Source organism: Delftia sp. K82 (assembly GCF_002193035.1).
GTDB lineage: Bacteria > Pseudomonadota > Gammaproteobacteria > Burkholderiales > Burkholderiaceae_C > Comamonas > Comamonas acidovorans.
Genome location: NZ_MYFL01000001.1, coordinates 444,620 through 670,382, shown reverse-complemented (window position 1 = coordinate 670,382; position 225,763 = coordinate 444,620). Strand labels below are relative to the sequence as shown.

204 protein-coding genes and 3 tRNA genes (1 of these 207 only partly in view) are annotated in these 225,763 nt (G+C 66.4%); 81 read left to right on the top strand and 126 right to left on the bottom strand.

Going from position 1 to position 225,763, the window contains the following annotated elements; translation table 11 throughout:
• Window positions 1-1,358: the 3' portion of a phospholipase D family protein gene (locus KDK82_RS02970; protein WP_088163983.1), read on the top strand. 457 nt of this gene lie to the left of the window's left edge; only the last 1,358 of its 1,815 coding nucleotides appear in the window; its start codon lies off the left edge, out of view; its stop codon occupies window positions 1,356-1,358.
• A 13-nt stretch (window positions 1,359-1,371) separates the two neighbouring features.
• Here KDK82_RS02970 and KDK82_RS02965 read toward each other — a convergent pair whose 3' ends face one another.
• Complete coding sequence (locus tag KDK82_RS02965; RefSeq protein WP_088163982.1) at window positions 1,372-2,361, bottom strand: tRNA-dihydrouridine synthase; 990 nt, start codon at window positions 2,359-2,361, stop codon at window positions 1,372-1,374.
• Window positions 2,362-2,586: 225 nt separating this feature from the next.
• Here KDK82_RS02965 and KDK82_RS02960 point away from each other — a divergent pair, with 225 nt between their 5' ends.
• Window positions 2,587-3,129 carry a hypothetical protein gene (locus KDK82_RS02960; RefSeq protein WP_088163981.1) on the top strand — a complete coding sequence of 181 codons (543 nt, stop codon included), beginning with the start codon at window positions 2,587-2,589 and terminating at the stop codon, window positions 3,127-3,129.
• A 28-nt stretch (window positions 3,130-3,157) separates the two neighbouring features.
• On the opposite strand, the gene KDK82_RS02955 is transcribed toward KDK82_RS02960, so the two are convergent.
• From KDK82_RS02955 to KDK82_RS02930, 6 genes are all read right to left on the bottom strand, one after another.
• The gene (locus KDK82_RS02955; protein ID WP_088163980.1) at window positions 3,158-4,369 is read right to left on the bottom strand and encodes a class I SAM-dependent methyltransferase; all 1,212 of its coding nucleotides are present in this window, start codon (window positions 4,367-4,369) and stop codon (window positions 3,158-3,160) included.
• Window positions 4,370-4,414: 45 nt separating this feature from the next.
• Window positions 4,415-4,936 (bottom strand): GNAT family N-acetyltransferase, encoded by a 522-nt coding sequence (locus KDK82_RS02950; protein WP_012207003.1) that lies wholly within the window; start codon window positions 4,934-4,936, stop codon window positions 4,415-4,417.
• Window positions 4,937-5,193: 257 nt separating this feature from the next.
• Entirely contained in the window at window positions 5,194-6,690 is a 1,497-nt protein-coding gene (locus tag KDK82_RS02945; protein ID WP_080736955.1) for a coniferyl aldehyde dehydrogenase, read from the bottom strand.
• Between the two features lie 130 nt (window positions 6,691-6,820).
• The gene (locus tag KDK82_RS02940) at window positions 6,821-7,174 is read right to left on the bottom strand and encodes a hypothetical protein (RefSeq protein WP_012207005.1); all 354 of its coding nucleotides are present in this window, start codon (window positions 7,172-7,174) and stop codon (window positions 6,821-6,823) included.
• Window positions 7,175-7,204: 30 nt separating this feature from the next.
• Window positions 7,205-9,817: an ATP-dependent chaperone ClpB gene (clpB, locus tag KDK82_RS02935; protein WP_034396613.1), complete on the bottom strand. Its 2,613-nt coding sequence runs from the start codon at window positions 9,815-9,817 to the stop codon at window positions 7,205-7,207.
• A 133-nt stretch (window positions 9,818-9,950) separates the two neighbouring features.
• Window positions 9,951-10,859, bottom strand: a complete 909-nt coding sequence (locus KDK82_RS02930; protein WP_034396615.1) for an AraC family transcriptional regulator — start codon at window positions 10,857-10,859, stop codon at window positions 9,951-9,953.
• A 104-nt stretch (window positions 10,860-10,963) separates the two neighbouring features.
• Between KDK82_RS02930 and KDK82_RS02925 the strand changes: the two genes are divergently transcribed.
• On the top strand, window positions 10,964-11,854 hold the full coding sequence (locus KDK82_RS02925) for a DMT family transporter (protein WP_230590929.1): 891 nt from the start codon (window positions 10,964-10,966) through the stop codon (window positions 11,852-11,854).
• Between the two features lie 12 nt (window positions 11,855-11,866).
• Here KDK82_RS02925 and KDK82_RS02920 read toward each other — a convergent pair whose 3' ends face one another.
• Window positions 11,867-12,328, bottom strand: a complete 462-nt coding sequence (locus tag KDK82_RS02920; protein ID WP_034396618.1) for a molybdenum cofactor biosynthesis protein MoaE — start codon at window positions 12,326-12,328, stop codon at window positions 11,867-11,869.
• 96 nt (window positions 12,329-12,424) lie between these two features.
• Here KDK82_RS02920 and KDK82_RS02915 point away from each other — a divergent pair, with 96 nt between their 5' ends.
• The 3 genes from KDK82_RS02915 to dapA all read left to right on the top strand — a co-directional run bounded on the left by KDK82_RS02915 (window position 12,425) and on the right by dapA (window position 14,270).
• Window positions 12,425-12,679, top strand: coding sequence for a hypothetical protein (locus KDK82_RS02915; RefSeq protein WP_012207010.1), 255 nt, complete (start codon window positions 12,425-12,427; stop codon window positions 12,677-12,679).
• A gap of 7 nt (window positions 12,680-12,686) precedes the next feature.
• Entirely contained in the window at window positions 12,687-13,031 is a 345-nt protein-coding gene (locus KDK82_RS02910; protein ID WP_013801035.1) for a hypothetical protein, read from the top strand.
• Window positions 13,032-13,334: 303 nt separating this feature from the next.
• Entirely contained in the window at window positions 13,335-14,270 is a 936-nt protein-coding gene (gene dapA, locus KDK82_RS02905) for a 4-hydroxy-tetrahydrodipicolinate synthase (protein ID WP_088163979.1), read from the top strand.
• Here the strand turns inward: dapA and KDK82_RS02900 are convergent.
• The 7 genes from KDK82_RS02900 to KDK82_RS02870 all read right to left on the bottom strand — a co-directional run bounded on the left by KDK82_RS02900 (window position 14,216) and on the right by KDK82_RS02870 (window position 20,948).
• Entirely contained in the window at window positions 14,216-14,569 is a 354-nt protein-coding gene (locus tag KDK82_RS02900; protein WP_088163978.1) for a recombinase family protein, read from the bottom strand. The genes dapA and KDK82_RS02900 overlap by 55 nt on opposite strands.
• Before the next feature lie 5 nt (window positions 14,570-14,574).
• Entirely contained in the window at window positions 14,575-14,838 is a 264-nt protein-coding gene (gene moaD / locus KDK82_RS02895) for a molybdopterin converting factor subunit 1 (protein ID WP_034396626.1), read from the bottom strand.
• The gene (glp, locus tag KDK82_RS02890) at window positions 14,835-16,070 is read right to left on the bottom strand and encodes a gephyrin-like molybdotransferase Glp (RefSeq protein WP_088163977.1); all 1,236 of its coding nucleotides are present in this window, start codon (window positions 16,068-16,070) and stop codon (window positions 14,835-14,837) included. Before glp ends, moaD begins: the two co-directional genes overlap by 4 nt.
• 9 nt (window positions 16,071-16,079) lie before the next feature.
• Complete coding sequence (gene mobB, locus KDK82_RS02885; RefSeq protein ID WP_034396637.1) at window positions 16,080-16,640, bottom strand: molybdopterin-guanine dinucleotide biosynthesis protein B; 561 nt, start codon at window positions 16,638-16,640, stop codon at window positions 16,080-16,082.
• A gap of 46 nt (window positions 16,641-16,686) precedes the next feature.
• The gene (thrC, locus tag KDK82_RS02880) at window positions 16,687-18,114 is read right to left on the bottom strand and encodes a threonine synthase (protein ID WP_088163976.1); all 1,428 of its coding nucleotides are present in this window, start codon (window positions 18,112-18,114) and stop codon (window positions 16,687-16,689) included.
• 140 nt (window positions 18,115-18,254) lie between these two features.
• On the bottom strand, window positions 18,255-19,604 hold the full coding sequence (locus tag KDK82_RS02875; protein WP_088163975.1) for a homoserine dehydrogenase: 1,350 nt from the start codon (window positions 19,602-19,604) through the stop codon (window positions 18,255-18,257).
• A 108-nt stretch (window positions 19,605-19,712) separates the two neighbouring features.
• Window positions 19,713-20,948, bottom strand: a complete 1,236-nt coding sequence (locus KDK82_RS02870; protein WP_012207019.1) for a pyridoxal phosphate-dependent aminotransferase — start codon at window positions 20,946-20,948, stop codon at window positions 19,713-19,715.
• Window positions 20,949-21,118: 170 nt separating this feature from the next.
• On the opposite strand from KDK82_RS02870, the gene KDK82_RS02865 reads away from it, so the two are divergent.
• The 4 genes from KDK82_RS02865 to KDK82_RS02850 all read left to right on the top strand — a co-directional run bounded on the left by KDK82_RS02865 (window position 21,119) and on the right by KDK82_RS02850 (window position 24,489).
• Window positions 21,119-21,487: an Mth938-like domain-containing protein gene (locus tag KDK82_RS02865; protein ID WP_012207020.1), complete on the top strand. Its 369-nt coding sequence runs from the start codon at window positions 21,119-21,121 to the stop codon at window positions 21,485-21,487.
• 138 nt (window positions 21,488-21,625) lie between these two features.
• Entirely contained in the window at window positions 21,626-22,111 is a 486-nt protein-coding gene (locus KDK82_RS02860; RefSeq protein WP_013801026.1) for a peroxiredoxin, read from the top strand.
• Window positions 22,112-22,287: 176 nt separating this feature from the next.
• Window positions 22,288-24,087: a PhoH family protein gene (locus KDK82_RS02855; RefSeq protein WP_088163974.1), complete on the top strand. Its 1,800-nt coding sequence runs from the start codon at window positions 22,288-22,290 to the stop codon at window positions 24,085-24,087.
• 3 nt (window positions 24,088-24,090) lie between these two features.
• Window positions 24,091-24,489 (top strand): hypothetical protein, encoded by a 399-nt coding sequence (locus tag KDK82_RS02850; protein WP_088163973.1) that lies wholly within the window; start codon window positions 24,091-24,093, stop codon window positions 24,487-24,489.
• Window positions 24,490-24,562: 73 nt separating this feature from the next.
• On the opposite strand, the gene dnaB is transcribed toward KDK82_RS02850, so the two are convergent.
• From dnaB to rpsF, 5 genes are all read right to left on the bottom strand, one after another.
• Window positions 24,563-25,996 (bottom strand): replicative DNA helicase, encoded by a 1,434-nt coding sequence (gene dnaB / locus KDK82_RS02845; protein WP_012207024.1) that lies wholly within the window; start codon window positions 25,994-25,996, stop codon window positions 24,563-24,565.
• 132 nt (window positions 25,997-26,128) lie between these two features.
• Window positions 26,129-26,581, bottom strand: a complete 453-nt coding sequence (rplI, locus tag KDK82_RS02840) for a 50S ribosomal protein L9 (protein ID WP_013801023.1) — start codon at window positions 26,579-26,581, stop codon at window positions 26,129-26,131.
• Window positions 26,582-26,592: 11 nt separating this feature from the next.
• Window positions 26,593-26,874, bottom strand: coding sequence for a 30S ribosomal protein S18 (gene rpsR / locus KDK82_RS02835; RefSeq protein WP_012207026.1), 282 nt, complete (start codon window positions 26,872-26,874; stop codon window positions 26,593-26,595).
• Window positions 26,875-26,892: 18 nt separating this feature from the next.
• A complete protein-coding gene (priB, locus tag KDK82_RS02830; RefSeq protein WP_012207027.1) occupies window positions 26,893-27,183 on the bottom strand; it encodes a primosomal replication protein N in 291 nt (96 codons plus the stop codon).
• A 26-nt stretch (window positions 27,184-27,209) separates the two neighbouring features.
• A complete protein-coding gene (rpsF, locus tag KDK82_RS02825) occupies window positions 27,210-27,572 on the bottom strand; it encodes a 30S ribosomal protein S6 (protein WP_012207028.1) in 363 nt (120 codons plus the stop codon).
• Between the two features lie 307 nt (window positions 27,573-27,879).
• Between rpsF and grpE the strand changes: the two genes are divergently transcribed.
• The 3 genes from grpE to dnaJ all read left to right on the top strand — a co-directional run bounded on the left by grpE (window position 27,880) and on the right by dnaJ (window position 31,732).
• On the top strand, window positions 27,880-28,425 hold the full coding sequence (gene grpE / locus KDK82_RS02820) for a nucleotide exchange factor GrpE (RefSeq protein WP_013801022.1): 546 nt from the start codon (window positions 27,880-27,882) through the stop codon (window positions 28,423-28,425).
• 78 nt (window positions 28,426-28,503) lie between these two features.
• Entirely contained in the window at window positions 28,504-30,489 is a 1,986-nt protein-coding gene (gene dnaK, locus KDK82_RS02815) for a molecular chaperone DnaK (RefSeq protein ID WP_256974490.1), read from the top strand.
• 100 nt (window positions 30,490-30,589) lie between these two features.
• Complete coding sequence (dnaJ, locus tag KDK82_RS02810) at window positions 30,590-31,732, top strand: molecular chaperone DnaJ (protein WP_013801020.1); 1,143 nt, start codon at window positions 30,590-30,592, stop codon at window positions 31,730-31,732.
• A 69-nt stretch (window positions 31,733-31,801) separates the two neighbouring features.
• On the opposite strand, the gene KDK82_RS02805 is transcribed toward dnaJ, so the two are convergent.
• Window positions 31,802-33,070 carry an SEL1-like repeat protein gene (locus tag KDK82_RS02805; protein WP_179217840.1) on the bottom strand — a complete coding sequence of 423 codons (1,269 nt, stop codon included), beginning with the start codon at window positions 33,068-33,070 and terminating at the stop codon, window positions 31,802-31,804.
• 241 nt (window positions 33,071-33,311) lie between these two features.
• Between KDK82_RS02805 and KDK82_RS02800 the strand changes: the two genes are divergently transcribed.
• The 13 genes from KDK82_RS02800 to accD all read left to right on the top strand — a co-directional run bounded on the left by KDK82_RS02800 (window position 33,312) and on the right by accD (window position 47,211).
• A complete protein-coding gene (locus KDK82_RS02800) occupies window positions 33,312-34,256 on the top strand; it encodes a LysR substrate-binding domain-containing protein (protein ID WP_012207033.1) in 945 nt (314 codons plus the stop codon).
• A gap of 62 nt (window positions 34,257-34,318) precedes the next feature.
• Entirely contained in the window at window positions 34,319-35,740 is a 1,422-nt protein-coding gene (gene leuC / locus KDK82_RS02795; protein ID WP_034396655.1) for a 3-isopropylmalate dehydratase large subunit, read from the top strand.
• A gap of 31 nt (window positions 35,741-35,771) precedes the next feature.
• Window positions 35,772-35,897, top strand: a complete 126-nt coding sequence (locus KDK82_RS02790; RefSeq protein WP_012207035.1) for an entericidin A/B family lipoprotein — start codon at window positions 35,772-35,774, stop codon at window positions 35,895-35,897.
• A gap of 20 nt (window positions 35,898-35,917) precedes the next feature.
• Window positions 35,918-36,571, top strand: a complete 654-nt coding sequence (leuD, locus tag KDK82_RS02785; protein ID WP_012207036.1) for a 3-isopropylmalate dehydratase small subunit — start codon at window positions 35,918-35,920, stop codon at window positions 36,569-36,571.
• Between the two features lie 96 nt (window positions 36,572-36,667).
• Window positions 36,668-37,738 carry a 3-isopropylmalate dehydrogenase gene (gene leuB / locus KDK82_RS02780; RefSeq protein ID WP_034396659.1) on the top strand — a complete coding sequence of 357 codons (1,071 nt, stop codon included), beginning with the start codon at window positions 36,668-36,670 and terminating at the stop codon, window positions 37,736-37,738.
• 28 nt (window positions 37,739-37,766) lie between these two features.
• Complete coding sequence (locus tag KDK82_RS31700; RefSeq protein ID WP_179217824.1) at window positions 37,767-38,027, top strand: hypothetical protein; 261 nt, start codon at window positions 37,767-37,769, stop codon at window positions 38,025-38,027.
• Window positions 38,028-38,126: 99 nt separating this feature from the next.
• The gene (gene asd, locus KDK82_RS02775) at window positions 38,127-39,239 is read left to right on the top strand and encodes an aspartate-semialdehyde dehydrogenase (RefSeq protein ID WP_013801017.1); all 1,113 of its coding nucleotides are present in this window, start codon (window positions 38,127-38,129) and stop codon (window positions 39,237-39,239) included.
• A gap of 367 nt (window positions 39,240-39,606) precedes the next feature.
• Window positions 39,607-42,513, top strand: a complete 2,907-nt coding sequence (locus KDK82_RS02770) for a FimV/HubP family polar landmark protein (RefSeq protein ID WP_179217839.1) — start codon at window positions 39,607-39,609, stop codon at window positions 42,511-42,513.
• A 113-nt stretch (window positions 42,514-42,626) separates the two neighbouring features.
• Window positions 42,627-43,475 carry a tRNA pseudouridine(38-40) synthase TruA gene (gene truA / locus KDK82_RS02765; RefSeq protein WP_034396664.1) on the top strand — a complete coding sequence of 283 codons (849 nt, stop codon included), beginning with the start codon at window positions 42,627-42,629 and terminating at the stop codon, window positions 43,473-43,475.
• A gap of 32 nt (window positions 43,476-43,507) precedes the next feature.
• Window positions 43,508-44,230 (top strand): phosphoribosylanthranilate isomerase, encoded by a 723-nt coding sequence (locus KDK82_RS02760; RefSeq protein ID WP_013801014.1) that lies wholly within the window; start codon window positions 43,508-43,510, stop codon window positions 44,228-44,230.
• On the top strand, window positions 44,208-45,464 hold the full coding sequence (trpB, locus tag KDK82_RS02755; protein ID WP_034396669.1) for a tryptophan synthase subunit beta: 1,257 nt from the start codon (window positions 44,208-44,210) through the stop codon (window positions 45,462-45,464). Before KDK82_RS02760 ends, trpB begins: the two co-directional genes overlap by 23 nt.
• Window positions 45,461-46,270 carry a tryptophan synthase subunit alpha gene (gene trpA, locus KDK82_RS02750; RefSeq protein ID WP_013801013.1) on the top strand — a complete coding sequence of 270 codons (810 nt, stop codon included), beginning with the start codon at window positions 45,461-45,463 and terminating at the stop codon, window positions 46,268-46,270. The genes trpB and trpA overlap by 4 nt, the downstream gene beginning before the upstream one ends.
• A gap of 65 nt (window positions 46,271-46,335) precedes the next feature.
• The gene (accD, locus tag KDK82_RS02745; RefSeq protein ID WP_013801012.1) at window positions 46,336-47,211 is read left to right on the top strand and encodes an acetyl-CoA carboxylase, carboxyltransferase subunit beta; all 876 of its coding nucleotides are present in this window, start codon (window positions 46,336-46,338) and stop codon (window positions 47,209-47,211) included.
• Between the two features lie 95 nt (window positions 47,212-47,306).
• On the opposite strand, the gene KDK82_RS02740 is transcribed toward accD, so the two are convergent.
• Window positions 47,307-47,864: a YggT family protein gene (locus tag KDK82_RS02740; RefSeq protein WP_013801011.1), complete on the bottom strand. Its 558-nt coding sequence runs from the start codon at window positions 47,862-47,864 to the stop codon at window positions 47,307-47,309.
• Between the two features lie 90 nt (window positions 47,865-47,954).
• Here KDK82_RS02740 and KDK82_RS02735 point away from each other — a divergent pair, with 90 nt between their 5' ends.
• The 5 genes from KDK82_RS02735 (at window position 47,955) to KDK82_RS02715 (ending at window position 53,514) form a co-directional block, all read left to right on the top strand.
• Window positions 47,955-48,629, top strand: coding sequence for an LON peptidase substrate-binding domain-containing protein (locus tag KDK82_RS02735; RefSeq protein WP_088163970.1), 675 nt, complete (start codon window positions 47,955-47,957; stop codon window positions 48,627-48,629).
• 246 nt (window positions 48,630-48,875) lie between these two features.
• The gene (gene lysS, locus KDK82_RS02730) at window positions 48,876-50,435 is read left to right on the top strand and encodes a lysine--tRNA ligase (protein WP_088165420.1); all 1,560 of its coding nucleotides are present in this window, start codon (window positions 48,876-48,878) and stop codon (window positions 50,433-50,435) included.
• A 92-nt stretch (window positions 50,436-50,527) separates the two neighbouring features.
• On the top strand, window positions 50,528-51,544 hold the full coding sequence (locus tag KDK82_RS02725; protein ID WP_088163969.1) for a hypothetical protein: 1,017 nt from the start codon (window positions 50,528-50,530) through the stop codon (window positions 51,542-51,544).
• A gap of 110 nt (window positions 51,545-51,654) precedes the next feature.
• Window positions 51,655-52,737, top strand: a complete 1,083-nt coding sequence (locus tag KDK82_RS02720) for a diguanylate cyclase (protein WP_012207049.1) — start codon at window positions 51,655-51,657, stop codon at window positions 52,735-52,737.
• Between the two features lie 108 nt (window positions 52,738-52,845).
• A complete protein-coding gene (locus KDK82_RS02715) occupies window positions 52,846-53,514 on the top strand; it encodes a mechanosensitive ion channel family protein (protein ID WP_179217838.1) in 669 nt (222 codons plus the stop codon).
• A gap of 67 nt (window positions 53,515-53,581) precedes the next feature.
• Here the strand turns inward: KDK82_RS02715 and purT are convergent, their stop codons facing one another.
• The 25 genes from purT to KDK82_RS02595 all read right to left on the bottom strand — a co-directional run bounded on the left by purT (window position 53,582) and on the right by KDK82_RS02595 (window position 76,251).
• Entirely contained in the window at window positions 53,582-54,799 is a 1,218-nt protein-coding gene (gene purT / locus KDK82_RS02710) for a formate-dependent phosphoribosylglycinamide formyltransferase (RefSeq protein WP_013801005.1), read from the bottom strand.
• Window positions 54,800-54,909: 110 nt separating this feature from the next.
• The gene (locus KDK82_RS02705; protein WP_088163968.1) at window positions 54,910-55,572 is read right to left on the bottom strand and encodes an N-methyl-D-aspartate receptor NMDAR2C subunit; all 663 of its coding nucleotides are present in this window, start codon (window positions 55,570-55,572) and stop codon (window positions 54,910-54,912) included.
• Window positions 55,573-55,590: 18 nt separating this feature from the next.
• A complete protein-coding gene (locus tag KDK82_RS02700) occupies window positions 55,591-56,250 on the bottom strand; it encodes a cold shock and DUF1294 domain-containing protein (protein WP_088165419.1) in 660 nt (219 codons plus the stop codon).
• A 7-nt stretch (window positions 56,251-56,257) separates the two neighbouring features.
• A complete protein-coding gene (locus KDK82_RS02695) occupies window positions 56,258-57,355 on the bottom strand; it encodes a 6-phosphofructokinase (protein ID WP_088163967.1) in 1,098 nt (365 codons plus the stop codon).
• A 111-nt stretch (window positions 57,356-57,466) separates the two neighbouring features.
• Window positions 57,467-58,558 (bottom strand): beta-N-acetylhexosaminidase, encoded by a 1,092-nt coding sequence (gene nagZ / locus KDK82_RS02690; protein WP_034396680.1) that lies wholly within the window; start codon window positions 58,556-58,558, stop codon window positions 57,467-57,469.
• A 59-nt stretch (window positions 58,559-58,617) separates the two neighbouring features.
• Window positions 58,618-59,013, bottom strand: coding sequence for a holo-ACP synthase (gene acpS / locus KDK82_RS02685; protein WP_012207056.1), 396 nt, complete (start codon window positions 59,011-59,013; stop codon window positions 58,618-58,620).
• A 20-nt stretch (window positions 59,014-59,033) separates the two neighbouring features.
• Window positions 59,034-59,807, bottom strand: coding sequence for a pyridoxine 5'-phosphate synthase (locus KDK82_RS02680; RefSeq protein ID WP_088163966.1), 774 nt, complete (start codon window positions 59,805-59,807; stop codon window positions 59,034-59,036).
• On the bottom strand, window positions 59,804-60,574 hold the full coding sequence (gene recO, locus KDK82_RS02675) for a DNA repair protein RecO (protein ID WP_012207058.1): 771 nt from the start codon (window positions 60,572-60,574) through the stop codon (window positions 59,804-59,806). Before recO ends, KDK82_RS02680 begins: the two co-directional genes overlap by 4 nt.
• A 27-nt stretch (window positions 60,575-60,601) precedes the next feature.
• Window positions 60,602-61,636, bottom strand: a complete 1,035-nt coding sequence (era, locus tag KDK82_RS02670) for a GTPase Era (RefSeq protein WP_012207059.1) — start codon at window positions 61,634-61,636, stop codon at window positions 60,602-60,604.
• Window positions 61,633-62,316 carry a ribonuclease III gene (rnc, locus tag KDK82_RS02665; RefSeq protein ID WP_012207060.1) on the bottom strand — a complete coding sequence of 228 codons (684 nt, stop codon included), beginning with the start codon at window positions 62,314-62,316 and terminating at the stop codon, window positions 61,633-61,635. The genes era and rnc overlap by 4 nt, the downstream gene beginning before the upstream one ends.
• A complete protein-coding gene (locus KDK82_RS02660; protein WP_012207061.1) occupies window positions 62,317-62,679 on the bottom strand; it encodes a DUF4845 domain-containing protein in 363 nt (120 codons plus the stop codon).
• Between the two features lie 80 nt (window positions 62,680-62,759).
• Window positions 62,760-63,737, bottom strand: a complete 978-nt coding sequence (gene lepB / locus KDK82_RS02655; RefSeq protein WP_012207062.1) for a signal peptidase I — start codon at window positions 63,735-63,737, stop codon at window positions 62,760-62,762.
• The gene (gene lepA / locus KDK82_RS02650) at window positions 63,737-65,545 is read right to left on the bottom strand and encodes a translation elongation factor 4 (protein ID WP_012207063.1); all 1,809 of its coding nucleotides are present in this window, start codon (window positions 65,543-65,545) and stop codon (window positions 63,737-63,739) included. Before lepA ends, lepB begins: the two co-directional genes overlap by 1 nt.
• A 428-nt stretch (window positions 65,546-65,973) precedes the next feature.
• Window positions 65,974-67,446 carry a DegQ family serine endoprotease gene (locus KDK82_RS02645; protein ID WP_088165418.1) on the bottom strand — a complete coding sequence of 491 codons (1,473 nt, stop codon included), beginning with the start codon at window positions 67,444-67,446 and terminating at the stop codon, window positions 65,974-65,976.
• A 304-nt stretch (window positions 67,447-67,750) separates the two neighbouring features.
• Window positions 67,751-68,467: a sigma-E factor negative regulatory protein gene (locus KDK82_RS02640; RefSeq protein WP_013800997.1), complete on the bottom strand. Its 717-nt coding sequence runs from the start codon at window positions 68,465-68,467 to the stop codon at window positions 67,751-67,753.
• Window positions 68,468-68,544: 77 nt separating this feature from the next.
• Window positions 68,545-69,174 (bottom strand): RNA polymerase sigma factor RpoE, encoded by a 630-nt coding sequence (gene rpoE / locus KDK82_RS02635; RefSeq protein WP_043783676.1) that lies wholly within the window; start codon window positions 69,172-69,174, stop codon window positions 68,545-68,547.
• 38 nt (window positions 69,175-69,212) lie between these two features.
• Window positions 69,213-69,734 carry a hypothetical protein gene (locus KDK82_RS31695; RefSeq protein WP_143343381.1) on the bottom strand — a complete coding sequence of 174 codons (522 nt, stop codon included), beginning with the start codon at window positions 69,732-69,734 and terminating at the stop codon, window positions 69,213-69,215.
• An 85-nt stretch (window positions 69,735-69,819) separates the two neighbouring features.
• Window positions 69,820-71,064, bottom strand: a complete 1,245-nt coding sequence (gene fabF, locus KDK82_RS02630; protein WP_013800994.1) for a beta-ketoacyl-ACP synthase II — start codon at window positions 71,062-71,064, stop codon at window positions 69,820-69,822.
• A 39-nt stretch (window positions 71,065-71,103) separates the two neighbouring features.
• On the bottom strand, window positions 71,104-71,343 hold the full coding sequence (gene acpP / locus KDK82_RS02625; protein WP_003058049.1) for an acyl carrier protein: 240 nt from the start codon (window positions 71,341-71,343) through the stop codon (window positions 71,104-71,106).
• 149 nt (window positions 71,344-71,492) lie between these two features.
• Window positions 71,493-72,239 carry a 3-oxoacyl-ACP reductase FabG gene (fabG, locus tag KDK82_RS02620; protein WP_013800993.1) on the bottom strand — a complete coding sequence of 249 codons (747 nt, stop codon included), beginning with the start codon at window positions 72,237-72,239 and terminating at the stop codon, window positions 71,493-71,495.
• Window positions 72,236-73,180, bottom strand: coding sequence for an ACP S-malonyltransferase (fabD, locus tag KDK82_RS02615; RefSeq protein WP_034398898.1), 945 nt, complete (start codon window positions 73,178-73,180; stop codon window positions 72,236-72,238). Before fabD ends, fabG begins: the two co-directional genes overlap by 4 nt.
• Before the next feature lie 56 nt (window positions 73,181-73,236).
• Complete coding sequence (locus tag KDK82_RS02610) at window positions 73,237-74,214, bottom strand: beta-ketoacyl-ACP synthase III (RefSeq protein WP_088163965.1); 978 nt, start codon at window positions 74,212-74,214, stop codon at window positions 73,237-73,239.
• Between the two features lie 5 nt (window positions 74,215-74,219).
• Window positions 74,220-75,260, bottom strand: coding sequence for a phosphate acyltransferase PlsX (plsX, locus tag KDK82_RS02605; RefSeq protein WP_013800990.1), 1,041 nt, complete (start codon window positions 75,258-75,260; stop codon window positions 74,220-74,222).
• A gap of 113 nt (window positions 75,261-75,373) precedes the next feature.
• Window positions 75,374-75,556, bottom strand: a complete 183-nt coding sequence (gene rpmF / locus KDK82_RS02600) for a 50S ribosomal protein L32 (protein WP_012207072.1) — start codon at window positions 75,554-75,556, stop codon at window positions 75,374-75,376.
• A 137-nt stretch (window positions 75,557-75,693) separates the two neighbouring features.
• Window positions 75,694-76,251: a DUF177 domain-containing protein gene (locus KDK82_RS02595; protein WP_034396686.1), complete on the bottom strand. Its 558-nt coding sequence runs from the start codon at window positions 76,249-76,251 to the stop codon at window positions 75,694-75,696.
• Between the two features lie 25 nt (window positions 76,252-76,276).
• Between KDK82_RS02595 and KDK82_RS02590 the strand changes: the two genes are divergently transcribed.
• Window positions 76,277-76,897 (top strand): Maf family nucleotide pyrophosphatase, encoded by a 621-nt coding sequence (locus KDK82_RS02590; RefSeq protein ID WP_063328139.1) that lies wholly within the window; start codon window positions 76,277-76,279, stop codon window positions 76,895-76,897.
• Entirely contained in the window at window positions 76,894-77,685 is a 792-nt protein-coding gene (locus KDK82_RS02585) for an SAM-dependent methyltransferase (RefSeq protein ID WP_013800987.1), read from the top strand. Before KDK82_RS02590 ends, KDK82_RS02585 begins: the two co-directional genes overlap by 4 nt.
• Before the next feature lie 85 nt (window positions 77,686-77,770).
• Here the strand turns inward: KDK82_RS02585 and KDK82_RS02580 are convergent, their stop codons facing one another.
• Genes KDK82_RS02580 through KDK82_RS02565 form a run of 4 tightly spaced genes read right to left on the bottom strand, consistent with a single transcriptional unit; the run spans window position 77,771 to window position 81,009 of the window.
• On the bottom strand, window positions 77,771-78,817 hold the full coding sequence (locus tag KDK82_RS02580; protein ID WP_012207076.1) for a S49 family peptidase: 1,047 nt from the start codon (window positions 78,815-78,817) through the stop codon (window positions 77,771-77,773).
• A 1-nt stretch (window position 78,818) separates the two neighbouring features.
• Entirely contained in the window at window positions 78,819-79,187 is a 369-nt protein-coding gene (locus tag KDK82_RS02575) for a Rieske 2Fe-2S domain-containing protein (protein ID WP_013800985.1), read from the bottom strand.
• Between the two features lie 49 nt (window positions 79,188-79,236).
• Window positions 79,237-79,923, bottom strand: a complete 687-nt coding sequence (locus KDK82_RS02570) for an HAD family hydrolase (protein WP_012207078.1) — start codon at window positions 79,921-79,923, stop codon at window positions 79,237-79,239.
• Between the two features lie 24 nt (window positions 79,924-79,947).
• Window positions 79,948-81,009 carry an RluA family pseudouridine synthase gene (locus tag KDK82_RS02565; protein WP_034396692.1) on the bottom strand — a complete coding sequence of 354 codons (1,062 nt, stop codon included), beginning with the start codon at window positions 81,007-81,009 and terminating at the stop codon, window positions 79,948-79,950.
• A 535-nt stretch (window positions 81,010-81,544) separates the two neighbouring features.
• Here KDK82_RS02565 and KDK82_RS02555 point away from each other — a divergent pair.
• The 4 genes from KDK82_RS02555 (at window position 81,545) to queF (ending at window position 87,540) form a co-directional block, all read left to right on the top strand.
• A complete protein-coding gene (locus tag KDK82_RS02555; RefSeq protein WP_088163964.1) occupies window positions 81,545-84,667 on the top strand; it encodes an Rne/Rng family ribonuclease in 3,123 nt (1,040 codons plus the stop codon).
• Window positions 84,668-84,785: 118 nt separating this feature from the next.
• The gene (gene yaaA, locus KDK82_RS02550; protein ID WP_012207081.1) at window positions 84,786-85,571 is read left to right on the top strand and encodes a peroxide stress protein YaaA; all 786 of its coding nucleotides are present in this window, start codon (window positions 84,786-84,788) and stop codon (window positions 85,569-85,571) included.
• Between the two features lie 80 nt (window positions 85,572-85,651).
• Window positions 85,652-86,536 (top strand): 2OG-Fe(II) oxygenase, encoded by an 885-nt coding sequence (locus tag KDK82_RS02545; protein WP_012207082.1) that lies wholly within the window; start codon window positions 85,652-85,654, stop codon window positions 86,534-86,536.
• Window positions 86,537-86,691: 155 nt separating this feature from the next.
• Complete coding sequence (gene queF, locus KDK82_RS02540; RefSeq protein ID WP_088163963.1) at window positions 86,692-87,540, top strand: NADPH-dependent 7-cyano-7-deazaguanine reductase QueF; 849 nt, start codon at window positions 86,692-86,694, stop codon at window positions 87,538-87,540.
• Between the two features lie 22 nt (window positions 87,541-87,562).
• Here the strand turns inward: queF and KDK82_RS02535 are convergent, their stop codons facing one another.
• The 5 genes from KDK82_RS02535 to KDK82_RS02515 all read right to left on the bottom strand — a co-directional run bounded on the left by KDK82_RS02535 (window position 87,563) and on the right by KDK82_RS02515 (window position 93,299).
• Window positions 87,563-89,122, bottom strand: coding sequence for a PAS domain-containing methyl-accepting chemotaxis protein (locus tag KDK82_RS02535; protein WP_088163962.1), 1,560 nt, complete (start codon window positions 89,120-89,122; stop codon window positions 87,563-87,565).
• 191 nt (window positions 89,123-89,313) lie between these two features.
• Window positions 89,314-90,636: a DNA polymerase IV gene (locus KDK82_RS02530; protein ID WP_088163961.1), complete on the bottom strand. Its 1,323-nt coding sequence runs from the start codon at window positions 90,634-90,636 to the stop codon at window positions 89,314-89,316.
• Window positions 90,637-90,678: 42 nt separating this feature from the next.
• Window positions 90,679-91,617 carry a DMT family transporter gene (locus KDK82_RS02525; protein ID WP_088163960.1) on the bottom strand — a complete coding sequence of 313 codons (939 nt, stop codon included), beginning with the start codon at window positions 91,615-91,617 and terminating at the stop codon, window positions 90,679-90,681.
• A 232-nt stretch (window positions 91,618-91,849) separates the two neighbouring features.
• On the bottom strand, window positions 91,850-92,677 hold the full coding sequence (locus tag KDK82_RS02520; RefSeq protein ID WP_043821459.1) for an anti-sigma factor: 828 nt from the start codon (window positions 92,675-92,677) through the stop codon (window positions 91,850-91,852).
• A 37-nt stretch (window positions 92,678-92,714) separates the two neighbouring features.
• Entirely contained in the window at window positions 92,715-93,299 is a 585-nt protein-coding gene (locus KDK82_RS02515) for an RNA polymerase sigma factor (RefSeq protein WP_012207088.1), read from the bottom strand.
• Window positions 93,300-93,612: 313 nt separating this feature from the next.
• Here KDK82_RS02515 and KDK82_RS02510 point away from each other — a divergent pair, with 313 nt between their 5' ends.
• Window positions 93,613-94,161 carry a DUF3455 domain-containing protein gene (locus tag KDK82_RS02510; RefSeq protein ID WP_088163959.1) on the top strand — a complete coding sequence of 183 codons (549 nt, stop codon included), beginning with the start codon at window positions 93,613-93,615 and terminating at the stop codon, window positions 94,159-94,161.
• Between the two features lie 15 nt (window positions 94,162-94,176).
• Here the strand turns inward: KDK82_RS02510 and KDK82_RS02505 are convergent, their stop codons facing one another.
• A complete protein-coding gene (locus KDK82_RS02505; RefSeq protein ID WP_088165417.1) occupies window positions 94,177-95,019 on the bottom strand; it encodes a helix-turn-helix transcriptional regulator in 843 nt (280 codons plus the stop codon).
• Between the two features lie 296 nt (window positions 95,020-95,315).
• On the opposite strand from KDK82_RS02505, the gene KDK82_RS02500 reads away from it, so the two are divergent.
• Window positions 95,316-97,016 (top strand): 2-isopropylmalate synthase, encoded by a 1,701-nt coding sequence (locus tag KDK82_RS02500; RefSeq protein ID WP_088163958.1) that lies wholly within the window; start codon window positions 95,316-95,318, stop codon window positions 97,014-97,016.
• A gap of 63 nt (window positions 97,017-97,079) precedes the next feature.
• Here KDK82_RS02500 and KDK82_RS02495 read toward each other — a convergent pair whose 3' ends face one another.
• Window positions 97,080-98,255, bottom strand: a complete 1,176-nt coding sequence (locus KDK82_RS02495; RefSeq protein ID WP_034396710.1) for an alpha-hydroxy acid oxidase — start codon at window positions 98,253-98,255, stop codon at window positions 97,080-97,082.
• Window positions 98,256-98,474: 219 nt separating this feature from the next.
• Here KDK82_RS02495 and KDK82_RS02490 point away from each other — a divergent pair, with 219 nt between their 5' ends.
• Entirely contained in the window at window positions 98,475-100,133 is a 1,659-nt protein-coding gene (locus tag KDK82_RS02490; protein WP_013800968.1) for an L-lactate permease, read from the top strand.
• A gap of 155 nt (window positions 100,134-100,288) precedes the next feature.
• Window positions 100,289-101,290, top strand: coding sequence for a helix-turn-helix domain-containing GNAT family N-acetyltransferase (locus KDK82_RS02485; RefSeq protein WP_034396713.1), 1,002 nt, complete (start codon window positions 100,289-100,291; stop codon window positions 101,288-101,290).
• A 1-nt stretch (window position 101,291) separates the two neighbouring features.
• Here KDK82_RS02485 and KDK82_RS02480 read toward each other — a convergent pair whose 3' ends face one another.
• Together KDK82_RS02480 and KDK82_RS02475 are read right to left on the bottom strand one after the other, a co-directional pair.
• Window positions 101,292-101,843 carry a cupin domain-containing protein gene (locus tag KDK82_RS02480; RefSeq protein WP_088163957.1) on the bottom strand — a complete coding sequence of 184 codons (552 nt, stop codon included), beginning with the start codon at window positions 101,841-101,843 and terminating at the stop codon, window positions 101,292-101,294.
• A 25-nt stretch (window positions 101,844-101,868) separates the two neighbouring features.
• On the bottom strand, window positions 101,869-102,813 hold the full coding sequence (locus KDK82_RS02475; protein WP_012207096.1) for a tripartite tricarboxylate transporter substrate binding protein: 945 nt from the start codon (window positions 102,811-102,813) through the stop codon (window positions 101,869-101,871).
• Window positions 102,814-102,941: 128 nt separating this feature from the next.
• On the opposite strand from KDK82_RS02475, the gene KDK82_RS02470 reads away from it, so the two are divergent.
• The gene (locus KDK82_RS02470; protein ID WP_071956657.1) at window positions 102,942-103,625 is read left to right on the top strand and encodes a TetR/AcrR family transcriptional regulator; all 684 of its coding nucleotides are present in this window, start codon (window positions 102,942-102,944) and stop codon (window positions 103,623-103,625) included.
• 17 nt (window positions 103,626-103,642) lie between these two features.
• On the opposite strand, the gene pbpC is transcribed toward KDK82_RS02470, so the two are convergent.
• The 14 genes from pbpC to KDK82_RS02400 form a co-directional block, all read right to left on the bottom strand.
• A complete protein-coding gene (gene pbpC / locus KDK82_RS02465; protein ID WP_256974386.1) occupies window positions 103,643-105,937 on the bottom strand; it encodes a penicillin-binding protein 1C in 2,295 nt (764 codons plus the stop codon).
• 63 nt (window positions 105,938-106,000) lie between these two features.
• A complete protein-coding gene (locus KDK82_RS02460; protein WP_012207099.1) occupies window positions 106,001-106,561 on the bottom strand; it encodes an HdeD family acid-resistance protein in 561 nt (186 codons plus the stop codon).
• A gap of 94 nt (window positions 106,562-106,655) precedes the next feature.
• Window positions 106,656-107,525 (bottom strand): endonuclease/exonuclease/phosphatase family protein, encoded by an 870-nt coding sequence (locus KDK82_RS02455; protein ID WP_088163955.1) that lies wholly within the window; start codon window positions 107,523-107,525, stop codon window positions 106,656-106,658.
• Window positions 107,522-107,911, bottom strand: coding sequence for a glyoxalase/bleomycin resistance/dioxygenase family protein (locus tag KDK82_RS02450; protein WP_065345631.1), 390 nt, complete (start codon window positions 107,909-107,911; stop codon window positions 107,522-107,524). Before KDK82_RS02450 ends, KDK82_RS02455 begins: the two co-directional genes overlap by 4 nt.
• A 48-nt stretch (window positions 107,912-107,959) precedes the next feature.
• Window positions 107,960-108,808, bottom strand: a complete 849-nt coding sequence (locus KDK82_RS02445; protein ID WP_088163954.1) for a carbohydrate ABC transporter permease — start codon at window positions 108,806-108,808, stop codon at window positions 107,960-107,962.
• The gene (locus KDK82_RS02440) at window positions 108,805-109,701 is read right to left on the bottom strand and encodes a carbohydrate ABC transporter permease (RefSeq protein WP_034396720.1); all 897 of its coding nucleotides are present in this window, start codon (window positions 109,699-109,701) and stop codon (window positions 108,805-108,807) included. The genes KDK82_RS02445 and KDK82_RS02440 overlap by 4 nt, the downstream gene beginning before the upstream one ends.
• Before the next feature lie 21 nt (window positions 109,702-109,722).
• Window positions 109,723-111,018 carry an ABC transporter substrate-binding protein gene (locus KDK82_RS02435; protein ID WP_088163953.1) on the bottom strand — a complete coding sequence of 432 codons (1,296 nt, stop codon included), beginning with the start codon at window positions 111,016-111,018 and terminating at the stop codon, window positions 109,723-109,725.
• A 91-nt stretch (window positions 111,019-111,109) separates the two neighbouring features.
• Window positions 111,110-112,177, bottom strand: a complete 1,068-nt coding sequence (locus KDK82_RS02430; protein WP_088163952.1) for an ABC transporter ATP-binding protein — start codon at window positions 112,175-112,177, stop codon at window positions 111,110-111,112.
• A gap of 66 nt (window positions 112,178-112,243) precedes the next feature.
• Window positions 112,244-113,644 carry an amidase gene (locus tag KDK82_RS02425; protein WP_088163951.1) on the bottom strand — a complete coding sequence of 467 codons (1,401 nt, stop codon included), beginning with the start codon at window positions 113,642-113,644 and terminating at the stop codon, window positions 112,244-112,246.
• Window positions 113,645-113,775: 131 nt separating this feature from the next.
• Window positions 113,776-114,720, bottom strand: coding sequence for a helix-turn-helix domain-containing protein (locus tag KDK82_RS02420; RefSeq protein ID WP_088165416.1), 945 nt, complete (start codon window positions 114,718-114,720; stop codon window positions 113,776-113,778).
• Window positions 114,721-114,815: 95 nt separating this feature from the next.
• Window positions 114,816-116,912, bottom strand: coding sequence for a BCCT family transporter (locus KDK82_RS02415; protein ID WP_088163950.1), 2,097 nt, complete (start codon window positions 116,910-116,912; stop codon window positions 114,816-114,818).
• Window positions 116,913-117,098: 186 nt separating this feature from the next.
• A complete protein-coding gene (locus KDK82_RS02410) occupies window positions 117,099-117,395 on the bottom strand; it encodes a hypothetical protein (protein ID WP_088165415.1) in 297 nt (98 codons plus the stop codon).
• 39 nt (window positions 117,396-117,434) lie between these two features.
• Window positions 117,435-117,962 carry a DUF2867 domain-containing protein gene (locus KDK82_RS02405; protein ID WP_088163949.1) on the bottom strand — a complete coding sequence of 176 codons (528 nt, stop codon included), beginning with the start codon at window positions 117,960-117,962 and terminating at the stop codon, window positions 117,435-117,437.
• 89 nt (window positions 117,963-118,051) lie between these two features.
• Complete coding sequence (locus KDK82_RS02400; protein ID WP_088163948.1) at window positions 118,052-124,114, bottom strand: alpha-2-macroglobulin; 6,063 nt, start codon at window positions 124,112-124,114, stop codon at window positions 118,052-118,054.
• 420 nt (window positions 124,115-124,534) lie between these two features.
• Here KDK82_RS02400 and KDK82_RS02395 point away from each other — a divergent pair, with 420 nt between their 5' ends.
• The gene (locus KDK82_RS02395; RefSeq protein ID WP_088163947.1) at window positions 124,535-125,860 is read left to right on the top strand and encodes a tol-pal system YbgF family protein; all 1,326 of its coding nucleotides are present in this window, start codon (window positions 124,535-124,537) and stop codon (window positions 125,858-125,860) included.
• Here KDK82_RS02395 and KDK82_RS02390 read toward each other — a convergent pair whose 3' ends face one another.
• Genes KDK82_RS02390 through argH form a run of 3 tightly spaced genes read right to left on the bottom strand, consistent with a single transcriptional unit; the run spans window position 125,861 to window position 129,878 of the window.
• Window positions 125,861-127,351, bottom strand: a complete 1,491-nt coding sequence (locus tag KDK82_RS02390) for a rhomboid family intramembrane serine protease (RefSeq protein ID WP_088163946.1) — start codon at window positions 127,349-127,351, stop codon at window positions 125,861-125,863.
• A 21-nt stretch (window positions 127,352-127,372) separates the two neighbouring features.
• The gene (locus tag KDK82_RS02385) at window positions 127,373-128,371 is read right to left on the bottom strand and encodes a Bug family tripartite tricarboxylate transporter substrate binding protein (RefSeq protein WP_088163945.1); all 999 of its coding nucleotides are present in this window, start codon (window positions 128,369-128,371) and stop codon (window positions 127,373-127,375) included.
• 25 nt (window positions 128,372-128,396) lie between these two features.
• Window positions 128,397-129,878: an argininosuccinate lyase gene (gene argH, locus KDK82_RS02380; RefSeq protein ID WP_012207114.1), complete on the bottom strand. Its 1,482-nt coding sequence runs from the start codon at window positions 129,876-129,878 to the stop codon at window positions 128,397-128,399.
• A 149-nt stretch (window positions 129,879-130,027) separates the two neighbouring features.
• On the opposite strand from argH, the gene KDK82_RS02375 reads away from it, so the two are divergent.
• Together KDK82_RS02375 and KDK82_RS02370 are read left to right on the top strand one after the other, a co-directional pair.
• Window positions 130,028-131,182 (top strand): sensor histidine kinase, encoded by a 1,155-nt coding sequence (locus KDK82_RS02375; RefSeq protein ID WP_088163944.1) that lies wholly within the window; start codon window positions 130,028-130,030, stop codon window positions 131,180-131,182.
• On the top strand, window positions 131,163-131,924 hold the full coding sequence (locus KDK82_RS02370) for a LytTR family DNA-binding domain-containing protein (RefSeq protein ID WP_012207116.1): 762 nt from the start codon (window positions 131,163-131,165) through the stop codon (window positions 131,922-131,924). The genes KDK82_RS02375 and KDK82_RS02370 overlap by 20 nt, the downstream gene beginning before the upstream one ends.
• Before the next feature lie 173 nt (window positions 131,925-132,097).
• On the opposite strand, the gene KDK82_RS02365 is transcribed toward KDK82_RS02370, so the two are convergent.
• Both KDK82_RS02365 and KDK82_RS02360 read right to left on the bottom strand, forming a co-directional pair.
• Window positions 132,098-133,582, bottom strand: a complete 1,485-nt coding sequence (locus tag KDK82_RS02365; RefSeq protein ID WP_088163943.1) for an aminotransferase class V-fold PLP-dependent enzyme — start codon at window positions 133,580-133,582, stop codon at window positions 132,098-132,100.
• Between the two features lie 27 nt (window positions 133,583-133,609).
• Window positions 133,610-134,080, bottom strand: coding sequence for a Rid family detoxifying hydrolase (locus tag KDK82_RS02360; protein WP_012207118.1), 471 nt, complete (start codon window positions 134,078-134,080; stop codon window positions 133,610-133,612).
• Window positions 134,081-134,727: 647 nt separating this feature from the next.
• Here KDK82_RS02360 and KDK82_RS02355 point away from each other — a divergent pair.
• Together KDK82_RS02355 and KDK82_RS02350 are read left to right on the top strand one after the other, a co-directional pair.
• Window positions 134,728-136,140, top strand: a complete 1,413-nt coding sequence (locus tag KDK82_RS02355; RefSeq protein WP_088163942.1) for a cache domain-containing protein — start codon at window positions 134,728-134,730, stop codon at window positions 136,138-136,140.
• Window positions 136,137-136,814, top strand: coding sequence for a response regulator transcription factor (locus KDK82_RS02350; protein ID WP_088163941.1), 678 nt, complete (start codon window positions 136,137-136,139; stop codon window positions 136,812-136,814). The genes KDK82_RS02355 and KDK82_RS02350 overlap by 4 nt, the downstream gene beginning before the upstream one ends.
• A 12-nt stretch (window positions 136,815-136,826) precedes the next feature.
• On the opposite strand, the gene KDK82_RS02345 is transcribed toward KDK82_RS02350, so the two are convergent.
• The 3 genes from KDK82_RS02345 to polA form a co-directional block, all read right to left on the bottom strand.
• Complete coding sequence (locus tag KDK82_RS02345) at window positions 136,827-137,660, bottom strand: ZIP family metal transporter (RefSeq protein ID WP_034396735.1); 834 nt, start codon at window positions 137,658-137,660, stop codon at window positions 136,827-136,829.
• A gap of 172 nt (window positions 137,661-137,832) precedes the next feature.
• Window positions 137,833-138,729, bottom strand: coding sequence for a dienelactone hydrolase family protein (locus tag KDK82_RS02340; RefSeq protein WP_088163940.1), 897 nt, complete (start codon window positions 138,727-138,729; stop codon window positions 137,833-137,835).
• Between the two features lie 57 nt (window positions 138,730-138,786).
• Entirely contained in the window at window positions 138,787-141,630 is a 2,844-nt protein-coding gene (gene polA, locus KDK82_RS02335) for a DNA polymerase I (protein WP_034396737.1), read from the bottom strand.
• A gap of 72 nt (window positions 141,631-141,702) precedes the next feature.
• Between polA and KDK82_RS02330 the strand changes: the two genes are divergently transcribed.
• From KDK82_RS02330 to KDK82_RS02310, 5 genes are all read left to right on the top strand, one after another.
• On the top strand, window positions 141,703-142,074 hold the full coding sequence (locus tag KDK82_RS02330) for a hypothetical protein (RefSeq protein WP_043825094.1): 372 nt from the start codon (window positions 141,703-141,705) through the stop codon (window positions 142,072-142,074).
• A 126-nt stretch (window positions 142,075-142,200) separates the two neighbouring features.
• Window positions 142,201-143,157 (top strand): homoserine kinase, encoded by a 957-nt coding sequence (locus KDK82_RS02325; protein ID WP_088165414.1) that lies wholly within the window; start codon window positions 142,201-142,203, stop codon window positions 143,155-143,157.
• Window positions 143,158-143,303: 146 nt separating this feature from the next.
• Window positions 143,304-144,137: a BPSS1780 family membrane protein gene (locus KDK82_RS02320; protein ID WP_012207126.1), complete on the top strand. Its 834-nt coding sequence runs from the start codon at window positions 143,304-143,306 to the stop codon at window positions 144,135-144,137.
• 306 nt (window positions 144,138-144,443) lie between these two features.
• Window positions 144,444-146,396, top strand: a complete 1,953-nt coding sequence (locus KDK82_RS02315; RefSeq protein WP_088163939.1) for a PhoX family phosphatase — start codon at window positions 144,444-144,446, stop codon at window positions 146,394-146,396.
• A gap of 291 nt (window positions 146,397-146,687) precedes the next feature.
• Window positions 146,688-147,320, top strand: coding sequence for a hypothetical protein (locus KDK82_RS02310; RefSeq protein WP_013800941.1), 633 nt, complete (start codon window positions 146,688-146,690; stop codon window positions 147,318-147,320).
• Between the two features lie 24 nt (window positions 147,321-147,344).
• On the opposite strand, the gene KDK82_RS02305 is transcribed toward KDK82_RS02310, so the two are convergent.
• Entirely contained in the window at window positions 147,345-149,813 is a 2,469-nt protein-coding gene (locus KDK82_RS02305) for a UvrD-helicase domain-containing protein (RefSeq protein ID WP_088163938.1), read from the bottom strand.
• Window positions 149,814-150,143: 330 nt separating this feature from the next.
• Between KDK82_RS02305 and KDK82_RS02300 the strand changes: the two genes are divergently transcribed.
• The 4 genes from KDK82_RS02300 to KDK82_RS02285 all read left to right on the top strand — a co-directional run bounded on the left by KDK82_RS02300 (window position 150,144) and on the right by KDK82_RS02285 (window position 151,633).
• The gene (locus tag KDK82_RS02300) at window positions 150,144-151,121 is read left to right on the top strand and encodes a GMP reductase (RefSeq protein ID WP_013800939.1); all 978 of its coding nucleotides are present in this window, start codon (window positions 150,144-150,146) and stop codon (window positions 151,119-151,121) included.
• 184 nt (window positions 151,122-151,305) lie between these two features.
• A tRNA-Lys gene (locus KDK82_RS02295) sits at window positions 151,306-151,381 on the top strand.
• 55 nt (window positions 151,382-151,436) lie between these two features.
• Window positions 151,437-151,512, top strand: a tRNA-Lys gene (locus tag KDK82_RS02290).
• A 45-nt stretch (window positions 151,513-151,557) separates the two neighbouring features.
• Window positions 151,558-151,633, top strand: a tRNA-Lys gene (locus KDK82_RS02285).
• A 36-nt stretch (window positions 151,634-151,669) separates the two neighbouring features.
• On the opposite strand, the gene KDK82_RS02280 is transcribed toward KDK82_RS02285, so the two are convergent.
• Window positions 151,670-152,668: a TRAP transporter substrate-binding protein gene (locus KDK82_RS02280; RefSeq protein WP_088163937.1), complete on the bottom strand. Its 999-nt coding sequence runs from the start codon at window positions 152,666-152,668 to the stop codon at window positions 151,670-151,672.
• Window positions 152,665-152,913, bottom strand: a complete 249-nt coding sequence (locus tag KDK82_RS31690) for a hypothetical protein (RefSeq protein ID WP_143343380.1) — start codon at window positions 152,911-152,913, stop codon at window positions 152,665-152,667. The genes KDK82_RS02280 and KDK82_RS31690 overlap by 4 nt, the downstream gene beginning before the upstream one ends.
• 20 nt (window positions 152,914-152,933) lie before the next feature.
• Here KDK82_RS31690 and KDK82_RS02275 point away from each other — a divergent pair, with 20 nt between their 5' ends.
• Window positions 152,934-154,166, top strand: a complete 1,233-nt coding sequence (locus KDK82_RS02275) for a multidrug effflux MFS transporter (RefSeq protein ID WP_012207132.1) — start codon at window positions 152,934-152,936, stop codon at window positions 154,164-154,166.
• A gap of 22 nt (window positions 154,167-154,188) precedes the next feature.
• Here the strand turns inward: KDK82_RS02275 and KDK82_RS02270 are convergent, their stop codons facing one another.
• From KDK82_RS02270 to orn, 3 genes are all read right to left on the bottom strand, one after another.
• Window positions 154,189-155,658 carry a sensor domain-containing diguanylate cyclase gene (locus KDK82_RS02270; RefSeq protein WP_330873353.1) on the bottom strand — a complete coding sequence of 490 codons (1,470 nt, stop codon included), beginning with the start codon at window positions 155,656-155,658 and terminating at the stop codon, window positions 154,189-154,191.
• A 151-nt stretch (window positions 155,659-155,809) separates the two neighbouring features.
• A complete protein-coding gene (locus KDK82_RS02265) occupies window positions 155,810-157,864 on the bottom strand; it encodes a DEAD/DEAH box helicase (protein ID WP_065345610.1) in 2,055 nt (684 codons plus the stop codon).
• Window positions 157,865-158,188: 324 nt separating this feature from the next.
• Window positions 158,189-158,803, bottom strand: a complete 615-nt coding sequence (gene orn, locus KDK82_RS02260; RefSeq protein ID WP_013800934.1) for an oligoribonuclease — start codon at window positions 158,801-158,803, stop codon at window positions 158,189-158,191.
• 30 nt (window positions 158,804-158,833) lie between these two features.
• On the opposite strand from orn, the gene KDK82_RS02255 reads away from it, so the two are divergent.
• Genes KDK82_RS02255 through rsgA form a run of 3 tightly spaced genes read left to right on the top strand, consistent with a single transcriptional unit; the run spans window position 158,834 to window position 161,471 of the window.
• A complete protein-coding gene (locus tag KDK82_RS02255; protein ID WP_043782752.1) occupies window positions 158,834-160,135 on the top strand; it encodes a M48 family metallopeptidase in 1,302 nt (433 codons plus the stop codon).
• A gap of 16 nt (window positions 160,136-160,151) precedes the next feature.
• Window positions 160,152-160,484, top strand: a complete 333-nt coding sequence (locus tag KDK82_RS02250) for a 4a-hydroxytetrahydrobiopterin dehydratase (protein WP_034396758.1) — start codon at window positions 160,152-160,154, stop codon at window positions 160,482-160,484.
• An 18-nt stretch (window positions 160,485-160,502) separates the two neighbouring features.
• Complete coding sequence (gene rsgA / locus KDK82_RS02245) at window positions 160,503-161,471, top strand: ribosome small subunit-dependent GTPase A (RefSeq protein ID WP_013800931.1); 969 nt, start codon at window positions 160,503-160,505, stop codon at window positions 161,469-161,471.
• 88 nt (window positions 161,472-161,559) lie between these two features.
• Here rsgA and KDK82_RS02240 read toward each other — a convergent pair whose 3' ends face one another.
• The 6 genes from KDK82_RS02240 to rpsP all read right to left on the bottom strand — a co-directional run bounded on the left by KDK82_RS02240 (window position 161,560) and on the right by rpsP (window position 165,664).
• Window positions 161,560-162,549, bottom strand: coding sequence for a CobD/CbiB family protein (locus KDK82_RS02240; protein ID WP_179217836.1), 990 nt, complete (start codon window positions 162,547-162,549; stop codon window positions 161,560-161,562).
• Between the two features lie 68 nt (window positions 162,550-162,617).
• Window positions 162,618-163,346 carry a CoA pyrophosphatase gene (locus KDK82_RS02235; protein WP_088163935.1) on the bottom strand — a complete coding sequence of 243 codons (729 nt, stop codon included), beginning with the start codon at window positions 163,344-163,346 and terminating at the stop codon, window positions 162,618-162,620.
• A gap of 87 nt (window positions 163,347-163,433) precedes the next feature.
• Complete coding sequence (gene rplS, locus KDK82_RS02230) at window positions 163,434-163,814, bottom strand: 50S ribosomal protein L19 (RefSeq protein ID WP_013800930.1); 381 nt, start codon at window positions 163,812-163,814, stop codon at window positions 163,434-163,436.
• Window positions 163,815-163,924: 110 nt separating this feature from the next.
• Entirely contained in the window at window positions 163,925-164,695 is a 771-nt protein-coding gene (gene trmD, locus KDK82_RS02225) for a tRNA (guanosine(37)-N1)-methyltransferase TrmD (protein ID WP_088163934.1), read from the bottom strand.
• A gap of 12 nt (window positions 164,696-164,707) precedes the next feature.
• Window positions 164,708-165,277, bottom strand: coding sequence for a ribosome maturation factor RimM (gene rimM / locus KDK82_RS02220; RefSeq protein WP_088163933.1), 570 nt, complete (start codon window positions 165,275-165,277; stop codon window positions 164,708-164,710).
• A gap of 132 nt (window positions 165,278-165,409) precedes the next feature.
• Window positions 165,410-165,664, bottom strand: coding sequence for a 30S ribosomal protein S16 (rpsP, locus tag KDK82_RS02215; protein WP_012207143.1), 255 nt, complete (start codon window positions 165,662-165,664; stop codon window positions 165,410-165,412).
• Between the two features lie 146 nt (window positions 165,665-165,810).
• On the opposite strand from rpsP, the gene KDK82_RS02210 reads away from it, so the two are divergent.
• Both KDK82_RS02210 and KDK82_RS02205 read left to right on the top strand, forming a co-directional pair.
• The gene (locus KDK82_RS02210; protein ID WP_013800927.1) at window positions 165,811-166,335 is read left to right on the top strand and encodes a GNAT family N-acetyltransferase; all 525 of its coding nucleotides are present in this window, start codon (window positions 165,811-165,813) and stop codon (window positions 166,333-166,335) included.
• 7 nt (window positions 166,336-166,342) lie between these two features.
• Window positions 166,343-166,849: an NINE protein gene (locus tag KDK82_RS02205; protein ID WP_088163932.1), complete on the top strand. Its 507-nt coding sequence runs from the start codon at window positions 166,343-166,345 to the stop codon at window positions 166,847-166,849.
• Window positions 166,850-166,916: 67 nt separating this feature from the next.
• Here KDK82_RS02205 and KDK82_RS02200 read toward each other — a convergent pair whose 3' ends face one another.
• From KDK82_RS02200 to KDK82_RS02170, 7 genes are all read right to left on the bottom strand, one after another.
• The gene (locus tag KDK82_RS02200) at window positions 166,917-167,927 is read right to left on the bottom strand and encodes an inorganic phosphate transporter (protein ID WP_012207146.1); all 1,011 of its coding nucleotides are present in this window, start codon (window positions 167,925-167,927) and stop codon (window positions 166,917-166,919) included.
• Between the two features lie 22 nt (window positions 167,928-167,949).
• On the bottom strand, window positions 167,950-168,597 hold the full coding sequence (locus tag KDK82_RS02195) for a DUF47 domain-containing protein (RefSeq protein ID WP_012207147.1): 648 nt from the start codon (window positions 168,595-168,597) through the stop codon (window positions 167,950-167,952).
• Between the two features lie 142 nt (window positions 168,598-168,739).
• Entirely contained in the window at window positions 168,740-169,102 is a 363-nt protein-coding gene (locus KDK82_RS02190; RefSeq protein WP_012207148.1) for a DMT family protein, read from the bottom strand.
• Between the two features lie 252 nt (window positions 169,103-169,354).
• Window positions 169,355-170,101 (bottom strand): ABC transporter ATP-binding protein, encoded by a 747-nt coding sequence (locus KDK82_RS02185; protein ID WP_088163931.1) that lies wholly within the window; start codon window positions 170,099-170,101, stop codon window positions 169,355-169,357.
• A gap of 3 nt (window positions 170,102-170,104) precedes the next feature.
• Window positions 170,105-170,899, bottom strand: a complete 795-nt coding sequence (locus KDK82_RS02180; protein ID WP_012207150.1) for an ABC transporter ATP-binding protein — start codon at window positions 170,897-170,899, stop codon at window positions 170,105-170,107.
• Window positions 170,900-170,916: 17 nt separating this feature from the next.
• A complete protein-coding gene (locus KDK82_RS02175; protein WP_013800924.1) occupies window positions 170,917-171,996 on the bottom strand; it encodes an ABC transporter ATP-binding protein in 1,080 nt (359 codons plus the stop codon).
• A gap of 10 nt (window positions 171,997-172,006) precedes the next feature.
• Complete coding sequence (locus tag KDK82_RS02170; protein ID WP_012207152.1) at window positions 172,007-172,936, bottom strand: branched-chain amino acid ABC transporter permease; 930 nt, start codon at window positions 172,934-172,936, stop codon at window positions 172,007-172,009.
• Between the two features lie 305 nt (window positions 172,937-173,241).
• Here KDK82_RS02170 and KDK82_RS02165 point away from each other — a divergent pair, with 305 nt between their 5' ends.
• The gene (locus tag KDK82_RS02165) at window positions 173,242-173,589 is read left to right on the top strand and encodes a GFA family protein (protein ID WP_013800923.1); all 348 of its coding nucleotides are present in this window, start codon (window positions 173,242-173,244) and stop codon (window positions 173,587-173,589) included.
• Here KDK82_RS02165 and KDK82_RS02160 read toward each other — a convergent pair.
• Window positions 173,568-174,203: a 2-hydroxychromene-2-carboxylate isomerase gene (locus KDK82_RS02160; RefSeq protein WP_065345604.1), complete on the bottom strand. Its 636-nt coding sequence runs from the start codon at window positions 174,201-174,203 to the stop codon at window positions 173,568-173,570. The two genes, KDK82_RS02165 and KDK82_RS02160, sit on opposite strands and share 22 nt — an antisense overlap.
• An 80-nt stretch (window positions 174,204-174,283) precedes the next feature.
• Window positions 174,284-175,012 (bottom strand): SDR family oxidoreductase, encoded by a 729-nt coding sequence (locus KDK82_RS02155; protein WP_088163930.1) that lies wholly within the window; start codon window positions 175,010-175,012, stop codon window positions 174,284-174,286.
• A 91-nt stretch (window positions 175,013-175,103) separates the two neighbouring features.
• On the opposite strand from KDK82_RS02155, the gene KDK82_RS02150 reads away from it, so the two are divergent.
• Window positions 175,104-175,553, top strand: a complete 450-nt coding sequence (locus KDK82_RS02150) for a helix-turn-helix domain-containing protein (RefSeq protein ID WP_043825062.1) — start codon at window positions 175,104-175,106, stop codon at window positions 175,551-175,553.
• A gap of 32 nt (window positions 175,554-175,585) precedes the next feature.
• Here the strand turns inward: KDK82_RS02150 and KDK82_RS02145 are convergent, their stop codons facing one another.
• A complete protein-coding gene (locus KDK82_RS02145; protein ID WP_012207157.1) occupies window positions 175,586-176,890 on the bottom strand; it encodes a replication-associated recombination protein A in 1,305 nt (434 codons plus the stop codon).
• Between the two features lie 443 nt (window positions 176,891-177,333).
• Here KDK82_RS02145 and brnQ point away from each other — a divergent pair, with 443 nt between their 5' ends.
• Window positions 177,334-178,647: a branched-chain amino acid transport system II carrier protein gene (gene brnQ / locus KDK82_RS02140; RefSeq protein WP_013800919.1), complete on the top strand. Its 1,314-nt coding sequence runs from the start codon at window positions 177,334-177,336 to the stop codon at window positions 178,645-178,647.
• On the opposite strand, the gene KDK82_RS02135 is transcribed toward brnQ, so the two are convergent.
• The 3 genes from KDK82_RS02135 to KDK82_RS02125 form a co-directional block, all read right to left on the bottom strand.
• A complete protein-coding gene (locus KDK82_RS02135; RefSeq protein WP_088163929.1) occupies window positions 178,634-180,160 on the bottom strand; it encodes a methyl-accepting chemotaxis protein in 1,527 nt (508 codons plus the stop codon). The genes brnQ and KDK82_RS02135 overlap by 14 nt on opposite strands.
• A gap of 169 nt (window positions 180,161-180,329) precedes the next feature.
• On the bottom strand, window positions 180,330-180,965 hold the full coding sequence (gene lolA / locus KDK82_RS02130) for an outer membrane lipoprotein chaperone LolA (protein ID WP_043825056.1): 636 nt from the start codon (window positions 180,963-180,965) through the stop codon (window positions 180,330-180,332).
• Between the two features lie 29 nt (window positions 180,966-180,994).
• A complete protein-coding gene (locus KDK82_RS02125; protein ID WP_088163928.1) occupies window positions 180,995-183,358 on the bottom strand; it encodes a DNA translocase FtsK in 2,364 nt (787 codons plus the stop codon).
• A 261-nt stretch (window positions 183,359-183,619) separates the two neighbouring features.
• Here KDK82_RS02125 and trxB point away from each other — a divergent pair, with 261 nt between their 5' ends.
• The 3 genes from trxB (at window position 183,620) to rpmG (ending at window position 185,265) form a co-directional block, all read left to right on the top strand.
• Entirely contained in the window at window positions 183,620-184,573 is a 954-nt protein-coding gene (gene trxB, locus KDK82_RS02120) for a thioredoxin-disulfide reductase (RefSeq protein ID WP_034396780.1), read from the top strand.
• Between the two features lie 267 nt (window positions 184,574-184,840).
• Window positions 184,841-185,074, top strand: coding sequence for a 50S ribosomal protein L28 (gene rpmB / locus KDK82_RS02115; RefSeq protein ID WP_012207163.1), 234 nt, complete (start codon window positions 184,841-184,843; stop codon window positions 185,072-185,074).
• A 20-nt stretch (window positions 185,075-185,094) separates the two neighbouring features.
• A complete protein-coding gene (gene rpmG, locus KDK82_RS02110) occupies window positions 185,095-185,265 on the top strand; it encodes a 50S ribosomal protein L33 (RefSeq protein WP_012207164.1) in 171 nt (56 codons plus the stop codon).
• A gap of 120 nt (window positions 185,266-185,385) precedes the next feature.
• Here rpmG and KDK82_RS02105 read toward each other — a convergent pair whose 3' ends face one another.
• The gene (locus KDK82_RS02105) at window positions 185,386-186,870 is read right to left on the bottom strand and encodes a PLP-dependent aminotransferase family protein (protein ID WP_088163927.1); all 1,485 of its coding nucleotides are present in this window, start codon (window positions 186,868-186,870) and stop codon (window positions 185,386-185,388) included.
• A gap of 212 nt (window positions 186,871-187,082) precedes the next feature.
• On the opposite strand from KDK82_RS02105, the gene KDK82_RS02100 reads away from it, so the two are divergent.
• Window positions 187,083-187,451 (top strand): hypothetical protein, encoded by a 369-nt coding sequence (locus tag KDK82_RS02100; protein ID WP_088163926.1) that lies wholly within the window; start codon window positions 187,083-187,085, stop codon window positions 187,449-187,451.
• On the opposite strand, the gene KDK82_RS02095 is transcribed toward KDK82_RS02100, so the two are convergent.
• Together KDK82_RS02095 and KDK82_RS02090 are read right to left on the bottom strand one after the other, a co-directional pair.
• Complete coding sequence (locus KDK82_RS02095; protein WP_088163925.1) at window positions 187,426-188,649, bottom strand: fatty acid desaturase; 1,224 nt, start codon at window positions 188,647-188,649, stop codon at window positions 187,426-187,428. The genes KDK82_RS02100 and KDK82_RS02095 overlap by 26 nt on opposite strands.
• 115 nt (window positions 188,650-188,764) lie before the next feature.
• Window positions 188,765-190,093 (bottom strand): RsmB/NOP family class I SAM-dependent RNA methyltransferase, encoded by a 1,329-nt coding sequence (locus tag KDK82_RS02090; protein ID WP_088163924.1) that lies wholly within the window; start codon window positions 190,091-190,093, stop codon window positions 188,765-188,767.
• 92 nt (window positions 190,094-190,185) lie between these two features.
• Between KDK82_RS02090 and KDK82_RS02085 the strand changes: the two genes are divergently transcribed.
• A complete protein-coding gene (locus tag KDK82_RS02085) occupies window positions 190,186-190,458 on the top strand; it encodes a DUF1653 domain-containing protein (protein ID WP_088163923.1) in 273 nt (90 codons plus the stop codon).
• A gap of 30 nt (window positions 190,459-190,488) precedes the next feature.
• Here the strand turns inward: KDK82_RS02085 and purN are convergent, their stop codons facing one another.
• On the bottom strand, window positions 190,489-191,067 hold the full coding sequence (gene purN / locus KDK82_RS02080; RefSeq protein WP_012207170.1) for a phosphoribosylglycinamide formyltransferase: 579 nt from the start codon (window positions 191,065-191,067) through the stop codon (window positions 190,489-190,491).
• A 98-nt stretch (window positions 191,068-191,165) separates the two neighbouring features.
• On the opposite strand from purN, the gene KDK82_RS02075 reads away from it, so the two are divergent.
• From KDK82_RS02075 to KDK82_RS02065, 3 genes are all read left to right on the top strand, one after another.
• Complete coding sequence (locus KDK82_RS02075; protein WP_043796599.1) at window positions 191,166-191,846, top strand: YceH family protein; 681 nt, start codon at window positions 191,166-191,168, stop codon at window positions 191,844-191,846.
• A 152-nt stretch (window positions 191,847-191,998) separates the two neighbouring features.
• Complete coding sequence (locus tag KDK82_RS02070) at window positions 191,999-193,180, top strand: acyl-CoA dehydrogenase family protein (RefSeq protein WP_088163922.1); 1,182 nt, start codon at window positions 191,999-192,001, stop codon at window positions 193,178-193,180.
• Between the two features lie 69 nt (window positions 193,181-193,249).
• Window positions 193,250-194,365, top strand: coding sequence for an acyl-CoA dehydrogenase family protein (locus tag KDK82_RS02065; RefSeq protein ID WP_088163921.1), 1,116 nt, complete (start codon window positions 193,250-193,252; stop codon window positions 194,363-194,365).
• A gap of 89 nt (window positions 194,366-194,454) precedes the next feature.
• On the opposite strand, the gene KDK82_RS02060 is transcribed toward KDK82_RS02065, so the two are convergent.
• From KDK82_RS02060 to KDK82_RS02050, 3 genes are all read right to left on the bottom strand, one after another.
• The gene (locus KDK82_RS02060; protein WP_088163920.1) at window positions 194,455-195,402 is read right to left on the bottom strand and encodes a bestrophin family protein; all 948 of its coding nucleotides are present in this window, start codon (window positions 195,400-195,402) and stop codon (window positions 194,455-194,457) included.
• 123 nt (window positions 195,403-195,525) lie between these two features.
• On the bottom strand, window positions 195,526-197,268 hold the full coding sequence (locus KDK82_RS02055; protein WP_088163919.1) for an IPTL-CTERM sorting domain-containing protein: 1,743 nt from the start codon (window positions 197,266-197,268) through the stop codon (window positions 195,526-195,528).
• 171 nt (window positions 197,269-197,439) lie between these two features.
• Complete coding sequence (locus KDK82_RS02050; protein ID WP_013800907.1) at window positions 197,440-198,141, bottom strand: response regulator transcription factor; 702 nt, start codon at window positions 198,139-198,141, stop codon at window positions 197,440-197,442.
• Window positions 198,142-198,309: 168 nt separating this feature from the next.
• Between KDK82_RS02050 and KDK82_RS02045 the strand changes: the two genes are divergently transcribed.
• From KDK82_RS02045 to KDK82_RS02035, 3 genes are all read left to right on the top strand, one after another.
• Complete coding sequence (locus KDK82_RS02045; protein WP_088163918.1) at window positions 198,310-200,289, top strand: ATP-binding protein; 1,980 nt, start codon at window positions 198,310-198,312, stop codon at window positions 200,287-200,289.
• On the top strand, window positions 200,277-202,346 hold the full coding sequence (locus KDK82_RS02040; RefSeq protein WP_088163917.1) for an ATP-binding protein: 2,070 nt from the start codon (window positions 200,277-200,279) through the stop codon (window positions 202,344-202,346). Before KDK82_RS02045 ends, KDK82_RS02040 begins: the two co-directional genes overlap by 13 nt.
• Window positions 202,347-202,459: 113 nt before the next feature.
• On the top strand, window positions 202,460-203,779 hold the full coding sequence (locus KDK82_RS02035) for a tetratricopeptide repeat protein (protein ID WP_088163916.1): 1,320 nt from the start codon (window positions 202,460-202,462) through the stop codon (window positions 203,777-203,779).
• A 7-nt stretch (window positions 203,780-203,786) separates the two neighbouring features.
• Here KDK82_RS02035 and KDK82_RS02030 read toward each other — a convergent pair whose 3' ends face one another.
• A complete protein-coding gene (locus tag KDK82_RS02030; protein ID WP_012207180.1) occupies window positions 203,787-204,395 on the bottom strand; it encodes an HNH endonuclease in 609 nt (202 codons plus the stop codon).
• A 157-nt stretch (window positions 204,396-204,552) separates the two neighbouring features.
• Here KDK82_RS02030 and KDK82_RS02025 point away from each other — a divergent pair, with 157 nt between their 5' ends.
• From KDK82_RS02025 to KDK82_RS02010, 4 genes are all read left to right on the top strand, one after another.
• A complete protein-coding gene (locus KDK82_RS02025) occupies window positions 204,553-205,602 on the top strand; it encodes a bifunctional riboflavin kinase/FAD synthetase (RefSeq protein WP_034396801.1) in 1,050 nt (349 codons plus the stop codon).
• A gap of 105 nt (window positions 205,603-205,707) precedes the next feature.
• Window positions 205,708-208,563 carry an isoleucine--tRNA ligase gene (gene ileS / locus KDK82_RS02020; protein WP_088163915.1) on the top strand — a complete coding sequence of 952 codons (2,856 nt, stop codon included), beginning with the start codon at window positions 205,708-205,710 and terminating at the stop codon, window positions 208,561-208,563.
• A 20-nt stretch (window positions 208,564-208,583) separates the two neighbouring features.
• Window positions 208,584-209,099: a signal peptidase II gene (gene lspA / locus KDK82_RS02015; RefSeq protein WP_013800899.1), complete on the top strand. Its 516-nt coding sequence runs from the start codon at window positions 208,584-208,586 to the stop codon at window positions 209,097-209,099.
• Window positions 209,100-209,362: 263 nt separating this feature from the next.
• Complete coding sequence (locus tag KDK82_RS02010; RefSeq protein WP_013800898.1) at window positions 209,363-211,027, top strand: Na/Pi cotransporter family protein; 1,665 nt, start codon at window positions 209,363-209,365, stop codon at window positions 211,025-211,027.
• 6 nt (window positions 211,028-211,033) lie between these two features.
• Here the strand turns inward: KDK82_RS02010 and KDK82_RS02005 are convergent, their stop codons facing one another.
• The gene (locus KDK82_RS02005; RefSeq protein WP_088163914.1) at window positions 211,034-211,867 is read right to left on the bottom strand and encodes an NUDIX domain-containing protein; all 834 of its coding nucleotides are present in this window, start codon (window positions 211,865-211,867) and stop codon (window positions 211,034-211,036) included.
• Window positions 211,864-212,844 (bottom strand): quinone oxidoreductase, encoded by a 981-nt coding sequence (locus KDK82_RS02000; RefSeq protein WP_088163913.1) that lies wholly within the window; start codon window positions 212,842-212,844, stop codon window positions 211,864-211,866. Before KDK82_RS02000 ends, KDK82_RS02005 begins: the two co-directional genes overlap by 4 nt.
• A 136-nt stretch (window positions 212,845-212,980) precedes the next feature.
• Here KDK82_RS02000 and KDK82_RS01995 point away from each other — a divergent pair, with 136 nt between their 5' ends.
• Window positions 212,981-213,883 carry a DMT family transporter gene (locus KDK82_RS01995; protein WP_012207187.1) on the top strand — a complete coding sequence of 301 codons (903 nt, stop codon included), beginning with the start codon at window positions 212,981-212,983 and terminating at the stop codon, window positions 213,881-213,883.
• Here KDK82_RS01995 and KDK82_RS01990 read toward each other — a convergent pair.
• The 9 genes from KDK82_RS01990 to KDK82_RS01950 all read right to left on the bottom strand — a co-directional run bounded on the left by KDK82_RS01990 (window position 213,858) and on the right by KDK82_RS01950 (window position 225,588).
• Window positions 213,858-216,608, bottom strand: a complete 2,751-nt coding sequence (locus KDK82_RS01990) for an EAL domain-containing protein (protein WP_088163912.1) — start codon at window positions 216,606-216,608, stop codon at window positions 213,858-213,860. The genes KDK82_RS01995 and KDK82_RS01990 overlap by 26 nt on opposite strands.
• 186 nt (window positions 216,609-216,794) lie before the next feature.
• Window positions 216,795-217,592 carry an SDR family oxidoreductase gene (locus KDK82_RS01985; protein WP_013800893.1) on the bottom strand — a complete coding sequence of 266 codons (798 nt, stop codon included), beginning with the start codon at window positions 217,590-217,592 and terminating at the stop codon, window positions 216,795-216,797.
• Between the two features lie 140 nt (window positions 217,593-217,732).
• Entirely contained in the window at window positions 217,733-219,049 is a 1,317-nt protein-coding gene (locus tag KDK82_RS01980; protein ID WP_034396814.1) for a DUF3422 family protein, read from the bottom strand.
• Window positions 219,050-219,205: 156 nt separating this feature from the next.
• The gene (locus tag KDK82_RS01975; protein WP_034396815.1) at window positions 219,206-220,717 is read right to left on the bottom strand and encodes a tripartite tricarboxylate transporter permease; all 1,512 of its coding nucleotides are present in this window, start codon (window positions 220,715-220,717) and stop codon (window positions 219,206-219,208) included.
• 15 nt (window positions 220,718-220,732) lie between these two features.
• Window positions 220,733-221,221 (bottom strand): tripartite tricarboxylate transporter TctB family protein, encoded by a 489-nt coding sequence (locus KDK82_RS01970; RefSeq protein WP_013800891.1) that lies wholly within the window; start codon window positions 221,219-221,221, stop codon window positions 220,733-220,735.
• A gap of 207 nt (window positions 221,222-221,428) precedes the next feature.
• Window positions 221,429-223,231, bottom strand: coding sequence for a GspE/PulE family protein (locus KDK82_RS01965; protein WP_088163911.1), 1,803 nt, complete (start codon window positions 223,229-223,231; stop codon window positions 221,429-221,431).
• A gap of 84 nt (window positions 223,232-223,315) precedes the next feature.
• On the bottom strand, window positions 223,316-224,125 hold the full coding sequence (locus KDK82_RS01960) for a spermidine synthase (RefSeq protein WP_034396819.1): 810 nt from the start codon (window positions 224,123-224,125) through the stop codon (window positions 223,316-223,318).
• A 20-nt stretch (window positions 224,126-224,145) separates the two neighbouring features.
• Window positions 224,146-224,691, bottom strand: coding sequence for a DNA-deoxyinosine glycosylase (locus KDK82_RS01955; RefSeq protein ID WP_088163910.1), 546 nt, complete (start codon window positions 224,689-224,691; stop codon window positions 224,146-224,148).
• A 75-nt stretch (window positions 224,692-224,766) separates the two neighbouring features.
• Window positions 224,767-225,588, bottom strand: coding sequence for a TatD family hydrolase (locus tag KDK82_RS01950; RefSeq protein ID WP_088163909.1), 822 nt, complete (start codon window positions 225,586-225,588; stop codon window positions 224,767-224,769).
• Between the last annotated feature and the right edge of the window lie 175 nt (window positions 225,589-225,763).

The following is a 225,763-nucleotide window of genomic DNA, read 5'->3' as shown; positions in this document are numbered from 1 at the left end:
TGCCGGGTATCGAGATGCGCATGTTCAATCCCCTGGCGGGCGCGCGCAGCTCGGCGCTGGGCCGGGCCTATACGCTGCTGACGGATTTCCAGCGAGCCCAGCAGCGCATGCACAACAAGCTGTTCATCGCCGACAACGCCATGGGCGTGATCGGGGGGCGCAATCTGGGCGATGCGTATTTCGATGCGGACAGCGCCAGCAATTTCGTGGACCTCGACGTGCTGGCGGCGGGGCCGGTGGTCGGCGACCTGTCACGCAGCTTCGACAGCTACTGGAACAACCAGCGCGCCTATCCCGTCCAGTCGCTGATCAGCCTCAAGGAACTCAAGCAGTTGCGCGAGCGCTTTGCGGGCGATGATGACCAGGCGCAGGAGGACGACCCCACACCTGCCGTTCCCGCAAAGGAGACAAAGGCAGATGACCAGACGGCTGAACAGCGCCGGATCATCTGGGACCAGCAGCCCATGGATTTGCGAAAGGCTCGCTGGACCTGGGCATCGGCCGCCGTGCTGGTGGATGAACCCGCCAAAATTCCGCTGGACAGGGATGACGGCCCAGGCCCCATCACAAGCGCTGGCACGGATGCGTCTGCACAGGCCAGCCCCGCGTCGAACAGCCCGCAGGCCAGGCCTGCCGGCACGCTGCCCATGGGCCAGCCGGCTGGCGCCCTGCGCCAGGCGGCGCGTCCGGTGCTGGAGGCCGATTCGGTGGTCGATGGCCTGCTGGCCCTGGTGCGCAAGACCCGGCGCGATCTGCTGGTGGTCTCGCCCTATTTCGTGCCGGGCCCGGACATGATGGAGGCGTTTCGTGGCGCACGGCAACGCGGAGTGCGCGTGCGCATCCTGACCAATTCGCTGGCCTCCAACGATGCACCTTTGGCCCATGCCGGCTATGCGCGCCACCGCAAGGCGCTGCTGGAGATGGGCGTTGAACTCTACGAAATGCGCAGCACGGCGGCCAGCGTCCGCTCTGCATTCGGCTCGGGCAGCACGGGTGGCGGCGGTCCTTCGGGTTCCACAGGCGCATCGCGTGCAATGCTGCACTCCAAGCTGCTGGTGGTGGACGGGCATCTGGTGGCAGTCGGCTCGATGAACCTGGATCTGCGCTCCCAGTTGCAGAACACCGAGATTGCCCTGCTCATCGCCAGCCGCGAGTTCGGCCGCCTGGCTACGCAAAGCATTGACGAGGGCCTGCAAGATGGCAGCTGGCGCGTCGAGCTCGACAAGGATGGCGAGCTGGTGTGGCGGGCCTCGGAAGACAGTGAGCGCGGTGACGAGCACAGCGAGCCCGATGCCAGCTGGGGCCTGCGCCTGATGCTCAAGCTCATTGGCCCGCTGGCGCCCGACCATCTGCTGTGACCGGCTGATCGCGCTAGAGCCCGGCCCACTCCTGGCGCCGCGCCAGCGCTTGCACCCACAACGTGATATCGCGCTGGTCAGTCTGCGTGCGCACTTCCTGATAAGCCTGCTCGGCTTCGGGAAAGCGGCGGCGCAGCAGGTTCAGCCATTGCTTGAGACGGCCTGCGCGCTGGCGCGGCTCCAGATCCTCGCAGACCATGTCCCAGAAACGCTGGACCTGCGGCACCAGATCGCTCCAGAACACCTGTGCTGCAACATGTTCTGCTGGCATCTGCCCACCTTCCACGGCAGCGCGAATGGCCAGCGCCAGGCCTGGGTCGGCAACGATCCCCCGGCCCAGCATCAGATCGCCGCAGCCCGATTGCTCGCGGCAGCGCAGCGCATCCTCCACCGTCCAGATCTCGCCATTGGCCACCACGGGCACGGTCACGGACTCGCGGATGCGCGGGATCATGTCCCAGTAGGCAGGCGGACGGTAGCCGTCGAGCTTGGTGCGGGCGTGGACGACGATTTCGCAGGCGCCACCGGCCTGCATGGCCTGGGCGCATTCGGTCATCAGTGTCGTGTCGTTGAAACCCAGGCGCATCTTGGCCGACACAGGCATGGCCGCCGGCACGGCAGCACGCACGGCACCCACCACGCGCGCGATCTGCTCCGGGTCCTGCAGCAGCGCAGCACCGCCGCCATGGCGGTTGACCACTTTGGCGGGGCAGCCGAAGTTCAGATCGATGCCTTCCGGACCCAGGCGCGCCAGATTGGCCGCATTGGCCGCCATGCTGTCCGGGTCCGAGCCCAGCAGCTGCGCACGCACAGGGACACCTGCCAGCGTCCGGCTGCCGTTGTTGAGCTCCGGCATGGTGCGCAGGAACACCTTGTCGGGCAGCACGGTCCCCGTGACGCGGATGAACTCCGAGACACAGCGGTCTGCGCCACCCACGCGCGTGAGCACATCGCGCAGCACGAAATCAAGCAAGCCCTCCATGGGCGCCAGCAACAGTCTCATCACCTATGTCGCGAGGCCTGCGCCCCGTCTTCCTGTTACAGATCAAACAATATTTCTGCGACCGGCATCGGCCGCCAGCCCCTGGAAATCAGCGCCCGCCCATGCGATGGCAGGCGATTGTGCGCTTGCCGCAGAACACCGGTCGGACCAGTTGTCATGGCTTCTTCACGCCACGGTCATTCATGTAACGTGCAATCGGGGCTTGTCGGACTCCCTGCCCCCACCATGCTGCTGCAAAGAACCGCCAAGGCCCTTGAAGAGCTGCAGCCCGGCCGCCGCAGCCTGCCGCTGCGCGAGCGCTCGGTGCTGCTGATGGCCGATGGCCGCACCGAGGAGCAGTTGCAGCAGGTCCTGGGTGCACAGGCCGGTGAACTGATCGAGCAACTGATCGCCAGCGGCCACCTGCAGCGCCTGGCTGGCCAAGCCGCCGAATCATCACCCCCGGCTCATGCTCAGGCCCCCTCCATGGCACCGGCCGCTGCGAAGGAATCCAGCCCGCCCGGCACCGCTGCCACGCTGAATCTTGCCGGCACACGCATGTACCTGTTCGATATGTGCGAGCGCATGTTCGCCAACCGCCATGAGGACAAGGCCCAGGTGCTGCGCCATCTGCTGCGCGAGGCGCGAGATCTTGAGGCACTGCAGGCCGCCGCCCTGCAGTTGCTGCAGACCGTGCAGGAACATGCGGGCGACGAGCGCGCCGATGCCCTGCGCGAGCGCCTGCGGCATCTGCTGCCCCAGGAGGCAGCGACGGCACAGGGCGCCTAGACGAAACGAAGGGTGGACGCGCGCGCGATCAGCGCGGCGCCAGCCGCCACAGCGAGGTGAGCTCGGCGGCGCGTGCCGCGTGCAGCGGATCGGTGGAGTCCGCAGCCTTTCCATGGCGCGGGCGGATGTCCTCGCGGCCCAGGACCTGCAGGCCTGCGGCATCGATCCAGCCCAGCAGTTCCTCGCGCGATCGCAACTGCAGGTGCTCGGCCAGATCCGACAGAATCAGCCAGCCTTCGCCGCCCGGCAGCAGATGTGCAGCAAGGCCCTCGACAAAACCGCGCAGCATGCGGCTGCCTTCGTCATAGACGGCCTGCTCCAGCAAGGAGCTGGCCTTGCCCGGCAGCCACGGTGGATTGCAGACCACCAAGGCGGCCCGGCCTTCAGGGAACAGGTCGGCCTTGCGCAGGCTCACGCGCTGCGCCAGACCCAGCCGCTGCAGGTTGTCCTGCGCGCAGGCCAGTGCCCGGTCGCTCAGGTCGGTGGCCACCACCTGTCGCACGCCACGGTGCAGCAAGAGAGCGGAAAGCACACCCGTACCCGTGCCGATATCCCAGACGGCGGCATCGGCCTGCTGGGCCACGGCGGGCAGGGGCGCCTGCGCCACCAGATCCAGGTACTCGCCGCGCACCGGGGAGAACACGCCGTAGTGAGGATGAATGCTGAACTCCGGCATGCCCGGCACGGCCAGGGCCACGCCCTTCTTGCGCCACTCATGTGCGCCCAGGGCACCCAGCAGTTCACGCAGGGGAACGATCACGCTGTGCGCACCCTGGTCGGCGGGAATCTCGCCCCAGGCTTCGCGACAGGCTTCGCTCCAGTCCGGTGCGCGGCGCAGGGCACAGTGCCAGCGGGTATCGAGCTCGATCATCACGCTGGACAGGATGCGCGCACGCTGCGCCAGTGCCTGGCGGTGCAGGTGGAAGGCGTGGGGAAAGACCGGCTTGGCGTCTTCCTTGCCGGCGCGGCGATGGCGCGCCTTGGCGGAAGTCTCACGTGCGGGCTTGTCGAGGCGGCGGCCCAGGGCCGACAGCAACTGCCGGGCATTCTGGAAATCGCCGCGCCACAGCATGGCCTGGCCTTCGCAGGCCAGGCGGTAGGCGCTGTCGGCGGCCAGGCTGTCGTCAGCGATGACGATGCGGCGCGGTGCGGTCATGGTGCTGTCCGCGCGCCACAGGGCAACCTGTGTGGCCTCGTGCTCCTGCCACTGCAGCAGGGACCAGTTCTGGGAAGAGGACAAGGCCTGCTGCTCCGTGAGTGATGGGTGGATGGTTTGGCGAATCGATCAGTTCAGTGCGCGCTTGAGCCGCACTTCCTCGATCTTGAGAGCGCCGACCTGGGCCGTCTTGGCGGTGGACATTTCGCGCTTGAAGCCGGCGAGCTCATGGAAGCGCAGCGCGCGTTCATTGCGCAGCGGCACCCACGAGGTGACATTGGTGCAGCCTTCTTCGAGCAGGCCGTCGCGTGCGGCGTCCCACAGGGCCACGCCCACACCCTGATTCCAGTGCGTGGGAGCGGCATAGATGGCCCAAATTTCACCGGTGGTCTGGCGCGACTTTTCATCGCGCGAGCGGTCGAAACCGACGAAGCCGACGATCTTGTCGCCGTCGATGGCAACCTGAACCTGGGGTTCGCAAAATTCGATGGCTTCGCGCCAATAGGCCTGGCGTTTTTCTACCGACGACATGCTCTTGAGCTGGTCATCGGGAACCAGACCGCGATAAGCCTCCATGGCGGAAGCAGTATGGATCTGGGCAATCGCTTTTGCATCGCGGAGAGTGGCTGGACGAACCTGGATACTAGACATGGAAAAACCGAAACGAAAACAGGTGAAAATAGAAGGGCGTGATTTTCACAGGAATCGCGCTTTTTGCGTGCGTTGCGGCTCTTAGCCATGCACGCAAGTACGGCTGTGCTCGTTTTCTTGCCCTCGGCATTGGGATGTGCTATGTGCTCTCCAAAAAAGAGCAGCTGGCGCACGCGACACAAGGCTTGGCAAGGAATCAGTTGACAATTTCTCACGATGCAGGCAAGCCCGGCAACGGCGAGAAATCACCCCCTCGCTCACAGCCAGCGGCGCATCAACTCCATGATGCGGTCGAACCTTGCGCCATAGGGCGGATACAGCATCGAAGCCCCCGACCAGCGCGACTGCACGAACACCGCCTTCTGATGGCTCAGCCGTGCAAAGCCCTGCTCCGAATGGTAGGCACCCCAGCCGCTGTCGCCCACGCCGCCGAAGGGCAGGTTCTCATGGGCGAAGTGCAGCAGGGTGTCGTTGACCGTCACCCCGCCGCTGATGGTGCGTGACAGCACGGCATCACGCACTTTCTCATCGCGGCCGAACCAGTACAGCGCCAGCGGCCTGGGCCCCGCATTGATGGCCGAGACCACGTCATCCAGCCTGTCGTAGCTGATCACGGGCAGGATGGGGCCGAAGATCTCCTCCTGCATGAGCTGCATCTGGCTGGTGGCATTGAAGACCAGGGCCGGCGCCATCTGGCGCTCCACGGCATCGCCCCAGGCCATGTCGGCGCTCTCCTGGCCGGCTCCGCCATCCTCCATCCACTCGACATGCGCCCCCATGCCCTGGGCCTGGCGCAGCATCTGCCGCAGGCGCGCCAGGTGGCGCTTGGTGAGGATGGCCGCATAGTCCGGATTGCCGGCAAAGCGCGGGAACAGCCGCCGCGCCGCGGTGCGAAAGGCCTCGGCAAACTCCGCCTCCTGCCCGCGCGGCAGCAGCACGTAGTCGGGGGCGATGCAGGTCTGGCCCGCATTGACGAGCTTGCCATGCGCGATCTTGAGCGCGGCCTCCTTCAGGTCGCAGTCGGTGGAGATGATGCAGGGCGACTTGCCACCGAGCTCCAGCGTCGTCGGCGTCAGGTGCGCCGCCGCCGCCTGCGCCACGCGACGGCCCACGGCAGTCGAGCCGGTGAACAGCAGATGGTCGAAGTGCAGGCCCGAGAATTGCGTGGCAATGCTCACATCGCCTTCGATGACGGCGAATTCCTCGGGCGCGAAAAACTGCCCCACCAGCGCTGCCAGCTGGGCCGAGGTGTGCGGCGTGAGTTCGCTGGGCTTGAGCATGACGCGGTTGCCCGCCGCCAGGGCCGTGATGGCCGGCCCCAGCGCCAGCTGCACCGGATAGTTCCACGGGGAAATCACCCCCACCACGCCCAGCGGCTGGCGCTCTATCCATCCCCGGCCGGGCATGAGCATCAGCGGCGTTCGCACCCGCTGGCGCCCCGACCAGCGCGCCAGATGGCGCAGCGTGTGCTTGAGCAGGTTGCGCAGCACGAACAGCTCCACCATCTCGGTCAGCCGCGGCGAGCGCATGCCGAAGTCGGCCTGCACGGCGGCGGCCAGCACGGGGCCGTGCTCGTCCAGCAGCTTTTGCATGCGCAGCAGGCGTTCGCGGCGTACCAGCAGGGGCACGTCCACCTGCGCCCGGCTGGCCTGGTACTGAAGGTCGAAGACGCGGTGGAGATCCAGCTGGGTCATAGGCTCAATGGTAAGAAGACACTTGCATGCGCCGCATTCCAAGGATGCGTCGCGGCACATGTTGGCATGCAGCGGCAGGAAAAAAAAGGGAGCCTTGCACGGGCTCCCGAGGGTTTCAGACTATACGGGCCGCCACGCGCGGCCTGGGCACGAAGATGCGCAGGCCGCGTAAAGGCTGCAGCAAGACGCTTCAGGGCTCGCGCACTTCACGGGGCTGAACGTCGGTCACCTCGCCCGCACCCGGCAGTACGCCGGCACCGGCGCGGCGGCCACCGCCCTCGGCAGCGCCATAGGCGCGCTGCGGACGCTGTGCCATCCACTCGGAGCCGGAGCGGTACACGGTCTGCCATCCCGCCCGCGGGCTCATGCGCATGGCCCAGGGCATCACCGGCTGGCCGGTGAGCCTGGCCCACAGCGCTCTCACGGCCCAGACCAGGGCCAGCAGCGCCGCGGCGGTCAGCAGGCTGACAAAGAAGACCAGGCCCACAAGCATCAGCAGGATGCGAACGGCCCAGCGGGTCAGGGTGGCGACAAAATCGTTCAAAGCAAAGCCTTTCTTGGCTGGCCCGGTGCGTCAGGCGGGGTCTGCCGCATCGAACCGGAATACGCCCGGCTCCTGTACCGGGTCCACATGTACCGCAATCGTGCTCTTGGGCGGGAAGCGCCCTTCGAGCAGCAGTTTCGACAGCGGATTCTCGATCCGCTGCTGTATCGCGCGCTTGAGCGGCCGGGCCCCGAAAACGGGATCGAAGCCCACCTTGGCCAGTTCGGCCAGTGCCTGGTCGGACACCTGCAGCGCAAGGTCCATTTTCTCCAAACGTCGCTCCAGCAGCTTGAGCTGAATCCTTGCGATCGACTCGATATTCTTCGCGTCGAGCGCGTGGAAGACCACGGTTTCGTCGATGCGGTTGAGGAATTCGGGTCGGAAATGGTTCTTGAGTTCCCCCCAGACCGCATCTTTCACATCATCGTAATCCTCGCCGACCATGGCCTGGATCAGCAAAGAGCCTATGTTGCTCGTCATCACGATGACCGTGTTCTTGAAGTCCACGGTGCGGCCCTGGCCATCGGTCAGGCGGCCATCGTCCAGCACCTGCAGCAGCACGTTGAACACGTCGGGATGGGCCTTTTCCACCTCATCGAGCAGCAGCACGCTGTAGGGCTTGCGGCGCACGGCCTCGGTCAGGTAACCGCCTTCCTCGTAGCCCACGTAGCCCGGCGGCGCACCAATCAGGCGGGCCACGGAATGCTTTTCCATGAACTCGCTCATGTCGATGCGCACCAGATGGTCCTCGCTGTCGAACAGGAAGCCGGCCAGCGCCTTGCACAGCTCGGTCTTGCCCACGCCCGTGGGGCCCAGGAACAGGAAGGAACCGGTAGGCCGGTTGGGATCGGACAGGCCCGAGCGCGAGCGGCGAATGGCATTGGCCACGGCCGAGATGGCCTCGTCCTGGCCGACGACGCGGTCATGCAGACGGTCTTCCATGCGCAGCAGCTTGTCCTTCTCGCCCTGCATCATCTTGGCCACGGGAATGCCCGTGGCACGGCTGACCACTTCGGCAATTTCCTCGGCGCCCACATGGGTGCGAAGCAGCCTGTGGGCGGGCGCGCCGCCCTGCCCCTGCTCGTTGGCCTGGGCTTCGTTGAGCTGCTTTTCCAGCGAGGGCAGCTTGCCGTACTGCAGCTCGGCCACCTTGTTGAAGTCGCCCTTGCGCTTGAGCTCCTCGATCTGGATGCGGATCTGGTCGATCTCCTTGCGGATCTGCTCGGAGCCCTGGGCGCTGGCCTTCTCGCTCTTCCAGACCTCTTCCAGGTCGGCGTACTCGCGCTCCAGGCTGCCGAGCTCCTCCTCGATCAGTTGCAGGCGCTTTTGCGAGGCCTCGTCCTTTTCCTTCTTCATGGCCTCGCGCTCGATCTTGAGCTGGATCATGCGGCGCTCGAGCTTGTCCATGACCTCGGGCTTGGAGTCGATCTCGATCTTGATCTTGGCCGCGGCCTCGTCGATCAGGTCGATGGCCTTGTCGGGCAGGAAGCGGTCGGTGATGTAGCGGTGGCTCAGCTCGGCCGCAGCCACGATGGCCGGGTCGGTGATGTCCACGCCATGGTGGGCCTCGTAGCGCACCTGCAGTCCGCGCAGGATGGCGATGGTGTCCTCCACGGAAGGCTCTTCGACCAGCACCTTCTGGAAGCGCCGCTCCAGCGCCGCATCCTTTTCGATGTACTTGCGGTATTCATCGAGCGTGGTCGCGCCGATGCAGTGCAGCTCGCCGCGCGCCAGGGCCGGCTTGAGCATGTTGCCCGCGTCCATGGCGCCGTCGGCCTTGCCGGCGCCGACCATGGTGTGGATCTCGTCGATGAACAGGATGATGCGGCCCTCTTCCTGGGCCACTTCCTTGAGCACGGACTTCAGGCGTTCCTCGAAGTCGCCACGGTATTTGGCGCCGGCCAGCAGGCCCGCCATGTCCAGCGACAGCACGCGCTTGTTCTTGAGGCTTTCGGGCACCTCGCCGGCCACGATGCGCTGGGCCAGGCCCTCGACGATGGCGGTCTTGCCCACGCCGGGCTCGCCGATCAGCACGGGGTTGTTCTTGCTGCGGCGCTGCAGCACCTGGATGGAGCGGCGGATTTCGTCGTCACGCCCGATCACCGGATCGAGCTTGCCGATGCGCGCGCGCTCGGTCAGGTCCATGGTGTATTTCTTGAGGGCCTCGCGCTGGCCTTCACCTTCGGCGCTGTCCATGGTCTGGCCGCCGCGCACGGCGTTGATGGCCGACTCCAGGCTGGAGCGCGTCACGCCGCTTTCCTTGAGCAGTTGGCCTGCGCGCGTGGAAGAGCCGCTGCTGTCGGTCAGCGCCAGCAGGAACAGCTCGCTGGCAATGAACTGGTCGCCGCGCTTGAGGGCTTCCTTCTCGGTCGCCTGCAGCAGCCGGCCCAGCTCGGAGCCGACCTGCACCTGGTCCTGGTGCTGCACGCGCGGCAGATCAGCCAGGGCCTTCTCGGCCGCGGCCTGCAGCTGGCCCACGTTGGCGCCGGCGCGCTGCAAGAGCGAGCGCGGACCATCGTCCTGGCGCAGCAGCGCCACGAGCAGGTGCAGGGGTTCGATATTGGATTGGTCACCGCCCAGGGCCAGCGTTTGCGCGTCGGCCAGGGCTTCCTGGAACTTGGTTGTCAGTTTGTCGATTCGCATGGTGTTTCTTTTCGCTCCTGAAACAGGGTCATTGCGATTTATCTGATACCGGCAGGGCAAATTTCAAGCCATGCCCGGCCTGCAAGGACAGACGCTTGCGCCAGATCAAGGCCGGCGAGGCCGGCCATCCTTCTCAAGCATTGCGCTGAAAGATCGAGAACTGCGTAGGCGTAACGCCCAAATGCGCCCGGAAGCTGCGCACCAGGTGGCTGGCGCCGGAAAAGCCGCAATCCAGTGCCAGCTCGGCCAGCGGCGGCACGTTGCGCGCAGACAGGGCGCGCCGTGCCCGGGCCAGGCGCTGCTGCAGCACCCATTCGTGCACCGTGCAGCCCATGCTCTGGCGGAACATGCGTGCGAAATGGAATTCGGAGAGGCAGGCCTGTCTCGCCAGTGCCGGCAGCGACACGGCCTTGGAGTCATGCAGATGCGCCTCGACATGGGCCAGCACCCTGCGCCGCATGGCCGCAGAAAGCCCACCCAGCGGCCGCTGCAGCGCCTGCAGCTGGCGCGGCGTGGCGGACTGCAGCACCAGCCGGTCCACCAGCTGCTGGCCAATGGCATCGGCCGCCAGTTGCTGCTGGGGGTCCTGCCAGTCCAGCTGCATCAGCGCACGGGCACCGGCGTGGAAGGCCTGATCATCCCCGTAGATCTGCGCACGCAAGGTGCGCGAGCGGGGCTCGGCATCCAGCATGCGGACCACGCGCCCGGCCCAGGCCAGGTCGGACACATACAGGTGCAGGAACTGCACGGGCGAGCGCACCAGCCAGTGCGATTCGTCCTCTGGCGTGAAGATGCAGATGCGCCCCGGCGCCCCCATGGCCTCGGGCCGCGCCTTGAGCTGCGAGCCCTCGCCCCCGGCCAGGTAGACCGACAGCGTGTGGTGACCGGGCTGGCAGTAGCACACCTCGTCGTCCACATTGGCCCAGACGGCCAGCTCCACCCCCTCGCTCAGGCGCACGCGCCGCTGCAGCCGGGCCTTGGAGCGTGACAGCACCTGGCACAGGTGGCTGGAGGGCAGCTCGGGCAGCGGCGTGGGCGTCATGGCAGCGATTGTGGTCCCGCAGCCATACCGACGCATGGCGCCAGGCCATCAAACCGCAGGAATCTGCCATGCCCGCCCAGCCTGCGGCGCCATCATCACCGGCCATGACTGCCACCCTCTATGCCCTGGTCGTGCTGATCTGGGGTTCGACCTGGATCGCCCTGAAGCTGCAGCTGGGCGCCGTCCCCGTGGAGCTGTCCATTGCCTACCGCTTTGCGCTGGCCGCCGTGCTGATGTTCGCCTGGCTGGCCTGGTCGCGGCAGCTGCGCGTGCCCCGCGGCCCGGCGCTGCCGCGCGTGCTGGGGCAAGGTCTGTGCCTGTTCAGCTTCAACTTCGTGTGCTTCATGCATGCCAGCGAAACGCTGGCCAGCGGCCTGGCCGCCGTGGTGTTCTCCAGCGCCAATCTCTGGAACGCGCTGCTGGCGCGCATCATCCACGGCCGCAGGCTGGCTCCCCATGTGCTGGCCGGCAGCCTCTTCGGCCTTGCAGGCCTGGTGGCGCTGTTCTGGCCCGAGCTGCGCGCAGGCCGGCATGCCAGCCTGCCTGGTCTGGCCTGGGCGGTGCTGGGCACGCTGTGCTTTTCCTGCGGGAACATGCTGTCGGCTTCGCTGCAGTCCATGGGCTGGCGGCCGGCCCAGACCAATGCCTGGGGCATGCTGGCCGGCACGCTACTGCTGACCGGCTATGCGCTGGTGGCGGGCCTGCCCTGGCGCTTCGATGCCAGCTGGACCTATGTGGGCTCCTGGCTGTACCTGGCCATTCCAGGCTCGGTGATTGCGTTCACGGCCTACCTGACCTTGGTGGGCCGGCTGGGCCCGGAGAAGGCGGCCTATGCGACGGTGCTGTTCCCCATTGTTGCGCTCAGCATCTCGGCGCTTTTCGAGGGCTATGTCTGGACGCCGCTGGCCGTGGGCGGGCTGCTGCTGGTGATGTTCGGAAACCTGCTGGTGTTCCGCCCGCCGCAATGGTTGCGGGGCGCTGCGCTCAAGGCCTGAAGGCGCGCCGCCTCACTGGCGCCAGCGCGCCAGCGCCTCTTCGTCGCTGACGCGCGCATCCACCCAGCGCGCGCCCTCGGGCGTCTGTTCCTTCTTCCAGAAAGGCGCCAGCGACTTGAGGTAGTCCATGATGTATTCGCAGGCCTGAAAAGCCATGCCCCGGTGCGATGCGGTGACGGCCACGAGCACGATCTGGTCCAGGGGCTGCAGCGGACCGATGCGGTGGATGACGCGCGCGCCATGGATGCCAAAGCGCTGGACCGCCTCGTCGATGATGGCCTCGATGGATTTCTCGGTCATGCCCGGGTAGTGCTCCAGCTCCATGCTGGCCACGGCGGCGCCTTCATTGCGGTCACGCACCGTGCCTATGAAGCTGCAGACCGCGCCCACGCGCGCATCGCCGCCGCGCAGGGCGGCGAGTTCGGCCGATACGTCGAAATCCTCGGTCTGGATGGATACACGGGCTGCTTGCATGCCCGCATTGTCGCAGGGCGGCGGCGCGCCAGGGTGTGATGAACGCGGTAGCATTGCCCTCCCCCGCCGCCGGCCTTTTGCTGCAGCGGGCCATGCATGGCCACACTCACGATCACCACCCCCGAATACACGCTCTACCCGTCGCCGCGCAACGAGCAGCGCGTGGTCTACGAGCATCAGCTGTTCGTGTCCCATCCCTACACCATCATCCATCTGCCCGACTACAACTTTCGCGGCAAGGCCACGCTGTTCGCAGCCCACCGCCTGGCCGACGGCAAGATGGGCCAGCTCGTGAGCTGCGAGCTGGCCGAGGACCTTGCTCGCTTCGAACGCCTGTTCGAACCCGATTGAGGCGCGCATGGACGAGACCAGCCAGATACAGCCACCGCCGAGCTTTGCCGCCCTGTATGCCGACCGGCACGGCCGGCTCAAGGCATCGATTGCAGACGTGGTCGGGCGCTATGAACTGTGCGAGGACCTGGCCAGCCACCTGGTCGAGCAAGCGCAGACGCTCTATCACTCCGGCAATTCCTCGGAGCAAGGCGTGCTGCTGGGCATGCACGCGGGCCTGGCGGCCGAGGGCTCCATCGTCAGCCCTGGCGAGGCGCGCTGGATCGTGCAGCGCCTGGCCGAGCTGCTGGAGTGGCAGGCACCGCTGCTGCCCGATGCATCACCCCCTCCCGGCGCCGAAGGCGCAGCCTGAAGGCCACCCACCACCCCTCACCCAGGCGCTCAGGCGCTCAGGCGCGCTACACTGCGCGCCATGCCTGCAATCTTTGCCTTCCCCACATGCCACGGTGATGCCGTGCGCCTGTGCCTGGGCAAAGCCTGCAAACCCCAGCTCGTCTGACCGGAGCTGAGGTTCCGTCCAGATGAGCGACGGAACCGGCCCGGCAGCCTCCATCTTCCCTTCCCGCATCCCTTCAGGCGCCTGCCTTTCCGCCCTCGGTCTGGCCGGTGGCTGCGTCCGGTCGTTCATTGTTTGAATCAACCGAAGGGATCTTCCATGTCTTTGCCTTCCACCACCTCGCCGCAAGCCCGATTCCAGGGGCTGTGGCTTCCGCTGGTCACGCCCTTTCTTCCTGGAGATGAGGCGGCGGTGGACCACGGGGCTCTGCGCGCCCTGGTGCAGCACTACAACGCCACCGGCATCGCCGGCTACGTGGCCTGCGGCTCGACCGCCGAGGCCGCCGCGCTGAGCGAAGCGGAGCACGATGCCGCCCTGTCCACCATCCTCTCAGCGGCCCAGGGCATGCCCGTGGTCATGGGTGTTTCCGACTGCCACCTGGGGCATGCGCTGGCCCGTGTCCAGGCACTGAACGCCCTGCCGCTGGCCGGCATTCTGGTGCCCGCGCCGCATTACATACGCCCGTCGCAGGCAGGCCTGCTGCAGTGGTTCACGGCGATTGCCGAGCGCAGCGCCCATCCGGTCATCGTCTACGACATTCCCTACCGCACCGGCGTGGTGCTGGAGCTGGCCACGCTGCGTGCGCTGGCCGCACATGAGCGCATCGTGGCCATCAAGGATTGCGGGGGCGATGCCGCCAAGACCCAGGCGCTGATCGCCGATGGGCAGCTGCAGGTGCTGGCCGGCGAAGACGCGCAGATCTTTTCCACGCTGGCCCTGGGCGGTGCGGGAGCGATTGCTGCCAGCGCGCACGCGCATACACGGCACTTCGTTGAGTTGATGCAATGCCTGGAGCGTGGCGACCTGCCCGCTGCCCGTGCGCTGTGGCAGCCGCTGCAGCCGCACATCGCCGCCTGCTTTGCCGAGCCCAATCCCGCACCCATCAAGGCCTTGCTGGCGCAGCAGGGCCGAATGCCGGCAACGCTGCGTGCGCCCATGCAGCCTGCATCGGCCGCGCTGGCGCAGCGGCTGGCCGGGATTCAGCTGCCGCTGCTGCCGTCTGCAGACGGTGTTGCAGAGCGCAGGTCGGCATAGCGGTTCAGGATGCGTTGCACCTGACCGTGCGTCCACTCGCCGCCCCGGGCCGCGGCAATGCCGCGGGCATTGAGTTCGGCGGCCATGGCACGGTGCGTCAGGCCGCGCGCCTGCAGTTCGGTGAACAGCGCCTCATGCTGCTGGGCGAAGGCATCGGCCGTGGTTTTGCGCTTTTCCACGGTGGCGCGCAGGTTGTCTGCGCCTGCGCGGCCCAGTTGCACGCCGCGCGCCTTGGCTTCGGACAGGGCCTTGCGCGTGCGTGCGCTGATGGCCTGGTCCACGGGCTTGTCGGTGGTCATTTGGGTCAACCTCCGGTCACGGGAGGGAAGAAAGCCACCTCATCCCCCTGGCGAATGGCGGCACCGGCATCGCACAGGACCTGGTTCAGCGCCATGCGCACGGCCTTGCCAGGGGCCAGCGCTTCGGCGGCTGCACCGCCACGCGCAATCAGTTCCTCACGCAGCGCGCCCACGGTGGCGGCCTCGGTGGACAGGGTTTCGCTGCCCGTGCCCAGGGCTTCGCGGATGGAGGCGAAATAGCGCACGGTGATGGTGATGGCCTGGCTCATGACAGCAGCTCCGAAAAGGCGATGAAGCGCACCCGGTCGCCCGGCGCAATGGCCTGGCCCGGCGGGTTGTCCACCACGCCGTCGCCCCAGGCCGCCGAGGTCAGCACGCCCGAACTCTGGTTGCGGAACAGCTCCAGCCCGCCGCTGTCGTTGTAGCGCACGCGCAGGAATTCGCGGCGCTTGTCCCCGCGCGGCCAATGGAAGTCGGCGCGCACCTCGACCGAGCGCGGCAGCGCCTGCTGCACGCCCTGCAGGCGCAGCACGAAGGGGCGTACCAGCAAAAGGAAGGTGACGAAGCTGGAGACCGGGTTGCCGGGCAGGCCGATGAAGTGGGCAAAGCCTTCGCCCTCGCGGTTCACACGGCCATAGGCAAAGGGCTTGCCGGGCTTGACGGCGATCTGCCAGAGGTCGAGCTGGCCCAGCGCCTGCACGGCGGGCTTGACATGGTCTTCTTCGCCGACAGACACCCCGCCGCTGGTCAGGATCAGGTCATGCGCGCGGGCCGCTTCGCGCAGGGCCTGCACGGTGGCCTCGCGCCGGTCGGGGACGATGCCAAAGTCGGTGACCTCGCAGCCCATGCGCTGCAGCAGGGCGCGAAGGAAGAATCGGTTGCTGTTGTAGATGCTCCCGGGCGGCATCTGTTCGGGCGCCACGGTGCCCGGCATGACCAGCTCGTCGCCTGTGGAGAACAGGGCCACGCGCGGCTTGCGTGCCACGCGCAAAGAGGCCAGGCCGATGCTGGCGGCCAGGCCCAGCTCGGCCGGCGACAGGCGCGTGCCGGCCGCGATGACGGTGGCGCCGCGCCGGATGTCTTCGCCAGAGCGGCGTATCCATTGCCCGGCCTCGGGCCGCGCCTTGATGCGCACGCGGCCGTCTTCCAGGACTTCGCAGTCTTCCTGCATGACGATGGCATCGGCACCTTCGGGCACCGGAGCGCCCGTGAAGATGCGCGCCACCGTGCCCACGGCCAGCGGCTGGCCCATGGCGCCTGCGGGGATGCGCTGCGAGACGGGCAGCTCGGCATTGCCCTGGGTGCATTCGGCGCTGCGCACGGCGTAGCCGTCCATGGCACTGTTGTCCTGGGGCGGCACTTGCAGCGGAGAGACGGCATCGGCCAGCAGCACACGGCCATCGGCATCGAAGCTGTCCACGGTGTCATCGCCGGCCAGCGGCAGTGCCTGGGCCAGCAATTCGGCCAGCGCTTCGTCAAGGGGCTTGAGCGGGGCTCGCATGGTGTTTTCCTAATTTCGAGGGAGGCCTGGGGCACGGTAGCGCAGTTGCTGCGCATGCTCCAGCAGCCATTGCAGTATCTGCCCTGGCGCATTGAGATCGAGCACGGGCTGGCGCGGCGGCTCTGGCAGGCGCTGCGGTGCGTCGGTGGCAATGGCCAGCACATGGGGGTCGTGCGGATACAGGGGCGCCTGGGTCTTGCCGGCGCTGGCGCGCTCGGGCTGATCGCGCCAGATCTCTATCTTGGGCAGGTCGGCGTGCTTGAAGCCTTCGACCAGCACCCAATCCACGCGCGGATCGAGTTCGGCCAGCATGTCGTGCACCGACAGCTCCGTGGGACGGGGGAATTCGCGCATCAGCGCCAGACGGCGATCCGAGGCCAGCACCACTTCATAGGCGCCCGCCTTGCGGTGGCGCCAGCTGTCCTTGCCCTCGTGATCGACATCGAAATGGTGGTGGGCATGCTTGACCACCGAAACGCTGAGCCCCTGCGCACGCATCAGCGTGATCAGGGGCTCCACCAGGCTGGTCTTGCCCGAGCCCGAGTAGCCGGCGAAGCCTATGACCTTCATCGCCATGCACTCCTGCTGCGGACCTTTGGGCAGCCCGGCTGCGGCATCAGTCGCAATGCCGGGCGATATAGGCCTTGACCTGCTCGGCATCGGCCGGCAAGTCGGTCACGCGCTTGGGCAGGTCCTCGATGCCTTCGAACTTGGCCGGGCGATCGGGCAGGCGGCCCAGCGCCTCCTCGATGGTGGCGGCGAACTTAATGGGCAGTGCCGTCTCCAGCACGATCATGGGCACGCCGGCCTGCAGCTGCTCGCGCGCCACCTTGACGCCGTCGGCCGTGTGCGTGTCGATCATGGTGCCGAAGCGCTCGAAGGTATCGCGGATGGTGGCCAGGCGGTCGGCATGCGTGCTCTTGCCGCTGACGAAGCCGTAGCGGGCAGCAGCTTCCTGGAACAGCGGATTGCCGCCCAGGTCGAAGCGGCCCTGGCGTGCCACGCCCTCGGCGAACAATTCGCGCGTGGCCTGGCCATCGCGGCCCAGCAGGTCGAACACGAAGCGCTCGAAGTTGCTGGCCTTGGAGATGTCCATCGAGGGGCTCGATGTCTCGTAGGTGTGCTCGCTGCCGCGCACCACGTAGGCGCCCGTGCGGAAGAACTCGTCGAGCACATCGTTCTCGTTGGTCGCCACCACCAGGCGTGCGATCGGCAGGCGCATCTGGCGCGCCACGTGGCCGGCGCAGATGTTGCCGAAGTTGCCGCTGGGCACCGTGAAGCTGACCTTCTGGTCATTGCTCTGCGTGGCCTGCAGGTAACCGGCGAAGTAGTAGACGACCTGGGCCAGCAGGCGGGCCCAGTTGATCGAGTTGACCGTGCCGATCTTGTACTTCGCCTTAAAGGCGTGGTCGTTGGAGACGGCCTTGACGATGTCCTGGCAGTCGTCGAACACGCCCTCGATGGCGATGTTGTGGATGTTGGCGTCCTGCAGGCTGAACATCTGGGCCTGCTGGAAGGGGCTCATGCGGCCGCGCGGGCTGGTCATGAACACGCGCACGCCCTTTTTGCCGCGCATGGCGTACTCGGCCGCGCTGCCGGTGTCACCGCTGGTAGCGCCCAGGATGTTGAGTTCCTCGCCACGGCGGCCCAGTTCGTACTCGAACAGGTTGCCCAGCAGCTGCATGGCCATGTCCTTGAAGGCCAGCGTGGGGCCGTTGGACAGGGCTTCGAGCCACAGGCCGTCTTCCAGCTGGCGCAGCGGCGTGATCTTGGCCGTGCCGAACACCTGCTGCGTATAGGTCTTGGCGCACAGGGCGCGCAGATCCTCGGCCGGGATGTCGTCGATGTACAGGCTCAGGATCTCGAAGGCCAGGGCAGCGTAGCCCTGCTCCTTGTAGATGCTGCGCAGCTCGCCCAAGCGGGCGGCATCGATCTGCGGATAGTGCTCGGGCAGGTACAGCCCCCCATCGGGCGCCAGGCCCTCGAGCAGGATGTCGCAAAAGCGCTTGCGGTCCGCGTGGCCGCGCGTGGAAAGATAAAGCATGTCGCTTCCTCGTCAGTATTCTGTGAGACGGGGCGCGGCCGATGCCAGGGATGCCGAGCAAGGGCCGCCCCGCAGCGAGGGCGTCGTCCCCCTCCCGCGTGCGAGAGAGGGGGAAGCGGCGCAGCCGCTCAGGGGGTGTCTTAGTTCAACTCTTCCTTGCGGATGCGGTTGATAGGGGCCAGCACCGTGGGCAGTTGCTGGATCTGGGCCAGGGCCGTGTCCATATCGCCTTCGCGCGTGGCATGGGTCAGGATGATCAGGTCGGTCTGCGGCACGCCCTGGCTGCCTTCGCTGTCGCCGCTCACTTCGCCGGCCTCTCGCTGCAGCAGGGCGTCGATGCTGATGCCCATGCCCGCGAGGATGCTGGTGATCTTGGCCAGCACACCGGCTTCGTCGGCCACGCGGATGCGCAGGTAGTAGCTGGTGACCACCTCGCTCATGGGCAGCACGGGCAGCTCGCCACCTGCGGCGACCAGCGTGTTCGACTGGAAGGCCAGCGGGGGCACGCGGTGCTCGGGATCGGCCGTGTGCAGGCGGGCGATGTCCACCAGATCGGCGATCACGGCGCTGGCCGTGGGCTCGGAGCCCGCGCCCTTGCCGTAGTACAGCGTGGTGCCCACGGCGTCGCCATGCACGACGACGGCGTTCATCGCGCCTTCCACGTTCGCGATCAGGCGCTTGGTCGGCACCAGGCTGGGGTGCACGCGCAGCTCGATGCCCTTGTCCGTGCGCTTGGTGATGCCCAGCAGCTTGATGCGGTAGCCCAGTTGCTCGGCGTACTTGATGTCGGCCGCAGACAGCTTGGTGATGCCTTCCACATACGCCTTGTCGAACTGCACGGGAATGCCGAAGGCGATGGCGCTCATCAGCGTGACCTTGTGGGCGGCGTCCACGCCTTCGATGTCGAAGGTCGGGTCGGCTTCGGCGTAGCCCAGGCGCTGGGCTTCCTTGAGCACCACGTCGAAGTCCAGGCCCTTGTCGCGCATTTCGGACAGGATGAAGTTGGTCGTGCCGTTGATGATGCCGGCCACCCACTGGATCTGGTTGGCCGTCAGGCCTTCGCGCAGCGCCTTGATGATGGGGATGCCACCGGCCACGGCCGCTTCGTAGGCCACCATCACGCCCTTCTCGGCGGCGGCCTTGAAGATTTCGCTGCCATGCACGGCCAGCAGGGCCTTGTTGGCCGTGACCACATGCTTGCCGGCGGCAATGGCTTCCAGCACCAGGGCCTTGGCAATGCCGTAGCCGCCGATCAGCTCGATCACCACGTCGATCTCGGGGTTGGCAATGATCTCGCGCGCATCGCCGACCACCTTGGCCGTGTCGCCCACGACGGAGCGGGCGCGTTCCGTATCCAGGTCGGCCACCATGGCAATCTCAATACCGCGGCCCGCACGGCGGCGGATCTCTTCCTGATTGCGCTGCAGCACGTTGAAGGTGCCGCTGCCCACGGTGCCAATGCCCAGAAGGCCTACTTGGATCGGTTTCATAAACTACTTGCCAGTCAAAAAACGCTGCGGCGCCCAGAGGGTGCGCGCCGGCAGCCGGTAAAAAGCAATGGCCGGCGGAAGGCCCTCTCCTCCACCGGCCCGCACAGCTCAGCCGCGGTCCGTGCCGTGGCGCTTGCGGTATTTCTCGAGGAACACTGCGAGACGGCGGATGGCCTCGCGCAGGTCGGTGTCGTGCGGCAGGAAGACGATGCGGAAATGGTCGGGGTGCGGCCAGTTGAAGCCTGTTCCCTGCACCAGCATGACCTTGGTCTCTTGCAGCACTTCCAGGAAGAACGCCTGGTCATCCTTGATCGGGTAGATCTCGGGGTCCAGGCGCGGGAACATGTACAGCGCGGCTTGCGGCTTGACGCAGCTCACGCCAGGGATTTCGGTGATCAGCTTGTGGGCCAGATCGCGCTGCACGCGCAGCCGGCCGCCCTCCTGCACCAGCTCGTCGATGCTCTGGTGGCCGCCCAGCGCCGTCTGCACGGCCCATTGGCCGGGCACATTGGCGCACAGGCGCATGTTGGAGAGCATGTTCAGGCCCTCGATATAGTCCCGGGCCGCCTTCTTGTCGCCCGAGACCACCATCCAGCCGGCGCGGTAGCCGCAGCTGCGGTAGGCCTTGGACAGCGAGTTGAAGGTCAGCGTCAGCACATCGGTGGACAGGCTGGCGAGCGGCGTGTGCACGACATCGTCGTACAGCACCTTGTCATAGACCTCGTCGGCAAAGATCACCAGCCCATGCTCGCGGGCCAGCGCCACGATGCTTTGCAGCAGCTGCTTGCTGTACAGGGCGCCCGTCGGGTTGTTGGGATTGATGACGACGATGCCCTTGGTGCGCGGCGTGATCTTGGCGCGGATATCTTCCAGGTCGGGCATCCAGCCGTTGGACTCGTCGCACATATAGTGCACGGGCGTGCCGCCCGACAGGCTGGTGACGGCGGTCCACAGCGGATAGTCGGGCGCCGGCAGCAGCATCTCGTCGCCGTCGTCCAGCAGCGCGTTCGTGGCCAGGCTGATCAGCTCGGATGCGCCATTGCCCAGGTAGATATCGTCCAGCGTCACGCCCAGGATGCCCTGGCGCTGGGTCTCGTGCATCACGGCCTTGCGCGCCGCGAAGATGCCCTTGCTGTCCGAGTAGCCTGCCGAATTGGGCAGGTTGCGGATCATGTCCTGCTGCACTTCCTCGGGGGCATCGAAGCCGAACACGGCCAGGTTGCCGATATTGAGCTTGATGATCTTCTGCCCGTCCTCTTCCATCTTCTTCGCCGCGTCCATGATGGGCCCGCGGATGTCATAACAGACGTTGGCTAGTTTTGCGGATTTGAGAACGGTTTTCATGCTGAGAATATGAAAGTGGCCGGCGCGGGCTTGCGGCCTTCATGCACGCCAAAGTGCCCCATGCACCCTGGTGAAACCTATAATTTGACCACAGTTCCGCAATGCAGCATCGCCCTGGCCCCGGCCATGTGGCGGCCACCCCCATCGCGCAGACCGCGCCACCCTCATCCATGAAATTCCACGCCGACAAATCCGAAGCACAGAGCATCACGGGCTATGGCCCCGGCTGGGTCGCCGTGGACAGGGAAAAATTCGAGCACAGCCTGCTGGTAGGCGCCAAGGGCCTGCGCCAGGCCTGGGACTGCGTCCGCTTCGAGGACCTGACGCCCGAGCATTTCGAGGCGCTGTCCCAACTGGATGCCGAGGTCATCATCCTGGGCAGCGGCCAGCGCAACCGCTTCCCGCCGGCAGCCTGGCTGCGCCCCCTCATGGCCCGGCGCATAGGTCTGGAAAGCATGGACACGCAGGCCGCGTGTCGCACCTACAACATCCTTGCCAGCGAAGGCCGTAACGTCGTCGCGGCCCTACTCTTGGAGTAGACTCCTGCCCCCCTGATTGGGTGAAATCCCGTTTTCAGGGTAAAATTGCAGGTTGCGGTTGGGGGCATTTCCGATAAAAGCAAAAACACAAACACGGCCCTCGGCATTTCAACGACTACACCCGAGAGATATAAGCGCATGGCGATCGTTGTCAACAAACCCCTTCCCGAATTTGAAGCCAACGCTACCGGCGGGATCAAGGTGACCAACACCTCCCACACGGGCCAGATTCTGATCCTGTATTTCTACCCAAAGGACAATACGCCTGGCTGCACCACTGAAGCCATGCAGTTCCGCGACAAGTACAAGGACTTCGTGAAAGCTGGTGCCACCGTGTTTGGCGTCTCGCGCGACAACATGAAGTCGCACGACGATTTCAAGGAAAAGCTGGAACTGCCGTTCGAGCTCATCGCCGATACGGAAGAGAAGATGTGCCACATGTTCGGCGTGGTCAAGAACAAGATCATGTACGGCAAGAAGGTGAAGGGCATCGAGCGCTCCACCTTCCTGGTGGGCACCGATGGCCTGCTGGTGCAGGAATGGCGCGGCCTGAAGGTCCCCGGCCACGTTGACGAGGTGCTCAAGGCTGTCAAGACCCTGAAGGCACTGAAGCAGGCCGCCTGATAGCGACAATCTGACAGGCGACAAAGCGTCGGCCGACATATTCAGGCCATCAGCCTATGCATAATGGGACGATGCCTCTTAGCAAAGACGCTTTTCCCTGTCACCCCACCAAAGCCGCCTCGGTTTCCAGGCGGCTTTGTGCTTTTTGATCCCTGTTGAGGAACGGTTCGTCCACTATGCCCCTGCCCCCCGCACCCGGCCGCCGTGCCGCCAAGCTCTCCCCCGAAGCCTTTCTTCCCGTGCGCGGTGCCCAGCACGCAGACCCCCTGCCCGCTGACGATCTTCCCGATGCAGCCGAGGCCGTAGCTGCCGCCGCGACGCGCAAGCGCAAGCCGGCCCCCGCCTCCAACAACACCGCCACAGCCTCAAAGCCCGCACCGGCGCGCGGCCGCAGCACCAAGCCCGCATCACCGGCACCGGCGCCCGCGACTGCAGCACCTGCCAACCGGCAGCGCCGCGCAACCGACAATTCCAACGCAACGGCAGCGCCGTCCAGCGCCCGCTCGGCCAACAGATCCTCCACAGAAGCCAAGCCGGCAGCACTGCTGGCAGCGCCGGTTCGCCCGCGCCGCACGCGCACAGGACCGAAGACGCTGTTCGTGCTCGACACCAACGTGCTGCTGCACGACCCGACCAGCCTGTTCCGCTTCGAGGAACACGACATCTTCCTGCCCATGGTGGTGCTGGAAGAACTCGACGGCCACAAGAAGGGCATGACCGAAGTGGCGCGCAACGGCCGCCAGGTCAGCCGCACGCTGGATTCGCTGGTCGCCTCCCAGCCCTCCGAAACGCTGGACAAGGGCCTACCGCTGAATGCCACGGGCCAGCGCAGCGCCACGGGAATGCTGTATTTCCAGACGGAACCGCTGGAAACCTCGCTGCCCGACAGCCTGCCCCAGGGCAAGGCGGACAACCAGATCCTGGGCGTGGTCGCCGCGCTGCGCAAGAAGTTCAGCGAGCGCGAAGTCGTGCTGGTGTCCAAGGACATCAACATGCGCGTCAAGGCACGCGCGCTGGGCCTGGCGGCCGAGGACTACCAGAACGACAAGGTTCTGGACGACGGCGATCTGCTGTATGCAGGCGCCCTGGCCCTGCCCCAGGACTTCTGGGCCAAGGCGGGCAAGAACGTCGAGAGCTGGCAGGAAGGCGCCATCACCTACTACCGCATCAGCGGCGCCATCGTCGACCAGCTGATGATCAACCAGTTCGTCTACCACGAGGCACCGGGCGAGCCCAGCCTGTTCATGCGCGTGACCGAGATCCGCGACAAGACGGCCGTGCTCAAGACGCTCAAGGACTTCGGCAATCCCAAGTACGCCGTCTGGGGCGTCACGGCACGCAACCGCGAACAGAACTTCGCGATGAACCTGCTGATGAACCCGGACATCGACCTGGTCACGCTGACCGGCACGGCCGGCACCGGCAAGACCCTGCTGGCCCTGGCCGCCGGCCTGTCCCAGGTGCTGGACGATCGCCGCTACACCGAGATCATCATGACGCGCGCCACGGTGAGCGTGGGTGAGGACATCGGCTTCCTGCCCGGCACCGAGGAAGAGAAGATGGGCCCCTGGATGGGCGCCCTCGACGACAACCTCGAATTCCTGGCCAAGGGCGATGGCGGCAATGCCGGCGAATGGGGCCGCGCGGCCACCAATGAGCTGATCCGCAGCCGCATCAAGATCAAGAGCATGAACTTCATGCGCGGCCGCACCTTCCTGAACAAGTACGTCATCATCGACGAGGCCCAGAACCTGACGCCCAAGCAGATGAAGACCCTGATCACGCGCGCCGGCCCCGGCACCAAGATCATCTGCATGGGCAATCTGGCGCAGATCGATACGCCCTACCTGACCGAAGGCTCCTCGGGCCTGACCTACGCCGTGGACCGCTTCAAGGGCTGGCCGCACAGCGGCCACATCACGCTGGCGCGTGGCGAGCGTTCGCGCCTGGCAGACTTCGCCAGCGAGGTGCTCTAAGCCATGGCGATCAGCTGGATCACCGCGTTGAAGCTGGTGCCCTGGGGCGATGTCATCGAGGCCACGCCCCAGGTCGTCAAGGCCGCCAAGAACCTGCTGCGCAAGAAAGACGCTGCGCAGGAGCTCGATGCACAGCAGCCTGCGGCCGTCGAGCCGCTGGCACCGCCGCGCTCGGCTGGCGAACAGGCGCTGCAGCTGATCCAGGCCCAGGACGCACGCATCGTGCAACTGGAACAATCCCAGCGCCAGTCGCTGGAATTGATCGAAAAGCTGGCAGAGCAGAACGCCCAGATCGTGGCCACCGTGGGCGCGCTGCGCACGGGCGCCCAGCGGCTGGCCTGGGCATGCGCCATCCTTGGCATCTGCGTGGCGGGCCTGCTGATCCAGGTCTGGCGCATGTAGATCGCCAACCACCCAAAGCAAACGGCCCCTCGGGGCCGTTTTTCATTGCAGGCACAAAGCCCGGGTATCCCGATCAGTACTCGTCGCCGCCACCGTAGCCCACAGCCAGGTTCTCGAAGCGCGTCTGGTTCTTCTGGAAGAACACCTTCACCGTTCCCGTGGGACCGTTACGTTGCTTGCCGATGATGACTTCGGCAATGTTCGGCTCCTTGCTGTCCTTGTTGTAGTAGTCATCACGGTAGATGAACATGATGATGTCGGCATCCTGCTCGATGGCACCCGATTCGCGCAGGTCGGACATCATGGGACGCTTGTCGGTGCGCTGCTCCACCGAGCGGTTGAGCTGTGACAGGGCAATCACCGGGCACTGCAGTTCCTTGGCCAGCATTTTCAAGCCCCGCGAAATCTCGCCCAGCTCGGTCGCACGGTTGTCGGAACTGGCAGCCGAGCCCGAGCCGCTCATCAGCTGCAAATAGTCCACCACGATCAGGCCCAGCTTGCCGCAGGTGCGCGCCAAGCGCCGCGCATTGGCGCGCAGTTCCGTGGGGGACAGGCCCGGAGTCTCGTCGATGTGCAGGGACACCGTGCGCAGCCGCTCGATGGCTTCCGTCAGGCGCGGCCACTCGTCGTCGTTGAGCTTGCCCGTGCGCAGATTGCCCTGGTTGACGCGGCCGATGGAGCCGACGATACGAACCGCCAGCTGGGCCGCGCCCATTTCCATGGAGAAAATGGCGACCGGCAGGCCCTCGTTGAGCGCCACATGCTCGGCGATATTCACCGCAAACGAGGTCTTGCCCATCGAGGGACGGGCAGCCAGCACCACCAGGTCGCCAGCCTGCAGGCCGCTGGTCATGCGGTCCAGATCGACGAAACCCGTGGGCACGCCGGTCACGTCCATGGGGTTGTCGGCCATCTCCTGGACACGGTCCAGCAAGTCCACCACCAGCGTGTCGAGCGACTGAAAGCCCTGCTTGTTGCGTGCACCCTCTTCGCCGATGGCCAGGATCTTCTGCTCGGCCTCGTCCAGAATGCGATCGACCGTCTTGCCCTGCGGATTGAAGGCATTGGTGGCGATGTCGTCGCTGGCGGTCACCAGTTTGCGCAGGATGGAGCGCTCCCGCACGATCTCCGCATAGCGCCGGATGTTGGTGGCGCTGGGCACGTACTGCGCCAGCTGGTTCAGGTACAGCAGGCCGCCGATTTCCTCGGCCTTGCCCATGCTCTGCAAATGCTCGTAGACCGTGATCACATCGGCCGGCTTGCTGCCGTTGATCAGCTTGCCGATGGCCTCGTAGATTAGCTTGTGCTCATGGCGGTAGAAATCACCATCCACCAGCAGATCACCAACACGCTCCCAGGCGTTGTTGTCCAGCAGCAGCCCCCCTAGCACGCTGGACTCGGACTCCATCGAATGCGGCGGCACGCGCAACTGGGCCACCTGCTGGTCGCCAGCAGGCAGCGGTGCGAACGCATCATCGAGATCGAGCGGGGGCATTACGGACGACATGGAATTCCTGGAGATGAGCCCGCCATCGTAGCGGCTGGCAAAAGGCCGCGCCACCCGGCGTCATCACCCTGGCACGGCAAAGCAAAAAGCCGCCCTAAGGCGGCTTTTTGGTGATACGGGACAAGCCCCGGATCAGGAGTGGTCGCCGTAGACCGACACCGTCACTTCGACGCTGACGTCGGTGTGCAGTGCCACGACCACGGTGGCGTCGCCCACGGTCTTGATGGGACCGTTGACCAGGCGAACTTGCGACTTGGCGACGGCAAAGCCGGCCTTGGTCAGCTCTTCGGCGATGTCGGCGTTGGTCACCGAGCCGAACAGGCGGCCGTCAACGCCAGCCTTCTGGGTCAGCTTGACGTTTGCGCCGTTGAGCTTTTCGCCCAGTTGCTGAGCAGCAGCCAGCTTTTCAGCCGCTTGCTTTTCCAGTTCGACGCGCTTGGCTTCGAACTCGGCCTTGGCGGAAGCCGTGGCACGACGGGCAGCGCCCGTGGGGATCAGGAAGTTGCGGGCGTAGCCGTCTTTGACCTTGACGATGTCGCCGAGGCCACCGAGGTTCACAACCTTGTCGAGCAGAATGACTTGCATGGTTGTATTCCTTAGATCTTGTGCTGGTCAGAGTAAGGAACCAGAGCCAGGAAGCGGGCGCGCTTGATGGCCGTGTTCAGCTGACGCTGGTAGATGGCGCGCGTGCCGGTCAGGCGAGCGGGCACGATCTTGCCGTTTTCACCGATGAAGTCACGCAGGGTGTCCACATCCTTGTAGTCGATTTCTTCGACGCCGGCGACGGTGAAGCGGCAGAAGCGCTTGCGCTTGAACAGCAGCGACTGCGTGTTGCGCTTGGGGCGCTTGTCCTTGTTGAATTTCTTGAACGTGGCCATTTCTGGACCTCTTGAAAATTAGTTTTGTTGAATGTCCTGGATGTGGAAAACCAGCAATTTGCCGTTGCGGGGCGTTGCCAGGAAGCCTTGGAACTTCCACTGGCTGCCGAGCGCCTGGCGGGCCAGCTTTTCAGCCAGCGCGCCAAAGGCCACCGCCTTGACAGATGCCGTCACGCTGCGTTCGCTTCCTGCTTCCTTTTGCCGCGACGCGTGTTCGAGTCGCAGTTCAAGGGCGGGCAGCCCTGCCGGCGTGTAGCGCAGTGCTTGAAGCTCTGCGATGGCGGCCGTCAGTGCAACGTGGTTCTCCACTCCTTCAGGTTCTGAAAGGGCTGGGCTCAGGCCTGTTCGGTCTGGCTGGCCTTGCGGGCTTCTTCACGCTCGACGGTCTTCATCATCGAGGAAGGCGCAGTGTCGGCCTTCTTCTTCTGAACCGTCAGGTGACGCAGCACGGCATCGTTGAACTTGAAGGCATGCTCCAGCTCAGCCATCACAGCCTGGTCGGCTTCGATGTTCAGGCACAGGTAGTGGGCCTTGGCGAGCTTGTTGATCATGTAAGCCAGTTGGCGACGGCCCCAGTCTTCTTCGCGATGGACCTTGCCACCGCCAGCGGTGATCATGCCCTTGTAGCGTTCCAGCATGGCGGGAACCTGCTCGCTCTGATCCGGGTGGATCAACAAAACGATTTCGTAATGACGCATATCGACTCCTTTTGGGAAAACGCCGCCCACTGCGTCTTGTAGCGGTGCGGCAAGGCAAAGCATTGGATTCTAGCGCAGCCCTCTTCCATCTGTACACTCCGCACTGCCCGAGACCCCGGATTCGTGTGGGGCTTTTGCTCCTTCGCCCGGCTTTTGCCCCCACCGTGTGCACCTGCAGTGCGCATGCACAGGCACAAAGCCCTTGAAAATACACCGATCCGCTCGCATCTCGATTCAAGATCGTGCAATCGCCAAGCCTGGCCTCCAGCGCGGCGATCTTTTTGTTTTGTAGCTGAAGTCTCCATCCATGTCCGAACAAAACTCCAACCCCTTTCAAGACGCAGCCCCGGAAGAAATCGAAGCCGCCATGGCGGCCAACGCCGCCGACGAGCTGCAGCGCCTGCAGGCCGAGCTGGCCGAACTCAAGGCCAAGAGCGCCGAGCTGGCCGACCAGTTCCTGCGCGCCAAGGCCGAGGCAGAGAATGTGCGCCGACGCGCGGAAGACGAAGTCTCCAAGGCCCGCAAGTTCAGCATCGAGAGCTTTGCCGAAAGCCTGCTGCCCGTCTGCGACAGCCTGGATGCCGCACTGGCCATCCAGCAGGCCACGCCAGAGCAGCTGCGCGAAGGCGCCGACGCCACGCTGCGCCAGCTGACCTCGGCCCTGGAGCGCAACAAGGTCGTGACCATCAACCCGGCAGCCGGCGAGAAATTCGACCCCAACCTGCACCAGGCCATCAGCATGGTGCCTGCCCAGCAGGAAGCCAACACCGTGGTGTCGGTGCTGCAAAAGGGCTACCTGATTGCCGACCGTATCCTGCGCCCGGCCCTCGTGACCGTGGCCCAGCCCCAGTAAGCGTGCGCTCACGGCATCGCTGACAAAAAAGAGGCAAAGCCCCTTGAAGCAGCGCCTGCCGGCCACAAGTTAGCAGTCATTCAAACATTTCACAGAACGCGGAGAAAACTCAAAATGGGAAAAATCATCGGTATTGACCTGGGCACCACCAACAGCTGCGTGGCCATCATGGACGGCAACACCACGCGCGTGATCGAGAACAGCGAAGGTGCACGCACCACGCCTTCGATCATTGCCTACCAGGAAGACGGCGAGATCCTCGTCGGCGCCTCGGCCAAGCGCCAGGCTGTCACCAACCCCCGCAACACCATCTACGCCGCCAAGCGCCTGATCGGCCGCAAGTTCGACGAGAAGGAAGTGCAAAAGGACATCGACCTGATGCCCTACACCATCTCGCGTGCCGACAACGGCGACGCCTGGGTGGAAGTGCGCGGCCAGAAGCTGGCCCCGCCGCAGATTTCCGCCGAAGTGCTGCGCAAGATGAAGAAGACCGCCGAGGACTACCTGGGCGAGCCCGTGACCGAGGCCGTGATCACCGTGCCCGCGTACTTCAACGACGCCCAGCGCCAGGCCACCAAGGACGCCGGCCGCATCGCCGGCCTGGAAGTCAAGCGCATCATCAACGAGCCCACGGCAGCTGCGCTGGCCTTCGGCCTGGACAAGATCGACAAGGGCGACCGCAAGATCGCGGTGTATGACCTGGGTGGCGGCACGTTTGACGTGTCCATCATCGAAATCGCCGATGTGGACGGCGAAAAGCAGTTCGAAGTGCTGTCCACCAACGGCGACACGTTCCTGGGCGGCGAAGACTTCGACCAGCGCATCATCGACTACATCATCACCGAGTTCAAGAAGGACCAGGGCGTTGATCTGGCCAAGGACGTGCTGGCCCTGCAGCGCCTGAAGGAAGCTGCCGAGAAGGCCAAGATCGAGCTGTCGAATTCGGCCCAGACCGACATCAACCTGCCCTACATCACGGCCGATGCCTCGGGTCCTAAGCACCTGAACATCAAGCTGACCCGCTCCAAGCTGGAAAGCCTGGTCGAAGACCTGATCGAGCGCACCATTGCGCCCTGCCGCACGGCCATCAAGGACGCAGGCGTTTCCGTGTCCGACATCGATGACGTGATCCTGGTCGGCGGCATGTCCCGCATGCCCAAGGTGCAGGAGAAGGTCAAGGAATTCTTCGGCAAGGAACCCCGCAAGGACGTGAACCCCGACGAAGCCGTGGCCGTGGGCGCCGCCGTGCAGGGCCAGGTTCTGTCGGGCGACCGCAAGGACGTGCTGCTGCTGGACGTGACGCCGCTGTCGCTGGGCATCGAGACGCTGGGTGGCGTGATGACCAAGATGATCACCAAGAACACCACCATCCCGACGAAGTTCGCACAGACCTTCTCGACGGCCGACGACAACCAGCCGGCCGTGACCATCAAGGTGTTCCAGGGCGAGCGCGAGATGGCTTCGGGCAACAAGATGCTGGGCGAGTTCAACCTCGAAGGCATTCCGCCCGCAGCGCGTGGCGTGCCCCAGATCGAAGTGGCCTTTGACATCGACGCCAACGGCATCCTGAACGTGTCCGCCAAGGACAAGGCATCGGGCAAGGAAAACAAGATCACCATCAAGGCGAACTCGGGACTGTCCGAGGACGAGATCCAGAAGATGGTGAAGGACGCCGAGCTGAACGCAGCCGACGACAAGAAGAAGCTGGAACTGGTCCAGGCCCGCAACCAGGGCGAAGCTGCCGTGCACAGCGTCAAGAAGAGCCTGGGCGAGCATGGCGACAAGCTCGACGCTGGCGAGAAGACCGCCATCGAGAGCGCCGTCAAGGACCTGGAAGAGGCCCTCAAGGGCGAGGACAAGGACGCCATCGACGCCAAGACCACGGCGCTGATGACGGCCAGCCAGAAGCTCGGCGAGAAGATGTACGCCGATGCGCAGGCAGCCGGCGGCCCCGAGGCAGCAGCAGCCGCCGCAGCGGCAGGTGCAGCAGGCGCCTCGGCCGGTGCAGCAGCCGCTGACGACAACGTCGTTGACGCCGAAGTCAAGGAAGTCAAGAAGGACTGAACCCAGCGCGTGGTCCCTTGACGACCGCTTGCCGCCGCGCTCGGCCCTGCCAAGGGGCTGACGCGGCGTTCCTGTTCTCACTGACTGGCTAGCAAACACCATGTCCAAACGCGATTTTTACGAGGTCCTCGGCGTTGCCAAGAACGCCTCGGACGACGACATCAAGAAGGCTTATCGCAAGCTGGCGATGAAGTACCACCCTGACCGCAACCAGGGGGATGCTGCAAGCGGGGCGGAAGAGAAATTCAAGGAGGCCAAGGAGGCCTACGAGATGCTCTCCGACAGCAACAAGCGCGCGGCCTACGACCAGTACGGCCATGCAGGCGTGGACCCCAACCGCGGCATGGGCGGCGGCGCTGAAGGCTTTGGTGGCTTTGCCGAAGCCTTTGGCGACATCTTTGGCGACATGTTCAACCAGGGTGGCGGCAGACGCGGCGGCGCCGGTGGCGGCCGCCAGGTCTACCGCGGCAACGATCTCAGCTACGCCATGGAGATCACGCTGGAGGAAGCCGCCCACGGCAAGGATGCGCAGATCCGCATCCCCAGCTGGGATGGCTGCGACACCTGCCACGGCAGCGGCGCCAAGCCCGGCACCAGTGCCAAGACCTGCACCACCTGCAACGGCATGGGCAGCGTGCAGATGCGCCAGGGCTTCTTCAGCGTGCAGCAGACCTGCCCGCACTGCCGGGGCACGGGCAAGATCATTCCCGAACCCTGCACCAGCTGCGGTGGCCAGGGCAAGGTCAAGCGCCAGAAGACACTGGAAGTGAAGATTCCAGCCGGCATCGACGACGGCATGCGCATCCGCTCCTCCGGCAATGGCGAACCCGGCACGAATGGCGGGCCTGCGGGCGATCTCTACATCGAGATCCGCATCAAGGACCACGACATCTTCGAGCGCGACGGCGACGACCTGCACTGCAACGTGCCCGTGAGCTTCATCACGGCAGCGCTCGGCGGCGAGATCGAGGTGCCCACCCTGTCGGGCAAGGCGGCCATCGACATCCCCGAAGGCACCCAGGCCGGCAAGCAGTTCCGCCTGCGCGGCAAGGGCATCAAGGGCGTGCGCTCCAGCTATCCCGGCGACCTTTACTGCCACATCGTGGTCGAGACGCCCGTCAAGCTGACCGAGTACCAGCGCAAGCTGCTGCGCGAGCTGGAGGAATCGCTCAAGAAGGGCGGCGCCAAGCATTCGCCCAGCGGCGAGAGCTGGACCGACAGGCTCAAGAGCTTCTTCAGCTGATGCAGCACTGAGCCCCCAACAAAAACGCCTCTTCCGAGGCGTTTTTCATTGGTGCATGCTCAACAGGGCTCAGGGAGCGGGTTTGGCCTTCCAGGCCGCCGCCTGGCGCTCGGTGCGTGCACGCTCGGCCGCGCTCAGCGGCTGGGCCATGCTGTCACGCTTGGCGGCCAGCGAGGTGTCCCTGCCCGCCGCCAGCAGCATCCAGAAATAGGCCTGGGACGGGCTGCGCTCCACGCCCTTGCCCGACGCATAAAGACTGGCGAGATTGGACTGCGCCAGCGCATCGCCCTGCTGGGCGGCACGCTCCAGCCATCGGGCGGCCTTCTCGTCGCTGGCGGGCACGCCCTGGCCATTGGCATACAGCACGCCCAGGTTGGACTGGGCTGCGGCATTGCCCTGCTCGGCCGCCTTCTCCAGCCAGTGGGCGGCCTGCGCCATGTCGCGATCGACCACGCCACCCTCGACATAGAGCATGCCGGCATTGAATTGCGCATCGACATGACCCTGGCCTGCCGCCGCCACAAACCAGCGCAGCGCCTGCGCCACGTCCTCGGCCACGCCCCTGCCAGTGGCATACATCACGCCCAGGCTGTACTGACCGGCCGCTTCGCCTTGCTCGGCCGAGCGCTGGAACCACTGCACGGCCTGCGCGGGGTCCTTGGCGGCTCCGCGCCCCTCGGCCAGCATCAGGCCCAGGTTGTTCTGGGCCACGGCATCGCCCTGCTCGGCAGCCTTGCGATACCACTGCACGGCCTGGGCATCGTCACGCGCCACGCCACGGCCATTCGCATACATCAACCCCAGGTCGGACTGGGCTGGCGCATAGCCCTGCTGCGCAGACTTCTCATACCACTGGGCCGCCGTCTCGGCACTCAGGGCAACGCCCTGGCCGCGCTTGTACAGCGAACCCAGCGCGTACTGGGCGCTGGCCTCGCCCTGCTCGGCATGCTGGTGCAGCGCTGCAACCTCGGCCGCACTCAGACCGGGCTCGCCCTTGGGGGTATGGCCCACTGCGGCTGCGGCAGCTCCGGCCGCAACGGCCCCTGCCGCCACGCCAGCGGCAGCGGCAGCGGCCTTGGCCGGCGCATTGCGGGTTGGAGAGGGCGCCGACTTGCCCCCGGTCTTGACGGCGGCCTTGCCCGCCGGCTTGGCTGCCGCTTTGGCTGCAGGTCTGGCTGCAGGTTTGGCCGGTGCCTTCGCACCGCTCTTGGCCGTGTTCTTCGCTGGTGGCTGCGGCTTGGCAGACGCCGGGACGGCCATGCAGGACAGGGCTGCGGCCAGCAGCAATGACAGGCCTGCAGGCAGGGCTCGCAGGCCCGTCGGGTATCGATCGTTCATATGCTCTTATTTTTGCAGCAATCCATGCAGGCGACTGGCGCAAAGATTGACAAATTCTTTCAGTATGCAACCGGCGTTCCGACAGGAAAGGCCGACCGCAGCCATCGCCAGGGAGCATGACCCCCATCTCCATGAAATCGCACGACATCACCAAAGACATCGCGCTTGAAGATGACAGATCGATGACTTGTGCGAGAAAATCCATCCAACTTCTCCTAACGAGAAGCCTGAACCCCACCACATGAAGAATTCAGAGCGCAGTTTTGCACGGCGCATAGACCTTACCTCCCTGCAGCTGTTCGTGGCTGTCTGCGAACTTGGCAGCATCGGCCGCGCGGCCGAGCGTGAGTTCATTGCAGCCTCGGCGGTGAGCAAGCGCCTGTCCGATCTCGAAGCCACGGTGGACACAGCCCTGCTGTACCGACACAGCCGTGGCGTGACCTTGACGCCGGCCGGCGAAAGCCTGCTGCACCATGCCCGCAACGTGCTGTACGGCCTGGAGCGCATGCAGGGCGAGCTGTCCGAGTACGCCGATGGCGTGCGCGGCCATGTGCGCATCCACGCCAACATGTCTGCCATCGTGCAGTTCCTGCCGGAAGACCTGGGCGTGTTCGCGCGCAAGCACGGCCAGGTCAAGATCGACCTGCAGGAGCAGCTCAGCCCCGCCGTACTGGCTGCCGTACAGGAAGGCACGGCCGACATCGGCATCTGCTCCATGGCGTACATGCCGCTGGGCAATGGCCAGGCCACTCCCGTACTGCAGCACCGCCCCTACCGCGAGGATCGCCTGGTCGTCGTGGTGCCCGAGCAGCACGCGCTGGCGCACAGCGACAGCGTGGCCTTTGCCGATGTGCTCGAATGGGACATCGTCAGCCTGCAGGCCGGCTCCTCCATCAGCCTGGCCATGCGTGCGGCCGCCGCACAGGCGGGGCATGCGCTGCACCAGCGCATCCAGGTCACCAGCCTGGATGCCATGTGCCGCATGATCGACAACGGCCTGGGCGTGGGACTGATCCCCGACCGCGCCTTCGAGCTCATGCACGGCGTGGGCCATCTGCGCGCACTGGAGCTCAGCGACGACTGGGCTCGGCGCGAGCTGAGCATCGTGGCGCGTGACTTCGACGCGCTACCCGTCACGGCCCGCCTGCTGGTCGAGCACCTGAGCCCGCCGGCCAGCGCATCCTGAAGCCACTTGGCCGCTGGATGCCCCCAAAAATTTCCCCACGACACCAACCATTCGAGAACGCCATGGGACGCACCCTCTACGACAAGATCTTCGACGAGCACGTCATCCACACCGAGGATGACGGCACCGCCGTCCTCTACATCGACCGCCACCTGGTGCACGAAGTCACCAGCCCTCAGGCCTTCGAAGGACTGCGCATGGCCGGCCGCAAGCTGTGGCGCATCAGCTCCGTGGTCGCCACGGCCGACCACAACACCCCCACCGACGGCTGGGAGCGCGGCTATGACGGCATTGCCGACCCCATCAGCAAGGAACAGATCACCACGCTGAACACCAACATCGGCGAGTTCGGCTCTGCGGCCTTCTTCCCCTTCATGGACAAGGGTCAGGGCATCGTCCACGTCATGGGCCCCGAGCAGGGCGCCACCCTGCCCGGCATGACCGTGGTCTGCGGCGACAGCCACACGTCCACGCATGGCGCCTTCGGCGCACTGGCCCACGGTATCGGCACGTCCGAGGTCGAGCACGTGATGGCCACCCAGACCCTGCTGGCCAAGAAGGCCAAGAACATGCTGATCAACGTCAGCGGCAAGGCGGCCCCCGGCATCACGGCCAAGGACATCGTGCTGGCCATCATCGGCAAGATCGGCACGGCCGGCGGCACGGGCTACACCATCGAGTTCGCGGGCGAAGCCATCCGTGACCTGAGCATGGAAGGCCGCATGACGGTCTGCAACATGGCCATCGAAGGCGGCGCGCGCGCAGGTCTGGTGGCCGTGGACGACAAGACCATCCAGTACGTCAAGGGCCGCCCGCTGGCCCCCACCGGCGCCGAATGGGATGCCGCCGTCTCCTACTGGAAGACGCTGCACTCCGATGCCGATGCGAAGTTCGACCGCGTGGTCGAGCTGCAGGCCAGCGAGATCGTGCCGCAGGTCACCTGGGGTACCTCGCCCGAGATGGTGCTGGGCGTGGATGCCCGCGTGCCGGACCCCGACAAGGAAAAGGATGCCAGCAAGCGCGGCGCCATCGAACGCGCGCTGACCTACATGGCGCTGGAGCCCGGCAAGGCGATCGACGACATCTTCGTGGACAAGGTCTTCATCGGCTCGTGCACCAACAGCCGCATCGAAGACATGCGCGAGGCCGCCGCCGTGGTCAAGAAGCTGGGCCAGAAGGTGGCGCGCAACATCAAGCTGGCCATGGTCGTGCCCGGCTCCGGACTGGTCAAGGAACAGGCCGAGCGCGAAGGCCTGGACCAGATCTTCAAGGCGGCAGGCTTTGAATGGCGCGAGCCCGGCTGCTCCATGTGCCTGGCCATGAATGCCGACCGCCTGGAGCCCGGCGAGCGCTGCGCCTCCACCAGCAACCGCAACTTCGAAGGCCGCCAGGGCGCGGGCGGACGCACCCACCTGGTGAGCCCCGCCATGGCTGCAGCCGCCGCCATCCACGGCCACTTCGTGGACATCCGCAGGTTCTCCTGATCCGATCCCGCAACTGCCCCGCCTGCACACCATGAAGCCCTCCTTCTCGATCCTACTGATCGGCCTGGCCTTCACCCTGGCCGCCTGCAATACCGTCAAGGGCATTGGCCAGGACGTGCAAAGCGCGGGCAGCGCCATCGAACGCGCCGCCCGCTGAACCCTGAATCCGATACAGCCATGCAACAATTCACCGTGCACAAGGGCCTTGTCGCCCCCATGGACCGCGAAAACGTCGATACCGACGCCATCATTCCCAAGCAGTTCCTCAAGTCGATCAAGAAAACCGGCTTCGGCGTGAACCTGTTCGACGAATGGCGCTACCTGGACCATGGCGAGCCCGGCCAGGACCCGGCCTCGCGCAAGCCCAACCCCGACTTCGTGCTCAATCAGCCGCGCTATGCGGGCGCCTCCATCCTGGTCGCACGCAAGAACTTCGGTTGCGGCTCCAGCCGCGAGCACGCGCCCTGGGCCCTGGACCAGTACGGCTTTCGCGCCATCCTGGCGCCCAGCTTTGCCGACATCTTCTTCAACAACTGCTTCAAGAACGGCCTGCTGCCCATCGTGCTGCCCGAGGCCACGATCGACATGCTGTTCAACGAGATCGCGGCCTTCCCCGGCTACGAGCTGACCATTGATCTGGATCGCCAGGTGATCGTGCGCCCGCAGGGCGAGGAGATCCCTTTCGATGTCATCGCCTTTCGCAAGTTCTGCCTGCTCAACGGCTTTGACGATATCGGCCTGACGCTGCGCCACGCCGACAAGATCCGCGCCTACGAGGCCGAGCGCCTGGCCACCAAGCCCTGGCTGGCACACACGCTGGTGCAGCGCTGATCGATCTCCACTTGCGCGCATCAATGGGCCGCAGGCGTTGCTGAACCAGCCGCCGGCGGCCTTCCACCATCCGAACAGTCTCTCAAAAGGAACACCATGAAAATCGCAGTCTTGCCCGGTGATGGCATCGGCCCCGAAATCGTTGCGGAAGCCGTGAAGGTGCTGGGCGCCCTGGGCCTGGACTTCGACATGCAGACGGCCCCCGTGGGCGGCGCTGCCTACGAAGCTGCCGGCCACCCGTTGCCCGAATCCACGCTGAAGCTGGCCATGGAGGCCGACGCCGTGCTGTTCGGCGCCGTGGGCGACTGGAAGTACGACACGCTGGACCGCCCGCTGCGCCCCGAGCAGGCCATCCTGGGCCTGCGCAAGCACATGGGCCTGTTCGCCAACTTCCGCCCGGCCATCTGCTATGCGGAACTGACCCACGCCTCCAGCCTCAAGCCCGAGCTGGTCGCGGGCCTGGACATCCTCATCATCCGCGAGCTGACCGGCGACATCTACTTCGGCCAGCCGCGCGGCCGCCGCGTGGCCACCGACGGCCACTTCCCCGGTGCCGAGGAAGCCTTCGACACCATGCGCTACTCCAAGCCCGAGATCGAGCGCATCGCCCATGTCGCCTTCCAGGCCGCGCAAAAGCGCAGCAAGCGCGTGACCAGCGTGGACAAGGCCAACGTGCTGGAAACCTTCCAGTTCTGGAAGGACGTGGTCACCGAAGTGGGCCAGCAGTACCCCGATGTGCAACTGGACCACATGTACGTGGACAACGCCGCCATGCAGCTGGTCAAGGAACCCAAGCGCTTTGACGTGGTGGTCACGGGCAACATGTTCGGCGACATCCTGTCCGACGAAGCCTCCATGCTGACCGGCTCCATCGGCATGCTGCCCTCGGCATCGCTCAACTCCAGGGGCCAGGGCCTGTACGAGCCCAGCCACGGCTCGGCCCCCGACATCGCCGGCAAGGGCATTGCCAATCCGCTGGCCACCATCCTGTCGGCCGCGATGATGCTGCGCTTCTCGCTGAACCAGGAAGCCGCCGCACAGCGCATCGAAGCCGCCGTGCAAAAGGTGCTGGCCCAGGGCCTGCGCACGGCCGACATCTACAGCGAAGGCACCACCAAGGTCTCCACCCGCGAGATGGGCGATGCCGTGGTGGCCGCACTGGCCTGAAGTCCATGACGGCCGCCAGCCTCCAGGCTTGCGGCTGTCCCTGTGGCGGGCAGGTGCTGCCCTGCTCCGCCACAACATGGCAAAACGTCAAAATAGACGTCCAGTTTTCGCCGATTCGACGAAGATATTCATCAAAATAGACATTCTCTTTCCTGGCGTATTCGATAGAATGACGTCTCTTATGTTTGCCGACCGCCCGTTCCTCCTGCTGAACATTGCACCCGCCGCCCTGGCTGGTGTGGCTGCGCGCGCAATCACCTCCACAACCATTACGACAATCAAAGGCTGACCCAGCCCGGTTCGTCGTGCGCCCTCACCTGGCCTAGACGAGCCGGGCGACAACAGTCTTGATCAAGCACTGTTTTCACACTGAAAGGGCGTTTCAAAAATGAGCAAGCAATTGGTAGGCCTCGTCGGCTGGCGCGGCATGGTCGGCTCCGTGCTGATGGACCGCATGCAGGCAGAGGGCGACTTCGACCTGATCGAGCCCGTGTTCTTCTCCACCTCCAACGCCGGCGGCAAGGCCCCGGCCATGGCGAAGACCCACACCGAGCTGCGCAATGCCAACGACATTGCCGAGCTGTCCAAGTGCGACATCATCATCACCTGCCAGGGCGGCGACTACACCAAGGAAGTCTTCCCCCAGCTGCGCGCCTCGGGCTGGAACGGCCACTGGATCGATGCCGCGTCGTCGCTGCGCATGGAAGGCGATGCCGTTATCGTGCTCGACCCCGTCAATGAAGGCCTGATCCAGTCCAAGCTCGCCGCGGGCGGCAAGAACTGGATTGGCGGCAACTGCACCAACTCCATCTTGCTGATGGGCCTGGGCGGCCTGTTCAAGGCCGGTCTCGTGGAATGGGTCAGCTCCATGACCTACCAGGCAGCCTCCGGTGGCGGCGCCAACCACATGCGCGAACTGCTCAAGGGCATGGGCGTGGTGCACGCTGCCGTGGCCGACGAACTGGCCACGCCCGCATCCGCCATCCTGGACATCGACCGCAAGGTGGCCCAGACCATCCGCACCGACGTGCCCACCGAATTCTTCGGCGCGCCGCTGGCCGGTGGCCTGATCCCCTGGATCGATGCGCAGCTGGACAACGGCCAGTCCAAGGAAGAGTGGAAGGGCCAGGCCGAGGTCAACAAGATCCTGGGCACCGAGCAGACCATCCCTGTCGATGGCCTGTGTGTGCGCATCGGCGCCATGCGCTGCCACAGCCTGGCGCTGACCCTCAAGCTCAAGAAGGACCTGCCCCTGGAAGAGCTGGAAGCCATCATCAAGTCCGGCAATCCCTGGGTGAAGTGGGTTCCCAACGACCGCGCCATCACCGTCAAGGAACTGACCCCTGCCGCCATCACCGGTGGCCTGGAAGTCGGCGTGGGCCGCGTGCGCAAGCTGAACATGGGCCCCGAGTACCTGTCGGCCTTCGTGATCGGTGACCAACTGCTGTGGGGCGCCGCCGAGCCGCTGCGCCGCATGCTGCGCATCCTGCTCGCCGCCTGAGCATCGCCGGCTTGAGCCAACACAAAAAGCGCCATGTCCCGGGCCGGGACATGGCGCTTTTTTCGGCTTTAAGCCCTGGGCAATTGGGCACAATGCCCAGGTCTCTTGTCCATTGGCTGTAGGTGGTTGCCTACAATCACCAAAGATACATTGTGTTTCTTCTCGTTGCCGTTCGACAACAACTATTGGCGTTCGCCGGCAACCAGACGCTTGCGATCCTATAGCGTGGCCGACAATGCGACCCAAGCACCTTGGTAGATGGCGTGCCATCTATCCCCGGGTAAATTTCAATTACATGTGCAAGCGCGGGCATTCCCACAATAACAATAGTGCCTGCCCAATTGCATCCACACAGGTTTGACGCTTTATGCATCGTTGGAAACTCTCTGTGCTGGCCACTGCGGCCGTCGTCTCGGTCGCACTGCCCGCCTCCGAGGCCTGGGCACTGGCTCTGGGCCGGGTGAACGTGCAATCGGCCCTGGGCGAGCCCCTGCGTGCCGAAGTCGAAATCCCCCAGATCACCGCCGCTGAAGCCGAAGGCCTGCGCGTGGGCGTGGCCTCTCCCGGCGTCTTCCGCACCCAGGGCATGGAGTACAACGCCACCGCCAGCCAGGTGCGCGTCAGCGTGCAGCGCCGCGCGGATGGCTCGGCCGTGCTGCGCCTCACAAGCACACAGCCCGTCAACGAACCCTTTGTCGATCTGGTGATCGACGCCAGCTGGGCCTCGGGCAACCTGCAGCGCAACTACACCCTGCTGCTGGACCCGCCCACCCTGCAAAAGCTCCCGCCTGCCGTGACGGCTGCAGCCCAGGCCTCGGCACCCGAGCCCGCCGCAGCGCCGCGCCGCGCAGCCCCCACCCCATCGCAAGCTGCATCGCAAGCCGCTGCAGGCAACACCGAGGAAAGCCGCCCCGCGCCAGCAGCCGCGCGCCGTGCCGCCCCGGCAGCCCGCGAGCGCGCCGCAGCGGCTCCCGCGTCGTCCGAGGCCTCCGAAGTCCGCATCAAGGCTGGGGACACGGCAGGCCGCATCGCCGCCGCCCACCTGCCAGCCGGCGTTTCGTTGGACCAGATGCTGGTGGCCATGCTGCGCACCAATCCCAAGGTCTTCATCAACGGCAATGTGAACCGCATGCGCTCCGGCGCCGTGCTCACCGTGCCGGACGAAGCCACGGCCCAGGCCACCTCGCCGCGCGAAGCGCGCCAGATCGTTGCCGCCCAGTCCCGCGATTTCAACCAGTTCCGCCGCCAATTGGCCAGCGCCGCGCCGGCCGCGCCCGTGGCCTCCGCCAACCGCGAAGCATCGGGCAGCGTCCAGGCCCAGGTCGAAGACCGCAAGCCGTCCACCGCAGCACCCGACAAGCTCACCCTGTCCAAGGGCGCCGTCAAGGGCGTGGAGGCCGACGAGCGCCTGGCCAAGCAAAAACAGTCGGACGACCAGGCATCGCGCACGGCCGAGTTGCAGCGCAACATGTCCGAGCTGAGCCAAATCGCCGCCGCCACCAAGCCGGCCGAAGGTGCTGCTGCAGCACCTGCCTCGGCAGCCAGCGGCACGGCAAACGGCGTGGCTGTGCCGGGCGCGCCGAACGTGCCTGCAGCGCCTGAAGCTGCAGCACCCCAGACAACTCCCGCGGCCCCGGCGGCGCCCGCCGATGCAGCTGCTGCGGCCTCTGCGCCCACCGCTGCTCCAGACGCCGCAGCCAATGCAGCCGGCTCGGCAGCGCCCGCAGCAGAAGCCGTGCCCGCCACGCCCGCTCCGGCCGAGCCGCCGAAGCCCAAGCCGGCACCCGCTCCCGCAGCACCGATCGCCGAGCCCAGCTTCATCGATACGCTGCTGGAAGATCCCACCATCCCGCTGGCCGGTGCTGCCCTGCTGGCCCTGCTGCTGGGCTATGGCGGCTACCGCGTCATGCAGCGCCGCCGCGCCGCTGCCGCCTCCAGCGAAAGCGCCTTTGGCGACAGCCAGCTTGCAGCCGACTCCTTCTTTGGCGCCAGCGGCGGCCAACGCGTGGACACCGGCACATCGAGCCAGCTGTCCGGCACCTCCATGCATTACTCGCCCAGCCAGCTTGATGCGGGCGATGTGGACCCCGTGGCCGAGGCCGACGTCTACCTGGCCTATGGCCGCGACCTGCAGGCAGAGGAAATCCTCAAGGAAGCGCTGCGCACCGACCCCAACCGCACCGCTCTGCACCAGAAGCTGGCCGACATCTACGCCAAGCGCCATGACCGCAAGGCCTTCGAGGCCGTCGCGCAGACCCTGCATGGCCTGACCCAGGGCAAGGGCGTGGACTGGCAGCGCCTGGCCGACCAGGGCCGCATCCTGGACCCAGAAAACGCTCTCTACCAGCCTGCAGGCGCCGCGCCCCTGTCTGGTGCCGCCGTTGCCGGTGGCGCCGCAGTGGCTGCTGCCGGACTGGCTGCCGCCTCGCTGGCCAGCCGCCCCCTGGACATGGATGCGCACCGCGAAGGCCCTGCCACCCTGCCCATGGACCTGGACATGGACCTCAACATGGACCTGCCCGGCGGCCTGGCCGATGCCAGCCTGCCCGCGCAGCACGCCAGCCCCCTGCCCGCACCGGCCCCCATGCCCAGCGAACAGGACTTCGCAGCGCTGGAGCCCACGCTGCGCGCGCCGCTGGAAGCCACGCCCTCCGCAAAGGACGACACACCTCGCATCGAGCCCCACGTCGAGCCTCCTGTTGCATCGCTGGACATGCCCGGCTTCCAGCCCACGGCCCACGCCTCGCTGACGGACGCCCTGAACCACAGCAACGCCATGGACGGCATGCAGCCGACCGAGATGCTGTCGCTGGACATGCCCGGCACGCAGGCGTCCGACAGCTTCCCGGCCACCGAGCCCTCGCCCCTGACCAGCTCCACCACGGACGACAGCCATGCCAAGACCGAGCTGCTGTCGCTGGACGCCATGGAGTTCAACCTGGAAGGCCTGAGCACGGAGGCACCCGCCCCAACGCCGGCAACGCCCCAGGCAGGCGGCGTGCTGGAGACGGCGGCCAAGGCCAAGCCCGAACCGGCCGAGTCGCTGGAATTCGACCTGGGCAGCCTGTCCCTGGACCTGGGCAACGACGCCCCTGCCGTCGCAACCCCGCCCTCGGCTCCTGAAGACCCGCTGGCCACCAAGCTCGCGCTGGCCCAGGAGTTCAACGCCATCGGCGACAGTGACGGAGCCCGTACACTGATCGAGGAAGTGATCGCCGAGGCCCACGGCGATCTCAAGGCCAAGGCCCAGCGCCTGCTGGCCGAGATAGATTGAAGCCCGGCGGCGCCTGCCCAGGCGCCGCACCGGTTTCGCGTGACAGGGCGGCGCAAGCCGCCATGGAAAACTGACAACTTGATGCACACCCAACCCATGCCGGAGGCCTCGCAATGCGCGTAGCCCTCGGCGTCGCCTACAACGGCCAGCGCTACAGCGGCTGGCAAAGCCAGCTGTCTGGCAACACCATTCAAGACCATCTCGAAGCGGCCCTGGGCCGCTTTGCCGCTCAGGAGGTGCACACCCTCTGCGCGGGCCGCACCGATGCCGGCGTGCACGGCCTCATGCAGGTCGTCCACTTCGACACCCCGCTGGACAGGGCCCCGTTCTCCTGGGTCCGTGGCACCAACACCTTCCTGCCGCCGGACATTGCCGTGCAATGGGCCCAGCCCGTGCCCGATGCCTTCCATTCGCGCGCCTGTGCCACGGCAAGGCGCTATGCCTATGTGCTGCTGCAATCGCCCGTGCGCCCCAGCGTGGAGGCCGGGCGCGTGGGCTGGGTGTTCCATGCGCTCGATGGTGATGCCATGCAGGCCGCCGCCCGGCACCTGCTGGGCGAGCACGACTTCAGCTCGTTCCGCGCATCGGGCTGCCAGGCCAAGTCCCCCGTCAAGACGCTGCACCGCCTGTCCATCACCCGCCGCATGGCAGGCGATGGCGCCCAGATGGCCGCAGCCAGCTCCATGCGGCCCGGCGACGCGGCCATGGAATGCTGCTACTGGCGCTTCGAGTTCGAAGGCAGCGCCTTCCTCCACCACATGGTGCGCAACATCATGGGCTGCCTGATCGCCATCGGCCAGGGCGCGTATGCGCCGCAGTGGATGCAGCAGGTACTGGACGCCCGTTCCCGCGATGCCGCCGCGCCCACCTTCTCGCCCGACGGCCTGTACTTTCTGGGCCCCGTATACGATCCTTCATGGGGCCTTCCTTCGCGCAGCCCGGCCTATGATTGGCTCCCGTGAACGGACAAGCCCTTCCCCATTCTTCAGCCCCCATGCAGCGCACTCGAATCAAGATCTGCGGCCTCACCCGCGAACAGGACGTGGACGCCGCCGTGGCTGCGGGCACCGATGCCGTGGGTTTTGTGCTCTACGCCCCCAGTCCGCGCGCCGTGACGGTGCAGCGCGCTGCAGAACTGGCGCGGCGCCTGCCGCCCTTCGTGACCCCGGTGCTGCTGTTCGTCAATGAAAGCGCCGCCAACGTAATGGCTGCCTGCGCCGCCATCCCGGGCGCCTGCGTGCAGTTCCACGGCGATGAGTCCCCCGAGGACTGCCTTGCCGCCACATCGGGCGGCACCCGCGCCTTCCTGCGCGCCGCACGCATTCCCCTTGGTCCCGACGCCGCGCGCTTCGACCTCGTAGAATATGCCCAGCGTTACTCGAAAGCCCAGGCCATACTGCTCGACGCCCATGTCGACGGCTATGGTGGTGGCGGAAAAGCATTCAATTGGTCACTCCTTCCACCAAACGTCGCCTCTCACCTCGTTTTGTCTGGTGGACTCACGCCTGCAAACGTGACCGATGGCATCTTGCAAGTGCGCCCGCGAGGACTCTCGCTGGCCGTTGATGTCAGTTCCGGCGTCGAGGCCGATGGTCCCGACGGCAAGCCCCTCAGGGGCATCAAGGACGCCGGCAAGATACACCGATTCATCGCCGCCGTGCGCGCGGCCGATGACCAACTTTTGCAGACAAGCCATGTTCGAATACCAGTACCCTGACGCATCCGGCCACTTCGGCCGCTTCGGCGGCAGCTTTGCCAGCGAAACCCTGACACACGCTCTGACCGAGCTGCGCGACGCCTACGCCAAGTACCAGAACGACCCGGAATTCGTTGCCGAATTCCAGTCCGAGCTGGCCCACTTCGTCGGCCGTCCCTCGCCCGTCTACCACGCGGCACGCATGTCGCGCGAGATGGGGGGCGCGCAGATCTACCTCAAGCGCGAAGACCTCAACCACACGGGCGCGCACAAGATCAACAACGTGATCGGCCAGGCCATGCTCGCCCGGCGCATGGGCAAGCCCCGCATCATTGCCGAGACCGGCGCGGGCCAGCACGGCGTGGCCACGGCCACCATCTGCGCGCGCTACGGCCTCGAATGCATCGTCTACATGGGTGCCGAGGACGTGAAGCGCCAAAGCCCCAACGTCTACCGCATGCGCCTGCTGGGCGCCACCGTGGTGCCGGTGGAGTCGGGCAGCCGCACGCTCAAGGACGCGCTCAACGAAGCCATGCGCGACTGGGTGGCCAACGTGGACAACACCTTCTACATCATCGGCACCGTGGCCGGCCCCCATCCCTACCCGGCGATGGTGCGCGACTTCCAGAAGGTCATCGGCGAAGAGTGCCTGACGCAAATGCCCGAATTCCTGGGCGCCGACCGCCAGCCTGATGCCGTGGTCGCCTGCGTGGGCGGCGGCAGCAATGCCATGGGCATCTTCCACCCCTACATCCCGTTCGAGAACACGCGTCTGATCGGCGTGGAGGCGGCCGGCGAAGGCCTGGACAGCGGCAAGCACTCGGCCTCGCTGCAGCGCGGCAGCAGCGGCGTGCTGCACGGCAACCGCACCTTCATCCTGCAGAACGAGAACGGCCAGATCACCGAGACGCACAGCATCAGCGCCGGCCTCGACTATCCCGGCGTCGGCCCCGAGCACGCCTGGCTGCAGGAACTGGGCCGGGCCCAGTACGTGGGCATCACCGACCAGGAGGCACTGGACGCCTTCCACTACCTGTGCCGCACCGAAGGCATCATTCCCGCCCTGGAGTCCAGCCATGCCGTGGCCTATGCCATGCAACTGGCCAAGACCATGCGCGCCGACCAGTCCATCCTCGTGAACCTGTCCGGTCGCGGCGACAAGGACATCGGTACCGTGGCCGACCTCTCGGGCGCCGATTACTACGACCGTCCCTCCATGCGCGGGCTCACGGTCAAGGGAGGAGCAGCTCAATGAGCCGCATCACCACGACTTTCGCCAAACTCCAGGAAGAAGGCCGCAAGGCCCTGATCCCGTACATCACCGCAGGCTTCCCGTTCGCGGCCATCACGCCGTCGCTGATGCACGGCATGGTGGAGGCCGGCGCCGACGTGATCGAGCTGGGCGTGCCCTTCTCGGACCCCATGGCCGACGGCCCCACCATCCAGAAGGCAGGCGACCGCGCCATCGCCAATGGCGTGGGCCTGGTGCAGGTGCTGGCCTATGTGCGCGAGTTCCGCCAGAAGAACCAGACCACGCCCGTGGTGCTGATGGGCTACGCCAACCCGGTGGAGCGCTACGACCAGATCCACGGCAATGACCGCTTCGTGGACGATGCGGCCGAGGCCGGCGTCGATGGCCTGCTCATCGTGGACTACCCGCCCGAGGAGTGCGAGGCGTTCGCCGCGCAACTGCGTGCGCGCGACATGGACCTCATCTTCCTGCTGGCGCCCACCTCCACCACCGAGCGCATGCAGCAGGTGGCACGCGTGGCCAGCGGCTATGTCTACTACGTCTCGCTCAAGGGCGTGACAGGAGCAGGCACGCTCGACACGGCGGCCGTGGAAGCCATGCTGCCGCGCATCCGCGAGCATGTGAGCATTCCCGTGGGCGTGGGCTTCGGTATCCGCGACGCGGCCACGGCCCAGGCCATTGGCCGGGTGGCCGATGCCGTGGTCATCGGCAGCCGCATCATCGAGATGCTGGACGGCCAGCCCCACGAAAAGATCGTCCCCCTGACCATCGACTTCCTGCGCGGCGTGCGCAAGGCACTCGACGCGTAGGTCGCATAATGCAGCCCTTGCATGCGGCCCGGTGCCGCATGCCCTGCGCCTGAAAAGGAAACACCATGTCCTGGCTTGAAAAACTCCTGCCTGCCAAAATCCAGCAAACCAACCCCACGGATCGCCACCAGCAGATCCCCGAGGGTCTGTGGATCAAGTGCCCGAGCTGCGAGACCGTGCTCTACAAGGCCGATCTGGAGAAAAACCAGAACGTCTGCCCCAGCTGCAGCCACCATCACCGCATCGGCGCCCGCGCCCGCCTGAACCATTTCCTGGACGCCGAAGGCCGCTATGAAATCGGCCAGGAAGTCATTCCCGTCGACGCCCTGAAGTTCAAGGACAGCCGCAAGTACCCCGAGCGACTCAAGGAAGCGCTGGAGAACACCGGCGAGACCGATGCCCTGGTCGTCATGGGCGGCGCCATCAAGAGCGTCAACGTGGTCGCAGCCTGCTTCGAGTTCGAATTCATGGGCGGCTCCATGGGCTCCGTGGTCGGCGAGCGCTTCGTGCGTGGCGTCGAGACCGCCATTGAGCAGAAGGTCCCCTTCATCTGCTTCACCGCCACGGGCGGTGCGCGCATGCAGGAAGGCCTGTTGAGCCTGATGCAGATGGCCAAGGCCAATGCAGCGCTCACGCGCCTGGCCAAGAAGGGCCTGCCCTACATCTCGGTGCTGACCGATCCCACCTTCGGTGGCGTCTCCGCCAGCTTTGCCTTCGTCGGCGATATCGTCATTGCCGAGCCCAAGACCCTGGTCGGCTTCGCCGGCCCGCGCGTGATCGAGACCACCGTGCGCGTGAAGCTGCCCGAAGGCTTCCAGCGCGCCGAGTTCCTGCAGGACAAGGGCGCCGTGGACATGATCGTGGACCGCCGCGAGCTGCGCGACCGCATTGCCGCATCGCTTGCCATGCTGCAGCGCCTGCCGGCCGACGCGGTCCAGTAAAGCCTCGCGCAGACACAAAAAAGCCGCCGCAGGTTGATGCCTGCGGCGGCTTTTTCACGTCCAGGAAACCAGGGAAACCAGGGAAATCAGGGAAATCAGGCCAGCAGCATCAGGCCCGATCCCTGGATATACCCCAGCACCATCAGCGCGATCTGCAGCAGCACCAGAGCCACCAGTGCCGACAGATCGATACCGCCGATCAGCGGAACAACACGGCGGATGGGCCGCAGCATGGGCTCGGACAGGCGCTGCAGCACGCCATACATCGGCGACTGCGGCTGCACCCACGACAAGATGGCATAGATCAGCAGCACGCCCACCATGCCCGACAGCGCCACGCGCGCCAGGCCGCACAGCGCCAGCCAGGGCAGGGCAACCACGGTGGACTGCCCACCCATCAACAGCCACAGCAGCACGAACTGCAGCATCTGCAGCAGGAAGGCGGCGATCAGGCTGGACATATCCCAGCGCCCGGCCGGCTTGATGATGCGGCGCAGCGGCATCACGATCCAGTCGGACAGCGCAAACACCAGCTGCCCCACGGGGTTGCCGAAGGGCACGCGCTGGGCCTGCATGTACATGCGCAGCAGGCAGACGCCGGTCAACAGGCCAACGACCACGTCGAGCAAAAAGGAAACGATCTGAAAAAGCATGGCGTTGTAGGACTGCGGGAGGAAGATCGGACCACGGCCATCCGGCCTTGGCACAGCATGGGATGATAGCTGCCGCATCCCGCCCATCACATGACCGCCCCTACCGCACTGCACTCCCTGCCGCTGTTCCCCCTGGGCAGCGTCCTCTTTCCCCAAGGCCTGCTTAGCCTTCGCGTCTTTGAAGTCCGCTACCTGGACATGATCCGCAAGTGCGAGCGCACGGGCGCTCCCTTCGGCGTGGTGGCGCTGCAGGCCGGCAGCGAAGTGCGCAAGGCTGGCGCTGCCGCCGAGCAATTACACGCCGTGGGCACGCTGGCCCGCATCGTCCAGTTGCAGCAGCCCCAGCCCGGCCTGCTGCACCTGCAGTGCGAAGGCACGCAGCGCTTTCGCATGCAGGAGCACCGCCAGCTGCCCCACGGCCTGTGGGTGGCCGATGTGCAGATGCTGCCTGCCGATGCCGCCGTGCCCATCCCCAGCCACCTGCTCGCCACCGCCCAGGCCCTGGCCCAGGTGCTGATGCAGCTGCACGCGCGCTCCACAGACGCCGACCATGCCCGACTGCCCAGCGCCGAACAGATGGGCGACTGCGGCTGGGTGGCCAACCGCTGGACCGAGCTGCTGCCCATGCCGATCTCCATCAAACAGCAACTGATGGCGCTGGACAGCCCGCTGGTGCGGCTGGAGCTCGTGGCCGATGTGCTGGAGCGCAGCGGCATAGGCCATGCCCAGGGCCCGGCACCCGGCTCCTCGTCCGCCGGGCACTGACGAATTGGCAGGACAGCGGCGTCATACCGCAGCGGCGTCCGGCACATTGGCAGCACCGCGCACCGAAAGCGCGCCAAAAAACTTAAAATCGCGGATTCAGCCCGCCAGCTGCGGGGCTTGCCGGTGGCATTTGCTGCCGCCGCGGCACCCTCCAGCCCTTTGCGCCTGGCTTTTTTCGGCTTTTCCCGCTTTTTTTCCTCCGGCTTTTTTCCGGCCCCTCGGCGTTTTGCGCTGGCGCTCATTGTCATGACCGAACACAACACCCCATCCGCAGCGGACCAGACCGCTCCCCAGGACGAAAACCAACTCATCGCCGAGCGCCGCGAAAAACTCAAGGCCCTGCGCGAACAGGTCCGTGAACAGGGCGGCGTGGCCTTCCCCAACGACTTCAAGCCCGCCGACCGCGCCGAGGCGCTGCAGCAGGCCCATGCCGACAAGAGCGCCGAGCAGTTGGACGCCGAAGCCGTGCAGGTCAGCCTGGGCGGCCGCATGATGCTCAAGCGCGTCATGGGCAAGGCCAGCTTTGCCACCATCCAGGACGGATCGCTGGGCCCCACGCACGGCCGCATCCAGCTGTACATCACACGCGACACCGTGGGCGAGGAGGTCTATGCGGCCTTCAAGCGCTGGGACCTGGGCGACATCCTGGGCGCAGAGGGCACGCTGATGAAGACCAAGACCGGCGAGCTGTCGGTCAAGGTGCAGACGCTGCGCCTGCTCACCAAGAGCCTGCGCCCCATGCCCGACAAGTTCCACGGCATGGCCGACCTGGAGCAGAAGGTGCGCCAGCGCTATGTGGACCTGATGATGGACGAGCAGGCCCGCCGCCGCTTCATCGCACGCAGCAAGGCCGTCTCGGGCATCCGCGAATTCATGGTGGAGCACGGCTTCCTGGAAGTGGAAACGCCCATGCTGCACCCCATTCCCGGCGGCGCCAACGCCAAGCCCTTCGTCACCCACCACAACGCGCTGGACCAGGAGATGTACCTGCGCATCGCGCCCGAGCTGTACCTCAAGCGCCTGATGGTCGGCGGCTTCGAGCGCGTGTTCGAGATCAACCGCAATTTCCGCAACGAAGGCATCTCGGTTCGCCACAACCCCGAGTTCACCATGATGGAGTTCTACGCGGCCTACTGGAACTACCGCGACCTGATGGACTACACCGAGGCCCTGGTCCGCGACGCCGCGCAAAAGGCCGTGGGCACGCTGCAGCTGACCTACGGTGGCAAGCCCGTGGACCTGTCCCAGCCCTTCCAGCGCCTGACCATTCCCGAGGCCATCGTCAAGTTCACCGAGGCGGGCGACAAGGTGGCCGACCGCGATTGGCTGACCAATGCCCTGCGCAAGCTGGGCATGACGGAAGAAAAGGACCGCCTGTCCGCCCGCACCCTGGCCAGCCTGCAGGTGCTGTACTTCGAGGAAGTGGTGGAAGAAAAGCTCTGGCAGCCCACCTTCATCATGGAGCACCCCACCGAGATCTCGCCGCTGGCGCGCGCCAATGACGAGCGCCCCGAGGTCACCGAGCGCTTCGAGCTGTACATCACGGGCCGCGAATTCGGCAACGGTTTCTCCGAACTCAACGACGCCGAGGACCAGGCCGCGCGCTTCAATGCCCAGGTCCAGGCCAAGGACGGTGGCGATGACGAAGCCATGTACTTCGACCACGACTTCGTGCGTGCCCTCGAGTACGGCATGCCCCCCACAGGCGGCTGCGGCATCGGCATCGACCGCCTGATGATGCTGCTGACCGACAGCGCCAGCATCCGCGACGTGATCCTGTTCCCTGCCCTGCGCCGCGAACAGTAAAAACCACGGCATCCAGCGCCTGCGCGCGTTGCCGACTGAAGCCGCCTGCGTTCCCTTGGGAGCCAGGCGGCTTTTCCCTATACTGGCTCGCCATGCACATCCCCACCTACTGGGCGCAGGCGCGCCTGCGGCATGAAAGCCGCCCCACCCACGGCATCACCGTCCAGCGCTGGGGATGGTCCGACACCAGCCAGGAAGCCGCCCAGGCCCACGCACAGGAGCGTGCTGGCAAGGCCCTGGAAGCCGCCCGCAATGCGGCGCTTCCAAAGGGCGAGCCCCGCATGGAATGGAAGAACGAGTACGCGCTCGACGGCTTCACCACCCCCATCCGCGAAGAAGTCCTGCAGCGCCGCGACGGCACGGTGATGACGCGCAACAGCTACGGCGCCAACTGCCTGAACACCGAGCGCGTGGCCATCGCCGATATCGACCTGCCCGAGCCGCCGAGCGCCGTGCGCTTTCCCGTCGTGACCCTGCTGTTGTTGGCTTCGGTCGCCATCTGGCTGGCCCGGCTGGCACCGCACAAGAACAATTCGCGGATGGTGGCCACGGCACTGGTCGTGCTGCTGCTGTTCCTTGCCATGCGGCGCGTGCAGCGCTGGTGGGAAGCACGCCAGGCGCGCCAGCGTGCGGCCACGGACTCGCCGGCCACGCGCGCCATGGAGCGCGTGCAGACCTTCCACCAAAGCCACCCCGACTGGGGACTGCGCGTCTACGAAACACCCAAGGGCCTGCGCGTCATCGTCACGCATGCCGATTTCGCATCGGACGATCCGGCCGTCGGGCGGCTGTTCGACGCCCTGCAGGTGGACCCGCTCTATGCCCTGCTGTGCGAGCGCCAGCAATGCTTTCGCGCACGTGTCTCCGGCAAGCCCTGGCGCATGGGCCTGACCGGCCTATCCACCTCGCTGCGCAGCTGGCCCGTTCCCGAAGACCGGCAGGAGGAGCGCCGCCAGTGGGCACTTGCCTATGACAGCAAGGCCCAGGGCTTTGCGGCCTGCAGGCTGCTGCAGCAACTGGGTAACCCGCGCATCTGCCCGGCTGCCGACGCCTTTGTGCAGTGGCATGACGAGGCCAGCCGCGCCCGCACGGATCTGCCGCTGGCCTAGCAAAAGCCCCGTGCACACAATCGCACACGGACGCGACACCCGACTTACACTGGCGCCATCCCCACGCCGCGCACTGCGCGGCCCCTTGATCCATTCCTGGTTTCGCAACCATGAAGGCCATGCCCCCCGCTCCACCTCCCCTGCCCACCGACAGCGCCGACTCCCCCGCCATCGAGCCCAGCGGAGCACGCTTCGCCAAGCCGACGGACGAGTCCGCGCCCTTTTGCGTGCTGGTCGTGGAAGACCAGGCCTCGGTGCGCACCAGCCTGGTCAGCGAGCTGCTGCACGCGGGCGTGACCCGCGTGCTGGAGGCCGCCGATGGCCCCAGCGCCCTGGTCCTGTTCCGTGAGCAGCGCCCCGACCTGGTGCTGCTGGACATCCGCCTGCCCGGCGAGGATGGCTACTGGGTCGCCCGCCAGCTGCGCGAGGCCGAGCCCGGCGAGTGGACGCCCGTCATCTTCCTGTCCGGCCTGGACAATGACCTGGATGTGTGGCGCGGCATCGAGGCTGGAGGCGACGACTACCTGGTCAAGCCCGTCAAGCCCATCGTGCTCGTGGCCAAGCTGCGCGCCATGCGCCGCCTGCTGGACATGCGCCGGCGCCTGGTATCGCTGTCGGCCGAGCTGCACGAGGCCAACCAGAAGCTCAATGAAATGGTCGAGCTCGACCAGCTCACGGGCCTGGTCAACCGCCGAGGCTTCGACCGCATCCTGCATGCCGAGATCGCCTCGGCCCGGCGCGAAGGCCAGCCACTGACGCTGATGCTCTGCGACCTGGACCATTTCAAGCGCTACAACGACACCTATGGCCACGTGCATGGCGATGAATGCCTGAAACAGATAGGCCGCCTGCTGCGCGAGGTCTGCGTGCGCCCCCGTGACGTGGCCGCGCGCTATGGCGGCGAGGAATTCGCGCTCATCCTGCCGCGCACACCACGCTCGGGCGCCATGACGTTCGCGCGTGCCGTGGGCCAGATGCTGCGCGTGCTGCGCATACGCCACCCCGATTCGCCCCATGAATCGGGTCTCACGCTGTCGGGCGGCATCACCACCTGCATTCCCGACGAATACACCAGCGCCGAAGCCATGCTCATGCGCGCCGACCAGGCACTGTACGCGGCCAAGGCGCAGGGGCGCGACCGCTTCTTCAGCTTCGAGATGCAGATGGACACGGTGGAGCAGCGCCGCACCTGACTGCCGGGCCTTGCGCCTGCGCTTACGATCGCAGCTCAATGCCGGACGCGCGCGAGCTGCGCATCCGGGTCCCGAAAGCGGATTCCTGTTTCCTGAATGTTTGAAGTTATGCGTCGTTTTCAAGCGCACCTGCCCACCTGGATGCAGGATTGGCTGGAGTTCATCATCCCCGGTGCCCAGATCCTGCTGATCATCGGTGCGGCCTGGCTGCTCAATCGCCTGGTTCGCCGGCTGATCGCACGCGCAGGCCGGCACTACGGCCTGCCGCCGGAGCTGCTGGTGCCGCTGCGCGGCGTGTTCCGCTGGATTCTGATTGCCGCCACCGTACCGCTGGTACTGGAGCGCCTGGGCGTCTCGGCCACCGTGCTGTGGACGGCATTCACCGGCTTTGCCACCGTGGGCGCCGTGGCCTTCTTCGCGGCCTGGAGCGTGCTGTCCAACCTGTTCTGCGCACTGCTCATCGTCATCGTCGGGCCCTTTCGCCTGGGTGACTACATCGAGGTGCTGGACACGGCCGAAAAGCCCGGTGCCAAGGGCCGCGTGATCGACATCAACATGCTCTACACCACCTTGCAGGACGCCCATGCGCCCGATGGCTCACCCAACCTGCTGCAGATCCCCAACTCGCTGATCTTCCAGCGCGTGGTCCGGCGCTGGAAGGGGGGCCTGGGCGCGGATGGCGAGCATGCCACCCATGGCGAGGAGGAGCGCGCCATCCGGCTGACCACGCCGCATGATGCCCAGCCCTCGCAGCCTCCCATGCACACGACCAACTAAGCTCACCTTCCCACGAAAAAAGCCGCCGCCCGGTGCAGGGACGGCGGCTTTGTCGTTCAGCAGCGCTTCAGGGCTTGCGCGGCCGGACCTTGCCGGCAGCCAGCTTGGCGTTGGTGCGCGCCTGCTCCACATCCTGGGCACGTGCCAGGGCCACGCCCATGCGGCGCTTGACGAAGCTCTCTGGCTTGCCGAACAGGCGCAGGTCCGTGCCTGGCACGGCCAGGGCCTCGTCCACACCGTCGAACACCAGGCCTTCGGCATCCTGCCCGCCATAGATCACGGCGCTGGCTCCGGGGTTGCGCAGCGAGGCATCCACGGGCAGGCCCAGAATGGCGCGCGCATGCAGCTCGAACTCGCTTTGCCACTGCGTGGCCAGCGTGACCAGCCCCGTGTCGTGCGGGCGTGGCGAGACTTCGCTGAACCAGACCTGCTCGCCCTTGACGAACAGCTCCACGCCAAACAGGCCCAGGCCGCCCAGGTCATCGGTCACCGCCTTGGCGATGTCGCGCGACTTCTGCAACGCCGCCGGGTGCATGGGATGGGGTTGCCAGCTTTCCACATAGTCACCGGACTGCTGGATGTGGCCGATCGGATCGCAGAAATGGGTCTGCACCTGGCCGTCCGCACCCTTGGCGCGCACCGTGAGCTGGGTGATCTCGTAGTCGAAGTCGATGAAGCCCTCAACGATCACGCGGCCATGGCTCACGCGCCCGCCGGCCATGGCGTAGTCCCAGGCCTTGGCCACGTCGTCCGGGCCGTCCAGCTTGCTCTGGCCCTTGCCCGAGCTGCTCATCACGGGCTTGACCACGCAAGGGAAGCCGATGGCGGGCTGGCCATCGGTGCCGTCGATGGCGGCCTGCAGCTCCTGCTGCGAATCACAGAAGCGATAAGGGCTGGTGGCCAGGCCCAGCGTCTCGGCGGCCAGGCGGCGGATGCCTTCGCGGTCCATGGTCAGGCGCGCGGCGCGGGCCGTGGGGATCACGGTGACCACACCGGCTGCTTCCAGCTCTTCCAACATCGGCGTGGCAATGGCCTCGATCTCGGGCACGACCAGGTCGGGCTTCTCGGCCTCGATCAAGGCCTTGAGCTGGGCCGGATCGCTCATGGTGATGGTGCGCGCGTGGTGGGCCACCTGCTGGCCGGGCGCGTTCTCGTAGCGGTCCACAGCGATCGTCTCCACGCCCAGGCGCTGCAGCGCGATCAGCACTTCCTTGCCGAGTTCGCCGCTGCCCAGCAGCATGACTTTGGTGGCATGGGGGGAGTAAGGGGTTCCAAGGGTGGTCATCTGCGCGTCCGGTGAGCCAGGCAGAGCCTGGGCAAGATAAGAAAGAGAGGGAGGCAGGCCTGCACGGCCCGCAGCAGCCCCCGATCATAGGATGCCGACACAGGCGCCGCCTACAAACCCAGCGCCTGCGCGAGGTTGCGCCGCGCCCGCGCCTCCAGCCGTTGCCGGAACCAGTCGGTGCAGTAGATGGCCTCGCGCTGCATGAAGCCCAGCAGCACCTCGCGGCGCTTGGCGCGATACAGCGGCAAGGGCACCCATTCGTACTCGGCCCGCACCTGTAGCTCGTATTCGGCAAACCGCAGGGGGTCGGCCGCGAGAATGCCCAGGTCGGCATCCACCAGCAGTTGGCCGTCGATTCCGGACGGCTGTGCAGCGTGGCAGGTCGCCATGATCAGACCGTGCACGCGCCCGGCCACATCGGCAGGCAGACCCTGCCCGCGCAGCACGGCGGCGGCCCAGTCGGCGCTGCGCGCCTCGTTGTCCTTGGCTTGCGTTTGGTAGACAGCGTCATGGAACCACAGCGCCAGTGCCACCTCGCCGGGGTGCTCGGCCAGGCCCAGCGCCGGCTGCAGCAGGCCCATGGCCTCGCCCAGATGCTGCAGCGTGTGGTAGTGGCGCTGGGGCTCGCTGTAGCTTTGCAGCAGCTGGGCCAGCACAGGCGGCGGAGCGCTGGCACCCAGTGCGGACCAGGCGCTCTCCCAAGACTCCTGCCAGGTCTGCAGCGATGCATCGTTTGCGGAGGGCATTTGGGCCCGAGGTCCAGCATGGGTCATCGCCAGTTCCTTCAATTTTCAGAAGATGCCGGGCGCCTGCGCCCGCAGCGGCGCACCTGCCGATGACAGCAGCCATGCCAGCAGGCCGCAGTTGAGCACCACGGTGATCCAGAACACCAGTTGGAATGAAGCCTTGCTGGACTTGTGCCGCAGCAGCCCTTGCGCGAGCAGCGCGCCGGGCCAGCCGCACAGCAGTGCCAGCAGGTGCAGACGGCTTTCGCTGATGCGCCAGCGGTCGTGCCTGGCGGCGGACTTGTCGAATCCATAGACCATGAAGGTCACAAAGCTTGCCACTGCATACAGGCCGACCAGTGTCCAGGGCATGCGGCCGCTCCAGGCAACAGCCAGCAGCACGCAGAAGAAGGCAGCGGCCAGGCCCACCGCCACCGGGCCTCGCACAGGTGACTGAGGCCGCGAAGGCATGCCGGCACGGCTTCGCCGCGCAGGCTGCGGGCGGCCGGTCCTTGGTTCATCAATGAAGGCCACATCCTGCGCGCGCCATTTTCCCTGGGCGTTGCGGCTGGGCACGTAGCTGACGCGCTCTCCGCCCTCGGGCCTGCGGCGGCGATCGGTGAAGGACTTGATATGGACAAAGACCTGCGCGCCGCCTCCATCGGGTTCGATGAAGCCAAAGCCCTGCTCGTCCTTCCAGCCGGTGAGACGTCCCTGCTGCCGCATGGCGGGCTCAGTGGCTGCCGGCTGCGGCCGGCCGCGCATCCTGCTTGCCTGGCTCGCCCAGGCAAATGCCTATGTCGCGCGCCATGGTGAGCAGGCCGTGGTCCAGGGGCACGGTGCGCTGGGTGTTGGCCACGCGGGAGATTTCCACGCTGCCGATCTCGCCACCCTGCAGCGTGACCATGCGGCCGAAGCGCCCTGACAGCACCAGTTGCGCCGCATGGTGGCCGTACTGCGTGGCCAGCACGCGGTCAAAGGGCGTGGGGTCGCCGCCGCGCTGTACATGGCCGAGGACCGTGGTGCGCACCTCGCTCCTGAGGTGGGGCTGCAGGCGCTCGCGCAGCACATGGCCGACGCCACCCAGGCGGACCGGGTCGGGGCTTTGCTCGATGCGCTCGCGCACCGTGAGGCTGGCGCCGCTTTCCTTGGCGCCCTCGCCGATGCAGATGATGGTATAGCGCTGACGCTGCTCGCGGCCCCGGCAGAAATCGACGATGCCCTGCAGGTCGTAATCGATCTCGGGCAGCAGGATGACGTCGGCCGCGCCGGCAATGCCGGCCTCCAGCGCCAGCCATCCGGCATGGCGCCCCATGGTCTCGACGATCATCACGCGGTGGTGGCTGTTGGCCGTGCTCTCGATGCGGCGCAGCGCCTCGGTGGCCGTGGCCACGGCGGTGTCGAAGCCAAAGCTGCGCTCGCAATTGGCAATGTCGTTGTCGATGGTCTTGGGCACGCCCACGCAGGTCAGTCCCACCTGTTCGGCCAGGCCATGCGCCAGGCTCATGGTGCCGTCGCCGCCGATGGCCACCACCACGTCCAGGCCCAGCGCCCGGACATTGCGGCCCACGTGCTCCAGCGTGGCCGCATCGCGCAGGGGGTTGGCACTGTTGCTGGTGCCCAGGATGGTGCCGCCCACATGCAGGATGCCCGAGACCTCGTCCCAGCCCAGCGGCTTGACGCCGGGCGGGTCGAGCATCAGGCCCTCGAAGCCATCGGCAATGCCCAGCACCTCGCACTGGCCGTGGTTGATCAGGGACTTGGTGACCGCACGGATCACCGCATTCAGGCCGGGGCAGTCGCCACCTCCGGTCAGCACGCCAACGCGCATGGGAAAACTCTCCTGTGAAACACCGGCCGACGCGCCCTTTACGACACGCACATGCCTTTGCAAAGCCCGCCTTGGCCCTCGGAGCGGCCAGCGGCGGCGTCCTTCAATCCATCAAGGCAGCAGGTCCAGCGCCTGCAGATAGGCCGGCTGGCGCATGAGGTCGTCCCAGGGCTGGGGCACGGTCTCCGGCAGCAGGGCCACGCGGCGCGATTCGCTGTCGGCATCGGGCTGCCAGCGGCCGCTGCGCTGCGCGGCCTCCATGCCGGCCAGCAGCTCGTCCACATGCTCGCCCAGGCCCAGGCTCTGGTTGCACAGCAGCACCATGTCGCAGCCCGCCTCCAGCGCGGCCAGGGCCGCGTCGGTATAGCCGATGAGCTGGCCGTCGATGCGGCGCGCGCCCTCCATGCTCAGGTCGTCGCTGAAAATGGCGCCGTCGTAGCGCAGGCGGCTGCGCAGGATGTCCTTGAGCCACTTGGCAGAAAAACCGGCCGGGCGCTTGTCGACCTTGGGGTAGATCACATGGGCCGGCATCACGGCCGTGAGCACGCTGGACAACCAGGGATAGGGCGCGGCGTCCTCGCCCAGGATGGCGGTGAGGCTGCGGCCATCGACCGGAATGTCCACATGCGAATCGGCCTTGACGAAGCCGTGGCCGGGAAAGTGCTTGCCGCAGTTGCCCATGCCGGCCTGCAGCAGGCCGTGCATGAGGCTGCGGGCCAGCGCGGCCACCACGCGCGGGTCGCGGTGGAAGCTGCGGTCGCCGATGACGCTGCTGGCACCGTAGTCAAGGTCCAGCACCGGGGTGAAGCTGAAATCCACGCCGCAGGCACGCAGCTCGGTGCCCAGCACGTAGCCGGCCGCCGTGGCGGCATTCATGGCGGCCAGGGCGCCGCTGCCTTCCCGGTGCTTGCTGCCCTTGCCGTCGTCCATCCACATCTGGCCGAAGGCGCGCATGGGCGGCAGGTGCGTGAAGCCGTCAGCGCGAAAACGCTGCACGCGCCCGCCCTCATGGTCCACGCAGATCAGCAAATCGGGCTTGACCGCCTTGATATCGGCGCACAGCTGCACCAGCTGATCGCGGCTTTCCCAGTTGCGGGCAAAGAGGATGATGCCGCCGACCAGCGGATGCGCCAGGCGCTGGCGGTCCACATCGGTGAGTGCCTTGCCGGCGATGTCGATGATGAGGGGTGCGTGCTCGGTCATGCCGGGAGTTCCTATGAATCCTGTGGAGTCAAAAAAGCCAGCGTCACGCTGGCCGGGTATCAGGCGCGGCGCTCGACCACGCAGAAGCTGGCCGCGTAGTCGCTCTCGTCGGTCACGGACAGGTGCACCTGCAGGTTGCGCGCCTCGAACCATTCCTTGAGCGCGCCGTGCAGCACGATGGCAGGCTGGCCACTGGGCAGTTTGATGACCTCGCAGCTGCGCCAGGTCATGGGCATGACCATGCCCATGCCTATGGCCTTGGAAAAGGCCTCCTTGGCGGAAAAGCGCGTGGCCACGAAGCGGATGCCGCGCTCAGGCCAGCGCGCGCGGCGGGCACGCCAGGTGGCCAGCTCGCCCTCGGCCAGCACCTTCTCGGCGAAACGGTCGCCATGGCGCTCCAGGCTGGCGCGGATGCGGCGCACGTCGCAGATGTCGGTACCGATGCCGTAGATCATGGATTCGCTCCGCGAAAGCTTCAGGCGCGCGCCGCCATGCCCTGGTCTATGCACTGCTGGTAGGCGCGCACGGTTTCGGCGTAGCCCAGCTCCAGCGCGTCGGCGATCAGCGCATGGCCGATGGAGACTTCGAGCAGGCCCGGCACGCGCGCCACGAAGGCGGCCAGGTTGTCACGGCTGAGGTCATGGCCGGCATTGATGCCCAGCCCGGCATCCAAAGCCGCCTGGGCCGCCGCCGCATAGGCCTGCAGTTGCGCTTCCTGGTCTGCCGTACCCCAGGCAGCTGCGTAGGGTTCGGTATACAGCTCGACCCGGTCGGCACCCACGGCGCGCGCAGCGGCCATCTGGGCGGGCACGGGGTCCATGAACAGGCTGACGCGCACGCCGAGCTGGCGGCATTCGGCAATCAGCGGCTTCAGGCGCTCGGCGTCCTGCGGGAAGTTCCAGCCATGGTCGCTGGTGAACTGATCCTCGCTGTCGGGCACGAAGGTGGCCTGGTGCGGGCGCGTGTCGCGGATGAAGTCCATGAGGTTCTGCGTCGGGTTGCCCTCGATGTTGAACTCCGCCTGCGGCCACTGTTTCATCAGCGCCTGCAGTTCATAGACATCCTCGCTGCGGATATGGCGCTGGTCGGGACGCGGATGGATGGTGATGCCCTGGGCACCGGCCTCCAGGCAGATGCGCGCGGCGCGCGTCACGCTGGGAATGCCCAGGTGGCGCGTGTTGCGCAGCAGCGCAACCTTGTTGACATTGACCGACAGCGCCGTGCGCTGCGAAGCGTGGGGAAGATTCATAGCGATTGCAGATCCATCATCAGCTGGCGGGTGCGCAGCATGGGACTGCCGCAATGGTATTGCAGCAGGGCCCTCAGTTGGGGCTTGAGGGCCAGCGCCTGCTCGGGTTGGGCCACCACATGCAGCGTGGCGTTGAAGGCCTGCCGGGCCTGCAGCGCGCTTTCAATGGCCTGCCATTGCGCAGCGCCCAGCACGGCGCGCTCGCCCTGCAGCGCCGGGCGCAGGCCGCCTTCGGCCACCAGCGCATAGCGGCGGCCTTCGGCCAGCGGCGCCAGCGTGGCGCTTTCCTCATTCAAGGCGGGCAGATGACCCAGTTCGCGCAGCAGCAGCAGCTCGAAGGTGCGCAGCACGGGCTCGATGGCATCGCCATGCTGGCCCGCCAGCACGCGCACCACGCCGGCATAGATGTCGAACAGCGCCGCATAGGGATCGTCTCGCGCCAGCAGGCGCATCAGCAGCTCGTTGAGGTACAGGCCCGACATCAGGGCGTCGCCCTGGGGCATGACATGCCCGCCCACCCACTCGGCACCCTTGAGGGTGTGGATCTCGGCATTGCCCTCGCCGCCCAGGCTGTAGCTCAGGCTCAGCGGCTGCAGCGGCAGCAGCACGGGGCGAAAGTTCGAGGTCGGGCGCTTGACGCCCTTGGCCGCCAGCGCCACGCGGCCCCGGTGCCGCGTGAAGACCTCGAGGATCAGGCTGGACTCGCTCCAGTCGTAGCTGTGCAGTACATAGGCCGGCTCATCCGAGACACGCTTGGCGCTAGCCATGGACAGAGGGCCTTGCGGGGAGGTTTCTCACTCGTAGCCGAAGGAGCGCACGCGGGCCTCGTCGTCGGCCCAGCCCGAGCGCACCTTGACCCAGACTTCGAGGAAGACCTTGGCATCCATGAGCTTTTCCAGCTCCTGGCGGGCCTCGGTGCTGATGCGCTTGAGGCGCTCGCCCTTCTCTCCGATGATCATGGCCTTGTGTCCGTCGCGCTCGACCACGATGGTGGCCGCCACGCGGATGAAGCGCTTGTGCTGCTTGCTGGCCTCTTCCTCGAACTTGTCGATGACCACCGTGGAGGTGTAGGGCAGCTCGTCGCCCGTGAAGCGGAACAGCTTCTCACGCACGGTTTCCGAGGCGAGGAACTTCTCGCTGCGGTCGGTCAGCTCGTCGGGCGCATACATCCAGTCCTGCTCGGGCAGGTACTTCTCGCAGATGCCGAACAGGCGCTCGATGTCGCCCTTGCTCTTGGCCGACATGGGCACGAACTCGGCAAACGGATGGCGCTCCTGCATGCTCTTGAGCCAGGGTGCGATCTCGGCACGGCGGCCCACGGTATCGAGCTTGTTGGCGATCAGCAGCGTGGGAATGCCGGGCTTGAACAGCGACAGCACCTTGGCATCGGCCAGCGTGAACTGGCCGGCTTCCACGACGAACAGGATCAGGTCCACGTCGCCGATGGCGCCCATCACGGTCTTGTTGAGCGACTTGTTCAGCGCCGTGCTGTGCTTGGTCTGGAAACCCGGTGTATCGACGAAGATGAACTGCGTCGCGGCGCGCGAGCGAATGCCCGTGATGCGGTGGCGCGTGGTCTGCGCCTTGCGCGAGGTGATGCTGATCTTCTGGCCCACCAGCGCATTCATCAGCGTGGACTTGCCCACATTGGGCTTGCCGACGATGGCGATCAGGCCGCAGCGCTGCGGGCCTGTCGGCACCTCGGGCGCCTGGGCTTCATCAGGGGCGGATGCCGTGCGTGCTGCGCCGGCGCCGGGCTTGGCCGCAGCCAGCAAGGCATCGAGTTCTGCGGCGGTCTGTGCCGGCGCCGGAGGTTTGTCTTGGTTCATGCGTGTCTTGCTTTCAATAGTTCCAGCATGGCTGTGGCAGCCGTCTGCTCTGCGGCTCTGCGCGAGGCACCCGTTCCCCGGGCCTGCAATTGCAGCTCGGCAATCGCGCAGGCCACTTCAAAGGTCTGGCGATGGGCGGCTCCCGTGGTGGCGACCACCTCGTACTGCGGCAGCTTCATGCGCCGTCCCTGCAGCCATTCCTGCAGGGCCGTCTTCGCATCCTTTTCGGCTGCGCGCATGTGGGGGTTGATGTCCACGCCCTCGAAAAGATGGTGTACCACCTTCTCACCCGCCGCGTAGCCGGCATCCAGATAGACCGCGCCGATCAGGGCCTCGACCGCATCGGCCAGGATGGAGGGGCGTTGCTTGCCGCCCGACTTGGATTCACCCTCGCCCAGGCGCAGCAGATCGGGCAACTGCAGCCTCAGCGCGATCTGGTGCAGCGTGCCTTCCTTGACCAGGTTGGCGCGCACGCGGGACAGATCGCCCTCGGGCATGGAACTGAGCCGCTGGTAGAGCAGGCTGGAAATGGCAAGGTTCAGCACCGAGTCACCGAGGAATTCCAGGCGCTCGTTGTTGTCTGCCGAGAAGCTGCGGTGCGTGACGGCACGCTGCAGCAATGCAGGCTCGGCAAATTGATGCTGCAGCCTCAGCTGCAGCGCATTCAGTAAGGGAGGCACCTATTGGGTCTGCTTCTTAAAACGGTAAGTCAGGTACGCGGGGCCCACGAGATGGATCTCGCGCGAATATTCGAACCCCACCACCACACGGTCATTGATCTTGGTCACTTCGAGATCGCCACCCTTGACGGACGTGAAGTCATCGATGGCGGCGGAACGCTCGAAGCTGGCTTTCACCTCGGCCACGGAATTGCCCTCGCGGGCCGCCTTGTTGGCGGCCTTGACGATGGCCTGGTACTCCAGGAAGACAGGCACGGATTGTGCGCCCACGGCCACCACGCCCACGCCCAGGGCAATCACAAACACCAGTCCCAGAAAGGACAGGCCGCGCTGGCGCGAACGCCGGTTGTTCGATGTCAACATGCTTTTTCCTCCTCCGATGTGAATCCCTCGCGCATGCCCGGGCCACTGCGGTCCTCAGGCATGCATGTGATGTGATGTGATCAATGGAAGCTGCCGATGCGCTTGAAATCCCCGAAGTTCATCCAGACAAAGAAAGCCCGGCCCACGATGTTCTTGTCGGGCACAAAGCCCCAGTAGCGGGAATCCAGCGAGTTGTCGCGGTTGTCGCCCATCATGAAGTACTGGCCTTCCGGCACCTTGCAAGTGATGCCTTCGACGCTGTAGCGGCAGTTCTCGCGGAACTCGAAGCCGCTGGCGCCCTGGATGAAGGCGGGCACGTCCTGGTTCACGATCATGCGGTGTGGCTTGTCGCCCAGCGACTCCTCGTACTGCTTGAAGTAGCGCATCGCATCCTTGTCGAAGAAGTCGGGCAGTGCATTGACCGGGACTTCCTTGCCATTGATCGTCAGTCGCTTGTTCAGATAGGCGATCTCGTCGCCCGGCAGGCCCACCACCCGCTTGATGTAGTCCAGGCTGGGCTGGGGCGGGTAGCGGAACACCACCACATCGCCACGCTGCAGCGGCGTTCCCTGCGTGATCTTGGTATTGATCACCGGCAGGCGCACGCCATAGGTGAACTTGTTCACCAGGATCAGGTCGCCCACGAGCAGCGTGGGGATCATGGAGCCAGATGGGATCTTGAACGGCTCGAACAGGAACGAGCGCAGCACGAAGACGATCGCGATCACCGGGAACAGGCCTGCCGTCCAGTCCAGCCACCAGGGCTGCATGAGGATGCGGCCCTTGGCCTCTTCCGACACCTCGATGTCGGTCTTGGCGATGCCCATGCGGTCGAGCTCTGCGCGGCGTGCCACGGCAGCCTCCTCGATGGCCACGGCAGCGCGGCGGCGGCGCGGCAGGAAGTACAGCCGCTCCGCCACCCAGTACAGGCCCGTGACCACGGTGGCCAGGAACAGCAGCAGCGCGAAGTTGCCCTCGATGAAGCCTGTGTACCAGGCGCCGATATAGCCCACGAAGGCCGCGAGTACGACGGCCGTAATCCATTGCATGGCTTGCATCAATCCTCCACTTGCAGGATGGCCAGGAAGGCCTCCTGGGGCACTTCCACCGATCCGATCTGCTTCATGCGCTTCTTGCCGGCCTTTTGCTTTTCCAGCAGCTTGCGCTTGCGGGTGATGTCGCCGCCGTAGCACTTGGCCAGCACGTTCTTGCGCATGGCCTTGACGGTTTCCCGCGCAATGATGTTGGCGCCGATGGCGGCCTGGATGGCCACATCGAACATCTGGCGGCTGATGATCTCGCGCATCTTGGCCACCACGGCCCGGCCGCGGTACGTGGCCTGGGAGCGGTGCACGATGATGGACAGCGCATCGACCTTCTCGCCGTTGAGCAGGATGTCCACCTTCACCACGTCGGAGGCGCGGTACTCCTTGAACTCATAGTCCATGGAGGCGTAGCCGCGCGAGACCGACTTGAGCTTGTCGAAGAAGTCCAGCACGATTTCGCCCAGCGGCATCTCATAGGTGAGCATCACCTGGCGGCCGTGGTACTGCATGTTGATCTGCACGCCGCGCTTCTGGTTGGCCAGCGTCATCACCGGCCCCACATAGTCCTGGGGCATGTACAGGTGGACGGTGACGATGGGCTCGCGCACCTCCTCGATCCGGCCGGCATCGGGCATCTTGGACGGGTTCTCGACCTGGATGACCTCGCCATCGCCCTTGACCACTTCGTAGACCACGCTGGGCGCGGTGGTGATCAGGTCCTGGTCGAATTCGCGCTCCAGGCGCTCCTGCACGATTTCCATGTGCAGCAGGCCCAGGAAGCCGCAGCGAAAGCCGAAGCCCAGCGCCTGCGAGACTTCAGGCTCGAACTGCAGGGACGAATCGTTGAGCTGCAGCTTTTCCAGCGCATCGCGCAGCTGGTCGTACTCGCTGGCTTCGGTGGGATACAGGCCAGCGAACACCTGGGGCTTGATTTCCTTGAAGCCAGGCAGGGCCTCGGTGGCAGGACCCAGATTGTTGGGAAGCTTCTTTTCCAGCGTGATGGTATCGCCCACCTTGGCTGCCTTGAGCTCCTTGATACCGGCAATGATGTAGCCCACCTCGCCGGCGCGCAGCACGTCGCGGGGCACGTCGGCCGGAGTGAACACGCCCAGGTTGTTGGCTTCATAGGCAGCGCCCGAGGCCATCATCTTGAAGCGCTCGCCACGCTTGAGTTCACCATCGACCACGCGCACCAGCATCACGACGCCGACATAGGTGTCGAACCAGCTGTCGATGATCATGGCGCGCAGCTGGCCATTGGGATCGCCCTTTGGCGGCGGCACCTTGGCGACCACCGCTTCCAGGATCTCTTCGATGCCCATGCCGGTCTTGGCCGAGCAGGGAATGGCGTCGCTGGCATCGATGCCGATGACATCCTCGATCTCGGCCCTGGCATTTTCGGGATCGGCCTGGGGCAGATCCATCTTGTTGAGAACAGCCGTCACTTCCACGCCGAGTTCCAGCGCGGTGTAGCAGTTGGCCACGGTCTGCGCCTCGACGCCCTGCGAGGCATCCACCACCAGCAGCGCTCCCTCGCAGGCTGACAGCGAACGCGAGACTTCATACGAGAAGTCCACGTGGCCGGGCGTGTCGATGAGGTTGAGGTTGTAGACCTGGCCATCCTTGGCCTTGTACTGCAGGGCTGCGGTCTGCGCCTTGATGGTGATGCCGCGCTCTTTCTCGATATCCATCGAGTCCAGCACCTGGGCTTCCATGTCACGGTCAGCCAAGCCTCCGCAACGCTGGATGAGGCGGTCAGCCAGCGTCGACTTGCCATGGTCGATGTGCGCAATGATGGAAAAATTTCTGATGTGGTTCATCAACGGGAAGGACTGCTAGTGAAAGTGGAAAACGACAGGGCCGGCGCGCAAGAAAAAAGGGCGCGTCCATGAACGACGCGCCCCGAACCAACAATCTCTGGCAACTGCGATAGTTGGGACTTTATTGTAGGCAAAACGGGCTGAAAACCAAGCCCTGACAAGGCCTGCAAAGGTCCGAGCTTGATCTGTCACAATTATTTATCAACAGTTTATCAACAGAATCGCCGAGCCATTTCTCGCCCGTCGATCACCGGATAGTGCGGTGCTTTTGCACCGCAACAATCCCCTTTGAAAACAGGTTTCTGACGCCTTGAGCCGTCACGCTTTGGTGGGGCATTTTACCCAATGCCCCAAGGGGCATGGGCGGCTCCGGGTCAGGATTCCGAGGGTATTCCCCAGGATCCGGAAAACCGCCCTCCCCTGCGGCCTCAGCGCGTCGGACGGATCAGCACGTACTGTGCCCATTCCCCACGGCGCACCAGCAGGTTCACCGGCTTGCTCTTGTCCACCTTGGCCAGCGTGGCCTCGAAGCTCTTGAGCCCCGTGATCTCGACATTGGCCAGCTGCAGGATCACGTCGCCTTCGCGCAGGCCCGCACGTGCCGCAGCCTCGACGGCCGCCGTCACACGCACGCCGCCCTTGATGCCCAGCTCCTTCTTCTGGGCATCCGTGAGCTCGGCCAGCGTCAGGCCCAGCGGCTGGGAAACCAGGGTGCTGCCCTTGCCGGTGGCCTTGGCCTGCGGAGCAGCGCCGTCGGGCTCGACCTCGGCGATCACCATGGTCAGATCCTTGGCTGCGCCGCGACGGAAGACGGTGATGGTGCTGCGTGTGCCGGGCTTGGTATTGCCCACCAGGCGCGGCAGGTCGGCCACTTTGTCGATGGCCTTGCCGTCGAACTTGATGATCACGTCACCAGCCTCGACACCCGCCTTGGCAGCAGGCGAATCCGGCTCGACGGCCGAGACCAGTGCGCCCTGCGCCTTGCCCAGGCCAATGGATTCGGCAATGTCCTTGGTGACCGGACCGATCTGCACGCCAATGCGGCCCCGCGTGACCTTGCCGGTGGCGCGCAACTGGTCGCTGACACGCACGGCCTCATCGATCGGAATCGCGAAGCTGATACCCATGAAGCCGCCGGAACGCGAATAGATCTGGCTGTTGATGCCCACGACCTCGCCGCGCATATTCAGCAACGGGCCGCCCGAGTTGCCGGGGTTGATGGCCACATCGGTCTGGATGAACGGCAGATAGTCGCCCGTGTCGCGCTGCTTGGCACTGACAATGCCCGCCGTGACGGAGTTGTCGAGGCCGAAGGGCGAGCCGATGGCCATCACCCACTCGCCGACCTTGAGGCGGTTCACATCGCCGATCTTCACGGCCGGCAGCCCTGTGGCGTCGATCTTGACCACGGCCACGTCGGTGCGCTTGTCGCTGCCCACGATCTTGGCCTTGAACTCGCGCTTGTCGGTCAGCGTGACGATCACCTCGTCAGCGCCTTCAACCACGTGGGCATTGGTCATCACAAAGCCATCGGCCGTCAGGATGAAGCCGGAACCCACGCCGCGCGGCTGCTCCTCGTCAGGCTGCGAACGCGGCTGTGGGCGCTGGCGCGGCACATTGGGCACGGGCAGGCCGAAGCGGCGGAAGAATTCGAGCATGTCCTCGTCCATGCCCAGCGCCTCGGCAGAGTTGGCGGACACCTTCTCCAGCGTGCGAATGTTGACCACGGACGGGCCGACCTGCTCGACCAGATCGGTGAAGTCCGGCAGCCCCCGCACCACGGCGCCACTTTGCGCATGGGCGGCACCCACCGGCACCAGCATTCCTGCGCTGCCTGCAGCAAGCGCCAGAACGCCGGCCAGTGTGCAGGACTGCAGCGTCTTCCATCGAACAGTGGTCATGGTCATCCTTTCCATCTCAATCATTACGTTGCCCCGACGCCATCGCGCCCGGGCGGTTTGTTCGGACACATGGCAGCCGACTTGCTTTCGGACGAACGTCACATTCTGGCGCAGTCCTGGCGAGCATCGGCCAGACGATGGCTCAGAAGCCTGAAAGACGCGGTTAGTTCCCAAATCGGCAGCATGCATGGGGCGCGGGCCGCCGTGCATGGAGCACAAATGACTGCACCCGCGTCCATTTCAATGCCGAAAGGCTGGAGGCGGGTGCAAAAGAAGGCAGGAGAGTAATGCTCTCCTGTGAGATTCAGCGCTGGTTGGCGCGCGGTGCCGAGGCGAAGTTGGCGTTGCGCAGGAAGCTGGCAGGCATCTGCAACGTGGCCGGCCCACTGTATTGCGGATGGGAGGCCAGCAGCGCATCCAGGCGCGGATCACGCAGCATCACGCTCTGCCCGTAGGGTCCGGCCACCGCCACGACCGAGGAAGACTGGGCCGTATCGCCAAGCGGGAAGTCCTGGGCATTGCCAGCCACCGCAACCGGCGCCGACGGAGCACCCGTCTCAAGAGCCGCCAGGGCCCGGCCCGGCGCCGCACCGGGACCGGCAGGCGCGCCCAGCATCACGCTCCAGCCAATGGCAGCCACGGCCGCCACGGAGGCAAAGCCCGCCGCCATCTTCCAGCGGAATACCGAGGCATTGGCCGCATCGCGCAGCGGCGCGCCATTGATCACGGCCCGGTCCTGCGCCGGATGCGCAATTTGCGCCAGCTCTTCAGTGGCCACGGAAACCAGCGGACGGCGAGGCTCATTGGCCAGTTGGGCGCGGATTCCTGAGAGCACATCGTGCCGGCTGTGATGCGCCAATTCCGGGGACCGCAGCACATCGCCCACGAGGTGGTACATGCGCCACTCCTGCTGGCCTGCATCGCTTTCCGCATAGGCCAGCACGGCCTGCAACTCTGCGGCAGAGAGTTCGCCATCAGCCAATGCCGACAATTGTTCGCGCTTCGTCAGATCGTCATTCATGATCAATCACCTGCTTGTCTGCTTTGAGACCCTGTACCCAAAAATGCACCACCCGGCGGCCACAACCCCCGTCACGCCTACCAACGCTTGCCCGACTGGCGCTCCAGCAAAGGCTTGACCCTGGCTGAAATCGCTTCCCGTGCGCGAAAAATCCGTGAGCGCACGGTGCCGATGGGACAACCCATGGCGTTCGAGATTTCCTCGTAGCTCAGGCCTTCGATTTCCCGCAACGTGACAGCCTGTCGGAGATCCTCGGGCAAAGCCTCCATGGCGGCGTTGACTGCCTGGGCAATTTCCTGGGCTGCCAAGATCGTTTCGGGCGTTTCTTCGGTGGTTAGTTCCTGGCTGACCCGGGAAGTTTCATCATCGTCATCCCCGTTGTGTAACGCGCTTTCGGTGATCAGCGGCGAGCGCTTCATGTCCAGCAGCGCCTTCTTGGCAGTATTCACGGCAATGCGGTACAGCCAGGTATAGAACTGGGCATCACCCCTAAACTGGTGCAGGGCCCGATAGGCGCGAATGAAGGTTTCCTGCGCAATGTCCGGCACCAGGTCCACGTCGCGCACCATGCGGCCGATGAGGCGCTCGATGCGGCGCTGGTACTTGATAACCAGCAGCTCGAAGGCCCGCATGTCTCCTGCGTTGGTGCGCTCGACCAGAGCCAGGTCGCTATCGGCAGAAGAAGGCGGGAATTCGGGAGGCGTCATGAAATCGGTGAAGACGGGCCGCAGCGGCCCTGGCGCAGTCATTGCGCCCGTTCTGTAGGTCTGGCCGGGGAATATACAGCACGCCGCAAATCACCCCAGGTTTCCGGACTCTGCCTGCACAACAGGAGAAGCCAGCGGGAGCTGCGCCAATGCAAGGGCCCCGCCGGCACCATGGAATCCAGGGGACGGACCTGCATCCACAACCACGATCCACCATCGGCTCGCACCTGCAGCAGCACCGGCTGTGCAGCCTGGCCTGGGTCCGCCTTGCCGATCGACCACTGCACGCCATCCCAGGCGATGAAACCTTTACCCAGGCTGCGCCATCCATGCCACATGCCTGCAGCAGCAACCAGGCAAACCGCAACGGCCACGGCTGCAGGCCACCACCCAGCCTGGAGATTCAAGGCCCATGCCAGCAAAAGCATGGCGGCCAGCAGCCAAAGCGCACAAAGACATGCTGCCACGGTGCGCAAGGGCTTCAGCGGATGGCGAACTGCGGGCGGCGCATGGCGAGACGGCATGCCTGCAGTGTCGCAAAACCGCAGCATGACCGACATTTATCCTGCTTTCACCTGGCACATGCGCGAAATAAAAAAGCCCGCTCCCTTGCGGGGCGGGCTTTTCATGTGCGTTGCGCAGGCCTCAGATCCGCTTGAACACCAGCGTTCCGTTGGTGCCCCCGAAGCCGAAGTTGTTCTTCACTGCCACCTCGATCGTCGCGTCCCGCGCCGTATTGGCGCAGTAGTCGAGATCGCACTCCGGGTCCTGGTTGTCCAGGTTGATGGTCGGAGGAATCTTTTGCTCGTGCAGTGCCAGCACGGTGAAGACGCTCTCGATGCCACCAGCACCGCCCAGCAGGTGACCTGTCATGGACTTGGTCGAACTGACAACGATTTTCTTGGCGTGATCGCCCAGAGCCGCCTTGATGGCGTTGGTCTCGTTGAGGTCGCCCAGCGGCGTGGAAGTGCCGTGCGCGTTCAGATAGTCGATCTGGTCGGCATTGATGCCGGCATTTCGCAAAGCTGCCAGCATGGCGCGGCGCGGGCCGTCCATGTTGGGTGCCGTCATGTGGCCGGCGTCGGCACTCATGCCGTAGCCGCACAGTTCAGCGTAGATCTTGGCACCGCGGGCCTTGGCATGCTCGTACTCTTCCAGCACCAGCACGCCCGCGCCTTCGCCCAGCACGAAGCCGTCGCGGTCCTTGTCCCAGGGGCGCGAAGCGGCCTTGGGATCATCATTGCGCGTGGACAGGGCGCGCATGGCGGCAAAGCCGCCGACGCCCAGGGGGGAGACCGTGGCTTCCGTGCCACCAGCCACCACCACATCGGCATCGCCGTATTCGATCATGCGTCCTGCCTCGCCTATGCAGTGCAGCCCGGTCGTGCAGGCAGTCACCACGGCAAGATTCGGCCCCTTGAAGCCGAAGCGCATGGACACATGGCCAGCCACCATGTTGATGATGGAGGCAGGCACGAAGAACGGCGTGATGCGGCGCGGTCCGCGCGCAGCCAGTTCCGCGTGGGTGTTCTCGATCAGCGGCAAGCCGCCGATGCCCGAACCGATCACACAGCCGATGCGCGTGGCCAGATCATCCGACAAGGCCTCGCCCGTGGGCAGACCTGAGTCCTGCACGGCTTGCGCCGCAGCAGCGATGCCGTAGTGGATGAAGGTGTCCATGGAGCGCGCATCCTTGGCGCTCATGTACGACTCCACATCGAATCCCTTGACCTCACCCGCAATCTTGCAGGCAAAGTTCGAGGCATCGAACTTGGTGATGAGGTCAATGCCGGACTGGCCGGCCAAAAGATTGGCCCAGGCGTCGCCCACCGTGTTACCCACGGGGGAAATGCAACCCAGGCCGGTCACGACAACGCGACGACGGCTCATGCGTAAAACCTTCTGCTGATCGCTCGGGTCAGGGCCCTATCAGGCCTTCTGGTGGGTGTTGGCGTAGTCGATGGCGTTTTGCACCGTCGTGATCTTTTCCGCGTCTTCGTCGGGGATCTCGATGCCGAATTCATCTTCCAGGGCCATCACCAGCTCCACCGTGTCCAGGGAGTCAGCACCCAGATCAGCCACGAAGGCCTTTTCGTTGGTGACTTGAGACTCTTCAACGCCGAGTTGTTCGGCAATGATTTTTTTGACACGTGCTTCGATATCGCTCATGGTTTCCCTCTGGGGGTTGTGAATGAACCCGCGATTCTAGCTGCTTCGGGCCTCAGGCCCTCTTCAGCCGGCCGTCGCGAGGAAACGGCCTCTTCTGTTGCAAGCAACGCCGGCTTCTGGCAGGGGTCTGCCCGAAGCCGCCGCTGCACTTACATGTACATGCCGCCGTTGACGTGCAATTCCTGGCCGGTGACGTATCCCGCACCCGCAGATGCGAGGTAGGCCACGGCATGGGCGATGTCGCTGGGCTGGCCCAGATCGCCCATGGCGATCTGCGATTTGAGGGCGTTCTTCTGCTCTTCTGGCAGCTCCGCCGTCATGTCGGTGGCAATGAAGCCAGGCGCCACGCAGTTGACCGTGATGCCGCGGCTGCCCAGTTCACGGGCCAGCGCGCGCGTCATGCCGGCAACGCCGGCCTTGGCGGCTGCATAGTTGGCCTGACCGGGGTTGCCGGAGGCGCCAACGACGCTGGTGATGTTGATGATGCGGCCAAAACGCTGCTTCATCATGGGCCGAATGGCCGTACGGCTGACTCGGAAAACGGCCTTGAGATTGGTGTCGATCACCGCATCCCAGTCGTCGTCCTTCATGCGCATGGCCAGCGTGTCGCGTGTGATGCCGGCGTTGTTGACCAGCACATGCAGGCCGCCGTCATTCTTAACGATGCTGTCGATCAAGGCATCGACGGCCGCCCCATCCGTGACATTGAGGTTCACGCCGCGGCAGCCCTCATGGGCCGACAGGGCCTGGCCGATCTTTTCCGCGCCACCGTCGGTGGTGGCCGTGCCGATCACGCGGTAGCCGCGCGCTGCCAGCTCCTGGGCAATGGCAGCACCAATGCCACGCGAGGCACCCGTCACCAGGGCAACCTGGGGCTTGTTCTGGTTGTCAGTCATGCGAGGGATTCTTTCACGTCGGCCAGCGTGGCCGGATCATAGAGGGCAGCGGCCGTCAGGTCCGCGTCAATCCGCTTGGTCAGGCCCATGAGCACCTTACCGGGACCGCACTCGACGAGATGCACGATGCCGCGCGCCTTCATGGCCTGAACGCATTCAACCCAGCGCACCGGGCCAAAGGCCTGGCGATACAGCGCATCGCGGATGGCGTCGGCGTCTTGCTCGACCGCCACGTCGATGTTGTTGAGCACGGGAATCTGCGGTGCAGCCAGCGCCGTGGCAGCCAGCGCCGCCTTGAGCTTTTCGGCCGCAGGCTTCATCAGGCTGGAATGGAACGGCGCCGACACGGGCAACGGCAGGGCACGCTTGGCGCCTGCGGCCTTGAGGGCTTCGCAGGCCTTTTCGACAGCAGCCTTGCTGCCGGCGATAACGGTCTGCGAAGGATCGTTGAAATTGACGGCTTCGACGACTTCAGCGCCACCCAGGGCAGCCGTGACCTCGGCGCAGCCTGCGCGCACCTTGTCGGCATCCAGGCCCAGGATGGCCGCCATGGCGCCCGTGCCCACGGGCACGGCCTCCTGCATGGCTGCAGCACGCAGCCGCACCAGCGGGGCAGCCTGGGCCAGCGTCAGCACGCCCGAGGCGACCAGGGCGGAATACTCGCCCAGCGAATGACCTGCCACGGCATCGGGCAGCGCGCCGCCTTCGGCCTGCCACACGCGCCAGGCGGCCACACCGGCCACCAGCATCACGGGCTGGGTGTTGGTGGTGAGCGCCAGGGCTTCCTTCGGTCCTTGCTGGATCAGCTGGCCGATGTTTTCACCCAGCGCCTCGGAGGCTTCGGCCAGCGTCTGCGCCACGACAGGATGGTCACCCCATCCGTCGAGCATGCCCACCGATTGCGAGCCCTGGCCGGGAAAGACGAATGCAAACTTCTTCATATTTTCAAAAATAAAAGCCGCGCCATGGGAGCCTGCCGACAGGCAGGCATCCCGCATCACATCTTGAGAAGCACCGCACCCCAGGTGAAGCCACCGCCCACGCCTTCCAGCAGCACGGTCTGCCCGGGCTTGACCTGGCCATTGCGCACGCCGTGGTCCAGCGCCAGCGGGATCGAGGCGGCCGAGGTATTGCCATGCTGGTCCACGGTCACCACCACCTTGTCCATGGACAGCTTGAGCTTGCGCGCCGTGCTTTGCATGATGCGGATGTTGGCCTGGTGAGGGATCAGCCAGTCGATGTCGGCATCGGTGAGCCCTGCCTTGTCCAGCGTCGCGCGGGCGGCCTTTTCCAGCACGCCGACCGCCAGCTTGAACACGGCCTGTCCATCCATCTTCAGCAGCGGATCGCCGAGCACCTGGCCGCCGGACACATTGCCCGGCACGCAGAGGATGCCGACATGTTTGCCATCGGCATGCAGGTCGGACGCCAGGATCCCAGGCTGATCGGACGCCTCCAGCACCACCGCGCCGGCGCCGTCGCCGAACAGCACGCAGGTCGTGCGGTCGTTGAAATCAAGGATGCGGCTGAAGACTTCGGAACCCACCACCAGCGCGCGGCTTGCGGCGCCGGACTGGATCATGGCATCGGCCACCGTGAGCGCGTAGACAAAGCCGCTGCACACAGCCTGCACGTCAAAGGCCGCGCAGCCGTTGGCGCCAAGCTTGTTCTGCAGGATGCAGGCAGTGGACGGGAAGACCATGTCGGGCGTCGAGGTGGCGACGATGATCAGGTCGATGTCCTGTGGCTGGCAGCCAGCGGCCTCCAGCGCCTTCTTCGACGCCTCCAGGGCCAGATCGCTGCTGGCCACGTCGGGCGCGGCAAAGTGACGGGCATGGATGCCGGTGCGCTCGACGATCCACTCGTTCGAGGTCTCGATGCCACGCTGGGCCAGTTCGGCTGCCAGATCGTGATTGGTGAGTCGGCGGGGTGGCAGGTAGCTGCCCGTGCCGGTGATGCGTGCGTAGCGTCTCATCTGTATTAGGGCGCCGACGGTCCTGATTCCGACTGCGCAGCCAGCAAAAGAGGCAGGGCTGCGGAGATGCGGGTACGGACACGGTCGAGCAGGTTGTTGCGGGCCGCATCATACGCGCGGTTCAGCGCGTGCTCGAAAGCCAAGGCATCGGCTGACCCATGGCTTTTGAACACCAGCCCACGAAGGCCCAGCAGCGCCGCACCGTTGTGACGCCGATGGTCCACGCGATTCATCAGCGCAGTTAGCACCGGATAGGCAACGATTGCAGCCATTTTGGTGAAGATGTTGCGCTTGAACTCCTGCTTGAGGGCATTGGAGATCATGGACGCCACCCCCTCGGAAGACTTGAGGGCCACGTTGCCCACAAAGCCGTCACAGACCACGACCTGGGTCGTGCCCTTGAAGATATCGTTGCCTTCGACGTTTCCGTAGAAGTTCAGGTGACCGGCCTTGCCGGCCGCGCGCAACAGTTCGCCCGCACGCTTGATGACTTCGCTGCCCTTGATCTGCTCTTCGCCGATATTGAGCAGGCCCACCGAAGGCGCCTCTTCGTTGTTCAGCGCAGACACCAGGGCCGAGCCCATGACGGCGAACTGCAGCAGATGCTCGGCCGAGCAATCCACGTTGGCACCCAGGTCCAGCACCGTGGTGGCACCACCCTTGGCATTGGGCAACTGGGGAGCGATGGCAGGGCGATCGATGCCATCCAGCGTCTTGAGCAGGTAGCGCGAGATGGCCATCAGCGCACCCGTATTTCCAGCAGACACGGCAGCAGCAGCCTGGCCATCCTTGACCTGCTGGATGGCGACGCGCATCGAGGAATCCTTCTTCCTGCGCAGCGCCACCTCGATCGGGTCATCCATGCCGACGACTTCCGAGGCCGGCACCACGCTGGCGCGCTCATGCGCAAAGCCAGCCAGCGCATCAGGCTGGCCGACCAGCAGCAGCCGGGCGTCGGAATGGGAATCGAGGAACTGGCGGCACGCCGCGAGCGTGACGCGGGGGCCGTGATCACCCCCCATGCAGTCAACGGCCAAAGTGATCATGAGCGACTGGCAAGCCTGTTGCAAGGCCTGGAAAGATAGGAACGGCCATCAGAAAAAACAAAAGCCCGCGCTACGAAAACTGTAGCCGCGGGCTCTGCGGGAACGGTCGAAGGTCAGGCTTCGGACTTGTTCTTCAGCACTTGACGGCCGCGGTACACGCCGTTGGGGCTGATGTGGTGACGCAGGTGGGTTTCACCCGTGGTGGGTTCCACGGCGATGCCAGGCACATTCAGTGCATTGTGCGAACGGTGCATACCGCGCTTGGAGGGGGACTTCTTGTTCTGCTGAACAGCCATGATGGCTCCTGTGTATCTGAAAAGGGTTGGTAAAAAACGCGATCAGCCCATTAAAGACACGAGGGGGTTTCGCGCGAAGCCCTTGATTATAGCGCAATCGCTTTTCCCGGCCTCGACCTTTTTTCCGGGCATCTCGATCAGTCTGCGGATTTGCCCACATCCAGGCCGCGAAGGACGGCGAACGGATTGGGCTTGTCCTCGATGGCCTGCTCGAAGTCCGCGTCGCTGGACTGCAAGCTCACAGACTCGGGGCAGACATCGTGACGCGGCACCACGGGCAGCTCCATGAGCAACTCGTCCTCTATGAGTTCGAGCAGATTGAACTCGCGGCTGAGCACCAGCAGGTCCTCATCGCTTTCATCGTCCTCGGACTCGGCTGTGGCTTCATCCGCAACAAAGCGAAAAGACCGATCAACCTGCAGGGTGATGGGCGCCAGGGCCAGGCAGCGCTGGCACACCATGGGCACGACGGCATCGGCCTGCAGATGCAGCCACACCTGACCGGGGCCGCCGGTCTGCTCGACCAGCTCGCCGTCCGCCTGCCAGTGTACCTGGCCGTGCGTGTCACCGGCATCCGGCTGCGCATCCTGGGCCAGACGCGGGAAGACTGACAGTGTTGTCTGGTCCTGAAGATGGCCCTGCGATTGCGCGAAAGCGCGAACATCGAGGCGGGCCGCAGAAAATTCCTTGCTCATGCGGGCAGTGTAAGAGAATCCGGGCATGCAAGCTCCCCACCCCGCCTTAGCCCAGGCTCCCGGCCTGGCGCGTCCCCTGATCCTTGGCTCCACCTCACGCTACCGCCGCGAACTCCTGGAGCGGCTGCGGCTGCCATTCCAGACCGTCTCCCCGGAAGTCGATGAAACACCTCTGGCCGGAGAGACACCGCACGCCCTTTCCCTGCGCCTGGCCCTGGCCAAGGCCCAGGCCGTGGCTGCACTGCACCCCGGCGCCGTTGTCATCGGCTCCGACCAGGTGCCCGAGCTCGATGGCCTGCCGCTGTCCAAGCCCGGCAACCATGAACGCGCCACCGAACAGTTGCGCCAGATGAGCGGGCGCCAGATGAATTTCCACACTGCCGTGAGCGTGGTCTGCCAGGAAACCGGCTTTTCCGAAACCGACGTGGTGACGGTTCAGGTGCGCTTTCGCGATCTCAACGATGCGGAAATCGAGCGCTACCTGCGCGCCGAGCAGCCTTATGACTGCGCAGGCAGCGCCAAGAGCGAGGGCCTGGGCATTGCCCTGCTCGACGCCATCGTCAGCGACGACCCCACGGCACTGATCGGCCTTCCGCTGATCCGCACATGCCAGTTGCTGCGCGCCGCAGGAGCCGTGCTGCCATGAGCGATGCCATCACCAAGCCTCTGACAGGAACGCTCTACCTGGTGCCCGCGCCGCTGGACTTCGGCTGCGATGAGCAAACGCCGCTGACGCAGGTCCTGCCCGATGGGACACTGCGCACCGCTGCACGGTTGACCCACTGGATCTGCGAAAACGCCAAGAGCACACGCGCCTATCTCAAGCGCATCGACGCGCTGCATGCACTGGCCCAGCCCTTGCAGACCCAGCAGATCACCGAGCTGCCGCGCGAGGCCCACAAGAAAGGGGACCATGGTGACAAGGGTGCCGCCGTCTTTGACGCCAAGCCACTGCTCGCCCCCTTGCTGGCCGGACACGACATGGGACTGGTCAGCGAGGCCGGAATGCCCGCCGTGGCCGACCCCGGCAGCTCCATCGTGCGTGCCGCGCACGATTTGGGCATACGTGTCGTGCCGCTGATCGGACCCGTATCGCTGCTGCTGGCGCTGGCCGCCAGCGGGCTCAACGGACAGAACTATGCCTTTGTGGGCTACCTGCCCCAGGATGCCGGTGGACGGGTGCAGCGCATCAAGGAGCTTGAAGCCCTGGCATTGCGCCAAGGCCAGACCCAGCAGTTCATCGAGACGCCCTACCGCAACGCCGCGCTTTGGCAAGCCCTGCTGCAGACACTGCAACCCCATACCCGTTTGGCGTTGGCCTGCGGACTGACACTGGAGAGCGCCCGCATCGAAAGCCGGCTGGTGCGCGAATGGCGCCAGCACAAGGAAGCGCCGGACAACCGCACGCCGGTGGTGTTCTCCATCGGCCGCTGAAGCCGCCCACCAGCGAAAAAGCCCGCCTTCGACAGGAAGGCGGGCTTTTTCGTCTTGGCAGACCGAGCGGGAAATCCCGCAAGAATCAGCGCAGAGCCGGGAGGCTGGAACGCAGTGCCTGCACCGCACCGCCGCCAAAAGCCGCGCCGAAACGCTTGGCCAGGCGCTCGGCCACGTTGTCGCGGCGCGTGTAATCCACCACCTCTTCCGCCTTGACCACTTCACGGGCCACATAGTCAAGACTGCCCAGCTTGTCGGCCAGGCCCATCTCCACCGCCTGCTGGCCGGTCCAGAACAGGCCGCTGAAAGTCTCGGGCGTCTCATGCAGGCGATCACCTCGGCCAGCCTTGACCACGTTGATGAACTGCGAGTGGATCTGGCCCAGCATCTTGTGGGCATGTTCGCGCTGCCCTTCGGACATGGGGCTGAACGGGTCCAGGAAACCCTTGTTCTCGCCAGCCGTCAGCAGGCGGCGCTCCACGCCGAGCTTTTCCATGGCGCCGGTGAAGCCAAAGCCATCCATGAGCACGCCGATGCTGCCCACGATGCTGGCCTTGTCCACAAAGATCTCATCGGCGGCGGCGGCAATGTAGTAGGCGGCCGAAGCGCAGGTCTCTTCCACCACGGCATACAGGGGCTTGTCGTACTTGCCCTTGAGCCGCACGATTTCGTCATTGATGATGCCGGCCTGCACAGGACTGCCGCCCGGCGAGTTGATCAGCAGCACCACGGCGCGCGAGCCCGAATCCTCGAAGGCACTGCGCATGGCGGCCACCACAAATTCCGCGCTGGCGTCGGCACCTGCGGCGATCTCGCCCTTGACCTCGACCACGGCCGTGTGCGGGGAGGAGCTGGTCGTGGTCGCCGTGTCCTTGGCAAACAGCACCCACAGCACCACGAGGATGAGCGCCGTCCACAGCAGGCGGCCAAACAGGCGCCAGCGGCGCGAGGCACGCTGCTCGTTGATGGTGGCGAAGACCAGCTTTTCCAGCACCTCCCGCTCCCAGCCGCTCGATGCCGCCGTGCGCGCATCGGCAGCCGCCGTGGCGGGCGTGGCCCGGGCCCACAGGTCCGCACCCGGGGATGGGTGCGATGCGGAGCCAGGATTTTCCGGAGGTATGGGGGAAGTCATGTCAGAACTCGACGGGTTTCAGGTTATCGGCAGTATGCCAGTGCACCACCCCCGCGCTTTCGCTCAGGGAGATTTTCACAAGGCCGCCACGGCAGGGCCCGCCAGCGCAGGCGCCGCTGTCGGGAGCGTAGGCCGCTCCATGGGTGGCGCACAGCAGCCAGCGTCCGGTGTCATCGAAAAAGCGGTCCGGCTGGTAGTCCATCTCCATGGCCACATGGGTGCAGCGATTCAGATAGGCATGCACCTGTCCCTCGAAGCGGATGGCGAATGCGCGGCAGGCATGACCCGCGTAGACCACGTCGAAAGGCACGGCATTCGCCCCTTCCTGCAAGGCATCGCTGGCGCACAGAACGATGCGTTCAACGGTCAACGGCACACCTCACGAGCATGAATCCACGCGCTGACGCGGGCATGACGACTCAGCCATGGGCCAACAGCCACTGATGCAAATCCGCAACACTCTGCGCCACATGCAACGGCTTCAGCACGCCAAAGCCGTCGGTGGGATGCGCGCCATAGCCCACGCCCACGCTGGCACAGCCTGCATTGCGGGCCAGTTCCAGGTCGTGCGTGGTGTCGCCGATCATCAGCACCCGCGAAGGGTCCGCACCAAATTCGGCCATCAACTCCTGCAGCATCAGCGGATTCGGCTTGCCGGCGGTCTCGTCCGCCGTGCGCGAGCTGTCGAACATGCCGCGCAGCTGCGGGTCCTGCAGCGCATCGTTAAGACCACGGCGGCTCTTGCCCGTGGCCACGGCCAGCAGGTGCCCTCGCTCGCGCAGCGCCGCCAGCATGGGCAGCACGCCGGCGAACAGGCTGATGTCGTCCTGGTGCTTGATGAAATGGTGGCGATAGCGGTTGCCCAGCTCGGGGTATTTTTCGGGCGGCACATCGGGCGCTGCACGCGCCAATGCGGGCATCAGCGCCATGCCGATCACATAGGACGCCGCCTCATCGCTGGGAGGCGTGCCCCCCACATCGGCCACGGCCGCCTGAATGCACTTGACGATCACCGCGGTGGAATCCGACAGCGTCCCATCCCAGTCGAAGGCAATGAGATCGAAGCGGCGCGCACGGTGCATCTCGGAAGAACCAGGATTTGTCATATCTACAAGGAGTCAGAGCCAGCGTCAGCCGGCGAAACGGGCCAGTTCTTCGGGAAGCTCGGCGCGCAGCTCCACCCGCTCGCCACTGGCCGGGTGGGTGAACTGTAGCCGCCATGCGTGCAGGAACATGCGTTTGAGCCCCTGTTTCTGCAGGCGTCGGTTCAGGTCGAAGTCGCCATATTTGTCATCGCCCGCAATCGGGTGCCCCTGGCTGGACAGGTGCACGCGGATCTGGTGCGTGCGCCCGGTCTTGATGGTCACCTCCAGCAAGCTCATGGCCGGCAGTCCCAGCAGGGGCTGGGGCGCCAGCGTGCTGCGAACGCGCACCAGCGTGACGGAACGCATGCCGTCAGGATCATCGGCCGTGGTCACCCGCACGCGGCGTTCGCCGTCGGCCTGCAGGTATTTGTGCAGCGGCAGATCAATCACCTTGTGGTTGGCCGGCCAAGTGCCCTGGACCAGGGCCAGGTAGGTCTTGCCGGTCTCGCGTTCGCGGAACTGGTCCTGCAGATGCGTCAGCGCCGAGCGCTTCTTGGCCACCAGCAAGATGCCGGATGTCTCGCGGTCGAGCCTATGCACCAACTCCAGAAAACGGCTTTGCGGCCGCGCCTGGCGCAATTGCTCGATGACACCAAAACTCACACCCGAGCCGCCATGTACGGCCACACCGGCGGGCTTGTCGATGGCGATCAGGTGCTCGTCTTCCAGCAGACTGGGGAAATCCCTGGCTGGCGCTGGCCGCTCGGCCTTTTCGGCGACTTTTTCGGAAATGCGCACGGGCGGTATGCGGACGATGTCGCCGGTCGAAACGCGGGTTTCCGCACTGACGCGCCCTTTGTTGATGCGCACTTCTCCACTGCGGATGATGCGATAGACATGGGTCTTGGGAACGCCCTTGAGATGGCGTATGAGAAAGTTGTCCAACCGCTGTCCGGCCGAATCGTCATCGACTTCGATCAGCCGCACTGCGGCAGTGGCTGCGTTCAGGGAACGGTCGTCTGCCGGTTTGCCCTCTATAATGTGTTTCACCTGTGCCGAACTATTTATAAGTGGTTGATTCTCATGGAGTTTAGTCCAAACAACCATTTCCCCGCACAGGCAGGTCGATGCCATCCGGTGTCATGCACGCGAAACAGCAGGAAAAGATGGCCTGCGAAATTCGTCGTTGCATCGGTTGTGGCTGACGAATTGAAACACTGATACGGAATCTCAAGCTGGCAGAAGGGGTCGGACCCGGCGTCCACCGCTGCCAGCGGATCAAAAGCGAGCATGTGGATCTTTTGGGCATGGATGGTCACGCTGTGGAGCAGGAAAACGCCTGCGCCCAGGATCATTGCCGCCCCCAAGCCTCCCGCCTGCCCCGCACGTGCAGCAGCTTCGCTTGAAGCTGGACGGCGTGCCTCTCTCATCGCTCTCGTCCCCCTGCCCTTGCCCCCATTGCTGACTTGAGCCAGGTCTCAAGCATCAAGGCATCCGGCGATTCCTTTCGTTTCGACGCGTCAGTCCGGCATCTCGGCTCCCTCGCGAGCCTGTCTTTGATTACAAGTCAAAGGCGTGACGGTCTGGCAGCAGAGGCTGCACTCCGGCGCGCCCCAGAGAAAACGAATAAAGGAAACGCATCATGAAACGGATGCTCATCAACGCCACGCAGTCGGAAGAACGTCGCCTTGCCATCGTCGATGGCCAGAAGCTGCTCGACTACGAAATCGAAATCGAAGGGCGCGAGCAGCGCAAGGGCAACATCTACAAGGCCGTGGTCACGCGCGTGGAGCCCAGCCTCGAGGCCTGCTTCGTCGATTACGGCGAGGACCGCCACGGCTTCCTGCCCTTCAAGGAAATCTCCAAGCAGTATTTCGCCGAAGGCGTCTCCCCCAGCCAGGCCCGCATCAACGAAGTCATCCGCGAAGGCCAGGAACTGATCGTCCAGGTCGAGAAGGAAGAGCGCGGCAACAAGGGCGCGGCCCTGACCACCTTCATCTCGCTGGCTGGCCGCTACGTGGTGCTGATGCCCAACAACCCGCGCGGCGGTGGCGTCTCGCGCCGCATCGAGGGCGAGGACCGTGCCGAACTCAAGGAGGCGATGGACCAGCTTGAGTACCCCAAGGGCATGTCCATCATTGCGCGCACCGCCGGCATCGGCCGCACCGCGCCCGAGCTGCAGTGGGACCTGAACTACCTGCTCAAGCTGTGGAACGCCATCGATGGCGCCGCCAAGTCGGCCAAGGGCGCCTTCCTGATCTACCAGGAATCGAGCTTGGTGATCCGCGCCATCCGCGACTACTTCAACGGCGACATCGGCGACATCCTCATCGACACCGACGACATCTACGAGCAGGCGCAGCAGTTCATGCAGCACGTCATGCCCGAGCATGCCGCCCGCGTCAAACGCTACCGTGACGACGCCCCGCTGTTCAGCCGCTTCCAGATCGAGCACCAGATCGAATCGGCCTACGCGCGCACCGTGACCCTGCCCTCGGGCGGCGCCATCGTCATCGACCACACCGAAGCGCTGGTCTCCATCGACGTGAACTCGGCCCGCGCCATCAAGGGCGGCGACATCGAGGAAACCGCCACACGCACCAACCTGGAAGCCGCCGACGAAGTCGCGCGCCAGATGCGCCTGCGTGACCTGGGCGGCCTGATCGTCATCGACTTCATCGACATGGAGGAGAGCAAGAACCGCCGCGAGGTCGAGAACCGCCTGCGCGACGCGCTGCGCCAGGACCGTGCCCGCGTGCAGTTCGGCACCATCAGCAAGTTCGGCCTCATGGAGATGAGCCGCCAGCGCCTCAAGCCCGCCCTGTCCGAAGGCGCGCACATCAACTGCCCGCGCTGCGGTGGCTCCGGCCACGTGCGTGACACGGAAAGCTCGGCGCTGCAGATCCTGCGCATCATCCAGGAAGAGTCCATGAAGGACAACACGGCCGCCGTGCACTGCCAGGTGCCCGTGGAAGTGGCCAGCTTCCTGCTCAACGAAAAGCGCGGCGAGATCACCAAGATCGAACTCAAGCAGCGCGTCAACGTGATCATGGTTCCCAACAAGTCCATGGACACGCCGCACTACAAGCTCGAGCGCCTCAAGCACGACGACGTGCGCCTGGAAAGCATGGAAGCCAGCTACAAGCTGGCCGAAGAGCTGGACACGGAAACCACGGTGACGCGCCGCTCGCAGGAGCCCACCAACAAGCAGACGCCCATGATCAAGGGTGTGCTGCCCGACATGCCGGCCCCTATTGCCGAGCCCCGTCCCGAAGGCAGCCGCAACCGCCCGGCCAACGGCCAGCAGCGCGATGCCAAGCCTGCGGCAACCGCTGCAGCGCCCGCACCGGCCGTCGCCCCCGTCGTGGTCCGCGAGCAAGGCTTCTTTGCCTGGCTCAAGAGCCTGTTCGGCTTTAGCGCGGCACCTGCGCCGGTCGCAGCGCCTGCTCCGGCCGCCGAAGCCCCCGCTCGCGAAGCACGCCGTGATGGCCGCAACGACAACCGTGGCCGCCGCAACGAACGCAATGGTGAGCGTGGCGAGCGCTCGGAGCGCAATGGCGAGCGCGCTGGCGCCCCCAATGCCGAACGCCAGGCCGGCAACGGTGATCGCAACCGCCGCAATGCCGAGCGTGGTGAGCGCACTGAACGCGGTGAACGCCCGGAGCGTGGAGAGCGCCCGGATCGAGGCGAGCGCGGTGAGCGCGCCGACCGCGGCGAACGCCGTGGCCGTGGTGAACGCAGCCGTGACGGTGAAAGCCGCCAGCCGCTGGAAGCCGTGAACGGCGTGGCCGCTGTCGCTGCAGATGGCAGCACCATCGAGCAGCGTCCCGAGCGCGCCCCGCGTGGCGAGCGCCAGGAGCGCGGTGAAGGTCGCCGCGAACGTGGCGAGCGCGGTGAACGTGGTGAACGCGCCGAACGCAGCGAGCGCCAGCCTCGCCAGTTCGAAGTCGCTCCCGAGACCGAAGAGAACCTGGACAACCAGGCCCAGCAACAGGACCCGTCCCTGGACAATGCTGCCCCCGCCTCCGGCGAAGAGCAGCCGCGCCAGCGCCGTTCGCGCGACCGCTATGGCCGTGACCGCCGCGAGCGTGGCGATCGCGGTGACCGTGCAGAGCGCGCACCGCGCGAAGCGGAGGGCGAAGCCGTCCAGTCCTTCGAAGCCGCCGCTCCCGAGCAGGACCAGCCTGCCCGCCGCAGCTACTTCAACGCAGCCAGCCCTGCCGCCGAAGCCCAGGCTCCTGAAGCCATGGCCGAAGCGCAAGTGCCTGCGCAGCCCGCAGCAGCTGCAGCAGCCCAAGCGGTGCAGCAACCCGTCGCGGCCCCCGTGCCCGAGCAGCAGATTGCCGCTCCCGCGCCCGTGGCTGCGGTGACCCCCGCGCCGGTCGCACCCGCCCTCGTGGTGGCATCTGCACCCGTGGCCGCTCCTGCCGCAGTGGCAGTCGCGCCCGCAGCAGCCAAGGCCGTTGAAGCAACCGCCGAACGCGGCCTGCCCAAGGTCCAGGCCTACCAGTTGCCCATGTCCGAGCTGCAGGCGCTGGCCGCCGCTTCTGGTCTGCAATGGGTGGGCTCCGATGCCGACAAGGTGGCAGCAGCCCAGGCGGCCATCGCCGCCGAACCGCAGCCCGAGCGCGTCGTGCGCGAGCGCCCGCCCGTGGTCGCTCTGGATGACGGCCCGCTGATCCTCGTGGAAACACGCAAGGACCTCAGCGAGCTGCAACTGCCGTTCGAGCAGCAGCCGCAGCCACAGGGCGCGGCCCAGGTCTGACCACAGACAGTGACAACACAGGGGCCCTCGCGGCCCCTGTTTGTTTCCGCCTCCGCCCTCACCTCATCCGTCTCCCCACGCCTTCCGTCCACCTCTTTCCAGGAGCTTCCGTCCCGCCATGCTGTTGCTGCTCTCCCCCGCCAAATCGCTGGACTACGACACGCCACTGCCCCCGAAACTGCCGCACACGCTGCCCGTCTTCTCCGAACAGCCGCTGGAGCTGATCGAAGTGCTGCGCCGCCAGTCGCCCCAGCAACTGTCGGAACTGATGGGCATCAGCGACAAGCTGGCCGCGCTCAACGTGGCGCGCTACGAGGCCTTCAGCCCGCGCTTCACGGCCACCAACGCCCGGCAGGCGCTGCTGGCCTTCAACGGCGATGTCTACGAGGGCCTGCAGGCACGCAGCCTGGATGCCGAGGACCTGGACTGGGCCCAGCAGCACCTGGCCATCCTCAGCGGCCTGTACGGCGTGCTGCGCCCGCTGGACCGCATGCAGCCCTACCGCCTGGAAATGGGCACCCGGCTGGAAACCGCGCATGGCAGCAATCTCTACCAGTTCTGGGGCAGCCGCATTGCCGAGCATCTGAACCAGCGCGCGGCCCGGCAGCCGGCGGGCGAGCGCGTCATCGTCAACCTGGCTTCGCAGGAATACTTCAAATCGGTAGACTTGAAGCACCTCAAGCCCCCGGTGGTGGAATGCGCATTCGAGGATTACAAGAACGGCGCCTACAAGATCATCAGCTTCCATGCCAAACGTGCGCGCGGGCTGATGGCACGATTTGCCATACAACGACGCGCTCGCAGCGCGGCTGAACTCGAAGCCTTCGATCTGGAGGGCTACGCGCTGGCGCCAGCTTCCTCGACGCCTGCGCGCCTGGTGTTCCGTCGCAAGACCGCTGACTGAGCCTCGCCGGCCCCACCGGCCGGCCCCGGCCTCGATGCCTTTGGAGTCCATTCACTGCGGCAAGGGCCGCACTGCACGCCATGAGCCTCAAATCCTCACCAGATTCCCAGACCGCCGCGCAGGACCTGCCCGTGGGTCTCACTCCTGAACTCATGCAATGGGTGCGCGACCAGCGTGCATCCGGCATAGGGCCTGCGGCCCTGCTGCGCTCCATGCGCGACGTGGGCTGGAGCGAAGAACTGGCAAGGCGGGCGCTGGACCTGCCCGAACAGGGCGAGGTGTCGCCACCGGCCGTCGTCGTTTCGGCCTCGAGCCTGCCCGAACCGGACCTTGCCCAGGACCCCAGCAGCATCGATGTCGGCGACCGCCAGGTCCAGGTGCTGGTCAGCATGCGCAACCCGCGCATCGTGGTCTTCGGCAACCTGCTCTCGCACGAGGAGTGCGACGCCATCATCGCCGCCGCGCGTCCGCGCATGGCGCGCTCGCTCACCGTGGCCACGCAAAGCGGCGGCGAAGAGATCAATGACGACCGAACCAGCAACGGCATGTTCTTCCAGCGCGGGGAAACCGGCATCGTCAGCCAGCTGGAAGAACGCATCGCCCGCCTGTTGCGCTGGCCGCTGGACCATGGCGAGGGCCTGCAGGTGCTGCACTACGGCCCGGGCGCCGAATACAAGCCCCACCACGACTACTTCGCGCCCGGCGAACCCGGCACGCCCACCATCCTCAAACGCGGCGGCCAGCGCGTGGGCACCCTGGTCATCTACCTGAACGAGCCCGAACGGGGCGGCGCCACCATCTTTCCCGAAGTGCCGCTGCAAGTCGTGCCGCGCCGGGGCAACGCCGTCTTCTTCAGCTATGAACGCCCCGACCCCTCCACGCGTACCCTGCACGGCGGCGCGCCCGTGCTGGCCGGCGAAAAATGGATCGCCACCAAATGGCTGCGCGAGCGCGAATTCCACTAATAACCAGCGAACCCGGGCGCACCCACCCTTATTGACCTTATATGGCCACCCATGCCTGCGGGCATGGAAATTCAGTTAGCTTCAAAGCCTGGGTCCACGCGCTCCGCGCGGACCGTCCAGGCCTGACCAGCGCCGGCACGGCCGGCCCTTTTTCCATGAACACTCCCGAACAATCCCAGCTGGGCAAAAGCTCCGCCTACATCGACCAGTACGCCCCCTCGCTGCTGTTCCCCCTGCCCCGCGCGCCCAAGCGCGAAGAAATCGGCATTCAGGGCAGCCAGATGCCCTTCTTCGGCGCCGACCTGTGGACGGCGTTCGAGCTGTCCTGGCTCAACCTGCGCGGCAAGCCGCAGGTGGCGCTCGTGCATTTCACGATTCCCTGCGAGACCCCCAATCTCATCGAAAGCAAGTCCTTCAAGCTCTACCTCAACAGCTTCAACAACACCCGCCTGGCCGACGCGGCCGAAGTCCAGGCACGCCTGCGCACCGACCTGGCCGAAGCGTTGTGGCGCGGCAGCGAGCAAAAGGGAAGCATCGGCGTGAAGATCATCGGCCTGGACCGCTTCGACCAGGAAATGGTGCAGGAGCTCGACGGTCTGCTGCTGGACCGCCTGGATGTGGAGTGCACGCAATACCAGCCCGCCCCCGAGCTGCTGCGCGCCAACCATGAAGAAGGCCCCGTCACCGAAACCCTGGTCAGCCACCTGCTCAAGAGCAACTGCCTGGTCACGGGCCAGCCCGACTGGGGCAGCGTGCAGATCCGCTACAGCGGCGCGCAGATCGACCAGGAAGGCCTGCTGCAATACCTGGTGAGCTTTCGCAACCACAACGAATTCCATGAGCAATGCGTGGAACGCATCTTCATGGACATCTGGACGCGCTGCCGCCCCCTCAAGCTCTCGGTCTACGCACGCTACACGCGCCGTGGCGGCCTGGACATCAACCCGTTCCGCACCAGCCATCCTGGCTCCTTGCCGGCCAACGTGCGCTCGGCGCGGCAGTAAAAGAGGCGGCCGGCCCTTCCCCTCACCGCAACGTAAACACCTCCAGCGACCGCTCCAGCGACTGGGCGCTGGCGCGCAGCGAGCCCGCTGCGCCGGCCGATTGTTCGACCAGGGCGGCGTTTTGCTGGGTGACGGAGTCGAGCTGGGCCACGGCGTCGTTGACCTGGGCGATGCCTACGGATTGTTCGCGCGTGGCGATGCTGATCTGGTGGACCAGGTCGCTGACGCGGCCCACGGCGTCGACCATGCCGTCGATGGTGCGGCCTGCGGCGTCCATGCGGGCGTTGCCATCGTTGATGCCGTCCACGGTGCGGTTGATGAGGCCGCTGATTTCCTTGGCGGCCGAGGCGCTGCGCTGGGCGAGGGCACGCACTTCGCCGGCCACGACGGCAAAGCCGCGGCCCTGCTCGCCTGCGCGTGCGGCTTCGACGGCGGCATTCAGGGCCAGCAGGTTGGTCTGGAAGGCAATGCTTTCGATCACACCGATGATCTCGCCCATGCGGCGCGAGGAGCCGCGGATGTGCTCCATGGCAGCGCCCACTTCCTGGATGGCGGCGCCGCTCTTGCCGGCGACCTGGCGGCTCTGGTCGCTTTCATGGGCCATGAGCTGGGCCGTGTCGGCGGTCTGCGCCACGGTGCCTGATATCTCTTCCATCGAGGCCGCCGTCTGCTGCAGGCTGGTGGCCTGGGATTCTGTGCGCTGCGCGAGGTCGAAGCTGCCCTGGGCGATCTCGTGGGCGGTGGTGGCAAAGCCGCGCATTTCGGTGCGCACGTCGCCGACCACGGCGCGCAGGTTGATCTGGATTTGCTGCAGCCGCTGCATCAGGGCGCCCATGGGGCCGCTGTAGTCGTGCTGCATGTTGGTGCCCAGCTGGCAGCTGGCAATGTCGGCGGCAAAGCCGCTGGCCTGCTCCAGGCCCGCCACGCAGCGCTGCTGGAAGCGCCACAGCACAAAGCTGCCCCCCGCCAGCAAGGCGGCCAGGCGCGTGCCCCAGGCTGTGGCGCCCTGCCAGCCCAGCAGGTCGGGCAGCATGGCCGCCAGGCCCACGCCGCCCAGCATCAGCGCCATGCGGGCTGTCAGGCCCAGGTCGCTGCGGCGGTCCCACAGACCGGCCAGGCCCAGGCGGCGCAGTTCGCCGCCGCGCAGTCGCAGGGTTTCCTGGCCGGCATCGGCTTCGGCGCGCATGCGGGCATAGAGGGCTTCGGCGGCCTCGATCTCGTCCGGCCGGGGCTTGGTGCGCACCGACAGGTAGCCGCGCGGCCGGCCGCCTTCCATGATGGGCGTGACGTTGGCGCGCACCCAGTAGTGGTCGCCGTTCTTGCGCCGGTTCTTGACCAGGGCGGTCCACGGGTAGCCGTGGGCGATGGTGCGCCACATGTCCTTGAAGGCGGCGGCAGGCATGTCCGGGTGGCGGATCAGGTTGTGCGGCTGCTCGATCAGTTCCTCGTAGGTATAGCCGCTGACCCGCACGAAGGCTGGGTTGCAATGGGTGATCTCGCCCTTGGTGTTGGTGACGGATACCAGCAGCTCATCGCCCGGAAAGTCGTAGTTGAGCTGGCTGACGGGCAAATTCACGCGCATGGGTACCACTCCTTTGGGATGTCTCTTGTTCTTGTGAAATGGCATGGCAAAACGCTCTGAAGCCACCGGAATCCATCAAACGGAAACACAAATTCACATTTCCAAATCATCTCACAGCACGGCAACCGCAGTCTCATGCTCGGAACTGGTGCATGGTCTTACAGCGTGTGCGCCAGATTTGTGGTGATGATTCAGAACAGTTGAGGTGTAAAGGGATCGCTGTCCGGCGCGGGCTGGGCCGGTCCCCTGAGCAGTTGCTCGCGCGCCAGCGGGTCGTGGGCGGTAGCGTTCCAGTCGGCCGTGCGAACGAGGTTGCCCACGCGCACGCCCAGCAGGCGCAGCCGCTTGGCCAGGGGCACGCGCTTGAGGCATTGGCCTGCGGCGCGGCGCAGGGTGGCGGCATCGGCCATGGGCAGCTCCAGCGTGTGGTCGCGCGTGGCGGTCTTGAAGTCGTCGTAGCGCAGCTTGATGCCGACGGTGCGGCCCATGTAGCCCTTGCGCTGCAGGTCCTGGGCCAGGCGCTCGCACAGGTCGGTGAAGATGGCGCTCAGTTCGGCCCGGTCGCGCACGGCGTGCAGGTCGCGCTCGAAGGTGGTTTCGCGGCTCATGGAGACGGGCTCGCTGTGCGTCACCACGGGCCGCTCGTCGCGCCCCCAGGACACGCCATGCAGCCAGTTGCCGTAGGCGAGGCCAAACCATTGCACGAGCTGGGGCAGGCTTTGCGTGGCCAGCTCGCCAATGGTCTGTATGCCCAGCGATTGCAGCTTGGCATCGGCCTTGGGGCCTATGCCGTTGATCTTGCGGCAGGCCAGCGGCCAGATCACGGCCTGCAGATCGTCGGGCTGGACGATGGAGATGCCGTTGGGTTTGTTGAATTCGCTGGCCATCTTGGCCAGCAGCTTGTTGGGCGCCACGCCGATGGAGCAGGTCAGGCCCGTGGCGTCGGTGATGGTTTTCTGGATCAGCCGCGCCAGCACGCGCCCGCCTTCGCGCTGGCCACCGGGCACATCGGTGAAGTCGATGTAGACCTCGTCCACGCCGCGGTCCTCCATCAGCGGGGCGATGGAGACGATGATCTCCTTGAACATGCGCGAGAAGCGCCGCACCTCGGCAAAGTCCACGGGCAGCATGATGGCCTGGGGGCACAGGCGCGCGGCCTTCATCATGCCCATGGCCGAGCCCACGCCGAACTGGCGCGCCGGGTAGGTGGCCGTGGTGATCACGCCCCGGCCCACGTAGTCCTTGAGGCGCGAGAACTCGTCCACCGGAATCTCGTGCAGCCGGCCGGCGTAGCGCGCGTCCAGCGCCTCGTCGTGCGCGCGGCGTCCGCCGCCGATGACCACGGGCAGCCCCTTGAGCTGCGGATAGCGCAGCAGCTCCACCGAGGCATAGAAGGCGTCCATGTCCAGGTGGGCGATGCGGCGCGGGGGCGCAGCATCGGCAGGGCTTGTGGGTGTCGTGGGTGTCGTGGGTGTCGTTTCAGGCACGCCGCCATTATTGCGGCAACTGTGCATTCATACAGCCCACAGGGCTTGTTCACACAGGCCCCGGACCATTCATCCCTGCAGGCAGATCAGCACCAGTCCCAGCACCATCAGAGCCATGCCGATCATTTCCTGGCGGCTCAGGCTTTCGCTGAGCACGCGGCGCGAGACGATGTAGCTGAACACCACCTCGACCATGCCCAGCGTGCGCACGGGTGCCGCGCCCTGCATGGCGTAGGCGGTGAACCAGGCCAGCGAGGCGGCCGCGCCCATGCCGCCGGCCAGCAGCGAGACGCGCCAGGCGCGGAAGATGGGGCGCAGGCCCTGCGCGTGGGTGCGCGCGATCCAGGCGCCCAGGCCCAGGGTCTGCATGAGCTGGGCGATCAGCACGCCCCAGGCGCCTGACAGCCAGGGAGATATCTCGCCCAGGCGCGCCAGTTCCACGGCGCCGCCCCGATAGCCCACGGTGGCAATGGCAAAGCAGGCACCGCAGGCCAGGCCGTAGAGTGCCGAGCGGCTGGCCCAAGCCGACAGCGACAGCATCTGGCCGCGCGGCGGCAGCGACAGGATGAGCACGCCAAAGGTGGCCAGCGCCATGGCCGCCAGCGCCACGGCGGTGGGCAACTCATGCAGGAAGATGCCGGCGAACAGGGCCACCTGCAGCACCTCGGTCTTGGACAGGGTGACGGCCACGGCGAAGTTGCGCTCCTTCATGGCCAGCAGCAGCGCCGCCGTGGCCGCGACCTGGAAGAAGGCCCCCAGCGCGATCCAGCCCAGGTAGGCCCATGAGAACCGGGGCAGCGTCCAGGCGCCATCGCCTCCCAGGTACAGCGCCAGCAGGTAGATGCCGGCAAACGGCAGGCCGTACAGAAAGCGCACCAGGGTGGCCGGCAGGGTGCCGAGCTCGGCGGTCAGCGAGCGCTGCGCCGTGTTGCGCACGGTCTGGGCGGCTGCGGCGAACAGCACCACGGGCACCCACAGCCAGGTCAGGTCTTGGAGGGAAGAAAGCATGTCGGCAAAAAAGGGAAGGCACCGCCGGCAAGGCGCGGGCGACTGAGTGCCGGCCAGCATAGCCGCCGGTCGGGCACCAGGCGCACGCGCTTGGAGAAGGCTGCCGCGCCCGGCAGCGAAACAGAGGCCGGCCAGCCAGCGCTGCACGCGCGCCCTGCTCTGGCCAGGGCAAGCAGGCTGCGTTGTGCAGCAGCACGGCCGTCGTCAATGGCGAGCGGGCCTGCGCGGCGCGCTACAGGTCGCGCCGGATCAACGCACCCTTGAACAGCACCGGTCCCGTGGGCCCGGTCTGGCTGGGCACGCCGCCCTTGGGCTCCAGGCTGATGGCCAGGGCAGGCACGCCCTGGACCTCGGCGGCCGCGGCGGTCAGCTTGACCAGCTTGTCGCGTCCCAGCACGCCCAGCGATTGCGGGCCGCCCTGGGGCGGCAGGGCCCACAGCTGCAGTGATTTGTCGGAGGCCTCATGGAAGTCGCCCACGCGCTGCAGCACCAGGGTGTTCTTGCCGGGGTCGAAGGTCACGAGCATGGAGGCATCGGCCTTGTCGTCGGCCAGCACGGCCACGTACTGGATCTGGGGCGCGGCCTGCAGCGCAGCCTGGGTGGCCTGCAGCTGGTTGTTCAGCACGGCCAGCTGGCGCTCGCCGCTTTGGCGCAGGTCCTGGTGCGACCACAGCCCCACGGCCACGGCCGCCACGGTGGCGCAGGCGCCCAGCACGGCGGCGCCGCGCCACCAAGCCAGGGCGCGGCCCACGGCGGATTCCGTGCGCCGGGCCATGCCAGGCGCATCGTCGGCGCGCCGCCGGTGCGCCTGGGCGGCGCGGGCCTTTTCGGCCTGCAGCAGGTTGTCGATACGGACCCAGACCGCATCGTCAGGGCGCACGGGCGCCTGCATTTCGGACAGGGCCGACCAGCGGCCCTGCCACAGCAGGGCGGCGGCGCGCACCGGGGCCTGGTCACGGGCCAGTTGCTCGAAGCGGCGGCGTGCCGCGCCCCGCAGCGTGCCCAGGGCGTAAGCGGCGGCCAGCCGGTCCAGCAGTTCGGGGTGTCGGGAAATATTCATGGCAAATCCTTTGGCCGCTCAGAGCATGTCAACTGCTTCACGCATGGCGTGACAGGCAGCGGCGCAGCTGCTCCAGGCCGCGCCGTATCCAGGTCTTGACCGTGCCCAGCGGCAGTTGCAGCTGGCCCGCCAGCTCGCCATGGCTGAGGTCGCGCAGATAGGCCAGGCTGACCACCTCGCGCTGGCGGCCTTCCAGCCGCTCCAGGCACTGGTACAGCGCCACGGCCTGTTCGCTGGCCTCGGCCAGTTGCAGCGGGCCCTGGCTTTCATCGTCCCCGCCGCCATGGGCCGCCAGTTGCGCCTCGTCGAACTCTTCGTTCAGGTGCAGGCGTTCGGCGCGGCGCCGGCGCAGAAAGTCCAGGGCCCGGCTGCGCACCACCAGGCCCATCCAGGCCAGCGGCGGGCTCAGCGTGCCCCGGTATCCCGAGGCGCTGCGCCAGATGTGCAGGTAGCTGTCCTGCAGCACGTCTTCGGCCCAGTCCTTGTGCCGCAGGATGCGCAACGCCAGCCCGTACAGCCGGGACGAGGTGGCCTCGTACAGGCTGCGGAGCGCGGGCTCGTCCTGCGCTGCGATGCGGTCCAGAAGGTCCATCAGCTCTTGGTCGGTTGGTGTGGTGCCCATGCACGCATTGTGGGCGAGCGGGCGGCCCCATGGCCCGCACTGTTGCGTGGCCGCCCGGGGGCTTGTTCTGTCTTTCGATCGGATTCAAGGGGCATATCGGTGCTCAGCCGGGGGGTTGCAGAAGGTCTGGCAGGGGTCTCCCGGCTTGCACCGGCCCTCCGTGAGCAATACGCAGCGCATTGCGAACCGGATGCGGATAAATTTTTTTTCCATTCAGGTGAATCCAGCCGCTGCCTTGCTGCGTATTCCCTGTGTCGCGCCCCGGACAGCGGTTCAAGGCGACACACCTCAACCCATCGATCTGGAGACCTTCATGAGCTACATCCTCCCCCTCGGCCTGGCCACCATGGCCGCACTGACCCTTGGCGCCTGCTCCTCCATGGACATGGGCAAGAGCTATTCCCAGTCCGACCTGCCGGCCGCCGTGCAGGTGCCCGCAGGCCACAAGGTTGCCATGGAGACGGTGGGCATAGGCCAGATCACCTATGAATGCCGCGCCAAGAAGGACCAGGCGATGGAGCAGGAATGGGCCTTTGTCGGCCCCGATGCGCGTTTGACGGACCGCCAGGGCCGCGTCATCGGCCGCTACTTCGGCCCGCCCGCCACCTGGGCGCACCAGGACGGCTCCAAGGTCACGGCCACCCAGGTCGCCGTGGCGCCGTCCAGCGCGGGCAACATTCCCATTCAGCTGGTCAAGGCCGAGCCCGCCACCGGCATGGGCGCCATGCAGGGCGTGACCTATATCCAGCGCGTGGCCACGCGCGGCGGCGTGGCCCCTGCCATGGCCTGCAACAGCTCCACGCTGGGCCAGAAGCAGGTCGTGCAGTACCAGGCCGACTACATCATCTGGAAGGCCGCCTGACGCGGCCCGGCCCTCCTACGGCCTGTCGCCCCTGGCCCCGAAGGCCGAGGGCGGCATGCCGAACTGGCGCCTGAAGGCCAGCGAATAGGCGCTGTGGCTTTCATAGCCGGCCTCCAGCGCCACCTGCACGATGGGCCGGCCGGCCAGCAGGGCCTGCATGGACGACAGCAGCCGCGCGCGCTGCCGCCAGCGGCCAAAACTCATTCCCGTGGCCTGCAGAAAGTGGCGGTGGAAAGTCTTCTCGCCCATGGCCAGCCGCGCGGCCCAATCAGCGGCGGTGGCGGTTGCGGCGGCAAAGCCATCCGCCCCGTCTGCCTCGGCCAGCGCATGGCAGACAGCGGCCATGCGCGTATCCTGCGGCCAGGGCAGGTGAAACGGCACCACGGGCGGCTGGCGCAGCTCCTGCAGCAATAGCTCGACCACCATGGATTCACGCCGCCCCGGCGGTGCCGATGCAGGCCAGCGCGCCACCTCGCTGATGAGCTCGCGCAGCAGGGGAGAGACCTCGATCACGCAGTCCGAACCCGGCAGGTCTGCAGCGGCCTGCGCATCGACGAACAGGCTGCGCACCTGTACCGCGCCGCGCATGCGCAGGCCGTGGGGCACGCCCGAGCGCAGCCAGACGCCGCGCGTGGGCGGCACCACCCAGCGCCCGCTGCCTGCGCGCACCTCCAGCACCCCCTGCACGGCGTAGAGCAGCTGGCAGCATTCGTGGGAGTGTTCCTCCACCTCCAGCCCCGCCGGATAGTCGGCGGCCACGCCCGTGACCGGCAGCGGTGCGGCGGCCTGCAGCTCGGGCAGCCCGGCATGGCTGCAGGGAACGGCGGCTGCCGAAGCCGGGGCATGGGTCGTGCGCATATTGTCCAGATCCATATAGAAAATGAGAAATTCTATAAAGACAGACAAGCACCCTGCCCGCAAACTGACACCTGTTCCCTGTGATTCACCGCCATCGCACCATGCACCGCCTGCCCTCGCCCTCCCTACTATCCCTGGCCCATGGCCGGGGTCCGGGCGCCTGCGCAGGCGCCGCATTTCGCACCGACTCTCCCTGATCCCGGCCTGGCGCAGCTTCCCCACACCGGGAAGCCAGGAGAGCGGGGCCGCCGGCCGATCCGGTGGCTGCAAACCCCAGTGTTTCCTGCGAGGCCCGCATGCTGAAGAATCCCGCGTCCAGATACCTTCCCTTCCCCGCCGTCGACCTGCCCGAGCGCCAATGGCCCTCACGCCAGCTGAGCCAGGCGCCCGTGTGGCTGTCCACCGACCTGCGTGATGGCAACCAGGCCCTGTTCGAGCCCATGAACCGCGAGCGCAAGCTGCGCCTGTTCCATGAACTGGTGCGCATAGGCTTCAAGGAGATCGAGGTGGGCTTTCCCTCGGCCTCGCAGACCGACTACGGCATCGTGCGCCACCTGATCGACAACGGGCTGATCCCCGGCGACGTGACGCCCATGGTCATCACCCAGTTGCGCGAGGACCTGATCCGCGCCACGGTGGACAGCGTGGCCGGAGCGCGGCGCGCCATCGTGCACTTCTACAACGCCATTGCCCCGGCCTGGCGCGAGATCGTCTTCGGCATGCAGGTGCCCGAGATCATCGCCATGGTGGAGCACCACATCGCCCTGCTGCGCGAACTGACCGATGCCCACCCCGAGACCGAATGGGTGCTGCAGTACTCGCCAGAGACCTTCTGCATGGCCGAGCTCGACGTGTCGCTGGCCGTGTGCAACGCAGCCATCCGCGCCTGGGATGCAGGCCCCGCACGGCCCATGATCATCAACCTGCCGACCACGGTGGAGGTGAGCACGGCCAATGTCTTCGCCGACCAGATCGAGTGGATGCACCGCCGCCTGGAGCGGCGCGAGCACATCGTGCTGTCCGTGCACCCGCACAACGACCGGGGCACGGGCGTGGCCTGCGCCGAGCAGGCGCTGCTTGCCGGCGCTCAGCGCGTGGAAGGCTGCCTGTTCGGCAATGGCGAGCGCAGCGGCAACCTCGATGTGGTGACGCTGGCGCTGAACCTCTACACGCAGGGCATCGCGCCGGGACTGGACTTCTCGGACATCGCCGCCGTGGCGCGCATTGCGGAGGAATGCACGGCCCTGCCCATCCACCCGCGCCACCCCTATGTGGGCGACCTGGTGTTCACGGCGTTCTCGGGCTCGCACCAGGACGCCATCGCCAAGGGCTTTGCGGCGCAGCGGCCCGATGCGCCCTGGCGCGTTCCCTACCTGCCCATCGACCCGCAGGACCTGGGCCGCACCTACGACAGCATCGTTCGCGTCAACAGTCAGTCGGGCAAGGGCGGCATTGCCTTTTTGCTGCAGCGCGACCATGGCGTGACCATGCCGCGGCGCATGCAGGTGGAGTTCAGCGCCGTGGTGCAAAAACAGGCGGACGCCTGCGAGGCCGAGCTGGCCAGCGACGACCTGTGGAAGCTGTTCGAGGCGACCTACCTCTCACCCCTGCAGCTTCCCTGGCACTACCGCAGCCACCACCTGTTCGACAGCGCCCAGGGCCAGGGCATTGCGCTGGAAGTGGTCCGGCCAGACGGCCTTCGGCTGCAGCTGTATGGCGAAGGCAGCGGCCCCATCGATGCCGTGGCCGCCGCCCTCGGCCAGCACCTGGGCGTGGCGCTGCGCATTGACCACTACGAGGAGCGCAGCCTGGGCCAGGGCGCCGGGGCCATGGCGCTGGCCATCGTCGAGGCCGCCCTGCCCGGCGTGGCGGGCACGCGCTTCGGCGCGGGGCGCCATGCCAACATCGTGACCGCGTCCGTCCTGGCCGTGCTGCATGCGGCGGGCCGGCTGGTGGCGGCGCAGCCGGAAAGCCGGCGCGTACCTGCCCAAGCCTGAGGCGCAGCCTGAAAGGAAAAAGGACCGCCAAGGCGGTCCTTTTTTCGTGCGGCTTTTGCCGGTTCAGCGCACGGCGCCCGGATAGGTTCCGGGCAGCAGGATGCTGCGGTCCACGGTATCGATCTGCGTATGGCCGCAGAAGGCCATCGTGGTCTCCAGCTCCTTCTGGATGATCTGCAGTGCGCGCGTCACGCCGTCCTGGCCGTAGGCGCCCAGGCCGTAGAGGAAGCTGCGGCCGATCATCGTGCCCTGGGCGCCCAGGGCACGCGCCTTGAGCACGTCCTGGCCGCTGCGGATGCCGCCGTCCATCCAGACCTCGATGTCCTTGCCCGCCGCCTCGGCAATGCCGGGCAGCGCCTCGATGGACGAGGGTGCGCCGTCGAGCTGGCGGCCGCCGTGGTTGCTGACGATGAGCGCATCGGCGCCGCTGTCGGCCGCCAGTCGCGCGTCCTCGGCGTCCATGACGCCCTTGAGGATGAGCTTGCCGCCCCAGAGCTTCTTGATGCGCTCCACATCGCCCCAGTTCAGGCTGGGGTCGAACTGGCTGGCGGTCCACGACGACAGCGAACTCATGTCGGCCACGCCATCCACATGGCCGACGATGTTGCCGAAGGTGCGGCGCTTGGTGCCCAGCATGCCCAGGCACCAGTGCGGCTTGGTTGCCAGGTTGGCCAGGTTGCGCAGCGTGGGCTTCGGGGGCGTGGACAGGCCGTTCTTGATGTCCTTGTGGCGCTGGCCCAGGATCTGCAGGTCCAGCGTCAGCACCAGGGCCGAGCAGTTGGCGGCACGGGCGCGCTCGATCAGACGCTCCATGAACCGGCGGTCGCGCATCACATAGAGCTGGAACCAGAACGGATGGCGGGCCGTGTGCTCGGCAATGTCCTCGATGGAGCAGATGCTCATGGTGGACAGCGTGAACGGAATGCCGAAGGCCTGGGCCGCGCGCGCGCCCAGGATCTCGCCATCGGCGTGCTGCATGCCGGTCAGGCCCGTGGGCGCAATGGCCACGGGCATGGCCACCTGCTGGCCGATCATGGTGGTGCGCGTGCTGCGCCCCTCCATGTTCACGGCCACGCGCTGGCGCAGCTTGATCTTCTGGAAGTCGTCCTCGTTGGCGCGGTAGGTGCCCTGGGTGTAGGAGCCCGAGTCGGCGTAGTCATAGAACATGCGCGGCACGCGGCGCTGGGCCACGACGCGCAGGTCTTCGATGCAGGTGATTTTGGAAAGGTCGGTGGACACGTTTTCTGGCTTTCTGGAACCCGCATGCCGCGGGACTGCCGAGCATGGTAGTGCGCAGTGCGCGTTCCAGTCACCCGTTCGGGTTTGAAGTGATTTGTGCGCCGATTGAAATTTTCTCTCTCGCAGCCCAACCGAGGGCTAACGCTAGTGTGCCAACCAGCCATGAGAGCGACGATCCGCCCCGCACAACATCCTAAAAACTCTTCAGGAGACGCTCCTATGGTTTGGCAGCAGGTCTACGACCCTCTTTCCAACATGTGGCTGTCCACACTGCTCGCGGCCATCCCGGTCGTGGTCATGCTGGTGGGATTGGGCTTTTTGCACATGAAGGCCCACCTGGCGGCCGGCGCCGGGCTGATTGCGGCGCTGGTGATCGCGGTCTTCGTCTACAACATGCCGGCAGGCATGGCCGGGCGCGCGGCGCTGTTCGGCGGCTTCACGGGGCTGCTGCCCATCGGCTGGATCGTTCTGAACATCATCTTCCTGCACCAGCTGACCGAGAAGAACGGCAGCTTCAAGATCCTGCAGGACTCCATTGCCGGCATCACCGAGGACAGGCGCATCCAGCTGCTGCTGATCGCCTTCGCCTTCGGCGCCTTCTTCGAGGGCGCGGCCGGCTTCGGCACGCCCGTGGCCGTGACGGCGGCCATCCTCATCGGCCTGGGCTTTTCGCCGCTGGCCGCCTCGGGCCTGTCGCTGATCGCCAATACCGCGCCCGTGGCCTTCGGCGCGCTGGGCACGCCAGTGATCACGCTGGCCAAGGTGCACGGCTACGACCTGATGGAGGTCACCGCCATGGTCGGCCGCCAGCTGCCGTTCTTCTCGGTGCTGGTGCCGTTCTGGCTGATCTGGGCCTTTGCCGGGCGCAAGGCCATGATGGAGATCTGGCCCATCATTTTGGTGACCGGCGTGTCCTTCGCCATTCCGCAGTACCTGGTGTCCAACTTCATCGGCCCCGAACTGGTGGACATCATCGCGGCCATCGTCTCCATGGTCTGCACGGTCGGCTTCCTGCGCATGTGGCAGCCCAGGACCATCTGGCGCTCGACCTCGCTCAAGGGCCATGAGAACAGCGGCGGCGAAGCCCAGGCGCCCCGCGCCGTGACCCAGCACCCGCGCGCCGACGTGATCCGCGCCTGGACGCCCTGGGCCATCCTCACGGTCTTCGTCTTCATCTGGGGCCTGCCCTCGGTCAAGGCCGCGCTCAACGGCCTGTTCGCCCCGGCCTTTCCCATGGAAGGCCTGCACAACCTGATCGAGAAGGTGCCGCCCGTCGTGCGCCAGCCCACCAAGGAAGGCGCCATCTACACGCTGAACCTGCTGTCGGCCACGGGCACGGGCATCCTGCTGTCGGCCATCGTGGGCGGCCTGGTCATGAAGTACAACCCCGTGCAGCTGGTCAGCCAGTTCGTGCGCACCATCTGGCTGGTGCGCTATTCGCTCATCACCATCGTGCTGATGCTGGCCCTGGGCACGCTGACGCGCTACTCGGGCACGGACACCACGCTGGGCCTGGCCTTCGCCAACACGGGCGTGTTCTACCCCTTCTTCGGCACCCTGATGGGCTGGCTGGGCGTGGCGCTCACGGGTTCGGACACGGCATCGAACGTGCTGTTCGGCGGCATGCAGAAGGTGGCGGCAGAGCAGTTGGGCCTGTCGCCCAACCTCATGGGCGCGGCCAACAGCTCGGGGGGCGTGATGGGCAAGATGATCGATGCGCAGTCCATCGTCGTCGCCTCCACGGCCACGCGCTGGTTCAACCATGAGGGCGACATCCTGCGCTACGTGTTCTTCCACTCCGTCGCCCTGGCCTGCCTGATGGGCATCTTCGTGACGCTGCAGGCCTATGTCTGGCCGTTCCGCCTGATGGTCAATTGAGCCTTGCGCATCTGCGCCAGGCCCCAGCCGCCCGCATGCGCCGGGCGGCTTTTTTACGCCTGGGGTACGCATCGCTGCATCAACAGATGCGCAGCGGCATTTATGGTTGTACCATGCAACCATATTCAAACCCTGCACGGCCCCAAGGAGCACCCATGCCGCAGCACGATCTTTCCCTGGTGGATGGCATCCGCGCCGCCTCGCGCCAGATGGTGCGCGAGCTGGGCTTCATGCAGGCCACGCTGGCGGCCACCGACTATCCGCCCTCGGCCGTGCATGCCATCCTGGAGATCGGCGCACAGGGGCGCATGGCGGCCTCGCAGCTGGCCCTGGTCCTGGGGCTGGAGAAATCCAGCGTCAGCCGCATGGTGCGCAAGCTGGTGGAGGCGGGCGAGCTGAAGGAGGCCGCCGATGGAGAGGATGGCCGCGTCAAGCAGCTGGCCCTGACCGCCAAGGGCCGGCGCACGCTGGCCGCCATCGAGGCCTTCGGGCGCCAGCAGGTGACGGCGGCGCTGGACCGCATGCAGGCGCCGCAGCAGCAGGCCGTCGCCCAAGGGCTGGCACTGTACGCCCGGGCGCTGCAGGCGCACCGGCAGGAGGAGCCCCTGCCCCAGCCCGTGCCCGCACAGATACAGGTCCTGCCCGGATACCGGCCCGGCTGCCTGGGCCGCATCGTGGACATGCATGCGCGCTTTTATGCGCGCCACGCAGGCTTTGGCGTCTTCTTCGAAAGCCGCGTGGCCAGCGGCCTGGCCGAGTTCGCAGGCCGGCTGGACAAGCCCTGCAACCAGCTGTGGACGGCGCTGGACGGCGACCGCATCGTGGGCTCCGTGGCCATCGATGGAGAGGACCTTGGCAAGCACCCCGAGGACCGCCAGGCGCATCTGCGCTGGTTCATCCTGGAAGACGGCCTGCGCGGCGCCGGCACGGGGCGCCAGCTGCTGCAGCAGGCCCTGGCGTTCTGCGACCAGCAGGCCTTCGAGGCCACCCAGCTGTGGACCTTCCGGGGCCTGGATGCAGCACGCCGGCTCTACGAATCGTCAGGCTTCACCCTGGCCGAGGAATGGCCAGGCCAGCAATGGGGCGAGACCGTGATCGAGCAGCGCTTCGTGCGGCCACGCCCTGCCGCAGCGGCATGGGCAGGCCAGGCCCCCTGAGTCAGGAGCCCTGCTCGCCCGCCACCAGCACGAAGGCAATGCGCGCAGGCCGGCCCGAGCGGTTGGCCCAGGCATGGTTGGTGCCGCGCTGTATGAGCACGTCACCGGCGCGCAGCACGGTTTCCTGGCGGTCCAGGATGGCGACCAGCTCGCCCTCCAGCATCAGCGCGTAGTCCACGGTATCCGTGCGGTGCATGCCCGGATGCTCGCCGGGCTGCACGTCGCGGTGGGCGTCGCCGTACATGCGTGTAAAGGTGGCATGCAGGGCACGCGCCAGCTCCTGCGGATCGGCAGGTTCGGGCGGAATGTCCAGGATGCGCAGCACCGTGCCATAGGGCGGCGGTGCCACGCCCTGGTGGATGGCAATGGTGTCGGGCGCATTGATCTGCGCGGGTGAGGCATCGGTGCGCCACAGGTTGGTGATGCGGTAGCCGGGGCGTTCCTCGACCAGGCGCACGGCGGGCGAGGCGCCGTCCTCTGCAATGAAGGAGCGGCCCTGTGCGTCGTTGGCCGTGATCACGCGGCGGATGGGGGGCAGGCTGGAATCGGTCATGGATGGAGAGATGGCGGAAAGGAGGTCACTGCGCATGGCGTTCGGCCGCTGCGCCCTGTTTGCGGAATTCGTCGTGAATGCGCCGGTCCCACTGGCGGCGGTCCTGGTGGAAGACCACCTGGTCGCCGCGCTGGGCCACCTGCCTGACGGCATCGGACCGCGCTGCGGCGGCGCAGGCAGCGTCCAGCCGACCCAGCACCGCCTCGGGCACGCCACGCGGCACGAACAGGCCCGCAAACGATTCCTCCTGCACCGCCATGCCCAGTTCCTTGAAGGTGGGGACCTCGGGGAAGGCTGGGTGGCGGCGCTCCGAGGCCACGGCCAGCAGGCGCAGCTTGCCCGCGCGTATCTGGGGTGCAGCCGAGGCCGCGATGCTGCTGACGAAGTCCAGCCGCCCGGCCAGCAATTCCTGTATCGAGCCGGCATCGCCCTTGTAGGGCACATGCACAAGCTTGAGGCCCTGGTCGCGCTCCAGCTGGTCCATGGCCAGGAAGGGCGCCGAGTTCGGTCCCGGCGATCCGTAGCTCAGCGAGCCCTTCTTCGCCGCCGCCACCAGCTCGCCTATCGTCTTGAAAGGGCTGTCTGCGCGCACGCTGACGCCCAGGATGTTCTCCGTCACGCCGCACAGCGGCTGCACGCTGTCGGGCCCCAGCTTCAGGCCCTTGACGTAGTGGGGCTGCACGGTGATGGGGGTCATGGGCGTGAAGGCCAGCGTCAGCCCGTCGGCCGGCGCCTGGGCCAGCACATTCATGCCGATCACGCCCGAGCCCCCGTCGCGCGAGACCACGACCACGCTCTGGCCCAGCTGCTTGCGGAACTCCTCGGCCAACGTACGCGCCATCACGTCGGTGGAGCTGCCCGCCGCCCAGGGGTTGATGAGGGTCAGCGGCCGCGACGGGAACGGCTCCTGCGCGGTGGCCAGGGTGCAGCCCAGCGCCATCAGGGCGCCGAGCCACTTGCGGGTGGTCATGCTGTGTCTCCTTGTCGTTGTGTGATGGCTGCGCATGTTAATTCAGTCAGTCGACTGAATCAATCCATGTCACCACCATGCCATGGTTTGGTGCGGCAAGGGCCTGGCGCTGTCTATGATCCGCAGCCATGACGTCCAGCACCGATGACACCGCGGCCGAGGAACCCCGCGCCCAGGCCCGCGAACGCCTTCTGCAAGCCGCCGAGCAGTTGTTTGCGCGGCATGGCTACGCGGGCACGTCGCTGCGCGCCGTCATGGCGCTGGCCGATGTGGACACGGGCGCCATCCACTACCACTTCCGCAACAAGCTGGGCCTGCTCAAGGCCTTGTTCGAGCAGCGCGTGATGGCCGTCAACGGACAGCGCCATGCGCTGCTGCAAAGGCTGGAGCAGCAGTCGCCGCAGCCCGCCGTGGAGGACATTCTTCGGGCCTTCATCGCCCCTGCGCTGCGCGCCGCCCACAGCGAGGGCGAGGCCGACTTCAACCGCGTCACGGCCCTGTGCTCGGTCGATCCCGACCAGGCAGTCAGGGAGGTGGTGTTTGCCGCCTACGACGAGGCTGCCAAACGCTTTGCGGCCCTGCTGCGCCAGGCTCTGCCGCAGCTGTCGCAGCACGATTTCCAGTGGCGCCTGGAATGCATGTACGGCGCCATGATGTACATCCGCTCCGACAACGGCCGAGTCAGCCGCATGCTGGGCGGCGGCCACCGCGCCGACCCCGTGGAGCATGTGATCGACGAGCTGGTGGCCTTCACTGCGGCGGGCTTCCGTGCGGCGGGCATCCGCGCGGCGGGCCCCCGCGCGGCGCAGTGATCACGACCGGCGCCTGATCAGCGCCCGCCCGCGCGCGAAGCCACCACGCCGGCGCCGCGCACCTCCACCTGCACGCTGTCCAGCACCTGCCCCTTGGCATCGACCAGTTCCAGCCGGTGGCGGCCGGGCCAGGGCATCCAGGCGGCGGCAGCACCCCGGCCGATCTCCTTGGGCGCAGGCTCGGCCGCGCCGGGCGGGGCGGCGCTGACCATGCGCCAGCGCAGGCTGGCGTCCTGCCATTCCTGCGTGGCTGCCGTGCCCGAGGGCCGGGCCGACAGCTGCACGCGCTGGCGGTCTGGCGGAATGTCGGGATCCAGCGCGAGGATGGTGCCGTTGGCCGGGCGCGCAATGCGCACGGGCGAGGCCGCCGAAGTCCCGCGTGTCGATGCGGATGCGGCAGGCAGGCCGCTGCCCGCCATGGCGAACAGGCTCTGCTGCGTGCCCGCCACGAACCATTCGCTGCGCGCGCTCTCCAGCGGCAGGCCCGAGGCATCGGGACCGAAGCGCACCGCCTGCTGCAGCACGCCCGCCGGCGCCTTGGGCGCGCGGCTGGGTGTGCGGGCATGCAGGAAGCCCATCACGGCGGCCCAGACAGGTGCCGCGCCGCTGGTGCCACTGACCGAGTGCATGGCCTCGCCGCGCGCATTGCCCACCCACACGCCCACGGTGTAGCGCTGCGACCAGCCCACGGCCCAGTTGTCGCGCATGTCCTTGCTGGTGCCGGTCTTGACGGCCGACCAGAAGCGCGTGGCCAGCACGCTGTCCGTGCCGAAGGTGGGCGCGCGCGCCATGGGATCGGACAGGATGTCGCCCACGATGAAGGCCGCGCGTGAGTCGATGGCCTGCACGGGCGCAGCCGACTTTTGCGCTGCGGACCCCGCGCCCGTGGGCTGCGCCGCCCAGCGCACGGGCGTCAGTTGCCCACCGTTGGCCAGGGCGCGGTAGGCGTTGGTGAGCTGCAGCAGCGGCACCTCGGCGCTGCCCAGCGCCAGGCTGAAGCCGTGATAGCCGCCGCTTTCGCGCAGTGGCAGGCCCAGGCGCTGCAGCTGCGAGAAGAAGGCATCGGGCGTGACCATGACCAGGGTGCGCACGGCCGGCACGTTGAGCGACGACGCCAGCGCCGTGCGGGCCGAGACCCAGCCCTTGAAGCGCCGGTCGTAGTTCTGCGGAATGTAGAGCCCGTTCTGCGTGGGAATGTGGGCCGATGAATCCTCGATCAGCGAGGCCGCCGTCAGCCGCCGCTCGGCAATCGCCTGGGCATAGAGAAAGGGCTTGAGCGTGGAGCCGGGCTGGCGCATGGCCGTGACGCCGTCCACCTCGGCCGCCTGGCTCAATTCGCCCGACGAGCCCACCCAGGCCAGCACCTCGCCCGTGGCGTTGTCCAGCACGACGATGGCGCCGTCCTCCACGTTGCGGCCCTGCAGCTCGCGCAGTTGCTGCTGCAGGCTTTGCACGGCAAAGCGCTGCACGGGCGCGCTCAGCGTGGATCGCACGCGCGCCTGGCCCCTGGACTGCGGCTCGGCCAGCAGGCGGCGCGCCAGGTGCGGGGCCTGGCCTTCGCTGGCCGCCCATTGCCGGCGCAGCAGCACGCTGGCGGTGAGCAGTTCCATGGCCGTGCAGTCGCGCGCCGCCGCATCCTCGGGCGCCAGCGACTGCAGCACGCCGCAGGCGCGCCGGCCCACGCGCTCGGGCGAGGCGTTGGGGGCACGCACCAGGGCGGCGGCAATGGCGGCCTCGCGCGCGTCCAGCCCGTGCGCGGCCTTGCCGAACAGGGTGCGCGACAGCGCATCGATGCCCACGATCTCGCCACGGAAGGGCACCAGGTTCAGGTAGGCCTCCAGGATCTGGTCCTTGCGCCAGCGCCGGTCCAGCACCTGGGCCGAGACGGTCTGGCCCAGTTTCTGTACTACGCTGCGCCCGCCCGGGCCCTGGCGCCAGTCGCCGTCGAGCAGGCCCGCCAGCTGCATGGTGATGGTGCTGGCGCCGCGCGTGCGCTGGTTCCAGAGGTTGCCCCAGGCGGCGGAGGACACGGCCGCCCAGTCCACGCCGCTGTGTTCGTAGAAGCGCTTGTCCTCGCTGACGACCAGGGCCGTGCGCAGCGCGGGCGAGATGTCGGCCAGGGCCACCCAGTCGCCACGGCGCACGCTGGCGTCGGTGCGCTGGCGCTGCAGCACCTCGCCCTCGCGCGAGAGCAGTTCGGTCTCGGAGGAACGGTGGCCTTCGCGGACCTCGGAAAAGCTGGGCAGCGCCTGGGCGGCACCTGCCGCCGCGAACAGCAGCGCGGCCGCCAGGGCCGCGCGGGGAAGACGCATGAAGGGAGAAGGTCGCCGGGATTCGATCATGGAGCCGGCATTGTCCGCCTTTGCACCAGCGGCTCAGGAAGAATGGCGTATGCCCTTCTTGAGCTTGAAGGACAGCAGCACCATGAGCACGCCGAAGACCACCGCATACGTGGCCAGCACCCAGAGCATGGCCATCATGCCCGCGCCCGGCTGGGCCAGCACGAAGGCGCCGAACAGCACGGACAGCACGCCGCCCAGGATCAGCAGCCACTCGCCCGTGATCTCCTTGCGCAGCCGCACGGCCGCCACGATCTGCAGCAGGCCCGTGACCAGGGCCCAGGCGCCGATGTACAGCGTCATCACCAGGGCCGTGACGCCGGGCGCGACCACGGTGAGCACGCCCACCACCACGCCGGCCAGGCCCCACAGCAGCAACACCCACCAATGGCGCATCTGGTCGCGCCCCTGGATGGCCGAGTACACGCCCAGCAGGCCATCGACAAAGGTGAAGGCGCCGAAGGTCAGCACCAGCGCCGCCAGCGATACCGCCGGCTGCGCCCAGGTCAGCACGCCGAAGGCGATGGCGACCAGGCCGCGCAGCAGCAGCACCCACCAGGTGCGGTGAAGAATCGTGGACAGCGGATTGGGGCTCATGGATGCTCCTTCAAAACAGTCCCCATGACCTTGGAGCAGGCCCGCAGCACTGTCTGTAGGCCAAGGCCGGCTTGGCGGCGGTCCCTGACCTGGATCAAGCCAGCTGCAGCAGCACGGGCTGGTGGTCCGAGAGCCTTGTGTCGCTGTCCACGGCCCAGCCACGCACATGGCCGCGCAGGCTGTCGCTGACCCAGGCGAAATCGCAGGCGCCGGGCTCGGGGCCCCATTGGCGGTCGAACAACCGGAAGGTGGGAGGCTGGGGCTGGTCCGGGTGCAGCACGCTCCAGCTGTTGTGCCACTGGCCGGCGCTCAGGGCTCCCTGCTCGCCGGCCGCCCAGGGGGCGGACAGGCCGGCGTATTCGTCCTCATGCGGCTCGAAGTTGAAGTCGCCGCAGAGCACGGCATGCGGCGTGTGCGGCTTGGTCTGCTGGGGCGAGCCATCGCTGGCGGGCTGGGGCGGCGCCTCGGCCTGGCCCAGGGCCTCGATCTGCAAGGAACGCAGCGCCAGCGCCTGGGCCATGCGCTGGCGGCGCGAGAAATATTCGAGGTGGGTGCTCATCACCCGCACGGGGCCCAGCGCGGCATCCATCACCGTGGCCGCCGTGCAGCAGCGCGGCATGCTGCGCACGCCGCCATCGTGCGGATACGGCAGGCGGTGGTGGGCCAGTTGCAGCACCGGCAGGCGCGTGGCCACCAGGTTGCCGAAGCGCTGCCGGCCCACGGCCGTGAACTCGTCCACGGCGGCACCGAAGAAGACCTTCCAGCCTTCGGGCAGGGCCTGGCGGATCTGCGCCACCTGGTCGCCGGGCGCACCCTGCAGGCCGGGATAGTGGATGGCGATTTCCTGCAGGCACAGCACGTCGATATCGGCCATGGACAGCGCATGCGCCACGATGCGCGCCGGGTCCATGCGGCCGTCCAGGCCCAGGCACCATTGGGTGTTCCACGTGAGGATCTGCATCATGCGGGCAGCGGCTCGCGCAGCTGGAACAGGTTGCCTTCGGGGTCCATTGCGTTGCAGACGCGAAAGCCCGGCCCCTGCCAGGACTGCTCCCACAGCTGGCCGCCATGGGCGATGACCAGGGGACGAACGGCCGCGAAGCTGGCCACGGTGGCAAAGAATTTGAGGGCCACGTTCTCGCGCGGCTGGGGTGGCTCGGTGATGGTGATGTGCCGCGCAATCGCCTCGGGAATGGCGTGCAGTACCAGTTGCAGGTCCGGCGACTGCAGCACCATGAGCTCGCTCGTGTGGTGCAGCATGCGCATGGCCAGCACCTCCATGTAGAACAGCGCCAGCCGGTCAGGCTGCTTGGCGTAGATGAACAGACCTGCGGATGCGGGACCGGACATGGTGGACCTCGGGGTGAAAGGCTGGGACAAGGAACTTTAGCACCGCCCTCACTTGATCCCCGCACGCATGAAGCTCTGCACGAACTGGCGCTGGAACAGCACGAAGGCCACCAGCAGCGGGCCCGAGCTCATCAGCGTGGCGGCCGTGATGGTGGCCCATTCCACGCCAGACTCCACGCTGGAGAACACCTGCAGCCCCACGGTGAGCGGGCGCGCCTGCACGCTGTTGGTGATGATCAGCGGCCACAGGAAGTTGTTCCAGTGAAAGCTCACCGACACCAGCGCAAACGCCAGGTACACGGGCCGCGCCAGCGGCACGTAGACGCGCCACAGGATCTGCAGGGTGCCGGCACCCTCCACCCGCGCGGCCTCGTCCAGTTCCCGGGGAATGCCCAGGAAGGTCTGGCGCAGCAAAAAGATCGCAAAGGCCGATGCGAAGTACGGCAGGCCGATGCCCAGCAGCGTATCGACGGCGCCCAGGCGCGACAGGGTCTGGTAGTTCGCCACCAGCAGGATGTCCGGCATGATCATCAGCTGCACCAGCACCAGGGCAAAGGCCAGGCCCTGGCCGCGAAAGCGGTAGCGTGCAAAGGCATAGGCGGCCAGCGTGCCCAGCACCAGCTGGGCCGCCAAAATCATGACCACCAGCACGGCCGTGTTCAGGAAATAGCGCGCAAAGGGTGCGGCCTGCCAGGCACGGCGAAAGTTCTCCAGCGTCCAGGGCGCGGCCAGGTCGAAGCGTGCCGAGTATTCGGGCGGATGGAAGGCCGTCCAGAACGCATAGGCCAGCGGCAGTATCCACAGCAGGGCCAGCAGCCAGGCGGCCAGCGTGTCCAGCCAGGTGGCGCCGTACAGCGCGGGCGGCGCATGGCGCGGGGCAATGGGTGCGGCGCTCATTGGTAGTGCACCTTTTTGTCGAGCACGAAGAACTGCAGCAGCGCCACGGCCGCCAGCACGGCGACCAGCACCACGGTCAGGGCCGCCGCATAGCCCGTGTCCCAGAACTTGAAGCCCACTTCGTACAGGTGATAGAGCAGCAGCGTGGAGGCGTTGTCCGGCCCGCCGCGTGTGAGGATGAAGAGATGGTCCACCAGGCGGAAGGCATTGATCACCGCATTGACCAGCACGAACAGCGTGGTCGGCATCAGCAGCGGCCACTGCACGCGGCGCAGGAAGTACCAGCGCGAGGCCCCCTCGATGGCCGCCGCCTCCTTGAGGCTGGGGTTGAGGGTCTGCAGCGCGGCCAGGTAGAAGATCATGAAAAAGCCCGCCTCCTTCCACACCGCCACCACGGTCACGCAGGCCAGCGCCGTGGACGGGTCGCCCAGCCAGTTGTGCGCGGGAAGGCCCAGTGCGCCGCGCAGCTGCTCCAGCAGCCCGTACTGCGGCGTGTAGAAGAACAGCCAGATGTTGGCCACGGCAATCATGGGCAGCACCGTGGGCGTGAAATACGCCATGCGCACGAAGGCGCGGCCGGCCAGCCTCTCGTTGACCCACAGCGCCATGGCCAGCGCCAGCGCCATGGACAGCGGAATCGTGGCCGCCGCAAACCACAGGTTGTTGCGCACGGCCTGCCAGAACACCGGGTCGTCCACCATCACGGCGTAGTTCTCCAGCCCCACCCACGGCCCCGGCTGGCCGCCGCGCGGCGTGGCATGCAGGCTGTCGATCAGCGTGGCCACGGCCGGCCAGTGCGTGAAGGCCACCAGCAGCACCAGCGCCGGCAGCAGCATCAGCCAGGCATGGACGGCCTGGCGGCCGCGGACAAGGGAGGCGGGAGCGGAGCTCATGCGGTCAGCGGCACTGCGCCATCACTTGTAGCGGCGCAGGATGCGGTCTGCTTCCTTTTGCGCATCCTGCAGGGCCTGGGCCGAGGTCTTGCTGCCGTTGAGGGCGGCCTGCACGGCGTCGTTGAGCACCTTGGTCACGCGCTGGTTCTCATGCGTGGAGAACTCGGCCACCGATACCGGCAGCTGGTCGCGCGCCACCAGGGCCTGCGGGAAGTCCTGGCCGTACTTCTTGAGCGCGGGCGTGTCATAGGCGGCGGGCGAGACGGCAACGTAGCCGCTGTCCATGCTCCACTGCGCGGCCAGCGGGGGCTGGGTGACCCACTTCATGAACTGGAAGGCCGCCTCCTGCTGCTCCCTGGGCGCCTTCTTGAACAGGTAGAAATTGCCGCCGCCCGTGGGCGAGCCCTTGCGCACGTTGCCTGCGATCTGGCCCACGCCGAAGTCGAATTTGGCATTGGCTCGGATATTGGTCAGGTTGCCCGTGGTGGTGACGATGATGGCCGCCTTCTTTTCCATGAAGTCCTTGGGCGTCGTGCCCCACTCCACCACGCCGGCCGGGTGCACGCCCTCCTTGACCAGGCCCACCCAGAAGTCCAGCGCCTCCACTACCTGGGGGCTGTCCAGCGTGACCTGGGTGCCGGCCTCGTTGGCCAGCAGCACGTCATTGGGCGTGGTCAGCGTCTGCAGCATCCAGTAGGCGAAGCCCGTGGACGGGATCTGTATGCCGTACTGCACGACCTTGCCGCTGGCGTCCTTCTTCGTCAGCCTGTGGGCGGCTTCCTTGAGTTCCTTCCAGTTCTGCGGCGCCTTGTTCGGGTCCAGGCCGGCTTCCTTGAAGGCTTCCTTGTTGTAGTACATGACCACGGTGGAACGCTGGAAGGGCACGCCCCAGGTCTTGCCGCCCGTCTGGCTGTTGGCCATGAAGGCCGGATAGAAGCCCTTGAGCCAGGCCCGGTCGGCATCGGTCTTCACGAAGTCGTCGATGGGGGCGATGGCGTCCTCGTCGATCAGCGTGAACATGTCGGTGGACAGCAGCACCGAGCTGGCCGGCGGCTTGCCCGACTTGTGGGCCGTCAGCGCCTTGACGATGGTCTCCTGGTAGGTGCCCGCATAGACGGGCGTGATCCGGTACTGCGGATGGGCCTTGTTGAACTCGGCCGCATAGCCGTCGATCACCTTGGTGATGGGGCCGCCCACGGCCACGGGGTAGTAGAACGGCACCTCCAGCGGCGTCTGCGCGCTGGCGGTGTTCAGCAGGCCCGTGGCGGCCAGGGCGGCTGCGGCTGCGAGGGTTTTGAGGAAGGCATGGCGTTGCATGGCGGACTCTCCTGGAAGGTGCTTCGGGTGCGAAAGCCGGAACGGCTGAAACGGTGAATTGGCGAAGGAATTGGGGGCCGGTGCCTCGGCCTCAGGCCGTGCAGCGCCGCCCCTTTTCGTCAAAGAAATGCGTGGCCTCGCGCGTCCAGCACAGGCCCACGAGCTGGCCCGGCTGCAGGCCGCCGAGCTGGCTGCCAGCGGTGCGCACCATCAGTTGCTCGCTGCCCACGCGGCAGCGCAGCACCAGGTCGGCGCCCAGGTATTCGAGGCTTTCGATGTCGGCAGCGACCACGGGGCCGCTGCCCACATCGCCATGGAGCGACAGGCGCATGTCCTCGGGCCTGACGCCCAGCCAGCGCGCCTGGCCCGGCTGCTGCAGGCCGGCGGGCGCGGCGCTGGCATGGCTGCCCGCGATGTGCAGGCCGTCGAGGCGCGCGATGTTCATGGCCGGCGTGCCGATGAAGCGCGCCGCAAAGGTGGTGGCGGGCCGGCTGTAGATCTCCTGGGGCGCGGCGCACTGCTCCACGCGCCCCTGGCTGAGCAGCACCACCTGGTCGGCCATGCCCATGGCCTCGGCCTGGTCGTGCGTGACATAGACCACGGTCAGGCCCAGGCGCCGCTGCAGCTCGCGCAGCTCGGTGCGCATTTCCTGGCGCAGCTGGGCGTCGAGGTTGGACAGGGGCTCGTCCATCAGGCAGACCCGGGCCTGAGCCACCAGGGCGCGGCCCAGCGCCACGCGCTGCTGCTGGCCGCCCGACAATTGCCCGGGCCGGCGCGCCAGCAGCGCGTCCAGGCCCAGCAGCGCGGCGGCCTCGTCGATGCGCCGGCGCGCCTCGGCCGCCGGCACCTTGCGCACGGACAGGCCGAAGCCGATGTTCTGCGCCACCGTCAGGTGCGGGAACAGCGCGTAGTTCTGGAACACCATGGCAATGCCGCGCCGTGCGGGCGGCAGATGGGTGACGTCCTGCCCGTCGATTCGCACGCGGCCCGAGGTGGCGCTTTCCAGGCCCGCGATGATGCGCAGCGTGGTGGACTTACCGCAGCCCGAGGGACCGAGCAGCACGCAAAAGGATCCGGGTTCAATGCGCAGATCCAGCGCCTGCAGTGCCGTGGTGCCGCCCCAGGACTTGGCGACACCTTCCATCTCGATCAAGGACATCACGCCAGTCTAGGAAGGCTGTGTGACAGGCCCGTGTCGCGCCACCAGACTGGCGGCTCAGGCAGCTCAGGCAGCAGGGTGCCGTCTGTGCCAGTCCGTGGCCTGCTGGAACGCCCAGCCCGCGCGCACCAGCAGGTCTTCGCGGAAGTCGGGGGCCACGAACTGGAAGGCCACGGGCGCGCCCTCAGAAGTGCGTCCGCCGGGCAGCGTGATCGTGGGGCTGCCCGTGAGGTCGAACGGGCAGGTGTAGCGCAGCATGCCCGAGAACAGCTCGGCATCGGAGCCGAAATGCGCCATGCGTTGCAGCGTGGGGGCCGCAAAGGCCGTGGCGGGGACCAGCAGCAGATCCACCTGCGCGAAGAGTGCACGCACCCGGCCCGTGAAGTCCGCGCGGCGCAGCAGCAGCCGCTGGTAGTCGGTGGCGGACAGGCCCAGCCCCAGGTCGATCAACCCGGCGAGCCCGGGGCCATAGGCCTCGCGCCGTGCAGGGAACGTGGCGCCATGCGCCACGGCGGTCTCCACCGCGCACAGCGCCGGCCAGTCCTCCACCGCCTGGGTGGCATCGGGAAAGCGGACTTCCTGCACGCTGGCCCCCAGGCGCTGCGCCACCGCCAGGGCCTGCTCCACCGCCTGGCGGGAGGGGGCATCCACGCCGTCCAGTGCCCATTGCCGGTCCATGCCCAGGCGCAGGCCGGAGAATCCGCGCGTCATCATGGCCAGATAGTCGGGCACGCTGCACTGGCTGGCCGTAGGGTCCAGCGGGTCCGCCCCGGCGATGGCCGCGAGCATGGCTGCGGCATCGGCAGCACTGCGCGCCATCGGGCCTATGTGGTCCAGGGACGCGGCCAGTTCGAAGGCGCCGTGGCGGCTCACCCTGCCCCAGGTGGGCTTGAGCCCCGTGATGCCGTTGGCGGCCGATGGAAAGCGGATGGAGCCCCCGGTGTCCGTGCCCAGCGATCCGAAGCACAGCCCCGCCGCCGTGGCCACGCCCGAGCCGCTGGACGAGGCCCCGGGCCACAGCTGGGCGCCCCAGGGGTTGACGGGGGCAGTGATCTCGGGATGGTGGTCGGCGAAGGCGCCTTCGGTCTGCTGCAGCTTGCCCAGGATGACGGCGCCGGCCTCGCGCAGCCTGCGCACCACGGTGGCATCTTCCGTGGGGCGATGGTCGCGGTGCAGCGTCATTCCATGCGTGGTGGGGACGCCCCGGGTCCACAGCAGGTCCTTGAGCGCCAGCGGCACGCCGTGCAGCGCACCGCGGCGGCGGCCCTGCGCGATCTCGGCGTCGGCGCGGCGGGCGTCCTCCAGCGCCTGCTGCGCCATCACCGTCACGTAGCTGTGCAGCCGCGCGTCCACGGCCTCGATGCGCGCCAGCATGTGGCGGGTCACCTCTTCCGAGGAAATGCGGCGGGACTGGATCTCGCGCCCCACCTCCAGCAGTTCGAGATGGTGCAGTTCGCTGTCGTTCATGGCATGTCTCCCGGCGCCCGGCTCCGGGGCGCCACCGTTGTTGCACTGGAAAAGCCGCACGGGACGCACGGCAGATCCATGCTAGGGAGCCAGCAGCCCCGACGCTTGTTCGTGAGGGTCAGCGACCTTGCTCAGGCGGCCAGCAGGCTGCGGGGCGTGCAGCCGAACGCCTTGCGAAAGGCTCGGCTGAAGTGCGCCGCATCGGAGAATCCATGCGCGAAGGCCGCCTCGGTCACGCTGGAGCAGCGCCCCTGCATCAGGGCCTGGCGGCTGGCCTGCAGCCGCAGCTGCCATACCAGGCCCATGGGCGTCTGGTTGCGCCGCGCAAAGGCCCGCGTCACGGTACGCGGCGAGACGTTGTGCTGCTGCGCCAGCCATTGCAGCGAGAGCTCGGGCGAGCCCAGGTTGTCCTGGATAAACGCCTGGATGCGGCCGTGCAGGTCCCGTTCCGCGCGGGGCTGCACGGCCATTTCCTGCATCTCCAGCGCCAGGGCCAGCACGTCGAGCAGCGCCATGCCGAAGCGCTGCGCCAAGGCATCACCGTGCGGCGCAGGCGGCATGGCGATGGCCTCGCCGAGCATGGCCCGCAGCGGCGCCACGGCCGGGGCATGGCCATGCAGCGCCCGGCCCGCGTGCAAGGGTGCACGGGCAAAGCGATTCAACAATTCGCTGCGCGGAATGCGCATCAGCAGGATATCGCGGGGCGCCACCGAGAATTCGAAAGGCTGCGCAGCGTCATAAAGCACCAGATTGCCCGCACTCAGCCGGGCCACTTGCCCGCCCTGGCGCACCTCGGCCTGGCCCTGGAGCAGATAGCCCAGCCACAGCTCGTCGCGGGCATGCAGGCGCAGGTGGGCTGCGTTGCGCACCCAGCGGTGGCTGGGTGCCGACATGGCACTGATCTCCAGCAGTCCCAGGGAGCGCACGGACAGCGTGGCCCCGAAGCCGCCGGGACCTGCACCATCCCCCTGCGCGCGGTGGCTGTCGGCCGGGATGCAGTGGCGGCAGACCACCTCGTGCCAGTAGTCGAAACGATGGCGTGGCTCCTGCGAATGGGTAGAGTATTCGAGCTGCATGGCAGCGCCCAGTATCCGCAGGCGGCCGCCGGCTGGCACCCCGGTGTTTACCCAAAGGCCCGGGGTGCCGAGACGGCGGCACTGCGCAGCACGGCTCAGCTGTGGCCCGGAGCCCGGTTCAGCAGATGCGTGCGCTGGTCGGCGCTCAGCGACAGGTAGCGCTCGTAGTGGCGCAGGATGTCGGCGATGACTTCCTCGCTGCGCAGGTACTGGATGTCGTGGCCCAGGCGACCGTCCTCGAAGAAGGTGATGGGCTCGTAGACATGGCGGCGCTCCTGCTCGCTGGCCGCCTCGCTCACCAGGAAGGTGGGCACCGTGCGGCGCGTGGCGCGCACGCCGTAGACGAAGTCGCGCAGCGAGGGATCGGGCACGGTCAGGCGCACGGCGCCCTCGCCGTCCAGGTCCTCGGTGACCACGGCCTGCACGCCGCGCCTTTGCATCTCGGCGGCCACCTCGTTCATGGCCGGCAGCACCACGCCGGCCAGGAACCTGCGCACGTCGGCGCGCGAGGGCTGGTGCACGATCTGCTCCAGGCGCTTGCGCCAGTGCTGGCCGCTCCAGAAGCTGGTGGCCGGAGCCAGGTCGGGCGAGAAGTGCGCGCGGTCGGCCTGCAGCCCGCGCCACAGCCCGTAGCACAGCGCCAGCATGATGACGGCCACCGGCAGGGCCGCCACCAGGGTCATGGCCTGCAGCGCCTTGAGGCCGCCGGCCAGCATCAGCACCATGGCCGTCACGCCCAGCACGGCAGCCCAGAACAGCCGCTGCCAGACCGGCGAACGCGCATGGCCGCGCGAGGCGATGTTGTCCACCACGAAGGCCCCGGAGTCCGCCGAGGTGACGAAGAACACCGCGATAAGCACGATGGTGAGCCAGGCCACGGGCTTGAACCAGGGCAGGTACTCGAAGAAGCGGAACAGCAGCGCATCCACGTTCGAGGCCGTCTGCCCCAACGCGCCCATGGCCACGTGGGTGTCTATCCAGATGGCGCTGTTGCCGAAGGCCGTCATCCACAGCAGGTTGAAGGCCGTGGGCACCAGCAGCACGCCGGTCACGAACTGGCGGATGGTGCGCCCGCGCGAGATGCGCGCGATGAACATGCCCACGAAGGGCGACCAGGAGATCCACCAGGCCCAGTAGAGGATGGTCCAGCCGCCGAACCAGCCTTCCTGGCTGGGCGGCTCGTAGGCGAAGGTGCGGAACGACAGCTGCACCAGGCCAGACACGTAGTTGCCGATGTTCTCGCTCAGCGCCTCGAACAGGAAGACCGTGGGCCCGGCCACGATGACGAAGGCCAGCAGGATGAAGGCCAGCACGAGATTGAACTCGCTCAGGCGGCGCACGCCCTTGTCCAGGCCCGAGACGGCCGACAGCCCGGCCAGGCCGACCACGATGACGATGACCGAGATGCGGAACAGCGCCGTGGAGGTGTCCCATCCCGTCACCGTATGCAGGCCGGCGGCCAGCTGCAGCGCGCCATAGCCCAGCGTGGTGGCGATACCCGCGATGGTGCCCACCAGCGCGAAGGCATCCACGCTGTGGCCGATGGGGCCGTTGATGCGCTTGCCCAGCAGCGGGTACAGGCCCGAGCGCATGGTCAGCGGCAGGTTGTAGCGAAAGCCGAAATAGGCCAGCACCAGGCCCATGGTCCCGTAGACGGCCCAGGCATGAAAGCCCCAGTGGAAGAAGGTGGACTGCAGCGCCTCGCGCGCGGCAGCCGGCGTGGAAGGCACGGCCGTGGGCGGCTTGAGGAAATGCTGCAGCGGCTCGCCCACGCCGAAGTACATCAGGCCGATGCCCATGCCGGCGGCGAACAGCATGGCGGTCCAGGAGATGAAGCTGAACTCGGGCTCCGCATCATCGGGACCCAGGCGGATATCACCGAAACGGCTGGACGCGACGAAGATCAGAAAGACAAGGAACAGCGTGACCGAGACGGCATAGAACCAGTCCATGTGCCCCACCACCCAGGCCTGGGCGCTGGAGAACAGCCGGTCGGCGCTGTCGGGCATGAGGCCGCAGTACAGCAGCAGCAGGCCCAGCACCAGCAGGGAAGGAATGACGACGGGGCCGGAGAACGTGATGCGCGGTGCAGGCTCGGCAGGCGATGGCGTGGCCGCCTGCGGTGCATCCGGTGGCGGAGCCACTGGTGGCGCGGGTGGCGCCGGTCGGGGATCGGTGGTCGTGTCTGGCATATACCCTCTCTCTTGTGATCAATGGTGTGCCCGGGAACCGATTCGCAATGGTGGCGGCCCTGCCCTTGTGGGGCGGGCCGCGTTCCCTGCTCGGGGGATGTCCGCCGGGCAAAGGCCGCAAGTATGCAAGGGCGGCGTGGAAGCAGGCGTCGGACGCCAACGCCAAAGGCTTCCGATTTGCTGACTTCAGGGCCGACGCCCCAGCACGCTGCTCCAGCGCGCCAGCGCAGCCAGTACGGAGGGCCAGAACACGGTATTGGCAATGTCGTGCAGGCTGGCGCCCCAGCGCCAATACCCCAGGCTCGCGATATCGTCGCACATGTCCAGCAGCTCGCCCGTCATGGCCACCGCCAGGGCCGCCAGGAGGGGCGTCCAGCTCCCCAGGGGTCTGCGCAGCACGGCGCAGGCGGCCAGTGCCACCGTCAGGCCCACGTAGATATGCAAGGCGTCCTTGGACAGCCCCGAGGCACCCACGACGGCCATTTTGATGGCCTGGACAGCCGACGGCTCCATCCGCAGCTTTCAGCCAGCCAGCTTGGCCACCACAGCCGGGGCGATGACGCGGTGCGCCGGCGTCACGCCCAGCATGTAGATGCGGCCCAGCGCGTTGTGCACATGGACCACGGTGGACATGGCGGCGGTGAAGGTGCCGGACGGCGCGCCCTCAGGGCCGGGCAGCCGCATGAGGGAGACCTGCACGTCCAGATGCCTGTCGCTGTCGCCCAGCACCACTTCGCTGTCGCTCAGGGCATGGACACGGAAGATGCCGGCGCGGTCGCCCACGCGGTAGCTCGATGGCTGGCGCTGCGCATCGACGCCGCTGAGCGTGCCCAGATCCTTGATGCCGAAGGGCGCCACCACGCGGTTGCGCAGGCGCATCAGAAAGTCGATCCAGCCCGGCGTGCGGCCCATGCAGCGCAGGTACAGCGCCATGGGGCTGCTGCCGTCGTCCGGCAATTGCAGCTGGTAGCTGTCGTGGAAATAGGCGGTCTTGAGGCGGTCCTGCAGGGCGCTGCCTGCGGGAACCGGGGAGAGGATGACTTGTGCCATGGAGCGGAGGGTGATGAAAAAAGGGGGCGGTCCTGCAGCCATCATAGGCCGCAGGGCCGCCCCCTTGTCAGGGCGCCATCAACGCTGCATCAGCGCTTGTCGCTCACCTTGATGCGGGCGTTGGGAACCTCGCCGAACATCTCGGGCGCATACAGCGCCTCCACCCGCGTGGGCGGCAGCGCGAAGTCGCCGGCGTTGTTCAGCCGCACGGTGTACTCCACGCGCGTATTGCCCTTGGGCAGGTACTGGTAGTAGGCGCGGTAGGCCTCGAAGCTGCGCTCTTCATAAGCCAGCCAGCCCGCGCCTTCCGCGCGCTCGCCGCCCGAGGCGATCTCCGAGTCGCGCCCCAGGCCGCCGCCCAGGATGGTGGCGCCCGTGGGCACGGGGTCGGTGATGGCCACCCAGGTCATGTCGGTGCGGGCCTGCACCTCCAGCGTGACGCGCAGCACGTCGCCGCGCGAGTACTGGCCTGCGGGCAGGCTCTTGTCGGCCTGCTCCACGGGCTTGACCGTGCGCGTGACGGTGTAGCCGGCGCTGAACGGCGCCTTCAGCTGCACGGCCGCCACAGACTGCAGCGTGAGCCAGGGCTTGCCGGTGCCCTGCTGGGTCACCGTCAGCTGGCCCTTGCGGGCATCACCCACCGCGCTCCAGGGCAGGAACATGGTGTTGTTGCGCAGGCCGCCGACCACCGTGGTCGCGCCGAAGCTGGACGCCTGGTGCGCCGCGCCCTCGGTGTCGCTGGCGCGCATGCGCGTGACCTGGCTCCACTCCACGCGGGCCTGGGACGCGCCCAAAGCCGCCTGGGTGGCCCCCGTCACGGGCGTGGCCTCGAACTGCTGCGAGAAGCGCTGCAGTGCCAGCGCGCCCCACAGGTTGGCCGTGGTCGTGCCCCAGGCGCCGTTGCTCTGGCGCGAGATGAAGCCATTGGCCAGGCGCGGCAGCTCTTCCTTCCACGTCGGGTCGTCCATGTTGACCAGCATCAGGCGGGCCAGGTTGACCTCGGGGCCCTGCATCAGCCACCACCACTGGTCGTCCTGCTCGTTGCTGAAGGCCACGCGCGTGCCCTGGTAGCTCAGGCGGGCGCGCAGGATCTGCTGGGCCTGGGCCAGCTGCTGTTCGCGCTGGGGCAGCTCGCGCATGTGCTTGAGCAGGGCCACCCAGTCGATGACGGCATGCGTGGGCCAGTCATTGGGCGCGATGGTGATGCTGTCGAGCATGCGCGGATTGGCGCGGCCCGTCAGCGCCAGCGCCTGGATGGCGGCCAGCTTGCGCATGTCCAGATCCTTGCGCGGGCTCCAGAAGCTGCGCTGGATGCGGCCTTCGACGAAGGCGATCAGACCGTTTTCCATGCGCTCGCGCTCGGCCGCCGGCAGCACGAAGCGCTTGTCCACGCCCTGCGCCAGTGCCGAGAGGTTGAGCAGGTGGGCCGTCAGCGTATCGCTGCCGCGGGCCGCACGGCCCGACCCGTCGCCTGCCAGCGGGAAGTAGCTGGCCAGGCCGTCGCCGTCCAGGTAGCTGGGCAGCTGGCCCATCGTGGACTGCCACAGCGTGGCGTCGCTCATGCCCACGGCCTTGCTGGTGACCTGCTCCAGGCAGCTGTAGGGATAGCGCGCCCACCAGTCGCGCACGCCGGGCAGGCCTTCGGCCAGCCTGGGCGCCAGCGACATGCGCAGGCCGCCCCGGCCGGACAGTGCATCGGCCGGCAGCTGCACGGGCAGGTTGATGCTGCCATCGACCTGCATCAGCGTGCCCTGCTGCACCGTCAGCGGCACGGCCGGGATGATGCGCTGGCTGACCTTCAGCCTGTCGCTGGCCGGCTTGTCACCGCCTGCGGTGTCGCGGGCCTCGATCTCCCAGATCAGCGCCTCGGCGCGGGTCTGGCCCAGCTGGGCCGGGGCCGTGACGTTCCAGGCGACCTCGCGCGCCTCGCCCGCGGGAATCTCCACGGTCTGCGCTGCCAGCTCCAGCAGCGTGGCACGCGGCGTGACCTGCACCTTCATGGCCTTGGCCGAGGTGTTGCGCAGCGTGACCATGGCACGGAACTGGTCCTCCTCGCGCACCAGCGGCGGCAGGCCGCTGATGATCTGCAGGTCCTGGGCCGTGCGGATGGGCGCCTGGCCCGTGCCGAACATCGACACGCCATGGTCGGCCACCGCCACCACCTGGAAGGTGGTCAGCGAGTCGTTGAGCGGCACGCTGACCTGGGCCTTGCCCTGGGCATCGAGCACCACGCTCGGATTCCACAGCAGCAGCGTCTCGAACAGCTCGCGCGTCTGGCTGCGGCCACCGCCGCCGCCAGCGGCCACGGCCTTGCGGCCGTAGTGGCGCCTGCCGATCACCTCCATCTGCGCGGTCGAGGTCTGCACGCCCCACTCGCGGCGGCGCAGCATGGCGTCGGCCAGCTGCCAGCTGGTGTTGGGCATGAGCTCCAGCAGGGCCTGGTCCACGACCGCCAGCGCCACCTCGGCGCCAGCGGCGGGCTTGCCGTCGGGCAGCGTGGCGCTGATGGTGACCTTGGCGGTGCCGCGCACCTGGTAGCTGGCCTGGTCGGCCGTGACCTTGACGTCGATGCGGTGGGCCTTGGTGCCCACGCGGATCTCGGCCATGCCCAGGCGGTAGGCGGGCTTGGACAGGTCGACCAGGGCCGTGGGCGCGATGTATTCCTTGCCCTCGTGCCAGAAGGCGTTCCACCACTCGCGCGGCGCCTTGAAGCCCCAGGTGAAGAAGCTGTACCAGGGCACCTCCCGCAGTCGCCCGCGCAGGGCCAGCACGCTCACGTAGACGTTGGGGCCCCAGTCGGGCTGGACCTTCAGCTCCACGGTGGGGTTCTGGCCATTGAGCTGCATGACCTGGGTGCTGACGATGCCTTCGCGTTCCACGGCGACCAGGGCCGTCGCATAGCGGAAGGGCATGCGCACCTGGAAGCGCGCGGTCTCGCCGGGCTCGTAGCTGCGCTTTTCGGGCAGCACGTCCATGCGGTCATGGTCCTCGCCGCCGAACCACAGTTCGCCCTGGCGCGTGACCCAGACGCTGGAGGCGGCCTGGGCGGGCCGGCCGTCCTTGTCGGAGGCGGTGACGATCAGCTCCACCTCGCCGGGCTGCGACAGCTGGGCCTCGCACTGCACCATGCCCTGGGCATCGCTGTTGCCCGTGCACACCGTGCCCATGGACTTGAGCGTGGTCTGGTTGTCGTAGCTGTAAAAGCCCCCCACCAGGCGCTTGCGGCTGCTGGTGGTGACGCGGGAGATGGCCTCCACCTTGACCGGCACGCCGGCCTGGGGCTTGCCGTCCACGCCCAGCGCCAGCGCCTGGAACTGGAGCTTGCGGCCCGTGGTGATCCAGCTTTCGGCGCGCACGCCGGCCACGATGGCCGCGGGCCACAGCATCTGCGTGCTGCGCAGGGTCTGCACCTCGCCGTTGGGATCGGCATAGGTGGCCTCGATCAGCAGCTCGCGCGGCTCGCGCAGCTTGGGCAGATTCTCGATCTTCAGCTTGCCCAGTCCTTCACGGTCCAGCGTCACGGGCAGCTTGTCGGCCACCACCTTGCTTTCCTGGGAGGCCGTGGCCTCCTCGTCATCGCTCTGGCCCGTGTCCTGGGCGCTGCGCGGTGCCGAGAAGCTGAAGCCCTGCCAGTCGCTGCGATCCATCCAGGTGGAACGCACCAGGGCGGACACGCGCACCGGCAGGTTGGCGGCCGGGCCGCCGGAGACGTAGTTCACCTGCACCTGCACCGGCAGGCTGGAGACGCCGACCAGGGCCTGCTTGCCTTCGGGACCCACACGGCCTTCGAGCACGGGCAGACGGAATTCCTCGACACGGAAACTGCCCGTGCCGAAGCGGTTGTTGCGCCCGCGCGAGCCGTTGCCATCGCCGCGCAGCTCCACGGAATACGAGCCGAGCTTGGCGCCCTTGGGCACTGAGAAGCTGTTTTCCGCACTCAGGCCGCCGGTGCCCGTGGAACGCCACTGCAGCGGCTGCGTGTACTGCTGGCCGCTGCCTTCATGGGTGATGACCAGTTGCGTGGGCCGCTGCTCGGGCAGCGCAAAGCCGCCCTGCCCCTGGCCGATGCCGGTCTGGGTGCGCATCAGGTGCTTCATGGACACGGTCTCGCCGGCGCGCAGCAGCGTGCGGTCGAAGATGGTGTGGGCCACCTCGTCGCGCTGGGCGCTGCGGCTGGTGGGCACGTTGAAGCGCCAGGACTCGATGCCGCGCTGCCAGTCGCTCCAGGTGAAGGCCAGCTCCTGCTGGCCGTCCTTGCCCTGGGCGCGTGCGCTGACGAAGTAGGCCGGCGAGCGGTAGCCGACACCGCCCGTGCACTGGGGCGGCTCGGGCGACAGGCCTTCCAGGCGGGCCACGCCGCTGGCGTCGGTGGTGGCCGAGGTCAGCACCTTGCCATTGCAGTCGGAGACCTGGATCTTGGCATTGGCCACGGCCTGGCCCTTGTCCAGCGTGGTCACCCAGGCGGCCGCGTTCTCGCGGCCGAGCTTGAAGTGCACGGACAGGTTGGTCACCAGGGCCGAGGTGCGCACATACATGCTGCGCGCCGAGCCGTAGCGCTCATCGAGCAGCGACTGGCCCAGCAGCGGCGAGGCGATCTCGACCACGTGAAAGCCCGGCGTGAGCGGAATGCCCACCACCTCGAAGGGGCGCGGATCGCCCTTGACGGGCTTGGGCAGCTCCAGCGTCTTGACGTCGCCCTGGCCGGCCAGCAGCGACAGCATGCGCGTCTGCACATAGTCGCGGTTTTCGTTGTCGATCACGGGCGGCAGCGGGCCCTTGATGTCGCGCGAGGCGCGCTTGCGGTCCATGTCGGAGGACTCGTAGTCCGCCACACGGCGCATCCAGGCAATGATCTCGGCATCGCTGCCGGGCTGCTTGGTGCTCACGCGGCTGGCCTCCAGGGACTTGGTGGCCAGCTCGGACTCCACATTGCGCAGCGTCACGGGCAGCAGGGCCGGGCCGTCCGGGCCTTCGGCATAGCGCTCGACGATGCCGAAGGGCGAGGCCGCGAACTTGGCCAGCGGTGGCAGCGCGCCCGTGGCCACCTGCAGCGGGAACATGTCGCCATTGCTCAGGCTGCGGCCTGCCGCGTCCTTGAACTGCGGAGGCAGCTCCACCGTATAGCGCGCCTGGGCCTGCATGGTGGCCGGGAAGCTCAGGTTCTGCACCAGCGAATCCTCGCTGAGCTTTTCGCCGTATTCACCGTCGATCACGGGCGCCACCTTGGAGGCGCCGCTGCTCAGGCGAATGCCCTCGGCCAGCTTGCGCGGCACGGGTGCGTTGAAGCTCAGGCGCATGGGGCGGATCGGCAGGCAGGCGGCCTGGGCGTTCTCGCGCTCGCAACTGAACTCGGCCGCGAAGGGCTCGCGCACGCGGTACTCGAAGCGCTTGTCCTGGCGGCTGGCCACGCCATTGGGCGTGGCGATGCCGGCACCGAAGACCAGCTTCATGGTCGTGCCCGCCGTCAGCCGGCGGTTGCAGGCCAGCGTGGCGTACTGCAGCGGGTTCTTGGCGGCGGCCTTGTCCCAGCCGCGGTGCTTGAGCAGCTCGTCGCGCTCCTTGCCTTCGATCAGGCGCACGGGTATGCGCTCGCCCACGCCTTCGGCCGTGCACCACATGTGCTGCTGCAGGCTTTGCACGGTGGCCGGGCCCGACAGGCGCAGCGCGAAGTACTGCTCCTCGTCGATCTGTTCATAGGTGTCGGGCGCCATGTCCAGCACGGCCGGGCCGCCGGTCTGGAACTGGTAGCTGGCAGCGCCCGTCACGGCCGTGCCCGCAGGCGACTTGTAGCCGGCCACCATCTGGGCCGTGCAGCGCACGCCTGGCGGCAGGGCCTGCTTGAAGTCGAACACCCATTCGCGGTCGCTGTTCCAGCGGCCCGTGCCCTGGGTGGCCGCCGCATCGCTGCAGCTGAGCGTGACCGGCGCGGCCGCCTTGGGGTCGCCAAAGCGCACGGCCGTGCCATCGAACTGCACCACCACCTGCTCGACCTTGGCCACCTCTCCCTGCGGGCTGAACTGGCGCACGCCCACGGCCTGCGCCGTCAGCGCCGCCGATCCCAGCAGCAGGCCCAAACCCCACCGGCCCCAGGGCCGGCTGTGCGCCGGAGCCCCCTGCAACCCACTGATCGCTTTCGTGCGAAGCACCCCCATGGCAATCCCTTCTGTCGGGCTCAGATGGCCCGCTGTTTTCTTGGAATGAGCAGGCTTTCAGCACTGCGATGCGAACTGTCCGCATGACACGCTGCAAATGAAAAACCCTGCGCTGCAGGCAGGGCTCGGCGGCAAGGGCTGGAACAAGGCGCAGGCCTGTCGCCCGCATGCACCGAATGCAGGGCCGCATCCGCTGCGGCTGAAAACCACTGCGCGGGATGATACCGGCCCGCATCCGCTGCAGGCCCTGCTGCGGGTGCCCGGAACCGGGTCTGCGGTGTATCCATCTGTAAGACATCGGCGCATCAACACGTCATATCCGTGCAATCACAGGGCTCACCTCCCACCACAGGCCCCGTCAGACTACATACAGCGTGCTGCCTATACTGCGCGGATACAACACAGGGAGAGAGTCCGTCCATGAAGCCGAACCACGTTGCCGTGCCTCAGCCGTTCTGGCACCGGATCAACCAGTTCTTCGCCTTTCCGTTGCAGTCACAGCCGCTGGGCTATGCGCTGCTGCTGTCGCTGGGCAGCCTGCTGTTCAAGGCGCTGTTCTTCCTGCCCGCACCCCTGGCCATCGGGCTGGTGCAGATCGGTATCCTGCTGGCCGCAAGCCGCTATGGTTTCAAGGTGGCAGCGCTGGGTTCGCAGGGCATATCGCGCGCTGCGGACTATCCTCGCCACCTGGACCCGGACTGGACCCATCTGCCCTGGAAGCTGTTCGCCATTTTGGTGGTGCACGGCATCATCGTCGGCTGGTGTGCGCGGGTGAGCCTGGGCATGGCGCAGCTGGCCCTGCTGCTGCTGTCCTTTTTGCTGCCGGCCAGCATCATCGTGCTGGTGCAGACGACGGGCTTTTTCTCCGCACTCAATCCGCTGCTGATCCTGGACACGGTGCGCATCATCGGCAAGCCCTATGCGCTGCTGTGCTTTTTTCTGTTCCTGTTGAGCAGCGGTGCGCAGATCGCCATGTCGCTGCTGCTGCCGCTGTTCAGCGGGCTGATCCTGCTGCCGCTGTTCAACTTCGCCATGATCTATTTCGGCTGGGTCATGGCCAGCCTGCTGGGCTATGTGATGTACCAGCACCATGAGGCGCTGGGCATCGACGCCGTGCCCCAGGCAGACAGCGGGCCCGACGGGGCGCCTGCGCGCACGCCCGAACAGATCGCCCGCCAGCAGCTGGACGAGGACGTGGCCGAGCACGTGGCCGCTGGCGACCTGGCCGCCGCGCTGGGCCTGGCCTACGAGGACCAGCGCACCCACCCCGACGACACGCATGCCCAGCGCCGCTACCACCGCTTGCTGCTGCTGTCGGACAAGACGGCCACGCTGCTGGACCACGGCCGGCGCTTCATCGCCCTGCTGCTGCGCCAGGGCCAGACCGCCGAGGCGCTCAAGGTGTTCCAGGCCTGCCGCGCCAAGGAAGCGAGCTTTGCGCTGGACGATGCCGACCAGACACTGGCCCTGGCGCGCAGCACCTGGCGCGCGGGCGATGCTCAGGCGACGCTGACCCTGATCTCGGGCTTCGACAAACGCTTCAAGGGCCATGCCGCCGTGCCCCATGCCTATGAACTGGCGGCGCGCCTGATGCTGCAGGGCTTCGGGCGCCGGGACATGGCCCAGGGCATCCTGGCCACGCTGCAGGCGCGCCATCCCGACAGCGAGGCCACGCAGGAGGTGCGGTGGCTGCTGCGTGACCCGGAACCGGAACAGGGACCAGACCCGCGCCCGGCCCCGCACTGATCACGCCGTGGCCTGGGACCGGGCCTGCCCGTCGAGCAACAGCCGGGTCACGGCCTCATCGGGCGCCCAGCGCTGCAGTTGTGGCAGCCAGGCGCGGGCGCGCTGTGCCAGCCCCTGCTGCAGCAGGCCGTTGACCAGCAGGCACAGCGTCTCGCCCAGGCCCGGCTGGCCGGGTGCTGCCTGCAGCAGCGCGTGGCACAGCTTCTCGGCATCGTCGAACGCACGGGCACGCGTGAAGCGGCGCACCAGCCTGGCCATGTCCTCGGGCGCGATCCTGGCGCCTGGGCGGGCCAGGTCCAGGTAGATGCGGTAGCTGTCGTGCTGCCAGGCCAGCGTGGCGGCATCACGGGCCGGCAGCCTGAAGATGCGCCGGGCCGCCCGGTGGAAGTCCTCGCTGGCAGGCGCATAGCGGGCTGCGGCAAACCAGGCGCGCAGCACCTCGGTGTCGGCAGGCCGCAGCTGGGCGGCGGCGCGCCAGGCGCGCAGGGCGCCCTCCATGTCCAGCGCCTGGCCCAGGCGTCGCGCGTTGGCGACATGTGCGTCGAAGCCATCGTCCGGCGCCGAATGGCGGCCAGCCAACGCCGCCCGTGGCTTGCGGCGCAGATACAGGGCCATCAGGGTCGCTCCTGTGAGCAGGCCGCCCAGGTGGGCCATGTAGCCTGCGCTCTGGCCACTGAAAAAATGCTGCAGCACTTCATTGGCGATCCAGGCTGGCAGCAGGATCAAGGCGGGCGCAGTGACGTAGTTGAAATAAAAAAACAGCTGATAGAAGAAACGGACACGCCGCAGCCGGTACATGACGGCGTACATGCCCATCAGGGCCGCCACGGCGCCCGAGGCGCCCAAGCCGTAACTGCCTGTGCCTGCATAGGCCCAGCCCGAAAGCACCGAGCCACCCACGGCGCCCAGCAGATAAAACAACAGATAGGTGCCGCGCCCCAGCATCAACTCGACCGAGAAGCCGAACATGAAGAGAAACAGCATATTGCCCACCAGGTGGCTGGTGTCGACATGCAGGAACGCTGCGGTGATCCAGGTCACCGGGCGCATCGGCGCGTCCAGCGCATAGTTTTTGGCCCAGCGCGTGGTGAAAGGTTCCGGCTGCAACGCCTCGTAGCGGCTACGGTCGGTCTGCCAACGCTCGTGCAGGGGATCGCTTGCGGGCACGATCTGCCCGCTGCGCAGCAGCGCCAGGAATTTCGGCTCCCGCTCCATGCGCTGCAACAGCGGCTCGACCAGGCCCCTCTTCTGCAGCGCCTTCGCCTGCTTGGCAATGGGCGAATCCGTGCGCTCCAGCCAGTCCACGAAGCGCGGCAACTCGATGCCCGGCAGCGCGCTGGCGGCATAGAACTGCGCCGCCGCCTGCTGGGCACGCTCCTCGGAACGCTGCGGCCCGAAGAACACCAGCACGTTCACGAGGATGATCAGCAGCGTCATCCACGGCGGATTGCTCCAGCGGGGCCGGTCCTCCAGCGGAATCGCGTAGAACATGCGGGACCGCTGGACGCGCGCTTACTGCGGCTGGAAGCCGCTGGTCTGGATGATGCGTTTCCAGACCTGGGTATAGGCCTGCTCGCGCTCGGCCAGTTGCGCGGGCGGCATGTGGCCCACGGTCAGGCCCAGGGCGGTGAGCTGCTCGTGCACATCGGGCTGCTTGAGCACGGTGGCCACGGCGGCGGAGAAGCGGTCGATGAAGGCCTGGGGCGTGCCGCGCGGCGCGTAGATGCCGTAGTAGGGCGTGTCCTCGAAGCCCTTGACGCCCTGCTCGGCCAGCGTGGGCACTTCGGGCATGGTGGCCTGGCGGCGCGTGCCCAGCACGCCGATCACGCGCAGCTTGCCGGCCTTGTGGTTTTCCATGAAGTCCTGCACCGAGGCGATGCCGGCCGGGATCTGGTTGCCCAGCATGTCGGCCAGCATGGGCGCGCTGCCCCGGTAGGGCGCGGCCACCAGGTCCAGCCTGTAGTGCTCGCCCAGCAGCCTGACCAGGAATTCCGGCGTGGACGCGGGCGCGGGAATGCCGATGCTGCCGCGCTTTGCGCCCTGGCGCACCCACTCCACATACTCGGCAAGGTTGCGCGCCGGCGTGTTGGCGGAGACCGCCAGCGCGTTCACGAAGGTGGCAAAGCCGGCCACGGGAACGAAATCATGGCCAGGGTCGAAACCCGGCTTCTTCACCACCTGGGGCAGGATGGAGATGGTGTGGTCGTGCGTGAGGAACAGGGTATGACTATCGGCCGCAGCCGCCTTGAGCTGCTGCGCCGCGATCTGCCCGCCCGCGCCGGGGCGGTTGTCCACCAGCACCGTGGTGCCCAGCACGTCCTTGAGCCGGTCGGCCAGCAGGCGTGCGATGGCATCCGTGCCGCCGCCCGGCGGAAAGCCCACCAGGATGCGGATGGCCTGCCCGGGCTGTGCCCAGGCCAGCGGAGCCAGGGCCGACGAGGCGGCAACGGCAGTCACTGCGCCGGCGGCGCGCAGCGCCCCGGTCAGCAGTTGGCGGCGGGAGGATGTCATGGCGTGGCTCCGGCGAACGGGGGGATCAGCCCAGGCGTGCGTTCAGACGTGCATTCAAGCGCGCCTGATGGCCTGCGAGCTGCTTGCGCACCTGGGCCGGCGCCGTGCCGCCCAGGGTGTTGCGCGCATTGAGCGAGCCTTCCAGGCTGAGCGCCTCGAAGACGTCAGCCTCGATGCCGGGGTTGAAGGCCTGCAGTTCGGCCAGCGGCAGCTCGGTCAGGTCCACGCCCTTTTGCGAGGCCAGCTTGACGGCATGGGCCACGGTCTCGTGCGCATCGCGGAAGGGCAGGCCCTTCTTGACCAGGTAGTCGGCCAGGTCGGTGGCAGTGGCGTAGCCCTTGAGCGCGGCGGCGCGCATGGCTTCGGCGTTGACGGTGATGCCGCCCTTCTTGCCGCCCGTGGCCGGGTCGGCTTGGCCGCCGATCATCTCGGCGAAGATGCGCAGCGTGTCCTTCAGGGTGTCCACCGTGTCGAACAGCGGCTCCTTGTCTTCCTGGTTGTCCTTGTTGTAAGCCAGGGGCTGGCCCTTCATCAGGGTGATCAGGCCCATCAGGTGGCCGACCACGCGGCCGGTCTTGCCGCGTGCCAGCTCGGGCACGTCGGGGTTCTTCTTCTGCGGCATGATCGACGAGCCCGTGGTGAAGCGGTCGGCGATGCGGATGAAGCCGAAGTTCTGGCTCATCCAGATGATCAGCTCTTCGGACAGGCGGCTCACGTGCACCATGCACAGGCTGGCGGCCGAGGTGAATTCGATGGCGAAGTCGCGGTCGCTGACGCCGTCCAGCGAGTTCTGGCAGACGCCTTCCATGCCCAGGGTGCGGGCCACGCGCTCGCGGTCCAGCGGGTAGGTGGTGCCGGCCAGGGCGGCGCTGCCCAGCGGCAGCACGTTGACGCGGCGGCGCAGGTCCAGCATGCGCTCGGCGTCGCGCTTGAACATTTCCACATAGGCCAGCAGGTGGTGGGCAAAGCTCACGGGCTGGGCCACCTGCAGGTGGGTGAAGCCGGGCAGGATCACGTCCACGTTCTTCTCGGCCACTTCGACCAGGGACAGCTGCAGCTCGCCGAGCAGGCCTTCGATCAGGTCGATCTCGCCGCGCAGCCACAGGCGCACGTCGGTGGCCACCTGGTCGTTGCGGCTGCGGCCCGTGTGCAGGCGCTTGCCGGCATCGCCGACCAGCTGGGTCAGGCGGGCCTCGATGTTCAGGTGCACGTCTTCCAGGTCGAGCTTCCACTCGAACTGGCCGGACTCGATTTCCTGCGTGATCTGCGCCATGCCCTTGCGGATGGACTCGTGGTCGGCGGCGGCGATGATGCCCTGGGCCGCCAGCATCTCGGCATGCGCCAGGCTGCCCGTGATGTCGGCCTGCCACAGGCGCTTGTCGAAGAACACGCTGGAGGTATAACGCTTGACCAGATCGCTCATCGGCTCTTCAAAGAGAGCGGACCAGGCCTGGGCCTTGGTGTCGAGCTGGTTGTGCGAGGCGGACGTTGGTTGATTGGCAGACATGTGAGGACGCGATCTTCGATTAGGCGGTGCAGGCGGCGGGCGGCACGCCCCCGCGCGGGCAGGAAGCGAAGATTCTATCGACCTGGGCGGCGCCACGCCCGTGCAGGGGCCTGCATGGGCGGTGTGACCGCTGTGCAGGCCCGCCCGGCATGACCATAATCCGGGCATGCGGCGCGAACCCCACCCGCCGAAACACTACCTGCCGCCCCTTGCCGACCCAGCCGACCCCCACCACCGCCCCGCCGCCACTGCCTGCGGCGCTGGTCTTCGACGCCTGCAACGTCGGCGTGGTACTGCGCGCCGTGCTCTTCGTGCAGGCCGTGGCGGCCACGGCTGCGATGTTCGGTGCCGACTCGCTGCTGCAGTGGCTGGAGAACATGGCCCTGCTGACCGGCGCCAGCCTGCCCGGCACCCTGGTCTGGCTGGTGGCGGCCTGCCTGCTCAAGCATCCGCTGCAGCGCCTGCCGTCCACCGGGCAGTACGCAGCCGGCGTGCTGCTGGGCATGGCGGCCGGGCTGTATGCCTGCGCCATGCTGCAACTGGCCGGCAGCACCAGCGCCCCCTGGCTGGCCAGCGCCATGTCCGGCGGACTGCTGGCGGCCCTGCTGGTGGCCGCCCTGGTGCTGCGCGCACGCGGCCACACCCCCGCCGACACGCAGGCGCGGCTGGCCGAGCTGCAGTCGCGCATACGACCGCATTTCCTGTTCAACACGCTCAACAGCGCCATCGCCCTGGTGCGTGCCGAGCCCGCCAAGGCCGAGGCCCTGCTGGAAGACCTCAGCGACCTTTTCCGCTACGCACTGGCCGAGCCGCACAGCACGACCACGCTGGCCGAGGAGATCGAGCTGGCCCAGCGCTACCTGGCCATCGAGCAGGTGCGCTTCGGCGAACGGCTGCAGGTGCGCTGGCAACTGGACCCTGCCGCCCACGGCGCCCTGCTGCCGCCGCTGCTGCTGCAGCCGCTGGTGGAAAACGCCATACGCCATGGCGTGGAGCCCAGCGCACGCGGCGGCAAGCTGCAGGTGCGCACCGAGCGCCGTGGCGATCTGGTGGAGGTGCGCATCACCAACACCCTGCCCACCGAGATCGATTCCGCCAGCGCAGCTGGCACGCGCGGCAACGGCATTGCGCTGGCCAATGTGCGCGCCCGGCTGTCGCTGCTGCACGACCTGCAGGCCCACCTCACGGCGCGCACGCTCAAGGGCCATTTCGTGGTGCGTATCAGCCTGCCGCTGGCTGCGCCTGCCAGCCACCCCACGAAGGCCGTATCGAAGAAGAAGGACCATGCACATCCTGATCGTTGACGACGAAGCCCTGGCCCGCGCACGACTGCGCACCCTGCTGGCCGATGTGGAAGCCTGCACGGGCACCGGCCCGCACCAGGTCAGTGAAGCGGCAGACGCGCGCCAGGCCATGGCCGTGCTGCAGGCGCCGGGCCCGCGCGCCGTGGAACTGGCGCTGCTGGACATCCACATGCCGGGCCAGGACGGCCTGGCCCTGGCGCACGCACTGCGCCGCCTGCCGCTGCCGCCTGCCGTGGTCTTCGTCACCGCCCATGCCGGCCATGCGGTCGAGGCCTTCGACCTGGACGCCGCCGACTACCTGACCAAGCCCGTGCGCCGCGAGCGCCTGCAGCAGGCCCTGGCCAAGGCCGCACGCACGGCGGTGCACCAGACGGCAGAGCGCGACAGCGGCCCCGTGCTGCTGATACAGGACCGAGGCACCACCGTGCGCCTGCCCCTGTCCGAAGTGCTCTACCTCAAGGCCGAACAGAAGTACGTGACCGTGCGCACCGTGGGCCGCAGCTACATCCTCGACGGCGCCCTGGCCGACCTGGAAACCCGCCACGCCGACCACCTGCTGCGCGTGCACCGCAACGCGCTGGTGGCCCGCAGCGCCCTGCGCGCCCTGGAACGCCACGACGACCCCACCGAAGGCGAAGGCTGGGCCCTGCGCCTGCACGGCATCCCCGAACTGCTCATGGTCTCCCGCCGCCAGCTCCCCCAGGTCCGCGCCGCCATCCGCGACGAAGGACAGCCCGGCTGAGGCGCAGGGCTCAAGGAGCCCGGCCCAAGACAGCCCCCCGCGTCAGAAAGCACGCCCGCAACACAAGCATGACCCAACGCGAGGGACACCGAGCAAGGGCCTATGCCGGCCGCGCCGCCCCGCAGCGAGGGTGTCGTCCCCCTCGGGGGGAAGGCGCGCAGCGCCTCAGGGGGCTACATTTTTCTAGACAAATCCCACATCGCATCCACCAGCAGATCGACGTCCCGCGCGTCATGCCACAGGTGCGTGGAGACGCGCACGCCGTAGTGGTCTGCCGCCGCGCCGATCACGGGGAAGTTGGAGTTGCGGATCACAAAGCCCTGCGGATAGTCGCTGAGCATGCGCGCCACGAAGGTCGATGACTTGGTCCCGTTCATCACGTCGTCCTTGTTCTGGAACGGGTTGAAGCAGGTCAGCGCCGACAGCAGCTTGGGATCGTCCTTGGGCGAGTACAGCGAGTCCACGCCCCAGCGCTCGACGATCTTCTCCTTGAGGTAGGACGACAGCGTCAGGTCATAAGTCTCGATCTTCTTGCGGCCGATGCTGTCCCACTGCGCGCAGGCCTGGGCCAGCGCCATGAACATGGGCGTGTGCACGCTGCCGCAGGATGTGACCGAGGCGGCGATGTCGTAGGTCTCCTTGGCCGTGGTCGTGCGCTCCAGCGCCGGGTAGGCGCTGGTGTGCACCGGGTACCACTTGGGCAGGGGCAGCGGGTTGGAGGCGCGCATCTTGTTGCGGATGATGAGGATGCCCGTCGAGCCCGGGCCGCACTGCCACTTGTGACCCGCGCCCGACATGAAGTCCATGCCCAGCTCCGCATAGTTGTAGGCCATCATGCCCGGCAGGTGGGCGCCGTCCACGATGCTGATCAGGCCATGCGCCTTGACCACGCCCATCAGGTCGGCAATGGGCAGCATGGTGCCGGTCTTGTAGGTGGGCGAGGACCACATCATGGCGCGCACGCGCTTGCCCTGTGCCTTGAGCGCGCGGATGCGCTCGTCGAACAGGTTCACATAGGTGGCCGCCGTCTGGTTGTTGCCCACGGGCAGCGCAATGCGCGAGACCTCGATGCCGTAGCGGTCCTGGGCGATCTTCAGGGGTGTGTCGCCGCCGCCGTGCTCGTGGTTGGTGGTGACCACCACGTCGCCGCGCTGCCAGTCGATGCCCAGGATGGCATGGCACATGCCCGAGGAGGTATTGGCCGAGAAGGCCAGTTCGTCGGCATCCACGCCAAAGCCCGGCGCCACCTGCTTGCGCAGGTCCAGCAGGTTGCTGTAGCCGTTGCCCGAGTCGGCGGCCTTCTTGCGGTTTTCGGTATCGAACACATCGAGCACCAGCTTGGGCATGGAGCCGGCCGTGCCGATGTTCATGTAGGTCTTCTCGGGCTTGAGGATGAACATGCTCTGCACGTCGGTCCAGAAGGCTTCGTCGCGCATGAGCTGCTCGCGCAGCGCGGCGGCCGAGGTCTGGGCGTTGCCGCTGCCGCAGGCGGCCAGCAGCGGGCCCAGCGTGGCGGCGCCGGTGCCGTAGCCCAGCATGCGCAGGAAGTCGCGGCGCTTGGAAGTCCAGCGCGCGGGATAGCCGGATTCGCCGGCGGCCGCAGTGGCGGTCAGGGATGTGGCCTGCTCGGCCGCGATCTGGGGGTGTCGTGCGTTCATGCGGTCCTCCTGTCGTTGCGCAAGCGGTCAGCGGCGGCCGACGATGGCCGAGATTTCGATCTTCACATCGCGTGGCAGGCGCGCCACCTCCACCGTGGCCCGAGCTGGGGCGCCGGTCTTGAAGTACTCGCCATAGACCTTGTTCATGGCGGCGAACTCGTTGAGGTCCTTCATGAAGACCGAGGTCGAGAGCACATCCTCATAGCCCAGTCCCTGGGACTTGAGCTTGGCGCCGATGTGGTCGAGCACGGCGCGCGTCTGCTCTTCGATGGTGGCGCCCTGGATGGCCGTGCCCTGTGCGTTCAGCGGCAGCACGCCCGAGAAGTAGATGGTGTTGCCATGCGCCACCATCTGCGAGTACGGGCCGATGGCCGGGTAGATCTGCGTGGTGGACAGCACCTCGCGCTTGTTGGGCGCAGCGCAACCCACCAGCGCCGCCGCCGTCACCGCCACCCCGCATGCCAGCGCCATGCGCCCCAGGTTCGTTCGAATATCCATGGTATTGCCCTTCTCAAACAAAAATACAAGCTGCCACTGCCGTGCCACGCATTACTGCATTGGCGTTATGGAAACACTTTGTCACCATTAACCCAGTCCTCAGAGGCGACCTGAATCATCGATACAAAATGATTCGAATTCGTGATTTCACGGAGAAATTCTAGGCAGGGATCTGGAGCATTCGATAATGAATTTTCCCCTACGCACCACTATGCACACGGACCCACGCAGTGCTACGCAGCCCTTCAACATTCTTTGAAAACAACGGTTTGGCACGGAATCTGCTCAACAACAAGCAGCACATCAGGCATCAGAGGGACGGCGCACCACAATACGGCAAAACGATTATCCAAAACCCCAAAAAGGGGAGTACGCACCAAGAAAATGCATCTCGGATTTCCAGTATCCATGGGATATTGTTTCGCGCCCAAAAACTATTTTCCATGGTGTTTTCCTTGGGATATTCAAACGCCTTTTCACGCACGCGTGAATCTGCGTGGATATACGGGGCGCGCAGGCCATTGGAAAATACAGCGCCTGCCATTCAAAAGCCGCCGCTCTGGCGCTGGCGGCATGCGCGCAAGCCCTGTTGACAAGGTCCGGCCACTGGGCGGAAAAGATCGTCGGTGCACCCCACACAGGCTCCCATGCAACTTCCGCTGAAACTTGCACTTCTGTCGATTGCCGCCATCGCGCTCGCCCTGGGCCTGGTCGCGGCGACCGTGCAGCACCAGACCCTGGAGCTGGCCCATCAGGAACGCGAACTGGTCGAGACCGCCTACCTGCACAGCAAGGAGACGGAGCTGCGCCACTACGTCCAGCTGGCGACCACGGCGCTGACGCGCATCAAGACCAGCGGCGAGGAGCAATCCGTGCAGCGGCGCCAGGCGCTGGAGATGCTGTCGCGCATGCAGTTCGGCGAGGACGGCTACTTCTTTGTCTACGACGAACACGGCAACGTGCTGCTGGATGCGCGCCAGATGGGCCTGTCGGGCGTGGACCTGTGCGATCCCAACAGCCCCGGCGGCGCAGGACCCGCCAGGATCATCCTGGACGCCGCGCGCAGCGGCGGCGGCCTGGTGCGCTACCAGTGGCAAAAACCGTCATCGCTGCGTACCGAGGCCAAGCTCGCCTACGTGGCCACGGTGCCCGAATGGGGCTGGTCGCTGGGCACGGGCCTGTACCTGGACGATGTGGAGCAGGCGCTGCGCCAGATCGACGAAAGCGCCCAGGCCAACATCGCGGCCACGCGCTGGCGCATCTTCGGCATTGCGGCGCTGTGCATCGTGCTCATCGGCGTGGCGGGGCTGGTGTTCAATCTCAGCGATCACCGCGTGTCCAGCAACAAGCTGCAGCGGCTGGCCCAGCGTGTGGTGCATTCGCAGGAAGAGGAACGCACGCGCGTGGCGCGCGACCTGCATGACGGCGTGGTGCAGGTGCTGGTCTCCTCCAAGTTCCTGCTGGAGACGGCCCAGGCCCAGCTCAGGCGGCTGGCCGCGCAGGACCCGGCCACGGCCCAGCGCATGGTGGACCAGGGCCTGGAGCAGCTCAACCACGCGCTGGTGGAGATACGGCGTGTCTCCCACGGCCTGCGCCCCGCCTTGCTGGACGACCTGGGCCTGGCCCCGGCCCTGGCGCTGATGAGCCAGCAGATGCAGGCCGAGGACGGCCTGCGCATGCAGTTCGGCTGCCGCGGCGAGACCCGCTTTCTGCCGCCCAGCCACGCCACGGCCCTGTTCCGCGTGGCCCAGGAGGCCGTGACGAATGCGCAAAACCATGCCCAGGCCACGCGCATCGATGTCAGCCTGCACTTTCAGCGCCGCCGCGTGGTGCTGCAGGTCAGCGACGACGGCCAGGGCTTCGACATGCGCCGCGTGCAGCGCGACCGCCAGGGCGGCATCGGCCTGCGCAACATGCGCGAGCGCATCGAAGGCCTGGGCGGCCACCTGTCCATCAGTTCGGGGCGCCGGGGCACCCGGCTGGTCGCCGTGCTCTACCGCGATGGCGGCATGCCGCTGTCTCCCTCACCGGAATTCGAACTCCCACGGGCCGCTGCATGAACCCCATGATCCGCATCCTCCTGGTGGACGACCACCCTCTCGTGCGCGACGGCGTGTCCATGCGCCTGCAGGCCACGGACCATATCCGTGTGGTGGGCGAGGCCGCCAGCGTGGACCAGGCCCTGCCGCTGGCCCGCGAGCTGTCGCCCGACCTGGTGGTCACCGACATCCGCATGCCGGGCGCCAGCGGCATCGACCTGGCCGCGCTGTTCCGCGATCAGTTCCCGCTGGTGCGCGTGCTGGTGCTGTCCATGCATGAGGATCCCGAATACGTGCGCCGCGCCGTGGCACTGGGCGCGCGCGGCTATGTGCTCAAGGACGCGCCTGCGCAGCAGCTCATCGAGGCCATAGACCGGGTCTACGCCGGCGGCCTGTATTTCAGCCCCGGCCTGCAGCCCGTGGCCGAGGAAGACGGCAGCGCGTCCGGACCCCGGCGAGCCCTCACGCCGCGCGAGGCCAGCGTGCTGCAGTGGATCTCGGAGGGCCGCTCCAACAAGGAAATCGCCGCGCTGATGGGCACCTCGGTGCGTACCGTGGAAACCCACCGCCTGCACCTGCGCCGCAAGCTGCGCATCGACGGCCATGCGGCCTTCATCAAGTACGCCGTGGACTATGCCGACCTGCTGGGCAGCACGCCCGTGCAGGCCGGTGCAGGCCGGTGCGGGATAGCCTGAAACGCCGCCCGCTCAGTGCGCGTGCGCCGCGCGGCTGACCACGGTGACCAGCACGATGCCCAGCATCAGCCAGCCCACCTGGGCCACGGTCTCTCGCGCGCTCAGGCGCTTTTGCAGCTGGGGAATCAGGTCGGCCAGCGCCACGTAGATGAAGCTGCTGGAGGCCACGGCCAGGAAGTACGGCAGCAGCTCCTGCAGCTGCCCCACCAGGAAATAGCCGCCAATGCCGCCCAGCGTGGTCACGGCCCCGGCCATGGACACCTTGATCAGCGCCACGCGCCGGTTGGAACTGGACTGGCGCAGCACCACGATGTCGCCCATGTGGTGCGGCACCTCGTGGGCCAGCACCGATACCGCCGCGATCAGCCCCAGGCGCATGTCGGCCATGAAGGCGGAGGCGATCAGCACGCCATCGCCGAAGCAGTGCACGCTGTCGCCGGTCAGCACCGCCCAGCCGCCGTGGCGATGGCCATGATGGTGGTCATGGGAATGGTCATGGGCGTGGCCCTGGTGATCGTGATGTTCGTGGTGATCGTGCTCATGGGCCGGCGGCGCGCCGTGCTCGTGCCCGTGGTGCCACAGCTCGGCCTTGGACAGCAGGAAAAAGAACACCAGGCCCACCAGCAGCGTCACGAACAGGTCATGCGCGCCGGCCTCGCTCTCGAAGGCCTCGGGCAAGAGGTGCATGAAGGCCGTGGCCAGCAGCGCGCCAGCCGCCAGGCTCAACAGCCGCTGCGGCATCATGCCCGGCGAGCGATTGCCTCCCAGCCCCATCAACAACGCGGCCACCCAGACGCTGCCAATACCGGCGGCCAGGGTGGCCAGAATGATTGCTACCAATGTCATAGCGATTTGTGCTTCAACCGTATGCCCTTGCAGGCGAAACCCGCGAATTCTCGCAGAAAGACGGACCTCATCGCAGCCGTGGCCTGCGATCCCATGAAGGAAGCAGGCCACGGTGTCGGGCGCCCTCGGTTTCAGCCTACAGAAGCTGTCAAGCCCCCCTGCGCAAAAAAGCTCAGGGCGCGACGCCGTTCTTGTTGAACCAGGCCAGCATTTTTTGCCAGCCGTCGCGCGCAGCCTGCTCGCGGTAGCTGGGCCGGTAGTCGGCATGGAAGGCGTGTGGCGCCTCCGGGTAGATCACGAACTCCGAGGCCTTGGCCGCTGCCGAGCCCTGCTTGAGCGCCTGGCGCATGCGCTCCACGGATTCCAGCGGAATGCCCGTGTCCTGCCCGCCATACAGGCCCAGCACCGGCGCCTTGAGGCTGGAGACCAGCTCCAGCGGATGGCGTGGCTGCAGCGCCGTCTTGGCGCCTTCCAGCCGGCCGTACCAGGCCACGCCGGCCTTGACCGGGCCATGGGCCGCATACAGCCAGGTGATGCGCCCGCCCCAGCAAAAGCCCGTGATGGCCACGCGCGCCGTGTCGCCGCCCTGGGTGCCGGCCCATTGCACGGCGCCGTCCAGGTCGGCCATGACCTGCTCGTCGGGCACCTTGGAGACCAGCTCGCTCATGAGCTTGGCGATGTCGGTATAGGTCTTGGGGTCGCCCTGGCGTGCATACAGATCGGGGGCAATGGCCAGGTAGCCTGCACGCGCCAGGCGGCGGCAGGTGTCGGCAATGTATTCATGCACGCCGAAGATCTCGGAGATCACCAGCACCACGGGCACATTCTTCTTGCCCGCGGGCGCGGCGCGGTAGGCCGGCACCTTGAAGCCGTTCACGGTGAAATGCACCTCGCCGGCCGTCAGGCCGTCGGCCGGCGTGGAGATGGCGGTCTGCGCCATGAGCGGCGTGGCCGCTGCGGCATAGCCCAGGCCCAGGGCGGTCTGCAATGCCAGGCGCCGCGTGGGCCCCTCTTCGCTGCTGCGCCCCGGAACCAGGGCCTTCAGGTCTTGCTGCTGATCATCACGCATGCATCTCTCCTTGGTGGTGGTTGAGAACCGGCCAAGTCTACGATGCCTGCGTGAAGCTCAATGTGCCTTGTCCCAGTTGGGTCCCAGGCCCACCTCGGCGAGCAGCGGCACCTTCAGGTCGGCCACGCCGGCCATCAGGCGCGGGATCTCGGTACGCACCCAGTCCGACTCGCCTTCGGGCAGCTCGAACACCAGTTCGTCGTGCACCTGCATGATGACGCGGACCTCGGACTGTCTGGCATCGAGCTCGGCCTGCACCGCCACCATGGCCTTCTTGATCAGATCGGCCGCCGTGCCCTGCATGGGCGCGTTGATGGCCTGGCGTTCGGCCGCCTTCTTGCGCGGGCCGCTGCCGCCGTTGATGTCCACCAGGTACAGGCGGCGGCCGAAGACGGTTTCCACGTAGCCATGGTCGCGCGCGAATTCCACCGTCTCGTCCATGTAGCGCTTGACGCCCGGATAGCGCTGGAAATAGCGGTCGATGTAGGCGGCGGCGGCCTTGGTCTCTATGCCCAGGTTCTTGGCCAGGCCAAAGCTGCTCATGCCGTAGATCAGCCCGAAGTTGATGACCTTGGCATAGCGGCGCTGCTCGCTGCTGACCTGCTCCAGCTCCACGTTGAAGACTTCCGATGCCGTCGCACGGTGCACGTCGCGGCCTTCGTGGAAGGCGCGCAGCAGGGACTCGTCGCCCGACAGGTGGGCCATGATGCGCAGCTCGATCTGCGAGTAGTCGGCGCTGGCGATCACATGGCCAGGCGCGGCAATGAAGGCCTCGCGCACGCGCCGGCCTTCGGGCGTGCGGATGGGGATGTTCTGCAGGTTGGGGTCGTTGCTGGACAGGCGCCCCGTCACGGCCACGGCCTGGGCGTAGTGCGTGTGCACGCGGCCCGTGCGCGGCAGCGCCAGCTGGGCCAGCTTGTCGGTATAGGTGCCCTTGAGCTTGGACAGGCTGCGGTGCTCCAGCAGCTTGGCGGGCAGCGGATAGTCCTCGGCCAGCTTCTCCAGCACCTCTTCGTCGGTGCTGCGTGCGCCGGTGGCCGTCTTCTTGACCACGGGCATGCCCAGCTTGTCGAAGAAGATTTCGCCCAGCTGCTTGGGGCTGGCCAGGTTGAAGGGCTGGCCCGCGATGTCGTAGGCCTCCTGCTCCAGCTGCACGATGCGCTGGCCCAGGTCGTTGCTCTGCTTGGCCAGCGTGGCGGCATCGATGAGCACGCCGTTGCGCTCTATGCGGAACAGGGCCTCGCTGGTGGCGATCTCCAGCTCGTAGACGCCGCGCAGGCCGTCGTTGGCCTGCAGCTGCGGCCACAGCACGCGGTGCACGTCCAGGGTCTGGTCGGCATCCTCGCAGGCATAGGCGGCAGCCTTGTCCACGGGCACCTGGGCGAACGGGATCTGGTGGGCGCCCTTGCCGCACAGGTCTTCATAGCTGATGCCCGTGCGGTTGGTGTGGCGCAGCGCCAGGCTGGCCAGGCCGTGCGGGCGGTGCACTTCCAGCACATAGCTTTGCAGCATGGTGTCGTGCACATAGCCGTGCACCTCGATGCCGGCATTGGCGAAGACATGGCGGTCGTACTTGACGTGCTGGCCCAACTTGGGCCGGGCCGCATCCTCCAGCCAGGGCTTGAGGCGCTGCAGCACTTCGTCGGCCGGCAGTTGCTCGGGCGCGTCGGGGCCGGCATGGCGCAGGGGGATGTAGGCAGCGGCGCCGGGCTCCACGCTCAGCGAGATGCCCACGATCTCGGCACGCATCTCGTCCAGCGAGGTGGTTTCGGTATCCAGGGCCGTGAGTTCGGCGGCGTTGATCTTGGCCAGCCACTGGTCGAACGCTTCCCAGGTCAGCACCACGTCATAGTCCAGCGGGCGCTGCTGGACGGCCTCGGCCTCGGTGGTGGCTTCGTCGGATTCGGCCTGCTCCTGGGCAAACATGTCGCCCGTGGACTGGTCGGCACGCGGCTTGGCCGCTGGCTTGCGGCCGGCCTTGACAGCTTCCAGCGCATCGGGCTCGGGCGCGGCACCGCCGAGCATGCGCGCCAGGCCCTTGAAGCCGTAGCGCTCATAGAAGTCGCGCAGCGGCGCGGTATCGGGCTCGCGCGGCGCCAGCGCGTCGAGCACCGGCAGGGTGGGCACTTCGGCGCTCAGGTCGCAGTCGGTCTTCATGGTGACCAACTGGCGGCTCAGCGCCAGCTGGCCCGAGGCGATGGCATCGCGCAGGTTCTGGCCGGCCACGCCCTTGATGCCGTCGGCCGCTGCAATCAGGCCGTCGAGCGAGCCGTGCTCGGCCAGCCACTTGACGGCCGTCTTGGGGCCCACCTTGGACACGCCGGGCACGTTGTCCACGGCATCGCCGACCAGGGCCTGGTAGTCGATCATCTGCGTGGGCGGCACGCCGAACTCGGCCGTCACGCCGGCCACGTCGCGGCGCTTGCCGCTCATGGTGTCCATCACCATGATGTGGGAGTCCACCAGCTGGGACAGGTCCTTGTCGCCACTGGAGATCACCACGTTCACGCCCTGGGCGGCGGCCGTCTTGGCCAGGGTGCCGATCACGTCGTCGGCCTCCACGCCCTGGATGGCCAGCACCGGCCAGCCCAGCAGGCGGACCACTTCATGGATGGGCTCGATCTGCGAGCGCAGATCGTCGGGCATGGGCGAACGGTGCGCCTTGTATTCGGGGTAGAGCGTGTCGCGGAAGGTGGGTCCGCTGGTATCGAACACGCAGACGGCGTAATCGGCCGCCACTTCCTTCCTGATCGCCTGGAGCATGTTGATCATGCCGCGGATGGCGCCCGTGGCAGGGCTTTCCGGGTTGCCGGGCTCAGCGCGCAGGTCCGGCATGGCGTGGTAGGCGCGGTAGAGGTAGCTGGAGCCGTCGATCAGCACCAGGGTCTTGGAATTGCTCATGCGCCGATTGTGCACGCGCCGGCAGGGTGACAGGGCGGGACAGCGCCCGCTGCAAGTTCTACAATGGAGCCTATGCGCGCCGCTCCACTTTTCATCTTCCTGACCCTGGCCGCCAGCTCCGTGCTGGCCCAGAACCCCACGCCTGCCCCGGCTGCCTCCACCGCTCCTGCGACGGCGACCGAGCAGACCGCGCCGGACACGGCCAAGCCCGAGGGCCGCGACCGAACCAATCAGCGCGTGGAACACATCCATGTGGAAGATGGCGGCAGCCGCGTTGACGAGCTGCGCGTGGGCGGCCAGACCCGCAGCATCACCGTGCAGCCCAAGGTCGGCGACATGCCTTCGTATGAAGTGCAGTCCAACGACGGCGCCCGTTCCTCGCGCAACCGCGGCGATGGCGACGGCACCAACGGCACGCGCGTCTGGAACCTCAAGAAGTTCTGATCCTCACCGGACTGTCCGGGCCTCCGGCCCGGCGGCATCCCAGGGGGCAGCACCTGACGGCGCTGCCCTCTTTCCATATCTGACGACAACGATTTCCGCCGAGCCGTGCTGGCCGGCAATGCAAACATGGCCGTTTTCACCGAAGTCTCCGACAAAGATGCGCGCGAGCTCCTGCGCCGCATGTCCCTGGGTTCCTTCAAGGAGCTGCGCGGCATCCAGGGCGGCATAGAGAACACCAACTACTTTCTCACCACTGAACAGGGCGAGTGGGTGCTGACGCTGTTCGAGCGCCTGACGGCCGAGCAACTGCCCTTCTACCTGTACCTGATGAAGCACCTGGCGCAGGCCGGCATTCCCGTGCCCGACCCGCAGGCCGAGACCCGCAGCGGCGACATCCTGCTGAGCGTGTGCGGCAAGCCGGCCTCCATCGTCAACCGCCTGCCCGGCAAGAGCGAGCTGGCGCCCCAGCCCGCGCACTGCGCCGCCGTGGGCGAGATGCTGGCGCGCATGCACCTGGCCGGACGCGACTACGATCGCCAGCAGCCCAATCTGCGCAGCCTGCCCTGGTGGAACGAGACCGTGCCCACGGTCATCCCGCACATAGACGCACCCACGGCCGACCTGCTTCGCTCCGAGCTGGCCTTCCAGAACCATGTGGCCGCCTCGCCCGCCTATGCGGCGCTGCCGCGCGGCCCCGTGCACGCCGACCTGTTCCGCGACAACGTGATGTTCGATGGCGAGCGCCTGACCGGCTTCTTCGACTTCTACTTCGCAGGCGTGGACAGCTGGCTGTTCGACCTGGCGGTGTGCCTCAACGACTGGTGCATCGAACACGCCACAGGCTCCCATGACGCGGCCAAGGCCAGGGCCATGATCGACGCCTACCAGTCGGCGCGCCCCCTGACCGCCGCCGAGCGCGAGCTGTTCAACCCCATGCTGCGCGCGGGCGCGCTGCGCTTTTGGATTTCCCGCCTGTGGGATTTCCACCTGCCGCGCGAGGCCTCCATGCTCGTTCCCCACGACCCCACCCATTTCGAGCGCGTGCTGCGCCAGCGCCTGGCCCACCCGGTGGCGCTGGACTGACGTCCGAAGGCCGCCACAGCGCGGCCGACAGAGGGCTTTGCGGTCCACGGGCCGCGCGTCCTCGGGTACAGTCCCCGTTCGGGCGCCAGCGGCGCGTCCCATGCCAGAGGCCATGCCCCATCCAGGCGCCCCGACTTCCTCACCCCATGAAACTTCTCATCGTTCCCGCCCGTACCGGCCTGCAATGGGTGCAGCAGGGCATCCGCACCTTCCGCCAGCAGCCGCTGGCACTGGCGGCGCTGTTCTTTCTGTCGATGGCGGCCATGTCGCTGGTCACGGTGCTGCCGCTGATCGGCCCCGTGATCGCGTTGGGCCTGCTGCCGGCCACCTCGCTGGCCATGATGGTGGCGGCGGCCGAGGCATCGCACGGGCGTGCGCCCACGCCGGCCCTGCTGCTGGTGGCCTTTCGTACCGGGCGCCAGCGCCTGAACTCCATGCTCACGCTGGGCGCCATGTATGCGGCAGGCTTCCTGCTGATCATGGGCCTGTCCATGCTGGTGGACGACGGCCAGTTTGCCAACGTCTACCTGGGCGGCGAGCCGCTGACGCGCGAGATCGCCGAGTCGCCCGACTTCCAGGCCGCCATGTGGCTGAGCATGGGCCTGTACCTGCCGCTGTCCCTGCTGTTCTGGCACGCGCCGGGGCTGGTGCACTGGCACAACGTGCCCCCGGTCAAGGCCGTGTTCTTCAGCCTGGTGGCCTGTGTGCGCAACATCGGCGCGCTGGTGGTCTTCGGCCTGAGCTGGATGGGCGTGTTCATCGTGGCCGGCATCGTGATGGCCCTGATCTCAGCCGTGCTGGCCCAGGTGCTGGGCAGCATTGCCAACGGCCTGATGATCGGCACGGCCATGCTGCTGGCAGCCATGTTCTTCACCTCCATCGTCTTCACCTTCCGTGACTGCTTCGCAGCGCCCGATGAAAGCGATGGCAGCGACGCCATTGGCACCGAGCCGCCTGCGCCGCCCGGACTGTCCGGCTGAGCGCTTCGCCACTGCACCCCACAAAGCCCCTTTCAAGGGGCTTTTTCTTTGGACCTTTCTTCGGGCCCTTCTTCGGCCCCCTCTTCGCGCCTCTTCTTTGTTTTTTTGACGGGCCGTATCGCCTGGCACCCCTCGCCTGGCGGCTGTCACATGACGCTGTCACAGTTTCGTCATGCGGATGCCATCGCTCTGTCACACCGGCTGCCTAGCATGCCGTGCGGATGTCAAGCCAGCGAGTGCGCGGCGGCATCCCGGCCCATCCCGCCCCCGATGGGTTGACGCTGACAAACCCATAACGGAAGCCCCATGTCCCAATCCACGATGCTCTCCCGCCGCAAGGCGCTGCAATTCCTGACCGGCGCCCCCCTGCTGCCGCTCGGCTCCGCCGTGTCCGCCACCGGCCTGCTGACCGCCTGCGGCGGCGGTGACGACGGCCCCGCGAAGAACTATGTGGCAGCCAGCTTCACCTCCATGGCAGCGCCCACGCTGGCCAACCCCCAGGCCATGGCCAAGATGACCGTGGCCTCGCAGCTCAAGGTGCAGTTCAGCGACAACAGCGAGCAGAGCTTCGACCTGGGCTACCAGCCGTTCTTCGTCACCGGCGATGAAGTGTCCGATGGCAAGGGCGGCAAGATCCTGGCCGGCGGCTACTACGACATCAACAACAACAAGATCATCGACCGCACCGTGGCCGGCAGCGAGCGCCACTTCTTCTCCGATTCGCCCGACGGCACCTCGCTGCTGACCGTGCCCAATGCCAAGGTGGACGGCGTCAAGGGCAAGCCCGTGTTCGCCGTGGTGCAGTTCGAATACACCACCTGGGCGCAGGATGGCAAGACCGACATGTACGGCAAGCTGCCCTCGCCCATCGCCGTGCTGACGCTGGACCAGGACCAGACCACCGGCAAGCTCAGCCTGGTCAAGTACCACAACGTGGACACCTCCAAGGTGCACGGCCTGTGGATCACCTGCGGCGCCAGCCTGTCGCCCTGGGGCACCCATCTGTCCAGCGAAGAGTACGAGCCCGACGCCTTCGCCACCGGCAATGCGCAGTTGCAGGCCTTCAGCCAGAACCTGTATGGCGACCAGACCAAGGCCAACCCCTACCACTACGGCCACATGCCCGAAGTGACGGTCAACGTGGACGGCACTGCCAGCATCAAGAAGCATTTCTGCATGGGCCGCATCTCGCACGAGCTGGTCCAGGTCATGCCCGACCAGCGCACGGCGCTGATGGGCGACGACGCCACCAACAGCGGCTACTTCGTCTTCGTGGCCGACAAGGAAAAGGACCTGTCCTCGGGTTCGCTGTACGTGGCCAAGGTGGGCGCGGGCTTCTCCATCGACCCCGCATCGGGCAGCGCCGCCGCGCTGACCTGGATCAAGCTGGGCTCGGCCACCAGCGCCGAGATCGAGCAACTGGCCAACACACTCAAGCCCACGGACATCATGACTGTGGCCAAGACCGATCCGGGCGACGCCAGCTACACCAAGATCACGGCCAACGGCAAGGTCGAGTGGATCAAGATCAACCCCGGCATGGACAAGGCTGCCGCCTTCCTGGAAACCCACCGCTACGCAGCCTTCAAGGGCGCGAGCATGGGCTTCACCAAGATGGAAGGCACGACCGTCAACGCCAAGGACAAGGTGGCCTACTCGGCCCTGCAGAACTGCGAAAAGTCCATGGTGGCCGGTGATGCGCTGAACGTGGCCGGCAACGGCGTGTCCATCCCCAAGCAGCTCAAGGCCGGCGCCGTGATGGCACTGAACCTGCGCGGCGGCCAGAAGGACACGGCAGGCGCCGCCATCAACAGCGAGTGGATGCCCGTGGACACCAAGGCCCTGCTGGCCGGCGAAGACATCAGCGCCGACGCGCTGGGCAACACCGGCAACCCGAACAAGATCTGCAACCCCGACAACCTCAAGTTCTCGGAGAAGATGCGCACCCTGTTCATCGGCGAGGACAGCGGCCAGCACGTGAACAACTTCCTGTGGGCCTACAACATCGACACCAAGCAGCTGTCGCGCCTGATGTCGATTCCCGCAGGCGGCGAATCCACGGGCCTGCATGCCGTGGACGAGATCAACGGCTGGACCTACATCATGAGCAACTTCCAGCACGCCGGTGACTGGGGCGCCATCCACAACGTGGTCAAGCCCACGCTGGAACCGCTGATCAGCGCCAACTATCGCGGCAAGTTCGGTGCCGCCGTCGGCTACCTGACGGGCACCGCTGCCCAGCCCAAGCTGTCGGCCTGACCGCCGCCATAGCGCCCCGCCGCCCCGCCGCCCCGCCGCCCTGCGGCGAGTGGCGCCGCCACACAAAGGCCATGGATTTCCATGGCCTTTTTGCATGTCTGCGCCGCAATTGCATGGATGTCATGAACCCGACTCTTAGCGTGCAAAACAAGAGTCATTCTCACCTGATCGCTATAATTTCTGATGCATTGCGGCGTCGCTCGCCCGCCATCGCACCATCTTCAGCCCCGCCGGATCACGCCCCTCAAGGCCCGGCAGGCGCACGCAGAGCCACACCACAGGAGAGACTCCATGACCGAACCTTCCCGCATCCTTCGCAGCACCGCCGCATGGCTGGCCGCCGCCGCCGCACTGGCGGTGCCGGCCGCGCATGCCGACTATCTCTGGCTGCAGCAGGACGCAGGACAGGCCCGGGCCTATGCCGGAGAGCTGCGCAAGCCGCTGGAACAGCTGCCGGCCCTGGAAGACGCCAAGCAGGTCCTGCCCGACGGCAAGAGCCTTCCCCTGAAGGCCGATGCCAATCATTTCACCGCGGACGCAGGCCAGGGCGATGTGCGCATCGCCGCCACGCGCCCCGGCGCCAATGGCGTGCTGACCTACTACCAGGCCCGTTTCGGCCGCAATGACACCAAGGCCGTGAACGACCTGGAGCTGGTGCCGACCACGGCGGGCGGCGATACGTTCCAGCTGGTGTTCAAGGGCCGCAAGGTCGCGGCCAGCCAGGTCAACGTGCAAACCAGCGAGGGCTGGTACCGCACGCTCACGCCATCGCAGGACGGCACGGTGAGCTTCAAGCCCTACTTCCCGGGCCTGTACGTGCTGGAGGTGACGGCGCGCGTGGACAACGGCTCGGTCACGCTGGACGGCAAGAAGTACACCGACGTGCGCCACACCACGACGCTGAGCTTCGAAGTCAAGCCCTGACCGCCGGGCGCGGCAGCCCGCGCCTCACTCCACGACCGTGAGCTTGGCAATGGACAGCGCCAGCCACTTCGTGCCGTGGCGGCCAAAGCTGACCTGGGCACGCGCGTCGTCGCCCGTGCCTTCCAGGGCCAGCACCTTGCCTTCGCCGAACTTGTTGTGGAACACGTTCAGGCCCACGCGCAGGCCGTGGCCCGGAGCGGCCTTTTGCGGCGGCACGGGCGGGCTGGCGAAGACCTCACTGCGCCAGCCTTCGGCCTTGTTGCCGAAGCCGCCGCGATCGCGTGAACCATAGCCACCACCGCCGCCGCCACCGGGGCGGGGTGCGTAGCTGCCAAAGCCGCCCTGCTTGGGGGTGATCCACTTGAGCGCCTCATCGGGCAGCTCGTCGAAGAAACGGCTCTTGACGTTGTAGCGCGTCTGCCCGTGCAGCATGCGCGTCTGCGAATGGCTCAGGTACAGGCGCTTGCGCGCGCGGGTGATGGCCACATAGGCCAGGCGGCGCTCTTCCTCCAGGCCGCCCCGGTCCATCATGGCGTTCTCATGCGGGAACAGGCCCTCTTCCACGCCGCCGATGAAGACGGCGTCGAACTCCAGCCCCTTGGAGGCATGCACGGTCATCAGTTGCACGGCGTCCTGGCCGGCCTGGGCCTGGTTGTCGCCAGCCTCCAGCGCCGCGTGCGTCAGGAAGGCGGCCAGCGGCGACAGTGTCTCGCCGGTATCGGCATCGACCATGCCGGCCACGGTGCCGGCCGGCGGCGTGAGCGGCGTGTCCAGCAGCGGCTGCGCAGGGTCCAGGCCCTGGCTGGCCGGGCTTTGCGTCAGCGCCCTGGCGCCGTCGTGCTCGTCCAGCGGCAGGGCCACGGCGTCGCGGCCAAAGCCTTCCTGGGTGACAAAGCTCTCGGCCGCGTTCACGAGCTCCTGCAGGTTCTCGATGCGGTCGGCGCCTTCCTTTTCGTTGCGGTAGTGCTCGAGCAGGCCGCTTTCTTCCTCGATGGCCTCGATGATCTCGCGCAGCGTGCGGCCCTGGGTCTGCTCGCGCAGCACGTCGATCTTGGCGACAAAGCCTGCGAGCTTGGTGCCCGGCGCGCCCGGCACTGCCGAGACGGCATCGTGCAGCGAGCAGCCCGCGCTGCGCGCCGCGTCCTGCAGCGTCTCCACGCTGCGCGCGCCGATGCCGCGCGGCGGGAAGTTCACCACGCGCAGAAAGCTGGTGTCGTCGTGCGGGTTCTCCAGCAGGCGCAGGTAGGCCAGCGCATGCTTGATTTCGGCGCGCTCGAAAAAGCGCAGGCCGCCGTACACGCGGTAGGGAATGGCGGCATTGAACAGCTGCGATTCGATCACGCGGCTTTGCGCATTGCTGCGGTAGAGCACGGCGATTTCCTGGCGCTGCCAGCCGTCCTTTTTCACGAGCTGCTGGATTTCCTCGACCATCCACTGCGCCTCGGCCATGTCCGTGGGCGCTTCGTAGATGCGCACGGGCTCGCCCGGGCCCTGGGTGGTGCGCAGGTTCTTGCCCAGGCGCTGGCTGTTGTGGCTGATGAGCGCGTTGGCGCAGTCGAGGATGTTGCTGTAGGAGCGGTAGTTCTGCTCCAGCTTGATCTGCTGGCGCACGTCGAACTCGTGCACGAAGTCCTGCATGTTGCCCACGCGCGCACCGCGAAAGGCGTAGATGCTCTGGTCGTCGTCGCCCACGGCGATCACGCTGCCCGTGGCCTGCAGGCGGCCATCCACCATGTCGCCCGCCAGCTGCTTGAGCCACTGGTACTGCAGCTTGTTGGTGTCCTGGAACTCGTCGACCATGATGTGGCGAAAGCGCCGCTGGTAGTGGGCGCGCAGCGCGGCGTCGTCGCGCAGCAGCTCGTAGGAGCGCAGCATCAGCTCGCCGAAATCGACCACGCCCTCGCGCTGGCACTGCTCCTCGTAGAGCTGGTAGATCTCGACCTTCTTGCGCGTGTCCGGGTCATTGGCCACCACGTCGCCGGGGCGCATGCCCTCTTCCTTGCAGCCAGCAATGAAGTACTGCAGCTGCTTGGGCGGAAAGCGCTCGTCGTCCACGTTGAACTGCTTGCACAGGCGCTTGACGGCCGACAGCTGGTCCTGCGTGTCCAGGATCTGGAAGGTGGACGACAGCTTTGCCGCCTGGTGGTGGGCGCGCAGCAGCCGGTTGCACAGGCCGTGGAAGGTGCCGATCCACATGCCGCGCACGTTGTAAGGCAGCATGGCCGACAGGCGGGCCAGCATTTCCTTGGCCGCCTTGTTGGTGAAAGTCACGGCCAGGATGGAGCCCGGCGTGGCCTGGCCCGTCTGCAGCAGCCAGGCGATGCGCGTGGTCAGCACCCGCGTCTTGCCCGAGCCCGCACCGGCCAGGATCAGCGCGTGGCCGGCCGGAAGCGTGACGGCAGCGAGCTGCTCCTCGTTGAGGTGGGTCAGCAAAGGGGAGTTGGGGGCGGGCGCGGCACCGGAGGTGCCGTCGAGCAGATCGATCGGGAACATCCTGGCATTGTAGAAAGCACCTTGCCCCCCAGGGAAACCGATGCCGCATTTCCCGCAATCGGCCCACAATCGGCACGCGCAGCGCGCCCTTGCAGGTTCATAACGCCATCCCTATAACCGCTATATCGACAGGGTGCCCAGGCCCGTCGCCGGCAACGTATAGAATCAATCACCGGGCCCAAGTTTCTTGCGGTCCGGTTTTTTGTGCCCGGGCCACAGCCGCCCTGGCGACGCGGCCCGCCCGCGCCGCCCGCAAGACCGGCCTCCAAGCCAAGCGCCCCATCGCGGAGGGATGTTCCTGCCGCGACCTTTCATGGAGCTTGGAATCAAATGGAAATCTTCGACTACGACAACATCCTGCTGCTGCCGCGCAAGTGCCGCGTGGAAAGCCGCTCGGAGTGTGATGCCAGCGTGGAGCTGGGCGGTCGGTCCTTCCGCATCCCGGCCGTGCCGGCCAACATGAAGACGGTGGTGGATGAGAGCATCTGCACCTGGCTGGCCCAGAACGGCTACTTCTATGTGATGCACCGCTTTGACCTGGACAACGTGCAGTTCGTGCGCGAGATGCAGGGCAAGGGCTGCTTCGCCTCCATTTCGCTGGGCGTCAAGAAGCCCGACTACGACACCGTGGACCGCTTCGTCGCCGAAGGCCTGTGCCCCGAATACATCACCATCGACATCGCCCACGGCCATGCCGACAGCGTGAAGAACATGATCGGCTACCTCAAGGAAAAGCTGCCCAAGTCCTTCGTGATCGCCGGCAACGTGGGCACGCCCGAAGCTGTGATCGACCTGGAGAACTGGGGCGCTGACGCCACCAAGGTCGGCATCGGCCCCGGCAAGGTCTGCATCACCAAGCTCAAGACGGGCTTTGGCACGGGCGGCTGGCAGCTGTCGGCGCTCAAGTGGTGCGCGCGCGTGGCGACCAAGCCCATCATTGCCGATGGCGGCATCCGCAGCCACGGCGACATCGCCAAGAGCGTGCGCTTTGGCGCCACCATGGTGATGATCGGCTCGCTGTTCGCGGGCCACGAGGAATCGCCGGGCCAGACCGTCGAGGAAAACGGCCAACGCTTCAAGGAGTACTACGGCTCGGCCTCGGACTTCAACAAGGGCGAGTACAAGCACGTGGAGGGCAAGCGCATCCTCGAGCCCGTCAAGGGCCTTCTGGCCAACACCCTGATCGAGATGGAGCAGGACGTGCAAAGCTCGATCAGCTACTCCGGCGGCAAGAAGCTGATGGACATCCGCAAGGTCAACTACGTGATCCTGGGCGGTGACAACGCAGGCGAACATCTGCTGATGTAAGCGCGCTGCGCGCCAGCACCCCAAAGGCGGCCTCGGCCGCCTTTTTTGCGGCTGCGCACCGGGTGGCACGCGGGCGCGGCTCAGCGCCACCATGCCATGAACTAAAAATTTGGCGCGTCTTCCTGCAAGCGCACAAAAAATGCCGCATAATTGCGGTCTCGTTTGCAGCGCAGACTTGTTTTTGGGGCTCTTAGCTCAGCTGGTAGAGCAGCGGACTCTTAATCCGTTGGTCGAGTGTTCGAATCACTCAGGGCCCACCAAAAATTCCTTTTCAGCCTGGATTCATCCAGGCTGATTCCTTCGGAATACCCGAGGGGGCTCTTAGCTCAGCTGGTAGAGCAGCGGACTCTTAATCCGTTGGTCGAGTGTTCGAATCACTCAGGGCCCACCAAGAATTTTTTGCCTGATCTCATCAGGCATCCACGCAGAAATACGTGGGCTCTTAGCTCAGCTGGTAGAGCAGCGGACTCTTAATCCGTTGGTCGAGTGTTCGAATCACTCAGGGCCCACCACCAACACCCAGAACAAGGCACTCGGCGCGACAGCGCTCAGTGCCTTTTCTTGTTGTATTCCATCAGCACAGACATATTGCTGCTGCCAGCCTTGGCCACCCACTCCCGGCCAAAGCGCTCCCCCATCAAATCCAGCATGTGGCGCAGATCCGCCGAAGGCGCGGCCACGGATACCTTGTTGTCGGCAAGGATCTTCTTGCCCAGCTCATCGGCCTGCTGGGCCAGCGCCCAGCCCTCTTTTTCAGCCGACTCGGCAGCGCGGCCGATGGCCTGGCGCTCAGGCTCGGTGAAGCCCCTCCAGGCAAGTTCGCTGACGCAAAGCATGTTCTTGGGAATCCAGGCCTTGATATCCAGAAACACCTTCATGGCCTTCCAGGCCTGGATGTCGGCGCCCGTGGCGCTGGAGGTAATCATGGCATCGATGCCACCTTGCTCCACAACGGCACCCAGATCGCCCACGGCAATCACCACCGGCTGCGCCCCCCAGAGCTCGGCCAACCGCTTGGTCGCATCGCTTTGCACACGCAGCCTGAGGCCCTTGAGATCCGCGATGCTGTGGACCGGGCGCCGGCTCAGGAGACCCTGCGCCGGCCAGGGCACGGCAAACAGCAGGCGCGCCCCCTGCTGGGCCAGCAAGAACTCCTGCAGCACGGGGCGGGTCAACTGCCACAGGCGCGCGGCCTCGTCAAAGCCACGCACCATGAAAGGCAGCGAGTCCATGGCCAGCAGCGGGTGGATATCCGCACAGGACGACATGAGCACTTCGCCGAACTGGAGGTCATTGCGCTTGAGCGCAGGAAGCACCTGCGCCATGGGCTTGAGCGCCGAATTGGAAACCACATCGATCTCCAGCGCCTGCTGGGTATCGGCACCCACGCGCGCCGCGAAGTTGCGCAGGTTCTGCGTGTGGAAGATGCCATCGCCATAGGCCGCCGAGAGCTGCAGTCGGCGGCCCTTGGACCAGGCAGCGCCGGCAGTCAGTTGCAACGCAGCCGGAGCCAGACCCGATATCAACGTGCGGCGAGAAACAATCATGAAAGATCCTTGGCGAAAGCGCTCAGAACCATGCCATCCACCCCACGGCGGACCTGTGCATGCTGGCGAAAAAGATAAATTCTATCGATATTTACATCATTTAGATAAAAACTATCAATCCATCCATCGCCCAGGTCATTCGCCAAGCCATCCGTCACACCGGATTCCAGCCAAGCCGCTACAGTGTCACCCTGCCGCAGGCGCAAGGGCGCGCGGCCTTTTTCTGCGCCTGCGGTCTCCCGCAACGCACAACCGCCTCGCCTGCATGCCACAAAATGTTTCCCCGCTCTGGCAGGGCCCGCGCTGGGCCCTGGCCGTCCTGCTTGCCATCCTGGGCATGCTGGGGCCGTTTTCGATCGATACCTACATCCCCGCCTTCTCAGGCATCGCCCAGGCCCTGAACGCCACGCCGCTGCAGATGCAGCAGACGCTGTCGGCCTATCTGTTCGGCTTTGCCTTCATGAACCTTTTCCACGGCGCCATGGCCGACAGCTTTGGCCGCCGCCCCGTGGTGCTGTGGGGGCTGGCCGTATTCACGCTGGCATCGGCGGGCTGTGCGCTGTCGCAGAACATCACGCAGCTGGTGCTGTTTCGCGCGTTGCAGGGCCTGTCCACGGGTGCCGGCATCGTGGTGTCGCGCGCCGTGGTGCGCGACCTGTTTCCACCCGCCCAGGCCCAGCGCGTGATGGCGCAGATCACCATCTTCTTTGGCATCGCGCCAGCCCTGGCCCCTGTGATGGGCGGCTGGCTGTTCATACACCTGGGCTGGGCGGCAGTGTTCTGGTTCCTGACCCTGGTGGGCGTGCTGCTGTGGGGTATCAACTGGCGATTCCTGCCGGAATCCCTGCCACAGGCGCAGCGCCAGCCCTTCCGCTTCAAGCCTCTGATGCACGGCTACAAGGAGCTGTGCAGCGATCCGCGCTTTGTGCTGCTGGCCTTTGCCAGCGGCGTGCCGTTCAACGGCATGTTTCTGTATGTGCTGTCGGCGCCCGCCTTCCTGGGCGACCTGCTGCACCTGCAGCCGCAGCAGTTCTTCTGGTTCTTCGTGATCTCGATCTCAGGAATCATGGGCGGCGCATGGGTGAGCGGCCGTCTGGCCGGGCGCATTCCGCCCAAGCACCAGATCCGCCATGGCTTTCTGATCATGTTCGTCGTGTCCATCATCAACCTGGTCGCCAACCTGATCTGGCCCGCCCACGTGAGCTGGGCGCTGATTCCCGTGGGGGTGTTCGCCTTCGGCTGGGCCATGATGGTGCCCGTGGTCACGCTGCTGGTGCTGGACATCCACCCGGAGCGGCGCGGCCTGGCTTCATCGCTGCAGGCGGTGGTCGGCTCCACGGCCAATGGCATCGTGGCGGGCATGATTGCACCGCTGGTGATGCATTCGACCGTACTGCTGGCCCTGGGCTCGATCAGCATGATGCTGATCGGGCTGGCGTCCTGGATCTACCTGCACCACCGCTGGCCCGAAATCGGGCGGCACGCCTCGGAGGCCTGACAGGCACTGCGGTGCAAGACCGCTAAGCGCGGCCCGCCCGGCGGTCCAGCATTCTTTCCTTGTAGTAGCGCGCCTTTTCGGCATACATGGCCTGGTCGGCGCGCGAGACGGTGGCCTCGACCTGGCTGCCCGAATCGCAGCAGGCCACGCCCATGGACAGGCTGACCGCCTGGCCCGGATAGAACTGGTTGTTGAGCTCCAGCAGCGAGAGGATGCGCTCCTTGACCGCCTCGGCGCCGCGCTCGTCCGAAGCCGGCAAAAGCACCATGAATTCGTCGCCGCCTATGCGCGCCGCGCAGGCAGGCGCATCCACGGCCTTGGTCAGCACTTCGCCCACGCGGCGCAGCATGTCGTCGCCTGCGGCATGGCCATGCTCGTCATTGGCCTCCTTGAGGCCATTCATGTCGATGGCAATCACCGCCAGCGGCCAGGGGCCCTTGCGTGCCAGGCGATTGAGTTCCTCGATATAGAAGGCGCGATTGCGCAATTGGGTCAGCACATCGTGCTTGCCCAGGTATTCGAGGTAGGCCTCGGCCTTCTTGCGCGCCGTGATGTCCACCAGCGACAGCAGCACCAGCCCCCAGTCATCGGCATGGCCATCGAGCACGGCCAGCTGCATGTGGATGTGCAGAGCGTCGCCTGACAGGGCGTAGTTCACCACTTCGCGGTGCTGCACGAGCTTGCCGCTCCAAAGGTCCTGCAACTGATCGGCAAAGGAGTCGATCATCTCGTCACGGAAGATGCGGCCCAGCCGACTCAGCAGTTGCAGCTTGTCGGTGGCGCCGAACATGCGCAGCGTCTGGCGGTTCACGTCCACGACGCGAATCTCCTGCATGCAGCGCGAGACGAATTCCGGGTGTACCTTGAGGAAGGTGGCGAAGTCGCTGATGCCCTGGGCGCGCACATCGTCGAGCAGGCGCTTGATGGCGCTGAAATCCTCGACCCACAGCGACACGGGCGAGTACTCGAACAGGTCGCGCGAGTACTGTTCGCTGCGGTGCAGCTGGCGCGCGCTGCGCATCTCGGCCGTCACGTCTTCCAGCGACACCAGCACGCAGTCCCAAAGCGCTTCATGACCGGGCAGGATGCGGCCACGGATCTGCACATCAAGCCGCCGCCCGTCCAGCGTGTAGTTGGCGGTGCGGTTGGCAAAGCTCAGAGAGCCCTGCCACAGATCCTCCAGCTCGCAGGCCAGGCCCGCGTGCATGTCATCGCGGAACACCTGGCCCAGGCTGGCAAGAAAGGTCTGCTGGTCACTGGCGCCGAACAGGTCCAGCGTGCGCTGGTTGACGCGCACCACTTTGAGCGCCGCGCTGCACTGCTGCAGCGCCTGGGGGTGGGCCAGGAAATGCGCCTGCAGATCGGTCACGCCCTGTGCACGCCACTGGTCGAGCAGCCGCTTGAGCGCGCTGTAGTCCTCCAGCCATAGCGAGACGGGGGCCAGTTCGAACATGTGTTCAAAATCCACACTGGACGCGATCAAAGACTCCACAGGGCACCTCCGCGCCGCGATTATGGCAGTCACAGAGCCCGCCAGACAGCAGGTTCTGCACCATCAAGGACAGGCCGCACCACGCGAGGACGCAGATAGCCGAAAAAAAACCGGCCCCGAAGGGCCGGTCTGCATGCAATGCCGAGATCGATCAGCGCACGACGCGCTTGCGATCACCGCCCTGGGGCGAGTAAGGCTTGGGAGCGCTCTTGCCGAAGGCAGGACGGCGCTCGCCGCCGCCGAAGCCGCCACGGGATTCGCCACCGCCAAAGCCGCGCGACTCGCCGGATGCACCACGGAAGCCGCCTTCGCGGGGAGCGCCGTCACGGCGATCGCCGCCACGCGGAGCACCACGGTCGCCGCTGAAGCCACGGCCTTCACCGCCACGGCCAAAGCCGCCTTCGCGCGGGGCCTGGCTGTAGCCGCCTTCACGCGGAGCCTGGCTATAGCCGCCTTCACGCTGACCTTGGCCCTGGCCGAAGCCGCCTTCGCGCTGGCCACCGCCAAAGCCACCGAAGCCAGCCTTGCGGCCATAGCCTTCGGAATCACGGCGTGCGCCGAAGCCACGATCGCCACCGCGATCACCGAAGCTGCGCTCGCGATCCCCGCCAAAGCCACGATCACCACCGAAACCGCCACGGCCACCGCCGCCGGCACCGCGGCGATCGCCGCCACGGCTTTCAAAACCACCGCCGCCACGACGGCCGCCGCGGCCTTCGTTGCTGCTGGGTGCGCGCTGTGCGGGTTCCAGGCCAGGAATCACTTCGGCCTTGAATTGCTGGCGGCTGTAGGCCTCGATATCGAAAATGCGACGACGGTCACGGAATTCCGCGAACGTGACGGCCACACCTTCGCGACCGGCACGGCCCGTGCGGCCGATACGGTGGGTGTAGTCCTCTGCCTTCATGGGCAGGCCGTAGTTGAAGACGTGGGTGATGGTGGGCACGTCGATGCCGCGTGCCGCCACATCGGTAGCCACCAGCACCTGCACCTGACCGCTGCGCAGCGCCATCAGGCGGCGGTTGCGCAGGCCCTGGCTCAGGGCGCCGTGCAGTGCCACGGCGGAGAAGCCGTCTTGCTGCAGGTCATTGGCCAGGCCGTCGCACTCGACCTGGGTCGATGCGAAAACGATGGCCTGGTTGATCGTGGTGTCGCGCAGCCAGTGGTCCAGCAGCTTGCGCTTGTGCTGGGAGTTGTCGGCCCAGAACAGCACTTGCTTGATGCTGGCGTGCTTTTCCTGAGGCGTGTCGATGGTGACCTTCTTCACGCCGGAGCCGCCGTCATGCATCACGCGCATGGCCAGTTGCTGGATGCGGGGCGCGAAGGTGGCGCTGAACATCATGGTCTGCTTGCGCTGTGCCGTCAGGTCGTTGACTTCGGCCAGATCGTCCGAGAAGCCCAGGTCCAGCATGCGGTCGGCTTCGTCCACCACCAGGAACTGAACCTGGTCGAGCTTGATCTGCATCGAGCGCTGCAGGTCCAGCAGACGGCCGGGAGTGGCCACCACGAGGTTGGCGTTCTGCAGCTTGGCGATCTGCAGCTGGTAGGGCATGCCGCCCACCACGTTGGCGATGCGGATGCCGCGGCAGTGCTTGACCAGCTCGATGGCGTCATGCGCCACCTGCTGTGCCAGCTCGCGCGTGGGGCACAGGATCAGGGCGCCGGGAACGGCTGCCTTGAAGTTGCGGGGATTCGTGGGGTCCTTGCGCTTGTTGCGCTTGGGCGTGGGCTGGCCGCTGGCCGTTGCTTCGGCGCACTGGCGGTCATATTCGGCGCGGATGGCGGCTTCTTCGTCAGCCTTTTGCTGGATCAGCGTGTGCAGCACGGGCAGCAGGAAGGCAGCGGTCTTGCCCGAGCCGGTCTGGCTGGACACCATCAGGTCGATGAAGGCCTGGTCATCGCTGCCCATGGCCAGGGGAATGGCTTGCGCCTGCACGGCCGTGGGCTGGGTGTAGCCCAGATCGGCAACGGCACGGACCAGCTCTTCAGCCAGGCCCAGCTCGATGAAGGCATTGGGCAGTTCGGGGGCTGCTTCAACAGCCTCGGCGCCTTCGGCGATTTCCACGACTTCGGCGGCGGCCAGGGATTCGGCGGCCTGCTCGGCGCTGGCAACGGCGGCGTTCAGCACGGAAGATGCTTCAGCGGCGGAAGCAAAAGAGGAATCGGCAGCGGCAATGATGCCCTGCTCTTGAGAGATATCGTTCATGAATGGCTCTAACGAAAAGCACGCGCAGTCAGCGATCTGGCACGCTTTTCTCGACGGTTGGGTCAACATCCACCGTCAGACTTAACCGGCCCTTCGCAAAAGGGCGGATGGGCATTTTCGGCTGGTCCGAAACCGGTGGTCCCGCCATCCATGAAAGCCTTCATGGTGGTCTATGGACACCGACCGCAGACACACAGCGCAGGGGCCCTTGTGTGATGGAGATGTGCAAATTGCCCCTTGTTGATGGGGGCAAGCTGTAGATTGTCGCACTCCCCGGGTTTTCCCGCAAGCCCCTGGCACAAAAAATGGCCGGGGCCGCCAGATTCAGACGCTCAGCAGGCGCGCACGGTAGTGCGCCAGCTCATCGATGGACTCGTGCACATCGGCCAGTGCCGTGTGGCGCTGGGCCTTCTTGAAGGACGCATAGGCGTCGGGCTTCCAGCGTCTGGCCAGTTCCTTGAGGGTGCTGACATCGACATTGCGGTAGTGGAAGAAGTTGTTGAGCTTGGGCATGTAGCGCTCCATGAAGCGCCTGTCCTGCCCGATGCTGTTGCCGCACAGCGGGGCCTTGGCCTTGGGAACGTACTGCGAGAGGAACTTGATCAGCGCAGCCTCCGCATCGGCCTCGCTGATGGTCGATGCCTTGACGCGATCGATCAGGCCGCTCCTGCCATGTGTGCCCTTGTTCCAGGCATCCATGCCATCGAGTAGCGCATCTGCCTGATGGATGGCAAATACCGGCCCTTCGATGCGAATGGCCAGGTCCGGACTGGTGACGACCACGGCGATCTCGATGATGCGATCGGTATCGGGCTGCAGCCCGGTCATCTCGCAGTCGAGCCAGACGAGGTTGAGATCGGATTTGGCCAGGGTGATGGACGTGCCGGGTTCGGCGGGGACGGGAATGCAAGCGCTGGCGGCTTCGGAGGCTTCGGACATGGCCCAAATTGTCGCCTACACTGCGGCCACATGGCCTTCAACCCCGATTTTTCCTCGACGCTGTCCCTGCTGTTTGCCGCAGCCGTGCTGGCCCAGTGGCTGCTGCGCGCCTGGCTGGCCTCGCGCCAGGTCCGCCATGTGGCACGCCATCGGGCCGAGGTGCCTGAGGCCTTTGCGCAACGCATCAGCCTCGCGGCCCATCAAAAGGCCGCCGACTACACGCTGGCCAAGGCCCGCATCGCCCTGATCGAGATGACGCTGGGCGCCGTGGTGCTGCTCGCATGGACGCTGCTGGGCGGGCTCGACGCGCTCAACCAGTGGCTGCTGGAACTTATGGGCGCCGGCCTGTGGCAGCAACTGGCACTGCTGGCCGGCTTTGCCCTGATCTCCGGGCTGGTGGAGCTGCCGCTGTCGCTCTACCAGACCTTTGTGCTGGAGCAGCGCTTTGGATTCAACCAGATGACGCTGCGGCTGTGGCTGACCGATGCCATCAAGTCCACCGCCATGGGCGCGGCCATCGGCCTTCCCCTGGCGGCCCTGATCCTGTGGCTCATGGGCTCGGCCGGCGACCTGTGGTGGCTGTGGGCCTGGGCCGTGTGGACGGCGTTCAACCTGCTGCTGATGTGGATCTTTCCGACCTTCATCGCACCGCTGTTCAACAAGTTCGAACCGCTGGCCGAAGGCACGCTCAAGGAGCGCGTGAGCGCGCTGATGCAGCGCTGCGGCTTCACGGCCAAAGGCCTGTTCGTGATGGATGGCAGCCGCCGCTCGGCCCATGCCAATGCCTATTTCACGGGCTTCGGCCATTCCAAGCGCGTGGTGTTCTTCGACACCTTGCTCAAGCAGCTCGACGCCGACGAGGTGGAGGCCGTGCTCGCGCACGAACTGGGCCACTTCAAGCACCGCCACATCCTCAAGCGCATGCTGCTGATGTTCGCCGCCAGCCTGGCCGGCTTCGCACTGCTGGGCTGGCTGTCGCAGCAGCTGTGGTTCTACCTGGGCCTGGGCGTGCGCCCCGGCCTGGACCTTGCGCTGGGCCATGGCGGGATAGGCGCCGGCAACGAGGCCGTGGCACTGCTGCTGTTCCTGCTGGCCGTGCCGGTGTTCAGCTTCTTTGTCACCCCGCTGTTCTCGGCCCTGTCGCGCCGCGACGAGTTCGAAGCCGATGCCTATGCCATGCAACAGGCCAGCGGCGCCCATCTGGCCTCGGCACTGCTCAAGCTGTACGAGGACAATGCTTCAACGCTCACGCCCGATCCCTGGTACGTGGGCTTTTACTACTCGCATCCGCCCGCCCTCGCCCGGCTGGCACGCATGCCTTCTCCGACCTGACCCTTTCACATCCACCATGAGCACACAACGCTTGCAACAACAGGACTGGTCCACCCAGCAGCGCCGCGCGCTGACGCCGGACGAATTGCGCACCGCACTGGCGGCCCTGCCGGGCTGGCAGCTCGATGGCGATGCCATCGCCAAGAGCTACGCCTTTGCCAATTACTACGAGACCATGGCCTTCGTGAACGCGCTGGCCCTGATCGCCCACCAGCAGGACCACCACCCCGACCTGACCGTGAGCTATGGCCGTTGCGGTGTGCGCCTGAACACGCATGACGTGAACGGCATCTCGTCCACCGACATCGAGTGCGCAAGGCGCATCGATGCGCTGCTGGAGCGTCCATGAATCCCACCCCGGCATCCCATGGCTGAGCGCTCCGCATTGCGAGAAGGCCTGGTCGTCTCCAGCCATGGCCGCCACTGCGTGGTCGAGACCGAAGAAGGCGCACGCCACATCTGCCATCCGCGCGGCAAGAAGAGCCAGACCGTGGTCGGCGACCGCGTGCGCTGGCAATTGCCACCCGCCGGCCAGGGCGAGGAAGGCACCATAGAGAAGGTGCTGGAACGGCGCAACCTGTTCTACCGCCAGGACGAGATACGCACCAAGTCCTTTGCGGCCAACATCGACCAGGTGCTGATCCTGATCGCGGCCGAGCCGGTGTTCTCCGAAAGCCAGCTGGCCCGTGCCCTCATCACCGCCGAAGCCACCCACATCAAGCCCCTGATCGCCCTGAACAAGCGTGACCTGGCCGAGCCCTTCGCCGATGCCTGGGAGCGCCTGAAGCCCTATCGCGAGATGTACCTGGGCCAGGAAACGCCGCACTACGAGGTGCTGTCGCTGTCGCTGGCCAACGAAGGCGAGGCCGACCGGCAGTTGCTGATGCAACACCTCAAGGGCAAGGCCACCTTGGTCCTGGGCCCGTCCGGCTCGGGCAAAAGCACCTTGATCAACCTGCTGGTGCCCGGCGCACGCGCGGCCACCAACGAGATCTCGCAGGCGCTGAACTCCGGCAAGCACACGACCACCACGACCAGCTGGTACTGGATGGACGAAGAGCGCACCACGGCGCTGATCGACTCACCGGGCTTCCAGGAATTCGGCCTGCGCCACATAGAGCCCACGGACCTGCCCCGCTGCATGCCCGACATCGGCGCCCATGCGCAGGAATGCAAGTTCTACAACTGCACCCACCTGCACGAGCCGGGATGCGCCGTCATGCCGCGCGTGGAAGACGAGGAAACCGGAATGGATGCCGACCACGACATCAGCGCCAACCGCTACTACATCTACGCTGAGCTGTTCGATGAATTGAGCCAGGCGCAGAAGTACTGACCTCCTCAAAACAACGACCCGGCTGCATCAGGAAGGGCCCACTGCTGCCTGGCAAGACAGGCAGGGCTCGCCTCCTGCGGCGCAGCGATCAGCCCAGCAAACGCGCCAGCGACAGCAGGGCCAGCAGCAGCAGCCAGACCACGACCGAACGCCAGACCAGGCCGACCACGCTGCGCAGATGGCCGATCTCGGGCTCTCGGCCCGGCGTGGCTTCGCTGTCCACATCGAGATCGATCTCCTCGCCGTCGTCGCGGGTCACCGAGATGCCTTCGCGGCGCTTGAGTGCCTCGCCGCCCAGGCGCACGTTGATGGCACCCGAGGTGGCGGCCAGGATCACGCCATCGTTGTCGTTGGGAAAGCGCTGGGCATGGAAGCGCCAGCCTTCGATGGCTTCCTCGAAGCTGCCGACCACGGCAAAGGACAGCGCCGTCAACCGTGCAGGCAACCAGTCGATCACGGTCCAGGCCAGCCGGGAGGTGTGCTGCAACTGGGGACTGACCTGGGTGCCGCCCGCCAGGCCCTTGCGCGACCAGGAGCGCGACAGGTGCTCGGTCATGCGGTAGAACACGGCGCCTAGCGGGCCCAGCCCCAGCGCTGCCAGCGCAGAGAACCAGAACAGAACGCCAAACACATGGCGATGCGCGGCCAGCACCGAGTACTCGATCACATGGCGCACGACCTCGCTGCGCGGCACCTCGCTGGCATCGACCTGCTGCCAGTGAGCCAGCGCCTCGCGCGCGGCATACTCATCGCCTGCATCCAGCGCATCGCGGATGCGTGTGAAGTGGTGGCTGAACTGGCGAAAGCCCAGCGTCACATAGAGCACGGCCACATTCCAGACCATGGCCAGCGGCCAGCCCACGCCCCACAGCAGCAGCAGGTAGATGCCCGTCACCAGCACGCAGGGCAATGCCACCGCCACGGTCCAGGCCAGCCAGCCATGGTGCGCCTGGCCGGCATCGAAGTTGCGGCGCACCGAAACCGTCCAGGCTCTGTAGCCTGTGTGCACGAGATTGGCCGGCGTCAACGGGCGCGCCTGCTCGATCAGCAAGGCGATCAGAATGGCAAAGAAACTCATCCGGCCATCATACTGGCGCATGCAGACAGGTCAGTGACCCTGGGGTGGCACGGCCCGCGATCCGGGCATCAGACCGACAGGAATCGGTAAAGATTTCGCAGCATGCCGGCCGTGGCGCCCCAGATGTAGCGCTGGCGATCACCATCCTGGTAGGGCATTGCAAACCATTCGCGCGGCACGCCGTTCCAGACCATGGCGTGGCGCTCATGGTTGGCAGGATCGAGCAGGAAGGCCAGCGGCACCTCGAACACATCCGCCACCTCGTAGGGATTGGGATTGAGGTGCGCCCGGGGATCGACCAGGGCCACCACCGGCGTGATCAGGAAGGCCGTGCCCGTGATGTAGATGGGCAGCGTGCCCAGCACTTGCACATCGCTGGCGGCCAGTCCGACTTCCTCATGCGCCTCGCGCAGGGCCGTGGCCTGGGCAGAGGCATCCTCCGGATCGCGCTTGCCGCCCGGAAATGCCACCTGCCCCGAATGCGTGGACAGGTGGGCCGTGCGCTCGGTCAGCAGCACCGTGGGCTCGGGGCGCAGCACGATGGGCACGAGCACGGCGGCATCGGTGGGCTGGCGATCGCTGAAGCGCTTCTCGCGCACCACCTCGGGAGCCCACTGGGGCGGCAGCGCAAAGCGCTGGCGCAAGGCCTCGGGCGTGCGGGCCTCGGGGGGCACGGCAGGCAGGTGGCTGTCCTTGCCAATCAGTTGCGCCATGCGCGGGTCGGCGATCGACGGCACGGCTGCGGGCATTGGGCCGCCGGTCGGCACGGGAATGGCGGTATCGGGCAGTGAGGACACGAATGAAGGCTTGTGATGGGCAACGGCCGGACAACAAAAAAGCCGCTACAGGCGACTGTAGCGGCTTTCCAGCTGTGACGCAGGTGCTTAGGCTTCGGCAGAAACCTTGACACGCGACGGCAGCTTTTCCTTGATGCGGGCCGACTTGCCGCTGCGCTCGCGCAGGTAGTACAGCTTGGCACGACGCACATCACCGCGACGCTTGACTTCGATGCCGGCGATCAGGGGCGAGTAGGTCTGGAACGTACGCTCCACGCCTTCACCGCTGGAGATCTTGCGCACGGTGAAGCCGCTGTTCAGGCCACGGTTGCGCTTGGCGATCACCACGCCTTCGTAAGCCTGCACGCGCTTGCGGCTGCCTTCGACCACGTTCACGCTCACGATGACGGTGTCACCGGGGGCGAACTGGGGGATGGTCTTGTTCAGACGGGCGATTTCCTCTTGCTCGAGGATCTGGATCAGATTCATGGTCAACATCCAATCGATCTTGTCCGCGCCAGGATTGGCAAGCGCCGGGATTGGCGCCATGGCTGCTTTGTTCGTAGCAGCGGCCGGATAGAGGATCGAAGAATCGCGGATTATAGCCCGGAGACGTTTTTTGCCAAAAACCCCTCGTCCTTGGCGTTGAGCAGGCCCTGGGCGCGCGCCTGCTCTATCAGCTCGGGCCGGTGCTTGGCCGTGATGGACAGGCGCTGGTCGCGGCGCCAGCGCTCGATCTGCGCGTGGTGGCCGGACAACAGTGGCGCCGGCACTTCACGCCCTTCCCAGACTTCGGGGCGGGTGTAGTGCGGGCAATCGAGCAGGCCGTCGAGCGCCGGATTGAAGCTGTCCTGCTGGAAACTGCCTTCGTCATTGAGCACGCCGGGCTGCAGCCGTGCGACGGCATCCAGCAGGGCCATGGCAGCGATCTCGCCACCAGAAAGCACGAAGTCGCCCAGGCTCAACTGGTGCGTGACATGGCTATCGATGAAGCGCTGGTCCAGGCCCTCGTAGCGGCCGCACAGCAAGATTGCGCCCTGTCCCTGCGCCCAGTCGGCCACCACGGCATGGCGCAGCGTGGTGCCGATCGGCGAGAACAGCACCACGGGAGCCGGCTCGGGCTCGCCTGCATCACGGCGCGCCTGCCGGGCCGTCTCCAGGCAGCGCTGCAGCGGCTCGGCCATCATCACCATGCCCGGACCGCCGCCAAAGGGGCGATCGTCCACGCGCCGGTAGTTGCCCTGGGCATGGTCGCGCGGATTCCACAGGTGCACGCCGACCTGGCCCGAGGCATAGGCACGGCGCGTGACGCCGCTTTCAAGAAACGGCGTGAACAGCTCGGGGAACAGCGTGATGATGTCGAAGCGCATGGAGGTCGGCGATCAATAGTCGGGCTGCCAGTCGGCAACGATGGTCTTGCCCGGCAGATCCACCTTGTCCACATAGGCATCGACAAAGGGAATCATGCGCTCGCGCTCCTTGCCATCCTCCTCATAGGTCAGCACCAGCACGGTCTGCGGGCCGGTGGACAGCAGGTCGCGGACGACGCCCAGGGCCACGCCCTCGCGGTTGACCACGGACAGGCCCAGCAGATCGACCCAGTAATACTCGCCATCTTCGGGCTGCGGGAAATCGCTGCGCGCCACGAAGATGCGCGCGCCACGCAGGGCCTCGGCGGTATTGCGGTCGTTCACGACAGGCGATGTGGCGACGACGGAATCGGAGTGGACGCGCGCCTGCTTGACCGGCAGCAGCACCGTACCGGTGAACTGCCGCGCACCCTTCTCGGGGGGCTGCAGATACCACTGCTTTGCAGTGAACAGGGCCTCGGGGTCGGCACTGAAGGCGGCCACCTTGAACCAGCCCTTGATGCCCCAGGCATCGGCGATGCGCCCGACCTCCACGGCATCGGCGGGCAGGACGCTGGCTTCGAGTTCAGGCATGTGGCTCATGGCAGTCGGTAGGCAGTAGATGGACAGTCGATGCAGATCGTTGCAGATCCGTGCAAGGCGATCCGGAGGGGAAAACAAAAACGGGCTCCGTCAGACAAGCCAACGGAACCCGATTTCAGAAGGGATGCTGAATTAGGCAGCAGTCTTCTGGGTGGCCTGCTTGATCAGGCGCTCTGCGGTCTCGGAAGCCTGCGCGCCAACGCCCTTCCAGTAGTTCACGCGGTCCAGAGCAACGCGCAGACCCTCTTCGCCGCCACGGGCGTTGGGGTTGTAGAAGCCCAGGCGTTCGATGAACGAACCATCGCGACGCACGCGCTTGTCAGCGGCAACGATGTTGTAGAACGGACGGGCCTTGGAACCGCCGCGAGAGAGTCGAATGACGACCATGATTTTCCTTCGGGTGGGCGCAGCCACCACACAATTAACTAGACAATGAATGGCTGCACATGTTTTGCGGCGTTTGAGACACGCGACATGGCCACCCGGCCAGCGACACGCCGTAAAGCCAGCGATTATATCCAACTTCCCTTTCCATGCCTACCATTCGCTCAAGCCTGGACGGCGATCTCGCCGCCATCACCTCCATTTACCGCCACCACGTGCTGCACGGCACGGGCACGTTCGAGACCGATCCCCCTGCCGAATCGGACATGGCAACGCGCCGCGCGGACGTGCTGGCCAAGGGCCTGCCCTATCTGGTCGCCGTGGACGAACAGGGCCAGGTGCTGGGCTTTGCCTACGCCAACTGGTTCAAGCCGCGCCCGGCCTATCGCTTCTCCGCCGAGGATTCCATCTACGTGCATGACGCGGCGCGTGGCCAGGGCGTGGGCCGCTTGCTGCTCGATGCGCTGTCGCGCGAATGCGAGGCGGCCGGCGTGCGCAAGCTGCTGGCGGTGATCGGTGACTCGGCCAATGCCGGCTCCATCGGCGTGCACCGCGCCGCGGGCTTCACCCCGGCGGGCACGCTGAGCTCCATGGGATGGAAGTTCGGCCGCTGGCTGGACATCGTTCTCATGGAGAAGACCCTGGGAGACGGCAACCGCAGTTCGCCCGAATAATGGGTGCATGAACCGACCCAGCACGCCTTTGCCTCAGCCCGCTCAAGCACAGCAGGGGGCTGCGCGCTCCAAAAGCAAGACCCTGACGACCTGGCTGGCCTTTGTCGGCGGGCCGCTGGGGCTGCACCGCTTCTATCTGCATGGCTTTGGCGACTGGCTGGGCTGGCTGCTGCCCGTGCCCACGGCGCTGGGCGTTTACGGCATCGAGCGCGTCCAGCAACTGGGGCAGGACGACCAGCTCAGCTGGCTGCTGATTCCGCTGCTGGGCTTCACCATCGCCGGCTGCGCGCTGCGCGCCATCCTCTACGGGCTGACCGACACCGAAGCCTGGAACCGGCGCCACAACCCCGGCGTTGATTTGCAGGCGCAGGCCGGGCGCACGGGCTGGTCAACCATCTTTGCCATTGCGCTGTCCCTGATGCTGGGCGCCGCCGTGCTCATGGCCAGCATTGCCTACAGCTTCCAGCACTACTTCGAGCACCAGGTGGAGGAAGCGCGCAAGATTTCCCAGTGATGCGCAATGCCTCTCCTAAAAAGAAAGACCGCCATTGGCGGTCTTTCTTTTTGGCGATGGCTCTAGCTCAATACAGCTGGAGGCTGATCCAGTAGGCAATCGATGCCACGAAGGCGCTTGCGGGAATCGTCAGCACCCAGGCCCAGACGATGTTGCCTGCCACGCCCCAGCGCACGGCGCTGGCACGCTGGGTGGAGCCCACGCCGACGATGGCGCCCGTGATGGTGTGCGTGGTCGAGACCGGCACGCCCAGGAAGGTCGCGAAGAACAGCGTCAGCGCGCCACCGCTTTCGGCGCAAAAGCCTCCCACGGGCTTGAGCTTGGTGATCTTCTGGCCCATGGTCTTGACGATGCGCCATCCGCCGAACATGGTGCCCAGGCCGATGGCCAGGTAGCAGCTGACGATGGTCCACAGCGGCGGCTCCGCGTCGCCGGCATTGGCATAGCCGGTGGCGATCAGCAGCAGCCAGATGATGCCGATGGTCTTTTGCGCATCATTGCCGCCGTGGCCCAGGCTGTAGGCGCCGGCGGAGACCAGCTGCAGCCGGCGGAACCAGCGGTCCACCCGGTTGGGAGCGGCGCGGCGGCAGATCCAGGCCACCAGCACCATCATCAGCGAGCCCAGCAGGTAGCCCAGCAGCGGCGAGACGAAGATGAAGGCCACGGTCTTCCAGATGCCACTGGCGATCAGTGCGCCCGCGCCGGCCTTGGCGATCACGGCGCCCACGATGCCGCCGATCAGCGCATGCGAGGAGCTGCTGGGGATGCCGTAATGCCAGGTGATCACGTTCCAGGCAATGGCGCCGACCAGGGCGCCGAAGACCACGTGCGTGTCCACGATGCCGGGCTGGACGATCCCCTTGCCCACGGTGGCCGCCACGCTGAGGTGGAAGACAAAGACCGCCACCACGTTGAAGAAGGCCGCGAAGGCCACGGCCTGTGTGGGCTTGAGCACGCCCGTGGAGACCACGGTGGCGATCGAGTTGGCAGCATCGTGGAAGCCGTTCATGAAGTCGAACAGCAAGGCCAGCACCACCAGCAGGATCACGACCCACAGGGCCGCTTGTACGGATTCCATAACGAAACGACTCCGCGAGGGCTCAGGAATTCTCGAGGACGATGCCCTCGATCAGGTTGGCCACGTCCTCGCAGCGGTCGGTCACCGTCTCCAGCAGCTCGTAGATGGCCTTGAGCTTGATGACTTCGCGCACATCGGGCTCTTCGCGGAACAGCTTGCTCATGGCCGAGCGCATCACCCGGTCGGCGTCCGATTCGAGGCGGTCGATTTCCTCGCAGGTCTTCATCGCCGCGTCCACCACCGATGGATCGGAGATGCGCGACAGCAGCTTGACCGCATCGCGCAGCCGCTCGCAGCAGCGTACGCACAGGTCGGTCAGGCGCGTGATCTCATCCGTCATGTGGCGCACGTCGTACAGCGCCATGGTCTCGGCCGAGTCCTGGATCAGGTCGGCCACGTCGTCCATGGTGTTGATCAGCGAGTGGATGTGCTCGCGGTCCAGCGGCGTGATGAAGGTCTTGTGCAGCGCCTTGGTGACGTCATGCGTCACGCGGTCGGCGGCACGCTCGGCGTTGTTCACGTCCTCGTTGTACTTCTCGCGAAGATGAGGATCGTTGTAGTTGGCGACAAGCTGCGAGAAGGCATGCGCGGCATCGACGATGCGGTCGGCATGCTGGTTGAACATCTCGAAGAAATTGCCTTCGCGTGGCAATAGTTTGCCAAAAAGCATGAATGCTCCTTACCGGGAAAAGTGGGAACCAGGCGACTCACTGCGTCACATTGCGGATGCTTGGCATGGCTTCCCGGCTTGAACGGGGCGAAGTGTACCCTTGAGTCCCAAGCGCGTTTTTGCGCGCCGGCGCGCCGCCTTGTCAGCCGCTGCGAAAAATAAAATACACCGCGCCCACCATGCACAGGCCGGCCCAGAGGAAGTCCCATTTAAGGGGCTGGTTCAGGTAGAGCACGGCAAAAGGCGCGAACACCGACAGCGTGATCACCTCCTGGATGATCTTGAGCTGCGCCACGCTGAACTGCGTGTGGCCTATGCGGTTGGCGGGCACCTGCAGCAGGTACTCGAACAGCGCAATGCCCCAGCTGACAAGGGCTGCCACGTACCAGGGCGACGAGGCATGGTTCTTCAGGTGCCCATACCAGGCAAACGTCATGAAGACATTGCTCATGGCCAGCAGGACCACGGTCTGCAGCCCGACAGGGATGTGTTGGAGCCAGTTCATGTGAGGTGCGCCCGGGTGCTGGAAGGCCTGAATTATCGCGCCCGCAGCGCCAGAAGCTGGATTTTCGATTTCTTTCTAAAAATTGCTTTTTTGCGCGAATTTTCTCGAAAAACCTGCTTCATCGCACAGATACGCAACATCCCGCATCGATGGGCATTCGATGAATCTTCATCAAATCGTCATATTTTTGCCATATCCCGTCGATGGCACGGGACATTCCAGCAACCTCTGCACAGGCGGCTGCCCCGGAGTTCACTCGCCCAGGTAGGCGGCCCGCACGCGCGAATCGCTGAGCAGGGTCTGGCCGGGCCCGGTCATGGTGATCAGGCCGGACTCCATCACATAGCCGCGATCGGCCAGCGCCAGCGCACGGCTGGCGTTCTGCTCAACCAGCACCAGCGTCACGCCCAGCGCATGCACATCGCGCACCACCTCGAAGATCTTGTCCACCATGATGGGCGACAGGCCCATGGAGGGCTCGTCCAGCAGCAGCACCTTGGGCTGGCTCATCAGCGCGCGCGCCATGGCCAGCATCTGCTGCTCGCCACCCGACATGGTGCCGGCCAGCTGGTCGCGGCGCTCCTTCAGGCGCGGGAAGATGCCGAACATGCGCTCGATGTCGGCGGCAATGCCGGCCTTGTCGTTGCGCGTGTAGGCGCCCATGAGCAGGTTCTCGGTGATGGTCATGCGCGCGAACACGCCGCGCCCCTCCGGCACCATGACCAGGCCCTGGGCCACCAGATCCCAGGCGCCCACGTTGCGGATGCTGCGGCCCAGGTAGTGCACGTCGCCGTCCGCCATCTGCAGGCTGCGTGTGACGGCCTTCATGGTCGTGGTCTTGCCCGCACCGTTGGAGCCGATCAGCGAGACCAGCTCGCCCTGGCGGACCTCGAAGTCCACGCCCTTGACGGCCTGTATGCCCCCATAGGCCACCTTCAGTCCCTGGACCTTCAACAGCACCGGCGCGGACACGCCCTTGTCTTGCACTTGCTCACCCATGGTTCAGTGTCCTCCGGTGCCCAGATAGGCTTCGATCACCTTGTCGTTCTTCTGCACCTCGGCCGGCGTGCCTTCGGCGATGGGCTTGCCATAGTCCAGCACGGTGACGCGATCACACAGGCCCATGACCAGCTTCACGTCGTGTTCGATCAGCAAGATGGTGCGCTGGTCCCGGCGGATGCGGTCGATCAGCTCGCGCAGCTGCACTTTCTCGGTGGCGTTCATGCCGGCGGCAGGCTCGTCCAGCGCGATCAGTTGCGGGTCGGTGGCCAGCGCCCGCGCGATCTCCAGGCGGCGCTGGTCGCCGTAGCTCAGCGTGCGGGCCTTGAAGTCGGCGTATTTGGAAATCCCCACGTAGTCCAGCAGTTCGCGGGCCCGCGCGCGGATCGCGGCTTCCTCGGCCTTGAAGCCTGGCGTGCGGAACACCGCGCCGATCAGGCCCGAATGCGTGCGCACATGGCGCCCGACCATCACGTTCTCCAGCGCCGTCATCTCGGCAAACAGCCGGATGTTCTGGAAGGTGCGCGCAATGCCGGCCTTGGCCACCTTGTGCACGGCCGAGGGCTCGTAGGCCTTGCCGGCCAGTTCGAAGCTGCCGCTGTCGGGCGTGTACAGGCCCGTGATCACGTTGAAGAAAGTGGTCTTGCCCGCGCCGTTGGGACCGATCAGGCCGTAGACCTGGCCACGGCCAATGGTCATGCCCACATCGGACAGGGCCTGCAGTCCGCCAAAGCGCTTGGAAATGCCCGAAACCCTGAGCACCGGGGAGGTGGAGCCGTTGTCTGCCGTGTTCGCCATCTGCGTTGTCTCCATGCTCAGGACTGGTGCGGCAGGTTCTTGCCATGCTCGGGCGACGGCCACAGGCCCCGCGGACGCATCAGCATGATGACGATCATGGCCAGCGCGATCAGCAACTGGCGCAGGATGGAGGCGTCAAGCCGCCCGTCGGTCATCTGCTGCAGAGGCCCGGCCACATAGCGCAGCACCTCGGGCAGGGCCGACAGCAGCACCGCCCCCAGGATCACGCCCGGCAAATGGCCCAGGCCGCCGAGCACCACCATGGCCACGATCATGATGGACTCCATGAGGCTGAACGACTCGGGCGAGACGAAGCCCTGGAAGGCCGCGAACATGGCGCCCGAGACACCACCGAAGGAAGCGCCCATGCCGAAGGCCAGCAGCTTCATGTTGCGCGTGTTGATGCCCATGGCCTTGGCGGCGATCTCGTCCTCGCGGATAGCCATCCAGGCGCGGCCGATGCGCGAGTCCTGCAAGCGCCAGCAGATCACGATGCTGACGAGCACCAGGAAGAGGAACAGGTAGTAGTACAGCGTGACCGAGCTGATGTCGTAGCCGAAGATCTCCTGGCGCTTGGCCAGGTCCAGGCCCAGAATCTTCACCGAGTCGATCTGGCCTATGCCCTTGGGGCCGTTGGTGATGTTGACCGGCTGGTCCAGGTTGTTCATGAAGATGCGGATGATCTCGCCGAAGCCCAGCGTGACGATGGCCAGGTAGTCCCCGCGCAGCTTGAGCACCGGGATGCCCAGCAGTATTCCCGTGATGCCCGCCAGCAGCGCCGCCAGCGGTATCACCAGCCAGATGGAGGTATGCAGCCCGTCAGGGAACATGGCGGCAAAGCCCTCGAAGGTCTCCGCCAGATGCGGCGAGGCCATCAGCGCGAACATGTAGGCGCCCACGGCGTAGAAGGCCACGTAGCCCAGGTCCAGCAGGCCTGCATAGCCCACCACCACGTTCAGGCCCAGTGCCAGCAGCACATAGAGCAGGGCCAGGTCGGCGATGCGCACCCAGGCATTGCCGAAGTACTGCAGCACCAGCGGCAGCACCATCAGCGCCAGGCCGCCCAGAATCCATTGCACGGTCTTCTTGCTGTTCATGCGGGTCTCCTCAGGCGCGGTCGGCCACACGCTCACCCAGCAGGCCCGAGGGGCGCAGCGTCAGGATGATGATGAGCACGATGAAGGCGAAGATGTCGGTGTAGTGGCTGCCCAATACGCCGCCCGTGAGGTCGCCGATGTAGCCCGAGCCTATGGACTCGATCAGCCCCAGCAGCATGGCGCCGACCACGGCGCCGGCCAGGTTGCCGATGCCGCCGAACACGGCCGCCGTGAAGGCCTTGAGCCCCGGCAGAAAGCCCATGGTGTGGTGGGCCGTGCCGTAGTTGGAGGCGTACATGATGCCCGCGATGGCCGCCAGCACGGCGCCGATGATGAAGGTGGCCGAGATCACCACGTCGGGCTTGACGCCCATCAAGGCCGCCACGCGCGGATTCTCGGCCGTGGCCCGCATGGCCCGCCCGAGCTTGGTGTAGTTGACCAGATAGGTCAGCGATGCCAGCGCGATCGCCGTGACCACCAGCACCAGGATCTGGGTGGGCGTGATCACCGCCGTGCCGATCTCGAAGGGCGTGCTCGGCAGCAGCGTGGGATAGGCCTTGTAGTTGGGCTTCCAGATGATCATGGCCAGCGTCTGCAGCAGCAGCGAGACGCCGATGGCCGTGATCAGCGGCGCCAGGCGCGGACTGCTGCGCAGGCGGCGGTAGGCCACTTTCTCGATCACGAAATTCAGTGCCGCGGCCACCACGCAGGCGATCACGGTCGCCAGCAGCAGGATCAGCCAGCCCGGCGCACCGGGCATGGCCTCCTGCATCAGGCCTATGCAGCTCCAGCTGGTCAGCGCGCCGACCATGAGCACCTCGCCATGGGCGAAGTTGATGAGCTGGATGATGCCGTACACCATGGTGTAGCCCAGGGCGATCAGGGCGTACATGCTGCCCAGGACCAATCCGTTGATGACCTGCTGAAGCAGTATGTCCATATGCGCTCTCCCCTTTAGTCCAGGATGGAGACATTCAGCGTGCCTCGCATCCAAACGAACGGAGCCAGCAATGCCATGGTGGTGGAAGCTCTCCCGCCGCATCCTGGCTTGTGGCCCGGAAACCGCAGGGGATTGGCGATTCTAGGCACCCCCCGGTGGCCTGCAACGCCTTGTTGCAGGGGGGTTTCCCGAGGCTTTACAAGCCACGTGCTCTTATGTAGCACTGCAGCAATTTGCCGTAGCCAGCATGAACTCCTACCATCAGCGGCAGTGCCGCCAGCCAGCGGTGGCCACGGAGAACCCCGATGAAATACCACGGCAGCTGCCACTGCGGCGGCATCGCTTTCGATGTGGAAGGCGAACTCACCCAGGCCATGGCCTGCAACTGCTCCATCTGCGCACGCAAGGGCGCGCTCATGTGGTTCGTTCCCCGCGAACAGCTGCAGCTGCAGACGCCCGATGAACAGATGCGGACCTACACCTTCAACCGGCACCTGATCCAGCACCGCTTCTGCCCGACCTGCGGCATCCATCCGTTCGGCGAGGCCATCGATCCCCAGGGCCGGCACATGGCGGCCGTCAACGTGCGCTGCCTGGAAGGCGTGGACCCCGAGGCGCTGCGCATCACGCGCTACGACGGGCGATCGGCCTGAGGCTGGCTGCAGGCCCGCAGCGCTTGTTCCTCCACATCGCGCAGGCGGTCCTTGCCGAAGTAGATCTCGTCGCCAACAAAAAAGGTGGGCGATCCGAAAGCGCCACGGTGGAAGGCCTGCTCGGTATTTGCCAGCAGCCGCGCCTTGACTTCGGGCGTCTGGCTTGCGGCGATCAGGGCTGGGGCGTCCAGGCCCGCCCCGGACAGCTCGGTGCCGATCACCTGGGCATCGTCCATCTTGCAGCCCTTCTCCCACATGCTGGAGAACACCGCATCCACATAACGCTCGAAGCAGCCCAGGCCCTGCGCCGCCACGGCCCCGCGCATGATCTGCAGGGTGTTGACGGGAAAGTGCGGATTCATCCGGAAGCGCGTGAGCCCATGCCTTTGCACGAAACGCTGCAGTTCCAGCGCCTCATAGGCGCGCTTGTTGGGAATGTCGGCATTCGCCTCGGCCGGTGAGCGGTTGTTGGCCAGCTTGAACAGGCCGCCCAGCAGGACCGGCACATAGTCGAAGCGGATGCCGCTGCGCGCCTCGATTGCGGGGATGACCTGGTGGCAGAGATAGGCGTTGGGGCTGCCGAAGTCGAAGAGGAATTGCACGTTGGGTTTCATGGCACGGCCTGCATCAAATGGGATGGAACATCGAAGCGAAGGGGCTGAAGCGGCTGAAGGGACGCAAATGGCTGAAGGGCCTACCAGGACTCCATCCAGGGGCGGATTTCGGTTTCATGCGTCCAGGCATCGCGCGGCTGCTGGTGCAGTTGCCAGTAGAGGTCGGCGATGTGGTCGGGATTGAGGATGCCGTCCTGCTGCTTGAGGGCATAGCGCTCGGGAAAGTTGCTCCGGATGAACTCCGTGTCGATGGCGCCGTCGATCACGGGGTGGGCCACATGGATGCCCTTGGGCCAGAGCTCGCGCGCCATGCTCTGGGCCAGCGCGCGCAGGCCGTGCTTGGCGCCGGCAAACGCCGCAAAGCCCTCGCGCCCGCGCAGGCTGGCAGTGGCGCCCGTGAAGATGATGGTGCCCCGGCCGCGCGGCAGCATCACCCTGGCCGCCTCCCGCCCCATCAGGAAGCCGGCGAAGCAGGCCATCTCCCAGACCTTGAAGTAGACGCGCGCCGTGGTTTCGGTGATGCCAAAGCGCACGTTGGCGCCGATGTTGAAGACGGCGACCTCGATGGGTGCGATCTCGGCCTCGATCTTCTGCACCAGGGCCACCATTTCCTCTTCCTTGCGCGCGTCGCTGCCAAAACCATGGGCTTCACCCCCTGCAGCGCGGATCTGCTCGACCAGCGGCTGGAGTTTGTCGGCATCGCGGCGGGTGACGCAGGCGATATAGCCTTCGCGCGCAAAACGCCGGGCAATCGCCCCGCCCGTGGCGTCACCGGCACCGATGACGAGGATGGCTTTCTTGTCGGTCATGGAATCTCCGTGGATGAAGAAGTCAGTTCATTTTTTGAACTTTATGCACGGTAGGTTTAAAATCTGAACCCGTCAAGCGGGGAACTGCCCAATGAAATGGAACGAACTGGAAGAGGAGCGCTGCTCCATCGCACGCACGGTCTCGGTCATCGGTGACCGCTGGACGCTGCTGGTGCTGCGCGACTGCTTTCTGGGAGTGCGCCGCTTCGATGAATTCCTGGGGCGCCTGGGCATTTCACGCCCCATGCTGTCGGACAGGCTGGCCAGGCTGGTCGAGGCCGGCGTGCTCAAGAAGGTGGCCTACCAGGAGGCGCCGGTACGGCACGAGTACCGCCTCACGCCCAAGGGGCTGGACCTGCATCCCGTGGTCATGGCCATCGTGCACTGGGGCGATGTACACATGTCCGGCGAGGAAGGCCGGCCCTTGCTGCACCGGCATACGGTGTGCGGCCACACGTTCGACCCCCTGGTCGTCTGCTCGGAGTGCCACGCCCCCCTGCACGCGCGGGACGTGGCGGTGGAGCCCGGCCCGGGCGCCTAGCCCCGGCACCGGCCTGCCCTCACCGGCTTCGGCTATGCGCCGCCAGCCTCTTCGTCCCACTTGCGCAGCACGGCCAGCTTCTCGCCGATCTTGATCTCCAGGCCCCGCGGCACGGGCTGGTACCAGCCCGGCTCCGCAATGCCTTCGGGCAGATAGGTCTCTCCGGCCGCGTAGGCGTTGGGCTCATCGTGCGCGTAGCGGTATTCATGGCCGTAGCCCAGCTCCTTCATGAGCTTGGTGGGCGCGTTGCGCAGGTGCACGGGCACCTCGCGGCTCCTGTCCTGCTTCACGAAGGCCCGGGCCTTGTTGTAGGCGTTGTAGCCGGCGTTGCTCTTGGCGGCCATGGCCAGGTAGATGACGGCCTGGCCCAGCGCCAGCTCGCCTTCGGGGCTGCCCAGGCGCTCATAGGTCAGGGCTGCGTCGTTGGCGATCTGCATGGCGCGCGGGTCGGCCAGGCCGATATCCTCCCAGGCCATGCGCACGATGCGCCGCGACAGGTAGCGCGCATCGGCGCCGCCATCGAGCATGCGCGTGAGCCAGTACAGCGCCGCATCGGGATGGGAGCCGCGCACGGACTTGTGCAGGGCCGAGATCTGGTCGTAGAAGTTGTCGCCGCCCTTGTCGAAGCGCCTGGCATTCAAGGTCAGCGCGTTCTGCACGAACTCGGCATCGATCCGCGTGACGCCCGCAGCGCCGGCCGCCGTCTGGCATTGCTCCAGCAGGTTCAGGAACCGCCGGGCATCGCCATCGGCATAGCCGACGATGGTGTCCCGCGCCAGGTCGTCGAACTCCAGGCCGCCCAGGGCCTTTTCCTGCGCCCGCAGCAGCAGTTGCCTGAGTTCATCGTCGGTCAGGGATTGCAGCACATAGACCTGCGCGCGCGACAGCAGTGCCGAATTCACCTCGAAGGAAGGGTTCTCCGTGGTGGCGCCGATGAAGGTGACCAGCCCGCTTTCCGCATAGGGCAGCAGCGCATCCTGCTGGGACTTGTTGAAGCGGTGGATCTCGTCCACGAAGAGGATGGTGTGCCGGCCCATGGCCAGGTTCTGCTGCGCCTGCTCCATGGCCGCGCGGATGTCCTTGACCCCGGAGAACACCGCAGACAGCGCGATGAACTCGCACTTGAAGGCCGTGGCCGTGAGCCGTGCCAGCGTGGTCTTGCCCACGCCGGGTGGCCCCCAGAAGATCATGGAATGCGGCTTGCCTGACTGGAAGGCCAGGCGCAGCGGCTTGCCCTCGCCCAGCAGATGGGACTGGCCCACGACCTCGTCCAGGGTCTTGGGCCGCAGGGCTTCGGCCAGTGGTGCGGAGGGCTCCTGGGTGAACAGATCAGCCATGGGCCAGCTCCGTCGCAGGCAGCGCCGCGCAGAAGGCGCTCGGCAGCCCATGTGCCGGATTCGCTGCCGAGGGGAACAGATGCAGTTGCAAAACCATGACGCCATTGTCCACGCCATAGCGGCAGCGGGTGCGCCAGCCCCTGATGCCTGTACCTGGCCGCGGGGGATGAAGCCATGGATCGCCAGCTGGGATCCTGGACATCGCCTGCAGGCATGTCACTCACATGACATGAATGGTTTGCATGCATCTCATTAAGAGCAATCACTGACATTTTTCACCCGCTTCGGGCCACCGCCCTAAAATGCTGCCCTTTGCGGAGCCGGCCGCGCGGCATGCGCGGCCATCGGGCCTGCGCCATTGCTGCCCCATCCGCTCCGCGCCTCCCACCGTTTCCGGAACTGCCTGCCATGCGGCAAGGCGGGACCTTTTCATTTCTGCATCCATGCAAACACTCAAGACCCGGGACCTTATCGCCCTAGGCTTCATGACCTTTGCGCTGTTCCTCGGCGCGGGCAACATCATCTTTCCGCCCATGGTCGGCCAGGGCGCCGGCGAGCACGCGGCCGCTGCGGCCACGGGCTTTCTGCTCACGGGCGTGGGCCTGCCGCTGCTCACCGTGGTGGCGCTGGCGCGCGTGGGCGGCGGGCTCGATGCGCTGACCTCGCCCGTGGGCCGCAAGGCCGGCATGGTGCTGGGCCTGCTGATCTATCTCATCCTCGGCCCGCTGTTTGCCACGCCGCGCACGGCCACCGTGTCGTTCGAGATGGGCTTTGCGCCCTTCGTGGGCCACAGCAGCACTGCGCTGTTCATCTACTCGGCGGTGTACTTTGTGCTGGTCATGGGCCTGTCCCTGTTCCCCGGCAAGCTGATCGACACCATCGGCAAGCTGATCACGCCCGTGCTGATCCTGGCCCTGGTAGTGCTGGGTGCCGCCGCCGTGCTCCTGCCGGCCGGTGCCGCCACCAGCGCCAGCGGCGACTACCTGGTCGCGCCCCTGACCGAAGGGTTTCTGGAGGGCTACCAGACCATGGACGCGCTGGGCGCCCTGGCCTTCGGCATCGTCATCGTCAACGCCATCCGGGACCGGGGCATCTCCCACACCGGGCTGCAGACGCGCTACGCCATCATCGCGGGCGTGATCGCGGCCGTGGGCCTGGGCCTGGTGTATCTGTCGCTGATCCATCTGGGTGCCACCAGCCAGTCCATCGCCCCGCAGGCGCAGACCGGTGTGCTCATCCTCACGCGCTATGTGGATCACACCTTCGGCCCCATCGGCAGCCTGCTGCTGGCCGTGGTGATTTCCCTGGCCTGCCTGACCACGGCCGTGGGCCTGGTCAGCGCCTGTGGCGCCTACTTCAGCGAGATGCTGCGCCTGCCCTACCGCGCGGTGGTGGTGGCCATTGGGCTGGCGTGCATCCTGGTGTCCAACCAGGGCCTGGCCCAGCTGATCGCCCTGTCCGGCCCCGTGCTGGTGGGCATTTATCCGCTGGCCATCGCCCTGGTGGTGTTGAGCCTGCTGTCAGGCCTGTGGCGCAATGCGCAGCGCGTGTTCGCGCCGGTGCTGGCCGTGGCGCTGGTGTTCGGTCTTGTCGATGCCGCCAAGGCGGCCGGCTGGCAGGACTGGCTGCCGGCCTTCCTGAACAGCCTGCCGGGCAACGGCATGGGCTGGGCCCTGCCCGTGGCAGCCACCCTGGTGCTGGCGGCGCTCCACGACCGGCTGCGCCCGGCCCCGGCCACCGCGTTCAGGCCGTCCTGAAACGCGCCATGAGTTCGACCAGCTGATGGGCCTGCTTGCGCAGGCTCTCGGCGGCCGAACTGGTCTGCTCCACCAGCGCGGCGTTCTGCTGGGTCCCCTCCTCGATGCGGACGATGGCGCTGTTGACGTGGCTCACGCCAGCGCTCTGTTCGCCGCTGGAGTGGCTGATGGCGCCGATCATGCGCGAGACCTTGGCAATCACCTCCTGCACCGAGGCCATGGTCGCACCCGCGCTGTCCACCTCCTCGGCCCCCAGGGCCACGCGCTGGGCGTTGGCCTGGATCAGGTCACGGATTTCCCGCGCCGCGCCCGAGCTGCGCTGGGCCAGCGTGCGGACCTCGGCGGCGACCACGGCAAAGCCCCGGCCCTGTTCGCCGGCCCGTGCGGCCTCCACGGCCGCATTGAGCGCAAGAATATTGGTCTGGAACGCAATGCCGTCGATCACCTCGATGATGCTGACCACGCGCTCGGACGCATCCTGGATGCTGCGCATGGTGCCCACGACGGCAGAGATGGCATCGCCACCGCGCGTGGCGATGTCGCTGGCGGACGAAGCCAGCAGGTTGGCCTTCTCTGCGTGATCGGCATTGCCGCGCACGGTGGAGTCGAGCTGGTCCATGGACGAAGCCGTCATCTGCAGGGCCGATGCCTGCTGCTCGGTGCGCTGGGCCAGGTCGCTGTTGCCCGCCGCGATCTGCGAGCTGGCGGATGCCACCTGCTCCGCATTGCCGCGCACTTCCACGACGATGCTGCGCAACTGCTCCTGCATGGCGCCCAGCGCCCGCAGCAGCTGGCCCAGTTCGTCTGGCCCGCCGCTCGCTATGGCATTGGTCAGATGGCCCTGGGCCACCTTCTCGGCCAGTTGGACCGCGCTGCGCAGCGGTGCCACCACGGCACGGGTGATGAGCCAGCCAATGGCCACGCCGGCCACGGCCGCCACCAGCATCAGCACCAGGCTCAGCTCAGTGGCGTGCTTGCCGCTGCTGTAGGCATCGTCGGCCACCGCCTTGCTCTGCGCCGCAATGCCGGCCTTGAGCTGGGAAAGCAGCTCGGCCGGCTCGCGGTCCACGCCGCGCACGGCCATGTCGCCTACTGAGGGGTCGAAGCCCGTGGCCTCGAATTTGTCCAGCCCCACGCGGTAGCCTTCGGCCATCTTGCGGTGCTGCGCCACAAAGCCCTGGGCGATCTCGCGCAGGGAGGCATCGTCCACCAGGGCCAGCAAGGCCGAGGTCTTGTCCTGCACGGCGCGCTCATCGGCCAGAAAGCCCTTCCAGTGCTGCTCGCGCAGCGCGTTGTCCGAGCCGCGCAGCAGCACGTTCTTCCATTCCTGGACCTGGGTTTTGAAGTGGCCTTCCACCTCGGCGGCGAGGCGTTCCGCCGCCATGTGGCGCTGGACATCGCCGTGAAAGACGCCTAGGGATCGATGGGCCGACCAGAGTCCGAAGAATCCGGCAGCGAGGGTGAATAGCAGCGCCATGGCAATGGCGAGCGGCAACTTGCGACTGAGGTTCATAAAGGCATGCGAGAGCCGGCCAGCATGTCCTCGGAGGGACGTCGAAACAATCGCTGGCCGCAGGCCGCCATTGTCTCGACGATATTAGGCAAAACCATTACAAAACCTCACAAACTGCGCACTGCAGCCTGTGACCGGCCTGGATGGTTGCCCCGCGCGGCAGCGCGGCTTACTGCTTGAGCACGTCGGCGCCCGCTGGCACCTTGAAATCGAAAGTCGAGGCCGGCAGGGATGCCTGGGTCTGCAGCTGGCTGAAGCGGATCAGCGAACGCTGGCCAAAGCTGTCGAGGATGTCCAGCGCCGAAAGCTGGCCATCGGCCGCAAAGCCCACGCGCACGCTCTTGAGCTGGCCGTTCTTGTCCTTGGGACTGGCCTGGACCCATTGCAGGCCATCCTGCTCGGGCGCGGATTGCAGATCGAAGTCGGCGCTCAACGCCTTGAGATCGTTGGCCGACGCCAGGATGGCGGCCGGCGTGCTGCCCAGGGCCTGGGCCTGGGGGCGCTGCGTGACCTGGTTGAGGTCGGCGTCATAGAGCCACAGCGTCTTGCCGTCGGCGACGATGGTCTGCTCGAACGGCTTGGTGTAGACGAACCTGAACTTGCCGGGACGCTGGAATTCGAACTGGCCGCTGGAGTTCTTGGTGCGCGGCGGCTGGCCATCCTTGGACGGGGCCGTGACGGCCTGGGTGAATTCGGCGCGGCCGGCCTGGGAATTCTTCATGAAGGCTTCCAGGCTCTTGAGGCCATCGGCCCACGAGGCCGTCGCGCTTGCCGCGATCACAACTGCAGTCAACAGACGTTTCATTCTTTCTCCATGATTGCGGGGAAGCGGGCTCATTCCCCGGCGCGCGCGGGCACCAGCACTTCGCGCTGCCCGCTGGCCGTGAGACCGCTGACGAGGCCCGCCTTTTCCATATCTTCCAACAGGCGCGCCGAGCGGTTGTAACCAATCCTGAGCTTGCGCTGCACATACGAGATGCTGGCCTTGCGGTCCTTGAGGACCACTTCCACGGCCTGGTCGTACATGGGGTCCTTCTCGCCGTTGCCGCCGTCGCCGGACTCCGAGCCGAACTCGCTGTCGCCCTCGGCCGTGCCGCCTTCGAGCACGCCTTCGATGTAGTCTGCCTCGCCCTGCTCCTTGAGGTAGCCCACCACGCGGTGCACTTCCTCGTCCGACACGAAGGCGCCGTGCACGCGCACGGGCAGGCCCGTGCCGCTGGCCATGTAGAGCATGTCGCCCATGCCCAGCAGGGATTCGGCGCCCATCTGGTCAAGCACGGTGCGGCTGTCGATCTTGCTGCTGACCTGGAAGGCGATGCGCGTGGGGATGTTGGCCTTGATCAGGCCGGTGATCACGTCCACGCTGGGGCGCTGGGTGGCCAGGATCAGGTGGATGCCGGCCGCGCGGGCCTTCTGGGCCAGGCGCGCGATCAGCTCCTCGATCTTCTTGCCGACCACCATCATCAGGTCGGCCAGCTCGTCGATGACGATGACGATGTGCGGCAGGCGCTGCAGCGGCTCGGGCTCCTCGGGCGTGAGGCTGAAGGGGTTGGGAATGGATTCCTCGCGCGCCTTGGCCTCGTCGATCTTGGCGTTGTAGCCCGCCAGATTGCGCACGCCCAGCTTGCTCATGAGCTTGTAGCGGCGCTCCATCTCGGCCACGCACCAGTTCAGGCCATTGGCAGCCTGCTTCATGTCGGTGACCACGGGGCACAGCAGGTGAGGAATGCCTTCGTAGACCGACATTTCCAGCATCTTGGGGTCGATCATCAGCAGGCGCACATCGCGGGCCTCGGCCTTGTACAGCAGCGACAGGATCATGGCGTTGATCCCCACCGACTTGCCTGAACCCGTGGTGCCGGCCACCAGCACGTGCGGCATCTTGGCCAGATCGGCCACGACCGGATTGCCCACGATGTCCTTGCCCAGGCCCATGGTCAGCATGCTCTTGGCGTCGTGGTAGACCTGCGAGCCCAGCACCTCGGACAGGCGGATGGACTGGCGCTTGGCATTGGGCAGCTCCAGCGCCATGAAATTCTTGCCGGGAATCGTCTCGATCACGCGGATGGACACCAGGGACAGCGAGCGCGCCAGATCCTTGGCCAGGTTCACGATCTGCGAGCCCTTAACGCCCGTGGCCGGCTCGATCTCGTAGCGGGTGATCACGGGGCCGGGCATGGCGGCGACCACATGCACATCGACACCAAAGTCCTTGAGGCGCTTTTCGATCAGCCGGCTGGTCATCTCCAGCGTTTCGGGCGAGACGCTTTCCTGGCGCTGCTGCGCCGCATCGAGCAGATCCACCTGGGGCAGCTTGCTGTCGGGCAGTTCGGAGAACAGGGGCTTCTGGCGCTCCTTGACCACGCGCATGCTGGGTATCGCAGCCTCCTGGAGCACGGGTTCGATGATCTGCACGGGCTGCGGGTGCTGCACGGCGCTTTCCGTGCGCTCTTCCTGCACCACTTCCTCGCGCTCGCGCGCAGCGCGGCGGCCTGCGGCTTCGTCCCGGGCCTTTTCACGGCGCGCAAAAAGAAAGAGCACCCAGCCGTCCAGGCGTGCGCCCATGGATTCGGCCAGATGACCCCAGGAAAAGCGGAACACCATGGCCAGGCCGATCACGGCCACGCAGATGCCGATCAGGCCCGAGCCCATGAAGCCCAGCCACTGCAGGCTGTGGTACCCCAGCATGTAGCCGAAGACGCCGCCGGCCGGGCCGGGCAGCACGCTCTCGAAGCGGTACAGGCGCGTCCACTCCAGTGCGCAGCTCGCACCCAGCAGCAGCAGCAGCCCGCCCCAAAAGCGCAGGCGCCGGCGCCACAGGGGCGGCAGTGGCACACCGTCGCGCGGCACGCCGCCGCGCAGCCAGCGCGCAAAGGAAGACAGCCAGGTCTGCAGCGAGGCCAGCACCAGCCACCAGACCGACATGCCGAAACCGAAATAGCAGGCGTCGGCCAGCCACGCTCCGACGCGGCCCATCCAGTTGGCGACCAGGCGCGCGTGTCCCGCCCCGGAGGTGGACCACGCTGGATCCTGGGGCGAGTAGCTGAGCATGGAGGCAAGCCAGAACACCAGGGCCAGCAGCCCCGCCAGCAGCAGCATTTCGTGGCCGAAGCGCGCCACCATGCCGGGGCGCGCCGCAGACCTGGATTTGCCCTTGGCGGATGTGGAAGCGTTCAGAGCGTTCAATGAGTAAGTCATACGCAGGCGGGAGCTTACCCCAGCCCCCTCGGACTGGCCGCAAAAACAGCCAGGGCGACCCGCAAGCGTAATGCAAGCACTTGCAACAGAGCATGACACCGCCGCATGACGGCGCCACGTCGATCATTTTTGACAATCCGGGCCATTGATCCATATGGCAACGGGAACCTGACTGCGGAGCGATACTCCACAGCTGTTCCCGATGTATCTTTTTTTCTGCACGCCGACTGCCGGCGTGCGCCTTTTTCAAGAACTGCATCCATGTCTTCTACCCAACACGCCAAAGTCCTGATCCTCGGCTCCGGCCCTGCCGGCTACACGGCCGCCATCTATGCCGCGCGCGCCAACCTCAACCCGCTGCTGGTGACCGGCATGGCCCAGGGCGGCCAGCTGATGACGACGACCGAGGTGGACAACTGGCCTGCAGACGTGAACGGCGTGCAGGGCCCCGAGCTGATGCAGCGTTTTCTGGAGCACGCAGAGCGCTTCAAGACCCAGGTGGTGTTCGACCACATCCACAGCGTCGATTTCTCCAAGCGCCCCTTCACGCTGACCGGCGACTCCGGCACCTATACCTGCGACAGCCTGATCATCGCCACCGGCGCCTCGGCCAAGTACCTGGGCCTGCCCTCCGAAGAGGCCTTCATGGGCCGCGGCGTCTCCGGCTGCGCCACCTGCGACGGTTTCTTCTACCGTGAGCAGCCCGTGTGCGTGGTCGGCGGCGGCAACACGGCCGTCGAGGAAGCCCTGTACCTGTCCAACATCGCCAGCAAGGTCACCCTGGTGCACCGCCGCGACAAGTTCAAGGCCGAGCCCATCCTCGTGGACAAGCTCATGGACAAGGTCCGGGCCGGCAAGATCGAGCTCAAGACCCACTTCGTGCTCGAAGAGGTGCTGGGCGACCAGTCCGGCGTGACCGGCATCCGCATCAAGAGCACCCAGGACGGCCATGCCGAGGACATCCAGCTGCAGGGCTGCTTCATTGCCATCGGCCATGCGCCCAACACCGAGATCTTCAAGGGCCACCTGGAGATGGACGAGACCGGCTACATCATCACCCAGGGCGGCCTCAAGGGCTTTGCCACGCAGACCAGCGTGCCCGGCGTGTTCGCGGCCGGCGACGTGCAGGACCATGTCTACCGCCAGGCCATCACCAGCGCAGGCACGGGCTGCATGGCCGCGCTGGACGCCCAGCGCTTCCTCGAACAGGAATAAGCAGGACGCCACCCCGCCCGCCCTGCTCTCCCGCAGGGCGGCAAAAGCCCCTGGCTGCAGCCGTGTTTGGCTGGCCCAGGGGCTTTTCTGATGGAGGCGCTATAATCCGTGGCTTTGCTGAATTTGAAGCGCGCCTTGCTTGCATGGCCAGGACACTTTCAGCATGGGGTTACCGCCACCCTTTATGGCGAGGTGAGGTTGCCGGCAAGCCATGCAGCAAATGCAGGGCATCAGCGTCGGCGGCTGTACAACTATCGGAGTGTCCTCATGGCACGCGTATGTGAAGTAACGGGCAAGAAGCCCATGGTGGGAAACAACGTTTCCCACGCCAACAACAAGACCAAGCGTCGTTTCCTGCCCAACCTGCAATACCGCCGTTTCTGGGTTGAGAGCGAAAACCGTTGGGTGCGCCTGCGCGTTTCCAGCGCTGCTCTGCGCCTGATCGACAAGAACGGTATCGACTCCGTGCTCGCAGACCTGCGTGCCCGTGGCCAAGCCTAAATCCCTCAAGGAGAAACACCATGGCTGCTAAAGGCGGACGCGAAAAGATCAAGCTGGAATCCACTGCAGGAACCGGCCACTTCTACACCACGACCAAGAACAAGAAGACAATGCCCGAGAAGATGGCGATCATGAAGTTTGATCCCAAGGCTCGCAAGCACGTCACGTACAAGGAAATCAAGCTGAAGTAATTCAGCCTGTTCCCGGTACCGACAAAAAACCGCCCGGCGCAAGCCCGGCGGTTTTTTTGCGTCCGCTTTGTGTTGGCTTTGTGCTCGCTTTCCGTCTGTTTTTCGTCTGTTTTTCGCCTGTCACCCACTGCGCGCCGGCTGACCCAGCTGCGCACAGGCCATGGCACCCAGCTCGCGGCAGGCCTGCTCGATCACGGCATCCACCGGCAGGGTGCAGCCCAGGCGCATGCAGTGCTCGTAGCGCCCCGAGTTCGAGAACATGCTGCCCGGCGCCGTGCGGATGCCGCGCGCCAGCGCCTGCGTGAACAGCGCGGACGTGGACACGCCAGCCGGAAACTCCAGCCACAGGCTGAGCCCGCCGGGCGGCAGGCTCAGCCGCGTGCCCAGCGGGAAAAACCGCGCCACCAGCTGCGCCATGCCTTCACGCTGGCGCCGCAACTGCTGCTTGAGGCGCTGCAGATTGCGCAGATGCGCGGGCGAGCCCACGCAGGCGGCCGCCAGCAACTGGGCAAGGGTCTGGGTGCCCCGGCTGCGCGCGAACTTGAGCATCTGCACCCGGCCATGCCACTGGCCAGCGTTCATCCAGCCCTGGCGCAGGCCCGGCGCCATGCTCTTGTTGAAGGCCTCGCAATAGATGACATGGCCCGGCAGGCGATCCCAGGCCTTGACGGGGCGCACGGGCTGGCTGCTTTCCACGAACAGTCCATAGGAGTCGTCCTCGATCAATGCCACGCCGTGGGCGCCGCACAGATCGACCAGCCTGGCCTTGTGCTCATCGGGAATGCGCGTACCCAGCGGCATCTGCAGCTCGGGTACGACCACCACGGCCTTCAGGCGCGGCTGGGTCTGCAGGGCCAGCTCCAGCGCCTCGATGGACAGGCCGGTGCGCGGGCTGCAGGGAATCTCCAGCGCCTGCATCTGCAAGGACTCCACCACCTGCAGCAGGCCGTAGTAGGTCGGCGACTCCACGGCCACCACGTCGCCGGGCGAGGCCACGGCGGCCAGCGCCAGGCTCACGGCCTCGGAATTGCCCGTGGTCGCCAGCACATCGGCCGGTGCCACATGGATGCCCGCCGCCAGCGCGCGCCGCGCCATGGCGCGCTGGAAATCGGGGTGGCTGCCCATCATGGAGCGCCCCAGCACCAGCAGGTCGGGCTGCTCGCGCAGCAGCCGGGCGGCGGTCTGGTTCAGGTAGCCGCGATCGAACAGTTCGGGCGGCGGCGTGGCACCGCCCAGGTCCACGCGCACGTCGGCCTGGCGGCCGCGCTCCAGCATCAGCGATATGTGCTCATTGATGCCTGCAAAGTGCTGCTGCGGCAAAGGCTGCACAGGCTGGCTCAAATCCGGCTCGCTGGCAGGCGCCAGGCCTGCAGGCCGGGCATCGCGCACAAAGTAGCCCACGCGCGGGCGGGCTTCGAGCTGGCCCAAGTCTTCCAGATGCCGCAGCGTCTGCAGCGCCGTGGACAGGCTGACCTCATGGCGGCGCATCAGCTCGCGCACGGAAGGCATGCGCTCGCCCGCCTTGAGCGTGCCCAGTTCCATGGCCAGGCTGTAGTCGGCCGCCAGGCGGCGGTACAGGGTCGGAGAGGCGCTAGCAAGGGTCATGGAACAGGTCGAGAACGAATCGGGGACGAGAGGACTTGCCCGCGATCTTGCCGCAAGGCGCTGTTACGCAACAGATACAGATCCATCGACCACAAAGCAGAACAGATCCACCACCATCTGCACTGCTGCGATGCAACAAGCCGCGGGCTGTGCCTGTGCCGATGAAGGCCGCCTGCCTACGCTTGAGGGCCTGGAATCACAGGACACAGACCATGCACAACGCCGACACCCGCTCCTTCGAACTGCGCCATCTTGCCCCCGGCCACGATCTTCACCTGCATGTGCTGGAGGGCAGTGAACTGTTCTGCCGCAACGGCCCGCTGGAAATCACCGCCCCGCAACAGGCCTGGGCGGATGGGGTGCCCGCGCCGGCCCTCAGGCTGCAGCCGGGCCAGGGCTGGCGTGCGGGCGCCGATCTGCAGATACGGGTCCGCTCCTTGTCCCAGGCCATGGCAAGCCTGGAACTGCGGCAGAGCCCCACAGCAAAAAGCCGCATCGCCTCCGAAGAGGGGATGCGGCCCCGGGCATGGTCGGTTGCCGGCTGGCTTCGCGGCCTCAGGCGTGGGCAGCGCGCAGCTTGACGGAAAACTCCTTGAGCGCGGCAATGCCGCTGGCCTCGGCGCGATGGCACCAGGCCTGCAGATGGGCCGTCAGTTGCTCGCGCGACAGCGAGGTGTTCAGCCACAGCTGGCGCAGCTCCTCGCGCATGACCAGCATCTGGTCGAGCACGGGGTGGGCTGCGCGTGCCTGGGCCAGTTGCCCCTGCGCCTGGGCGGGCACCTTGTCGGCATCGCGGTGCAGCCAGCGGCGCGCCGTCTTGAGCAGGGACAGGTCGGCCTGCCGGGCCTTGCGCTGCTTGAGCGCATCGAGCTCGATCTGCACGGCGGCGCGCACGCCGCGCGCATAGCGGGCCATGACCTCGTAGCGGTTGGCGATCACGGCCTCCAGAGTCTTTTCGTCGGCCACGGGCTTGACGGCGCCCATGACCAGCCGAGGCGCCGTCTTCTTGACCTTGGCCCAACCCAGCTTCTGCATGGCGTTGATGTAGACCCAGCCCACGTCAAACTCATAGCGCTTGACCGAGAACTTCGCCGAGGTCGGGTAGGTATGGTGGTTGTTGTGCAGTTCCTCGCCGCCAATGATCAGGCCCCAGGGCACGAGGTTGGTGCTGGCATCCTGGGCTTCGAAGTTGCGGTAGCCCCAGAAATGGCCCAGGCCGTTGACCACGCCGGCAGCCCAGAACGGAATCCAGGCCATCTGCACGGCCCAGATCGTCAGCCCGATGGCACCGAACAGCAGCACATTGATGATCAGCATCAGCGAAGGGCCCCAGATCGAATGCCGGCTGTAGAGATGGCGCTCGATCCAGTCGTCGGGCGTGCCGTGGCCGAACTTACTGAGTGTCTCGGCGTTCGCCGCCTCTTCGCGGTACAGCTCCGCACCCTGGCGCATCACGGTGTCCAGGCCACGTGTCTGCGGGCTGTGGGGGTCGTCCTCGGTTTCGCACTTGGCGTGGTGCTTGCGGTGGATGGCCACCCACTCCCTGGTGACCATGCCCGTGCCCAGCCACAGCCAGAAACGGAAGAAGTGCGAAGGAACTGGCCCCAGGTCCAGCGAGCGGTGGGCCTGGCAGCGGTGCAGGAAAATGGTGACGCCCGCAATGGTGATGTGGGTGGTGACCAGGGCGTACAGCAGCAGCTGCCACCACGACAGCTGCCACAGGCCATGGGCCATCCAATCCACGGCGAGGTTCCAAACCGATCCGAAATCCAGCGACATAACCGAAGCCTTTGGCAAGGCGGCGCCCAGTGGCACCGATGCCTCAATTTTAGGCGATGCGCCCACAAAGGCATTCGGCAATCTCCTGCGATTTACAGCTTATTGCGTCTGCAAGTTACGGCTTCCGGGTCCAAACGGCGGCAAAAAAGCCATCCGTCTCATGGCGCTGCGGCCACAGGCGCAGGTACTGCGTGCCGGTCTCGCCGCCGCTGCACAGCGCATCGCCCTGCTCCACCTTGAGCTGGGCCAGCAGTTCGCCGGCATCCATGGCCACGAAGTCAGAGTGCTCCGCTGCAAAGGCTTCGGCAATGGCTTCATTTTCCTGGGGCAGGACCGAACAGGTGGCATACACCAGGCGCCCACCCGGCTTGACCAGGCGCGCTGCACTGGCCAGGATGGCCGCCTGCTTTTGCGTGAGCTCCTCGATGGCCTTGGCCGACTGGCGCCACTTGAGGTCGGGATTGCGGCGCAGCGTGCCCAGGCCCGAGCAGGGCGCATCGACCAGCACGCGGTCGATCTTTCCGGCCAGGCGCTTGACGCGGTCGTCGCGCTCATGGGCGATGGCCGCGGGGTGCACATTCGACAGGCCCGAGCGCGCCAGGCGCGGCTTCAGGGCTTCGAGCCGGTGGCCGGACACATCGAAGGCGTACAGGCGCCCCGTGCTGCGCATGGAGGCGCCAATGGCCAGGGTCTTGCCGCCTGCGCCGGCGCAGAAATCGACCACCATTTCGCCGCGCTTGGCGTCCAGCATCAGCGCCAGCAGTTGGGAGCCTTCATCCTGCACCTCGATGGCGCCGCGCGTGAAGGCGTCCAGCCGGGCCAGCGCAGGCTTGCCCTGCACGCGCAGGCCCCAGGGCGAGTACGGCGTGGCTTCGGCGGCGATGCCGGCATCGGCCAGTTCCTTTTGCACATCGGCGCGCTTGGCGTTCAGCGCATTGACGCGCAGATCCAGCGGTGCGGCCTGCTCCATGCTCTGGGCAAAGGCCCAGAAATCTTCGCCCAGCTGCTGCTTGAGCGGTGCGACCAGCCACTCGGGCAGGTTGTGGCGGTGCGGCTCCATCAGCTCATCGGGGCGCACGGCATCGCAGGCGTCCAGCCATTGCAGTTCCTGAGGGGACAGCGCCGCGCGCGCAAAGCCGAGCGCCTCCTTGACACCCTGCTCGGACTTGCCGGCCACGCGGGCCAGGGCTTCCTGGCTATGGGTAAAACCCAGGATGGCCAGCCTGCGCTCGCGCGAGCCGCTGCCAGAACGTGCCAGGCTCTCAAAAAGCAGCTTCTTGCGCAGCACGGTGTAGGCGGTTTCGGCCAACGCGGCACGCTCGCGCGGGCCCAGGTTGCGGTTTTCACGGAAAAAGCGTGACACCACGGCGTCGGCCGGGTGTTCGAAAGTCAGGGTGCGCTTGACCAGTTCGGCGCAGGCGTCGAGAAGCTGTTTGGGATGCATGGGCGCAATTGTCCCACTGCCTTGCAAATCCGAGAGGGCCACAGGTCGGAACCCGAAGCAACGCCGGGCTGGCACAGCTACCATGGCGCCCCATGACCGATGACGACCTGCCCCCTCTGATTGCCACGCCCCCGGGCCTGTACCGCCACTACAAGGGCGCCCTCTACGAAGTGCTCGCCACCGTGCGCCACAGCGAAACTCGCGAGTCCATGACGCTGTATCGCGCGCTCTATGGCGAGCGCGGCCTGTGGGTGCGGCCTGCCGCCATGTTCAATGAAACCGTGATCATCGACGACGTGGAGCAGCCCCGCTTTGCACGCTGCCCAGAGCCGGAGCAGCAGGCCTTTCAGAGCGAGGGCCTGTGAAAAGGCCTTTGAAAAGGCACTAGGCCCACATCAGCCCCGCATCAATTGCGCCACGGCGCGCGGGTAGATGAGGTGCTCCTGCACCAGCACGCGAGCGGCCAGCGCCTGCGCCGTGTCGCCGGGCAGCACGGGCACCACGGCCTGCTCCAGGATGGGGCCCACATCCAGCTCGGCCGTAACGCGGTGCACGGTGCAGCCGGCAAAGCGGCAGCCTGCATCGATCGCCCGCTGGTGCGTGTGCAGACCCGTGAAGGCGGGCAGCAGCGAGGGGTGGATGTTGATCATGCGCCCCTCGTAATGCGCCACGAAGCCCGGCGTGAGGATGCGCATGAAGCCGGCCAGCACGATCAGCGAAGGCGCGTGGCGGTCGATCACCTGGGCCAGCTCGGCATCAAAGGCCTCGCGGCTGGGAAACGGGCGGTGGTCCAGCACCTCGGTGGCAATGCCTTGCTCGCGCGCGAAAACAAGGCCCGAGGCCTCGGCCTTGTTGCTGACCACGGCGGCCACGCGGGCGCCGTAACGCCGCGCCCAGTCCTGTTGCTGCGAAGCACGCACAATGGCAGCCATGTTCGAGCCGCCGCCCGAGATCAGGATCACGATATTTTTCATGGGCGGCGATTGTCGCACCGCAGGCCGCGCGGCCTGCGCCAGCCCCGGCAAGGCCCATGGCCCTGCCGGGCCTTGTCACCTCTTCCGTCCAGACCCCCATGCCATTCGATCCCCGCTCCACCCCCCTGACCGCTGTCGAAGCCCGCGTGCTGGCCACCCTGATGGAGAAGGCGCGCACCGTGCCCGACAGCTATCCGCTCACGCTCAACGCACTGGTCACGGGCTGCAACCAGAAAAGCAGCCGTGATCCGGTGATGGAAGTCAGCGAAGGCGAGGCCCAGGAAGCGCTGGACAGCCTGCGCCTGCGCACCATGTCCGTACAGATCAGCAGCGCGCGCGCCACGCGCTGGGAGCACAACTTCCCGCGCGGCGTGGGGGTGCCCGACCAGAGCGCCGTGCTGCTGTCCCTGCTGATGCTGCGCGGCCCGCAGACGGCGGGCGAGCTGCGCATCAACTCCGAGCGCTGGCACCGCTTCGCCGACATCTCATCGGTCGAAGCCTTCCTGGAAGAGCTGCGCGAACGCAGCGAGGAAAAAGGCGGCCCGCTGGTCGTGCTGCTCCCACGCGCGCCTGGCGCACGCGAGCAGCGCTGGGCCCATCTGCTGTGCGGCCCCGTGGACGTGAACGCCATGGCCCAGCCCCCCGCTGCAGCAGGCGCACGGGGCGATGCCCTGGCCCAGCGCGTGGTCGATCTCGAAGCCCAGGTACAGCAATTGCAGGCACGTCTTGCGCATGTCTATGCACAGCTGGGGCTGGAGGAGCCCGGCCAATCCAGCTGAACGCCTGCGCTCAGGCAGCCCCAGCAGCAAGCCCCGGACGGCCCCGCCGCCGGGGCTTGTTGCATCAGGGATTGCCATAGGTTGTCACGCCCTGGACAGTCCAAAAAAGAACGTGCGTGCTACAAAAGCCGGGATTGAAGGAGACACAGTCCATGGACCTGGCATTTACCCCTGAAGAACAGTCCTTTCGCGAGGAAGTCCGCGCCTGGGTGCGGGCCAACCTGCCCCAGGACATCGCGCACAAGGTGCGCCATTCGCTGCGCCTGACGCGCGACGACCTGCAGAACTGGGCCAAGATTCTTGGCAAGAAAGGCTGGCTGGGTTACGGCTGGCCCAAGCAGTTCGGCGGCCCCGGCTGGAGCGCCGTGCAAAAGCATCTGTTCGAGGAGGAATGCGCCCTGGCCTGCGCCCCGCGCATCATTCCCTTCGGCCCCGTGATGGTGGCGCCCGTGATCATGGCCTACGGCTCGCCCGAGCAGCAGCAGCGCTTTCTGCCCGGCATTGCCAGCGGCGAGGTCTGGTGGAGCCAGGGCTACTCGGAGCCGGGCTCGGGATCGGACCTAGCCAGCCTCAAGACCCGTGCCGAGCGCGTGGGCGACAAGTACATCGTCAACGGCCAGAAGACCTGGACCACGCTGGGCCAGTACGGCGAGTGGATCTTCTGCCTGGTGCGCACCAGCAATGAGGGCAAGCCCCAGACCGGCATCAGCTTCCTGCTGGTGGACATGAAGAGCCCCGGCGTGACCGTGCGCCCCATCAAGCTGCTTGATGGCGAGTGCGAGGTCAACGAGGTCTTCTTCGACAACGTGGAAGTGCCGGCCGAGAACCTGATCGGCGAGGAAAACAAGGGCTGGACCTACGCCAAGCACCTGTTGAGCCACGAGCGCACCAACATCGCCGACGTGAACCGCGCCAAGCGCGAGCTGGAGCGCCTCAAGCGCATCGCCAAGGCCGAAGGCGTCTATGAGGACCAGCGTTTCCGTGATGAGATCGCCAAGCTCGAAGTCGAAGTGGTCGCGCTGGAAATGCTGGTGCTGCGCGTGCTGTCGGCCGAGAAATCGGGCAAGAACCCGCTGGACATCGCCGGCCTGCTCAAGATCAAGGGCAGCGAGATCCAGCAGCGCTACTCCGAGTTGATGATGCAGGCTGCCGGCCCCTTCAGCCTGCCCTTCATCGAAGAGGCCATGGAAGCCGGCTGGCAGGGCGACTTCCCCGGCGGCGTGGTGGACAACGCGCCGCTGGCATCGACGTACTTCAACATGCGCAAGACGACGATCTACGGCGGCTCCAACGAGGTGCAAAGAAACATCGTCGCGCAGACGGTGCTGGGCTGATTTTGGCTGGAGTTTCGCTGAACCCAGAAGTGCGCCGGACGCGCTTCGATCAGCTTCGGGAGACAGAAAATGGACTTTGATTTTTCGGATGACCAGCAGCAACTGCGCGACGCCGTGCGCCGCTGGGTGGACAAGGGCTATACCTTCGAGCGCCGCCGCTCCATCGTCGAGGCGGGCGGTTTTTCGCGCGAGGTCTGGGGCGAGCTCGCCGAACTGGGCCTGACGGCCTTGACCGTGCCCGAGGAGCACGGCGGCCTGGGCCTGGGCGCCACCGACGTGATGGTGGTGATGGAGGAGTTGGGCCGCGGCCTGGTGATGGAGCCGCTGGCGCAGGCCTTTGTGGCAGCCGGCGTGCTCGGCAAACATGCCGACGCCACCCTGGCCGGCCAGTGGCTGCCGCGCGTGGCCAGCGGCGAGGCCTTGGTCGTGCTGGCACACCAGGAGCGCCAGGCCCGCTACCGCCTCGATGTCTGCGCCGCCAAGGCCAGCAAAAGCGGCAGCGGCTACACGGTGGACGCCACCAAGAGCGTGGTGCCCGCAGGCGATGCGGCCGATGCCTTTCTGGTGCCGGCCCAGCTGGACGGCAAGATCGCCCTCTTCCTGGTGGAACGCAGCGCCAGCGGCGTCAGCACCCAGGGCTACCGCACCCAGGACGGCAGCCGCGCCGCCGAGCTGCGCTGCCAGGCGGCCCCCGCCACGCTGGTGACGGCCGATGGCCTGGCCGCTCTCACGCTGGCCCAGGACGCCGCCAACGCCGCGCTGTGCGCCGAAGGCGTGGGCGCCATGGAGCAGACCCTGAAGCTAACCACCGAGTACATGAACCAGCGCAAGCAGTTCAACACGGTGATCGCCAGCTTCCAGGCCCTGCGCCACCGCGTGGCCGACATGAAGATGCAGCTGGAGCTGGCCCGCTCCATGAGCTATTACGCCAGCCTCAAGATGAGCGCGGCCGATGCCGAGCGCCACGTGGCCATCGCGCGCGCCAAGGTCCAGCTGGGCCAGTCGCTGCGTTTTGTCGGCCAGCAGTCGGTCCAGCTGCACGGCGGCATCGGCGTGACCGACGAGTACGCGGGCAGCCACTACTTCAAGCGCCTGACGCAGATGGAGATGACGGGCGGTGACACCCTGCATCACCTGGGCATCGTCTCCGCGAAGATGCAGGACACGGCCGGCGTGTTTGCCTGAGGTCTGACCTCACCGCAGCGCACCGCACCAGGCCCCGCAGAAAACTGCGGGGCTTTTTCATGGGCCTTTGCCCATGTCTGCCCGCCGCCTCAGGTCAGCCGGTAGCCCTCCGGCCTGAGCGGTGCCGGCAGATCCGTCTCGCCCAGCGTGCAGCCCAGGCTGATCTCGATGGAGCGGCAGATGGTGTCCAGCGGCAGGTCGTTGCTCTCCAGGCCAAAGGGCTCTTCGAGTTCATCGCCAAGGGCGTCGAGCCCATAGAAGGTGTAGGCCACGATGGCCACGACAAAGGGCGTCATGAACCCGGTCGTGTCCACCAGGCCGAACGGCAGCAGAAAGCAGTACATATAGGCTGTGCGGTGCAGCAGCAGCGCATAGGAGAACGGCATGGGCGTGTTGCGAATGCGCTCGCACGAGGCGGCTGCCGCCGTCATGCGCGTGAAGGTCTTGTCCATGGACGCGGCCAGGCAGGGGTCCATCTCGCCACGGCACACGCACTGCGCCAGATCGCGGCCCATGGACATCATCAGTGCGTCGCAGCGCTGCTCCAGCGGCAGGCCCTGGAGCTGGCGCCATTCCTTGTCCACCAGCCAGCGGCCTGCGGCCACATCCTCGTGCAGCCCGCGCAACTGCGTCCGCAGCAGATGCGCGAAGGCGATCGCCCGGTGCACCATGCGCACGCGCACATCGCTGCTGCGCCGGGCTGGTTCCGGATCGCCGTCGATGACGATCAGGCTCTGGCACTGGCGCGCCAGCGTGCGCGCGCAGATCACCATCTCACCCCAGAGCTTGCGGCCTTCCCAGTAGCGGTCATAGGCGGTGTTGTTGCGAAAGCCCAGGAAGATGGCCAGCGGCAGGCCGATCAGCGTGAAAGGGATGGGCGTCACCGTGATCTTGACGTCGAACAGGTTGCCATGCACCAGAGTGATGATGGCGGCGAACACGATGTTCACGAGCAGCGTGACCTGGATACGCTGGAGCACCGAGCCCCGCAAAATCAGAAACAGCCTGAGGCCGGCGGGGCGATCACGGACGATCATGGGGATATCGCTAGGTATAAACCCTTATTCGATCACACATTGAGCAAGTCAATTGGCTGCGGCCGCGCCCAGATGAAAAAAAAGGCGCCCCGAAGGGCGCCCTGTGTCACGACCGACTGCCGGTCACAGCGGGTTGGCGCGGCGGCGGCGCACCATGCCCCAGCCCATGATGCCCATCAGGCCGGACATCAGGATCAGGCCCCATTCGGAGAGCGTGGGGATGGAGGCCGGGCCCGCAGGGGACGCAATCACCACAGGAGACGCCGCCACTTGGTTGTTGGCAGGAGTCACGTCGTTGTCCGCGCCCGTCGTGACCTGTACGTTGGAAGTGCCTGGAGCCGTCGGCGTGCCGGAGACCGGGCAGACCACCGTCTCGCCTGCAGCGACGGCATCGCCCTGGGCCCAGTCCACACCATTCACTTTGCACTGGCCCACGGTAACACCCGGGGGCAGGCCGGTCACGCCGCAGATCGCATTGTTCGCAGTTGCAGCACCCTGGTTGGTGCAGGAGAACGAAGCTGTCGGCGGATAAGGCACGCCCACCGTGCCCTTGGGCGGCAGTCCGCTCGGGTTCGTGGTCATGTCGCTGGAGGACGCAGCGTCCAGCAGGTTGGTCTGCACCATGGCTCCCATGAGTGTGGCTACGCCATCGCCACCAATGGTGTAGTTGCCGTTGTTGATCTGGTCGCCCGGCGTGCCCAGCGGAACCTTGACCGTCATCTTGAACGTCAGGGTCTCACCTGGTGCAAGGCTGGGGATGCTGCACTTTGCAGGCCCCGTGGAGCCCACGCCACCCACAGGTGCGGTGCAATAGTTTTTCGCATCGACCAAAGAGACAAAGCTGGTGGAAACGCCCGTGCTGTCTTGCGGCATGGCCGGCGTCACCTCGACATTGGTCACCGGCGTACTGGCATTGTTGGTATAGCTGTACGTGTAGGTGATCTCAGTGCCATCGTTCTTGGGGGCACTCACCGGTCCCGACGCCGTGATCCATACCCCCTTGGGCAGGGCGGTGGTGAAGTTGTCCACGTACAGGTGGCCCGAGTGTCCGCTCTGGCTGCAGCCAGCGGCAATCGCTTCCAGTCGAACCTTATCGCCTACACGCAGCACTTCATTGCCAGGCGCCACGTCATAGGCCTGAGGGTCGGTGAACAACTCCGAGTGCCCATTCGCATCCTGGAACGATTTCCAAGCCACACCCGGTTGGCCCGCATAGTGATATTTAAAGAAAAGTTCCTTGTCCACTATCGAAGCAGTTTGTGCATCGAAAGTCTTGACCAATGCAATGGCATAGTACGGACGCTGAGCAGGCGTGTGACCGCTGCCTGGATCATCCAGCACCGGTGCAGCGATGAAACGGATATGGATCTTTCCGTCCTTGTCGATGTCGTCGGCCGTCAGCGTCACTTCCTGCGAAATAGCACTGGCTGTCTGCGGCTGCGGGGTGAACGAGGGCTCTGGCGACACATTGCGAGGGATATGCGTCTCGGTCAGGTTGATGCGGGCCGTGTTGCTGCCGCGCACCGGCAGCAACAGATCGGAGCTGCCCGAAACCCACAGGCGATCCTTGACCGTCGCCTCGGGCGCTGTGACGACCGAGTTCAACGGCAGCTTTCCCGCCGGAGCCGCACGCTGCAGGTCAGCCAGTTTGACGGGGTTGGACGTCAAGGTCGCCGCCGTGCCATTGTTGGTCCAAGCCTCCTCCGTCCAGCCGTTCAGATTCCCCGTCTCGAAATCGCCATTGATGAACGATGCCTGGGCCACGGTGCTTGCAAGCAGCGCAGCTCCCAGTGCCAGGCGCCTTGCCTGGGTTCCGGTCTTCTGTTTGAAAGCACTCCGCTCGGCACGGATAGTCTGTCTTGTCATACCGCTCCTCTCTTTTTTTGATGCTTTCGCACCGTTGAAAAACCTCTATGGCCCACATGGCGACAGCCCCGCAGCTTTCCCGCGCTCAAAAAAAGAGCGAACGGATCCCCTGCGCGGGCTCTGAAAGCCGCGTTCAAAAGGTGGGGAAAGGGAAAGAAAAGTGGCGGGCGCTTAAGGCACGAACACCAGCCCTCGGCCGAACACTGCCCTCACCGGCAGGGCCAGCCCGGAGATATCCAGAGTCTTGCGGCGCAGCCGCGTCAGCTGCGATTCGATGCGGTGGAAGCCGTCATCCACATCGGCATAGCCCATGGTCTCGATCAAGGTCTGCTTGGCCACCATGGTTCCGGGGGTTGCCATCAGGCAGCCGAGCAATTCCAGTTCGCGACTGGTCAGGGCAATGATCTGGTGGTTGGGCGCGACCATGCAGGCCGAAAGGGGGTCAAGGCGCCAGGTCAGGAAAGGTGCCGCCGCCCGGGCCGGCTGGCCCGTGTTGCGGCGCAGCTGGGAGCGGATGCCGGCCACCAGCTCGTTCATGTCGGTGGGCTTGACGAAGTACTGCAGGGCGCCGGCATTGAGGCCGGCGATGCGGCTGTCCAGATCGCCGCGTGCAGTGAGCACCACGACGGGAATCTCCTGCTCGGCCAGGCGCTTGACCAGGCTCAGGCCGTCCTCGCCGGGCAGGCCCAGGTCGACGACGACCAGATCTGCCTTCTCGCGCAGTAGCTTTATGTAGAAGTCTTCTGCAGAATCCGTGCCCCAGGCATGCAAGCCAGACTTTGTTAGAAATCGACACACATTGATACGAATATCCTCATCGTCCTCTACGACGGCGACGGTGAACTCGATCGATGGCTCTAGTGTCTGCTGCATGATGTTTGCCTATTGGTGCGCGGATTTTCATTGGGGCGAACGTCCGCCGCCATGCACGAACACTCTCGAATGCTCACAGTTCAGAGAAACACACAAAAATTTACATTTATTGCATGGATCATGGTCTCGCTCGGGTTACTTGCATTTTTCGTGCTGAGCCCGGCGTCCATGCCCCCCCCTGACAAGGGACTGCGTCTTGGCAAGGACCTGCCCATGCAGGTGCTTGCCGATGCGGGCCGCAGCATGACCATTGAACAGGTCGCGGCCCTGCCCGATGATGCCTTCGAAACCCGGCGCACGCCTCTGAACGAGGGCTATACCCGCCATGCTTACTGGGTGAGGGTTGCCACGCCTGCGCTTGCGCCCACAAGCGGGCTGGCCGACAACGATGCGCTTTGGCTGGAGATCACGCCCACCTATCTGGACAGGGTCACGCTCTACCAGCAGGCGCACGGCCTGTGGCAGGCGAGGGAAAGCGGTGACACCGTGCCCATGGCTCAGCGCATCCATGTGCGCCAGCTGGTGTTTCCACTGCGCGCTGGCCAGCCCTTTGTGCTGCGCATCGAGACCAGCAGCGCCATGCAGCTGTACGCCACGGTCTGGCGCAGCACGGGGCTGATGGCCTGGTTGTCCAGCGTCGAGTGGGCATCGGGTGTGCATCAGGGTGTGAACCTGGTGCTGACCCTGCTGATCGCGGGCGCGGCCCTGGCCCTGCGCATGCGCAGCCTGATGGCCATGACATTGCTGGCCTTCGTGGTGCTGACCCACAACGCCAATGTGCGCGGCTATGCCCAGCTGTGGCTGCCCGAGCCCTGGGCGCCGCATGCGGATGTCTGGGTGAGCGTGGGCGTCTTCCTGCTGCCTGCCGCCTTTGCCTGGCAGGCACGCGAGACCTTGACGCGCGGCACGGCCTGGCGCCGCATCGACCGCATGCTGGTGCTGCTGACCGTGGCACCGCTGCTGGCCGTACTCAGCATACCGACGGGGCACTACACGCAATGGGCCTGGCTGGGGGTCAGCGTGCCCTGGATGGCCAGTCTGCTGAGTGCGCTGGTGGCCTGGCAGAACCTGTTCCGCCAGGGTCCCAGCATCGTCAACCTGCTGGTGCTGATTCCCTACACGCTGCACACGGTCATGGGCATCCACGTGGCTGCGGCCTATACGGGACTGGTGTCTTCCGACATTGAGGCAGGCATGTACTGGCAGCTGGAATCGCTGCTGCTGTACATCCTCATCATCATTGCCGTGGGCGCCAGCCTGGTCGAGAAATTCCAAAACTCCATGGGCAGGCAGGCGCAGCTGGTGGAGTCGCTGGCCCGGTCGGAACATGCGCTGGAAGGACGGGTGCGCACACGCACGGCGGAGCTGCTGCATGCGCAAAACGCGCTGCAGGCCGCCTTGCATGGCGAACGCACGCTGCGGCTGGAGCAGCGCCAGTTCTTCAACATGGTCAACCATGAATTCCGCACGCCGCTGGCCGTGGTGGACAGCGCGGCCACCGAGCAACTGACTTTTCCGTCCACCGACCTCGATTCCCAGCTGGAACGCGCAGCCCAGATTCGCCGCGCCTGCAGGCGCCTCACGGCCCTGGTGGACAACTGCCTGGTCAGCGACCGACTGGACGCGCCTGCGTTCCAGCTGCAGCTCGACCGGGTGCCCGTGATGGACCTGATCGACGATGCCGTGCAGCTCGTGCACTGGTCGCGCCGCCACCATCTGAAGCTGGAGACTGCGGGCGTCCCCGCCTCCTGGGAGTGCGATCCCACCCTGGTGCGCATCGCCCTGTCCAACCTCGTGGACAACGCCGTGAAATACGCCCAGGCCGGAGAAATCGCCGTATGCGCCCGCCAGGACGGACAGGGCAGGCTGGAACTCACCGTCAGCGACGAGGGCCCTGGCCTGGCGCCCGAGTTGGCGCAGCGCATCTTCGAGCTGCACGAGCGCGGAGAGCGTTCGGACCAGACCCGAGGCTTCGGCCTGGGGCTGTGGGTGGCCCGGCGCGTGGCCCAGATGCATGGCGGCGATGTGCAGGTCACGCCAGCCCCGGGCGGCGGCACCTGCTTCACGCTGACGCTGCCCAGCAGCATTCCCGAAGACAGCGGCCTTGCCACAGCTGCAACACAGCCCGCCTCGCCATGCGTATCCTGAACCTGCTGCGTATCCTGAACCGGCTGGCGCTGCCGGGCTGGCTGGTGTTTTCGCTGGTGCTGGTGGTCTGCTTCATTCTCAGCCCGGCCTGGCAGTCCCTGCCGGCAAAGCGCCTGCAACTGGGCACGGACCTGCCCATGCTGGCGCTCGTCGATGCCCAGGGCAACTTCACCATCGATCAGGTGGCAGCCCTGCCCGATACGGCCTTCACCCTGCTCGATACACCGCTGAACAAGGGCTATACGCGCGATGTGTATTGGCTCAAGGTGCAGGCGCCTCACATCGCAGCCGGCAAGGCAGACCCCGAGCACGATCCGCTGTGGCTGGAAATCCTGCCCAGTTACCTGGACCGCGTTGCGCTCTACCAGCACGTGGACGGCGCATGGCGCATGCGCAGCAGCGGTGATACAGCCACCGACGAACCGCGCGTGCACGTTCGGCAGCTGGTGTTTCCGCTGTACTCGGGCCAGCCCTTCATCCTGCGCGTGCAGACCTCCAGCCCCATGCAGCTGGACGCCACGCTCTGGCGCAGCAGCGGCCTGATGACACAGTTCTCGGCCGTGGAATGGGCCTCGGGAATCCACCAGGGCATCAACCTCATGCTGGCCCTGCTCATCATCGGCGCTGCCCTGTCCCTGCGCCTGCGCAATCTGGCCGCCATGGCCGTGGCCGCCATGGCCGTGCTGATCCACGGCGCCAGCGACCGGGGGTACCTGCAGATCTGGCTGCCCGACCATCTCGCGCACTGGGGCCATCTGTGTGTCAGCCTGGGTACCTTGATGCTGCCCGCCGCCCTGGCCTGGCAGATGCGCGAGCTGCTGACACGCGACACACGCTGGCGGCGCATGGATCGGGCCTTGCTCGCCCTGGGAATCATCCCGCTGCTGTGCCTGCCCAGCATACCGCTGGGCCGCTACCAGGACTGGGCCTGGATAGGGGTTGGCGCGCCCTGGGCCATCAGCGCACTGTTCGCCGTGGTGGCATGGAGCAATCTGCTGCGCGAGCGTGCCAATCTGGTCCATGTGCTGATGGTGGTTCCCAGCACCATGTATGGGCTGATGGGCCTGTATGTGACGGCGGCCTATGTCGGCCTGACCAGCCTGCCGACCATAGAAACCAGCGTGTTCTGGCAGCTCAACACCTTGCTGGTCAACATCGTGATCACCGTGGCCGTGGGCGCCGGTCTGATCCAGAAATTCCGGGACTCCATGGCACGCCAGGCACAGCTGCTCGAGTCCCTTGCCAAGTCCGAGCATGCGCTGGAAGAGCGTGTACGCCTGCGCACGGCCGAGCTGCTGCGCGCACAGAACGCGCTGCAGGCCGCACTGCACAGCGAACGCACGCTGCGGCTGGAGCAGCGCCAGTTCTTCAACATGGTCAACCATGAATTCCGCACGCCGCTGGCCGTGGTGGACAGCGCGGCCACCGAGCAGCTGTCCTTTCCCTCGCCCGACATCGACTCCCAGCTGGAGCGCGCCGCACAGATCCGCCGCGCCTGCAGGCGCCTGACGGCCCTGGTGGACAACTGCCTGATCAGCGACCGCCTGGATGCTCCCGCATTCCGGCTGCAATTGCACCGCGCTCCCGTCATGGAGCTGGTCGATGATGCCGTGCAGCTTGTGCACTGGTCACGCCGCCACCACCTGAATCTGGACAGTGCCAATGCGCCCGCCACATGGGAGTGCGACTCCACGCTCACCCGCATCGCCCTGTCCAACCTCGTGGACAACGCGGTGAAATACGCCAAGGCCGGAGAAATCGCCGTGCGGGCGCGCACCGACGAACACGGCCGGCTGGAACTCACTGTCAGCGACCAGGGCCCGGGTCTTGCACCCGAGCTGGCACAACGCATCTTCGAGCGCTTCGAGCGCGGTCACCGCGCGGACCAGGCCCGCGGCTTCGGCCTGGGCCTGTGGGTCGCACGGCGCATTGCGCGCCTGCATGGCGGCGACATACAGGCAGCGCCATCAGCCCAGGGCGGCACCAGCTTCACGCTCACGCTGCCACCGCGCCCCTTGCCCGCACCGCAGGCCAAGACCTTGCAGGCATCGGCTTGAAACATGGCCGGGCGAAGAATCCACGATAATGAAAAGTTCGCCACTGGCGTGGCCTGCTGGCACATGCCGCAGTCAACGCCCGCCTCTCCTTGGCCATAAACACACACCTGTCCATGAGCGCTACTTCCATCCCCGCCGACATCAACCGCAAGCACCTGGAAATGGCTCGCCAGCAAATCGCGAAAGGCGACCTGCAAAAAGCCGCCCAGACTCTGAACAAGGCTCATCGCCAAGTGCCCAACGATGCACGGGTATTCATGTTGGCAGGAATTATGGCGGATCGGGCCGGCAACCATGCGAAGGCCGAGGAAGCATTTGAGCGCTGCATTGAACTTGCTCCGATGTGGCCCCCCGGCCTTCTGGAGTACGCACTCTACCGCGCACGGTTAGACCAATTTACCCCTGCTATCGAAATAGCCGAGAAGGTTGCACGTCTGGAGCCCAAGAACCCGCAGGTATTGGCAAATGTGATCGATATCGCCCATCGAGCTGGCAACCTGACGATGGCAATCAAGCACCTGCGCCGCGGCCTTGAAATTTATCCAGGCGATGCAATGTTGCGCCAGCACTTGGCTACTGACCTAATAGACATAGGCGACTATGCAGAAGCATCTGATATCTGGAAATCTCTGATAAACGAAAACCCAGAAAATCCGGCCTACGTACTTGGTTTGGTCAAATTGAACTTGGCACGTGGTGAGATTTCCGCTGCCTTACCAGACATACTTGCTTTGCAAGAGAAATTTCCAGAAGACGCGTTGCTGACACACTACGCAACCTTGGCCCGTGGCGAGACACCCCAGCATCAGCCAGTGGAAGCACATCGCGGCATTTTTGATGCAATGTCCGAGAAATTTGACCTGCATCTGGTTGGAAAACTAGGGTATCAAGTGCCCAAGCTCGTCGCCAGCCAACTGATATCTCGTCACCCAGATAAGGACTTCAATCTGCTTGATCTGGGCTGTGGCACCGGACTGCTAGGCCTATATCTAGGCCCGATGGAGGGCTACCTGATTGGTGTGGACAGTTCTCTCAAGATGATCGAGCAGGCCGCCAAGCATGGTATCTATGACCGTTTTCACAACGTCAACCTAATGGATGCGCTACAGAACACTCCAGATGGAGAGTACGACGTCATCACCTGTCTGGATGTACTGATCTACATCGGCGATCTGCAGTCAGTCATGCCAAATGCCGCTCGCATTCTGAAGGCCGGCGGTGAATTTATATTTAGCTGCGAGACAGCCGCCGAAGACGGCCCAGACTTGGTCCTCCCAGTCGAGACCCAGCGGTACGCCCACAAGCGCAGCCACGTCGAAGCACTGTGCAAGCAAGCCGGTTTCAGTGTGGCGACGGAAGAACTGGTGCTGCGCCAGGAACGTGGCGAGGCGGTTCAGGGCTTTGTCGTGACGGCAACCAAGACCGCTGCCTGACGGGCCATCAAGCCCACGCCACCTCGTGCGTGGGCGCACCACCGCCCTCGGCGAAGCCGTCCCGTGCCCAGCGCGAACTCCGGGGCACGTGCAGCAGCAGAAACTCCATCTGATCGGCCAGGATCCGCCGGTTGCGCAGGATGAAGTCTTCCCAGAGGCTGGGTATATAGGGTGTATAGAGCAGCGGCATGCGCGCCTGCTCAGGTGTGCGGGCACCCTTGCGGTGATTGCAGGAGCGGCAGGCCGTCACCAGGTTCATCCACTGGTGGCCTCCCCCTGCGGAGATGGGCACGATGTGCTCGCGCGTTAGGTCGTTTTCATGAAAGACCCGGCCGCAATAGGCGCAGATGCAGCGGTCGCGTGCGAACAGCTTGCCGTTGGTCAGGCCGGGCTGCAGGCTGTGCGGATTGATGGCAGGCGCCCCGCGCGTGCCGATGATGCTGTTGATGTGGATGACAGACTGGCAGCCCGTGACGGCATTGTGACCACCGCGGAAACAGGCGACCTCTCCGCCGGACTCCCAGCGCACATCGTCCGCCGCGTAATGCAGCGCCGCCTGCTCCAGCGTGATCCAGGATTGGGGCAGCCCTTGGGCCGACAGCTTCAAGACCTTCACGACACGCCTCCTCTGACACCAAAGTGAACGGGAATGCAGCCAGTGCACAGGGCCTGCAAGGCAGGCCTTATCGAGGCAATATACTCTGTTTCCATGTCGGATTGACAGCCTGCGCTGGCTGCGCGCGTGCCAGCCGCTATTGAAAACAAAGCGTCCCATGAAGATTTTTCGAGGCTTCAACCATCCAGGGCGGGAATCGGCCTGTGCCGTCACCATCGGCAATTTCGATGGTGTCCATCGCGGCCACCAGGCCATGCTGGCCCTGCTGTCGGCCGAAGCTGCACAGCGCGGCGTGCCCACCTGCGTACTGACCTTCGAGCCCCATCCGCGCGACTATTTCGCCCAGACCCTGGGACGGCCTGAAATCGCGCCGGCGCGCATAGGCACGCTGCGCGACAAGCTGTCGGAGCTGGAGCGCTGCGGCGTGGACCAGACCGTGGTGCTTCCCTTCAACCAGACGCTGGCCAGCCAGTCGCCGCAGGCCTTCATCGACGAAGTGCTGGTGGCGGGCCTTGGCGCGAAATACGTGCTGGTTGGCGACGACTTCCGCTTCGGCGCCCAGCGTGCGGGCGACTACGCCATGCTGGATGCGGCAGGCCAGCGCCAGGGCTTTGACGTGGCCCGCATGAACAGCTACGAGGTGCACGGCCTGCGCGTGTCCAGCACCCATGTGCGCGCAGCCCTGGCCGAGGGGCGCATGCAGGACGCAGCGCGGCTGCTGGGCCATCCCTACACCATCTCCGGCCATGTGGTGCACGGCCGCAAGCTGGGCCGCAGCCTGGCCGAGAGCCGCCAAGGCGCGGGCGACGGCTTTCGCACGCTGAACCTGCGCTTCAACCATTGGAAGCCCGCGGCCAGCGGCATCTTCGCCGTGCTGGTCCATGGCCTGAATGAACGACCGCTGCGCGGTGTGGCCAACCTCGGCGTGCGCCCTTCTCTGGACCCGACGGATGTCAACGGCGGGCGCGTCCTGCTGGAAACCCACTGCCTCGATTGGCCCGGCGCGCCGGGAGGCGAAGAGGCCTACGGTAAAATCATCCGCGTGGAACTTCTGCACAAACTGCACGACGAGCTGAAGTACGACAGTCTCGACGCCCTCACCGCCGGCATCGCCAAGGACTGCGATGACGCGCGCGCGTTCTTCGCCACCATCCACACGCCCATCTACACCGAGACCCGTCGCCAGACCACGCGCGACCGAATTTGACGCTCTCCGTCACCTGCCCGGGCGCGGGTGCGCACCAGGCTTCCCTCCCCTTTTTCCGTGCCTGGACCAGACGGTCCGGGCTCTGGCCTGCTTTCAAGGTTCTCCATGTCTGATTCGAAAGTCTCCCCCAACGCCAATGCGGGCTATCGCGCCACGCTGAACATGCCCGACACGCCCTTCCCCATGCGCGGCGACCTGCCCAAGCGCGAGCCGGGCTGGGTCCAGGAATGGGAGGACAAGGGGCTCTACAAGAAGCTGCGCGACGCGCGCCACGGTGCGCCCAAGTTCATCCTGCATGACGGCCCGCCCTACGCCAACGGCAAGATCCACATCGGCCACGCGGTGAACAAGGCGCTCAAGGACATGATCGTCAAGAGCCGCCAGCTCGAAGGCTTCGACGCGCTGTACGTGCCGGGCTGGGACTGCCACGGCCTGCCCATCGAGAACGCCATCGAAAAGCTGCATGGCCGCAACCTGCCGCGCGACGAGATGCAGGCCAAGAGCCGCGCCTTCGCCACCGAGCAGATCGCCCAGCAGATGGTGGACTTCAAGCGCCTGGGCGTGCTCGGCGACTGGGACCATCCCTACAAGACCATGAACTACGCCAACGAGGCCGCCGAGCTGCGCGCCCTCAAGCGCGTCATGGAGCGCGGCTTCGTCTACCGCGGCCTCAAGCCCGTGTACTGGTGTTTTGACTGCGGCTCCTCGCTGGCCGAGTTCGAGATCGAATACGCCGACAAGCAAAGCCAGACGCTGGACGTGATGTTCCCCACGGCCGAGCCCGACAGGCTGGCGGCCGCCTTCGGCCTGCCCTCGCTGGCCAAGCCAGCCTTCATCGTCATCTGGACGACGACGGCCTGGACCATCCCCGCCAACCAGGCGCTCAACGTCAACCCCGAGCTGGAATACAGCCTGGTGGACACCGAGCGCGGTCTGCTGATCGTGGCCTCGGCCCTGGTCGAGAAGTGTCTGGCACGCTGGAAGCTCGAAGGCCAGGTCGTCGCCACCGCCGTGGGCAGGAAGCTGGACCACCTGCAATTCAAGCACCCGCTGGCCGATATGGACAAGGGCTTCGACCGCGTCTCGCCCGTGTTCCTGGCCGACTACGCCACGGCCGATGACGGCACCGGCATCGTGCACTCGGCCCCCGCCTATGGCGTGGACGACTTCAACAGCTGCATGAACAACGGCATGACGCGCGAAGACATCCTGAGCCCCGTACAGGGCAACGGCGTCTACGCACCCGAGCTGCCGCTGTTCGGTGGCCAGCACATCTGGAAGGCCACGCCCGTCATCATCGACGCGCTCAAGCTGGCCGGCCGCCTGATGGACACCAAGACCATCACCCACAGCTACCCGCACTGCTGGCGCCACAAGACGCCCGTGATCTACCGCGCCGCAGCCCAGTGGTTCATCCGCATGGACGAGGGCGAGGGCGTGTTCACCAAGCCCGGCGACAAGCCCGCGCAGACGCTGCGCCAGATCGCACTGGAAGCCATCGAGCACACCCAGTTCTACCCGGAGAACGGCAAGACCCGCCTGCGCGACATGATCGCCGGCCGCCCCGACTGGTGCATCTCGCGCCAGCGCAGCTGGGGCGTGCCCCTGCCCTTCTTCCTGCACAAGGACAGCGGCGAGCTGCACCCGCGCACCATGGAGATCATCGACCAGGCGGCCGCCATGGTCGAGCAGGGTGGCATCGAGGCCTGGAGCCGCGTGACGGCCGAGGACATCCTGGGCGCCGAGGAGGCCGTGCACTACACCAAGAGCACCGACATCCTCGAAGTCTGGTTCGACTCCGGCTCCACCTTCTGGCACGTGATGCGCGGCACGCACGCCGACATGCACCACGACCAGGGCCCCGAGGCCGACCTCTACCTGGAAGGCCATGACCAGCACCGCGGCTGGTTCCATTCGTCGCTGCTGCTGGCCTCGGCCATCTTCGGTCGCGCGCCCTACCGCGGCCTGCTGACCCACGGCTTCACCGTGGACGGCCAGGGCAAGAAAATGTCCAAGTCGCTGGGCAACACCGTCGCCCCGCAGGACGTGAGCAACAAGATGGGCGCCGAGATCATCCGCCTGTGGGTGGCCTCGACCGACTACTCGGGCGACCTGGGCATCGACGACAAGATCCTGGCCCGCGTGGTGGATGCCTACCGCCGCATCCGCAACACGCTGCGCTTCCTGCTGGCCAACGTCAGCGACTTCGATGCTGCGCAGGACTCGGTTCCCACCGAAGAGCTGCTGGAAATCGACCGCTGGGCCCTGGCCCGCGCGGCCCAGTTCCAGGCCGAGCTGCTGGCCCACTACAAGGTCTATGAATTCCACCCCGTGGTGGCCAAGCTGCAGCTGTTCTGCTCGGAAGACCTGGGCGGCTTCTACCTGGACGTGCTCAAGGACCGCCTGTACACCAGCGCGCCCAAGAGCCTGGCCCGCCGCAGCGCCCAGACCGCCCTGCACCAGATCACGCATGCCATGCTGCGCTGGATGGCGCCCTTCCTGTCCTTCACGGCCGAAGAAGCCTGGAAGGTCTTCGGCGACAGCGAGTCCATCTTCCTGGAGACCTACACCGACCTGCCGGCCGGTGACGAGGCCCTGCTGGCCAAGTGGGCGCGCCTGCGCGAGATCCGCGACGTTGTGAACAAGGACATCGAGGCCGTGCGCACCGAAGGCCGGGTCGGCTCCTCGCTGCAGGCCGAAGTCACTGTCTCGGCCCAGCCCGAAGACCTGGCCCTGCTGCAAAGCCTGGGCGACGACCTGAAGTTCGTCTTCATCACCTCGGCGGCCGAGGCCCTGGCGGGCGAGGCCCTGCAGGCCGCCGTCACACCCAGCAGCCATGCCAAGTGCGACCGCTGCTGGCACTACCGTGCCGACGTGGGCATCAACCCCGAGCACCCCAGCCTGTGCGGCCGTTGCGACAGCAACCTGCACGGTGCTGGCGAAGAGCGCCACAAGGCGTAATCAACCCCTGAGGCGCTGCCATGACCCCTACCTTTGCTGCGGTCCCCGAATCCCGCAACAGCCGCATCTGGCCCTGGCTGGCCTGGTCGCTGGCGATCATCGCCATTGACCAGCTCACCAAGCAGTGGATCCTTGGTGCCTACCAGCTGGGCGACTGGACGCCGATCACGGGCTTCTTCAACATCGTGCGGGCCCACAACACGGGCGCGGCCTTCTCGTTCCTGGCCGGAGCGGGCGGCTGGCAGCGCTGGCTGTTCGTGGGCATCGGCGTGGCGGCCACGCTGCTCATCGTCTGGCAGTTGCGCAAGCATCCGGGGCAGAAGCTGTTTTGCTTCTCGCTGGCCAGCATCCTGGGCGGCGCCATCGGCAACGTGGTGGACCGCCTGCAGCACGGCTACGTGGTGGACTTCCTGGACTTCTACTGGGGCCGTTCGCACTTTCCGGCCTTCAATGCCGCCGACATCGCCATCAGCGTGGGCGCGGGCCTGCTGATCCTGGACGAGGTGCTGCGCGCACGGCGGGCCAAAAGAACCTGATCCCCGCCGCGGCGCACGCCACGACAGCCAGCCCAGCCCCTCCTGCGAGGGGCTTTTTCATGGAGGCTGCCGCCAACTGCGTGCCGACGGGCTTTCTCCTCGGGTTTTCCTGAGTGCGTTTTTGGTCAACCGAAATTCTTTTTGATTCGTTTTATTTCTACAATTTTCTTTATTTCGCACCAAACTGTGCGCTCATGCGGCCGACTCTCCTGCGCGCAAGCCGGGACCGGGGTTATATTGGTCCGCTTCTCCGCTCACAGCACATGAAGCACTTACTCAATCTACTGGCCGCCATCGCCCTGCTGGTCTGGGGCACGCACATGGTCCGCACCGGCGTGCTGCGGGTGTTCGGCGCCAATCTGCGCGACCTGCTCGCCCACAGCATGAGCAACCGTTTCTCGGCTGCGCTGTCGGGTTTGGGTGTGACTGCGCTGGTGCAGTCGAGCACGGCCACCTCGCTGATGACCTCGGCCTTCGTGGGCCAGGGCCTGATCTCGCTGCCGGCCGCGCTGGCCGTGATGCGCGGCGCCGACGTGGGCACGGCGCTGATGGCCGTGCTGTTCTCCACCGACCTGTCCTGGCTGTCGCCGCTGTTCATCTTCGTGGGCGTGGTGCTGTTCATCACCCGCCAGGACACCACGGCCGGGCGCATAGGCCGCGTGCTGATCGGCCTGGGCGTGATGCTGCTGGCGCTGCGCCTGGTGGTCGAGGCCACCGAGCCGCTGCTGGAAGCCCCCGCCGTGCGCACCCTGCTGGGCTCGGTCACCAGCGATATCTTCATGGAGTTGCTGCTGGGTGCGCTGCTGGCCGTGATGGCCTATTCCAGCCTGGCCATCGTGCTGCTGATCGCGGCCATGGCCAGCTCGGGCGCGATTCCCATGGAAGTGGCGCTGGGCCTGACGCTGGGCGCCAATATCGGCAGCGGCCTGGTGGCCGTGCTGACCACGGCCAAGTCCAGCACCGAAGTGCGCCAGGTCACCATCGGCAACATGCTGTTCAAGATCATGGGGGTGGCCATCGTGGCGCCCTTCCTGGGGCTGTGGGCCACCTACGTGATGCCGATGATCGACGGCAAGGGCCAGAACATCGTGCTGTTCCACCTGGCCTTCAACATCTTCAACAGCCTGTGCTTCATCGGCCTGACGCAGACCGTGGCGCGCTGGGTGACGGCCCTGCTGCCCAAGCCCGAGGCCAGCTCCACCAGCCTGCTGCGGCCCCGCCACCTGGACCCGTCGGCGCTGAGCACGCCGTCGCTGGCCATTTCCTGCGCCGCGCGCGAGGCCCTGCACCAGGCCGACATGGTCGAGTCCATGCTGATCGGCATGCAGCGCGTGCTGGAGACCGACGACCTCAAGCTGTCCCAGGAGCTGCGCGAGCTTGAAGGCACGGTGGACGATCTGTACTCGGCCATCAAGTACTACATGACCAAGATCTCGCGCGCCGAACTGGATGAGCGCGAGGGCCAGCGCTGGACGGAAATCATCAGCTTCACCATCAACATGGAGCAGATCGGCGACATCATCGAGCGCGTGCTGCTGGACATCGAGGACAAGAAGATCAAGAAGGGCCGCCAGTTCTCCGAGGCCGGCACGCAGGAGATCCGCGAGCTGCTGCACCACCTGCTGGACAACCTGCGCCTGGCAATGAGCGTGTTCCTCAACGGCAATGTGCGCGAGGCGCAGAAGCTGCTGGAGGAAAAGGCGCGTTTCCGCGACCTGGAGCTGGCCTACTCGGCCACCCACCTGGCGCGCCTGTCCGACAACACCGTCTCCAGCATAGAGACCAGCTCGCTGCACATCGACCTGATCAGCGACCTCAAGCGCATCAACTCGCTGCTGTGCTCGGTGGCCTACCCCATCCTCGAATCGGCCGGCGCCCTGGCGCCCAGCCGGCTCAAGGAATCGGCACTGAACAAGACGGCGCGCTGAAGCGTTTCACCAGCCCAGCCAGGCCGCCAGCACCTGGGCGGCCTCGGGCGTGAAGCGGCCCTGCAGCAGCCATTCGACAAGCTGGTCGCGCTCGATCAGCGCAAAAGCCTGGACCTCGCCATCCTGGTTGCCGGGCTCCAGCGCCGGCGGCACGGTGGCGCTGAACCAGTCGATGCGCTCGCGCATGAAGCCCCGGCCCTCGGCCTCGTCACTGGGGCGCTCGAACAGCACATGGCCGCCATGGCGCAGGCCCTGCAGCTCGGCCACGCGCAGGCCGGCCTCTTCCCAGGTTTCACGCTCCACGGCCTCGGCCACGGTATCGCACGCGGCCACCATGCCGCCCATCAGCGTGTCCCACATGCCGGGGTTGGTGGGCTTGTTGTCGGCGCGCTGCTGCACCCAGATGCAGCCATCGGCTGTCTCGCCCACCAAATGCACGGCCTGGGTGGCAATGCCCAGCGGGCGCACGGCGCCGCGCTCCACGGTGGCAATGCGCTGGCCCTGGACGTTGCACACGGCCAGTTGCTCATCGCGCCAGGGGCCGCTGTGGCCCGTGGCACGCAGCACCCGGGCCAGGGCGTTGAGCAGGACCGTGGCATCGCCCTGGCCTTGCAGATGCCATTGGCCGGCCTGCAGGCGCAGTGCCACGCCGTGGGCTTGCATCACATCGTCCGGCAGCAGCGCGGCCAGGCCGTCTTCCATCGAACCTGTTTCCTGCCCCGCCACCAGCAACGGCCGGCGCGGCTGCAGCGCGGGCTGGCGCGTGTCGGCGCGCAGGCGGTCCAGCCAGGCTTTCACGGCCGGGTCAGCCGGATCAGTCAGGCGCTTTTGCACACTCATGGCAGCAGGATGGTCGAGCCGGTGGTCTTGCGCGCCTCCAGGTCCAGGTGGGCCTGGCGCACCTCGGCCAGCGGATAGCGCTGGTCGATATGGATCTTCACGGCACCGCTTTCCACCACGGCGAACAAATCGTCGGCCATCGCCTGTGTGGCCTCGCGGCTGGTGATGTGGGAGAACAGGGTCTGGCGCGTCACATACAGCGACTTGGCCGCCAGCACGGCAGGAGCGAAAGGCGCCACGGGGCCCGAGGCGTTGCCGAAGCTCACCAACAGGCCGAAGCGCCGCAGGCAGGCCAGCGAGCCTTCCCAGGTGTCCTTGCCCACGCTGTCGTAGACCACCTTCACACCCTGGCCGCCCGTGATCTCCTGCACGCGCTCGGCGAAGTTCTCGCTGCGGTAGTTGATGGCATGGGCTGCACCGTTGGCCAGGGCCAGCGCGCACTTCTCGTCCGAGCCCGCTGTGGCGATGAGCTGCAGGCCCAGTGCCCTGGCCCATTGGCAGGCGATCAGGCCCACGCCACCGGCCGCCGCATGGAACAGCACGGCATCACCCGGTGCCAGGCCCTCGACCGGAATGCATTTCTTGAGCAGGTACTGCGCGGTCAGGCCCTTGAGCATCATGGCGGCGGCCGTCTCGAACGCAATGGCATCGGGCAGGCGGCACACGCACATGGCGGGCATGACGCGCACTTCGCTGTAGCTGCCCGGCGGATTGCTGGCATAGGCCACGCGATCGCCCACGCCCAGGTGCTCCACGCCGGCACCCACGGTCTCGACCACGCCTGCGCCTTCCATGCCCAGGCTCAGGGGCATGGGCAGCGAGTACAGGCCGGAGCGCTGGTACACATCGATGAAGTTCAGGCCCACCGCATGGTGGCGTATGCGTACCTCGCCTGGCCCGGGCTCGCCCACGGCGACCTGCACCAGCTCCAGGACTTCGGGGCCGCCGTTGTGGCGGATCTGCACTGCAATACCCATGGGAGCACTCCTGCAAAAAGCGACAAGAGCGGCATCGTGCCATGTTTCGGCCCGCCTCGCGGAAGACGGCAACGCATGGTCGGCGCAAAGAGCGCGCAACGCCTATAGTGGCGAGCCCGAAAGCCGGATGATCCCGATGAGCCAGCCGCTGAAGCCTTCCACCGCCGCCATCCTGACGCTGCCGCCGCTGCTGTGGGCCGGCAATGCCATCGTGGGCCGCATGGTCCATGACCTGATCTCGCCCTTCGCGCTGAATTTCCTGCGCTGGGCCATTGCCTTCATGCTGCTGCTGCCGCTGGCCGGATGGGTGCTGCGCCGGGACAGCGCCGTCTGGCCGCAGTGGCGCCAGTTCGCGCTGCTGGGATTGCTGGGCATCGGCTGCTACAACGCCCTGCTGTACCTGGCGCTGAAAACATCGACGCCGCTGAATGCCACCCTGGTCGGCTCCAGCATGCCGGTGTGGATGCTGGCCGTGGGCCGCATCTGCTGGGGCATTGCCGTGAGCCGCCGCCAGTTGCTGGGGGCCGCGCTGTCGGTGCTGGGCGTCGCCGTGGTGCTGTCGCGCGGCGATCCGCAGGTGCTGCGCCAGCTGCAGCTGGTGCCGGGCGACCTGTTCATGGTGCTGGCCACGATCCTGTGGGCCTTCTATACGTGGCTGCTGTCCAGGACCAGCGTGTCAGGACAGCTGCGCGCGGACTGGTCGGGCTTTCTGCTGGCACAGATGGTCTTCGGCCTGATGTGGTCCGGCCTGTTCACGGGACTGGAGGCCGCATCGGGCCGTTTTCACCTTCAGGCAGGGTGGCCGCTGCTGGGCGCCCTGCTGTTCATCGCCGTCGGGCCGGCCATCCTGGCCTATCGCTTCTGGGGCCTGGGCGTGCAGCGCAGCAGCCCTGCGGTGGCGGGCTTTTTCGGCAATCTGATGCCCCTGTTCACCGCCCTGCTGTCCATTCCTCTGCTGGGCCAGACGCCGCAGCTGTACCACGGGCTGGCCTTCGCGCTCATCGTGGGCGGCATCATGGTGTCTTCGCGCCGGGCATAGCCTTTGGCAGGCCATGCGCCACGGTGCGCACGGGCACCTTGGCCAGCAGCTGCTCGAACGCGCGTATGGGCACGGGCGGGCTGAAAAGGTAGCCCTGGAAATACTCGCAGCCGTAGTGCGCGAGCAGGGCGCGCTGCTCCAGGGTCTCCACGCCCTCGGCGATCACATCCAGGTTCAGGTTGCGCGCCATGCCGATGATGGTCTGCACGATCACGTCATCGGTATGGCGCAAGCCCAGGTGGCGCACGAAGGACTGGTCGATCTTGAGCTGGTTCAGCGGCAGCTGGGTGAGATAGGTCAGCGAGGAGTGACCGGTGCCGAAGTCGTCCATGGAAAAGCACACGCCATGGCTGCGCAGCTGCTTCATTTTGTCGATGGACTCCTGCACGTTCTCGATCACCAGCGACTCGGTCAGCTCCAGCTTGAGCAGATGGGGCGCAATGCCGGCATTGCGTACCTGCTCGATGACCTGGGAGGCGAAGTCCTGGTGCCGGAACTGGCGGGCACTGACATTCACAGCCACCTGCAGATGGCGCAGCCGCGCATCCTTTTGCCAGATCGCCAGTTGCTCGCAGGCCGTGCGGATCACCCACATGCCCAGCGGCACGATGATCTCGCTTTCCTCGGCCACGGCAATGAACATGCCGGGCGGCACCAGGCCGCGTTCGGGGTGGCGCCAGCGCAGCAGGGCTTCGGCGCCTATGACCTCGCCGGCCAGCGTGAACTGGGGCTGGTAGTGCAGCTCGAACTGGGACTGCGCCAGGGCCTGGCGCAGGTCGCCTTCCATGCGCACGCGCTGGTGGATTTCCACCTGCATCTGCGGATCGAAGAAGCACAGGCCGCTGCCGTTGCGCGCCTTGATCTGGTACATGGCGATGTCGGCCTGCTTGAGCAGCTCGGCCGCCGACTGCGGCTGGCGGCCGAACAGCGTGGCGCCAATGCTGCAGGCGCTGCGGTGCAGGTGGGCGCCCAGCACATAGGACTGGTTGAGCCGCGCCAGGATCTTCTCGCCAATGCGCTGGGCCAGCGTGGCCGCCTCGGCAGGCTCGTGCGACAGCTCGCAGAGCATGACCACGAACTCATCCCCCCCAAGGCGCGCCACCGTGTCCGAAGATCGCACGGCGCTGCGCAGGCGGTGCGCCACCTGCTGCAGCAGCTGGTCGCCCACTTCGTGGCCCAGCGTGTCGTTGAGCATCTTGAACTGGTCCAGGTCCAGGAACAGCAGCGCCCCGGTCCAGCCTTCGCGTGCGGCCAGCACTGTGGCCTGGGCCAGGCGGTCCAGCAGCAGGCGGCGATTGGGCAAGCTGGTCAGCGGATCGTAGAAGGCCAGGCTCTCGATCTCGGCCGTGGCCAGCCGGATATCGGTGACATCGTTGTAGGTGATGACCACGCCGTCCTCGGCGGCCAGCCGTGCCGTCATCTGGACAAAGCGGCCGCTGGGCAGTTGCTGCTCAAAGGGCACGCCAGGCCGCAGCACCAGTTGGCGGTGCAGGTCCTTGGCCTCGTCGGCCTGCGCCGGCGCCGCCGCCAGACCCACGGCGCTGGGGCAGGAATCGAGCAGCGATTGCAGGGGCCGCCCAGGCTCCAGCTGGTCCGCGTGCCAGGGGAACATTTCCTCGTAGCAGCGGTTCCAGCGCAGCACGCGCTGCTGCGAATCCAGCAGCAGAAAGCCGCTGACCATGCTGTCCAGCGCCTGGTCCAGCCACTGCTCGGACCGCTGGGCCTGGCGCCGCGCGGCATGCAGGCGGTCCATGTAGCGGTGCACAGTCCAGCCCAGCACGGCCAGCAGCACGCCGAAGATCATCACGGCCAGCACCATCAGCCAGGCAGCCACGCGCCAGCTGGCCAGCACGGAGGACATGGGCAGGCTGGCCGTGACCCACAGATGTCCCTTGGGCAGCGGATGCGCAGCCACCAGGGCGGGCACGCGGCTCAGGCGTGCGGCCATGTGCATGACGCCGCTGGACGGCAGCTGCGACGTCGTCGGCAGCAGCCGCACAGCGGCGACATCGCCATACTGGGGCATGGACAGCAGCAGCTCGCCGCTGCCCTGCTCCAGCGTGACCTCCAGACCGTCCAGCACACCACCCTGGGCCAGCACGGCGCCCAGCGCCGCAGCCGGCACCTGCATCAGCACATAGCCGCCCTGCTCCGCCCGGCTCAGGGGCCGCACAAGGTACAGGATGCGCTCGCCACCCGGCACCTGCGGCGCGACGGAGGGTGGACTTGCCAGCAATTCGGAGCGGCTTTGGCCCGCCAGGCGCTCCCAGGCCTGCGCAGGCAGGTCGATGACCGGGCCATCGCCCGAAGCGGCCAGTTCCCGGCCCTGGATATCGTGCACCGAGGCGCGCTGCGCCAGCGTGTTCTGCCGCACCATGGTGTGCAGCATTTCCTGCAGTTGCGGCTGCGATGCCGATGCGGGGTTGCGCGAACCCAGCAGTTCGTCCACGCCCAGCGCCAGGGCGTCCAGGGATTCCAGGCTGCGGCTGATGGCCGCCTCGGTGCCCAGCACAAAGCGCACCAGGCGCAGCGAAGCTTCTTCCTGCGCCGTGGTCCGCATGCCGCTGAGCAGCCAGACCATGGCGGCCGCCAGGGCCACCGTCAGCAGCACCAGCATCAGCGCCAGGGTATGGCGCATGCCCGCAGGGCTTGCGGCCGCTGCCGGGCCAGGCGCGCGGACGGGGTCGGCCGCCGCCCAGTCCGTCTGATGGGGCTGGCCCGTCATCTCCGGGCTCCCTGCATGGCGTTTGAAATGGGCAGGCTGCGGCAAGGCCGCTGGCCACGATGCAGGAACGGGACTGTCAAGGCTGCACCTGCCCATGGACCGCTCGGCACTGCGCAACCATGCAAGGGACCATTTCCCGGGCCTTGCCGGCCCTGGACCCGTTCATGGAGGCAGTGCACCGGCGCATCAGAAGGTTCCTGCGTACAGGCCGCCGTCGGGCAGGATGTTCTGACCCGTCATGTAGCCTGCGTGCGCGCTGCACAGGAAGGCGCAGATGGCGCCGAATTCATCGGGCGTGCCGAAGCGGCGGGCCGGCACCTGGGATTGCTGCACCAGGCGCACATCGTCCAGGCTCTTGCCGCTCTTGTTGGCGGCGGCCGTGAAGGTGGTGCGCAGGCGATCGGTGTCGAACTTGCCGGGCAGCAGGTTGTTGATGGTCACGCCCTTGGCCGCGATGCCGCTGCGCGCCAGGCCCGCCACAAAGCCCGTGAGGCCGCTGCGCGCGCCATTGGACAGGCCCAGGATGTCGATGGGCGCCTTCACGGCGCTGGAGGTGATGTTGACGATGCGGCCGAATCCGCGCGCAGCCATGCCGTCCACCGTGGCCTTGATCAGCTCGATGGGCGTGAGCATGTTGGCGTCCACGGCCTTGAGCCAGGCCGCGCGGTCCCAGTCGCGGAAATCACCGGGCGGCGGGCCGCCGGCATTGGTGACGACGATGTCGAAATCCACGCCCGGGCCGCCGGCTGCCGACAGCACGGCGGCGCGGCCTTCCTCGGTGGTGATGTCGGCCGCCACGGCCAGCACCTTCACCTGCGGCGCCAGGGCGGCGAGGCTGGCAGCAGCCTCCTGCAGTGCCTCGGGATTGCGCGCATTGATCACCAGGTTCACGCCCTCTTGCGCCAGCGCCTTGGCACAGCCAAAGCCCAGGCCCTTGCTGGCGCCACATACCAGGGCCCACTTGCCCGCGATTCCCAGATCCATGTCTCACTCCTGAACAAAAAAACCTTGCTCGATCCTTGCAGAACGGCAGCGCACATTGTGCGCGAGGCTTCGATGCTTTCACGCCAAACGTGAGAAAACGTGAACTTGCCGGCGCACGGGCCGGCACCCTGGTGCCGCCTTCAGTGCGTGCCGCCGCCGTGCTGGCCACGGAACAGCCTGTGGTGCAGCCTGCGCAGCGACCACCACACACCCAGCGCCACCACGGGAATGGCGACGGCGGCCGTGCTCTCCGGCGACCAGGGCCAGCCCAGCGTCTTGGCGCCCTTGGCCAGGTAGCTGATCAGGCCCGTGAAGTAGTAGGTGATGGCGGCCACGGACAGGCCTTCCACCGTGGACTGCAACTTCAACTGCATGTCCTGGCGCTGGTTCATGGCGCCCAGCAACTGCTGGCTGCTTTGCTGCTGCTCGATCTCCACCCGCGTGCGCAGCAGGCTGCTGACGCGCGAGACGCGCTCGGACAGCGCGTTTTGCCGGCGCGCTGCCCATTCGCAGGTGCTGCGCGCCGGCGTCAGGCGCCGGTCCATGAACTCGCGGATGGTCTGTATGCCGTCGATGCGCGATTCCTGGATGTCCTGAATGCGCTTGTCCACCAGTTCGAAATAGGCCGCGCTGGCGGAAAAGCGCGAATGCGTGGTGGCGTATTCGCTCTCCACCTGCCCGGCCAGGCGTGTCAGCCGATCCAGCAGTGCCGGCTCGGCATCGCGGTCGGCAAGACGGATGGAATGGGCCAGGGCCGCAAGATCCCGCTCGGCCGTGGCCAGTACGGCAGCGGCCTGGCGGGCTGCCGGCAGACCCAGCAGGGCCGCCATGCGGTAGGTCTCGATCTCCAGCAGCCGCTGCACCAGCCGCCCCAGGCGGCGTGGCGACAATGACTCGCCGGCCAGCAGCAGCATGCGCGAGAAGCCATCGGCATGGATGGCGAAGTCGGTGTAGACCTTGCCCGCATCTCCGGCCACGCGCGCACCCACCAGCGTGTCTTCCTGCAGCAGGTGGCGCACCAGATGCGGCTCATTGATTGCCTGCTCCTGCAAGGCCCACAGGTGCAGGCCGCTCAGGCACTGGCCGGGCAAGGCAGCCAGCCAGTCGCGCGGCACGTAGTCGATGGCGGCCTCGGGCTCGCGCACATCGTCCATGCCGGCCTGCGACATGGGCTTGCTGAAGGTCCAGCAAACGAACTCCGTGTGCAGTTCCCAGCGCAGGTGAAAGGCGCCCAGGTCGATCAGCACATGTGTGGTCGCCGCATCGGGCGGCGGCAGGTGGTGGTTGCGCAGCAGGGTGGCCACATGGGCGCGGCTGGCCTCGCGCTGGGCCGCATCGGTGAGCATCACCACATGAGTGATGGCCAGCGGCGCCTGCATCTCCTCGGCGGGGCGGGCGTGGATCTCGTTGTGCAGCAGCACGCGCTGCGGGTGCTGGGATGACAGTAGTGGGGACATCGTGACCTCGAAAGACTGCGCGCTATTGTGCAGTCACGGGCGCGTCGGCTCCCAGGCATCCGGGATCAACAGCTTTCCACCGGGATCGCTTGTTGATAACAAAAAAAAAACGGCCCCGAAGGGCCGTCAAGCAACATGGTTGCAACGCTGAGGCGATCAATCCTCTACGAATGCTTCTTCGCGCTTGTTCTTCACTGCAGGCATCAGCACCACCACCAGCAGCACCACGGCGGCGAGCAGCAGGCCGGCCGAGATCGGACGGGTCACGAACACGCTCCAGTCGCCACGCGACAGCAGCAGCGCCCGGCGCAGGTTCTCTTCCATCATCGGGCCCAGGATGAAGCCCAGCAGCAAGGGAGCCGGTTCGGTGCCCAGCTTGTGGAACACATAGCCCACGAAGCCGAAGATACCCACCATCCACACGTCCCAGGTGTTGTTGTTGGTACCGTACACGCCGATCGCGCAGAACAGCACGATGGACGGGAACAGCCAGCGGTAAGGCACGGTCAGCAGCTTGATCCAGATGCCGATCAGCGGCAGGTTCAGCACGATCAGCATCAGGTTGCCGATCCACATCGAGGCGATCAGGCCCCAGAACAGCTCGGGGTTGCTGGTCATCACCTGCGGGCCCGGCTGGATGTTGTGGATGGTCATCGCGCCCACCATCAGCGCCATCACGGCGTTGGGCGGAATGCCCAGCGTCAGCAGCGGAATGAAGGAGGTCTGCGAGCCGGCGTTGTTGGCCGACTCGGGAGCGCACACGCCGCGGATGTTGCCTTGGCCGAAGGGGACTTCGCCCGGCTTGAGCTTGGTCTTCTTCTCGATCGTGTAGGCAGCAAAGGCCGACAGCATGGCACCGCCACCGGGCAGGATACCCAGGGCAGAACCCAGGGCCGTGCCGCGCAGCATGGCCGGAATCATGTGCTTGAAGTCTTCCTTCGTGGGCAACAGGCCCGTCACCTTGGCGGCGAACACTTCGCGCTCGTCTTCAGGCTTGGACAGGTTGGCAATGATTTCGCCGTAGCCGAACACACCCATGGCAATCACGACGAAGTCGATACCGTCGGTCAGCTCGGGAATGTCGAAGCTGTAGCGGGCAACGCCGGAGTTCACGTCGGTGCCGACCATGCCCAGCAGCAGGCCCAGCACGATCATGGCAATGGCTTTGAGCAGCGAGCCCGAAGCCAGCACCACGGCGCCGATCAGGCCCAGGGTCATCAGCGAGAAGTACTCGGCAGGGCCGAACTTGAAGGCGACTTCCGTCAGCGGAGGCGCGAAGGCGGCCAGGATCACGGTGCCCACGCAACCTGCGAAGAACGAGCCTATGCCTGCGGCAGCGAGAGCGGGTCCCGCTCGCCCCTTTCTTGCCATCTGGTAGCCGTCGATCACGGTCACCACGGACGAGGATTCACCAGGCAGGTTCACCAAAATGGCGGTGGTCGAGCCACCGTACTGCGCACCGTAGTAGATACCGGCCAGCATGATCAGCGCCGCCACCGGAGGCAGGGCGTAGGTTGCTGGCAGCAACATGGCGATCGTTGCCACGGGGCCGATGCCTGGAAGCACGCCGATGAGCGTACCGAGCAGACAGCCGACGAAGCAGTAGATCAGGTTCTGGAAAGTGAAGGCGACGCCGAAGCCGGTCGCCAGGTTCTGAAAAAGTTCCACGGACGATGCTCCTGCTTAGCCGGTGATGAAGCTGGGCCAGACGGGGAACTGAAGATTCAGTGCCCACACGAAGGCCACATAGCTGCCCACAGCAAGGACGGTGGACAGAATTGCCACTTCCTTGAACTTGAAGCTATGGCCGCCCAGGCTGGCGATGAACACCAGCGCGTAGATGGCGACGATCAGACCGAACTGGGGAATGCCCAGATTGGGAACGCCGACCAGCAGTACGCCGAACGCGAAGTTCGCAGCCAGGACGAAGAACACTTGCTTCCACGCCCACTTGCCGATCTTGTCACCGCCCGAAGGACCCTTGGTCAGGCCGGTGAAGCAGATGGCCGTGCCCAGAATGGACATCAGCACACCCAGGATCAGCGGGAAGTAGCCCGGGCCCATGCGGGCACCGGTGCCGACGGTGTAGTTGGTAGCGCCGATCGCAAAAGCGAGGCCGATAACCAAAAACATCACGCCCGAAAAAAAGTCTTTCTGACTCTTGATTTTCACGAGAATGTCTCCTTACGGAATCACGACCCGGCGATTTTGCGTTCAGAAAAACTGTGTCTGGATGTGGATTCCACCTACAAAGGGCATACCCTCATGTCCTACCCGCATGAATGAAAAAGGGTGCCAGCAGGGGGCACCCGATCCATCCATGTCAAAGGCCTGCGCAAGAGCAGGCACTCACGCTCCAACCCACCAATCGCCTGCCCGTCATCCCAGCAAGGGCGTGCTGGCCATGACCTCGTCCAGCGTGGTCACGCCTTCGGCCACGCGCAGGGCACCTGCCAGGCGCAGCGGGCGCATGCCGTCCTGCACGGCCTGGCGGCGCAGCGCATCCATGGAAGGCGAGGTGTGGACCTGCTGCTTGAGCGCCTCGCTCACGGTCAGCAGCTCGTACAGCCCCATGCGCCCGCGAAAGCCCGTCATGCGGCACTCCACGCAGCCCACGGGCTTGTAGGGCTGGTAGCTCCCTGACAGTTTCCAGGGCCGCACGGCCTCGGCCAGTGTGGCGGCCGAGGTCTCCTCGTCGCGCTGCTTGCACTGCGGGCACAGCGTGCGCACCAGGCGCTGGGCCAGCACACCGAGCAGCGTGGCATTGATCAGGTAGGGCGGCACGCCCAGCTCCATCAGCCGGCTCACGGCGCTGGGCGCATCGTTGGTGTGCAGCGTGGAGAACACCAGGTGGCCGGTCAGCGCGGCCTGCACGGCCATTTCGGCGGTGGCCAGGTCGCGGATTTCGCCCACCATGATGATGTCCGGGTCCTGGCGCATCAGCGAGCGCAGTCCCTCGGTGAAGCCGAAGTCCAGCTGCGGCTGCACCTGGGTCTGGTTGAAGCTGGGCTCGATCATTTCGATCGGGTCTTCCACGGTGCTGACATTGACCGCCTCCGTGGCCACGCGCTTGAGCGTGGAGTACAGCGTGGTGGTCTTGCCCGAGCCCGTGGGCCCGGTCACGAGGATGATGCCGTGCGGGCGGCGCACCAGCTCGTTCCAGCGCTGGGCGTCATGGCTGGTGAAGCCCAGTGCATCCAGGTCCTTGACCGTGTTGTCGGGATCGAAGATCCGCATCACCAGCTTCTCGCCAAAGGCCGTGGGCAGCGTGGACAGGCGCATTTCCACCTCGTCACCGCGCGGGTTGCGGGTCTTGATGCGGCCATCCTGCGGGCGGCGCTTTTCCACCACGTCCATGCGCCCCAGCAGCTTCACGCGCGAGACCATGGCATTGAGCACGCCCATGGGCACCTGGTAGACCGGGTGAAGCACGCCGTCGATGCGAAAACGGATCACGCCCTGCTCGCGCCGAGGCTCCATGTGGATGTCGCTGGCGCGCTGGTCGAAGGCGTATTGCCACAGCCAGTCCACCACGCGCACCACGCCCTGGTCATTGGCGTCGAGCTGCTTGCTGCTGTTGCCCAGCTCCACCAGCTGCTCGAAGCTGGCCGCGCTGGCGGCGCCGCCCGCCTTCTCGGCTGCGCGCACCGATTTGGCCAGCGCAAAGAATTCGCCCGTGTAGCGCTTGAGGTCCAGCGGACTGGCCAGCACGCGGCGCACCTTGCGGCGCGCCTGGCGCTCGACCTCGGCCACCCAGTCGTCGATGAAGGGCTCGGCCGTGGCCACCACCACTTCCTGCGGCGAGACCTGCACGGGCAGCACCTTGTGGCGCTCGGCATAGCTGGCGCTCATGATTTCGCCGACGCGGCCCGCATCCACGCGCAGCGGGTCGATGCGCAGGTAGGCCATGCCGCTGCGGGTTGCCAGGTACTGGGTCAGCTCCTCGATGTCCAGCGCGCGCCCGTCGCCGGCGCGGGCCATGCCCACATTGGCCAGCCGGACCAGCGGGTGCTGGGTGCTCTCGGCCTGCGAGCAGCGCGCCACGGTGCGCTGGGCCTCTTCGGCCGTGATCACGCCGTCGGCCAGCAGCCACTGCACCAGCCTGCGCCAGTCCAGGGGACCCGAAGGATTGCTTGGAACAACGGCGGTCTTGGGCTGCGTGGTGGAGGTCGGATCGGACATGGCGTTGGGCCGGAAGCTGAACTGCGTCCTATGGTAAGCCTGCCGGCCGCCCTGCCCGGCCAGCCCCGCTCTACCAGGGCCGTTCTACCAGGGCCGCACGAAGATCTTGGGCCAGCGCGTCGTGGGCAGGTCCCAGCGGGCCTGCACCTGGGCGCTGGCAGCCTGCAGCGCGGCGGGGTCGAGCGCGCGTGGCGTGCGCTGGGCCAGCACCACGGTGTTGCCCTCGCGCGTGGGGCGGAAGGCCCACATGGCCTCTTCGCCAAAGGCTTCGGCCATGCGCGCCAGACTGCGCTCGTAGCTGGAGGTGCGGCCGAACAGGTTGACGGTCATGATGCCGTCCTCGGTCAGCAGATTGCGGCAATCGGCATAGAACTCGGCGCTGTCCAGCACGGGCGCGGCCGCATCGTGGTCATAGAGATCAACGGCCAGCGCATCGACCGTGCCCAGCCACTGGCTCTTGCGGATTTCCTGGGCCGCATCGGCCAGCACCACGCGCAGCGTGTCGCTGTCGGGCGGCAGCTTGAACCAGCTGCGGCACACGGCCAGCACCTGCGGGTTCAGCTCGATGGCCGTGGTGCGCATGCGCAGCTTCTTGTGACAGAACTTGGTGATGGCGGCCGCGCCCAGGCCCAGCTGCATGGCATGGCGGCCGGCCACGCTGGCGGGCTCCATGAACAGCAGCCAGCCCATCATGCGCTGTACGTATTCGAGCTCGATCTCGAACGGCTCGCGTATGCGCATGGAGCCCTGGATCCAGGGCGTGCCCAGGTGCAGGTGGCGCACATCGCCATCGTCGGAGACGCTGACTTCGGGCAGCTCGAGGTCTGCGGCGGTGGTGGCGCTGGAGGAAGAGGATGGGGCTGCCTTGGCGGCGCCGCGGGTCTTGCGTATCACGTCGGGAACAGTCAAAAAAATCAGAGCAATTGATGGGCAGCCAGCGCCTCGCGCCAGGCCTGGACCTTGCGCGCGAAACTCCAGCTCGCGTTGGCCGGGCTGGTCGATGGCAGCTTCACGGCGGCCAGGCCCAGCGCCTGCGTGCGGCCGGCATGCTTGTAGCTCTCGCCACCGTTGTGCAAGGCCAGCGCCAGTTGGGGGCAATGCGTGCGCAGCGCCACGAAATCATTCACCTCGGCCGCGCGGATGGCACTGTCCAGGCTGCCTTCGCGCTCGCAGCTGGCATACACGTCCCACAGGCCCAGGCCGCGGGCCAGCAGCCATTCGCAGCGGCCCGCATAGTCGTCGCGGCCGGGCTGCGGATGCCCGGGCCACAGGGCCTGGAGCAAGGGCCAGAACTGGTTTTGCGGATGGGCATAGTACTGATGCAATTGCAGCGATCGCAGGCCCGGAAAGCTGCCCAGCACCAGGGCTCGGGTCCGCGCATCGGCCACCGGCGCCAGGCCCTGCCAGCGCGGGGCGCCGGGGGGCGGCAGGTCGGGAACGGTCAAGGACATGGCCGGCATTGTCGCCCAGCGGTCGCCGGGCTGCTGGCAGCGGGCGGCAAGACCGCTCAGGTTCAGGTTCCGCTCAAGCCTGGTTCAGGCCATGGCGGGCAGGCCTCGCAGCGCGGCACGCGCGTTGCGGCCCGTGGCCTCGGCCAGGGCCTGGGGCGTGATGCCGCGCAACTGCGCAATCACGTCCGCAATGCGTGCCAGCTCGGCCGGCGTGTTGCGGCCCTGGGCCTGGCCCTGGGCACGCTGCCCGGCCGTGGTGTAGAGCCAGTGCGGCGGAATGTCGGGGGCATCGGTTTCCAGCACCAGCGCATCCAGCGGCAGGGCGGCTGCCAGCTCGCGCAGCTTGAGCGCCCGGTCATAGGTCACGGCCCCGCCAAAGCCCAGCTTGAAACCTAGGTCGATGAAGGCCTGGGCCTGCTGCACGCTGCCGTTGAAGGCATGGGCAATGCCGCCCGCCACAGGCCGCGCGCGCAGGGTCTTGAGCAGCCGGTCACTGGATTTGCGCACATGCAGGATGACGGGCAGGTCGAACTCGCGCGCCAGCGCGATCTGCTGCTCGTAGAACCAGATTTGCCGGTCCGCATCCAGCCCGGGCACGAAGAAGTCCAGGCCGATCTCGCCCACGGCCACCAGTTGCGCATCGCCGCGCAACCGCGCCAGCGTCTCGCGCAATGCGGCAATGTCCTGCTCGCGGGCATTGGGCGTGTACAGCGGATGGATGCCCAGCGCATAGCTGTCGCCATGGCGCCGCGCCAGCGCCACCACCGTGTCCCAGTGCTCGCGCGCCACAGCCGGAATCACCAGATGCGCAACGCCTGTCTCGGCCGCCTGCGCGCGCACGGCATCGCGGTCGGCATCGAATTCAGGGGCGTCGAGGTGGCAATGGGTGTCTATCCAGGCGAGCATGGCCGCATCATGCCACCGGCCTGCACCCGGCCCGCCAGAGGCAGGCAATGCGAAAACCAAGGGCAAACCCTGGGCTTATTGCGAGCTGGCTCCGTTTGACAAAATCAATACCCGAAACACTTGGCGGTCCATATAAATACATAAAGAAACATTTACCCCCCCCCCCCCCCCCCCC

What these genes read in the sequence shown, in the direction of transcription:
- KDK82_RS02965 (WP_088163982.1), bottom strand. Translation starts at nt 2,361, where the DNA reads ATGAGACTGTTGCTGGCGCCCATGGAGGGCTTGCTTGATTTCGTGCTG.
- KDK82_RS02960 (WP_088163981.1), top strand. Translation starts at nt 2,587, where the DNA reads ATGCTGCTGCAAAGAACCGCCAAGGCCCTTGAAGAGCTGCAGCCCGGC.
- KDK82_RS02950 (WP_012207003.1), bottom strand. Translation starts at nt 4,936, where the DNA reads ATGTCTAGTATCCAGGTTCGTCCAGCCACTCTCCGCGATGCAAAAGCG.
- KDK82_RS02945 (WP_080736955.1), bottom strand. Translation starts at nt 6,690, where the DNA reads ATGTGCCGCGACGCATCCTTGGAATGCGGCGCATGCAAGTGTCTTCTT.
- clpB (WP_034396613.1), bottom strand. Translation starts at nt 9,817, where the DNA reads ATGCGAATCGACAAACTGACAACCAAGTTCCAGGAAGCCCTGGCCGAC.
- KDK82_RS02930 (WP_034396615.1), bottom strand. Translation starts at nt 10,859, where the DNA reads ATGACGCCCACGCCGCTGCCCGAGCTGCCCTCCAGCCACCTGTGCCAG.
- KDK82_RS02925 (WP_230590929.1), top strand. Translation starts at nt 10,964, where the DNA reads ATGACTGCCACCCTCTATGCCCTGGTCGTGCTGATCTGGGGTTCGACC.
- KDK82_RS02920 (WP_034396618.1), bottom strand. Translation starts at nt 12,328, where the DNA reads ATGCAAGCAGCCCGTGTATCCATCCAGACCGAGGATTTCGACGTATCG.
- KDK82_RS02915 (WP_012207010.1), top strand. Translation starts at nt 12,425, where the DNA reads ATGGCCACACTCACGATCACCACCCCCGAATACACGCTCTACCCGTCG.
- KDK82_RS02910 (WP_013801035.1), top strand. Translation starts at nt 12,687, where the DNA reads ATGGACGAGACCAGCCAGATACAGCCACCGCCGAGCTTTGCCGCCCTG.
- dapA (WP_088163979.1), top strand. Translation starts at nt 13,335, where the DNA reads ATGTCTTTGCCTTCCACCACCTCGCCGCAAGCCCGATTCCAGGGGCTG.
- KDK82_RS02900 (WP_088163978.1), bottom strand. Translation starts at nt 14,569, where the DNA reads ATGACCACCGACAAGCCCGTGGACCAGGCCATCAGCGCACGCACGCGC.
- moaD (WP_034396626.1), bottom strand. Translation starts at nt 14,838, where the DNA reads ATGAGCCAGGCCATCACCATCACCGTGCGCTATTTCGCCTCCATCCGC.
- glp (WP_088163977.1), bottom strand. Translation starts at nt 16,070, where the DNA reads ATGCGAGCCCCGCTCAAGCCCCTTGACGAAGCGCTGGCCGAATTGCTG.
- mobB (WP_034396637.1), bottom strand. Translation starts at nt 16,640, where the DNA reads ATGAAGGTCATAGGCTTCGCCGGCTACTCGGGCTCGGGCAAGACCAGC.
- thrC (WP_088163976.1), bottom strand. Translation starts at nt 18,114, where the DNA reads ATGCTTTATCTTTCCACGCGCGGCCACGCGGACCGCAAGCGCTTTTGC.
- KDK82_RS02875 (WP_088163975.1), bottom strand. Translation starts at nt 19,604, where the DNA reads ATGAAACCGATCCAAGTAGGCCTTCTGGGCATTGGCACCGTGGGCAGC.
- KDK82_RS02870 (WP_012207019.1), bottom strand. Translation starts at nt 20,948, where the DNA reads ATGAAAACCGTTCTCAAATCCGCAAAACTAGCCAACGTCTGTTATGAC.
- KDK82_RS02865 (WP_012207020.1), top strand. Translation starts at nt 21,119, where the DNA reads ATGAAATTCCACGCCGACAAATCCGAAGCACAGAGCATCACGGGCTAT.
- KDK82_RS02860 (WP_013801026.1), top strand. Translation starts at nt 21,626, where the DNA reads ATGGCGATCGTTGTCAACAAACCCCTTCCCGAATTTGAAGCCAACGCT.
- KDK82_RS02855 (WP_088163974.1), top strand. Translation starts at nt 22,288, where the DNA reads ATGCCCCTGCCCCCCGCACCCGGCCGCCGTGCCGCCAAGCTCTCCCCC.
- KDK82_RS02850 (WP_088163973.1), top strand. Translation starts at nt 24,091, where the DNA reads ATGGCGATCAGCTGGATCACCGCGTTGAAGCTGGTGCCCTGGGGCGAT.
- dnaB (WP_012207024.1), bottom strand. Translation starts at nt 25,996, where the DNA reads ATGTCGTCCGTAATGCCCCCGCTCGATCTCGATGATGCGTTCGCACCG.
- rplI (WP_013801023.1), bottom strand. Translation starts at nt 26,581, where the DNA reads ATGCAAGTCATTCTGCTCGACAAGGTTGTGAACCTCGGTGGCCTCGGC.
- rpsR (WP_012207026.1), bottom strand. Translation starts at nt 26,874, where the DNA reads ATGGCCACGTTCAAGAAATTCAACAAGGACAAGCGCCCCAAGCGCAAC.
- rpsF (WP_012207028.1), bottom strand. Translation starts at nt 27,572, where the DNA reads ATGCGTCATTACGAAATCGTTTTGTTGATCCACCCGGATCAGAGCGAG.
- grpE (WP_013801022.1), top strand. Translation starts at nt 27,880, where the DNA reads ATGTCCGAACAAAACTCCAACCCCTTTCAAGACGCAGCCCCGGAAGAA.
- dnaJ (WP_013801020.1), top strand. Translation starts at nt 30,590, where the DNA reads ATGTCCAAACGCGATTTTTACGAGGTCCTCGGCGTTGCCAAGAACGCC.
- KDK82_RS02805 (WP_179217840.1), bottom strand. Translation starts at nt 33,070, where the DNA reads ATGAACGATCGATACCCGACGGGCCTGCGAGCCCTGCCTGCAGGCCTG.
- KDK82_RS02800 (WP_012207033.1), top strand. Translation starts at nt 33,312, where the DNA reads ATGAAGAATTCAGAGCGCAGTTTTGCACGGCGCATAGACCTTACCTCC.
- leuC (WP_034396655.1), top strand. Translation starts at nt 34,319, where the DNA reads ATGGGACGCACCCTCTACGACAAGATCTTCGACGAGCACGTCATCCAC.
- KDK82_RS02790 (WP_012207035.1), top strand. Translation starts at nt 35,772, where the DNA reads ATGAAGCCCTCCTTCTCGATCCTACTGATCGGCCTGGCCTTCACCCTG.
- leuD (WP_012207036.1), top strand. Translation starts at nt 35,918, where the DNA reads ATGCAACAATTCACCGTGCACAAGGGCCTTGTCGCCCCCATGGACCGC.
- leuB (WP_034396659.1), top strand. Translation starts at nt 36,668, where the DNA reads ATGAAAATCGCAGTCTTGCCCGGTGATGGCATCGGCCCCGAAATCGTT.
- asd (WP_013801017.1), top strand. Translation starts at nt 38,127, where the DNA reads ATGAGCAAGCAATTGGTAGGCCTCGTCGGCTGGCGCGGCATGGTCGGC.
- KDK82_RS02770 (WP_179217839.1), top strand. Translation starts at nt 39,607, where the DNA reads ATGCATCGTTGGAAACTCTCTGTGCTGGCCACTGCGGCCGTCGTCTCG.
- truA (WP_034396664.1), top strand. Translation starts at nt 42,627, where the DNA reads ATGCGCGTAGCCCTCGGCGTCGCCTACAACGGCCAGCGCTACAGCGGC.
- KDK82_RS02760 (WP_013801014.1), top strand. Translation starts at nt 43,508, where the DNA reads ATGCAGCGCACTCGAATCAAGATCTGCGGCCTCACCCGCGAACAGGAC.
- trpB (WP_034396669.1), top strand. Translation starts at nt 44,208, where the DNA reads ATGTTCGAATACCAGTACCCTGACGCATCCGGCCACTTCGGCCGCTTC.
- trpA (WP_013801013.1), top strand. Translation starts at nt 45,461, where the DNA reads ATGAGCCGCATCACCACGACTTTCGCCAAACTCCAGGAAGAAGGCCGC.
- accD (WP_013801012.1), top strand. Translation starts at nt 46,336, where the DNA reads ATGTCCTGGCTTGAAAAACTCCTGCCTGCCAAAATCCAGCAAACCAAC.
- KDK82_RS02740 (WP_013801011.1), bottom strand. Translation starts at nt 47,864, where the DNA reads ATGCTTTTTCAGATCGTTTCCTTTTTGCTCGACGTGGTCGTTGGCCTG.
- KDK82_RS02735 (WP_088163970.1), top strand. Translation starts at nt 47,955, where the DNA reads ATGACCGCCCCTACCGCACTGCACTCCCTGCCGCTGTTCCCCCTGGGC.
- lysS (WP_088165420.1), top strand. Translation starts at nt 48,876, where the DNA reads ATGACCGAACACAACACCCCATCCGCAGCGGACCAGACCGCTCCCCAG.
- KDK82_RS02725 (WP_088163969.1), top strand. Translation starts at nt 50,528, where the DNA reads ATGCACATCCCCACCTACTGGGCGCAGGCGCGCCTGCGGCATGAAAGC.
- KDK82_RS02720 (WP_012207049.1), top strand. Translation starts at nt 51,655, where the DNA reads ATGAAGGCCATGCCCCCCGCTCCACCTCCCCTGCCCACCGACAGCGCC.
- KDK82_RS02715 (WP_179217838.1), top strand. Translation starts at nt 52,846, where the DNA reads ATGCGTCGTTTTCAAGCGCACCTGCCCACCTGGATGCAGGATTGGCTG.
- purT (WP_013801005.1), bottom strand. Translation starts at nt 54,799, where the DNA reads ATGACCACCCTTGGAACCCCTTACTCCCCCCATGCCACCAAAGTCATG.
- KDK82_RS02705 (WP_088163968.1), bottom strand. Translation starts at nt 55,572, where the DNA reads ATGACCCATGCTGGACCTCGGGCCCAAATGCCCTCCGCAAACGATGCA.
- KDK82_RS02700 (WP_088165419.1), bottom strand. Translation starts at nt 56,250, where the DNA reads ATGCGGCAGCAGGGACGTCTCACCGGCTGGAAGGACGAGCAGGGCTTT.
- KDK82_RS02695 (WP_088163967.1), bottom strand. Translation starts at nt 57,355, where the DNA reads ATGCGCGTTGGCGTGCTGACCGGAGGTGGCGACTGCCCCGGCCTGAAT.
- nagZ (WP_034396680.1), bottom strand. Translation starts at nt 58,558, where the DNA reads ATGACCGAGCACGCACCCCTCATCATCGACATCGCCGGCAAGGCACTC.
- acpS (WP_012207056.1), bottom strand. Translation starts at nt 59,013, where the DNA reads ATGATCTACGGCATCGGTACCGACATCTGCGACGTGCGCCGCATCCGC.
- KDK82_RS02680 (WP_088163966.1), bottom strand. Translation starts at nt 59,807, where the DNA reads ATGAATCTTCCCCACGCTTCGCAGCGCACGGCGCTGTCGGTCAATGTC.
- recO (WP_012207058.1), bottom strand. Translation starts at nt 60,574, where the DNA reads ATGGCTAGCGCCAAGCGTGTCTCGGATGAGCCGGCCTATGTACTGCAC.
- era (WP_012207059.1), bottom strand. Translation starts at nt 61,636, where the DNA reads ATGAACCAAGACAAACCTCCGGCGCCGGCACAGACCGCCGCAGAACTC.
- KDK82_RS02660 (WP_012207061.1), bottom strand. Translation starts at nt 62,679, where the DNA reads ATGTTGACATCGAACAACCGGCGTTCGCGCCAGCGCGGCCTGTCCTTT.
- lepB (WP_012207062.1), bottom strand. Translation starts at nt 63,737, where the DNA reads ATGCAAGCCATGCAATGGATTACGGCCGTCGTACTCGCGGCCTTCGTG.
- lepA (WP_012207063.1), bottom strand. Translation starts at nt 65,545, where the DNA reads ATGAACCACATCAGAAATTTTTCCATCATTGCGCACATCGACCATGGC.
- KDK82_RS02645 (WP_088165418.1), bottom strand. Translation starts at nt 67,446, where the DNA reads ATGACCACTGTTCGATGGAAGACGCTGCAGTCCTGCACACTGGCCGGC.
- KDK82_RS02640 (WP_013800997.1), bottom strand. Translation starts at nt 68,467, where the DNA reads ATGAATGACGATCTGACGAAGCGCGAACAATTGTCGGCATTGGCTGAT.
- rpoE (WP_043783676.1), bottom strand. Translation starts at nt 69,174, where the DNA reads ATGACGCCTCCCGAATTCCCGCCTTCTTCTGCCGATAGCGACCTGGCT.
- KDK82_RS31695 (WP_143343381.1), bottom strand. Translation starts at nt 69,734, where the DNA reads ATGTCGGTCATGCTGCGGTTTTGCGACACTGCAGGCATGCCGTCTCGC.
- fabF (WP_013800994.1), bottom strand. Translation starts at nt 71,064, where the DNA reads ATGAGCCGTCGTCGCGTTGTCGTGACCGGCCTGGGTTGCATTTCCCCC.
- acpP (WP_003058049.1), bottom strand. Translation starts at nt 71,343, where the DNA reads ATGAGCGATATCGAAGCACGTGTCAAAAAAATCATTGCCGAACAACTC.
- fabG (WP_013800993.1), bottom strand. Translation starts at nt 72,239, where the DNA reads ATGACTGACAACCAGAACAAGCCCCAGGTTGCCCTGGTGACGGGTGCC.
- fabD (WP_034398898.1), bottom strand. Translation starts at nt 73,180, where the DNA reads ATGAAGAAGTTTGCATTCGTCTTTCCCGGCCAGGGCTCGCAATCGGTG.
- KDK82_RS02610 (WP_088163965.1), bottom strand. Translation starts at nt 74,214, where the DNA reads ATGAGACGCTACGCACGCATCACCGGCACGGGCAGCTACCTGCCACCC.
- plsX (WP_013800990.1), bottom strand. Translation starts at nt 75,260, where the DNA reads ATGATCACTTTGGCCGTTGACTGCATGGGGGGTGATCACGGCCCCCGC.
- rpmF (WP_012207072.1), bottom strand. Translation starts at nt 75,556, where the DNA reads ATGGCTGTTCAGCAGAACAAGAAGTCCCCCTCCAAGCGCGGTATGCAC.
- KDK82_RS02595 (WP_034396686.1), bottom strand. Translation starts at nt 76,251, where the DNA reads ATGAGCAAGGAATTTTCTGCGGCCCGCCTCGATGTTCGCGCTTTCGCG.
- KDK82_RS02590 (WP_063328139.1), top strand. Translation starts at nt 76,277, where the DNA reads ATGCAAGCTCCCCACCCCGCCTTAGCCCAGGCTCCCGGCCTGGCGCGT.
- KDK82_RS02585 (WP_013800987.1), top strand. Translation starts at nt 76,894, where the DNA reads ATGAGCGATGCCATCACCAAGCCTCTGACAGGAACGCTCTACCTGGTG.
- KDK82_RS02580 (WP_012207076.1), bottom strand. Translation starts at nt 78,817, where the DNA reads ATGACTTCCCCCATACCTCCGGAAAATCCTGGCTCCGCATCGCACCCA.
- KDK82_RS02570 (WP_012207078.1), bottom strand. Translation starts at nt 79,923, where the DNA reads ATGACAAATCCTGGTTCTTCCGAGATGCACCGTGCGCGCCGCTTCGAT.
- KDK82_RS02565 (WP_034396692.1), bottom strand. Translation starts at nt 81,009, where the DNA reads ATGGTTGTTTGGACTAAACTCCATGAGAATCAACCACTTATAAATAGT.
- KDK82_RS02555 (WP_088163964.1), top strand. Translation starts at nt 81,545, where the DNA reads ATGAAACGGATGCTCATCAACGCCACGCAGTCGGAAGAACGTCGCCTT.
- yaaA (WP_012207081.1), top strand. Translation starts at nt 84,786, where the DNA reads ATGCTGTTGCTGCTCTCCCCCGCCAAATCGCTGGACTACGACACGCCA.
- KDK82_RS02545 (WP_012207082.1), top strand. Translation starts at nt 85,652, where the DNA reads ATGAGCCTCAAATCCTCACCAGATTCCCAGACCGCCGCGCAGGACCTG.
- queF (WP_088163963.1), top strand. Translation starts at nt 86,692, where the DNA reads ATGAACACTCCCGAACAATCCCAGCTGGGCAAAAGCTCCGCCTACATC.
- KDK82_RS02535 (WP_088163962.1), bottom strand. Translation starts at nt 89,122, where the DNA reads ATGCGCGTGAATTTGCCCGTCAGCCAGCTCAACTACGACTTTCCGGGC.
- KDK82_RS02530 (WP_088163961.1), bottom strand. Translation starts at nt 90,636, where the DNA reads ATGCACAGTTGCCGCAATAATGGCGGCGTGCCTGAAACGACACCCACG.
- KDK82_RS02525 (WP_088163960.1), bottom strand. Translation starts at nt 91,617, where the DNA reads ATGCTTTCTTCCCTCCAAGACCTGACCTGGCTGTGGGTGCCCGTGGTG.
- KDK82_RS02520 (WP_043821459.1), bottom strand. Translation starts at nt 92,677, where the DNA reads ATGAATATTTCCCGACACCCCGAACTGCTGGACCGGCTGGCCGCCGCT.
- KDK82_RS02515 (WP_012207088.1), bottom strand. Translation starts at nt 93,299, where the DNA reads ATGGGCACCACACCAACCGACCAAGAGCTGATGGACCTTCTGGACCGC.
- KDK82_RS02510 (WP_088163959.1), top strand. Translation starts at nt 93,613, where the DNA reads ATGAGCTACATCCTCCCCCTCGGCCTGGCCACCATGGCCGCACTGACC.
- KDK82_RS02505 (WP_088165417.1), bottom strand. Translation starts at nt 95,019, where the DNA reads ATGCGCACGACCCATGCCCCGGCTTCGGCAGCCGCCGTTCCCTGCAGC.
- KDK82_RS02500 (WP_088163958.1), top strand. Translation starts at nt 95,316, where the DNA reads ATGCTGAAGAATCCCGCGTCCAGATACCTTCCCTTCCCCGCCGTCGAC.
- KDK82_RS02490 (WP_013800968.1), top strand. Translation starts at nt 98,475, where the DNA reads ATGGTTTGGCAGCAGGTCTACGACCCTCTTTCCAACATGTGGCTGTCC.
- KDK82_RS02485 (WP_034396713.1), top strand. Translation starts at nt 100,289, where the DNA reads ATGCCGCAGCACGATCTTTCCCTGGTGGATGGCATCCGCGCCGCCTCG.
- KDK82_RS02480 (WP_088163957.1), bottom strand. Translation starts at nt 101,843, where the DNA reads ATGACCGATTCCAGCCTGCCCCCCATCCGCCGCGTGATCACGGCCAAC.
- KDK82_RS02475 (WP_012207096.1), bottom strand. Translation starts at nt 102,813, where the DNA reads ATGACCACCCGCAAGTGGCTCGGCGCCCTGATGGCGCTGGGCTGCACC.
- KDK82_RS02470 (WP_071956657.1), top strand. Translation starts at nt 102,942, where the DNA reads ATGACGTCCAGCACCGATGACACCGCGGCCGAGGAACCCCGCGCCCAG.
- pbpC (WP_256974386.1), bottom strand. Translation starts at nt 105,937, where the DNA reads ATGCGTCTTCCCCGCGCGGCCCTGGCGGCCGCGCTGCTGTTCGCGGCG.
- KDK82_RS02460 (WP_012207099.1), bottom strand. Translation starts at nt 106,561, where the DNA reads ATGAGCCCCAATCCGCTGTCCACGATTCTTCACCGCACCTGGTGGGTG.
- KDK82_RS02455 (WP_088163955.1), bottom strand. Translation starts at nt 107,525, where the DNA reads ATGATGCAGATCCTCACGTGGAACACCCAATGGTGCCTGGGCCTGGAC.
- KDK82_RS02450 (WP_065345631.1), bottom strand. Translation starts at nt 107,911, where the DNA reads ATGTCCGGTCCCGCATCCGCAGGTCTGTTCATCTACGCCAAGCAGCCT.
- KDK82_RS02445 (WP_088163954.1), bottom strand. Translation starts at nt 108,808, where the DNA reads ATGAGCGCCGCACCCATTGCCCCGCGCCATGCGCCGCCCGCGCTGTAC.
- KDK82_RS02440 (WP_034396720.1), bottom strand. Translation starts at nt 109,701, where the DNA reads ATGAGCTCCGCTCCCGCCTCCCTTGTCCGCGGCCGCCAGGCCGTCCAT.
- KDK82_RS02435 (WP_088163953.1), bottom strand. Translation starts at nt 111,018, where the DNA reads ATGCAACGCCATGCCTTCCTCAAAACCCTCGCAGCCGCAGCCGCCCTG.
- KDK82_RS02430 (WP_088163952.1), bottom strand. Translation starts at nt 112,177, where the DNA reads ATGTCCTTGATCGAGATGGAAGGTGTCGCCAAGTCCTGGGGCGGCACC.
- KDK82_RS02425 (WP_088163951.1), bottom strand. Translation starts at nt 113,644, where the DNA reads ATGAACGACAGCGAACTGCACCATCTCGAACTGCTGGAGGTGGGGCGC.
- KDK82_RS02420 (WP_088165416.1), bottom strand. Translation starts at nt 114,720, where the DNA reads ATGCAGCTCGAATACTCTACCCATTCGCAGGAGCCACGCCATCGTTTC.
- KDK82_RS02415 (WP_088163950.1), bottom strand. Translation starts at nt 116,912, where the DNA reads ATGCCAGACACGACCACCGATCCCCGACCGGCGCCACCCGCGCCACCA.
- KDK82_RS02410 (WP_088165415.1), bottom strand. Translation starts at nt 117,395, where the DNA reads ATGGCCGTCGTGGGTGCCTCGGGGCTGTCCAAGGACGCCTTGCATATC.
- KDK82_RS02405 (WP_088163949.1), bottom strand. Translation starts at nt 117,962, where the DNA reads ATGGCACAAGTCATCCTCTCCCCGGTTCCCGCAGGCAGCGCCCTGCAG.
- KDK82_RS02400 (WP_088163948.1), bottom strand. Translation starts at nt 124,114, where the DNA reads ATGGGGGTGCTTCGCACGAAAGCGATCAGTGGGTTGCAGGGGGCTCCG.
- KDK82_RS02395 (WP_088163947.1), top strand. Translation starts at nt 124,535, where the DNA reads ATGAAGCCGAACCACGTTGCCGTGCCTCAGCCGTTCTGGCACCGGATC.
- KDK82_RS02390 (WP_088163946.1), bottom strand. Translation starts at nt 127,351, where the DNA reads ATGTTCTACGCGATTCCGCTGGAGGACCGGCCCCGCTGGAGCAATCCG.
- KDK82_RS02385 (WP_088163945.1), bottom strand. Translation starts at nt 128,371, where the DNA reads ATGACATCCTCCCGCCGCCAACTGCTGACCGGGGCGCTGCGCGCCGCC.
- argH (WP_012207114.1), bottom strand. Translation starts at nt 129,878, where the DNA reads ATGTCTGCCAATCAACCAACGTCCGCCTCGCACAACCAGCTCGACACC.
- KDK82_RS02375 (WP_088163944.1), top strand. Translation starts at nt 130,028, where the DNA reads ATGACCATAATCCGGGCATGCGGCGCGAACCCCACCCGCCGAAACACT.
- KDK82_RS02370 (WP_012207116.1), top strand. Translation starts at nt 131,163, where the DNA reads ATGCACATCCTGATCGTTGACGACGAAGCCCTGGCCCGCGCACGACTG.
- KDK82_RS02365 (WP_088163943.1), bottom strand. Translation starts at nt 133,582, where the DNA reads ATGAACGCACGACACCCCCAGATCGCGGCCGAGCAGGCCACATCCCTG.
- KDK82_RS02360 (WP_012207118.1), bottom strand. Translation starts at nt 134,080, where the DNA reads ATGGATATTCGAACGAACCTGGGGCGCATGGCGCTGGCATGCGGGGTG.
- KDK82_RS02355 (WP_088163942.1), top strand. Translation starts at nt 134,728, where the DNA reads ATGCAACTTCCGCTGAAACTTGCACTTCTGTCGATTGCCGCCATCGCG.
- KDK82_RS02350 (WP_088163941.1), top strand. Translation starts at nt 136,137, where the DNA reads ATGAACCCCATGATCCGCATCCTCCTGGTGGACGACCACCCTCTCGTG.
- KDK82_RS02345 (WP_034396735.1), bottom strand. Translation starts at nt 137,660, where the DNA reads ATGACATTGGTAGCAATCATTCTGGCCACCCTGGCCGCCGGTATTGGC.
- KDK82_RS02340 (WP_088163940.1), bottom strand. Translation starts at nt 138,729, where the DNA reads ATGCGTGATGATCAGCAGCAAGACCTGAAGGCCCTGGTTCCGGGGCGC.
- polA (WP_034396737.1), bottom strand. Translation starts at nt 141,630, where the DNA reads ATGAGCAATTCCAAGACCCTGGTGCTGATCGACGGCTCCAGCTACCTC.
- KDK82_RS02330 (WP_043825094.1), top strand. Translation starts at nt 141,703, where the DNA reads ATGCGCGCCGCTCCACTTTTCATCTTCCTGACCCTGGCCGCCAGCTCC.
- KDK82_RS02325 (WP_088165414.1), top strand. Translation starts at nt 142,201, where the DNA reads ATGGCCGTTTTCACCGAAGTCTCCGACAAAGATGCGCGCGAGCTCCTG.
- KDK82_RS02320 (WP_012207126.1), top strand. Translation starts at nt 143,304, where the DNA reads ATGAAACTTCTCATCGTTCCCGCCCGTACCGGCCTGCAATGGGTGCAG.
- KDK82_RS02315 (WP_088163939.1), top strand. Translation starts at nt 144,444, where the DNA reads ATGTCCCAATCCACGATGCTCTCCCGCCGCAAGGCGCTGCAATTCCTG.
- KDK82_RS02310 (WP_013800941.1), top strand. Translation starts at nt 146,688, where the DNA reads ATGACCGAACCTTCCCGCATCCTTCGCAGCACCGCCGCATGGCTGGCC.
- KDK82_RS02305 (WP_088163938.1), bottom strand. Translation starts at nt 149,813, where the DNA reads ATGTTCCCGATCGATCTGCTCGACGGCACCTCCGGTGCCGCGCCCGCC.
- KDK82_RS02300 (WP_013800939.1), top strand. Translation starts at nt 150,144, where the DNA reads ATGGAAATCTTCGACTACGACAACATCCTGCTGCTGCCGCGCAAGTGC.
- KDK82_RS02280 (WP_088163937.1), bottom strand. Translation starts at nt 152,668, where the DNA reads ATGATTGTTTCTCGCCGCACGTTGATATCGGGTCTGGCTCCGGCTGCG.
- KDK82_RS02275 (WP_012207132.1), top strand. Translation starts at nt 152,934, where the DNA reads ATGCCACAAAATGTTTCCCCGCTCTGGCAGGGCCCGCGCTGGGCCCTG.
- KDK82_RS02265 (WP_065345610.1), bottom strand. Translation starts at nt 157,864, where the DNA reads ATGAACGATATCTCTCAAGAGCAGGGCATCATTGCCGCTGCCGATTCC.
- orn (WP_013800934.1), bottom strand. Translation starts at nt 158,803, where the DNA reads ATGTCCGAAGCCTCCGAAGCCGCCAGCGCTTGCATTCCCGTCCCCGCC.
- KDK82_RS02255 (WP_043782752.1), top strand. Translation starts at nt 158,834, where the DNA reads ATGGCCTTCAACCCCGATTTTTCCTCGACGCTGTCCCTGCTGTTTGCC.
- KDK82_RS02250 (WP_034396758.1), top strand. Translation starts at nt 160,152, where the DNA reads ATGAGCACACAACGCTTGCAACAACAGGACTGGTCCACCCAGCAGCGC.
- rsgA (WP_013800931.1), top strand. Translation starts at nt 160,503, where the DNA reads ATGGCTGAGCGCTCCGCATTGCGAGAAGGCCTGGTCGTCTCCAGCCAT.
- KDK82_RS02240 (WP_179217836.1), bottom strand. Translation starts at nt 162,549, where the DNA reads ATGAGTTTCTTTGCCATTCTGATCGCCTTGCTGATCGAGCAGGCGCGC.
- rplS (WP_013800930.1), bottom strand. Translation starts at nt 163,814, where the DNA reads ATGAATCTGATCCAGATCCTCGAGCAAGAGGAAATCGCCCGTCTGAAC.
- trmD (WP_088163934.1), bottom strand. Translation starts at nt 164,695, where the DNA reads ATGCGCTTCGACATCATCACGCTGTTCCCCGAGCTGTTCACGCCGTTT.
- rimM (WP_088163933.1), bottom strand. Translation starts at nt 165,277, where the DNA reads ATGAGCCACATGCCTGAACTCGAAGCCAGCGTCCTGCCCGCCGATGCC.
- rpsP (WP_012207143.1), bottom strand. Translation starts at nt 165,664, where the DNA reads ATGGTCGTCATTCGACTCTCTCGCGGCGGTTCCAAGGCCCGTCCGTTC.
- KDK82_RS02210 (WP_013800927.1), top strand. Translation starts at nt 165,811, where the DNA reads ATGCCTACCATTCGCTCAAGCCTGGACGGCGATCTCGCCGCCATCACC.
- KDK82_RS02205 (WP_088163932.1), top strand. Translation starts at nt 166,343, where the DNA reads ATGAACCGACCCAGCACGCCTTTGCCTCAGCCCGCTCAAGCACAGCAG.
- KDK82_RS02200 (WP_012207146.1), bottom strand. Translation starts at nt 167,927, where the DNA reads ATGGAATCCGTACAAGCGGCCCTGTGGGTCGTGATCCTGCTGGTGGTG.
- KDK82_RS02195 (WP_012207147.1), bottom strand. Translation starts at nt 168,597, where the DNA reads ATGCTTTTTGGCAAACTATTGCCACGCGAAGGCAATTTCTTCGAGATG.
- KDK82_RS02190 (WP_012207148.1), bottom strand. Translation starts at nt 169,102, where the DNA reads ATGAACTGGCTCCAACACATCCCTGTCGGGCTGCAGACCGTGGTCCTG.
- KDK82_RS02185 (WP_088163931.1), bottom strand. Translation starts at nt 170,101, where the DNA reads ATGGGTGAGCAAGTGCAAGACAAGGGCGTGTCCGCGCCGGTGCTGTTG.
- KDK82_RS02180 (WP_012207150.1), bottom strand. Translation starts at nt 170,899, where the DNA reads ATGGCGAACACGGCAGACAACGGCTCCACCTCCCCGGTGCTCAGGGTT.
- KDK82_RS02175 (WP_013800924.1), bottom strand. Translation starts at nt 171,996, where the DNA reads ATGAACAGCAAGAAGACCGTGCAATGGATTCTGGGCGGCCTGGCGCTG.
- KDK82_RS02170 (WP_012207152.1), bottom strand. Translation starts at nt 172,936, where the DNA reads ATGGACATACTGCTTCAGCAGGTCATCAACGGATTGGTCCTGGGCAGC.
- KDK82_RS02165 (WP_013800923.1), top strand. Translation starts at nt 173,242, where the DNA reads ATGAAATACCACGGCAGCTGCCACTGCGGCGGCATCGCTTTCGATGTG.
- KDK82_RS02160 (WP_065345604.1), bottom strand. Translation starts at nt 174,203, where the DNA reads ATGAAACCCAACGTGCAATTCCTCTTCGACTTCGGCAGCCCCAACGCC.
- KDK82_RS02155 (WP_088163930.1), bottom strand. Translation starts at nt 175,012, where the DNA reads ATGACCGACAAGAAAGCCATCCTCGTCATCGGTGCCGGTGACGCCACG.
- KDK82_RS02150 (WP_043825062.1), top strand. Translation starts at nt 175,104, where the DNA reads ATGAAATGGAACGAACTGGAAGAGGAGCGCTGCTCCATCGCACGCACG.
- KDK82_RS02145 (WP_012207157.1), bottom strand. Translation starts at nt 176,890, where the DNA reads ATGGCTGATCTGTTCACCCAGGAGCCCTCCGCACCACTGGCCGAAGCC.
- brnQ (WP_013800919.1), top strand. Translation starts at nt 177,334, where the DNA reads ATGCAAACACTCAAGACCCGGGACCTTATCGCCCTAGGCTTCATGACC.
- KDK82_RS02135 (WP_088163929.1), bottom strand. Translation starts at nt 180,160, where the DNA reads ATGAACCTCAGTCGCAAGTTGCCGCTCGCCATTGCCATGGCGCTGCTA.
- lolA (WP_043825056.1), bottom strand. Translation starts at nt 180,965, where the DNA reads ATGAAACGTCTGTTGACTGCAGTTGTGATCGCGGCAAGCGCGACGGCC.
- KDK82_RS02125 (WP_088163928.1), bottom strand. Translation starts at nt 183,358, where the DNA reads ATGACTTACTCATTGAACGCTCTGAACGCTTCCACATCCGCCAAGGGC.
- trxB (WP_034396780.1), top strand. Translation starts at nt 183,620, where the DNA reads ATGTCTTCTACCCAACACGCCAAAGTCCTGATCCTCGGCTCCGGCCCT.
- rpmB (WP_012207163.1), top strand. Translation starts at nt 184,841, where the DNA reads ATGGCACGCGTATGTGAAGTAACGGGCAAGAAGCCCATGGTGGGAAAC.
- rpmG (WP_012207164.1), top strand. Translation starts at nt 185,095, where the DNA reads ATGGCTGCTAAAGGCGGACGCGAAAAGATCAAGCTGGAATCCACTGCA.
- KDK82_RS02105 (WP_088163927.1), bottom strand. Translation starts at nt 186,870, where the DNA reads ATGACCCTTGCTAGCGCCTCTCCGACCCTGTACCGCCGCCTGGCGGCC.
- KDK82_RS02100 (WP_088163926.1), top strand. Translation starts at nt 187,083, where the DNA reads ATGCACAACGCCGACACCCGCTCCTTCGAACTGCGCCATCTTGCCCCC.
- KDK82_RS02095 (WP_088163925.1), bottom strand. Translation starts at nt 188,649, where the DNA reads ATGTCGCTGGATTTCGGATCGGTTTGGAACCTCGCCGTGGATTGGATG.
- KDK82_RS02090 (WP_088163924.1), bottom strand. Translation starts at nt 190,093, where the DNA reads ATGCATCCCAAACAGCTTCTCGACGCCTGCGCCGAACTGGTCAAGCGC.
- KDK82_RS02085 (WP_088163923.1), top strand. Translation starts at nt 190,186, where the DNA reads ATGACCGATGACGACCTGCCCCCTCTGATTGCCACGCCCCCGGGCCTG.
- purN (WP_012207170.1), bottom strand. Translation starts at nt 191,067, where the DNA reads ATGAAAAATATCGTGATCCTGATCTCGGGCGGCGGCTCGAACATGGCT.
- KDK82_RS02075 (WP_043796599.1), top strand. Translation starts at nt 191,166, where the DNA reads ATGCCATTCGATCCCCGCTCCACCCCCCTGACCGCTGTCGAAGCCCGC.
- KDK82_RS02070 (WP_088163922.1), top strand. Translation starts at nt 191,999, where the DNA reads ATGGACCTGGCATTTACCCCTGAAGAACAGTCCTTTCGCGAGGAAGTC.
- KDK82_RS02065 (WP_088163921.1), top strand. Translation starts at nt 193,250, where the DNA reads ATGGACTTTGATTTTTCGGATGACCAGCAGCAACTGCGCGACGCCGTG.
- KDK82_RS02060 (WP_088163920.1), bottom strand. Translation starts at nt 195,402, where the DNA reads ATGATCGTCCGTGATCGCCCCGCCGGCCTCAGGCTGTTTCTGATTTTG.
- KDK82_RS02055 (WP_088163919.1), bottom strand. Translation starts at nt 197,268, where the DNA reads ATGACAAGACAGACTATCCGTGCCGAGCGGAGTGCTTTCAAACAGAAG.
- KDK82_RS02050 (WP_013800907.1), bottom strand. Translation starts at nt 198,141, where the DNA reads ATGCAGCAGACACTAGAGCCATCGATCGAGTTCACCGTCGCCGTCGTA.
- KDK82_RS02045 (WP_088163918.1), top strand. Translation starts at nt 198,310, where the DNA reads ATGCCCCCCCCTGACAAGGGACTGCGTCTTGGCAAGGACCTGCCCATG.
- KDK82_RS02040 (WP_088163917.1), top strand. Translation starts at nt 200,277, where the DNA reads ATGCGTATCCTGAACCTGCTGCGTATCCTGAACCGGCTGGCGCTGCCG.
- KDK82_RS02035 (WP_088163916.1), top strand. Translation starts at nt 202,460, where the DNA reads ATGAGCGCTACTTCCATCCCCGCCGACATCAACCGCAAGCACCTGGAA.
- KDK82_RS02025 (WP_034396801.1), top strand. Translation starts at nt 204,553, where the DNA reads ATGAAGATTTTTCGAGGCTTCAACCATCCAGGGCGGGAATCGGCCTGT.
- ileS (WP_088163915.1), top strand. Translation starts at nt 205,708, where the DNA reads ATGTCTGATTCGAAAGTCTCCCCCAACGCCAATGCGGGCTATCGCGCC.
- lspA (WP_013800899.1), top strand. Translation starts at nt 208,584, where the DNA reads ATGACCCCTACCTTTGCTGCGGTCCCCGAATCCCGCAACAGCCGCATC.
- KDK82_RS02010 (WP_013800898.1), top strand. Translation starts at nt 209,363, where the DNA reads ATGAAGCACTTACTCAATCTACTGGCCGCCATCGCCCTGCTGGTCTGG.
- KDK82_RS02005 (WP_088163914.1), bottom strand. Translation starts at nt 211,867, where the DNA reads ATGAGTGTGCAAAAGCGCCTGACTGATCCGGCTGACCCGGCCGTGAAA.
- KDK82_RS02000 (WP_088163913.1), bottom strand. Translation starts at nt 212,844, where the DNA reads ATGGGTATTGCAGTGCAGATCCGCCACAACGGCGGCCCCGAAGTCCTG.
- KDK82_RS01995 (WP_012207187.1), top strand. Translation starts at nt 212,981, where the DNA reads ATGAGCCAGCCGCTGAAGCCTTCCACCGCCGCCATCCTGACGCTGCCG.
- KDK82_RS01990 (WP_088163912.1), bottom strand. Translation starts at nt 216,608, where the DNA reads ATGACGGGCCAGCCCCATCAGACGGACTGGGCGGCGGCCGACCCCGTC.
- KDK82_RS01985 (WP_013800893.1), bottom strand. Translation starts at nt 217,592, where the DNA reads ATGGATCTGGGAATCGCGGGCAAGTGGGCCCTGGTATGTGGCGCCAGC.
- KDK82_RS01980 (WP_034396814.1), bottom strand. Translation starts at nt 219,049, where the DNA reads ATGTCCCCACTACTGTCATCCCAGCACCCGCAGCGCGTGCTGCTGCAC.
- KDK82_RS01965 (WP_088163911.1), bottom strand. Translation starts at nt 223,231, where the DNA reads ATGTCCGATCCGACCTCCACCACGCAGCCCAAGACCGCCGTTGTTCCA.
- KDK82_RS01955 (WP_088163910.1), bottom strand. Translation starts at nt 224,691, where the DNA reads ATGCCGGCCATGTCCTTGACCGTTCCCGACCTGCCGCCCCCCGGCGCC.
- KDK82_RS01950 (WP_088163909.1), bottom strand. Translation starts at nt 225,588, where the DNA reads ATGCTCGCCTGGATAGACACCCATTGCCACCTCGACGCCCCTGAATTC.